Below are 181,206 nucleotides of genomic sequence, written 5' to 3'. Positions count from 1 at the left end.
AGGCGGCCGTTGTCGAGGAGGGGGATCTCGGTGCGGATCAGCCACGTGATCCGGTGGTCCTTCGTCACCACGGCCCGGAGGTTCGGCACGGCCTTGCGGACCGCCGGGATGCCGGTCTCCGCGAAGGCCCGGGCCGCCTGCATCGCGCGCACGGCGCGGGCGACGCGGTCGTCCTCCACCTCGGCGCCGTATTCGGGCAGTTCGAGATCGGCGAGCAGCCGGTCGAGGTCGACGGCCTCCGGGGACAGGCCGAGCCGCCCGAGGGATTCGATCAGGCTCTCGATGGTCGGGCGGAGACGCTTGCGCGCCATGCGGTCACCTTCGGCAGAAGCGTCTCACGCAAACCCTGACGCGGTCGGGGGCGTTCCGGATCCGATCCATGCGCGGAACCGCGCCCGGACGCCACTCCGAAACCGTCCTTGCGAGCGCAGCGAAGCATTCCAGCGGCGCCACGAGCCCCAACGTTGCGCGACACTGGGTTGCTTCGCTGCGCTCGCAAAGACGGGATCTCACGGTTGCCGGGCCGCCTCGGCGAGCCAGCCGCAGAAGGCCCGCACCGCCGGATCCTCCGCCCGGGGCTCCGGGACGTAGGTGTAGTAGCTCCGTGCCGGCAGAGACGGGCCCGCGAAGGGCAGGGTCAGGCGGCCGGCCGCGACGTCGTCGGCGATCAGCCGCTCGGGCCCCATGGCGATCCCGAGCCCGTCGAGGGCGGCCTGGAGGGTCAGGTAGAAATGCTCCAGCGTCACCGAGGCCTGCGGCTCCAGATCGGGCACACCGGCCGCCCGCAGCCAGTCCGGCCAGACCCGCGGGAGCGTCGCCGCGTGCAGCAGGGTGTGCTGCCGGAGCTGCTCGGGCTCTGCGAGGGGGAGGCGCTGCAGCAGGGCCGGGCTGCAGACGGGGATGCGGCGTTCGGACAGGAACGGCTCCGCGCGATGGCCCGGGCGCGTCTCCGGACCACCGCGGATCGCGACATCGAACGGCTCCGCGAGCTGCGCCAGGGGCACGTTGGAGGTCGTCAGCCGGACCTCGATCGCCGGGTTGGCCACCTGGAAGCCGGACAGGCGCGGGATCAGCCAGCGCAGGGTGAAGGTGGCGAGCGCATTCACGTGCAGCAGGCGGGGCCGCCCGCGCTCGACCTGGCGGGCCGTGGCCAGGGCGATCCGGTCGAGGGCGGCGCCGATCTCGGTGGCGTAGGCGACCCCCGCCTCGGTGAGGACCACGCGCCGGTTGTGGCGCGTGAACAGCGGCAGGCCGAGCCAGCCCTCCAGCATCTGCACGTGCCGACTCACCGCGCCGTGGGTGACCCGCAGCTCGTCCGCGGCCCGGGTGAAGCTCCCGTGCCGCGCGGCCGCCTCGAAGGCCTTCAGGGCGTTCAGGGGCGGCAGGCGACGATGCACGGGTCAGGTTTACTCACGCGAGCGTCAGCATAAGGTGTTTGTCAGCCCCCCGCCAGACCGCCATCCTGGATCGGAACCACGAAGGATGGCTGGATGTCCGTCGCGTCCGTTCCGACCGCGTCTTCCGAAACCGCGTCCCCGCCGGAGGCCCGGCGCACCCTCCTGGCGACCGGGGTCAACCACGCCCTGCACGACGGCTACACGGACCTGATCTACGTGCTGCTGCCGGTCTGGCAGGCGGAGTTCGGCCTCGATTACGTCGCCCTGGCCTTCCTACGGTCGCTCTACAACGGCGCGCTGGCGGCGCTGCAGATGCCGGCGAGCCGCCTTGCCCAGGCCTGGGGCGCCCGCATCGTGCTGGTGCTCGGCACCGGGCTCAGCGCGGCGGGCTACGCGATCGCCGGCGCCTCGGGCGGCCTCGTCGGGCTCGGGGTCGGCCTCCTGCTCGGCGGCGCCGGCAGCAGCACCCAGCATCCCCTGGCCTCGGCGGTGATCGCCCGGGCCTACGGCGCGGCGGCGCGGGGGCCCCTCGGCACCTACAATTTCACCGGCGACCTCGGGAAGGCGGCGGTCCCGCCCCTGGTCGGGCTGCTGCTGACCCTGTCGGGCTGGCGCCACGCCCTCTGGGTGATCGCCGGCGGAGGCGTCCTCGTGGCGGTGCTGGTCGGGCGCCTGCTTCCGCGTGAGCCGCAGTCACGCAGCGCCCAGGCGGCCGCCAAGCGGGCGACCCGCCGGGTCGCGGGCGGATCGCCGCCCGGCGCGGGGTTCGGGCTCCTCGTCGCCATCGGCATGCTCGACAACGCCGCGCGGCCGGCCTTCCTGCTCTACCTGCCGTTCCTGCTGCAGGAGAAGGGTGCGGCGCTGACCACGGTGGGCCTCGCGCTCTCGCTGGTCTTCATCGGCGGCGCCCTCGGCAAGGCGGTGTGCGGGCGCCTCGGGGAACGCCTCGGCGTGACCCGGACCGTGATCCTCACCGAGACCGGGACGGCGCTCGCGATCCTGGCGGTGATCGTCCTGCCCCTGGCCCCCGGGCTGATCCTGCTGCCGCTCCTCGGCGTGATGCTGAACGGCACCTCGTCGGTCCTCTACGGGACGGTGCCGGAACTGGCCCCGGGCGGCCGGGTCGAGCGGGCCTTCGCGGTATTCTACACCTGGACGCTCGGCGGCAGCGCGCTGGCGGCGCCGCTGCTCTACGGACGGCTCGGCGACGCGGCCGGCCCGCACTGGGCGGCGGTGGCGGCGGCCGGGACGGCGCTCGCCGTGGTGCCGCTGATGCTGGCCCTGGCGCCGCGCCTCGGGGCGGCGGACCGGCAACGGGCCTGAGGCGTGGCGGCGGGGCCGGGGGCATGGGAACAGGAGCACGGGGACAGGATCTGCCCGCGGGGACGGCCCGCGCGTCCCGCCCGGACGCCGCCTCAGAGGCGGCCCAGGGTGTTGACCCGGACGGCCTCGGACCGGCCGTCCACCGCGACGTCCCGGATCTGCGCCGGCGCCACGCGGGCCGCCTGATAGACCGCCTCCGACACCACGGCCACGCAGCCGAGGGTCTTGGTCAGGCCCTGGAGGCGGGCGGCGACGTTGACGGTGTCGCCCAGCGCCGTGAAGCGGGCATCGGTGGCGTCGCCCATCTCGCCGACGATGGCGAGGCCCGCATGCACGCCGATCCCGTACCGGAGCGTATGCTCCAGATCGGCCGCCAGCAGCCGGTTCAGGGTGTCGACGGCGTCGGCGATGAGGTCGATCGCCCGCAAGGCGTCCTGGGCGGCCTGCCCGGGCTCCGTCTCCAGGCCGAACAGGGCGAGCAGACCGTCGCCGAGGAACTGGTTGGTCGAGCCGCCGGCCTCCCGCACGGCGTCGCCGACCGCGCCGAGGAAGCGGTTGATGATGAACACCGTGTCGTAGGGCAGGCGCTCCTCGGCGAGCCGGGTCGAGCCGCGCAGGTCGACGAACATCGCCACGATGAAGCGCTCCTCGCCGGATTGCGCCCGGTCGAGCAGGTCGGCCTGGCGCATCCGCGGCTGCGGCGGCAGCAGCGGCACCACGGCCATGTCGGTCTCGGGCCGGAACTGGCAGGCGAGCCGCACCCCCGGACCGGCGGCGATGCGCTCCAGGACCGACCGCTCGGTGCGGCCGGGACTGGGCGCGCCGTCGCTGCCGTCCGTCACCCGGATGCGGCAGGTGGAGCATCGGCCGCGGCCGCCGCAGACGCTGGCATGGGGGATCCGGTTGCGCCGGCTCGCCTCCAGCACGCTGGTGCCCCGGGGGACCCGCACCACCCGCCCGTCCGGATAGCTGAGCCGGATCGTGCCCCGCTTGACCTCGGCGAGGGTCCGCACGCCGCGCGCTGCGACCACCGCCGCCACCAGGCCCGCATAGGTCCCGAGCAGCCCGTCCCGGATGGCCGCGAGCCGCGCGACCTGATCGGGCAGCCCGACATGGACCGGCTGGAGGGCCACCGCCCGCCACGCCGGATCCTGCGCCAGGGTGAGGATCATGCGGCCGCCCTGCGCGAAGCCCAGCAGCGACAGGACCGGGACCAGGACCGCGAGCGCCAGCAGCCAGGGCGCCATGCGCCCGAAGGCGGGCTTCAGCCGCAGCCAGAAATACAGGCCCATGCAGCCGTGGATCCAGGCCAGGACCAGGACCGTGACCTGCAGCAGGCCGAGCGTCGGCGAGGCGATCCAGAAGGCGTAGAGTTCCTGCGCGTAGCCCTTGTCGAGCCCCTCGGTGACGAAGGAGATCCGGGTCGCCGTGATGTGGCTGATGAGGAGCGTCGGGATCAGCAGGCCCGAGACCAGTTGCAGGGCCTCGGAGGGCCGCCAATGGAAGAAGCGGGCCGCGTAGAGCGCCTGGAGCCCGAGCAGCAGATGGAGCACCAGGGCGCCGTAGAGCAGCGTCAGGCCGACGGGATTGAGCCAGACGGCCGTGACGACGTCGAGGCCGTCCTCCATGGCGTCGAGGGAGATGTTGCCCAGGGCGTGGTTGAGCAGGTGGGTCAGCACGTAGCCGAACAGGACCAGGCCGCTGGCCAGCCGGAGGCGCCGCAGGTTCAGGCGGATCCGCGCGGCTTGCGTGGCGGATCGGGGTTGCGCGCCCGCATCGGCGGATCGAAGCGTCGCGATCGAGGCTGTGCGCACCATGCTGGGAGGTCCGAGGAGATCGGTTCTGGGCCCGCCATTCACGGTCCCTCGTACCAGCAAGACTTCCGCCGCGTCCGATTTATTTCCAATCGCCGGCGATCCGTGGAGTCCCGGACGTGAGGATCGCGCGTATCGACCGCGCCGGAGACCCGATGCTGGACACCTTCTTCGCCCGCAGCGCCGCCGCGGTGGCCTTCGACCTGATCGGCGCCCGCCTGTTCGTCGGCGCGGCCGGCGGGATCATCGTCGAGACCGAGGCCTACGACAGCACCGATCCGGCCTCCCACAGCTTCCGCGGCCCGACCCGGCGCAACGCCAGCATGTTCGGGCCGCCGGCCCATGCCTACGTGTATCGCTCCTACGGGATGCACTGGTGCCTGAACCTCGTCTGCGAGCCCGGCAGCGCCGTGCTGCTCCGGGCCCTCGCGCCGACCGAGGGGGTTCCCGCCATGCGGGCGCGCCGCGGCGTGGAGGATCCGCGCCTGCTCTGCGCCGGGCCGGGCCGCCTCTGCCAGGCCCTCGGCGTCACCGACGCGCTGGACGGCGCGCCCCTCGCGGGGGCGCCGTTCCGGTTCGAGCCCCGCGCCGCGGGCGATCCCGGGGCCGTCGAGGTGGTCAGCGACCGGCGCATCGGGATCACCCGCGGCGCCGAGACGCCCTGGCGGTTCCTGCTCGCCGGCTCCCGCTTCGTCAGCCGGCCGGTGCGGCGGGCCGAACCGGGGGCCGGGACCGCCTGAGGATCGCAGCGGCCGGAGCGGGATGTCCGGTCGCGGATCCGGGACGAGCCCGCGCGACCGGGCCGACGCTTCCGCAGGGGGGCGTCCGTCGGGTAGGACGGGGCCGAGGCGCGGGCGATCCGCCGGGCCTGGGCGCGCGCGGGGAGGGGCCATGGCGGCCAAGGATGAAGCGACGTGGCGGGTCGGCGTCCTGTTCTCCCGCAGCGGGGTGAGCGGCATCACCGAGACCGAGCACTTCCTCGGCACCGCGCTCGCGATCGAGGAGATCAACCAGGCCGGCGGCGTGCTGGGCCGCCCGATCGAGCCGGTCTGCTACGACCCCGCCGGCGAGACCGACGCCTACCGCACCCTGGCCCGGCGAATGCTTGCCGAGGACGGGGTCGAGGTGGTGTTCGGCTGCTCGCTCTCGGCGAGCCGGAAATCGGTGCTGTCCACCATGGAGCGGCACAACGGCCTGCTCTGGTACCCGTCGATCTACGAGGGCTTCGAGTACTCGGAGAACATCATCTACACCGGTGCGACCCTCAACCAGAACGTCTTCGCCCTGGCCGACTACCTCCTGCAGGAGCAGGGGCGGCGGATCTTCCTGATCGGGTCCGACTACATCTACCCGCGGGAATCGAACCGGGTCATGCGCGACCTGATCGAGGCGAAGGGCGGGACCATCGTGGGCGAGCTGTACGCGGCCCTCGACGCGGACGACGCGGCCCATGCCGCCATGATCGCGGCGATCCGCGACGCCGCGCCGGACGCGGTCTTCTCCACCGTGGTGGGGCGCGGGGCCGAGCGGCTCTACCGCGCCTACGCGGAATCCGGCATCGACCGCGCCCGCTGCCCGATCGCCAGCCTGACCCTGGCGGAGGGCCAGATCCACGCGATCGGTCCCGAGCACTGCACCGGCCACGTCCTGGCGGCCCCGTATTTCGGGTCCCTTGCGAGCGAGGAGAACCGGCGCTTCGTCGCCGCCTTCCAGGCCCGGTTCGGGCCCGAGCGCCCCACCAGCATGTGGTCGGAGACCGCCTACGCGCAGGTCCATCTCTTCGCCCGGGCGCTCACGGAGGCCGGCACCCTCGACGCCGAGCGCCTCGGCGCGGCGGCCCTGCGCCAGCGCCTCGCGGCGCCGGAGGGCGACCTCGCCTTCGACGGCGAGACGCGGCACATCTGGCTCACGCCGGGCATCGGCGTCGCCCGGGCCGACGGGCAGTTCGACGTGGTCTGGCGGGCGCGCCGGCCCGTGCGGCCCGATCCCTACCTCGCGTGGTCCCGGTTCGAGACGAACTGGCTGGAGGAGGGTCTCGCCGCGTGACCGCCCCCGCCCGCAAGATCCTGGACGACCTGCGGCGCGCCCGCGCCCTCGTCATCCACCCCAAGGACGAGGAGGGCGCCGCGCTGCTGGAGCAGCTCCGTCGCCTCGGCTGCGCGGTCTCCCTGGCGTGGCCGCCGCCCGCCGCCCTGCCCGCCGACATCGACACGCTGTTCATCCAGCTCGACGACGCCCAGGTGATGCACCTGCTGCCGTCGATCGAGGCGCTGGAGCCGGCGGTCATCGCCATCGTGGCCTACGAGAGCCCGACCTCCCTGAAGGCGATCGCCGACGTCAATGCCCACGGCGTGCTCAACAAGCCGCTCCACCCGCGGGGCGTGCTCACCCAGTTCGCCCTGGCCCGCTACCGGCGCGGCTACGAGGGCCGGCTCACCAGCAAGATCAACCGGCTGGAGGAGACCATGAAGGGCCGCCGCACCGTCGAGAAGGCGGTCCGGCTGCTCGTGGACCTGAACCGGATCGACGAGGACGCCGCCTACAAGATGCTCCGGGACCGGGCCACCGCCGCCCGCGTGCCGATGGCCAGCGTGGCCGAGAGCGTGGTCTCGGCCCACGAGGCGATGAGCGGTCTCGGCCTGCGCATCGCGTTGGCGGAAAAGACCTGATCGCAGCAGCCTGCCGCATTTATGGTCTTGCGGTCCGGTTCGGGGCGCGTATCGTAGTCTAACCGGGCAAGGTTGCCCCGCAGCAAGATTGCTGCATGACATCTCGGCTTTGAAGCCTCTGGTTCGCGGATGATCTTGTCCGCGCCCAGGGGCTTTTTGCGTTTTGGAGCTTTCATGATCCAAGCGAACGGTCCTGCGCGCCCGCCGATACGGGTGTCGTGCATCCAGTTCGCGCCGGACTTCGGCGCGGTCGACGCGAATCTGGCGCGGGCCTCCGATCTCGTCCGCGCGGCCGCCGCCGCGGGCAGCCGGCTGATCGTGCTGCCGGAACTCGCCAGCACCGGCTACGTGTTCGAATCCGCCGCGGAGGCCGCCGCCCTGGCCGAGCCGGTGCCGGAGGGCCCGACCACCCGGGCCTGGGCGGCGCTGGCCGCGGAACTCGGCGTGCACATCGTGGCGGGGATCGCCGAATCCGCCGGTGACGTCCTCTACAACGCCGCCGTGATCGTCGGGCCGGAGGGCTATATCGGCACCTACCGCAAGGCGCATCTCTGGGACCGGGAGAACGAGTTCTTCGCCAGGGGCGACCTCGGCTTCCCGGTCTTCGACACGGCGCTGGGCAAGGTCGGCGTCGCCATCTGCTACGACGGCTGGTTCCCCGAGACCTTCCGGCAGCTGGCGCTCGGGGGCGCCGAGATCGTCTGCATCCCGACCAACTGGGTGCCGATGCCCGACCAGCCCGCGGGCGAGGCCGCCATGGCCAACACCCTGCACCGGGCCGCCGCCCATGTGAACGGCCTCTTCATCGCCTGCGCCGACCGGGTCGGCACCGAGCGCGGCCAGCCCTTCGAGGGGCAGAGCCTGATCGTCGGCCCCAAGGGCTGGCCACTCGCCGGCCCGGCGAGCCGCGACCGGACCGAGACCCTCTCGGCGCTGGTCGATCTCGACGCGGCCGGCCGCAAGGACCTGAACCGGTTCAATTCGCTCCTGCGCGACCGCCGCACCGACATCTACGGCTGAGCCGAGATCCGTAACCCTTCCCGTCCGTCCCAAGGAGTTCGTTCATGGTGAAATGGTCCCTCGCCGGCGCCGCGGCGCTCGCCCTCGCCGCCACGGCCGCGCAGGCCGCCGACGGCAAGCCGATCGTCATCGGCATCCCGATCGGCCTGTCGGGCGCCAACAGCGTCGTCGCCCCCTCGGTGGTGCAGTCGGCCGAACTCGCCGTGGAGGAGATCAACGCCAAGGGCGGCGTGCTCGGCCGCAAGCTCGTCCTCGAGGTCGCCGACGACGCCTCCGGGGCGGCGGGCGCCCAGAAGGCCTTCGACAGCCTGATCTACCAGAAGAAGGTCGACGTCCTGATCTCCATGGAGACGAGCGCGGCGCGCAATGCCGGCCTGCCCGCCGTCACCAAGGGGAAGGTGCCGTACATCTACACCTCGTTCTACGAGGGCCATTCCTGCAACAAGAACATGTTCGTGGACGCCTGGGTGCCGGAGCAGCAGGTTCCGCCGGTGGTGGACGCCTTCAAGGCGCAGGGTGCCAAGACCTACTTCCTGATCGGCAGCGACTACGCCTTCGGCCGCGGCATGCTGGGCTTCGCCAAGAGCTACGTCGAGAAGACCGGCGGCAAGGTTCTCGGCGAGGAATACCTGCCGATGGACGGCAGCGACTGGACCGCGATCATCTCCAAGCTGAAGGAGGCCAAGCCCGACGCGCTGATCACCTCGACGGCGGGCGGCGCGCCGAACGTGACGCTGACGAAGCAGCTGCGCGGCGCCGGCGTGACGCTGCCCTTCGCCAACCTCGCGCTGGACGAGGGCACCGCCAAGAGCATGGGCGCGGACGCCGAGGGCGTCTACCTCTCGGCCTCCTACGTCACCGGGATCGACAGCGCGGAGAACAAGGCGTTCCTGGCGGCGATGCAGAAGAAGTTCGGCGCCGAGCTGCGCACCCCGAACGACCTCTCGGTGCCGGAATACGAGGCGATCTACCTCTACAAGGCCGCGGTCGAGAAGGCGGGCGGGACCGAGACCGCCAAGGTGCTGGAGGCGCTGCCGACGGTAAGCTTCACCGGGCCGCGGGGCACGATCACCATGAGCAAGCAGCACCACGCGCCGCTGACCATGTATCTCGGCCAGATCCAGAAGGACGGCACCGTGAAGGTCGCCGGCACCTTCAAGGACGTCGATCCCGGCGAGCAGTGCCCGAAGCTGCAATGAGGGGCGGGGCGCGACGCCTCCCTCTCCCCGCCCGGCGACGATGGCCGCCCGTCTGAGGCGGACACCGACGCCGCTGAACGAGCGCGACGCGCCCCCTCTCCCGTGCGGGAGAGGGTTGGGGTGAGGGATCGGAGGTTTCGGGATCGCGCGCCCCATCGCCGCGCGGTCAAGGTCGAGACTCTCTTGGAGAGGCCGCATCCCTCACCCTGTCCCTCTCCCGCGCGGGAGAGGGGACCCGCGCCCGATCCTGAATCCGCGTTGCCAAAGCAGATGCGTGGATCGGCAGGCCCGCACAGGGGCGCTCATTGCGCTGGGCCTCTGCCGCTTTCGCCTCGTGATGACGGTCCTTCAACCGGAACTCCCCGATGCTGCTCACCCTCGACATCCTGACCACCGCGGCGATCCTGTTCATCGTCTCGATCGGCCTCCTGGCGATCTTCGGCGTGCTCAAGATCATCAACTTCGCCCACGGGGCGTGGCTGACGGTCGGCGCCTATTGCGCGGTGGTGACCGCCAAGCTCGGGCTCAATCCCTGGCTGGCGCTGCCGCTGGCCTTCGCGGTCGGCGCGGCGCTCGGCGGTCTCGCCGAGCACTTCATCATCCGCCCGCTCTACCGGCGGCCGCTCGACGCGATCCTGGCCACCTGGGGGCTCGGCATCGTGGTCGGGCAGCTCATCACCCTGGCCTTCGGCCGGGACGTCCAGCTCACCCCGAACCTGCTGGCGGGCACCGTCGAGATCCTCGGCGTCGACTATTCCGCCTACCGCCTCGTGGCTCTGGGCATCGCGCTGGCGATCGGCACCCTGTTCGCGCTGACCATCGAGCGGACCCGGCTCGGGCTCTCGGCCCGGGCGGTGATCATGAACGAGACCCTGGCGCGCAGCCTCGGCATCGACACGGGGCGCGTGCGCCTCGTCGTGTTCATGATCGGCGCGGGGTTCGCGGCGCTCGCCGGCGTCCTGCTGACACCGCTCACCAGCGTCGACCCGAACATGGGCGTCGCCTGGCTGATCGGCGCCTTCATGCTGGTGATGGTCGCCGACGCCTCGTACCTGGCGCTCGCGGCGGCCTGCCTCGTCTTCGGGGCCGCGCAGGTCCTGATCAGCACCTTCGTGAGCCCGATCCTCGGCAGCATCGCCATCGCGGTGCTCGCCGCCCTCGTGCTGCGGATCAGCCCGAAAGGTTTCTCCCGTGCTTGAGACCCTGCCCGTCACCGAGCGCGCCGCCGCGGCCCCCCGCCGGCGGCGCCTGTCCCGCGCGGCGCCCGTCGTGGTCGCAATCCTGGCGGCGCTCGCCCTCTGGATCGCGCCGCTCGTCCTCGACACCTTCGCGGTCAACGTCCTGACCCGGTCGATGATCTACGCGGTGCTGGCCGTCACGGTGGACCTGCTCTGGGGCTTCGCGGGGATCCTGACCTTCGGGCAGGCGGCCTTCTTCGGCGTCGGCGCCTACGCCACCGCGATGATCCTCACCGCCTACGGGGCGACGCCCCTGGGGATCGCCGCGGCGGTCGCGGCGGCGCTCGTCGCGCCGGCCCTGCTCGGCCTCGCGGTCGGCTGGCTGTCCTTCTACCACCGCTCGACCCCGCTCTACGCCTCGGTGATCTCGCTGGTCGTCCCGATCGTCGTGGTGCAGCTGATCTACGCGGGCGGCGAATGGACCGGCTCCAGCAGCGGCCTCGTCGGATTCGACGTGCTGCCCTTCGAGAGCGAGGGCTATTTCCGCCTCGCGGCCCTGTTCCTGATCGTCGTCACCCTGGCGGCCTGGATCCTGGTCCGGGCCGATGCGGGCCGCGCCCTCGTGGCGCTGCGGGACAACGAAGCGCGCTGCGCCTATCTCGGCCTCAACCCGCGGCGCCTGCAGATCCGGCTGACCGCGGCTCTGGCCGCCGTCGCGGGGATCGCGGGCTTCCTGTTCGCCAACGCCTCGGGCGTGGTCGCGCCCGAGAATGCCGGCTTCCTGTTCGGCACCGAGCTGGTGATCTGGGTGGCGCTCGGCGGCCGCGGCACGCTGCTCGGCCCGGTGCTCGGCACCATCGCCATCGACTACCTCGCGGCGAACCTGTCCGGCGACCTGCCGTTCCTCTGGCAGCTCCTCCTGGGCACGGCCTTCGTGGCCATCATCATCCTGCTGCCGGGCGGCCTCGCCGACCTCGTCGGCCGCCTCTGGCGGGCGCTGCCGGCGGGCCGGCGGGAACCCGCGCCGCCGCGCCTCGTCGCGCGGGCGGCCGATCCGGATGCGGCCGCCTCCGCGACCCCCATCCTCACGGTCGAGAACCTCGCCAAGGCCTACGGTGCCCTGACGGTGCTGGAGGGCATCGACCTGGAGATCCGGGCGGGCGAACTCGTCAGCCTCGTCGGGCCCAACGGCGCCGGCAAGACCACGCTGATGCGCTGCCTCAGCGACGGCACCGAGCCCTTCACGGGGGCGATCGCCATCGGCGGCACCCCGATCACCGGGCTGACGCCGAACCGCATCGTCGGCCTCGGGGTCGGGCGCAAGTTCCAGGTGGCGAGCGTGTTCGAGAGCCTGTCGGTGGCCGATTGCCTCCGGCTCGCCCGGGCATCCCATGACGGCCTGAGCCCGGTCGGGCAGGCGGAGACGCTGGGCCTGCCGCAGGCGGCCCTCGACGTCCTGCGCATGACCGGCCTCGACCGCCTGCTGACCCGGCCGACCCGCCTCCTGTCCCACGGCCAGAAGCAGGCGCTCGAACTCGCCATGGTGGTGGCGCTGGAGCCGCGGCTGATCCTGCTGGACGAGCCCACCGCCGGCCTGACCAAGGCCGAGCGCACCACCATCGGGACCGTGCTCAAGGCGCTCACCGCCGGGGGAAGGATCGCCGCCGTGCTGGTCGAGCACGACCTCGACTTCGTGCGCGAGATCTCGTCGCGGATCGTGGTGCTGCACCAGGGCCGCCTCGTCCTCGACGGCACGGTGGAGGACGTCGTCGGCTCCGAGCTGGTCCGGACCATCTATTCGGGAGGTGCCCATGGCTGAGGCAGCGGGTGAGGCAGCGGCTGAGGCAGTGCGGCGGAGCGAGCCGGCGGGCGCCGCCCTCGCCCTGGAGGGGGTGTCGAGCGGCTACGGAGCGGTCTCGATCGTGAAGGGCGTGTCCCTGTCGGTGGCGCCGGGGGAGATCGTGGCGCTGCTGGGCAAGAACGGCATGGGCAAGACCACGCTGCTCAAGACCATCCTGGGCATGGTCGCCCTGCGGGGCGGCGCGATCACCGTCGGGGGACAGGCGCTCGCCGGCCTGTCGCCCGCCCGGCTCGTGGCGCTCGGCGTCGGCTACGCGCCGCAGGAGCAGCCCCTGTTCCAGGACCTGTCGATCCGCGACAACCTGCGCCTCGCGGTCCCCTCCGACCGGATGCTGCCGGAGGCGCTGGAGCGGCTGTTCGGCCATTTCCCGTTCCTGAAGGGCCGGCTGGCCCAGCGGGCCGGCACCCTGTCGGGGGGCGAGCAGAAGATGCTGATCCTCGGCCGCGCCCTGATGCTGCGCCCGCGCCTGCTCCTCATCGACGAGATCTCCGAGGGCGTGCAGCCCTCCATGGTCGAGCGCCTGCGCGGCGTGCTCGACGCCGAGCGGGCGGCGGGCGTGTCGATGCTGGTGGTGGAGCAGCACGTCGCCTTCGCGCTGGCCCTGGCCGACCGCTACGCCGTCCTCAAGCTCGGCGAGATCGTCGACAGCGGGCCGGCCGGGGCGTTGGACGCGCAGGCGCGCGTCATCGGCCATCTGGCGGTGTGAGCCATGAGCGAACTCAACACCTTCTCGATCGCCGCCCGCTGCCCGCGGACCGGGCAGCTCGGCGTCGCGGTGGCGAGCGCCGTCCCGGCGGTGGGCGGGCTCTGCCCCTACATCCGCGCCGGGATCGGGGCCGTCACCACCCAGTCCTGGGTGAACCCCTACCTCGCCGCCCGCATCCTCGACGGCCTGGCCGGCGGGCAGGGCCCCGACGCCGCCCTGGCGGCGGCGCTCGCCACCGACGACCGGCCGGACCTGCGCCAGCTCGGCCTCGTCGATGCGCGCGGGACCGGCGCGGCCTGGACCGGCGCCGGCTGCACGCAGGCCGCCGGACACCGCACCGGGGCCGGCTACGCCGTGCAGGGCAACATGCTCGCCGGGACCGGCGTGATCGACGCCATGGCGGAGGCCTTCGCGGGGAGCGCCGCCTGCGACCTCGACGAGCGGCTCATGCGGGCGCTGGAGGCCGGCGATGCGGCCGGCGGCGACAAGCGCGGCAAGCAATCGGCGGCCCTCAGGATCGTCGCCGGCGAGGATTACCCGCTCCTCGACCTGCGGGTCGACGAGCACGCCGAGCCCGTCGCCGAGCTGCGCCGCGTCCTGGCCATCGCCCGGCGGCAGCTCGTGCCGTTCGTGGCCGGCATGCCCCGGAAGCACGGCCCGGCCGGCGCCCTGCCGGACGACGTCGTGGCGATGCTCCTGAAAGCGCCCGCCGAGCGGCCGGGCGCTGCGGCCGATGGCGGGGCCGCCGATGCGCCCGATCTCCTGCGCGACGTCATCGGCCTGCGCCAGGAGCCCGGGCGGGTCGCGCACCTGCTGAGGCAGTTCGCGCCGGTGCTCGCCGAGATCGCCCGGCTCCGCGACCTCGACCTCGCGGACATCCATCCGCCGGTCGTCTTCGATCCGACCTTGCCGTACCGCCGGGGGCCCCATGACGACCGCCGTGACTGACGCCCTCTGGCCGTTGCCGATCACCGAGCTCGCGCGGCGGATCGCGGCGCGGGAGCTGTCGAGCGCCGACCTCGTCGGCGCCAGCCTCGACCGGATCGCGCGCCTCGACGGCGCCCTGAACAGCTTCGTCCATCTCTCGTCCGCGGCCCTCGACGCCGCGCGCGCGGCCGATGCCGAGATCACCCGGTCCGGCCCGCGGGGCCCGCTGCACGGCATCCCGATCGCCATCAAGGACAACTACACCACGGCCGACATGCCGACCCGGGCGGGTACCGCCGTGGAGGCCCTGACCTTCCCGGCGGCCGACAGCCACGCGGTGGCGCGGCTGCGGGCGGCCGGCGCGGTGATCCTCGGCAAGCTGCGCATGCACGAATTCGCCTGGGGCATGGTCACGCCGCCGACCCGCAATCCCTGGGACCTCGACCGGGTGCCCGGCGGCTCCAGCGGCGGCTCCGGCGCCGCGGTTGCGGCCCGCCTCTGCCCGGCCGCCCTCGGCTCGGACACGGGCGGCTCGATCCGGATCCCGGCCGCCCTGTGCGGGGTCGTCGGCCTCAAGCCGACCTACGGCCGGGTCGGCCGGTCGGGGATCGTCCCGCATTCCTGGTCCCTCGACCATGCCGGGCCGCTGACCCTGACGGTGGCCGATTCCGCCCTGATGCTGCAGGCGCTCGCCGGCCCGGATGCCGGCGATCCCGCCGCCAGCGCGGCGCCGGTCCCCGACTACACGGCCGGGCTGGACCGGCCGATCCGGGGCCTGCGCGTCGCGGTGATCCGCAACCACTTCTTCGACGCGGTCGACGAGGACGTCGCTGTCGCAATCGAGGGGGCGCTCCGCTTCCTCGCCGACCGGGGCTGCACGGTCCGCGACGTCGCGGTGCCGTCCCTGCGCCACGGCCTCGGGGCCATCTACGCCATCGAGCTCGCCTCCTCGACCGCCTATCACGACCGCAGCCTCGCCCAGGGCCACGTGGCGGGCTTTGCCGCCGACGTCCGCGACCTCGTGGAGATGGGCCGGCTCGTGACCGGGCCGGACTACCTGCGCGCCGAGCAGGTGCGGGCCCTGATCATGGACGAGATGGCCGCCGTCCTGGCGGAGGCCGACGTGATCGTCGGCCCGGCCTCGCCCTTGACCGCGTGGCGGACGGACGAGTCCGCGGTGTCGCTCGGCGGGCGCGCGGAGAGCGTGCTGGCGGCCTCCTGGCGGCTGACCTACCCGTTCAACCTCACGGGCCTGCCCGCGATCGCGCTGCCCTGCGGCTTCGACCGGCGCGGCCTGCCGATCAGCCTCCAGATCGCCGGCCGGCCCTTCGCCGAAGCCGAGATCCTGCGCGTGGCGCACCAGTACGAGCGGGCGCACGATTGGTGGCGCCGGGTGCCGCCCCTGGCCGGCTGACGCGGCGCGCCGATCCTGCGCAGCTGAACCGGCCCGTTGCGATCGATTGCACGCAACCAATACCGCGTCTCATCGCAAATATCCGCGCGCTGTACAGAGCGATGCGTGTGGAACCCTTTTTCCGCGGTTGCCGTTGCTGGGTTCGATTGAAACCAGGAGGCTACCAATGCGCAACATCATTCTCTCGGGTGCCCTGTTCGCGGCCCTGTGCGGCGCGGCGAGCGCCGAGGAGACCACGGTCATCCGCCGCGACGGGCCCGCCGTCGTCGACCACCGCGACACCGTCGTCGAGAAGCGTGAGGTCACCACCGGCACCGTCGATTGCGGTTCCAAGACCGTCCACAAGGAGGACGGCATGGGCAACTCCAAGACCGTCCACAAGGAAGGCTGCAACTGAGCCTCCGCGGCCCGTAACGCCCTGACGAGCCTGGAGATCTCAGCATGACCAACAAGCTTCTTCTGTCGCTGGCGACCGCCGGCCTCCTCGCCCTCCCGGTGGCCGCCCAGGCGCAGGGCACCCTGCGGGGCGCGGCCGAGGGTGCGGCGGTCGGCGCCGATGCGGCCGGCCCGGTCGGCGGCATCGTCGGCGGCGCCGTGGGCGCGGCCACCGGCACGGTGGGCGGCATCCTCGGTGTCGACGACCGTCCCCGGTTCCGCAGCTACGTCCGCGAGCGCGGCGTGCGCTCGTACAGCTGGGGCGGCCCGGTCCGGGTCGGCACCGTGCTGCCGGAGGACAGCGTGACCTACTACGACGTGCCCGACGAGTACCGGGTGCGTCCGGGCTACCGCTACACCATCGTGAACGACCAGCCCGTCCTGGTCGATCGCGGCCACCGCATCGTCGAGGTCATCGACTGATCGGAGGGGCGCTGGGATCCCGGCGCTCCATCAGGCAGGACGGCCCGTCCGGCATCGCCGCGGCGGGCCGTTTCGCGTCTGCAGGGCGCGGCCCGAGACGAGAGGACGAAGGACGCGCGGGCATGGGTGCGGGCACGGGCGCTGGAGACGAGGCGCGACGGACCCCCCTCTCCCGAGCGCAAGAGGGCTGGGGTGAGGGACGAGAAGGATCAGGATCGAGCGCCCCGTCGCCGGTCAGTCGAGGTCGAGACTTTCTCGGTAAGGCCGCACCCCTCACCCTGTCCCTCTCCCGCACGGGCGAGGGGACCCGCGCCCGGTCCTGAAGCCGCGTTGCCGACACGGATGGATGGATCCGACGGGCCGCCGCGAGCGTGCGGCCGGTAGCGGAGGGATCGGCTCGCGCCTCACCCCCGCGTCAGCGCCAGTTCCGGCAGGTGCAGGGTGATCCGGTAGGCGGACGCGTCGTGGCTGCGCGTCACGGTCGCTTCGAGCTGGCGCAGGGACATCTCCACCAGCAGGGTCCCGAAGCCCCGGCCCGGCCGCGGTTCGGCCACGCGGGCCATGCGCTCGCACCATTCGAGGACGAGCCCCTCTTCCTGGCGGTCCCAGGTGACGGACAGCGCGCCGTCGTCGGACCCGAGCGCGCCGTATTTCACCGAGTTCGTCGCCCATTCGTGCAGGATCATCGCCAGCGACGAGACGTGCCGCCAGTTGATCGCCACGAGGGGCCCCTCGATCACCGTGGGGACGTGATCGCGGTACGGGCGCAGGGTCGCGCCGATCAGGCCCGCGAGGTCGCTCATGCCCTGGCCGTCGGAGGGATCGGCCAGGGAATGTGCCCGCCCGAGGGCCGAGATGCGGTCGCGCATGTCGGTGGCGAAGACGCCGATCTCCCGGTGCGTGCGGGCCCCCGCCGAGATCATGCCGCCGATGATCGCGAACAGGTTCTTCACCCGGTGGTTCATCTCCCGCAGCATCAGGTCGCGGGTCTCGGCGAGCGCGTATTCGGGCGAGACGTCGATGCAGACGCCGACGATCCGCTTCCGGTCGCCGCTCCGGGTCAGGCGCCCGTAGCTGCGGATGTGCCGCAGCGCGTGATCGGCGACGCGCACGCGGATGCGCGCCTCGAACTCGTCCAGGCCGTGCGCCGCTTCGGCGAGGGCCGCCTCGAAGCCGGGACGGTCCTCGGGCAGCACGCTGGCCGCCAGGGCGGCGGTGGGGTGCGGCGTGTCGGGAGTCAGGCCGAAGATCGTGCCGGCGGTGCTGTCGACCACGATGGTCCCGGCATCGGGGCTGTATTCCCAGACGCCGATGCCTCCGGCCTTCACGGCCAGTTCCAGCCGCTCCCGCTCTGCGGCGAGCTGGCGCTCCAGGGACAAGGCCTCGGTGATGTCGGTGAGCACCAGGGTGGCGCCGTCGACGCTGCCGTTCTGCAGGCGGTAGGGCAGCACCCGCAGGGAGAGCGTCCGGTCCCCATCCCGGGTGGCGACGCGCCGCTGGATCACCGAGCCGCCGGCGCAGACCTCCTGGGCGTCATGCAGGTATTCTAGGCCGGCGAGCCGGCTCGACACGTCGGCGAGGGGACGTCCCCGGTCGGCCGGCTGCAGCGGGAAGATCGCCGTGGCGGCCGTGGTGAAGCTGCGCACCTTCAGGGCGCGGTCCAGCACGACCACGGCGAGATCGGTGGATTCGAAGAAGTTGCGCAGATCGGCATTGGCGATGGTGAGCTGCTCGACCTTGGTCTTCAGCTCGTCGTTGACCGTGGACAGCTCCTCGTTCGTCGACTGGAGCTCCTCGTTCATCGACATCATTTCTTCGTTGGAGCTCTTCAGCTCCTCGTTCGTCGTCTCCAGCTCCTCGACGGTGGAGCGGAGCTTGTAGCGCGTGCGCAGCAGCTCCTCCTCCAGCGCCTCGACGTGGTCGCCGCCGGCATCCATCTCGATCAGGTCGAGATCGTCCGCAGCCCGGAAGGCGCCGGTGTCGCGCAGGACGAGCAGCATCGAGCCGTCGGGCAGGGGATCGCAGATCAGCTCCACCGGCTGGACGCCGTATTCCGAGCGGATCTCCACGTCGCGGACGACCACGCGCTTGCGCACGTCCCGGGTCTGGCGGAGCAGCGGCCCGATCACGTCACGCAGGCCCGGACGGGCCAGGGTGATCGCGCTGCTGCCGCCGGTCCGCGTGACCGGGAAGTCGAAGTAGCGGCTCAGGCGCCCGTAGGCGGCGATGATGCCGCCATCCTCGTTGAGCACCATGCTGGGCGGGGCGTAGCGCTCCATGACGCGGCGCACCGCGACGGTCTCGTCGGCGATCGAGGGCTCGCCGCGGCGCTCCTCGCGCGCTCCGCGCCGGGTCTCGCCGCGCCGGGCGCTCCCGGGCAGGTCGATCGGGTATTGCGGCGCGCCCGGCGGCCGCTCGAACAGGCGGGCGTGCTGGTCGATGACCGGGAAGAGGTGCTCGAACCGGCTGACGCTCTCCGAAGGCCCGAGGAACAGGTAGCCCCCGGGCCGGACCGCGTAGTGGAACAGCGGCACCACCGATTGCTGGAGGCGCTCGTCGAAATAGATCAGCAGGTTGCGGCAGGACAGGAGGTCGACCCGCGAGAAGGGCGGGTCCTTGACCAGGCTGTGGCTGGAGAAGCGGATCAGGTCGCGGATCTCGGCCGCGATGGTGAAGCGCTCGGCATGGGGGACGACGTAGCGCTCCCGCAGATGCGCCGGGATGTCGGCGAGCGCGGCGGCCGGGTAGGTCGCCTCCCGGGCGATCTGGAGCATGCGCTCGTCGATGTCGGTGGCGAAGATCTGGACCGCCGGCGGCAGGCCGAGGCGGCGGGCGGCGTCGGCGAACAGCATGGCGATGCTGTAGGCCTCCTCGCCGCTGGAGCAGCCCGGGATCCAGACCCGGATGTCCTCCTCGGGGTCGCGGGTGCGCAGCAGGGGCTCCACCGCGCGCTCCCGGAGGAGCTCGAACAGCTCGGCGTCGCGGAAGAAGCGGGTGACGTTGATGAGGAGGTCGCGGAACAGCGCCTCGCACTCGGTCTTGTCCGCCCGGACGCGGCCGAGATAGGCCCGGCCGGACTCGAGCCCGAGGACGTGCATGCGCCGCTCGACCCGCCGGACCAGGGTGGTCCGCTTGTAGCCGGAGAAGTCGTGGCCCACCGTCGCGCGGATGACCCGGCAGAGGTCGTCGATGTGGTCGGCGACGAGGCGGGCCTCGTCGTCGACGGCGTCGGTGCCCCGGCGGCGGAAGAAGCTCGTGAGGCAGTCCACGATCTCCCCCGGCGGCCGCACGAAGTCGACGAGGCTGGTGCCGACCGCCGAGAGCGGCATGCCGTCGTAGCGGGCGGTGTCGGGCTGCTGCACCACGCAGACGCCGCCATGCTCCTTGATGGCCCGCAGGCCGGTCGTGCCGTCGGCCCCCGTGCCCGACAGGATCACGCAGGCGGCGTTGGCCTGCTGGTCGACCGCGAGCGACAGGAAGAAGTCGTCGATCGGCCGGCGCAGGCCCCGCGGCTGGACGAAGTGGGTGAGTTCGAGGACGCCGTTCTGGATGACGAGGCCCCGCCCGGGCGGGATGATGTAGACCTTGTCGCCCGCGATCCGCTCCCCGCCCTCGCACTGGAGCACCTCCAGCTCGGTCTGCCGGTCGAGGAGCTGTGCCAGCATGCTCTCGTGGTTGGGGTCGAGGTGCTGGACGATGACGAAGGCCATGCCGGTCGGCGGCCGGGCGCGCGCCAGCATCTCCCGCAGGGCCTCGAGTCCGCCCGCCGAGGCGCCGATTCCCACGACGGGTCCGGCGAAGGGCGGGGCCGTCACCGTCCCGGCGCCGTCCAGGATCTCCGAGGCCTCGCCTCCGGGGGCGTTATGGAAATCCTGGTGCATCGAGATCCGCGAGCGTGAGCTTGGCCTGCGCGACCGTGGCGACCGTGTTGGCGATCGTCATCAGCGAGCCCTCGATGACGAGCCCACTCTCCGCAAGCGTCGGGGTCAGCCGGCTCAAGGTCCGGCCGAGTTCGGTATCGTAGGCGGAAAGCAACTCGGGTTGCGAGCGGCTGACATCGAATTGGGATGCGAAAAGAAAGCGCACCTCGCCCGAGATCGCCTTCAGTTTGGACATGTACAGCAGATTGACGAAAGGCTTTCCGTCCTTGCGGAAATTCAGGATCGGCGTGCGCACGGAGTCCTGCCGGTCGTTCTCCAGGAAGGCGTGGATCTTGGCCCGCGCCTCCCGGTTGTCGGCGTCGCGCTGGAGGAGGCGGCAATTGCGCCCGACGACCTCCGCGCCCGTATAGCCGGTGAGCTGGTGGAACCGCGCGTTCACCAGGAGCAGGACGTTGTCGTCGGTCGCCGCGGCCAGCGCCAGGGCGATGTGGGATTTCTCGAAGAAGGTGCTGAGTTCGGCCGGGATGGTCTGCGTGTCCACGGTAGCTTCCCTGTCGCCTCCGTTCGGCGCGGCCCGGCCGGTCGCCCCGCGTTCGCGCTGCCGGCCTCGGCGCGGGTCGACATTCCTGACGCGCAACCGCGGCTGCCGCTCTCCAATTCGGGCACCGCGCTGAGGCCGTCCTCATGGGCGCGTCGGATCGGTATGGCAATGACGCCCGACCCCGCCCGCCCGTTCCGCGCGGGCCTGCCGCACCCCGTGTCCGGCGGGGGCACCGACGTTCCGCCGGGCGCCGCCCGGTCCGGCCCGACCGCACCGCCCCGGATGCGGCCGCCTGGCGCCCGACCGCGGCCTCCGGATCTCAGCCCTCGCCCCCGATGATGCCGCGGATGCGGGTGGCCAGCGCCTCCAGGGCGAAGGGCTTCGTCATCACCTGCATGCCGGGGCCGAGATGGCCGTGGTTGAGGGCGGCGTTCTCCGCGTAGCCGGTGATGAACAGGACCTTCAGGTCGGCACGGTGCTGGCGGCCGGCATCGGCCATCTGGCGGCCGTTCATGCCCCCGGGCAGGCCGACATCGGTGATGAGCATGTCGATGCGCACGTCCGACTGGAGCACCTTCAGGCCCGAGGCCCCGTCCGCCGCCTCGATCGCCGCGTAGCCGAGGTCTTCGAGCACCTCGGTCACCAGCATCCGCACGGTGGGCTCGTCGTCCACCACCAAGACCGTCTCGCCCTGCTCGGCGCGGGGGGCGTGGGCGAGGTCGGGCAGGCTCGCCTCGGCCTCCGCCTCGCCGAGATGGCGGGGCAGGTACAGGCAGACCATCGTGCCCTGGTCGATCTCGGAGTAGATCCGGACCTGCCCGCCGGACTGCTTGGCGAAGCCGTAGATCATCGACAGGCCGAGGCCGGTGCCCTCGCCGATCGGCTTGGTGGTGAAGAACGGGTCGAAGGCCTTGGCGACCACGTCGGGGGTCATGCCGGTGCCGTTGTCCGAGACGCAGAGCGTGACGTACTGGCCCGGCTCCAGCTCGCGCTCCTGGGCGGCCCGGTGGTCGAGCCAGCGGTTGGCCGTCTCGATGACGATGCGGCCGCCCTCCGGCATCGCGTCCCGGGCGTTGATGCACAGGTTGAGCAGCGCGTTCTCGAGCTGGCTCGGGTCGACCAGCGTCGGCCACAGGCCGCCGGCCCCCACCGACTCGATCGCCACGGCGGGGCCGACCGTGCGGCGGACGAGGTCCATCATGCCCTCGACCAGACGGTTCACGTCCGTCGGCTTCGGGTCGAGGGTCTGGCGGCGCGAGAAGGCCAGCAGGCGGTGGGTCAGGGCGGCGGCGCGCTTGGCCGCCCCCTGCGCCGCGCCGATGTAGCGGTCGAGGTCGCCGACCCGGCCCTGCAGCATCCGGGTCTGCATCAGCTCCAGCGAGCCGACGATCCCGGCCAGCATGTTGTTGAAGTCGTGGGCGAGCCCGCCGGTGAGCTGGCCGACCGCCTCCATCTTCTGCGACTGGCGCAGGGCCTCCTCGGCGCGCATTAATTCGGCGGAGCGCGCGGCGACCCGCTGCTCCAGGGTCTCGTTGAGGCTGCGCAGCGCCGCGGTGACCCGGTCCCGCTCCGCCTCGACGGCCTTACGCTCGTCCACGTCGATCAGGACCCCGGGGAAGCTCAGGGGCGTGCCGTCCGGCGCATGGTCGACGCGGCCGTTCGCCTCCAGCCAGTAGTAGTTCCCGTCGGCACGGCGGACCCGGTACTGGTGCGCGTAGGCGCCCCCCCGGGCGATCGCGGCCGTGATGGCCTGGGCCAGGCCGTCGCGGTCGTCGGGATGTACGGTCTCCACCACCTGAGCGAGGCTCAGGCCCTCGCGGCCGAGGGCCGGATCGAGGCCGAAGCTGCGGGCGAAGGCCTCGTCGACGGTGAAGCGGTCGCTCGGCAGGTCCCAGAACCACGTGCCGATGATCGCGCCGGCCGCGAGGGCGAGCTGCACGCGCTGGATGTTGGTGCGGGCGAGCGCCTCGCTGGCGCGCAGCGCGTCCTCCGCCTGCCGGCGCGCCGTGACGTCCCGGAACAGCACCGAGACCTGACGCCGTCCCGGCGGCTCGACCCGGGCCGCCGAGACGTCGATGAAGCGGTCGGCCTGCGCGAAGAAGCGTTCGAACCGGATCGGGCGGCCGGTGCGGAGCACCCCGCCGTACAGGTCGAGCCACGCATCCGCGTCCTCGGCCGCGACGAGGCCGCGCAGGGTCCGTCCGACGATGTTGGGAATGCCGGTGTGGCGCTCGTAGCCCGGATTGGCCTCGATGTGGACGTAGTCGCTCAGGGGGCCGTGCGGGCCGTCGAAGAACTCGATGATGCAGAAGCCGTCGTCGATGGCGTCGAACAGCGTCCGGTAGCGCTCCTCGCCGGCGCGCAGGGCGTCCCGGGCCTGCCGCTGCTCGGTGATGTCGCGCGCCACCCCGGAGAACCGCACCGGGCGCCCGTGGACGTCGCGCTCGATCTCGCCCTGCCGCGCGATCCAGCGGATCTCCCCGGTATCCGGCCGCCGGATCCGGTAGGTGACGTCGCGCGGGGCGTCGCCCCGGCGCCGGCTCGCTGCCGTCGAGACGAGGGTCTGGTCCTCCGGCAGGATCAGGGCCTCGACGATCTCGGCCGGGTAGGTGCTGCGCTCCGGCAGGCCGTAGAGCCGGCAGAATTGCGGGGTCGGGTGCAGGAGCCCGTCGTCGACCCCCACGGTGAACAGGCCGATCCCGCCCGCTTCCTGCGCCCGCAGCAGACGGGCCTCGGCCTCCCGGAGCGCCCGGTCGGCGGTGTCGAGGTCCAGGCTGTCCTGGAGCACCGCCACGTAGCCGACATGGGCACCGGCCTTGTCGCGCAGCGGCGTCACCGAGCCGGACATCCGCCGGCGGCCGCCGACGGCGCGCAGGTGCCAGTCCGCGTCCGCGACGCCGCCCTCGTCCAGGGCCCTGCGCAGAGCGGCCCCGGGATGGTCCGCCGCCCGGTCCTCGGGCGTGAACAGCGCCGCGAAGGGCTGGCCGCCCATCGCCTCCGCCGTCCAACCGAGGATGTCCTCGGCGCCGGCGTTCCAGGCGGTGATGCACCCGTCGCGGTCGAGGGCGATGGCGGCGAACCGGGCGGCGCCGTCGGGGATCGGCGGCGCGCCGCCGGTGCCGGTGGTCGCCGCCCGCGCCCGCAATCCGGCGGCCTCCTCCTCCAGCGCGCGGGCGCGCCGCAGGAGCATGTCGGTCCCTGTCGCGTCCACGCTCAGGGTCCGGGCGTCGCGACGGGCTCCGCCGCCGGCCGCGCGGACGCGACGGGGCCGATCTGCGCGGGGCGGTCGGGGCTGGTCGCCGGGGCGGGGAGGGCCGGTGAATCGGGCACGGGACTGGCGCTGTGACAGAGGTGGCGGGTCGTGGGGGCCTTCTGCCGGAAACGGACCTGGGACGCCACGGGAACCCACCATAACGCGCGGAAACCGCCAAGGCTGCGTCGGCCGGCCCGCGATGACCGGGTCAGTGCGGCTCGGCGAGGCGGCAGGTGGCGCCGCTCGCGCGGGGCCAGCCGTAGTAGATCGTCTCGGCCTGCACGTCGGCGAGGCCCACGACCTCCGGCACCGAGGCCTGCTGCGTGTCGAGCACCGCCCCACCGGCCCCCGTGAAGGTACACAGGACGGTCACGTTCGTCGCCAGGTCCGGACCGGTGTTGCGCAGGTTGACCATCGCCCGCTGCGGCTCGTGGGAATCCGGTGGCGTGTGGAGCCGGGTCTCGCGAAGGACGAGGGCGGCGTCGGCCCGCGTCGGCGTCGCGCACGTGACGATCAGGCCGGCCGCCAAGAAGGCGGCGGCCGGCCGCGACGTCCGAATCCTGCGCATGATCCGTCCCTCCCATCCTCGCGCCGGGGCCCGGCCCCCGCTTCGGTCAAACTTGGGAACCGGCATCCCGGTTCTCCGCGCGGTGCGTCCGGCGCTTCATACCCGGCTCAGTTGCGCAGCGGCTTGGCGTCGATCTGCATCCGGTAGATCGTCGTCGGGAACTTGACCGCCGAGGCCTCGCCGCCGTTCATCGCCGGCGTGCGGTTCATCTGCGCCGCCGGGATCCACAGGCCGCCCTGCTCGTCGATCCACATCGCGTCGACCCAGACGAGCCGCGGGTCCTGCACCAGGGTGCTCATCGTCCCGTCCGGCGCGATCTTGAGGATCCGCAGGCCGTCCGTGTCGCTCGCGTAGATCGTGCCCGCCGCGTCGATGGCGGTGCCGCCCGTCGCCACGGTGGCGGCGTGGAGCTTGACGTGCTTGGCGCGCTCGTCGTCGCTCACGGTCGCGTCGTCGAGATACCGGGTCTCGATGCTGTAGAGCGGCCCGGTGCAGGCCTGATAGTAGAAGGTCTTGCCGTCCGGCGAGACCTCCAGCTGGTCGGCGTGGATGAAGAGCAGCTTGCCCTGGTCGTCCCGGAGCACCCGGCCCTGGCCGGTGAGCGGGCGCTGCGCGATGGTGGACCAATGGCCGTCGAGCACCCGCCGCAGGCCGCCGGTCTCGCGGTCGAGGACGATCAGCCCGGGCTGGCCGGCATCCGTCAGGTAGATGTGGCTGCCGTTGAAGCGGAAATCGTCGATGAAGCTCTTCTCGCCGGTCGCCGCCTGCAGCGGATAGACCTTGCGCACGGCGTTCGTGGCGAGGTCGATCTGCACGAGCTTCGGGCCGCCCGGCAGCGGCGCCGCGCCCATGCCCGGCGCGCCCTTGTCGACCACCCAGAGGTCCCCGTCCGGCCCGATCCGGATGGCGTTGACCGCCACGAAGGCCTTGGCCGGATCGTCGCCCGGCTTCCAGGCGTTCCAGGCCGCGTCGGGGAACGGAACCGCCTTGCCGTCCCGCCACTCGCCGAGTTCGAGGCCCGTGTCCTTGCTCTGCCGCTGGAACGGGGAGAACAGCCGGCCGTCCGGGGATCGGGTGATGCCGTTGAACACGAGGCTGTCCGATTTCACCATCGGCTTGAGGGCGTCGGACTCGGCCGGCGCCTCGGCGGCGCGGCCGGGCGTGCCCAGGGCGGCGGCCAGCAGGAGGGCGAGGAGCGTGGCGCGCATGGCGGTATCCCGGTCCGATGGTGAAGCGTCCGGGCCGGTAAGCCCGCAGGGCGCGCGGTGTTCCCTGCCGATCCCGTCGGCCGCAACCGAACCTCCGACGCCCCGGCCCCGCCGGGGGCGCCTGCGACGCCCCGCCGGGGCTGGATCCTACGAAAATGAGAACATATAATGAACAGACGACGCGGGCCGCACGGGGCGGCCGAGGAGGAGCGAGGGATGGCCAAGTACCGGTTCCACTGCACCAACGGCCTCGAATGCGTGTTCGATGCCCGCGGCACCGAGGTCCGCGCCGCGGCACGCCTGGTCGACCGGGCCCGGAAGGTCGCCTCCGACGTGCGGCAGTCGCTGGCGAACCGGACCGACTGGGCCGAGTGGCGGGTGAGCGTGCACGATCTCTCGGGCCGGCGCGTCCTGGTCCAGCCCTTCGAGGGGGCGTCGGGCCGCGCCAGGGCGGCCTGAACGATGGCGCCGCTCCGGACGGGCGCGGATCCGGTCGCCGGCGAGCCGGATCAGACGATCCGCCCGCTGAGCCTGTCCGAGTTCATCGGGCAGCGTGCGGCGCGGGCGAACATGCAGGTGTTCATCGAGGCGGCGCGGAAGACCGGCCAGGCGCTGGACCACGTGCTGTTCGTCGGCCCGCCGGGCCTGGGCAAGACGACGCTCGCCCAGATCGTGGCGCGCGAACTCGGCGTGAACTTCCGCTCGACCTCCGGCCCGGTGATCGCCAAGGCCGGGGACCTGGCCGCGCAGCTCACCAACCTGGAGGAGCGCGACGTCCTGTTCATCGACGAGATCCACCGGCTCAACCCGGCGGTGGAGGAGATCCTCTACCCGGCCATGGAGGATTACCAGCTCGACCTGATCATCGGCGAGGGCCCGGCGGCGCGCTCGGTCAAGATCGAGCTGCCGAAGTTCACGCTGGTGGGCGCCACGACCCGGGCGGGGCTTCTGACCACGCCGCTGCGCGACCGGTTCGGGATCCCGATCCGGCTGGAATTCTACGAGATCGACGAGCTGGAGCAGATCGTGGCGCGCGGGCGCGGGTCCTGGGCCTGGGGATGTCGGCGGAGGGCGCCAACGAGATCGCCCGGCGGGCGCGGGGCACGCCGCGGATCGCCGGGCGTCTCCTGCGGCGGGTGCGGGACTTCGCCGTTGTGGCGGAGGCCGAGACGGTGACGCGGGCGATCGCCGACCGGGCGCTGCAACTGCTCGACGTGGACGCGGCCGGGCTCGACGTGATGGACCGCAAGTACCTGAGCCTGATCGCGCGCTCCTTCGGGGGCGGGCCCGTGGGGATCGAGACGATCGGGGCGGCCCTGTCGGAGCCGCGCGACGCGATCGAGGACATCATCGAGCCGTATCTCATCCAGCGCGGCTTCGTGCAGCGCACCCCCCGCGGCCGCGTCCTCACCCGGCACGCCTATCGCCACATGCAGCTGCCGGAACCCGGGGCGGCCCCGGTGGCCGCCTGAGGCTGCGGCCCGACGGACGGCGCCGTGCCGGCGGATGGCGACGCGCCGCCCGCCCGTCCCTCAGGCCCTGCGACGCACCGCGCCGGCGTCGTGGTCCATCCGCTGGAGCAGGTCGGCGAGGGGCATCGGCCGGCCGATGTGATAGCCCTGGACGTAGCGGCTGCCGTGCCGCCGCGCCACGTCCAGCTGGGCCTGCGTCTCGATCCCCTCGACGATCCCGTCGAGACCGAGGTTGCGGCACAGGTCCAGGATCGTGGAGATCAGGCTGCAGCCCCGGTCCGTGTTGATGTCGACCATGAAGCTGCGGTCGATCTTGATCTTGTCCAGCGGCAGGCGGTGGACGTAGCCCAGGCTGGAATAGCCCGTCCCGAAATCGTCGAGCGCGATCTTGATGCCGAGGCTGCGCAGGGCGGTGATGGCCGCCTTGGCGTGATCGAAGTCGCGCATCAGGGCGGTCTCGGTGAGTTCGAGCGTCAGCCGGCGCGGGTCGAAGCCGCTGCCCTGCACCGCGGCCAGGATCGCCAGGACGGTCTCCGGCGAGGCGAGATCGTGGGCGGAGAGGTTGAAGGACAGGCCGGTCTCGGGCGGCAGCCGCGCGCCGTCGGCGAGCGCCTTGCGCAGAAGCAGGAGCGTGACCGTGTGGATCATGCCGCAGCGCTCGGCTGCCGCGATGAACCGGTCCGGCCCGACCTGGCCCAGCGACGGGCTCGTCCACCGCGCCAGACCCTCCACGAAGGCGATCCGTCCCGTCTCCGTGTCGAGGATCGGCTGGTAGTGCAGGACCATCTCGGCGGCGAGGTCGGCCGTCCGCAGGGCCGTCTCCACCGCCTGCTCGGCATGGATGGCGTCCTTGTGCTCCTGCGAGAACAGGGTCGTTGCGCCGCGCCGCTGCTCCTTCGAGTGGTAGAGCGCGTAGTCGGCGCGGTCGAACAGGGCGTCCGCGTCGCGCGTGGCCTTGCAGGAGAGGGCGAGGCCGCCCGAGCAGCCGGTGACGACCCGGATGTCGCCGATCCGCGTCGGCTGCTGCAGCGCCGTGCAGATGCCGTCGCAGAAGGCGAGCGCCGCCGCGGCCCCTTCGGACGCTCGGAGAATCACGCCGAATTCGTCGCCGCCCAGCCGCGTCACCACCACGTCGGCGCTGGCGAATTCCGCGAGGCGCCGGCCGGCTTCCGCCAGGACGCGGTCGCCGACATTATGCCCGTAGGTGTCGTTGATCGGCTTGAAACGGTCGAGGTCGAAGATGGCCAGGGCGAAGGGCGCGCCCGCCTCCGAGGGCGAGCGGATCGCCTCGTCGAGCTTCTGGAAGAAGTAGCGGCGGTTCGGCAGGCCGGTCAGGCTGTCGGTCTGGGCAAGGCGCGCATTCTCCTCGGAAAGCCGGCTCGCCACGGCCTGGGACGCCACGAGGTCGACGAAGGCCCGGTAGTTGGTGTTGAGGGTCCGGACCATCACCACCGTCACGAAGGCCGTGTTCGCCGCGATGGCGAGGAAGACCTTGTTCCCGCTCGTCACGCAGCAGAACAGGAACACGCTCATGACGATGCCGGTCACCAGGAAGGCCGCGACCGGCAGATGGGTCAGGCAGAAGATGCAGGCGATCACCGTGACGGCCACGAAGATCGCCGCGTGGCCCTGCTCGTAGGGGCCGCCGAACCCGGTCAGGACCATCGCCCAGACCACGAAGACGATCGAGAAGAAGATCGTGAGCACCGTGGTCCGCCGCAGATGATGGACCGCCTGCGCCTCGCTCAACGTCTCGGGCCGCAGGCGCAGCCAGTGGACCCCGCGGATCAGGCACAGCGAGATCACGACCGCCGGAATGCCGAGCGTCAGGATGGCGGGCGCCAGGGCATAATGCGTCGCGGCGAGCGCGCAGGCATTGACCGAGAGCAGTCCGTAGAGGGACGGGACCTGTTTCTGCAGTTCCGCGAGCTGACGGATGGCGGTCAGGCCGCGCGGGGATTTGGTCAGCGCCGCGATCAGTGTCGACAGAGCGTGTTTCGGGCGGTTCATTGGATCTGCAGCTGCGCGATTTTCGCATTACTATTTTCCTTTCATTAAGGAGCCATTTAAGCGGCGCGCGCGGGCGGTGGTCAGCCACGACCCGGATTCGCGTCCTGGACAGCCCCGTCGCAACAGCCCCGGACGCTTGGCTCGCCGACCGGACCGATCTTCGATCGCGGCCGGCACACCGTGATGGACGAGACTGGACCGTGATCCGTCTTGTCGCGTTGGACAAATCGTGAATTATTTACTGTATTGGTCTTTGGTTACTGTGCGGCAATGAAATATTCTAGATCAATACAATTGTTCGGTTCCGCGCATTTCAAGTGATCCGGGAAGGCCTCCGATTGCCCGCAGGGCGCATCCCGGCGATGATCGTCGGGACGGCCGCCACGCGGCCGCCGGAACGTGTCTGGAGAGTGGTCGATGAGAATCCCTGCCCGTGCCGTCCGGCCCGCGATCCTCGTGGGCGGCCTGCTCGTGGCCGCCGGGCCGCACGGGGCTGCGGCCGGACCGGGGCGGCCCGAGACGATCCACGTGACCTTCGCCTGTCCGACGGGGCGGACGCTGGCCGTCACGTTCGTGAACGGCGCGGGGCCGGAGCAGGCAATCGTCCGGCCGGGCGACGGCGGCGCCGTCACCCTGCCGGTGCAGCTGAGCGGGTCGGGGTTCCGCTATGCCGACGCCACCCACGAGCTGCGGGGCAAGGGGCGGTCGGTCACGTGGACCGACGGGTCCGGCAAGCCCATCACCTGCACCGATCAGACGCCGGCCGGCTCCGGGCCGCGATAGGCGGTGCCGCATCCGGGCCGCCGGGTCCGGACGCGGATGCCTCCCGTCCGGTCACGCTTCGTGTCCCGGCGCGCCGGGCCGTCGGGACGATCCGCGTCGCGGCGGCCGAGCGGATCCGGGCGGTGAGACGCCTGCCATCGGGGCGATCGCCCAGGAGGCCGGATTCGCCAGCCGCGTGCGGATGCGCCGCGCGATCCGCCGGGCCGCTCGCAATCGTCCGAACCCGCGGGGCCGGTCACGGGCCGGACATGGCCCGGACATGGCCGCGTCATCGCGGGTCGCGCCCGTTGCGAGCGGCGCTCCCTGGCCCGGCCGCGCGCGACCCGCTAGGAACTGCCCGTCCCGGAGACCGAAGCGTCGGCGTCCGGCGGCGGTCCCCTCGACGCGGAGAACACCCTTGCCTGCGGCCCCGTCGCGCTTCGACGCCGTTCTCCTCGATCTCGACGGCACCCTCGTCGACAGCCTGGCCGATCTCCGGACGGCCCTCAACGCGACCCTGGCGCAGGAAGGCCTGCCGCCGGTCGCGGCCGCCGCGGTGCGGGCGATGGTGGGCGACGGCGCCCTGGCGCTGCTGCGGCGCGCCCTGTGGGCCTCCGGTGGCGACGCCGACCGGGCGGCGGAGCTGCTGCCGGCCTTCCTGGCCGTGTACGAGCCGATCGCGGCGGCCGGCACGGCCCTGTTCCCCGGCGCGGCGGAAGCCGTCCGCGCGCTCCGGGAGGCGGGCCTCGCGCTGGCGATCGTCACCAACAAGCCGGCCCGCGCCACCGGCCTGATCCTGGATGCGGTGGGGCTGACGCCGCTGATCGACACGGTGGTGGGCGGCGACACGCTGCCCCAACGCAAGCCCGATCCCGCGCCGCTCCGGGAGGCCCTGCGCCGGCTGGGGGTCGAGCCCGGCCGGGCCGTCATGGTCGGCGACATGCACCACGACATCGCGGCGGCCCGCGCGGCGGGCGTCGCCGCGATCCTGGCCCGCTACGGCTACGGGCGCCCCGAAGACGAAGACGCCGCCGACGCCGTCCTCGACGACATCGGCGGCCTGCGGGTCCTGATCGGGGCGCTGCCCGGGGCGCTGGCGTCGGGCCGCGCCCCGGCCTCCTAGCGCCTCGCCGCGAGGGCGCGGCGGCCGGGGACGCCCGGCGCCCGGGCGGTCCGTTCGCGGAGGGCGGCCGGCAGCGGCGCGAAGCGGGCCGCGCCGGACGCGGTCAGGACGCCGCGATGGCCTTCTCGACGAAGGCGATGACGCCGGCGATGTAGCGCTGGATCGGGATGCCGCGCTTCCGGTGCTTGGCCCGCTTCACGTACCAGTCTTGCAGGAGCGGCTTGATCAGCGCGGCGGTGAGATCGACGTCGGCGACCGCGAAGACGCCCGCCGCAACGCCGCGGGCGAGGACCTCGGCGAAGATGCGCTCCGTGGCGGCCTCGCTCTCCGTCGCCATCGTCCGGGCGGGGGCCGGAAATCCCTTCGCCTCCATGAAGGCGAAGACGAACCAGGGCTGCATCGCCTCGGTCAGGCGGATATGGGTCTCGATCAGCCAGCGCAGATGCGCGGCCGGATCCCCCTCGATCCCCGCGGGAGCCTGCCGCAGGACGGCCTCGGCCGTCTCGGCCACCTCGGTGAGGATCATCACCAGAAGCGTGTTCTTGTTGTCGAAGTACGAGTAGAGCCCGCCCATGCTGAGGCCCGAGGCCTGCGCGAGGTCGCGCAGGCTGGTCTCGTGGAAGCCCTGCCGGCTCGACAGCTTCAGCACCGCCTCGATGATCCGGGCGAGGTTGGCGGTGGCGACGTGATCCTTCCGGACGCTGATCCGGTCCCGGTGCCGCGCCAGGATCCGCGCGCAGATCGCCTCGGTCGCGTAGGCGTCCTTCGCCGGCAATTCGGCCGGACGGGCGGACGGGGGAGCGTCAGCGGGTCTCATCGATCCATCGTCGCGCGGGCCGGTCGGGGCGACGGCCGAAGACGGTCCCCGTCCCTTGGCCCGTTGCCAGTCGCCCTTAGCGCGTTGCCAGATCCGAATCTAGGCGATAAAAAGCGAGCGCTCGCTCGATTTTTATCGCCTGGGCCGGCACAGCAGGTGGGCTCATGGATTTCACCATCTCCCCGCGCGTCGAGGATTACCGCGCCCGGATCGCGGCCTTCGTGGACACGCACATCCTGCCGCTGGAGGCCGATCCGACGGCCTATGACGGCCACGGCAACATCAGCCTCACCGAGCTGGCCCGGCTGCGGGGTCTCGCCCGCGACCAGGGCCTGTGGTGCCTGCAGCTGCGGCCCGAGACCGGCGGCGCCGGTCTCGACAGGGTCGGCATGGCGGTCTGCTACGAGGCCATGAACCGGTCGATCTTCGGGCCGGTCGTGTTCAACGCGGCCGCGCCGGACGACGGCAACATGATGGTGCTGGAGAAGGTGGCGACGCCGGCCCAGAAGGCGCGCTGGCTCGCGCCGATCGTCGACGGACGGGTCCGCTCGGCCTTCGCCATGACCGAGCCGCATCCCGGCGGCGGCTCCGATCCGGGGATGATCCAGACCCGGGCCGAGCGGCGGGGCGACCGCTACGTGGTCACCGGCCGCAAGTGGTACATCACCGGCGCCGAGGAGGCCGCGCACTTCATCCTGATGGCGCGCACCTCCGACGACGCGCGCAAGGGGCTGACCGCCTTCCTGTTCCACAGGGACCAGCCCGGCTGGCGGATCCTGCGCCGCATCCCGATCATGGGGCCGGAGGAGCATGGCGGCCATTGCGAATTGCTGTTCGAGGGCCTGGAAATCCCGGCCGAGAACGTGCTGATGAGCGAGGGCGACGGCCTCAAGCTCACCCAGATCCGCCTCGGGCCGGCGCGGCTGACCCATTGCATGCGCTGGCTCGGCCTGTCGAAGCGCTGCGTCGCGATCGCCCGGGCCTATGCGGCCGAGCGGCACGGATTCGGCGTGCGCCTCGCCGACCGGGAGAGCATCCAGCTGATGCTCGGCGACCTCGCCATGCGGATCGAGATCGGGCGGCTCCTGGTGATGAAGGCCGCCTGGGCGCTGGACCAGGGCAGCTTCGCCCGCAAGGAGGTGTCGATGGCCAAGGTGCACGTGGCCAACCTCCTCCACGCGGCCGCCGACACGGCGATCCAGATCAACGGCGCCCGGGGCTATTCCACCGACACGCCGCTGGAATGGATCTACCGCTACGCCCGGCAGGCCCGCCTCGTGGACGGGGCCGACGAGGTCCACAAGATGGTGCTCAACCGCAATCTGGAGGCCGAGGGCGACGCCTTCTGGTCGTGGGGTGTCGGGGCGTGAGCACGGCCTCGTCCAGGCTGTCCGCTGTCCCATCCGCCGATCGGCCGAGTAAGCCATGGAGCCCAAGACGATGACCGATGTCGTGATCACAGGCGCGGTGCGCACCGCGATCGGCACCTTCGGCGGCGCGCTCGCCGGAACGCCCCCCTCCGTCCTCGCCGCCCGCTGCGTCGCGGAGGCCTTGCGCCGGGCCGGGACCGCGCCCGAGGCGGTCGGCCACGTGGTCCTCGGCAACGTCATCCCCACCGAGCCCCGGGACGCCTACATCGCCCGCGTCGCCGCCCTGGAGGGCGGCCTCCCCAAGGAGGTGCCGGCCATGACGGTCAACCGCCTCTGCGGCAGCGGCCTGCAGGCGATCGTCTCGGCCGCGCAGTCCATCCTGCTCGGCGACGCGGAGATTGCGGTGGCCGGCGGGGCCGAGAGCATGAGCCGCGCGCCCCACCTCCTGACCACCGGGCGGACCGGGTCGCGCATGGGCGACGCCGTCCTCGTCGACTACATGCTCGGCGCGCTGAGCGACCCGTTCGGCAACGGCCATATGGGCGTCACCGCCGAGAACGTGGCCGAGCGCTACGCCATCCCCCGCGCCATGCAGGATGCCTTCGCGGCCGAGAGCCAGGCGCGCGCCGCCCGGGCGATCCGCGAGGGCCGGTTCCGCGATCAGATCCTGCCGATCGACGTGCAGCGGAAGCGCGAGACGGTGGCCTTCGACACCGACGAGCACCCGAAGGCCACGAGCGCCGACGACCTCGCCAAGCTCCGCCCGGCCTTCTCCAAGACCGGCAGCGTCACGGCCGGCAACGCCTCGGGGCTGAACGACGGCGCCGCCGCCCTGGTCCTGTCCAGCGCCGCGCAGGCCGAGCGCGACGGCGCGACGCCGCTCGCCCGGATCGTCGGCTACGCCCATGCGGGCGTGGACCCGTCCGAGATGGGCATGGGCCCGGTGCCGGCGGTGCGGCGCCTGCTGGAGCGGACCGGGCTGCGGGCGGGGGATTTCGACGTCATCGAGTCGAACGAGGCCTTCGCGGCCCAAGCCTGCGCGGTCTCCCGCGCCCTCGACCTCGATCCCGACACGGTCAACCCCAACGGCGGCGCCATCGCCCTCGGCCATCCGATCGGCGCCACGGGGGCGATCATCACCGTGAAGGCCCTCTACGAGCTGGCCCGGACCGGCGGCCGCTACGGTCTCGTGACCATGTGCATCGGCGGCGGCCAGGGGATCGCCCTGGCCCTTGAGCGCGTCCAGTGACGCGGCCCTGAACCCCCATGCTGGACGCAGGTCAAAGGACGGCGCTCTGCGCCTGGATCGGCCGGACCCTGGGGGCCGGGACGGTCACCCTCGACGACATCCGGCCGCTGACCGGCGGCTCGATCCAGGAGAACTGGATGCTGGCCTGCCGGGTCGACGGCGGCGAGCGGGGCTTCGTCCTGCGCAAGGACGCGCCGGCCACCATCGCGTCGAGCCGCCCGCGGGCCGAGGAGTTCCGGATCCTGCGCGCCGCCTTCGCGGCCGGCGTGCGGGTGCCGGAGCCGGTCGGATTCTGCGCCGATCCGGTCGTGGTCGGGGCGCCCTTCGCCCTGATGGGGCTCGTCTCCGGGGTCGGGCTGGGGCCGCGGGTGGTGAAGGACACGCGCCTCGGCGGCGACCGGGCGGCCCTGGCCGAGCAGCTCGGGCGGGAGCTGGCCCGGATCCACGGAATCCTGCGGGCCGATGGCCCCGGCCGCGCCGCCCTGGCGGACGACCTCGCCTTCCTCGGTGCGCCCGACGCGCATCCGGCGCTCACCGAGATCCGCACCCTGCGGGCGAATCTCGACGGGATCGGCGCCGTGCGCCCGGCCCTCGAATGGGGCCTGCGCTGGGCCGAATGCCACGCGCCGCCCTGTCCCGAGCCGGTCCTGGTGCATCGCGACTTCCGCACCGGCAACTACATGGTCGATGCCGAGGGCCTGACCGCGATCCTCGATTGGGAATTCGCCGGCTGGGGGGATCCGGTCCAGGATATCGGCTGGTTCTGCGCCGCCTGCTGGCGGTTCGGCCGGCCCGACCTGGAGGCCGGCGGCATCGCCCCGCGGGCCGCCTTCTACCGCGGCTACGAGGCCGAGAGCGGACGCAGGATCGACCCGGAGGCCGTGCGCTACTGGGAGATCATGGCGCATCTGCGCTGGGCGGTGATCGCCCTGGAGCAGGGCCACCGCCACGTCTCGGGTCAGGAGACGTCGCTGGAGCTCGCGCTCACCGGCCGGATGGCGCCCGAACTCGAAGCCACGATCCTGCGCGAGACCGCGCCCGAACGATGGGGAGCCCGATGAGCGCCGCCTTCCCGGACGCGCCCGCGGGCGCCGCCCTCCTGGCGGTGGCCCGGCAGAGCCTCCTCGACGAGGTCGCCCCCGCCCTGTCGGGGCGCCAGCGTTACGTCCTGCTGATGGCCGCCAACGCGATGGGCATCGTCCTGCGGGAGATCGAGCAGGAGGGCGCCGCCGCCGAGGCCTGGGCGCGGGTGCTTGGCGTGCTCTCCGCCGAAGGGGACGCCGCCGAAGGGGACGCCGCCGCGCCGGCGGCTCTGGTCGCAGCCATCCGCGCCGGCCGCTGCGACGGCGACGCGGCGCTCCACGCGGCACTGGTCGAGACGACGCGGATCGCCGCCGGCATCTGGAAGGCGCCGGGATAGCGGCCCGCGGGTCGCGCAGGGCGTGCGGGTGCCGCCGCGGAGGCGGGCCGCGTCGCCCCGGCGGGTCTCCCGGCGTCCGCGACCGGGGCGGGCGCGGAAACGACGGCCGCCGCGACGGCGCGTTCCCTCAGTAGGTCCGGCCGGTGCGCTGGCGCCGGTCGAAGCGGCGGCCGACATAGGCGATGAGCTTCGGCACGATGAAGGCCGTCAGGATCTTGCGCAGCATGGGGGCCTCCTTCAGCGGGTGCGGCGGACGAGCCAGCCGGCCGCGAAGGCGAGCGCGGCCAGACCCAGCAGGGTGTTCGTGCGGTTGGCCTCGACCGTGCGGATCGCCTGCCGGCCGTAGACCGCGCCACGGCGGCGCACGTCCCGGGCGCGTTCGCGGCCCTCGCCGATGAGATGGTCGGCCCGCGTCCGGGCGGCCTCGGCCAGATGGCGGCCATCGTCGGCCAAATCCTCGGCCCGGTCGCGGGCGCGACCGTAGGCATACTGAGCGCCGCCGGCCACTTGGTTGACGGCGCCGCGCACTTGGCGGGCCGGGTCACCGGTCAGGCCGCCCAGGGCGGTCTGGGCGCGACCCTTGAGGTGACGGGACGCGCCACGGATCTGGTCGCGGTTCATGCTGCTCTCCTGTCTCGGGGTGATGGGACCTCGCCGGGGGGCTGCGGCGCCGGTGGCCCGGCGCCGCGGGATGAGGATCAGTGCTTGCCGGTGATCTTGTCGGCGAGAGTCTTGGCGCCGTCCTTGACGTCGCCGACGGTCTTCTGGGCCTCGCCCTTCAGCTCCTGCGCCTTGCCCTCGGCCACCAGCTTGTCGTTGCCCGTAGCCTTGCCGGCCGCCTGCTTGACGTTGCCGACCGCCTCGTTGGCCAGGCCCTTGATCTTGTCGGTGGTGCTGCTCATCGCGTGTGCTCCGTACGGTTGGAGGGGGGGCAGGGATCCCGGCCGGGCGCGTTCCGCCCGCCGGGGATGGGCGGCGCCCGCATGGAGGCGCGGGCGCCGAGGGCGGTCAGACGCGCCGGGTCTCGTAGGCGCCGAGCAGGGTCGCGGGCTTCGGCGCGCCCAGGCGGCCGCCGAGGAAGGCCGCCAGGGCCCCCAGGATCAGCGCCAGCGCCGCGTAGAAGGCGCCCTGCGTGGCCGCCGACTTGGCCGTCACGGCCGCGGCCTCGGCCTTCTGCTTGGCGGTGGCCACCGCCTGGTCGTACTGCGTCTCGTAATCCTGGATCTGCTGGCGGGCCTGATCGACCGGGATGTTCTGCGCCTTGGCCAGGGCGTCGGCCGCGCGGGCCTCGGCCTGCTGCTTCTGCGACGCGTCACCCGTGAACAGCGCCTTGATCGCCGCCACCGCCGCGTCGCGGGCCGCCTGCGGGTCCTGGCCGGCGGTCTGCTGGCGGACCTTCTGCTCGATGCCGTCCAGCGGGTTCGAGATCTTCGCCAGCGACGGCGCCGCCGCCTGGGCCGCCGTCTGCACGGTGCCGCCCACGAGGGTGCCGGCGCCGCCGAGCGCCCCGAGACCGTGCTCAGCGTGCCGCCGACCAGGCCGCTGGCGGCCGAGGTCAGCAGGTAGAGCACGACCAGCGTCGTCACCGCCCAGGACACGAGACCGTGCAGGGCGGCCGCGCCCGGCAGGGGCTTGCCCGAGAGCCGGCCGGCGATCAGGCCGCCGGCCAGCGAGGCGACGATGCCCGAGGCCACGAACCAGATGCCGGCGCCCATCGAGGCGGTGGAGGCGGAGGGATTGTCGGCGGCGCTGGTGCCCACCGAGGCCAGGCCCACCCCGACGCCGACGAGGTTCACGATCACCTGGGTGACCAGGGCGGTGACGGCGCCGGCGAAGATCGCCCCCCAGGACACTTGGTTGAGCAGGACGGCACGCGTGTCGGCGTGCGCGTCCGGCGCGAGGGGCGTTGCTACGGTCTGGATGGTGGTCACGCTGTCACTCCGGTGGTGGTGGTCGTCGTGGGTCGTCGTGGGTCGTCGCAAGGGGGTGTCGCCGGTGGGGGCGTCGCCAGGGGGCGTCGCGGTGGGGCGGCGCCGGCGAGGGGGCTCAGTCGCGGGCGCCTCGTCCCGCGCGGAAGAACTCTGGCCGCGCGGAAGATGAGGGCGGACATCGCCCGATCAATGGTCCGAACATACCGGTACGGCGGTATTCATCCGTCAGGCCTGCTCAGCGGAAAGCCGTTCTCGCGCCCCCACACCACCGCCTCGCTGCGCTTGTGGATGCCGATCTTGCGGTACAAGGCGGCGCCGTGATTGCGCACCGTGTTGCGCGACAGGCCGAGCTTGCGCGCGATCGCGTCGTCGCCGAGCCCCGAGCAGATCAGGTTGAGGATCTGGCGCTCGCGCACCGTCAGGTTCGGCGCCGCCCCCTCGGCGGCCTCCCGGCCGGGGCGGCGCAGGGTCGCGAGCTTCTCGATCAGCCCGCGGCTGAACCACGACGTGTCGGCCATCACGGTCTCGATCGCGTCGAACAGCTCCCGCTCGGTGTGCTTGCGCTCGGTGATGTCCTGCAGGACCAGCAGGGCGAACTCGGCATCGTTGATGGTCACGCGCTCGGCCGAGACCAGGCAGTCGAGATTCGTCCCGCTCTCGTGGCGCAGGCACACCTCGACCCCGAGGACGTAGCCGTGCCGGTCGAGGGCGGCCTCGACCTGCAGGCGCTGCTTGTCGGCGACCCACAGCCCGGCCTCGTCGAGGCTGCGCCCGACGATCCGGTCCTCGCCGTGGCCGAAGACCCGGCTGAACGCCTCGTTGATGCCGGTGACCTGGAACGTGTCCGCCCGCACCAGCACGGTCGGCACCGGCGTCATCCGGAACGCCTTGGCGAAGCGCTCCTCGCTCTGGCGCAGGGCCGTCTCGGCCTTCCGGCGCAGTTCGAGGTCGGCGAAGGTGAACAGCATGCACGGCTCGTCGCCCATCGCGATCGGCTGGCCGGCGACGATCACGAAGCGGCTGCCGCCGTCGGGCAGGTCGAGGCAGGCCTCCATCTGGGGGATCGTGCCGCCGGACTCGAGGCGCGCGACGGCGAGGTCGCGGTTGCGGGCGCCGGCCAGGACGTCGACCTCGTAGACGCTGCGGCCGATCACGGCGTCGCGGGTGAAGCCGGTCATCTCCAGGAAGCCGGTGTTGACCTTGACGTGGCGCAGGTCGGACAGCCGGGTGATCACCGCCGGGGCCGGGTTGGCGTTGAAGGTCCGCTCGAACCGCTCCTCGGCCTCAAACTGGTCGGAGACGTCCTTGAGGATCAGCGCGAGGCAGCTCGGCTTGCCGTCGCGGTCCGTGGCCACGAGGCTGCGCAGCGAGTGGACGAAATCCATCTCGGGCTTGTCGGCCCGGCGCACCTCGACCACGACATCGTGGAAGCGCTCGCCGGCGACGACGCGCTCGATCGGATACTGGTTGGGCGCGACGTTGTTGCGGTAGCGCAGGCAGAACCGGTCCCGGTACGCGTCCACGGTCGGCCCGAGCTCGTCGAGGCTCTCGGCGCCGTGCATCGCCAGGGCCGCGGCGTTGGCGTACGCGATGGTCTGGTCGGGCTCGACCAGGATCACGCCCTCGCTCAGGCCGGCGATGATCTGCCGGAGTTCGTGCCTGTCGACGCCCGCCGTCACCGCTCTCGCACCCCATGCCGCGCTCGCCGCTCCTCCGGCAGCCGGGCACAAACGGGTTGCGCACAAGCAGGTTCCCTCACCTAAGTTATTTTCTTGGTATACACGCATCATCGACGCGGGCGTTTTGAGCCAAGGATTGATGCCCAGCCCGTCGAGGCGTTGTCTCGCGCAGATCGCCGGCGAACCGCCCAGCAGACCTGGGCGTGCCGAACGTGCGGATATCGACCGAACACCGGGCCAGAAGCGCCGGGGCCGGTGCGACCCCGGGGCGGATCTTCGCGACCACTGTTTAGAAGTTGCAGAAGTCGATGCCGCATCGCGTCCGGGGCACCGGCCGGCCCGCCTGCCGGCCGTGTCGGGCACCGTGGGCCGCGCCGCCTGGGCGGCGGGCCTTCGCGGAACTTCTCCTGACGGGAGCGGTCGGGCGTCCGGATCGGCGGCGTGAAAAAAGCGCGCCGTACTGGTACAAATCTCTCATTTGAAAGAACGTGTTAGGGGCCATATCGGGGTTGCGGGACGTGCCGTGGGGCCCCAGGCTTCCACGGCATCCCACCCCTTTGTCGAGGTTGTGCCGGGCGGATGGCCCTCTTGTCCGGCACGGCCGCGAGGCCGGACGCCCGCGCCACTCCGGGCGCGCGTCCGGCCCGTTGCCCTTTCAGGCCCGCACCCGATCGGCCCTGTCGATGATCCGGCCGCGGATGAACCGCGCCCGCGCTTCGAAATCACCACAGAGGAGACGATGACCCGACTTCGTGCTGCACTGCTCGCGCCCGCCCTGTTCCTCGCCGTCGGCGCTCCGACGGGAGCCTACGCGGCCAACCGGTTCGATGGAGCCTGGTCGGTCATAGCCACCGCGGAGAGCGGGAGCTGCACGGGGCCGTATAGCTACCCGATCGTCATCCGGGACGGGACCGTGGACGATGCCGGCGGCAACGGCGTCGACGCGTCCGGCCGGGCGGGCGCGGACGGCCGGATCACCGGCACGATCCGCAAGGGGCTCGCCAGCGTCCTGGTCTCGGGCCGTCTGCGCGGATCCGCCGGGACCGGCCGCTGGACCCTGTCGGGGCTCGGCGCCTGTGCGGGCCGCTGGACCGCGCGCCGCACGGGGTAGGGCACGGGGTAGGGCAGGGCCGCGGCCGATCCGTCGCGGGCCGACCCGCGACGGTCAGACAACCAGGATGGCCCAGCCGTGGGGCGGAAGGGTCACCCGGGCGCTCGGGCCGCCGGCTTCCGCGAGATCGCCTTGGCCGGCCTCGATCGCCCGGGCATCCGGGACCGGCAGCGGAACGGCCGCGTCGGCGAGGTTCAGGGCCAGCAGGACGCGCGCGGCGCCGTCGCCCAGCACGACCACGAGCTGCTCGTTGGCGAGGTGCAGGGTCCGTGTCCGCGCGCGGTGCAGCCCGGCATGACGCCGCCGCAGCGCAATGAGGTCCCGGTGCAGCCGGTAGATCGGCCAGCCGTACGGAGCGAGGTCCGCGGGCGTCGGCGGGAAGGCCGGCCGGATCGCGTCGTCGCCGCCGACCCGCTCCTCCTTCACGCCGCGGAAGGCCTGCTCGTCGCCGGCATAGATCGAGGGCGTTCCGCCGCAGGTCAGCAGGATCGCCAGGGCGTGCGGCAGGTGCCGGTCGTCCGTGAGCCGGCTGGCGATCCGCGTCACGTCGTGGTTGCCCACGAAGGTCAGGGGCGCGAACGTGTCGAGGCAGCCGTTGTGCCGGTCCAGGGCGTGGGCCAACTCGAACAGGTTGCGATCGTTGAGGGCGCTCCAGATCGCCTTCCACAGCTCGTACTGGGTCACCGCATCCATGCCGGTGTCCCGCACGAAGCGGGCGTAATCGCCGTGGATCACCTCGCCGACGATGTAGGCCTCCGGGTGGGCGATGCGGACCTGCCGCAGCACGCGCGCCCAGAAGTGCGGGGGGACCGCGTAGGCCGCGTCAAGCCGCCAGCCATCGGCGCCGCGGGCGATCCAATGGTCCATGACGGCGGCGACATGATCGGCGACCTGCGGCGCGTCGTGATTGAGCGTCACGAGTTGCCGATGGCCCTCGAAGCAGGCGTAGTCCGGCTCGATGCCCGGGCCGGAGCCCCGCGGCCAGGACAGCCTGAACCAGTTGGCCTGCCGGGCTTCGGGCCCGTTGCGCAGGACGTCCTGGAAGGCGGGATGGGCCCGCCCGACATGGTTGAACACCCCGTCGAGCAGGACGCGGAGGCCGCGGGCACGGGCCGCGGCGATCAGCGCGTCGAAATCGGCCTCATCGCCCAGGCGCGGATCGATCCGGAAAGGGTCGATCGTGTCGTAGCCGTGCGTGGCGGCCGCGAAGATCGGCCCGAGCGCCAGCCCGGACACGCCGAGCTCCACCGCGTAGTCAAGCCAAGCCTGCAGGTGGGAGAGGCGATGCACGACCGGTGCGGCCGGGTCGGCCTGGTCGGGGGCGCCGACGAAGCCGAGGGGGAAGACCTGCCACCAGACTGTCTGTTCGATCCAGGGCGCCACCCGGCCTCCGCCTGTCGTCAATCGGGAGCGAACCCCGGTCCGCCGCAATGGTTGCAGGGCCGCCGGTCCGGACGCGGCCGCGCGGCGTGAGACGGCCCGCGGTCGCCCATCCCTCCGCGCCCGCGGATCAGGCGCGGTCCGGGCGCCAGCAGGCTTGAGATCGGTGATCGGACAGGGGCGCAGGGCGCGAAAATCGCGGCTGGTTACCGCTAAGTCCTGGCTGCGACGGCGATATCGCCGCGTCGCCAGGATGCTGAATTGTCACCAGGAAGGCCTGGTGGAGCTGAGGGGATTCGAACCCCTGACCTCCGCAGTGCGATTGCGGCGCTCTCCCATCTGAGCTACAGCCCCGTCGAGGCGCCGGCCTTGTAGGCGCGGGCGGCTCAGCCTGTCAATTCCCTGTTTCAACGTCGCCCGCCGCGCGCCGCTCCGGCGCTGGGGTGCGGGCGCCCCGAGGATAGCGCGCGGACCTGCATGAACGCCCTGATCTGGCTCTTCGACACGGTCGTCCAGCTTTTCATCTATGTCCTCATCGCAAGCGCGGTTCTCAGCTGGCTGGTGGCGTTCAACGTGGTGAACGTGCGCAACCCGATCGTCGCGCAGATCGGCGAGGTGCTCTACCGGCTGACCGAGCCGGTGCTGCGGCCGATCCGCAACCTGCTGCCCAATCTCGGCGGCGTCGACATCTCGCCGATCATCCTGATCCTGCTGCTGCTGTTCATCAGCCGCCTGCTGCACGAGTACGCCGTGCCCGCAACCTACGTTTACGCGCAGTAGGACCGAACGCCCGTGAAGACGAATCCCGGCCGCTTCTTCGAGGATTTCCGCCTCGGCGAGACCATCCGCCACGCCACCCCGCGCACCGTGACGGTGGGCGACGTGGCGCTCTACACCGGCCTCTACGGGCCGCGCTTCGCCGTGCAGTCGTCGGACGCCTTCGCCCGGGCCATCGGCTACCCGAAGAGCCCGCTCGACGACCTGCTCACCTTCCACATGGTGTTCGGCAAGACCGTCCCGGACGTCTCGCTGAACGCGCTGGCCAATCTCGGCTATGCCGAGGGCGGGTTCCGGCGGCCGGTCTATCCGGGCGAGACGCTCTCCACCGTGTCGGAGGTGATCGGCCTCAAGGAGAGCTCGAACCGCCAGACCGGCGTGGTCTATGTCCGCTCGGTGGGCTCCGACGAGCGCGGCGAGACCGTGCTGAGCTATTGCCGCTGGGTCCTCGTGCGCAAGCGCGACCCCGAGGCGGCCATCGCCGAGGAGCACGTGCCGAGCCTCGCCAAGGTGGTCGACCCGCAGGATCTCGCGGGCGCCCTGCCGAAGCTCTCGGCCGCCGCCTACGACACCGACCTCGCCGGCAGCCCGCACCGCTTCGCGGATTACGCGGTCGGTGAGAAGATCGACCACGTCGACGGCATGACCGTCGAGGAGGCCGAGCACCAGATCGCCACGCGCCTGTTCCAGAACACCGCCAAGGTGCATTTCGACGGGCTGGCCGCCAAGGACACCCGGTTCGGCCGGCGCCTGATCTACGGCGGCCACGTCATCTCGCTCGCCCGGGCGCTGAGCTTCAACGGGCTCGGCAACGCCTTCGCCCTCGCGGGCATCAATGCCGGCCGCCACGTGGCACCGCTGTTTGCCGGCGACACGGTCTATGCCTGGAGCGAGGTGCTGGCCACAGCCGATGTCGGCCGCGACGATGTCGGGCTCCTGCGCCTGCGGACGGTCGCCACCAAGAATCAGTCTTGCGGCGCCTTCCCGGACCGCGCGGGCGACGGCTACGACCCGGCGGTGATTCTCGACCTCGACTACTGGGCCTTCGTCCCGAAGTAGGGGGCCGATCAGGGGGCCGCCTCCCGGCACCGCCGCGCGGCGGTGCCGGCAGAGACCGCCTCAGCGGATCCCGCCGCCGACCACGCCCGCCTCGACCGCCAGCGAGAGGCGGTCCGTGACCGCCCACTCGACGCCGACGCCCGCGACCGGCCGCACCGCGATGTCCTGGCGCGTGAACGGCAGCGACCCCGGGTCGGCCCGACGCGCAGCGTCTGGTGCAGGGCCAGGGCGCCGGTCTTGGCGTAGACCAGCACGTCCGGCGCGACGAGGGTGCCGACCTTCACCTCCAGGGACCCGGCGAAGTCGTTGGAATAGGCGAGCCGCCCGAAGCCCGGCGTGAGGGTGCCGTCGAGCCCGGCCAGATAATCGAACCCGCCGCTGATGCCGTAGAGGATCGGGCCCTCCTGCCACATCCGGCCGCCCTCGAACCCGATCGTCGGGCCCGAATAACTGCCGAAATGCCGGGACGTGCTGACCGCGTAGCCGGTCGAGAGGCGCGCGTAGGAGCCGGTCCAGCGGCCATACGCGTCCTCGGGCATCTGCGGCCAGGCGAAGGAGGGCAGCGGCGCGAAGCCGACGGACGGCCAGAACAACGCCTGGGCGGCGGCGGGACCCGCCGGGAGACACGCGGCCCCGAGCCCGAGACCGGCCCCGAGCGCGAGACCGGCCGCGAGGCGGCTGAACGGACGGGAATCGGCGCGTCTGATCATCCCGCCATCCTAGCCGAAGCTCCCCGCCCGCGACAGGCGGAACCCGCGCACCCGCGGGATCGTGCGCGGCGCGCCGGGGCCGGCGTGCTCAGCAGGCGGCGACGTTGACCGCGAGGCCGCCCAGGGAGGTTTCCTTGTACTTGGCCTGCATGTCGTGCCCGGTCTGGCGCATGGTCTCGATGACCTGGTCGAGGCTCACGAAATGCACCCCGTCACCGTGCAGCGCCAGGGAGGCGGCGGCCACCGCCTTGTTGGCGCCGAAGGCGTTGCGCTCGATGCAGGGGATCTGCACCAGGCCGCCGATCGGGTCGCAGGTCATGCCGAGATGGTGCTCCATGGCGATCTCGGCGGCGTTGGCCACCTGGGGCGGCTCGCCCCCGAGGATCGCGGCGAGGCCCGCCGCCGCCATGGCCGAGGCCGAGCCGACCTCGCCCTGGCATCCGACCTCGGCGCCCGAGATCGAGGCCCGGCGCTTGATCAGCCCGCCGATGGCCGCGGCGGCGAGGAGGTAGTCGCGGCCGCGCGACTCGCTCCAGCCGGGGCAGAAATCCACGATGTAGCGCAGCACCGCGGGGACGATCCCGGCCGCACCGTTGGTCGGCGCCGTGACGATGCGGCCGCCGGAGGCGTTCTCCTCGTTCACCGCCAGGGCGAACAGGCTGATCCAGTCCATGATCTCGTGGGCCGGACGGCTGTTGGACAGCCGGTTCGCTTCGAGCGTCGCGTGGAGCCGCTTGGCGCGCCGCCGCACCTTGAGGCCGCCCGGCAGCTCGCCGTCCATGCGCAGACCCCGGGCGATGCAGGCGAGCATGGCGTCGCGGATGGCATCGAGCCCGGCCTCGATCTCCGCGTCGGAGCGCAGGGCGCGCTCGTTGGCCATCTGGACCTGCGGAATCGTCAGGCCGGTCTCGGCGCAGGTCCGCAGGAGGTCGGCGCCGCTCTCGAACGGATACGGCAGCGCCACCGCGTCCAGGCCGGCGGTGCCGGGCTCGTCCTCTTCTTCCACGAAGCCGCCGCCCACGGAGTAGCAGACCACCTCGTCCAGAAGCCCGCCGGCAGGATCGTAGGCGCGAAAGCGCATGCCGTTGGTGTGGCGCGGCAGCACCTCGGTGAAGTTGAAGAGAAGGTCCCGCGTGCCATCAAAGGCAATGCCGGGCAGGCCGAGGGCGCCGGTCTCGGCGAGGGCCTGCGTGTAACCGGCCACGGCGTCGGGATCGACGGTGGCGGGCTCGTGCCCCAGGAGGCCGAGGTAGATCGCCACGTCGGTGCCGTGGCCGCGCCCGGTCCAGGCGAGGGAGCCGAAGATCTCCGCGCTCACCCGCGCGACGCCGGACCGGCCGGCGACGCGGTCGCGGAAGCGGCGCGCGGCGACCATCGGGCCGATCGTGTGCGAACTCGACGGGCCGATCCCGATCTTGAACAGATCGAAGGCGCTGATCATGGCGTGGCGTCTCTCCCTATCGGCCCGGGCCCCGGACGCGGCCCTGCAGGAAGCCGGCCATGCGGGTCCCGCAGGAACGCCCGCCGGGTCCGCGCCGCGGCCGCCGGCCGGGAGCCGACGGCGGGAGGCGTGATCGCGGCGCGGAGGGGCGCTCAGATCTTCCCGTCGAGGCCCATCTGGTAGTACTTGTGCACGATCTTGTCCTGGTTCTCGAGGAGCCAGTCGATCGAGGGCTCGTTGGTCATGGCCTTGCGGATGGCCTCGGTCATGCCGCGGCGCTGGATGTCGAACAGCGCCTTGTGGTCGACATGCTGGGCCTCGATGACGCCGGGGCTGAGCCAGACCGAGCAGATGATGCCGAGATCGTTGGCCTTGTGCTTGGGGATGTAGCCCGCCCGCACGGCGTCGAGGACGCCGTTGGCGATGGCGAACTGCACGGTGCCCATCAGGATCGAGGTGTACTTGCTCTCGGTGACGCTGACCTTGGACACGCAGAGCGTGACCGGGCGCACCATGATGTCGGTGTTCAGCAGGGCGAAGACGCGGCTGTGGCCGACGACCTGATCGCCGGTCAGCGTGGCGAGGGCGGTGCCGACCGGCCCGTCGAGTTCACCGATGATGACCTCGGGCTCCGAGGCGGTGTTGGGCGGCCCGCCCGCCACCAGGGCCTCGCCGGCCCGCAGGATGATGCGTTCGTTCATGCTGTCCCTCGTGGAGATCGGGCGATCCGGCTCTGCCCGACGGCGCGGCTCCTATCACCGGCCCGCCGCGCCTGTCGACGCGGACCCGGCCGCAGCCGCAGCCGCGCCGATCCGGCCGCCCGCGCACGGCCTTGCGCGTCGCGGTCGGTCCGCGCGCCGCCCGGGGCCGCTCCGAGGCGCAGGGGAGAAGGCGACGCAGGGGGGAGGGCGGCGGCCGGGCGCCGCCACCCGCCGCGATCAGTCGCGCACGACGACCTTGGTGCCGACCCGGACCCGGTCGTAGAGGTCGACCACGTCCTTGTTGGTCATGCGGATGCAGCCCGACGAGACCGCCGCCCCCATCGTCTCCGGCTCGTTCGAGCCGTGGATGCGGTAGAGCGAGGAGCCGAGATAGAGGGCGCGGGCGCCCAGCGGGTTGTCCTGGCCGCCGGCCATGTAGCGCGGCAGGTCCGGGCGGCGGGCCAGCATCTGCTGCGGCGGGCGCCAATCCGGCCATTCCTTCTTCATGGTGACGGTCTTGGTGCCCGACCACGAGAAGCCCTGCCGGCCGACGCCGACGCCGTAGCGGACCGCCGCGCCGCCGCCCAGCACGTAGTAGAGCCGGCGCTGGCGCGTCGAGACCACGATCGTCCCGGGCTTCTCCTTGCCGGTCCACGCCACGGTCTCGCGGGGGATCGCCTGGCTGCGGAAGACGTTGAGGAAGTCCGCGATGGGGCCCCTGTCCAGCGGGTTGGCCAGCGCGGGGGCGCTTCCAAGCAGCAACCCCGCGAGCCCGAGCAGCGCGATCCGTCTCGGCATGGTCTCCATCCTCCGTCCGTCGTGGCGCAGACCTTCGCGGTGCCCTGCGCGCATCGGGCGAGCCGGCCCGGACTTCACGGCAAGGTTGAGGCCGGGCCGTCGGGATGTGCACTTCCGGGCGTAGCTGTGTGCTGCATGCAACACTCCGCGGTCGCCGCGACGCCGTGGGTGATTGCGCCCGGCGACAGCCGTGCTTATCTCAGATCCGTGATCCGATCCGCCGCCCTTCTGGCCCGCCGTGTCGCGGCCTTGCCGGACCGCCTCGCCCGGGGCCTCGCCGTGCTGGCGCTGCTCGTCCTCGCGGCGGCCGCGATGGCCGCCGTGCCGGCACGGGCCCAATCCGCGCGGCCGGAGGGCCCGGCCTGCGCGATCACGAGCCCGCGCCTCTCGGTTCTGTCGGGCACGCCGGACGCGCAACCCGAGGCCAAGCGGTCTGTCTTCGGCCGCACCGATCTCTGCGCCGCCGACAGCGAGATCCTCACCGAACTGGGGCTGCCGCGCCCGCCGGTCGAGGCGCCGCGGCCCCGTCACACTCTTTCCGCATCGTTCGAATACAGGTCCGACATCCTGCCGGCTTCCGCGCCGGACGGTTCGCCGCACCGGCCTCCCCGCTTGGCCTGACGCGCGCCCCGGCCCTGGCGGCCGGCGAGGATGCGCGCCTGTCCTGATCTCCGTCCGACCGGCCTCGTGACCGGTCCCGAGATCTGCCACGACGATGCGCGGGTCCATGCTCCGCGCCAGCCTCAGCAGACGCATGTTTTCAGGAGCGTCGGAAATCGTGACCCGCACTCTGTCCGTCAGAACCTCATCCTCTCGCCGCCGTCCGGGCCGGGCCAGGACCGTCCTGCCCGCGGCCCTGCTTCTGCTCGGCCTCGCGGCCTGCAACCCGAAGCAGGTGGCCGCGCCGGCGCCGCCGGTGCCCGAGGTCGGCTTCGTCAAGGTCGAGCCCCAGGCGATCCCCTATCTCCGCGACCTGCCGGGCCGCGTCGCGCCCATGCGCATCGCCGAGGTCCGCTCCCGGGTCTCCGGGCTCGTGGTGAAGCGGCTCTTCGAGCAGGGCAGTCAGGTCAAGGAAGGCGACATCCTCTACAAGATCGACCCGGCGCCCTATCAGGTCGAGCTCGCCAGCGCCGAGGCGGCGCTCGCCCGTCAGGAGGCCGCCCTCGTGCTGGCCCGGCAGCAGGCCGACCGGCTCGAGCAGCTGCTGACGCGGGCCACCGCCAGCCAGGCCCAGTACGATGCCGCCTTCGCGGCCAAGAAGCAGGCCGAGGCGGAGGTCGCCGGCGCCAAGGCGGCCCGCGACCGGGCGCAGCTCAACCTCGGCTGGACCGACGTGCGCGCGCCGATCACCGGCCGGATCGGCCGGGCGCTGCTCACCGAGGGCACCCTGATCGAGCCGGGCTCCACGGGGGCGCTCGCCACGATCCAGCAGCTCGACCCGATCTACGTCGACATCACCCAGTCGGTGGGCGAATTGAACCGCCTGCGCCGGGACCTCGCCAGCGGGGAGCTGGCGCGGCTGGAGGAGAACACCGCCAACGTCCACCTGATCATGGATGACGGCTCCCTCTACCCGCTGGCCGGCCGGCTCCTGTTCTCGGACGTCACCGCCGATCCGAGCACCGGCCAAGTGACCCTGCGGGTGCAGTTCCCCAACCCGCACGACGAGCTGTTCCCCGGCATGTACGTGCGGGCGCGGATCAAGCAGGGCATCGATTCCGACGCCATCGCGGTGCCGCAGCAGGCGATCCAGCGCACCGACGACGGCCGCGCGGAGGTCTGGGTGGTGCGCGCCGACGAGACGGTCATGCGCCAGCCCGTCGAGGTCGGGCCGGTGGTCGGGCAGAACTGGCTGATCCGCTCGGGGCTGAAGGCCGGCGAGCGGGTCGTGATCGACGGCTTCCAGAAGATCACCGTCGGCGCCAAGGTGAAGCCCCGCGACCAGACGCCGGTCCACGGCGAGACCGGTCCGAAGCACGATACCGACGAGGCCCCCGACGCCTCGGGTGACAAGGCGGAGGTCGCGCCGCGGGCCGCCGCCGTCCAGCCGCGCCACTGAGCCGGGAGAGCCCGATCATGGCACGCTTCTTCATCGACCGGCCGGTCTTCGCCTGGGTCGTGGCCCTGTTCATCTGCCTGGGCGGGGCCCTCGCCATCCCGAACCTGCCGGTGGCGCAGTACCCGGTGATCGCCCCGCCCTCCATCGCCCTGTCCACGGCCTATCCGGGGGCCTCGGTGGAGAGCCTCTACATCGGCACCACCCGGCTCATCGAGGATGAGCTGAACGGCGCGGCCAACATCATGAGCTTCGAGTCGACCACCGACTCGTTCGGCTCGGTGAACATCACCGCCACGTTCCAGCCCGGCACCGACCCGTCGCTCGCCTCCGTGGAGGTCCAGAACCGGCTGAAGCGCGTCGAGGCGCGCCTTCCGGCGGAGGTGCGCCAGCAGGGCATCCTGGTGGAGGAGGCCTCGGCCGCGACCCTCAACATCATCACCCTCGTCTCCAAGGACGGGTCGATGGACGAGGTGGGCTTGGGCGACTTCCTGATCCGCAACGTCATCAACGAGATCCGGCGCATCCCCGGCGTCGGCCGCGCGACGCTCTACTCCACGGAGCGGTCGCTGCGCGTCTGGGTCGATCCCGACAAGCTGCGCGGCCTCTCCCTCAGCGCCTCGGACGTCACCGAGGCGATCCGCAACCAGAACGTCCAGGTCGCGTCCGGGGCGGTCGGCGCGCAGCCGAGCCCGACCCGGCAATCGCTGACCATGCCGATCATCGTGAAGGGCCAGCTCGGCACCATCGAGGAGTTCGGCGCGGTCGTGCTGCGGGCCAATCCCGACGGCTCGAACGTGCGCCTGCGCGACGTCGCCCGGATCGAACTCGGCGGCGACGCCTACCAGTTCTCCACCCGCCTGAACGGCGGCCCCGCCGCCGGCATCTCGGTGACGCTCGCCCCCGACGGCAACGCCCTCGAGACGGCCCGGGCGATCCGCGCCAAGATGGTGGAGCTGTCCCAGTTCTTCCCGCCGGACCTGAAGTGGGACATCCCGTACGACATCACCCCGGCGGTGGAAGCCTCCATCGAGAAGGTGCTGCACACGCTGGTCGAGGCGGTGGTGCTGGTCTTCCTGGTGATGTTCCTGTTCCTGCAGAACATCCGCTACACCCTGATCCCCACCATCGTGGTGCCGATCGCCCTGATGGGCACCGTCACGGTGATGTGGATCTCGGGCTTCTCGGTGAACGTGCTCACCATGTTCGGCATGGTGCTGGCCATCGGCATCCTGGTCGACGACGCCATCGTGGTGGTGGAGAACGTCGAGCGGATCATGAACGAGGAGGGGCTGCCCCCCAAGGAGGCCACCAAGAAGGCCATGGGGCAGATCACCGGGGCGATCATCGGCATCACCCTGGTGCTGATGGCCGTGTTCATCCCGATGGCGTTCTTCCCCGGCTCGGTGGGCATCATCTACCGGCAGTTCTCGATCGCGATGGTGACCTCCATCGCCTTCTCGGCGCTGCTCGCCCTGTCGCTGACGCCGGCCCTCTGCGCGACCTTCCTGAAGCCGATCGAGAAGGGCCACGGCCACGCCAAGGGCGGCGTGTTCGGGATGTTCAACCGGTTCGTCGACCGGGAGACCGCCCGCTACGGCCGCGGCACCCAGTGGTTCATCCGGAAATCCGGCCGGGTGATGCTGGTCTATCTCGCGCTGGTCGCCGGCACCGCCTACGCCTTCGTGAACCTGCCGGAGGGCTTCCTGCCGGTGGAGGATCAGGGCTTCTTCACGGTCGACATCCAGACGCCGCCGGGCGCCTCCTACAACCGCACCCAGGAGGCGGTCCGCAAGGTCGAGGAGCACCTGCTGGCCCAGCCCGGCGTCGCCACCGTGACCATGCTCAACGGCTTCTCCTTCTCGGGCCAGGCCCCGAGCACCAGCCAGGCCTTCGTCACCCTCAAGCCCTGGTCCGAGCGCGACGCCAAGAACTCGGCCGCCGCCCTCGTCGCCGGCACCAACGCGGCGCTCGCCAATTACCGCGACGCCACGGTGGACGCCCAGGAACCGCCGCCCGTGGACAATCTCGGCAACGCGGCGGGCTTCTCGTTCCGCCTGCAGGACCGGGCCAACCGCGGCTACGCGGCCCTGCTCTCGGCCCAGGAGCAATTGCTCAAGCTCGCGCAGCAGAGCCCGATCCTCCAGAAGGTGAAGATCGAGGGCCTGCCGCCGACCCCGCAGGCGGAGCTGGTGATCGACCGCGAGAAGGCGGCGGCCCTGGGCGTGAAGTTCGAGGACATCAACGCCACGATCCAGCTCAACCTCGGCTCGGTCTATCCGAACGACTTCCCCAACCGGGGCAAGATGCAGCGCGTCTACGTGCAGGCCGAGCAGCTCCAGCGCATGAACGCGTCGGACATCCTCAACTACGCGGTCAAGAACGCCGGCGGCACGATGGTGCCGATGTCGTCCTTCGCGGAGCTGAAATGGGGCATGGGGCCGAGCCAGATCGTCGGCTTCAACGGCTACCAGTCGGTGCGCTTCACCGGCGAGCCGAACCCCGGCTACACGTCGGGCGACGCCATCGCCGAGATGGAGCGGCTGATGCTCCAGCTGCCGAAGGGCTTCGGCTACGCCTGGACCGGCCAGTCCTACCAGGAGAAGCAGGCCGGCAGCCAGGCGAGCCTGCTGCTCGCCCTCTCGGTGCTGATCGTGTTCCTGTGCCTCGCCGCGCTCTACGAGAGCTGGGCGATCCCGGTCTCGGTCATGCTGGTGATCCCGCTCGGCGTGATCGGATCCGTGGCGGCCGTCTACCTGCGCGGCATGCCCAACGACGTGTACTTCAAGATCGGGTTGATCACGATCATCGGGCTCTCGGCCAAGAACGCCATCCTGATCGTGGAATTCGCCAAGGACCTCTGGAAGCCCGGAACCTCGGTGATCCGGGCGGCGGTGGACGCCGCCACGCTCCGGTTCCGGCCGATCGTGATGACCTCGCTGGCCTTCATCTTCGGCGTGGTGCCGCTGGCCATCGCCACCGGCGCCGCCTCGAAGAGCCAGCAGGCGATCGGCACCGGCGTGATGGGCGGCATGATCACCGCCACCGTGCTGGCGGTGTTCTTCGTGCCGGTCTTCTTCGTCGTCGTCATGCGCCTGTTCCGGCGCAAGGCGGTGGCGGAGGGCGAGCGGGCGGACGCGGAGACGCGGCACGAGCCGGCGCGGGTGGCGGCCGAGTAGGCCGGCGCGCTCGCGCCCCGGCCCATGCAAGGCGCGACGCGCCCCCTCTCCCGCACGGGGGAGGAGGCGCGCGCTTCCATGCGCGAGGGCCGTTCCGGTCCCGCCTGCCGCGCGATGGCGGCGCCTCGGCCGTCGATCGAGGACGATAGGAGGCGGGAAAAACGCGTTCGGGCGGCCGAATAATGTCACTCACCCGCGACAGCCTCGGCCGCCGCCTTGTATACAGATGGTCCGAAGCTTGCTGACGCCGCGGTGGACACCGCCGGGGCTGCCGGCCGGTGGCGCATTCACGGTTCCGGAGATCCGCTTGTCCCGTTCGACCCTGAAGACCCTCGTCCGCGGCGTGGCCACGGGTGCCGTCGCGACGTTCGCTTTCGCGGCGTTGCCCGCGCAGGCCGCGAACGTCTTCCGTTTCGCCTTCCAGGGTGACCTGAAATCCCTCGACCCGTACTCCCTCAAGGAGAGCTTCACCGAGGGCATGCAGCAGGCGGCCTACGAATCCCTCGTCACCCTCGACAAGAACCTGAAATTCGCCCCCGGCCTCGCCGAATCCTGGGAGACGCCCGAGCCGACCCGCTGGCGCTTCCACCTGCGCAAGAACGTGAAGTTCCACGACGGCACGCCCTTCACCGCCGACGACGTGATCTTCTCCGCCCAGCGGGTCCGCGCCCCGGGCTCGAACTTCACCACCAACGTCCCGTCCGACGCCGAATTCGTGAAGGTCGACGACTTCACCGTCGACATGGTGCTGAAGAAGCCGAACCCCATCGCCATCGCCCAGTTCCCGACCTGGCTGATCATGTCGAAGGCATGGTCCGAGAAGAACGGCGTCGTGCAGCCGACGCCGCCCAACGCCTCCAGCCCGAGCTACGCCACCCTCCACGAGAACGGCACCGGCCCCTTCGTGATCGCCGAGCACCAGCCGGGCGTGAAGACGGTGTTCAAGAAGTTCGACGGCTACTGGGGCAAGGTCGAGTCGAACCTCGACGAGGCGGTGCTGACCACCATCGCCAACCCGGCGACCCGCGTCGCCGCGCTCCTCTCCGGCGAGGTCGACTGGATCGACCCCGTGCCGCTGCAGGACCAGCAGCGGGTGAACGCCAGCGGCACCGCCACCGTGATGGCCGGGCCCGAACTGCGCACGATCTTCCTCGGCATGGACCAGGACCGGGACGAGCTGAAGGATTCGAGCGTCAAGGGCAAGAACCCGTTCAAGGACATCAAGGTCCGCGAGGCCTTCTACCTCGCCATCGACGAGGACACGATCGCCAAGCGGGTCATGCGCGGGCAGGCGGTGCCCTCGGCGCTGATGATCGCCCCGAGCCTCTACGACCGCGGCGCCGAGTTCAAGCGCCCCGCCACCGACCTGAAGAAGGCCAAGGAGCTGATGGCCCAGGCCGGCTACCCGGACGGGTTCTCGCTCACCATGGATTGCCCCAACGACCGCTACGTCAATGACGAGGCGATCTGCCAGGCGGTGGTCTCGATGCTCGCCCGCATCAACGTCAAGGTGAACCTCAACGCGCAGCCGAAGGCCAAGTACTTCGCCAAGGTGCTGGCCCCGAACTACGACACGTCGTTCTACCTGCTCGGCTGGACCCCGTCCTCGCTCGACAGCCACAACATCCTCTACGAGATCGTCGGCTGCCGGAAGCCCGGCGACAAGTCGGGCCGGGGCAGCTGGAACCTCGCGGGCTATTGCGATCCGAAGATCGACGCCATCGCCGACAAGGTCGAGGGCGAGACCGACAAGGCCAAGCGCGACGCCCTGATCAAGGAGGGCTTCGATGTCCTCAACACCGACTGGGGCTACATCCCGCTGCACCAGCAGGCGCTGGCCTGGGGCGTCTCCAAGAAGGTCCACCTGACCCAGCGCGCCGACAACCTGCTCCTGCTCTACTGGGTGTCGAAGGATCCGCAGTAGGATCCGGGCGTGCTCGCCTTCCTGCTGCGCCGGGTGATCCAGGCGGCCGCGGTCCTCGCGGTCGTCGGGCTCATCGCCTTCTCGATGTTCCGGTTCGCGGGCGATCCCGTGAACCAGATCGTCGGCCCCGACACCACCGTGGCCGAGCGGGCGGAGATCCGCAAAAATCTCGGCCTGGACGATCCCGTCCTGGTCCAGTTCGCCCGCTACGCCGGCAGCGTGGCGCGGGGTCAGTTCGGCATCTCCTACCAGTTCCGGCAGCCGGTGGCGCAGCTCCTCGCCGAGCGCATGCCGGCGACGCTGGAGCTCGCCTTATGCGCGACGGTCTTCGCCCTCGTGGTCGGCGTCCTCATGGGCGTCTACTGCGCCCTGCGCCGCGACTCCTGGCTCGCCGGGCTGTTCCAGGCCGTCTCGCTCATCGGGATCAGCCTGCCGACCTTCCTGATCGGCATCCTGCTGATCTACCTCTTCTCGGTGACGCTCGGCTGGCTGCCCTCCTACGGGCGGGGCGACACGGTCCGGCTCGGCTGGTGGACGACGGGCTTCCTCACCGCGTCGGGGCTCAAGGCCCTGATCCTGCCCTCGGTGACGCTCGGCCTGTTCCAGATGACGCTGATCATGCGGCTGGTGCGCGCCGAGATGCTGGAGGTCCTGCGCACCGACTACATCCGCTTCGCCCGGGCGCGGGGGCTCACCACCCGCGCCGTCCACCTGCGGCACGCCCTGAAGAACACCCTCGTGCCGGTGATCACCATCGCGGGGCTGCAGCTCGGCTCGGTCATCGCCTTCTCGATCATCACCGAGACGGTGTTCCAGTGGCCCGGCATGGGCCTGCTGTTCGTGCAGGCCGTGCAGAACGTCGATATCCCGATCATGTCCGCGTACCTGCTGCTCGTGGCGCTGATCTTCGTGACCATCAACCTCGTGGTCGACATCCTCTACACGGTGGTGGATCCGCGCCTGCGGCTCTCGACCGGGCGGGCGGCGTGAGACCGGACATGACGCACCGTTCCGCTTGCCTGCCGCGCGTCATTGAACGGGACGCGACGGTCACGCCCGCTTCGCAGGAGGCCCGGGTCCCCGCTCCCGTGCGGGAGAGGGACAGTGTGAGGGATGAGAATTGTCCGGATGGGGCGCGGCCTGTCGGCGCTTCGAGGGTGCGCTTCACTCTGAGCGGTCTCGACCCTCACCCCGACCCTCTCCCGCACGGGAGAGGGGGCAGGTCGCGCCTGCCAGGCCCGTCGGCGCAAGACGGTCGCGTTCTGGGTTGCCGTTATCGCTTCGCTCCGCTCGCAAAGACGACGGCAGCCGCCCCGAAGCTTTCCACCGGACACGGCGTGAAGGGCGACCGATGAGCGGATACGACCTCGACGCGGGCGATGCCCCGCCGGTCCCCCTGCCGGAGGCGGCGCCCTCCCGCCTCGCGCGCTGGCGGGATTCCGACCTGCTGGCGAGCTTCCTGCGCTCGAAGACCGCCATGGCGGCGCTGGTCGCCACGGTGCTGATGGTCGGGCTCGCCTTCGCGGCGCCCCTGATCGCCCCGCAGAACCCCTACGACCCGGCCCAGCTCGACCTGATCAACTCCAACCTGCCGCCGATCTGGCAGGCGGACGGTCAGGCGCCCTACTATCTCGGCACCGACGACCAGGGCCGGGACGTGCTCTCGGCGGTGCTCTACGGCCTGCGCCTGTCGCTGATCGTCGGCGGGCTCGGGGTGCTGACCTCCGGCGTCATCGGCATCGCGCTGGGTCTGATCGCCGGCTACGCGGGCGGCGTCCTCGACACGCTGATCATGCGGATCGCCGACGTGCAGCTCACCTTCCCGGCGATCCTGATCGCCCTGGTAGTGGACGGCGTCGCCAAGGCAACCTTCGGCAGCGCCCTCGACGTCGGGCCACTGATCGGGCTGATCGTGGTGTCGATCGGCCTGTCCTTCTGGGTGCAGTACGCCCGGACCGTGCGGTCCTCCGTGATGGTCGAGAAGGGCAAGGACTACGTCCAGGCGGCGCGGCTGATCGGCCTGTCCTCCCCGGTGATCCTGGTCCGCCACGTGCTGCCGAACGTCACCGGCCCGGTCTTCGTCATCGCGACGATCAACTTGGCGCTCGCGATCATCACCGAGGCGACCCTGTCGTTCCTCGGCACCGGCCTGCCCGAGACCATGCCGTCGCTCGGCACGCTGATCCGCACCGGCAACCGCTTCCTGTTCTCCGGCGAGTGGTGGATCGTCGCCTTCCCGGGGCTGGCGCTGGCCGGGCTGGTCATCGCCATCAACCTCCTGGGGGATTGGCTGCGCGACGCGCTCAATCCGAAGCTGCAATGATGGGACATCGTCAGCGCGAGCGCAGCGAAGCGACCCAGGGCAGCGCGACCTTGGTGAACGCGGCGCCGCTGGATTGCTTCGCTCCGCTCGCAAGGACGGGGGCGCCCATCCGACGCCCGGTTGCCACCGGAGCCGCCACGCCATGACCGACACGATCCTCTCCGTGCGCGATCTCACGGTCGCCTTCGACACCCGCCGCGGGCCGCTCACCGCCATCGACCGGGTCTCCTTCGAGATCGGCCGCGGCGAGATCCTGGGCGTCGTCGGCGAATCCGGGGCCGGCAAGTCGGTGACCGGCTCGGCGGTGATCGGGCTGATCGACCGCCCCGGACGCATCGCCGGCGGCGAGATCCGCCTGCGCGGCGAGCGCATCGACAATCTCTCGCCCGAGGCCATGCGGCGGGTGCGGGGCAAGCGCATCGGCATGATCTTCCAGGATCCGCTGACCTCGCTGGACCCGCTGTTCCGGGTGGGCGACCAGATCGTCGAGACCCTGCGCACCCACACCGACCTGTCGGGGAAAGCCGCCCGCACCCGCGCCATCGACCTGCTCGCCGAGGTCGGCATCCCGGCCCCCGAGCGGCGGATCGACGGCTACCCGCACGAGTTCTCCGGGGGCATGCGCCAGCGGGTGGTGATCGCCCTCGCGCTCGCCGCCGAGCCGGAGCTGATCATCGCCGACGAGCCGACCACGGCGCTCGACGTCTCGGTCCAGGCCCAGATCATCACCCTGCTCAAGCGCCTCTGCCGGGAGCACGGCACCGCGGTGATGCTGGTGACCCACGACATGGGCGTGATCGCCGAGGCCGCCGACCGGGTGGCGGTGATGTATGCCGGGCGCGTCGCCGAGATCGGCCCGGTCGCCTCGGTGATCGCGAAGCCCCACCATCCCTACGCGGTGGGGCTGATGGGGGCGATCCCGACCCTGTCGCAGGAGGCCACGCGGCTGAGCCAGATCCCCGGCTCGATGCCGCGCCTCACCGCCATCCCCAAGGGCTGCGCCTTCAACCCGCGCTGCCCGAAGGTCTTTTCGCGCTGCCGGGTCGAGCGGCCGGAGCCGCAGGCCGTGGAGGCGAGCCGGGTGGCCTGTCACCTGTACGATGCAGCGGAGCGCGCAGCGTGAGCGCCTACGTCGAAGTCACCGATCTGCGCCGCCGGTTCGACGTCTCGAAGCCCTGGCTCAACCGGGTGCTCGAGGGCGAGCCCCGGAAATTCCTCACGGCGGTGGACCGGGTCGGGTTCACGATCGAGAAGGGCGAGACCTTCGCGATCGTGGGCGAATCCGGCTCCGGCAAGTCGACGGTGGCGCGGATGGTGGTCGGCCTGCTGCCGCCCTCGGCCGGGGAGGTGACGATCACCGGCGTCTCGATGACCGACCCGCGCCAGGCCGCAGCCCGGCGGCGCCTGCGGGCGCGCATCCAGATGATCTTCCAGGACCCCTACGCGTCCATGAACCCGCGCTGGCGGGTGGGCCGGATCATCGCGGAGCCGATCCGGGCCTTCGGCCTGATCCAGGGGGAGGGGGCGATCCGCGCCCGGGTCAGCGAGCTGCTCGGCCTGGTCGGGCTCCACCCGGACGATGCGAAAAAATACCCGCACGAATTCTCCGGCGGCCAGCGCCAGCGGGTGGCGATCGCCCGGGCGCTGGCGAGCCAGGCGGAGTTCCTCGTGGGCGACGAGCCGACCTCGGCGCTCGACGTCTCGGTGCAGGCGCAGATCCTCAACCTGATGCGCGACCTGCAGGACCGTCTCGGGCTGACCTACCTGTTCATCTCCCACAACCTGGCCGTGGTCCGCCACATGGCGACCCGGGTGGGGGTGATGTATCTCGGCCGCCTCGTGGAGGTCGCCGCCGCCAAGGACCTGTTCGCCAGGCCCCGCCATCCCTACACGCGGATGCTCCTCGACGCGGTGCCCGACCTCGCCCATGTCGGCCGCGCCCGGGTGCCGGTCTCCGGCGAGATCCCGAACCCGATCGACCCGCCGCCCGGCTGCACCTTCAACCCGCGCTGTCCGCTGGCGAACGACCGCTGCCGGACCGAGGTGCCGGCGCTGCTGGACGGCGTCGCCTGCCACGCCGTCCAGGAGGGGCGGGCCTGAGGAGGCCCGCCCGGTCGGCCCGAGGGGCCGTCAGGCCGCCCGGACCGTGGCGAGGAAGCCCGACACTTCGGCCCCGAGCTGCTCGGATTGCCGTGACAGCTCCGACGCTGCGGTGAGCACCTGCGCGGAGGCGGCGCCGGTCTCGCTCGCGGCCTGCGTGACGCTGCCGATGCTGACGGTGACCGACTGGGTGCCCTGAGCCGCCTGCGTGACGTTGCGGACGATCTCCTGGGTCGCCGCGCCCTGCTCCTCCATGGCGGCGGCCACGCCGACGGCGATCTCGCGGAGTTCAGTGATCGTCGCGCCGATCGACTGGATGGCCGCGACGGCCTCGCGGGTCTCGCCCTGGATGGCGTTGATCTGCGCGGCGATGGTGTCCGTCGCCCGCGCCGTCTGCGAGGCCAGCTCCTTGACCTCGCCTGCGACGACGGCGAAGCCGCGCCCCGCCTCGCCCGCACGGGCGGCCTCGATCGTGGCGTTGAGCGCCAGCAGGTTCGTCTGAGCGGCGATCCCGGAGATCAGACCGACCACCGCCCCGATCTTCTCGGCGCCCTCGGCCAGCCCGCGCACGATCGTGGTGGACTGCGCGGCATCCGCGGCGGCCCGCTCGGCCATGATCGTGGAGCGGGCGACCTGCTGGGCGATCTCGCCGATGGAGGCCGCCATTTCCTCGCTCGCCGCCGCCACGGTCTGGACGTTGGAGGAGGTCTGCTCGGCGGCCGAGGCGACGCTCATGGATTGACCCGCCGTCTGATCGGCCGTGCGGCTCATCGACTGGGCAGTCGCCTCCATCTCGGTTGCGGCCGAGGCCAGGCCGTGCGTGAGCTGCGTGACCTGGCTCTGGAACGCCCGCGTCGCATCGTCCAGCACCTGGGCCCGCCGCATCTTGGCGGCGTTCTCGATCGCTGCAGCCGCGTCGGCGTCCCGCTTGGCGATCATCGCCTCCTTGAACACCTGGACGGCCTGGGCCATCCCGCCGATCTCGTCCGCCCGTTCCGCGCCCGTGACCGGCGCCTCGAGCTCGCCGGCGGCCAGGCGGGTCATCGTCGCCGTCATGCCGCCGAGCGGACGGATCACCTGCACGACGATCGTGTAGATGCCGTAGGCGATGCTGAGCGCCGCGAGGACGAGGGCGGCCAGCAGGGCGAGGCGCGACCAGCCCGCGGTGGTCTCGGAGCGCTCGAACTCCGCCTCCGCTTCACGGACCTGCAAGGCCGTGAGCTTGCCGAGGGTCGCGTTGGCGGTCCGCAGGCTCGTCAGCAGGTCCGCATGCGTGGACTCGAAATCCGAAGCGCGACCGGCGGCGATGCGCTTGAGGATCTCGGCCGCGATGGCATCGTTCCGGTCGAGCGACCCCTGCAGCTCGGTGGCCAGAGCCTTCTCCTCCGGGGTCAGGTAGGTCGCCAGATAGGCCGACCACTGCGTGTGCAGGTTGGAGAGATCGCGCTCGATCTGGTCCTTCGCCTGGGCCGGGTCGATCTGCCGGCCGCGCAGCCTGCGCGAGATGTCGATCAGGTCGTCATAGGCATCGCGGATGATGCTGAATTGCCGGAGGCAGACGACGCGGTCGTCGAAGACGGTCTTGAAGCTCTGGTGATTCCAGTGAAGGGCGAGATTGCCCATGGCGGCACATGCGAGCAGGAGCAGGCCCATGACGGCCAGGAGTGCGAGCAGTCTGAGTTTGATGGTCATCGTGGGCGGGTGGCCTTCCAGACGGTGGCATCCGAGACCGGCGGCGGCGCAGACACGCGCGCGGTGATTTCGGAGTTTGCACCTTGGTGAGGCACGATGATTAAAGTTTAGTCGATAAATGCAGTCGAGTTTCGAGCCAAGACAAGATTTCAAACGAACGTGATCGAGACTGCAAAGCGCGTGACTGATTTCTATCTGTAACTGATATTTTCAAGAAACTTCTATCGGAAGGTGTAAGGCCCGGCCTGCGACGGGGTTGGCCCGGCGACGGAGCCGGCAGGATCGGCCGCTTCCTCAGGCGTCGCGCCATGCCGAGAAGGTCGCGGCCTGTCCCACATTCATGCCGTCGCGGTCGAGCTGCCAGACCACCGCCTGGTCGATCCAGAACCGCCGCCCGTCCTTGGCGATCCGCAGGCCGCGATAGCCGCGGCTGTAGCCGTCCCGGGTGACCGCGTCGAGGAGGCTCTGCCGCGCGGCCCGTTCGGGCGCCTCGGCCGAGAGCCGCGAGGGCAGGCCGATCAGTTCGTCCCAGGCGTAGCCGAAGCAGGCCTGGGCGGCCCGGTTGCCGTAGACGAAGCGGGGATCCGCGGCGCCATCGTGGGCGAGGACCGCGAAGGGGGCCGCCGCGTAGAGCCAGGCCGCATCGGCACCGGCCGGCACCAGGGACTCGCCGAGCCGCCGCGCATAGCTGCCGGTGAGCAGGGCGAAGAAGTCCGGGTCGTGCGAGAGGTCCGTCATGATCCGCTACAGGACAGGGTCCGCGTCGATGCGCATGCGCAGGATCGCGTAGGGCGGCTGCTGCAGGTCCCGGCCGCGGTTGAATTCCGGCCGCCGGTTGACCTGGGCTGCCGAGATATAGAGCCATCGGTCCGGGGTGATCCAGAAGGTGTCGGCCCAGATCAGCCGGTCGTCGGCGGCCAGCACCTCCACGGTGCCGTCCGGCAGGCGCCGGCCGACCGCGTTGTGCTCCTGCAGGCTGAGATAGACCCGGTCCTCGGAATCGGTGGTCAGCCCGCCGGTCATGCCCTTCTCGCCGAGATCCTTGACAGCGGCGGCCACGGCCGCGTCCGAGACGTTCGGGTCGCGCAGGGCCGCGGTCTCGACCGCGTAGAGCCGCCGGCTCATCAGCGGCGCGTAGTACAGGCGGCGTCCGTCCGGGCTGATCGCGATGCCGTTGGCGCCGCCCTTCGGGCTCTTCTCCGGCGCGTCGCCCTTCCGCTCCATCACGGGCCGCCGCTCCACGAACTTGACCAAGCCCTCCTCGGAGCGCGTGCTGGGATGGTCCGCGAGGCGCCGCACCACCCGCCCGCTGTCGAGATCGACCGCGAGGATCGCCCCCGCGCCGGCCTGCCCCTGATCGGTGACGTAGGCCAGCGCCCGCCCGTCGCGCACGTCGACCCGCAGGTCGTTCAGCGAGGAATCCGGCACCACGCCCGCGTCGAGGGGGATCGTCCGGCGGATGCTGTTCCGGCCGATATCGATCGCCAGGATCTTCGCGCCGCCCGGCACCGGCCGTCCCTTGCCGGTCGGCAGGCCGGCATCGAGCACCCAGAGGGTGTCGTCACGGTCGAAGACGCCGTTCGGCACATGGAACAGGGTGGCCTGCGGCGCCTGCGGATCCGGGCGGTTGGCCGCCGCGTCGGGGTAGGGCTTCACCGATCCGTCGGGCAGCACCTCGCCGAGGGTGATCGGCTCCGCACCGGTGAAGCGCGGCATCATCACGAAGATCCGTCCGCCCCGGGCGATGGCGAGTCCCGTGGGGGTCGAGGGCGCATCCGCCGCGATGGCGAGGTCCAGAATCCCCGCAGGCCGGCTCGTCGGGGGCGGCGGCGTCCCGGCGCGGGCCGCGGGGGCGGCGAGGGCCAGGAGCCCCGTTCCGATCAGGCGGCGGCGGTCGAGGCGCATGCGGATCCCGGCGTGGCGGTCATCGGAGTCCCGGCGGGGGCGCGGCGCGCGACCGACGGGATGCCGGCCCAACGCACGGGCCGTCCGGGCGATCCCGCGCGCCGGAATCCGCGCCCCGCCGATCGGGAGCCGGCGACGGGCGGTCCACAGGCGCCGCCGCGCGACGCTGGCCCCAGCCAGCGGCGTCACGGTAAGCACGATCGTGCCGGACCTCGATTCGGCGCCGCACGGGCCGAGGCCCGGGCCTGAGATTGGAGAGGTGGGACACGCATGGATCCCGAAGGATCCGAACCGGCGCCGGACACCGCGCCCCGGCCCGGCGCCGGCTCGCTGCGGGTCCTCGCCCTGGCGGTGCAGAAGGGCGGGACGGGCAAGACAACCCTCGCGGCCTCCCTGGCCGTCGCCGCCGCGGAGGCCGGCGAGCAGGTGACCGCCCTCGATCTCGACCCGCAGGGATCCCTGGCCGGCTGGGGGGCCCTGCGCAAGGGCGACCGCGGGAGCGACCGCGAGAGCGACGCCGTCGCGGTCGACCGGATCCAGCCCTGGGAGATGGGCCAGCTGTCGGAGATTCTCGGCATCCTCGCCGAGCAGGGCACGACGCTCGCCGTCCTCGACACCGCCGGCAGCGCGTCCGGCCTCGCGCCGGCCCTGAAGGATGCCGACTTCGTCCTGATGCCGGTCCGCCCCTCGCGGCTCGACATCGTGGCCGCCCGGCCGACCCTCCAGGCGCTCGTCGGGCTCGGGCTGCGGGAGCGGCTGGCCCTGGTGCTGAACCAGTGCCCGCCGCCGCCCTCGCCGCGCACCAGCGCCTACGCGGCGCAGCTGCGCGCCCTGGGCGTCCTGGCCGAGCCCGGCATCATCCACCGGGTCGACCACCAGGACGCCCTGGCGACCGGGCTCGGCGTCACGGAATACGCCCCCGTCAGCCCGGCCGCCGACGAGGTCCGGGCCCTCTGGACCTGGATCGACGGGAAGATGCGGTCGGCCTCCGCCCGCTGACGGCTCAGCCCTGGCCGAGGGCCGCGAGGATCCGCGCCCAGGAGCGCGTGCCCTTGTGGAAGCTCGTCAGGTCGTACTTCTCGTTCGGCGAGTGGATCCGGTCGTCGTCGAGGCCGAAGCCGATCAGCAGGGTGTCGCGCCCGAGGATCCGCTTGAAGTCGCCGACGATCGGGATCGAGCCGCCGGCCCCGACGGTCACCGCCGGCACGCCCCACTCGTCCTGCAGCGCGGCCTTGGCGGCTCCGAGCTGCGGCATGTCGAAGGGCAGGCTGATCGCCCGCGAGCCCTTGTAGGTGATGACCTCGACCCGGCAATCTGCCGGCACGCGTTCCCGCACGAACGCCTCGAAGCTCTCGGCGAGCCGCTTCGGATCCTGGTCGTCCACGAGGCGGAACGAGACCTTGGCGGAGGCGGTCGAGGCGATCACCGTCTTGGTGCCCTCGCCGGTATAGCCGCCGATGATGCCGTTGGCGTCGCAGGAGGGGCGCGACTGCACCAGCTCGATCGGCATGCGCCCGCGCTCGCCCGCGGGCTCCTTGAGGCCGATCGGCCCGAGCAGGGTCTCCGGCGTCAGGCCGAGGCCGCGCCACTGCTCCAGCACCTCGGGCGGGCGCTCGTGCACGCCCTCGTAGAAGCCCGGGATCGTCACGCGACCGTCGGCATCGTGCAGGTCGGCGATGATCTTCGACAGGACGTGGATCGGGTTGCGGGCGGCGCCGCCGAAGAAGCCCGAATGCAGGTCCCGGTCGGCGCAGGTCACCTTCACCTCGAAATAGGCGAGGCCGCGCAGGGACGAGGTGATGGCCGGGGTCTTCCGGTCCCACATGCCGGTGTCGCAGACGAGGACCACGTCGCAGCCGAGCCGGTCGCGGTTGGCGGCGACCCATTCGGGGAGCCCCTGCGAGCCGCTCTCCTCGGCGCCCTCGATCAGGATCGTGACGCCGCAGGGCAACTCGCCGTGCATGGCGATATAGGCCCGGCACGCCTCCACGAAGGTCATCACCTGCCCCTTGTCGTCGGAGGCGCCGCGCCCGACGATTTTCTTGCCGCCCTGCCCGTCGTCGGCGAGGTGCGGCTCGAAGGGCGGCGTCGTCCACAGGTCGAGGGGGTCGACGGGCTGCACGTCGTAATGGCCGTAGAACAGGACGTGCGGCGCGCCCGGCTTCGGCTTGTGGGCCAGCACGACCGGATGGAGCGAGGTCTCCTCGACGGAGGTCTCGAAGCCCAGCGCGGTCAGGTCCTTGGCGAGCCAGGCGGCGGCCTCGCGGCACTGGCCGGCATAGGCGGGATCGGTGGAGATCGACGGGATCCGCAGGAAGGCGAACAGCCGCTCCAGGGCGTTCTCCAGATCCGTGTCGATGTCGTTGAGGATCGCGTCGAGCGCGGCCATCGGGGGCTCCGGGGTGCGGCGGGGACTCTGCGGGACGAGGGTTAGCCGAGGCGGGGCGGGGGCGGCAACGTCGGAGGACGGGTTGATTGGCCCCGGAGCCGCTTCGCGGACCCGCCAGCGATCATGGGGTGAGACAGCGCGCACCGGAACAGGCGCAGATTGGAATGGTTATCGATCGAGCCCTCAGGCCGGTGCCCGCGCGTCTCTGCCGGTTGCCGCTTCGGCCGATCCGTTCCCGCCCGGCCCCGGCCGGCCCAGACCGTGGACGACATCATGCGACTCGAGACCCAGCCGCCGGTGTCGGCGGATACGCCCATCGGCATCACGCTGACGATCAACGGGCAGCGACGCGAACTCCGCGTCGCGCCCTGGACCACGCTACTCGACCTGCTGCGCGAGCGGCTCGACCTCACCGGCACCAAGAAGGGCTGCGACCACGGCCAGTGCGGCGCCTGCACGGTGCTGGTGAACGGCACCCGGGTGAATTCCTGCCTGACCCTCGCGGTGATGAAGGACGGGGCCGAGATCACCACGGTCGAAGGGCTCGCCGCCCTCGGCGACCGGGCGGGCAGCAACGCCCTCCACCCGATCCAGGAGGCGTTCATCGAGCACGACGCCTTCCAGTGCGGCTACTGCACGCCCGGCCAGCTCTGCTCATCGGTGGGCCTGATGAACGAGGGCCACGCCCACACCCGGGACGAGATCCGCGAGGCGATGAGCGGCAACCTCTGCCGCTGCGGCGCCTACACCAACATCGTCGACGCCATCGAGGACGTCATGCAGGGAGACGCCCGATGAACCGCTTCGATTACGTCCGCGCCGGCACGGTGGCGGAGGCGGTGCAGGCCTTCGGGGCCGGGGCCCGCTTCATCGCCGGCGGCACCAACCTGATCGACCTGATGAAGTACGAGGTCGAGAAGCCGGGCCGGCTGATCGACATCACCCACCTGCCCCTCGACCGGATCGAGGCGCACGGGGACGGGCTCCGGATCGGGGCGCTCGTGACCAACGCCAAGGTGGCGTACGACGACAGAGTGACGGAGCGCTATCCGCTCCTGCGCAACGCCATCCTGGCCGGCGCCTCGGCGCAGCTGCGCAACGCCGCCTCCACGGGCGGCAACCTGCTGCAGCGGACCCGCTGCTACTATTTCTACGACGTGGCCACGCCCTGCAACAAGCGCGCGCCCGGCTCCGGCTGCCCGGCGATCGGCGGGATGAACCGCATCCACGCGATCTTCGGCACGAGCGACAAGTGCATCGCCACGCACCCCTCCGACATGTGCATCGCGCTGGCCGCCCTGGAGGCCACCGTGCAGGTGAACGGGCCGCAGGGCGAGCGGTCGATCCCGTTCTCCGAATTCCACCGCCTGCCGGGGGAGTCCCCCGAGACGGACACGAACCTCGCCCCCGGCGAGATCGTTGTGTCGGTGGACCTGCCGGAGAGCCGCTTCCCGCAGCACTTCACCTACCTGAAGCTGCGCGACCGGTTGTCCTACGCCTTCGCGCTGGTCTCGGTGGCGGCGGGGCTCGAACTCGACGGCGACCGGATCAAGACCGCGCGCCTCGCGCTCGGCGGCGTCGCCCACAAGCCCTGGCGCAACCGCGAGGCCGAGGCCCTGCTCGAGGGCAAGCCCGCCACCCGCGCCAGCTTCCAGGACGCGGCCGACCTGATCGTCGCGGAAGCCAAGCCGCAATCGGAGAACGGCTTCAAGATCGATCTCGCCCGGCGGGCCATCGTGCGCGGCCTCGAACAGGCCGCCGCCGGCACGCCCCAGTCGCTCAGCGACAAGCGCATCCAGTAGGCCCCGCCATGACCCAGACCTCGAACCCCCAGACCTTCAGCTCCACCGGCCGCGACACCTTCGTCGGCAGCCCGCGCAGCCGCATCGACGGGCCCGCCAAGGTCACCGGCCTCGCCAAGTACGCGGGCGAGTTCGCCGCGCCCGGCCTCGCCTACGGCTATGTGGTGTCCAGCTCCATCGCCAAAGGCCGGATCACCGCCATCGAGTCCGCCGAGGCCGAGGCGGTCCCGGGCGTCCTCAAGGTCATTACCCACGCGAACCGGCCGCGCACCGCGTGGCGGGACAAGAACTTCCAGGACGCGGTGGCGCCCCCCGGCTCGCCCTTCCGCGCCCTCTACGACGACCTGATCGTGTTCAGCGGCCAGCCGGTCGCCCTGGTGGTGGCGGAAGATTTCGAGACCGCGCGCTACGCCGCGTCCCTCGTCCGCGTCAGCTACGCGATGCAGGAGCCCGTCACCGACCTCAAGGCCGTGCGCGGCGACGCCTACGATCCGCCCACCAAGCGCGAGGGCATCAAGCCGCCGCCGGCTCCGTGGGGCGACGCCGACCAGGCGTTCGGCAGCGCGCCGATCCGCGTGCAGGGCGGCTACAGCATGGCCAACGAGCACCACAACCCGATGGAGCCGCACGCCACCACGGTGGTGGTGGAGCAGGACGGGACCTACACGGTCTACGACAAGATCCAGGGCGTCTCGAACAGCCACCAGTACCTCGTCAACGTGTTCGGCCTGAAGCCCGATCAGGTCCGGGTGCTCAACCCCTATCTCGGCGGCGGCTTCGGCTCCGGGCTGCGCCCCCAATACCAGGCGTTCCTGGCGATGCTGGCCGCCCAGGAGCTGAAGCGCTCGGTCCGGGTCACCCTGACCCGCGACCAGATGTGGTCCTTCACCTACCGGGGCGAGGCGCTCCAGACCGTCGCGCTCGGCGCCGAGCCGGACGGCACGCTGACGACGCTGCGGCACGACGCCGTCCAGGGCACCTCCACCTTCGAGGATTACCAAGAGGTGATCGTCAACTGGTCGGGGGTTCTCTACCGCTGCGAGAACGTGGCCCTAACCTACCGCATCGCCAAGCTCGACACCGCCACCCCGGGCGACATGCGCGCCCCCGGTGCCGTGACCGGGGTCTTCGCCCTCGAGACCGCCATGGACGAGCTCGCCTATGCGACCGGCCAGGACCCGATCGCCCTGCGGCTGAAGAACTACGCCGAATCCGACGCCACCGCCCAGGGCAAGCCCTTCGGCTCGAAGGAGCTGAAGAGCTGCTTCCGGCAGGGCGCCGAGCGCTTCGGCTGGGCGAAGCGCAATCCCGAGCCCCGCTCCATGCGCGAGGGGCGGGAGCTCGTCGGCTGGGGCGTGGCCACCGGCATCTGGGAATCGATGATGATGCAGTCGAGCGCCATCGCGACCCTGACGCCGGACGGCCGCCTGACGGTGGGCAATTCCACCGGCGATATCGGCACCGGCACCTACACGATTCTGACGCAGATCGCCGCCGACACCCTCGGCCTGCCGATGGACGCGGTGACGACCAAGCTCGGCGACACCCGCCTGCCGGAGGCGCCGGTCGCCGGCGGCTCCTGGACGGCGGCCTCCTCGGGCACCGCCGTGATGAAGGCCTGCCGCAATGTCGGCGAACAGGTGTTCAAGCTCGCCCGCGGGCTCGAGAACTCGCCGCTCGCCAATGTCGACTTCGACCGGGCCGTCTTCGCGGACGGCCGGATCTCGGTTGCCGGCGATCCGGGCCGCAGCGTCTCCCTGGTCGAGGTGATGCAGGCGGCCGGCATCGACAAGGTCGAGGCGGTGGAACAGGCCGGGCCCGACAAGGACTTCAATCAGAAATACGAGGCCTACACCCACTCGGCGATCTTCGTGGAGGTGAAGGTCGACGAGGAGCTGGGTCAGGTCCGGGTGACCCGCGTCGTCTCGGCGATCGCGGCCGGCAAGGTGTTGAACCCGAAGACCGCGCGCAGCCAGATCCTCGGCGGCGTCGTCATGGGGATCGGCTCGGCCCTGGAGGAGGAGTCGATGCTCGACCACCGGATCGGCCGGTTCATGAACCACAATCTCGGCGAGTATCATGTGCCGGTGAACGCCGACATCTACGACATCGACGTGATCTTCGTGGAGGAGGAGGACAAGGCGAACCCGCTCGGCGTGAAGGGGCTCGGCGAGATCGGGATCGTCGGCACCGCGGCGGCGATCACCAACGCGGTGTTCCACGCCACCGGCAAGCGGGTGCGCGACCTGCCGATCACGATCGACAAGCTGCTCTGAAGCCGAGATCCGAGCGCCGCCGCGCCCCGGGCGCGGCGGTCACGTCCACGTCAACGTCCATGGGCGCATCCGCATCGCGAGCGCCGTGATGCGATCTGGGGGGGCGCGCTCGGTCGGCGTGGCACTCCGCCTGTCGCTCCGCGCGCGAAGACGCCGAGCGCCCGGAACCGAAACGGCGTGAGAGCTCCGTGAGCCACCTGCTGCACTCCTGGCGCTTCTGGGCGCTCGCCGCCGCCGGCTTCGCGGCACTCACCGCGATCCTCGCCAAGGTCGGGGTCTCGGGCGTCCAGTCGGATGTCGCGACCTTCGTGCGGACCGCCGTGATCCTGGTCTTTGCCGGGGCGATCGTCGTCGGCTCCGGGCAGGCCGGCGGCCTCGCGCAGATCTCCGGCCGCAGCCTCGTCTTCCTCACCCTGTCGGGGCTCGCCACCGGGGCGTCCTGGCTCTGCTACTTCCGGGCCCTGTCGCTGGGGGACGCCGCCCGGGTCGCGCCGATCGACAAGCTCAGCGTCGTGCTGGTGGCGATCCTCGGCGCCACCCTGCTCGGCGAAACCCTCAGCCTCGCCGCCTGGATGGGCGTCGGCCTGATCGCCGCCGGGGCCGCCCTCGTCGCATCCGGCTGGTAAGCGCTGGTCAGCGGATGCGTGCCGGCGCACAGATCCGTTAACCGGTGGAGCGCATCCTGACGGTCCCTCGCGAACGGGGACCGTCATGGATTGGGTCTATCGTGGCTTCGAGACCTCGCTGATCGGTCTCGCCCTGTGTCTCGGCCTCGCCGCCTGTTTGACGCTTGGTACCGAGCGGACACCGCCCGGCACGCTCTCCGTCACCCTGCCGATGCTCACGGTGACCGCTCCCGCGCCCTGAGGCGAAGGGAGCGGTCGGATCCGGCGGAGCGTCAGGCGGCGCTGTTCACGGCGCGGAACATGAAGCTCCGGGCCTCGTCGTCCATCTCGGCCTTGAAGGCGTGGCGGCCCTTCAGCGCCTCGGCGGCCTGCGCGGCCGGCCGCGCGTTGAGCGCATCGAGGTGGCGCTTGACGTTGGGCAGGTCCCCGAAGGCGCCTTCGCCGAGGATGAACGGCACCATCCGGGCCCAGCCCCAGACCGCCATGTCGACGATCGTGTAGGTGTCGCCCAGCACGTAGGTGCGGTCGGCGAGGCGCTGGTCGAGGATGCCCCAGTGCCGGCGCGCCTCGAAGGTGTAGCGTTCGGTGGCGTAGGCGCCCCCGTCCTGCGCGAAGTGGCGGAAATGCACGCACTGGCCGGAGAACGGCCCGATGCCGGTGGCCACGAACATCAGCCACGACAGCATCTCGCCGCGGACCGGCTCGCCCTCCGGCAGGAACCGGCCGGTCTTGCCCGCCAGATACATCAGGATCGCGTTCGAATCGAACACGGTCACGTCGCCGTCGACGATCGCCGGCACCTTCCCGTTCGGGTTGACCGCCGTGTAGGCGGGATCGAACTGCTCGCCCTTGCGGGTATCGACCGGCACCGGCTCGTAGGGCAGCCCCATCTCCTCGAGGCAGAGGGCGACCTTCATGGGGTTGGGGCTGAGATTGTAGAAGAATCGAATCACGGCGCTCTCCCTGAACGACCCCGGCAGGATGTCCGGGCCGGGCGAACGCACAAGCCGCCGCCGCGCAGGGCGGCTATTCCACGATGATCTTGTAGCCGCGACCCGGCACCAGCGCGGCGCCGCGCTCCAGGCCGTTGAGGACGAGGAACCGGTCGAGCGCCCGGTCGGGCACCGCCATGCGGCGGGCGAGATCCTCGGCATTGGCCGACATCGCCTGGACCACCTGCAGCCGCAGGGGACGCAGGACCGCCTCGTCCGGCGACACGGCGACGAGGGTCGAGGTCCAGCGGCGGAAGGCCGGGTCGGGATCGGCGGTGCCCTTGGCGGCCATGATCATCCGGTAGGTCGAATCGCCGATCCGGATCGCCGCGAGGCGGAAGGTCCACTCCTTCCCCCGCGACAGCGCGAAGGCCGCCGGGTGGCCGCCGACCTCCCGGGTCTCGAAGCCGGCCGGGTCGAAGGCGTCGTTCCAGCTCGCCTTGAGCACCGCATCGAGGGGCTGGCCCTCCTTGGCCTCGATCTGGTCGAACAGCAGGCGCCGGCTGCCGTCCTGGGTCGTCCCGAGCACCGCCGAGCGGGTGTTCTCCAGGGTGAAGCCCTCCGGCACCTCGAAGGCGATACCGAGGCCGGGATGGATGAAGCGGTGCCCGCGCACCGCGCCGTCGCGCGGATTGTCGCCGTAGGCGAGGCCGTCCACCGCCGCGAGGTAGGTGGCGCGGTCGTCGGTGCCGATGCCCGGCGCGCCGATGCGGCGGGCCGCCCGGGTGACCTGGGTGATGCGCTCGGCCGTGCCCGGATGGGTCGCCAGCATGTCGGGCGCGTTGGCGCTGCCGGCCTTCAGCCCGGTCGAGCGGCTGAGGGCGGTGAGGAAGCGCCCGGCCGCGAACGGATCGTAGCCGGCCTTGGCGAGGGTGCGCACGCCGGTGGCGTCCGCCTCCAGCTCCTGCTCGCGGGAGAACCGGGCCAGGGCGAAGCGGGACTGGTGCTGGAGCTGCGCGCCGGTATCGGGATCGTTCAGCACGTCGGCCACGACCCGGCTGACGAGCGCCGAGCGCAGCTCCAGCTCGCTGCGGGCCGTGGCGTGGTTGAGGGTCACGTGGGCCATCTCGTGCGCCAGGACGGCGGCCACCTCGGAGGTGTCGCTCGCCAGGGCCACGAGGCCGCGGGTCACGTAGAGCCGCCCGTTCGGCAGCGCGAAGGCGTTGACCACCGGCGAATCGAGGAGCGTCACCGTGTAGCTCTGATCGGGCCGGTCGCTGGCCCGCACGAGGCGGTCCGTCACCTCCGTGAGCAGCCGCATCACGTTGGGCGCCCGCGCCTCGCCCCCGAAGGAGGCCACGAGCTTGAGGTGGTCGGCGTCCGCGGCGCGCTCGCGGCCCGTCGTGCGCGGCGCCTCCGCGGGCACCCGGACCACGGCCGGCCGCACGGTCGCCTCGGTCTGGTCGGCGACGCAGGCGCCGAGCAGCAGGGCGAGCCCGCCGAGCGCCGCCGCACCGCGCGGGCGGCGTCCCGCCCCGTGGACGCACGCCCCGATGATGTGACCCGTGATCCCGCCCATCGCGATCAGCGCCGCAATTCCCGTTCCCCGTCCGGACCGGCCTCCGGCCGGTCCGCCTCGTCCAGAACCTCGATCCCGTCGACGGCGGCCTCCAAGGTCGGGCCGCGCCGGACCTCGAGGAGGCCGCGCACCCGCACGCGCCGGTCTTCGAGCGAGGCCGCACTCAAACCACGGGCGCGCATCATTCGCCAAGTGCGTTTCGATACCGTCACCGTGAGCCCGTCCGTGCCCCGGGCCGCGAAATCGAGATAGGTGCGCGCGCCCCGCTCGCCGATATGGCGGATGCGCCCCTCCACGACGACGAAATGCCCCGCCTTCGCCCGGAGCGCCGGGCCGTCCTGCGCCCCTGGAAGCGGCGCGCGCCAGAGGCCGAGCCTGCGTGCGCGAGCCGCCGCCTCCACGAGGCGCAGGGCGGGGCGGCAGAGCGAATCGGCCTCGTTCGCGTCCGCGACGGCGAGGCCCGCCCCGATGAGGCCGCCCGCCAGATCCTCCTCACCCTCCGCGATCAGGAGATCGGCCCGCACCCGATCCCAGCGGTCGGGCTGCCCGCGCGGAATCATCGTGACCCTGGCGCCCAGACGGGCCTCCAGCCAGGCCTGGGCCGCGGATGCGGCCTCCGGCGCGTCCGGCCACCGCAGCGAGTCCGGCACCGCCCGGACGCCCGACGCGAGGCGGATCTCCCCCCGGGGACCGATCCCCGCGATGACCTCGACGCGCGCCGGCCCCGCGATGCATTCGGACAGGCTGGTCCGCGGGGCGGCCCGGACCGGAAGGACGCCCGGCGTCGCGGCGAGGGAGGCCGTGAGCACGACCGCGCGCACCGCTGCGCGCACCACCCGCGCCGCTGCCGCGCTCCGCTGTCTCTCCCAGCCCGTGATCCCGCCCATGGAACACCCCCGAGGCCGCGAGCCCCGGCCGTCCGCCTTTCCACCGGGCGCGGTTGGCCTCGGACGGGGAGAATGCTATGGAGCACGCGGTTGTCTCCGTAGCTCAGCTGGACAGAGCACAGGTTTCCTAAGCAGGTTCAATTGGGCGTCGCGTCGGGAAACCACGCGGCGGATCCGCTCAAAGTCGGGGAAAGCTTCCGGCATCGGCGCTCAGGCGTCCGATGCTCTGCCGATCCCGAGCCAAGCCCGACGGTGCCCCGGCGGGAAGGTGTAGAGACTAGACGGGCGGCACCTAACGGCTGGAGGCGATCCAGTCCACGGTGAAGGGATAGTCCAGGCCACGAACGCGAGCCTTCGGGACGCGGCGGCGAAAGCCGAAGTGGTATGAAACCTGGGGTCGCAGGTTCGAGCCCTGCCGGGGACGCCAAGTTTTCGCGTCTTGCAATTCTCTCCGGCCGCGGAGCCGCGCGCAAATCGTCCGCCACGGTGACCGCCTGCCGGTGACAAGTACCGAGGGCCGCGCTAAGCTTTGCTGCCAGGATTCATGGCGGGGGTGGACGAGCACTTCATGGCGGGCCAGAAGACCGATCAGCGCGACGTCTATGTCGGGCAACGCATCGCCGAGCAGCGCCGGAAGGCGTCGCTCACACAGCGCCGCGTCGCGCAGAGCTTCGGTATGTCTGCTGCCCAGCTCCAGAAGTATGAGAAGGGCACCAACCGGATCAGCGCCGTCCATCTCGATATCTTCTCGCGGATGACCGGCGTGCCGATGGATTACTTCTTTAAAGGCATGCCCCGGAACGATGACTTCGTCGCGCCGGGCTTCGGCGAGCGCGAGCAATCGGCCCTGTCGGATGGCGGCCTGAAGGGGCTGGCCGAAATCGTGGGCCGTCACATCACCGAAAACTTCTCCGAGGAAGCGCGCCGCGACGTGGCCGACGCCATCCGCGCCCTGGAGAGCAAGATCGGCGGTTGAGGCCGCGGCGGGATCCCCGGGGCGGCCGTTCTTTCGGTCGTTTCGTCCGTTATAGCGGATCCGTTCGTTCCTCCATCTTGACCGTCCACTGCTCGGGTGCGAGAACGCCCGCCCCATGAAGGGTCTAACGCCGCGATCGCGACGGCGTACCTCTGAACCGAGGCCGTCTGATGCCGCGCTCAAACTATCTGTTCACCAGCGAGTCCGTGTCCGAGGGGCACCCCGACAAGGTCTGCGACAGAATCTCCGACACCGTCGTCGACGCCTATCTCGCGGCGATGCCGGAGGCACGGCTCGGCGTCGAGACCCTCGCCACCACCAACCGCATCGTCATCGCCGGCGAGGTGCGCGGGCCCGATTCGGTCACCTTCAAGGACCTCGAGGCCCTGACCCGCGAGGCCGTGAAGGATATCGGCTACGAGCAGTCGGGCTTCCACTGGAAGAACAACGACGTCGCCATCTACCTCCACGCCCAGTCGGCCGACATCGCCCAGGGCGTGGACGCCGCCGGCAACAAGGACGAGGGCGCGGGCGACCAGGGCATCATGTTCGGCTACGCCGCCGACGAGACCCCCGAGCTGATGCCGGCGCCGATCTTCTACGCCCACAAGATCCTCAAGGACCTCGCCGACGCCCGCAAGGCGAAGCAGGGCGACGCCGCCAAGCTCGGGCCCGACGCCAAGAGCCAGGTCACGGTCCGCTATGAGAACGGCCGCCCGGTCGAGGTCACGCAGATCGTGCTGTCGACGCAGCACCTCGACGAGTCCCTCGATTCCGCGGACGTGCGCGCCATCGTCGAGCCCTACATCCTCAAGGCCCTGCCGCAGGGCTGGGTCAACGAGGGCACGGCCTGGCACGTGAACCCGACCGGCAAGTTCGTGATCGGCGGTCCGGACGGCGATGCCGGCCTCACCGGCCGCAAGATCATCGTCGACACCTACGGCGGCGCGGCCCCGCATGGCGGCGGCGCGTTCTCCGGCAAGGATCCGACGAAGGTCGACCGCTCGGCGGCCTACGCGGCGCGCTACCTCGCCAAGAACGTGGTGGCCGCGGGCCTCGCCAGCCGCGCCACGATCCAGCTCGCCTACGCGATCGGCGTCTCGAAGCCGCTCTCGATCTACGTGGACCTGCACGGCACCGGGAACGTGGACGAGGCCAAGCTCGAAGCCGTGCTGATGGACGCCATGGACCTGTCGCCCCGCGGCATCCGCACGGCGCTCGGCCTCAACAAGCCGATCTACGCGCGCACCTCGGCCTACGGCCATTTCGGCCGCGCCCCGGAGGCCGATGGCGGCTTCTCCTGGGAGCGCACCGACCTCGCCGGCAAGCTGAAGTCCGCCCTCGCCTGAGGACGGAATCGCCCCGGACCCGCGGAGCGGGTTCGGGGCAGCGCCGGTTCCGGTGTCGTCCGGGGCCTGCGCCGGACGCACACCCACCGCGATCGGCGCCCCCATGCCTGGGTCCGACCGGTGGCCGGCTCGGGCCGGCAACCGCTCCGTCATCCGGGGCCGCCCCGCGGAGCCCGCATCCAGACGCGCCGGCGGATCCGGATCCGCGTCGGGACGGCGATCCCGGATCCGGGCTTGCCCGCGGCCCCCGGACCGACGGCGCGAGACACCGGCACGGGACGAAGGTCCCACGCCGCCGAGCAACCCCGCTGAGATGCGCAAGCCCTTCGACGGCGCACCGTGACCATGTCTGACACGTCTGGACGCGCCGCACCGCCGGCCGAGGAGCTGGAGCGCGCCTTCTTCGGCCGGCGCAAGGGCAAGCGCCTGCGCGGCCAGCAGGAGCGCCGGCTCGCCGAGCTTCTGCCGGCCCTGCGCATCGACCTGCCGCCGGACGACCGGCCCCTCGATCCGCGGACGCTGTTTCCCGCGATGGCGGCGCCGCCCGAGGCGCTCTGGCTGGAGATCGGCTTCGGCGGCGGCGAGCACCTCGCCGCTCAGGCGGCCGCGCAGCCGACCGTCGGCATCATCGGCGCCGAGCCCTTCGTGAACGGTGTGGTCAAGCTGCTGGCGGCGATCGAGGCGCAGGGTCTGCGCAACGTCCGCATCCGCGACGCGGACGTGACCGCCCTCCTGGCGCGCCTGCCGGATGCCTGCCTCGATCGGGTCTACCTGCTCTATCCCGATCCCTGGCCCAAGCGCCGGCAGCGCAAGCGCCGCTTCGTCTCCGATGCCTCGCTCGCCGAGATCGGCCGGGTGCTGAAGGATGGCGGCCTGTTCCGCTTCGCCAGCGACATCGACGACTACGCCGGCTGGACGCTGGTCCGGGCCGCGCGCTGCCCGGACCTCACCTGGACGGCACGGGGTGCGCAGGACTGGACGCAGCCCTTCCCGGGTTGGCCCGGCACGCGCTACGAGGCCAAGGCGCTGGACGCTGGGCGGCGGCCCACCTACCTGGAATTCGCCCGGCATCCGCGCTGAGACCGGCCTCGATCGCGCCGCCCGGGCGCCCGGTCGCCGCAGGCGGAGCGGAACGCCTTGCCACAGTCACGCTCGATCGCCATCCTGAAGTCCCGCCGCGGTTGCGGATCGCGGGGCGGGGTTCATCTCCGGCGGGAGCGTGCCACGGCACGTTCGAGGATTCTTCCGAGTGAATGAGAGGGTGGGGCAGGACCCGGCGGCGGCGGACCCGTCCCGCACCGGCTTCGACGACGCCGCGATCGGCCTCGTCGTGCTGTCGGCGGACGAGGCGACGATCGCTGCCGCCAATCGGGCGCTGCACGATCTCCTCGGCTGGCCGCAGGGCACCCTGCCCGGGCGGCCGGCCACCGATCTCCTGACCGAGGGACCGGAGGGGCTCCGGGACGGCCTCCAGTTCTGGCGCCGCTCGGACGGCACCTCCCTCGACGTGCGGGTCCGGCGCGCAGGCCTGACCCTGGTCGTCGAGGCGGTCGACGTGGATGCGGCCGCCCATTCCGAGGCGAACCGGGAGGCGCTGGCGGCCGCCGGGCTCGGGGAATGGCGCTGGGACCGGGCGACGGGCCTTCTCACCCTGTCGCGCCGCGCCGCCCGGATCCTCGGCCGGCCGCCGGGTCGCTCCGTCTCGTGGGAGGCGCTCAAGACCGGCCTGTCGCAGGCGGAACTCACCCGCCTGAGCGCGCTCATCGACGACGCGGCCGGAACCGACGAGCCCTATCAGTTCGACACGGCCACGACGGTGGCGGGGCGCTCCGTGATCCTGCGGGTGCGGGGGCAGGCCGTGCCGGGCCCGGACGGCAGACCGGCCAGTATGGTCGGCGTCATCCAGGACATCACCACACGGGTCGAGGCCCGGGACGAGATCCTGTCCCGCGACCAGCGCCTGCGGGTCGCGACCACGGTCGCCAAGCTCGGGATCTTCGAGTGGCACATGCTCGAGGACCAGGCGATCTGGGAGAACGAGCACATGTACGAGATCTTCGGGCACACGCCCGAGGATGGGACGATCGGCAAGACCGAGTTCCTCAACGACATCCTCCATCCCGAAGACCGTCCCGCGGTCCGCCGGGCGATCTCCAAGGCGCTGCGGGAGGACGGCGATCTCCACATCAGCGGCCGGATCCGGCGCAAGTCCGACGGCGTGTGGCGCACGATCGACATGGCCGGGCGGTTCGAGCGCGACGCCCCCGGCCGCCTGCCGCGCCGCCTGATCGGCGTCGTCGCGGACGTCACCGACCGCCGGGTCGCGGAGGAGCGCCAGAGCCTGCTGATCCGGGAACTGCATCACCGGGTGAAGAACACGCTGGCCACCGTCCAGGCCATCGTCGGCTCCACGGCGCGGACGGCGTCGAGCATCGAGAGCTTCTACGAGGCGTTCGTCGGGCGCATCAAATCCCTGGCGCATACGCACTCGGTCCTCACCGAGGACACGTGGCAGATGGCGTCCCTGGCCAACCTCCTGCGCAACGAGCTGAAGCCCTACGCGGAGGTGGCGCCGGACGGCGGCGCCGAGGGCCGCATCAGCCTCGACGGGCCGGCGATCGACCTGCCCTCCGAGATCGCGGTCCCGATCGGCATGGCGATCCACGAACTGACCACCAACGCCGCGAAGTACGGGGCGCTCTCGAACCGCACCGGGCGGGTGGCGGTGGAATGGTCGCTGGAGCCCGGCGGACCGGCCGGGATCCTGCGGTTCTCCTGGCGTGAGACGGGCGGTCCCCCCGTCTCGCCGCCGAGCCGTCAGGGTTTCGGGTCGCGCCTGCTGCAACGCGTCCTGATCACCCAGGTCCAGGCCGAGGTAACGACCGACTACGCCCCCGGCGGTTTCGCCCTGACGATGCGGGCGCCGATCCCGCCGCGCAACGACAACCTCAACCCGCTGGTGTGAGGCCGCGTCCCCGCCGCCGGCTCGGACAGGTCACCGTCCTTGCGGGGGACGGGGCCATCGAGCAGCGCACCGCGCCCGCAGACGGCGCGCGGCCCTGGGTCGCTGCGCTGCGCGCGCGCGGACGCGGGGGTCAGGCCGCGCCGCGGGTCCCGGCCTCGCCGCCGCCATCCACGAAGGCCTTCAGCTCGTCGAGCGACCCGAAGGTGAAGCGGCCCTGCGGCGTCTCCGCCTCGATCGAGCCGTCCTCGAACATCACGTAGGTGTTGCCGCCCGAGGCGTAGCGCCCCACCACGGTGCGCGTGGCGGGCTTCGGAGCCGGCTCGGGCTCGGGGGGAGTGTCGAGGCTCGGGCGCAGGGCGGGTGTCTCCTCCTGCGGTCCTTCCTGCGGTTCCTTATGGGGCTCCTCCGACCGGGATTCCGGAGGCGGCTCGGGGGCGGCGAACAGGTCGTCGTCGGGCGCGATCGCGGCTTCGGCCTTCGGGGCTTCCGGCGCGGGTGCGCGGATCGGCTCCGCCACGTGGACGGGAGGCGCCACATGCAGCGGCGGCGGCTCGGCCGGAACGGGTCTCTCCAACTCGGCCAAAGAGGGGCCCGCGACGGGCGCGCGGGCCTCGTCGGCCCGAAGTTCCAGGTTCGGCTCGATCCGGGGGCGCTCGGGGTCGAAGGCCGGCTCCACCACCGAGGGCACGATGAAGGCGGGCGCCGCCGGCAGGACCGGCGGCAGCCGGATCCGGCCCTCGTCGGGGGACATCGTCGGTGCGGCGCCCGCGGTGGCCTCCCGCGGGCCGGCCATCGGATTCCGCCCGATCGCCCGTTCGACCCGTCGGAAACCGAGGGCCACCACGCCGAGGCCGAGGAGGACCGCACCCGACGAGGCCGCCACTGACCCCGCGATCACCATCGCGAGCCCGCTCTCCAGACGCACGTACGGGAAGCCCTGGATCACGGCGGCGCAGCCCCCGATGATCATGGCGGCGGCGAGCGCGAACAGCGCAGCGATCATGATACTCTCTAGACACGGGCCGGCTGACGGCCGGCACTCAAGGCGGTCGCACAGTAAGGCCTACCGATCATATTGCAAAACTCGGGGCTGAGATTGTCCGGGAAAGCGGAATAGTCCGGATCTCACCCGGCAATCCGCCGCGCGGACCGATCCGCCGCCGCGGCTTCGGGATCGACGGAACGTCCCGCGCTGCGGCCGAACGGCGTTGCCGTCCCGCGGTCGCCGACTTACCTAGCGGGCTCTCGACTCGGGACCCCCCGCCGGGGACGAGGCCGCCCCCTGCTAAGCGGAGAAAGACGCGATGACCTTCACCCTGCCGGAACTGCCCTACGCCTACGACGCGCTGGGGCCGTACATGTCGAAGGAAACCCTCGAGTTCCACCACGACAAGCACCACAAGGCCTATGTCGACACGGGCAACAAGCTGCTTGAGGGCACGGATCTCCAGGGCAAGAGCGTCGAGGAGATCGTCAAGGCCGCCTACAACACGAATCAGCCGCTCTTCAACAACGCCGGCCAGCACTACAACCACATCCATTTCTGGCAGTGGATGAAGCCGAATGGCGGCGGCGCGATCCCCGGCGCGATCGCCAAGAAGATCGACGAGGATCTCGGCGGCGCCGAGAAGTTCAAGGCGGACTTCATCCAGGCGGGCGTCGGCCAGTTCGGCTCGGGCTGGGCGTGGCTCGCCGTCAAGGACGGCAAGCTCGCGATCATGAAGACCCCGAACGGCGAGAACCCGCTGGTCCACGGCGCCAAGCCGATCCTCGGCGTCGATGTGTGGGAGCACTCCTACTACATCGACTACCGCAACCGCCGGCCCGACTACCTGAAGGCGTTCATCGAGAACCTCGTGAACTGGGAGCACGTGGAGAAGATGTACGCCGAGGCGACCCGCTGAGGCGCATCGCCGGTGCCGCGGACCCTGTGTCCGCGGCACCCTTGAGGTGGCGCACGAAACCGGCTCTTGATGCGCCCGAGGCCGGATGACCCGGTGCAGAAGGGGCCGGCCATTTCCTTTCGATCGACACGCGCGACGCTTCGACCGTGCTCCCGCCCGCCCCCGCTGCGGGGGGAGGGGGTGAGCGAGCGCCCTGCCCGATGATCCGCTCCATCCTGTCCGTCGGCGGCTGGACGCTGGTCTCCCGCGTCACCGGCTTCGCCCGCGACGTGGTGATGGCCGCCGTAATGGGCGCCGGGCCCATGGCCGACGCCTTCGTGGTCGCCTTCCGGCTCCCGAACCACTTCCGCGCGATCTTCGGCGAGGGCGCGTTCAACACCGCCTTCGTGCCGGCCTATGCCGGGCTCGCGGAGGCCGGCGAGCCCGGGGCGGCGCACCGCTTCGCCGACCGCGTCTTCACCCTGATGCTGATCGTGCAGCTCGTGCTGCTCAATCTCGCCCTGCCGGCCATGCCCTGGGTGGTCCACGCCCTGGCGCCGGGCTTTGCCGAGGACGGCGAGCGCTTCCAGCTCGCCGTGGCGCTGACCCGCATCACCTTCCCGTACCTGCTGTTCATGACGCTGGTGACGCTGCTATCGGGCATCCTGAACGCCCACCGGCACTTCGCGGTGGCGGCGGGCGCCCCGGTCCTGCTCAACCTCGCCATGCTGGCGGCCTTGAGTGTGAGCTTCCTGTTCCCGAACGCCGCCTACGCCGCCGCCTGGGGCGTCGCCGTCTCCGGCGTGCTCCAGTTCGGCCTGCTCTGGTGGGGCTGCCGCCGCGTCCGGGTGATGCCGGACCTCGCGGTGCCGCGCCTCGATCCGGCGCTGAAGCGCTTCTTCACGGTGCTCGGCCCGGCGGTGGTCGGCTCGGCCGGCTTCCAGATCGCGGCCTTCGCCGACACGATCATCGCGAGCTGGCTGCCCACCGGGGCGGTCTCGGCGCTCTACTACGCCGACCGGCTCTACCAGCTGCCCTTCGGCGTCATCGCCATCGCGGCCGGCACCGTCCTGCTGCCGGAGATGAGCCGCCGGATCGCGGCCGGCGACGTGGCCGGGGCCCACGCGGCGCAGAACCGGGCCGCGGGTTTCTCCCTGGCCCTGTCGGCGCCGTTCACCGTGGCCTTCCTGACCATCCCGGGCCTGATCATGGCGGCCCTGTTCCAGCGCGGCGCCTTCAGCGCCGAGGATGCGGCCCGGGCGGCCTCGGTGCTGGCGGCCTACGGGCTGGCGCTGCCGGCGGTGGTGCTGGTGCGCAGCGCCGTGGCGAGCTTCTACGCCCGCCAGGACACCAAGACGCCGCTCTGGGCCTCCCTCACGGCGATCGGCGTCAACGTGGTCCTGAAGCTTTGGCTGACCGGCCCCTACGGCGTCACCGGGCTGGCGCTCGCCACCGCGGTCAGCCAATGGGTGAACCTGCTGCTGCTGCTCGTCCTGGCCAAGCGCCGGAACTGGACGGCGCCGGGGCGCACGCTCGGCCTCACCGTCGCCGGGGTGGCCCTGGCCTGCCTCGGGCTGGCGGCGGTCGCCGTCTACGGCCAGGGACTCGTCCAGGCGCTGGTGCCGGCCCTCCCGCACGGGCGCGACCTCGTCGTCCTGGCGGTGCTGGGGCTCGTGGGAGCGCTGGTCTATGGCGGCCTGCTGGCCGGCCTGCTGCACCTGTTCGGCCTGCGCCTGCGCCGGGCCTGAGTGACCCGGCCGGGCTCGCCGCAGCGCGGGTCCGGCCCCAGATCGGGCGAGAGCACCGAGTGAGGAACACCATGACCGACGCATCAGGACCCCTCGCGGGCGTGAAGGCCGCGGTGTTCGACGCCTACGGCACACTGTTCGACGTGAACGCCGCGGTCCAGCGCTACGCCGAGGCGGTGGGGCCGGACGCCGCCCACCTCTCCGAGGTCTGGCGCAACAAGCAGCTCGAATACAGCTGGACCCTGTCGCTGATGGGCCAGTACGCGGCCTTCTGGGACCTCACCGTGCGGGCCCTCGACTACGCCCTGGCGGTCCACCCGCAGGTCGATCCCGGCCTGCGCGAGCGGCTCCTCGACGCCTACCGCGACCTCGATGCCTATCCGGAGGTGCCGGGCGTGCTGGCGGCCCTGCGCAAGCGCGGGATCCGCACGGCGGTGCTCACCAACGGCAACGCCGCCATGGTCGACCGGGCGGTGGCCTCGGCGGGGCTGGCCGATCACCTCGACGCGGTTCTCTCGGTGGACGACGCGCAGGTGTTCAAGACCCATCCCGACGCCTACCGGATCGCCCTGACCCGGCTGGCGGTGGGGCAGGGCGACGTGCTGTTCTGCTCGTCGAACCGCTGGGACGTGGCGGGGGCCGGGGTCTTCGGGTTCCGGACCGCCTGGGTCAACCGCAAGGGCCTGCCCGACGAGTACATGGATTCGGCGCCGACGGTCGTGATCGGGGCCCTCGACGGTCTGCTTTGACATCCGAGCCCGCGGGGGACGCGGTGCACCGGATGGCCCGCAGCGCGGCCGGGGCGGAATTTTTCGGCCGCGTCTTGGACTAAAGTCGACCTTGCAACGTGGGCGTGTCGCTCTTGGTTTGGGCCTGACTCGGACGCCGGGAAATCGAGCGTCGAGCGGGAGGAAGCGACTGATGAAGCGTATGTTGTTGGCGGCCGCCGCGATCTGCCTCGGGGCGGCGGGGCCGGCCTGGGCCCTGGACGTCACCAAGTCGGTGGATGTGGCCGCGTCGCCCGAAGCCGTGTGGAAGACGATCGGCGGGTTCTGCGGGATCGGCGACTGGCATCCGGTGATCGAGAAATGCGCCCTGTCGAAGAAGGGCGGCAAGGCGGTCCGGACGCTCAGCCTGAAGGGTGGCGGGACGATCGTCGAGGAGGAGGAATCCCGCAACGACACCAAGATGGACTACACCTACACCATCCTGGAAGGTCCGCTGCCCGTCACGGACTATCATTCCACGATCATGGTCGCGAAGGCCGGCAGCGGTTCCAAGGTGACCTGGAAAGGGACGTTCAAGGCCAAGGGCGCTCCCGACGCGAAAGCGGAAGAGGCCATCGCGGGCGTCTATGAGGCCGGCCTGAAGGGCATCGCCGACAAGGCGAAGTAGCCGGCCGGCGGAGGCGGGCCCTGCGCGCCTCCGCCCAGGAACTTCGGACGGGCCGATGCCATATCCGGCACACAATTCAATTGGCCCACTTCGGGGATTCTTAATCCTCCCGGTGTTGGATCGTCCTCAACACGAACGGGAGATCTTTCGCGTGTCCTTGAACGGTTCCTTCACGATGATTCGCGCTGGGGCCGCAGCCCTCGCGGCGACCCTGGTGCTCGGGGCGGTCGCCCCGGCCACCGCCCGCGACCAGACCGGTGCCATCGTCGGCGGCCTCGCGGCCGGCGTCGTCGGCGGCATGGTCGGCAGCGCCCTCGTCAACGGCGCGAACCCGCCGCCCCCGCCGCCCCCGCCGGAGTACCGCCCGCGCCGCGTCGTGGTCGAGGAGCCCGAGACCATCGTGGTGCGCGAGCGCCGCGGCCCGATCTGCCACTACGAGCGCCGCAAGGAATGGCTCGGCGACGGCGAGTTCACCTACCGCCGCGTCGAGGTCTGCGAGTAAGGCATCCGCGCGGTCGCGCGACCGGCGCCGCGTCCCCCGGGGGCGCGGCGCTTTTCATTTCACCACCAGCCAATCCTCGACCACGAGGGCGTCGAGGCCGGTGGTGTAGAACATCAGGATCGCGTCCTCCGCGCCGTGGAGGATCGGCTTGCCCATCACGTTGAAGCTCGTGTTGAGCAGGATCGGCACGCCGGTGATCGCCGCGAAGGCGCCGATCAGGGCCGCGTAGGCCGGGTTCCGCGCCGCCGTGACGCTCTGGAGCCGGCCGGTCCCGTCCGCGTGGACCACGGCCGGAACCCGGGCCCGGACCGCCTCCCGCCAGACCAGGGTGCGCTCCATGTAGGGGCTGTCGGCGTAATCCTCGAACCAGTCCGGCCCGGCCTCGGCCAGGATCGACGGCGCGAACGGCCGGAACGCCTCCCGGTACTTCACCTTGGCATTGAGGGCGTCCTTGGCGCCCTCCGGCCGCGGATCGGCCAGGATCGACCGGTTGCCGAGCGCCCGGGGCCCGAACTCCGCCCGGCCCTGCACCCAGCCGACGAGGCCGCCCTCGGCGAGGATCCGCGCCGCCGCGCGCGTCGCCTCCGCGTGGCCGACGCGCTTGGCGCGGGGCTCCTGCTCGGCGAGCCGCTCCATCGGGCCGGTGGAGACCCGCGAGCCGAGATAGGGGGTCAGCGGGCGCTGCGCGTGCGGCGGCCCTGCCCAGTCCGGATGGTCCTCCGCGTAGGCGAGCCACGCGGCGCCCACGGCGTTGCCGTCATCCGCCGGGGCGGAGGGCACGTGCAGCCGGGTGAAGCCGGAGCGGCCGAGCACCCGGCCGTTGTAGGAGGAGTTCAGCCCGCAGCCGCCGGCGATCACGAGGTTCTCGGCGGGCGCCAGGGCGTAGGCTTCGGCCACCAGCGCGTCCATGAGGGTGCCGAAAAGATCCTGGCCGCAGCGGGCGAGATCGGCCCAGCCGGTCTCCAGGGCGTCCGCGGGGCGGCGGGCGCGGATCTCCGCGGCCACGGAGCGGATCGTCTCCGCGTCGGCATAGCGCAGGCGGTGGCCCTCGACCGTGCAGAGCCGGCCGAGCAGCGCGGCGAGATCCGGATCGGACCGCCCGTAGGGGGCGAGCCCCATGATCTTCCACTCCTCGCCCTTCACCTGGTCGAAGCCGGCGAGATCCGTGATCAGCCCGTACAGGAACCCCAGCGAGCCGCGCCCGCGATGGCGGCGCAGCTCCGTGATCCGGCCGCCCTCCAGGCGGTGGATCGCCGCCGCGCCGGTCTCGCCCATGCCGTCGACCACCAGGGCCGTGGCCGTGTCGAAGGGGCTGCCCCAGAGGCCGTAGGCGGCGTGGCAGAGGTGGTGCGGGTAGCGCCGCTGCCCGGCGATGGTCGCCCGGGGCGCCGCGCCGGTGATCCGGGCTTCCTGGTTCAGGGCCAGCAGGGTGCCGTGGCCGGCCCGCTCCTGCGCGCCGTGGAGGTCGGCGATGAACACCCGCTCGGCCTGCTCGGGCACGAAGGAGCGATTGAGCGCCGTGGTGTGGGCGGACAGCGCCATGAGGTCGAAGGCGCCGGTGCCCGCCTGACCACGCAGGAAGTCGGTGAATTGCGGGCCCCAGCTGGAGGCGACGACGAGTTCGGAGCCCGGCGGGACGTGGTCCCTCAGCAGCGACGCCATCACGGCCGGGGCGTCCGGCTCGCAGTTCGGCGCGCGCTTGTACTGCAGGACCCGCTCCGCCGCCTCGGCGAAGAGCAGGGTGCCGTCGGGCCCGACCAGGGCGAGGGCCGGGTCGTGGAAGGTGGTGGCGAGGCCGAGATAGAAGCGCATGCCGACGCGGGGTAGCGCATTTTTCCGCGCAGCGGATCCCGCCTCGTGCGCGGGACGCCGCTATCGCGTGGCGGTCCGCGGCTTGGCCAGCAGCAGAATCGCCGCGCCGGCGAGCCCCGACAGGACCGAGCCCGCGAGCACGCCGAGCTTCACGGCGGTCTCATGCTCCGGATCCGGGAAGGCGAGGCCGCCGATGAACAGGCTCATGGTGAAGCCGATGCCGCACAGCACCGCGACCCCGTAGACCTGCCCCCAGCCGGCCCCGGCCGGGCGCTTGGCCCATCCCAGCGCCACCGCCAGCCGGAGGCTCGCGAACACGCCGGCCTGCTTGCCGAGGAACAGCCCGGCCGCGATGCCGAGCGTCACCGGCTGGAGCAGGGCCTCGGGGGTGAGGCCGGAGAGGTCCACGCCCGCATTGGCGAAGCCGAAGACCGGCACCACCAAGTAGGTGATCCAGGGGGCGAGGGCGTGCTCCAGCCGGTGCAGGGGCGAGAGCGCATCCTCCGGCCGGCCCGGGCTGACCCGGATCGGGATGGTGAGCGCGAGCAGCACGCCCGCGATCGTCGCGTGGATCCCGGAGCGCAGCACGAGGACCCAGAGCACGAGGCCGAGCAGCCCGTAGGCCGGAAGCCATCCGATCCCCGCCCGGTTGAGGCCGTAGAGGGCGGCCACTACCAGGGCGGCGAGCCCCAGCATGGTGAGGTCGAGGCCGGAGCTGTAGAACAGCGCGATCACCACGACGGCGCCGAGATCGTCGACGATGGCGACCGCGCTGAGGAAGATCTTCAGGGAGACCGGCACCCGCGATCCGAGGAGCGCCAGGACCCCCAGCGCGAAGGCGATGTCGGTGGCCGCCGGGATCGCCCAGCCCCGCAGGGTGCCGGCGCCGAGATTGGCCAGGGCGTAGAAGGCGGCCGGCACCGCCATGCCGCCCAAAGCCGCGCAGCCGGGCAGGATCCGGTCGGGCCAGGTGCGCAGCCGCCCGTCGAGGGCCTCGCGCTTGATCTCCAGCCCGACCAGCAGGAAGAACCCGGCCATCAGGCCGTCGTTGATCCAGTGCTGGACGCTCATCGGCCCGAGGGCCGCGTGGAGCCCGTGCGCGTAGGTTTCGGCGAACGGCCCGTTGGCGACGACGAGCGCCAGGGCGGCGGCCGCCATCAGGATCAGCCCGCCCACCGCCTCGCCGGCGAGCAGCGTGCGGATGATCGAGAGGGGGCGCGGGCCCCGCCTCCGCGGCGCGGTGTGGGGAGATGTCATCGCAGCAGGCCTTGCCGCGCATCCCAGGTGGGCGCAAGGGCGCGACCGTAACCCCTATGGCGCCAACCTCTATGATGCCAACCTCTATGACGTCCGTCCCAGCGCCGCACGGATCAGGGCCAACCCGTCCGGGCTCGACCACGCGGCCGGTCCCTTCATCACCCCGAGGGTGCAGCCCTGCGCGTCGATCAGCATCGTGGTCGGCAGGCCGGGCGATTGCGTGTCGCGCTGGATGATCGGAAGCACGCGGCCCCCGGGATCGGCATAGAAGGCGAGGTCGCGGATGCCGGCCTGCTTCAGCCAGGCCGGCGGCGTCTCGAGGTTGCGGGTGTCGACGTTGATGGCGACGACCTGGAAGTCGGGCCCGCCGATCTGCGCCTGGAGCCGGTCGAGGGCCGGCATCTCGGCCTTGCAGGGGGCACACCACGTCGCCCAGAGATTCACGAGGAGCAGCCGGCCCTTGAGGTCGGCGAGGCCGGTCTCGGCGCCGTCCGGCCCCTTGAAGCGGATGTCCGGCGCGGGCCGGGCCTGCGTCAGGGCCTGCATGGCGGCGACCTCGCCCTTCGCGGCGGCGTCGACCCGGGCGAGGGCGGGCTTGGCGGCGGCGCAGGGCTGAAGGGCGCCGCCCATGTTGCCGGGCAGGAGACCGCTCCCGTATAGGGCGAGGCCGAGGACGGCGAGCGCGGCGACGCCCGCGCCGGCCAGGATGGGCGTGCGGCCGGGCATCAGGCTCGGGCCTCGGGACGGTCAGGGCGCGGAAGGATCGACATGAGCAACCGGATGTGGGGCGGCCGCTTCGCGAGCGGCCCGGCGGAGATCATGGAGGAGATCAACGCCTCCATCGGGTTCGACAAGCGCCTCGCGCCCCAGGATATCCGCGGCTCGCTGGCGCATGTGGCGATGCTGGGCCAAGCCGGCATCCTGCCGGCGGAGGATGTGGCCGCGATCGAGGCCGGGCTCAAGTCCGTGCGCGACGAGATCGAGGCCGGCACCTTCACGTTCAAGCGCGAGCTCGAGGACATCCACATGTCCGTGGAGAGCCGCCTGACCGAGATCGTCGGGCCGGCCGCCGGCCGCCTGCACACGGCGCGCTCGCGCAACGACCAGGTCGCCACCGACATGAAGCTCTGGGTGCGCGACACCCTGGATTCGCTCGACCAGCAGGCTGCCGACCTGCAGCGCGCCCTCAGCCAGACGGCGCTGCAGCACGCCGGCACGGTGATGCCGGGCTTCACCCATCTCCAGTCGGCGCAGCCGGTGACCTTCGGCCACCATTGCCTCGCCTATGTCGAGATGCTGGCCCGGGACCGGGGCCGGTTCCGTGACGCTCGGGCGCGGCTCAACGAGTGCCCGCTCGGCGCCGCTGCGCTCGCCGGCACCTCCTTCCCGATCGACCGGCACGCCACCGCGGCGGCGCTCGGCTTCGACCGGCCGACCGCGAATTCCCTGGATTCCGTCGCCGACCGCGACTTCGCCCTGGAGGCCCTGGCGGCGGCCTCGATCTGCGCGGTGCACCTGTCGCGCTTCGCCGAGGAACTGGTGGTCTGGACTTCGGCCCAGTTCAACTTCGTGCGCCTGTCGGACGGCTACACCACCGGCTCGTCGATCATGCCGCAGAAGCGCAACCCCGACGCCGCCGAGCTGGTACGGGCCAAGAGCGGCCGGATCATCGGCGCGCTGACCGGCCTGCTCGTCGTCATGAAGGGCCTGCCGCTCGCCTATTCGAAGGACATGCAGGAGGACAAGGAAGGGACGTTCGACGCCCTCCAGGCCCTGTCGCTGTGCCTCGCCGCCATGACCGGCATGGTGAAGGATCTTGAGCCCAACGCCGAGGTGCTCAGCCAAGCCGCCGGCTCCGGCTACGCCACCGCCACCGACCTCGCCGACTGGCTGGTGCGCGAGCTCGGCCTGCCGTTCCGGCAAGCCCACCACGTCACCGGCCGTCTCGTCGGCGTCGCCTCCGCCAAGGGCGTCGGGCTGGAGGCGCTGTCGCTGCCCGAGATGCAGGAGGCGGAGCCGCGGATCACCGATGCGGTCTACGCGGTGCTCGGCGTCGCGAACTCGGTGGCGAGCCGCACCAGCTACGGCGGCACCGCGCCCGACAACGTCCGGCAACAGGCGCAGGCCTGGATCGAGCGGCTGGGCTGAGCCAGCGCGCCCCCGCGGGCCTCCGCCGCTCCTCGGTGCTCCTTGGCAGTGGCGCCCGGCGGATGTCAGAGTGGGTTCATGACCTTGTCGATTCACGGCGGAGGGGCCGCGTTGCGCGGGCGAATTCGGAACCCGGCCTGATCCGTCAGGCCGGGCCGACCCGCCCGTGAGCGCCCCGCGGCCGTCGCGCCGCATCCAAGGTCCCCGCCATGCCCACCCACGTCCCGACTCTGCACCTCGTGTGCGGCAAGATCGCTGCCGGCAAATCGACGCTGACCGACCGCCTGGGGCAGCAGCCCGGCACGGTCGTGGTCGCGGAGGATCACTGGCTCGCCCGGCTCTATCCCGGTGAGCAAACCTCCCTGGCCGACTACGCGCGCAACGCGGCGCGCCTGCGCGACGCGATGGCGCCGCACCTCGTGGCGCTGCTGCGACTCGGCCTCTCGGTCGTGCTGGACTTCCCGGCTAACACCGTCGCCAGCCGGGCCTGGATGCGGACCCTGTTCGAGGCGGCCGGCGTCGCCCACCAACTCCACGTCCTCGACGTACCCGATGCGGTCTGCAAGGCCCGCCTCCGCCTCCGCAACGCCGAGGGTGCCCATACCTTCACGGTGACGGATGCCGAGTTCGACCTGTTCAGCCGCTACTTCGTGCCGCCGGACCCGGAGGAAGGCTTTACCCTCGTCGTTCACCGGGCGTAGCGCGGGCCGGGGGGCGTTTCGCTCCGCCGACAGGGCGGCGCCCCGATCGCCTCGGGCCCGATGACGGGCGCCCGGTCATCCACAGCGCCCATCAAAATTGTGCATTGCAACCCTCTGCCCACCCGCGCGTTCAGTGTCTGGATAAGTCCGCTCAGCTACAAGCTTCGCCGTTCGGATCGGAGTTCGCAGGATGCCTGTCGAGAGTTGGCTTAACCCGGAGGACGTGCCGGATTTCGCGGCGCATGCCACGGCGATGATCGACGCCGCGTTGACCGGGTCGGGCCTGACGCGCGAATCCTACTGGGCCGCGGTCCGCAAGGGCTACAACACGCCCTACAACGATCCGCCCCGCAAGCGTGCCGCGCCGGCCCAGCCGGACGCGATCGCGGTCTCGGCCGGCCAGGCGGTCGAGCCGCTGCCGGTTCCGGCCGGACTGATCGCGGCCCGGGCGACGGAAGCCCGCGCGGTCTGATGTTCGAGAGATCCGGCCTCGCCATCTTGCCGACGTTTTACGCAAGCTTCACTAATCCCGATCCCCGGTCCGGCTCCTGACGGAGCCGCCCGTCGTCAGGAAGTGAAGATGGTCCGCGTTTCCCGCTCGCTCCCGGTCGGAGCTCTCGCCCTGCTCGCATCCGGGCTGGCCACCGGTTTGCTCGGCGGGGTCGGCCTGTCGGCGACGACGGCCAATGCCCAGGAGGTGGCGCAGGCCCCGGATGCCGGGGGCGGCGACGCGGCCCCGAGCCGCCGGGTGCGGCGGCATGGGCGCGAGCGGACCAAGCGCGCGGAGAAGGCGGCGACGCCGCCCGGCATGCAGCAGGCCACGCCGGTGGCGATCTTCGGCGACTGGAACGTGTTCGTGAACGGCGACGGCCGCAACAAGCTCTGCTACGCCATCGCGCAGCCGCAGACGCGCTCGCCCAAGACCCTGAAGCGCGACACCGCCTATCTGTTCGTGAGCGTGCGCAAGGGCGAGAACGTCCAGAACGAGGTGGCGGTGATGCTGGGCTTCCCGTCGAAGCCCGCGGCCTCCCAGATCAAGCCCGGCTCCGCGGCCGCGCCCACCGATCCGAGCCTCAACCTCGGCGCCAGCCGCTACGGCCTCGTGGTGAAGGACGGCAATGCCTGGCTGCAGAACCCCGCCGAGGAGGCGCGGGTCGTCTCGGAGATGAGCGCCCGCAACCCCAAGCTCGTGATCAAGACCACCTCGCTGCGCGGGAACCCGACGAGCGACGAATACGCCCTCGGCGGGTTCGCGGAAGCCCTGAAGCGCACCCGCGACGAGTGCGGCCGGTAGCGCGCGGGGTGGCGCGCGGGTCAGGCCCGGCGCAGCGCGGGGCGATGCGCCCGCGCGGCCGGCCGGCTCGGGGTACGCATGCGCGCGCGGGCTGCCCGGGCCGCCTGCTCGGCCGTGCGGAACACGGCGCCGTCGAGACCGTCGAACGCGCACGCCGATGAGAAGAACCGGACGCCGCGCCCCTCGGGCACGGCGATCCCGGCGGTGACCTCACCGATCTCGATCACCCGGGCCGGTTCGGCAGGCCCGATGGCCGGGTCTGCGAAATCGGGACGGTTTTCGGGCTGGAACTCTGCGAGACTGTGCATCGGACTGGGAACTCCCTGGGCCGGCATATCGCCGTGCCGGATCGCGTGGGCTGCTGCGGACGGTCGGCGGGGCTAGCGTCGACAGCGCCGACGGGCGGCGGGGCAGCAGGGCGCGTTCAGGAGCGGGTGTCGAAGGGACGGTGTTCGCAGGACCATCGGATGTCCTCCAGACTGAAGGACCGCGCGGCACGGGGCCGTCGCAGTGCTTTAGCGTTTGATCACGCGGCGCAAGCTACGCTTCTCAAATCACCGCGGCCGGACCGGCGGAGCGCCCGGGCGTTCAGCCCGGCCGGCACCCTGAAAATGGGCGTGGCGCCGCACACCGTCAACGGAACGGACTTCCGATTTTCGGTGCCCGCCTGGCAGGAATCCGGTGCCGGCCGCGCTCGGGGGAGGCGGGATCGTTCAGGCGGCGGCGATCACCGCGGCGAGGTCGGAGAAGTCCGAGAAGATCCGGGTCGCGCCGGCCTCCGCGAGGCCGGTGCCCGCCGGGTCGTGCCCCCAATGGCCGCCCCCGGTGAAGCCCGCCACCCGCATGCCGGCGCTCCGGGCCGCCGTGACGCCGGGCACGCTGTCCTCGATCACCAGGCAGGCGGCCGGAGCGGCGCCCATGCGCGCGGCGGCAAACAGGAACAGGTCGGGGAACGGCTTGCCCCGTGCCACCTGGGCCGAGGAGAAGACGTGGTCGCCGAACAGCGGCAGCAGCCCGGTCAGGGTCAGGGAATGGCGCAGCCGCACCGGGTCGCTGCTCGACGCGACGCAGACCGGCAGGCCCACGGCGGCGACCGCCTCGGCGACGCCGCGCATCGCCCGCAGCTCCGCGTCGAACAGCGCCAGGGTCTCGGCCTTCACCGCCTCGACGAAGCCGGCGGGTGCGGCGACCCCGTAGTCGCTGGCGATATGGGCCATGATCGAGGGCATCGCGGTGCCGGTGAAGCGGGCCCGCACGGTGGCGAAGTCGATATCGACGCCGATCCGGTTCAGTCCGGCCGTCAGGCAGGCGAGGCTCAGGGGCTCGCTGTCCACCAGAACGCCATCGCAATCGAAGATCACGAGGCCGAGATTCGTCGCGCGCGCGTTCAAGGTCGACCGCTCTCCCGCGGCCCGCCGCCGCGGGGCGAGCCTGTGGCACGGGCCCGGCGACCCGGCAACCGCGCGGATCGACGCTCGCCCCGGACGCGCCGCAGACGCGCCGCTGGCGCTTGCACCTTGCGGTCCGGACCCATACTCCCGGGGCGGGCGCCCTCGGGCGCGCCGGCGAAAGCCCAAACGGTCCGTAAGGCAAGGCTCAGAAGGCCCCGCGATGTTCCGCTTCCTGGCCCGCGTCCTGGGCTTCCTGCTGATGGCCGGCGGCTTCGTCGCGCTGATCTATGACGGCGCCCGTTCCATCGCCAACAACGGCCTGCGGGTGACGCCCCTCTCCGACGTGATCGCCACCCTGTTCAAGGACAAGGCCAGCGCCCTGCAGGGCAGCGTGGAGGGGGCGGCGCCCTGGCTCTGGCACATCCTGGGCCTGCCGCTCACCCTGGCGCCGGCCTCCCTGATCGGCCTGGGGCTCGGCGCGGTGCTGCTCTGGCTCGGCCAGCCGGGCCGCGAGCCGATCGGCTTCCTGACGAAGCCCTGACGAAGTAATGACGAAGCCCTGGCGCTCGGGCCCGGCCTAACGGCCCGCGAGCCGGGCCTCGGCCTCCGCCAGCGCCCCCTTCAGCCGTTCGACCTCGGCGGTCAGCGCGTAGCGCTCGCTGACGTCGAACTGCGAGGCGAAGAAGTAGACGACCCGGTCCGCCTCATCCCGCACCGGCCCGACATAGAGGGCGTTCTGGAAGGTCGAGCCGTCCTTGCGATAGTTGAGGAGGTCGACCCGGATGTCCTCCTCCCGCCGGATGGCCTCGCGCAGGCGATCGACGGCCTCCGCCTCGGTTTCGGGACCCTGCAGGAAGCGGCAGTTGCGGCCGATCACCTCCATCCGGGTATAGCCGGTCAGCGTCAGGAAGGCGTCGTTCACGAAGACGATCGGGTTGTCGTGCTGGGCCGGATCCGTGATGATCATCGGCATCCGCGTCGCGCGCACGGCTGCGGCGAACGGATCGCCCCGCTGCGACCCCACCTTCACATTGTCCGGCACGTGGCTCGTGGCAGTCCCGCCCGTCTCCATGCGGATCAGCCCTTCCCAACGCCGCTCGGAGCGGCCATTCGATCAGTGTCTCTCGGGGGTACAAGCCGGAATTCGCGTCCGAGGTCCAGTCTCGCGTCAAGGTTTCGCGTCGCCGGGCCGCCGAACGCTTTTCTGGCCGCCTCCGCCTCCCCATATCGGCGGGAGTTCGACACCGGAAGGCAAGCCGATGTTTTCGTTCCGCAAGCGTCCCGAAATGCCGGCCCCGGCCGACGCCCTGCCGGGCCGCCCGACGCCGGTCCCGACAGCCGAGACGCATTTCGTCAACGGCAACCCGCTCAAGGGGCCGTATCCGCCGGGCATCGAGACGATCGTGCTGGGGCTCGGATGCTTCTGGGGCGCCGAGCGGCGGTTCTGGCAACTGCCCGAGGGCGTGTTCGTGACGGCGGTCGGCTATGCCGGCGGCTACACGCCGAACCCCACCTACGAGGAAGTCTGCACCGGCCAGACCGGCCACAATGAGGTCGTGCTGGTGGCCTTCGATCCGGCGGTGCTGTCCCGGGAGGCGGTGCTGCGGACCTTCTTCGAGAGCCACGACCCGACGCAGGGCATGCGCCAGGGCAACGATGTCGGCACGCAGTACCGCTCCGGCATCTACACCGTCGGCCCCGACCAGGAGGCCACGGCCCGGGCCGTGCGCGACGCCTACGCCGAGGCGCTCCGGACGCGCGGCTTCCCCGACGTCACCACCGAGATCAAGCCGCTGGAGCGGTTCTATTTCGCGGAGGCCTACCACCAGCAGTACCTCGCCAAGAACCCGGCGGGCTATTGCGGCCTGGGCGGCACCGGCGTCAGCTGCCCGGTGGGAACCGGCGTCGCCGCCTGAGCCTCACGGGCTCCGTCCGTCGGGCCGCGTCTGCGGGCCCGGCAACGGGGCGGCGCTGCCGTGCGGCGGCGGCGTGCTGTTCGGGCTGCGGAGCACGATCAGCACGCTGCCCAGCACCGAGAGGGCGACGGCGGTCGCGAAGAGGATGAAGAGCCAGCGGGGCATCCGCAGGCGTTAGCACATCGCGTCCGGCGCGCCGAGCGACCAGTCTCGCCGGGCGGATCGTTTCCGCGCCGCTCATCCCCTCGGCGGTGCCACCGTCAGCGCGGGTGGCGCGCGGACGGGTCGCCTCGCCCGCGCTGACGGCCGCCCCGCCTCCGCGCCTCCGCCCTACGGCGCCTTCAGAACCGCCCGGCAGGCGTTGGGGAGCGCGGCCATGGTCATGGCGGGCTTGGGTTTCGGCGGCACCTTCGGGGGCTTCGGATGCAGCACCGCATCCGAGAACCAGTAGCTGAGGTCGTCGCAGCCGTCGCCCGGCGGCGGCGCGCCCTGCGGCTGGCAATCCTCCTGGCCGGCCGGACAGGCGAGCCGGATATGGTAGTGGTAATTGTGCCCGTACATCGGGCGCACCTTGGACATCCAGCGGCTGCCCGCGGCGTCGCGGCACAGCGCCTTCTTGATCGCCGCGTTGACGAAGATGCGCTCCACCTCCGGCTGCTCGGCGGTGACCTTGATCAGTTGCAGGTGCGTCGGCGTCCAGACCTCCGGATCGATGTCGAGGCGGTCGCGGCGGACCATGTCGGTGGCCGAGGTCTCCTCGCGCTCCGCCCGGCTCATGCGGTGGTCGGGCATCGGCGTCAGCCAGACATCGGCGTCGATGCCGATCTGGTGCGAGGCGTGGCCGGTGATCATCGGGCCGCCCCGGGGCTGGGCCATGTCGCCCACGAGGAGGCCGGGCCAGCCGACCCGGGCCGCCTTCTGCGACAGGCGCTCGATGAAATCGACGAGGTAGGGCGTGCCCCACATCCGGTTGCGGGACGGGCGCATGACCTGCCAGTTCGGACCGTCCAGCGGCAGCGCCTCACCCCCGGAGAAGCAGCCCTTGGCATAGAAGCCGTAGATGTGCGCCGGCCCGGAGGCCGCCTTGGTGACGCGCCCGAACAGCGCCTTGGCGGGCGTCGAGGGCGCGTCCGGATGCTCCAGGGGCGGCAGGGGCTTCGGATTGACGCTGCCGCGATCCTGGGCCTGCGCGGCGGCGGGCAGGAGCAGGGCGGCGAGCGCGAGGCTCGGGGCGAAACGCGGCATCGGCATGCGGGGGCTGTTCGTCCGGCTGGAGGGGGCGGGCGCGGGCGGCCCCCCCGAACCTCGCCCAGGGGCGGGGCGTTTTTCGGGCAGACAGCCCGCCGCGTCACGCGAAACGGTCGGGCGGATCCACCGCGACGACCCGGCGGCGCCCTAGCGGATGGGGCGGGTCACCGGTCCGCACCAGCCGGGCAGGTAGTCGGCGTCCTTGGATTTCGCCAGCGCCATCGCCCGCTCCAGGGCGGAGGAGAAGTCGCCCTCGATCCGCTTCTCCTTGATGTTCCGCCGCAGGAAGTCGGCCCACAGGAACTCGCTGAACGGGGTGGTATCCTTCGCGAAGCCGCCGGCCCGGCGCAGCTCGCCGGCGAGGCTGCGGTAGGGATCGTCCGCCAGGGCATCGACCGATTTCGGGATGTCCTTAAAGTGCTGGCGCACGCCCTCGGCATCGTAGGGATGCGCCCAGGATTTGTGGTCGCACACCGTCCAGAAGGCGTCCTTGTCGAGGTAGTGCAGGTCGGCCACCACGGTGACGAGCACGCTCTCGACCCCCTCCTCGTGCAGGGCGCGGGAGAGGTGGTGATGATCGATGATGTAGTGGCGCTTCTTTGGCCCGAGCAGCGTCGGAATCATATGGGCGCCGAGGAACTCCTCTTTCTTCTCGCCGTCGTATTCCCGCCAGCGCCGCCGCTTCTCCGCCACTTCACGGTAGCCCACCGTCATCTGCGTCGGGCGCAGCTCGGCGATCGGGATTGTTCTGAGCAGCGGCTCTCGGGTGGCCATGGGATCTCCTGACTGCGGGATTTTGTCACGCGCACGTCACAAGCTATTCGGGACCGGCAGATCGGACAGGGCGCGACGCGCTCACGTTTCCGGCATCGCGCGCACGGCTTCGAGGACGAAGACCCGGATCGCCGAAGACAGGTTCTGCCCGTCGCGCCCGGCATCGATCGCGCCGATGAGGGCCTGGACGGACTGGCCCCGCGCCTCCGCGATCTCCCGCAGCGCCGCCCAGAACGGATCCTCCAGGGACACGCTGGTGCGGTGGCCAGCGATCATCACGGAATGCTTGGTGAGGCCGGCGCTCACGGGAGGCGGATCATGCGTTCGGGTCGGAATCCGGCTCGTGCCGCGCGAGGCGATGGCCCTCGTGGCGCTCGGTCTCGAGGGCCTTGCGCCGCTGCTGGAGGGTCTTGGCCTTCTTCGGCTGGCCGAAGGCGATCCGGTTGGCCTCGGCCTTCGTGTCGGCCTCGGCACGGGCCTTCGCCTTGCGGATCTGGCGCAGATTGATGATCTCGGCCACGGATCGCCTCCCGTAACCGGCGCGGGAGGCTCCGCGCCGGGACGTCACACAACAATCAGTCGGCGCTGGGCGCCAGCATCGTCTCCGGCCGGACCACGCGCTCGAACTCCGCCTCGGTGACGTAGCCGAGGCGCAGGGCCTCCTGCTTGAGGGTGGTGCCGTTCTTGTGCGCGGTCTTGGCGATCTCGGCGGCCTTGTCGTAGCCGATCGAGGGGGCGAGCGCGGTCACCAGCATGAGCGAGCGGCTCATCAGGTCGGCGATCTTGTCCTCGTTGGCCTTGATGCCGACGACGCAATTGTCGGTGAAGCTCACCGCCGCGTCGGCGAGCAGCCGCACCGATTGCAGCACCGCGTTGGCGATCACCGGCTTGAAGACGTTGAGTTCGAAATTGCCCTGGCTGCCGGCGAAGCTCACCGTCGTGCCGTTGCCGATCACCTGGGCGCAGACCATGGTCAGCGCCTCGCACTGGGTCGGGTTGACCTTGCCGGGCATGATCGAGGAGCCGGGCTCGTTCTCAGGGAGCGACAATTCGCCGAGGCCGGAGCGCGGGCCCGAGCCGAGGAAGCGGATGTCCTGGGCGATCTTGAACAGGCCGGCGGCGAGGGCCGCGAGCGCGCCCTGCGTGAACACCAGCGCGTCGTGGGTGGCCAGCGCCTCGAACTTGTTCTCGGCGGAGGTGAAGGGCAGCCCGGTCAGCTCCGCGACCTTGGCGGCGAAGCGGTCGGCGAATTCCGGATGGGCGTTGAGCCCGGTGCCGACCGCGGTGCCGCCCTGGGCGAGCGCCAGGACCCCCGGCAGGGTCGCGGCGACCCGCGAGCCGCCGAGCGCCACCTGGGCGGCGTAGCCGGAGAATTCCTGGCCCAGCGAGACCGGTGTCGCGTCCTGCAGGTGGGTGCGGCCGATCTTGACGATCGACGCGAACGCCTTGGCCTTGGCGTCCAGCGCGCCGTGCAGGTGGGAGAGCGCCGGCAGCAGGCGCCCCTGGATCTCCCGCGCCACCGCGATGTGCATGGCGGTGGGGAAGGTGTCGTTCGAGGACTGTCCGCGGTTGCAATGGTCGTTCGGGTGGACCGGCGACTTGCCGCCGCGCTGGCCGCCCAGCCGCTCGTTGGCGAGGCTCGCGATCACCTCGTTGGCGTTCATGTTCGACTGGGTGCCCGAGCCGGTCTGGTAGATGACCAGGGGGAACTCGTCGTCGTGGCGGCCCTCCACTACCTCGGCGGCCGAGGCCGCGATGGCGTCGGCGAGCGTCGCGTCGAGGGCGCCGAGATCCTTGTTCACCAGGGCGGCAGCCTGCTTCACCACCCCGAGGGCGTGGACGAGGGGCGCCGGCATCCGGTCGGTGCCGATCTTGAAGTTCTGGATCGAGCGCTGCGTCTGCGCGCCCCAGTAGCGATGCGCCGGAACCTCGATCGGCCCGAAGGTGTCGGACTCGGTGCGGGTGGCGGTCTCGGTGGGCGACATCGTGGCCTCTACGTCTGGTGCCGTGCGGTGCCTACTTAAATGAGGCGCGGGTGAATCGCGATGCCGGTTTTCCCGGCACCCCGACAAGAGCGAAGCTCTGTTCCCGCCGGACAAGGAGCCGATGAGCGCGACGATCGATCTGTCCGAACCCGCCGCCCGGTTCCGCCCCGTCGTGCCGCCGCCGCTGAAGGCGCCGCTCGGCCTGTTCGACTTCCTGCGGGCGGCCCGGAAGAATCCGATCACCACCTGGATGGACGCGCATTTCAAGCTGCCGGTGGTGGCGGCCGAGGGCGCGATGGGCCGGATCACCCTGGTGAGCGACCCGGCGCTGATCCGCTACCTGCTCATCGAGAACGCCGACGGCTACCGCAAGGACGACCTGCAGCGGCGTGTCCTCGCCCCGGGGCTCGGCAACGGTCTGCTCAGCGCCGAGGGCGACGAGTGGCGCCTCCAGCGCCGGACGCTGGCGCCGATCTTCAACGCCCGCACGGTCCAGGGCTTTTCGGAGGCGATGAACGCCGCCGGCGCCCGTCTCGGCCGCCGCCTCGTCCGCCGCGACGGCAAGCAGGTCGATGTGGCCCTTGAGATGACCCGCGTCACGCTCGACGTGCTGGAGCGGACGATCTTCACGCAAGGCCTGCCGAGCGATCCCGATGCCCTCGGCCGTGCGATCACGCGCTTCCTGGAAGCGGTCGGGCCGATCGACCCCCTCGACGTGTTCGGCGTGCCCGATTTCGTGCCGCGGATCGGCCGCCTGCGGGCCCGTCCGGCGGGCCGCTTCTTCGCCGAGGTGGTCGATGAGCTCATCGCCCGCCGCAAGGCGCTGATGGCGCGGGGGGAGGCGCCCCGGGACCTGCTGACCCTGCTGCTCGAAGCGCAGGATCCCGAGACCGGCAACGGGCTCTCGGATCTCGCCGTGAAGGCCAACATCGTCACCTTCATCGCCGCCGGGCACGAGACCACGGCCAATTCCCTGACCTGGACGCTCTACTGCCTGTCGCAGGATCCGGCCGCCCAGGCGCGGATCGAGGCCGAGGTCGATGCCGCCGGGCCGGGGGATTTTTCCGCGGAGCGTCTGCCGTTCACCCGGGCGGCGATCGAGGAGGCGATGCGCCTGTTCCCGCCGGTGCCGTTCCTCAGCCGTCAGGCGATCCGGGACGACCGGCTCGGCCGGATCAAGGTGCCGCGGGGCTCGCTGGTCATGGTGGCGCCCTGGGTGCTCCACCGCCATCATCTGCTGTGGGAGGATCCGGAGGCCTTCGTGCCGGAGCGGTTCCTGCCCGAGAACCGCGACACGATTCCGCGCTTCGCCTATCTGCCGTTCGGGGCGGGGCCGCGGATCTGCATCGGCCAGAGCTTCTCGATTCAGGAGGCCGTGATCGTGCTGGCGCATGTGGTGCGGGCGGTGCGCTTCCGGCTGCCGGCGGATCATCCGCCGGTGACGCCGCTCCACCGGGTGACGCTGCGGCCGGAGCACGGCTTGCGCATGGACGCGGTGGCGCGGGGCTAGGCCGGGCCCGGTCACCGTGCCGCGGTGCAGGCCGGCGCCCTTCAGCAGGACGGCCGGAGGGGACGGGCGACCGAATCTGATCGACGGTCTCGAGGGTCGCGGATCGCTTGGCGATCGGGCGCGGGCTCCCCGCAGCCGCCGACAGCATCGACGGCGCGACCGTGTCGTCCCCCGTACGACGCCCGGCCGTCGATCCGGCCCGGGAGACGCTCAGCTCTTCTTGCGGAAGGCGTCCAGGCTCACGACCTCGGCGCTGCCCTCCTCGCCCTCCTTCTTGGCGGCGGGGCGGGGGGCCTTGTCGTCGGACTTGCCGGCGGCTTTCTCGCCCTGAGCGGCGGGAGCGGGCAGCCCCTTCGGCGCGCCGGAGCCGATCGTGGCGAGACCGGCGCTCTTGGGCCGCACCTCGCCGGGTTCCGAGCCGGCCCCGCGCGGGCCGGGCTTGGCCGCCGGGGCGGCGTTCGCCTCCTCGGGGGTCTCGCCGGCTTCGCTGAGATCGAACTTCAGGCCGAACTGCACGGAGGGATCGAAGAAGCCCGACAGGGCGTCGAACGGCACCAGCAGCCGCTCCGGCACCCCCGAGAAGGACAGGCCGACTTCGAAGGCGTGCTCGGTGACGTTGAGGTCCCAGAACTGGTGCTGCAGGACGATCGTCATGTCCTGCGGGTACTTCTCCCGCAGGGCCTGCGAGATCCGCACGCCGGGCGCTTCCGTCCGGAACGAGACGTAGAAGTGATGCTCGCCCATCAGGCCCTCGCGGGCCGCGTCGGTCAGCACCTTGCGGACCACGCCGCGCAGGGCGTCCTGTACCAGTAGATCGTAGCGGATGAGGTCGTCTGCCATCTGCGGTTGCGCTCTCGCCCGGTCTGCCCGGCGCCCCGCCGCGGATGGCTGGACCGAGGATTGGAAGTGGAGGCTTCTGTTGCCAGGTGCCTCCGAACCCCGCCTATGCGGTGCTACCCGCTAGGACTTTAGGTCGGTATTGGGGACCGCTTACGCGGCCACCGCCACCGGAGCAAAGTTGTCGTTGGCAACTATTGCAAAGGCCCGATAACGGCGGAACCATGCCGAGCGAAAGTCCAACCTTTACGCCCTCGTCGATCCTATTTCGCCCCCGCCAAAGCCCAGGCTAAGATCACGCGCCTTGCGGCAGCATGTCCTGGGCTCGGGTGGAGGCGCCGGGTACCGCCCCCGGGTCCGATAGGTTTATTGCGAAGAACGTTTATCGCCATAGCCGGCCTCGCGACCGGCTCCCAAGATATAGAGGGGATCGGTCCGGTTTTGAAGCCCGATCGTGTCGCGCCGCCGTCTCATTTGGAGCCTCCGGGTGAGGCTGTTGCCGGAAGCGCGCAGTCGTCTTCCGGCGCGGTGGCCGACGCCCCTCGTCCCGGCATCTGGTCGGCGGCCTGGCATCTCGGCGGGCTGGTCGCGCTCGTCGTCTTCTATCTCGGCGCCGCGAGCCTGCTCGCGCTGGCGGTCGTGCGCGTCGGGTTCGATCTGTGGAGCGGGATCGATCCGTTCCTGCCGCCGGAGCGGCGCCCGTTCCTCGGTGCGGTGGAGCTGACCCACCGTGCCTTCGCCACGGACGTCCTGCGTCAGGTGTTCCTCGCCGTTCTGGTGGTGGGTGCGGCCTGGTGGCGCGACCGGACCGGCTGGCGCCGCCGCCTCGCCCTCGACCGCGAGCGCCCGAACGGGATGCGGCCCGTCGCCCTGCTGGGGCTCCTCCTCGTCTGGCCGGTTCTGCACATCGCCTGGGTCACCGGCACCGCGGAACTGTTCGGTGCCAGCTTCGGCCAGCACGTGCGGCTGTCCCCGTTCATGAGCCAGGCCGCGGTGGCGGCGTGGCTCGCCTATCTGGCGATCCTGGCGCCCGTGGCCGAGGAGCTGCTGCTGCGCGGCGAGGCCTTCGCCCGTGCCCGGGCGGTGCTGGGGCCGGCGGGGGCGATCCTGGTCACGGCGGTCATCTTCGCCGCCGCCCACATCTCCTCCTGGGGGCTCGCCCGGCCGGTCTCCCTGCTGCCGCTCGCCCTGGCGCTCGGCTGGCTGCGCTGGCGGACCGGCCGGCTCTGGCCCGGGATCGCCCTGCACGGCTGGTCGAACCTCGCCCTCGTAACCTACCTGCTCTGGCCGGCCTGACCGCCAGCTGGTGACGGCGGTGGACAGATGTCGGCGGCGCGCTTGCCCGCCGTCGCGTCGGCGCGCAGGAATGACCGATGGACGCTTATCAGGACCTGCTCCGGCGCATCCTCGACGAGGGCGTGGCCAAGGACGACCGCACCGGCACCGGCACGCTCTCGGTGTTCGGCCACCAGATGCGCTTCGACCTGTCGGCCGGCTTCCCGCTGGTCACCACGAAGCGGCTGCACCTCCGCTCGATCATCCACGAGCTGCTCTGGTTCCTGACGGGCGATACCAACGTGGCCGCGCTCCAAGCCAACGGCGTGACGATCTGGGACGAGTGGGCCGACGCGCACGGCGATCTCGGGCCGGTCTACGGCAAGCAGTGGCGCTCCTGGGAGAAGCCCGGCGGCGGCACCGTCGACCAGATCGCCTGGGTGCTCGACGAGATCCGGCGCAACCCCGATTCCCGCCGCCTGATCGTCTCGGCCTGGAACCCGGCCGACCTCGACCGGATGGCGCTCGCCCCCTGCCACTGCCTGTTCCAGTTCTACGTGAGCGAGGGGCGGCTCTCCTGCCAGCTCTACCAGCGCTCGGCGGACGCCTTCCTCGGCGTGCCCTTCAACATCGCGAGCTACGCCCTGCTGACCCACATGATCGCCCAGGTGACCGGCCTCGGGGTCGGCGACTTCGTCCACACCTTCGGCGACGCGCATCTCTACCGGAATCACCTGGAGCAGACCCGGACCCTGCTGGGCCGGACCCCGCGCCCGCTGCCGCAGCTGCGGCTCAACCCGGAGGTCCGCGACCTCTTCGCCTTCCGGTACGAGGACATCGCCATTGCGGGCTACGAGCCGCACCCGGCCATCGCGGCCCCGGTGGCGGTATGAGCCCGATCGTCTCCCTGGTCGCCGCGGTCGCCCGCAACGGCGTGATCGGCCGCGACAACGGCCTCGCCTGGCATCTCTCCAGCGACCTGAAGCGCTTCAAGGCCCTGACCATGGGCAAGCCGATGCTGATGGGCCGGCGGACCTGGGATTCGATCGGCAGGCCCCTGCCGGGGCGTCGCACCCTGGTGCTCACCCGGGATGCCGGCTTCCGCGCCGAGGGGGTCGAGACCGTCCATGACTGGCCCTCCGCGCTGGCGGCCGCCGCCGGGGCGGAGCTGATGGTGGTGGGCGGGGCCGAGATCTATGCGCTCGCGCTCCCGCAGGCCGACCGGCTCCATCTCACCGAGGTCGAGGCCGAGCCCGAGGGCGACGTGCGCTTCCCGGCCTTCGACCGCGGTCGCTTCCGGGAGACGTTCCGCGAGGCGCATCCGGCGGGACCCCGGGACGAGCACGCCTTCGCGTTCGTCGATTGGGAGCGCGTCCGCTGAGGCGCGCCGCCGCAATTGCGTTCCATGCCGCGCATGCCCACCTGCCAGCCTTGACAGCACGGGGCGCGCGCCCGCAGGTGCCTGTCGGGTGCGCGTGCTCACGCCGGGCCTGCGCATCCTGCGGGAAGATGCGTGCGTGCAGGCTCTTAAGGCTTGAGGCCGGATGCGGTCGCCTCGCGATCGATCCGGATGGCCGGGACTAGGCGGGCGAGCGTGGCCGTTCAGGCAGGGGGCGCCGGCCGGGGTATGGGCCGGGCGCGGACAGGCAGGAGACGACGTCTAGGATGCCTTGGAGCAATCAGAGCGGCGGCGGGGGCCCGTGGGGCCGGCCCGGCGGCAACGGCGGCGGTCCCTGGGGTGGTGGCGGCGGCGGCGGCAAGACGCCGCCGAATCTTGAGGACCTGCTCCGGCGCGGGCAGGACCGCCTGCGCGGTCTGATCCCGGGCGGCGGTGGCGGCTCGGGCGGCTACGGGGGCGGCGGCGCGCAGGGCGTCGGCGGCGGCCGCAGCGCGGCGGTGATCGCCGTGCTCGCCGTCGCGATCTGGCTCGCCACCGGCTTCTACACCGTCTACCCCCGTCAGGTCGGCATCGAGACGATCTTCGGCCGCTATGTCGGCACCAAGGGCGAGGGCCTGCGCTACAACTTCCCCTATCCGATCGGCGGGGTGGTGAAGCCGGATGTCGGCTCCCAGAACTCGATCCAGATCGGTTTCCGCGCCGGTCCGAACGGCCAGGGCCGCACCCGCGACGTGCCGGACGAGAGCCTGATGCTCACCGGCGACGAGAACATCGTCGATCTCGATTTCGAGGTGCAGTGGCGGGTCAACCCGCTGAAGGCCTCCGACTTCGTGTTCAACCTCCAGAACCCGGAGGGCACCATCAAGGCGATCTCCGAGAGCGCGATGCGCGAGGTGATCGGCCGCCGCAACATCCAGGCGATCCTCACCAACGAGCAGTCGAGCATCGCCCAGGAGGTGAAGGAGATGGTCCAGAAGGCGCTCGACGAGTACGGCGCCGGCGTGCGCATCGAGGTGGTGCAGCTCGTCTCGGTCAATCCGCCGCCGGAGGTGCGCCCCGCCTTCATCGACGTGAACGCGGCCCAGCAGGACGCCGACACGGCGCAGAACGAGGCCAAGACCTACGCGAGCCGCGAAGTGCCGCAGGCCCGCGGCAAGGCGTCCCAGATCGTCCAGCAGGCCGAGGCCTACCGGACCAAGGCGACCGCCGACGCCACCGGCCAGGCGGCCCGCTTCAGCGAGGTCTACGCCTCCTACAAGGCCGCCCCGGCGATCAGCCGCGAGCGGATCTTCCTGGAGACGATGGAAAAGGTACTGGGGTCCGTGAACAAGGTGATCATCGACCAGAACGGGACGCAGCCCGGGGCGGCGACCGCCGCCGGCGTGCTGCCGGTGCTGCCGCTCTCCGAGTTCGGCGCCCGCGCCCAGACCCAGACGGGAGCCGCCCGATGAAGCAGGCTCTCCGCACCGGCCTGATCGCGATCGCGGCGATCGTCGCGATCGGCCTCTACGCGTCGATCTTCACCGTCGGCCAGATGCAGCAGGCCCTGGTCCTGCAGTTCGGCCGCGTCCGCGCCGTCCTCAACGCCACCGGCGAGGAGAAGCCCGGCCTGTACTTCAAGATCCCGTTCATGGAGAACGTGGTCCTGTTCGACAAGCGCGTGCTCGACCTCGACCTGCCGGTGCAGACGGTGCTCACCGCCGACCGGCAGAACCTGGAGGTGGACGCCTTCGCCCGCTACCGGATCCTCGACCCGCTCCGCTTCTACCAGGCGGTGGGCAATATCGGGCTCGCCAACCAGCGGCTCGCGAGCTTCACCAATTCCGGCCTGCGCAACGTGCTCGCCCGCTCGACCCGCGACGCCATCGTGAAGACCGACCGCGGCCAGCTGATGCACCAGATCCAGGAGGACGTGAACCGGCAGGCCAAGGCACTGGGCATCGAGATCGTCGACCTGCGCATGACCCGCGTCGATCTGCCCGCGCAGAATTCGGCCGCCGTCTACCGCCGGATGAAGACCGAGCGCGAGCGCGAGGCCGCCGACATCCGCGCCAACGGCGACCAGATCGCCGCCACGATCCGCGCCAAGGCCGACCGCGAGGTCACGGTGATCCTCGCCGACGCGACGCAGACCTCCGAGCAGCTGCGCGGACAGGGTGACGCGGACAAGAACCGCATCCTCGCCGAGGCGTTCGGCAAGGATGCGGACTTCTTCAGCTTCTACCGCTCGATGCAGGCCTACGAGAGCGGGCTGAAGGGATCCGACACCCGTCTGGTGATCAGCCCGACTTCGGACTTCTTCCGGTACTTCAGCGACCCGCAGGGCCGGCCCCCGGCCCCGGCGGCCCGCGGGCCGCGCGGACCGGCCGATCCGAGCGCCGCCACCGGGTCCACCACCGGGTCCGCGGCCGGGACGGCACGCTGATCGGGATGCGAGTTGGCGCCCCGGCGTCCGGAGACTACCTTGCAGGAAAACCCGCGGGCCCCCGATCGTCGGTCGAGGCCCGCGGCGCCGGAAACGCGTTCTTGAAGAGGTCGACCATGCACCCCGTCGCGAGCGCCCCCGTGGCGCCCTTCGGCCGCGCCACCGCGCAGCCCCGTTCCCGCGCCCGCGCGCTGATGGCCTCGATCCTGATCGGCGCCTCCGTAGCCGCGGCCGCCCTGCCGGTTCCCGCCCTCGCCAAGGGGCCGGCCTCGCTCGCGGATCTCGCCGAGCAGGTCACCGACGCGGTGGTCAACATCTCCGCCTCCACCACCGTGGAGGCCCGCGGCGGCCGCGCCATGCCGCAGGTCCCCCCGGGCACCCCGTTCGAGGACCTGTTCGAGGAGTTCTTCAACCGGCGCGGCGGCCGAGGCGGCGGCGGCGGTGGTGACGGCGAGGCGCCGCGCGCGCAGCGCAAGTCCAATTCCCTGGGCTCCGGCTTCATCATCGACGCCGCCGGCCTCGTGGTGACGAACAACCACGTCATTGGCGACGCCAACGACATCCAGGTCATCCTGCACGACGGCACCAAGCTCAAGGCCGAGATCGTCGGCAAGGATTCGAAGATCGATCTCGCGGTCCTGCGGGTGAAGCCCCCGGCCGATCACCCGCTGAAGGCGGTGCCGTTCGGCGATTCGGACAAGATGCGCCCGGGCGACTGGGTCATCGCCATCGGCAATCCGTTCGGGCTCGGCGGCTCGGTCTCGGCCGGCATCGTCTCGGCCCGGGGCCGTAACATCGAGTCCGGACCCTACGACAACTACATTCAGACCGACGCGGCCATCAACAAGGGCAATTCCGGCGGTCCGCTGTTCAACATGGACGGCGAGGTGATCGGCATCAACACGGCGATCCTGTCGCCGACCGGCGGCTCGGTGGGCATCGGCTTCGCGGTCCCGTCGGGTACGGCCAAGCCCGTGATCGATCAGCTCCGCGATTTCGGCGAGGTCCGCCGCGGCTGGCTCGGCGTCCGCATCCAGAACGTCGACGACACCACCGCCGAGGCGCTCAACCTCAAGGGCGGGGCGCGGGGCGCCCTGGTGGCCGGCGTCGACGAGAAGGGTCCGGCCAAGACCGCCGGGATCGAGGTCGGCGACGTGATCCTGAAGTTCAACGGTGCGCCGGTGAAGGCCTCCGGCGACCTGCCGCGGATCGTGGCCTCGACCCCCGTGGGTCAGAAGGTCGACGTGGTCGTGGTCCGCAAGGGCGAGGAGGTGACGAAGCCCGTCACCCTCGGCCGCCTGGAGGACAGCGACAAGCCGCAGCTCGCCAACCTGCGCCAGCCGGAGCCCGAGAGCGCCACCCGGCAGGCGCTGGGCCTCAACCTCTCCGGCATGACCGACGAGCTGCGCAAGAAGTTCTCCATCAAGGACACCGTGAAGGGCGTGGTCGTCACCCGGGTCGACCCGAACTCGACGGCGGCCGACAAGCGGATCCAGCCCGGCGAGGTGATCGTCGAGGTCGGCCAGGAGGCGGTGAGCACCCCGGCGGAGGTGACCAAGCGGATCGACGCCCTGAAGAAGGATGGGCGCAAGTCGGTGCTGCTGCTGGTGGCGAGCGCCACAGGCGACGTCCGTTTCGTGGCCGTCGGGCTGGACTGAGCGCTGTCCCACGCGAGATCGAAGGCCGTCGCTTCGCGAGGAGCGGCGGCCTTCCTGCGTTCAGGACACCCGTGGTGCCGCGGCGCGGCACGCCGGTGCCGCGAGGCGCAGCGGTTCGCGAACCAACCGGAGATCGAGAAGCTCCGCGTATCGACACGCTCTGACATCGCGGCCGCGATGGGCGCCGTCGCCTGCGCGAAGGTCGAGCCGGTGCGCCGGCGGGTCGGTGCGATCGGCGTTCAGGCCCCGGCCGTTCCGGGCGCGGTCCGCGCCCCGACCCGCACCCTTCAGTGAGGGCTCACCCCACGAACTCCGCCGCCGCATAGCCCTGCAGGTACAGGAGCGCGGTGAGGTCGCCGTGCTCGACCCGGACCCGCGCCGCGGCGGCGACCGCGGGCTTCGCGCGGAACGCCACGCCGAGGCCGGCCTCGGTCAGCATGTCGAGATCGTTGGCCCCGTCGCCCACCGCCAGCGTCTCCGCAGGGCCGAGGGACAGCGCCTCACGGAGTTCGATCAGCGCCGCGCGCTTCTCGGCCTTCCCGACGATCGGATCCTCCACGAAGCCGGTGAGCCGTCCGTCCGCCACGCCCAACAGGTTGGACCGGTGCTCATCGAAGCCGATCATCGCCGCGATCGGGCCGGTGAACAGGGTGAAGCCGCCCGAGACGAGACAGGTGTGGGCGCCGTGCGCCCGCATCGTCCGCACCAGGGTGCGGCCGCCCGGGGTCAGGGTCAGGTGCTCGGCGATCAGCCCGTCGACCGCACCGACCGGGATGTCCTTCAGGAGCGCCACGCGCTCGCGCAGCGCCGGCTCGAAGGCGATCTCCCCGCGCATCGCCCGCTCGGTGATCGTCGCGACATGATCCTTGAGGCCGAGCGTTCCGGCGAGCTCGTCGATGCATTCCTGCTCGATCATGGTGGAATCCATGTCGGCCAGGAACAGGCGCTTGCGCCGGTGCGCGTCGGCGGGGAGCACGGCGAGGTCGATGGGTTCACCGGCGAGGGCCGTCCGCAGCGCGTCGGTGAGGGACGCCGCGGCGGCGGGCTCGCCCGAAACGAGCAGCTCGGCCGCCACCGCGCCGTGCAGGATCCGGGGCTGGTGCTCCGTCCGCAGCACCGCGCGGGCCTCGGCCAGCACCGCATCGGTGATGGACGGCCGATCCGGGTTTGCTATCAGGACCGCGACCAGCATCGTGGAGTTTCACCTTGCCGCCAGACCGGGAGGAAGCCGGGGGGCGCCCGGCGGCGATCCTCATCGCAGGGCCCACCGCGTCGGGCAAGTCGGCGCTGGCCGCCCGGCTGGCGGAGCGTCACGGCGGCGTGGTGATCAACACCGATTCCATGCAGGTCTACGGCGACCTGCGGCGCCTCACCGCCCGGCCCGACCCGGACGAGGAGGCACGGGTGCCCCACCGGCTCTACGGGCATGTCGACGGCGCCGTGAACTATTCCGTGGGGCATTTTTCACGGGATGTGGCGGCGCTGCTGACGACGCTCGACGGGCAAAGGCCGGTCTTCGTCGGCGGCACGGGCCTGTACTTCCGGGCGCTGGAGCAGGGGTTTTCGGAGCTGCCGCCGGTGCCCGAGGCCGTGCGCGCGCAGGTGCGGGCGGAGGCCGAGGGCCGTCCCACCGAGGCGCTGCACGCCGACCTCGCCCGCCACGATCCCGAGGGCGCCGCCCGCCTGCGCCCGAGCGACCGGATGCGGGTGATGCGGGCCCTGGAGATTTTTCTCGCCACCGGCCGGCCGATCGCGAGCTTCTACGGCGATCCGATACCCGGGCCGCTCGCCGGGTGGGCCCTCGAAAAAATCTTCCTGGCCCCCGACCGCGCCGTGTTGCGCGCCCGCATCGACGCCCGCTTCCGGACCATGATCGCCGAAGGGGCGCTGGACGAGGTCGCCCGCCTGCACAGGCGAAACCTCGACCCGCTGCTGCCGGTGATGCGCGCCCACGGCGTGCCGGGCCTGATCGCGTATCTCGAGGGGGCGATCGGACTCGAGGAGGCGATCGTCCGGGGACAGGCGGATACCCGGGCCTACGCCAAGCGCCAGTTCACGTGGTTCCGCCACCAGATGGGGGAGGACTGGCGCTGGATGGATCCGGAGGAGGCCGCGGCGGCGCTGTGAGGCTTCCCGCGGGCTCCCTCCCCGTGCGGGTGAGGGAGCCCGGCTTCCGGAGAAGGCAGGGCCTGCACGCGGAGCAGAATCCTGTTCTGTGCGGATGCTGTCCTCGCCCGACACCCCCTCTCCCGCGACGGGGCGAGGGAGGGGGTACACGGGGCCGTTTCCGACCCCTCCGGACCGCGAGGGGAGCTGCCGCCCTCAGCGCTCCAGCCGGGCCACGAGGCTCGACGTGTCCCAGCGGTTGCCGCCCATGGCCTGAACCTCGGCGTAGAACTGGTCCACCAGCGCCGAGACCGGCAGCTTGGCGCCGTTGCGGCGGGCCTCGTCCAGCAGGATGCCGAGATCCTTGCGCATCCAGTCGACCGCGAAGCCGAAGTCGAACTTGCCCGCGTTCATGGTCTTGCCGCGGTTCTCCATCTGCCAGGAGCCGGCGGCGCCCTTGGAGATCACGTCGAGCACCGCTTCCACGTCGAGGCCGGCGCGCTTGGCGAAGTGGACGCCCTCGGAGAGGCCCTGGACGAGGCCGGCGATGCAGATCTGGTTGACCATCTTGGTGAGCTGGCCGGCGCCCGCCGGGCCCATCAGCCGGCAGGCCCGGGCGAAGGACCCGATCGCGCCCTCGACCTTGGCGTAGGTCGCCGCGTCGCCGCCGCACATCACGGTCAGCACGCCGTTCTCGGCGCCGGCCTGGCCGCCGGAGACCGGCGCGTCGATGAAGCCGAGCCCCTTGGCCTCCGCGGCCGCGGCCAGTTCCCGGGCCACCTCGGCGGAGGCGGTGGTGTGGTCCACGAAGACCGCGCCCGGCGTCATGCCGGCGAGCGCCCCGTCGTCGCCCAGCACGACGCTGCGCAGGTCGTCGTCGTTGCCCACGCAGGCGAAGACGATCTCGGCGCCCTCGGCGGCCTGTCGGGGCGTGGGGGCGAAGGCACCGCCATAGGTCTTCACCCAGGCTTCCGCCTTCGGCGTGGTGCGGTTGTAGACGGTGACGTCGTGGCCACCCTTCTTGGCGAGGTGGCCGGCCATCGGCCCGCCCATCACGCCGAGACCCAGGAATGCGACCTTCGCCATGGTTGTCCGCTCCTCGCAGGCCCGGACCGCGCCGGCGCCCTTCCTTCTCCGACGGCGGGCGGCGACGGAGCTCGGCAGCCTGGCCGTGAAGGGGGTCGGGGCCGTGCCGGAGACCCGATGTGACACATTGGGCGTCGTGCCGCCGCCGACGCTGCATCACAGCTCGGATCGCTTGCGTCAACGGCGGACGAATAGGATAACCCGCCCGTGTAGCCCGGGACCACGAAGTCCCAGCCGGAGCCCCCGCGCGTGGCCCCGTGCGCGAGGCGGTCGGTCAGGGAGTGGGACATGGGTACGGCGCTCGGCAGGCATGGGCCATGGGCCCTCGTGGGCGCCCTCGGCGCCACGGCGCTGGCGATCGTGGCGAGCCAGCGGGGCGAGACCATCAACGCCCTCTGGGTCGTGGTCGCGGCGGTCTGCGTCTACCTGATCGCCTACCGCTACTATTCCCAGTTCATCGCCGACAAGGTGATGCGCCTCGACCCGAAGCGCATGACGCCGGCCGTGCGGCACAATGACGGTCTCGATTACGTCCCCACCAACCGCGGCGTCCTGTTCGGCCACCACTTCGCGGCGATCGCGGGCGCGGGCCCGCTGGTCGGCCCGGTGCTCGCCGCCCAGATGGGCTACCTGCCCGGCATGCTCTGGATCCTGGCCGGCGTGGTCCTCGCCGGCGCCGTGCAGGACTTCATGGTCCTGTTCGTGTCGATGCGCCGGGACGGCCGGTCGCTCGGCGAGCTGATCCGGGCCGAGCTCGGGACGATTCCCGGCATCATCGCGCTGTTCGGCACCTTCCTGATCATGGTGATCCTGCTGGCCGTGCTGGCCCTCATCGTGGTCAAGGCGCTCGCCGAGAGCCCCTGGGGCACCTTCACGGTGATGTCGACGATCCCGATCGCCATGCTGATGGGCGTCTATTCCCGCTATATCCGGCCCGGCAAGATCGGCGAGGTCTCGATCCTGGGCTTCGTCCTGCTGATGCTGGCGATCGTGGCCGGCGGCTCGGTGGCGGCGAGCCCGGTCTGGGGACCGGCCTTCACCTTCACGGGCCCGCAGCTCTGCTGGATGCTGATCGGCTACGGCTTCGTCGCCTCAATCCTGCCGGTCTGGCTGCTCCTCGCCCCGCGCGACTACCTGTCGACCTTCCTCAAGATCGGCACCATCGTGGGCCTCGCCCTCGGCATCGCCGTCGTGGCGCCGCACATGCAGATGCCGGCGGTCACCAAGTTCGTCGACGGCACCGGTCCGGTCTGGGCGGGCAGCCTGTTCCCGTTCCTGTTCATCACCATCGCGTGCGGCGCGGTCTCGGGCTTCCACGCCCTGATCTCGTCGGGCACCACCCCGAAGCTGATCGCCAGCGAGGCCGATGCCCGCTTCATCGGCTACGGCGGCATGCTGATGGAGTCCTTCGTGGCGATCATGGCGCTGGTCTCGGCCTGCGTGATCGACCCCGGCGTCTACTTCACCATGAACTCGCCCGCCGCCCTGCTCGGCACCACGCCCGAGACCGCCGCCGCCGCGGTGACCAAGCTCGGCTTCGCCACCACCCCGGAGGTGATCACCCAGACCGCCGCCGATGTCGGCGAGCACACGATCATCTCCCGCGCCGGCGGCGCCCCGACGCTCGCGGTGGGCATGGCCCACATCATCTCGTCGGCCATCGGCGGCAAGGCGATGATGGCCTTCTGGTACCATTTCGCGATCCTGTTCGAGGCGCTGTTCATCCTCACGGCCGTGGACGCGGGCACCCGCGCCTGCCGGTTCATGGTGCAGGATCTGGTCGCGCTGGCGGTGCCGTCGTTCAAGAACACCACGTCGTGGGGGCCGAGCATCGCGGCCACCGCCATCTCGGTGGGGGCCTGGGGCTACTTCCTCTACCAGGGGGTGACCGACCCGCTCGGCGGCATCAACACCCTGTGGCCGCTCTTCGGCATCTCGAACCAGATGCTGGCCGCGGTGGCGCTGACGCTCTGCACGGTGGTGATCTTCAAGATGAAGCGCGAGCGCTACGCGTTCGTGACCATCATCCCGACCGCGTGGCTGTGCATCTGCACCCTCACGGCCGGCTGGCAGAAGATCTTCTCCGCCGATCCGAAGATCGGCTTCCTGGCGCACGCCCAGCGCTACGCGGCCGCCGCCGCGGAGGGCAAGATCCTGGCCCCGGCCAAGAACGCCGACCAGATGAGCCAGATCATCCTCAACGACCGGATCGACGCGGTGCTGGCGGCCCTGTTCATCGGCCTCGTCGTCGCCATCGCGGGCTTCGGCATCGCCGCCTGCCTGAAGGCGTGGCGCGCGGATCGCTGGACTGCCCTGGAGACCGAGCCCCACATGGTCCCGGCGGAGTAGGGGGGAGGGCCATGCGGCAGCCGTCGAACCTGCGGGATCGCCTCCGGACGCTGTCCAAATGCGTCTGCGACGGCGCCCGTCTGATGGTGGGGCAGGGGGACTACGCGGCCTATGCCGAGCATGTCCGCCGCACCCATCCGGACCAGGCGCCGATGACCGAGGTGGAGTTCTTCCGCAACCGGGAGAACGCCCGCTTCGGCGTCGGCAACACCGCGGGCTTCCGCTGCTGCTGAGCGCGGACCCGATGCGGCCCGGCCGGCGTTCTCCAGGCCGGAGGGCCGCCCCGCCCTCGCGAGACGCGGAGCACCGATGACCGACGAGAGCGTGCAGGCCCCGATCGAGCCCCGGGCCGTCAACATCGCCCATGCCTGGGAGCGGGCCTACTGGGCGCGCCGGTTCATGGTTCCGGTGGAGCAGGTCGAGGCCGCCGTGGCGGCGGTCGGCGACGATCCGGCCCGCGTGGCGGCCCATCTCGGGCGGGACTGGCCGGGCCACGAGCCCGCCACCTGAGCGCTCGTCCTCCACGATCCCGGGCTTAAGCTCGGCCGCATCTTGACTCGGCGGCCACAATATCCGCCATCTCAGGCCCGACGGGAGGTCGGCATGAGCATTTTCCAGGACGCCATCCTTCGGTTTGGCCGCACGATCATGTCGTATGCGGGCGACGCGGTCTTCCTGCAGGCTGCGGTTTCGTCCGCCGCCAACGTCATCGTGGCGGATGGGGACGTGGGCGAGGAGGAGATCGAGTCGGCCATCACCGGCATTCGCGCCAACCCGATCCTCGAGAAGTCGTACGACACGCTGCGCGTCGAGCAGGAGCTCTATGAGGCGATCGCCCGAGCCAAGACCCGGGCCGGGCGCATTGAGAACCTGCGCCACGTCGGCGCCATCGCGGAACGGCCGATCGAGCAGCGCCAGGACGTGTTCCTGATCGGCGCCGACGTGGCCGATATCGACGGGATCAGCGCGGTCGAGCACAAGGCGCTCGACGAGATCGCCGCCGCGCTGCAGGTCGACAAGTCCGCGCTGCTGCGGTGATCCAGAGGGCGCAGCGCCCGGCAGGCGCGGGGACGCTGCGCCGAGATGTCTCGCCAACCCGCCCCCTCATCCTGAAGGGCCGGAGCGCCGCGGAGGCCTCGAAGCAGACCGCCAGTCGGCGCCGCGATCCCTGGCGCCCGCCTTCGAGTCCCGCGACGCGGGCACCGCAGGATGACGGCGCAGCGGGATGCGGGGCATGAGAGGGGGGGGCGACCGCAACCCTGCGGCGATGCGGTCCGGCCCTTGCTTGACCGGACGTGATCGCGAAACAATCCGGGTCTAGCCGGTGAGCCGGTACACAGCGCGGAATTGCCGGCCCGCGGCCGGCCGGCGGAGACCGCATGGGCCTCGTCCTCTACGCCCTCAAGTTCCGGATCACGACCTACGTGCTCGCCGTGCTGATGATGCTCGGCGGCGTCGGCGCGATCCTTGTCACGCCCAAGGACGTGCTGCCGGTCGTCGACATCCCGGTCGTCGTGGTGGTCTGGACCTATACCGGCTTGTCGGCGCCGGAGATGGAACAGCGCATCACGACCTACGCCGAATACGGGATCTCCAATAACGTCAACAGCATCCGACGGATGGAGTCGACGACGCTCCAGGGCACGGCGGTTCAGCGGATCTACTTCGACCCGTCCGTCAGCCTGGATCTCGCCATCGCTCAGGTGGTCTCCTCCACCAACTCGATCCGCGCCGTGATGCCCACCGGCACGCAGCCGCCGGTGATCGTGCGCTACTCCGCCTCCTCGGTGCCGGTGATCCAGCTCGCCCTGACCTCGGCCAAGCAGAGCCTCAACGAGGTCTACGACTACGCCCAGTACCGGATCCGCCAGACCCTCGCGCAGGTCCCGGGCTCGACCCTGCCGTCGCCGTTCGGCGGTGCGCCCCGGCAGATCATGGTCGATCTCGACCTCAATGCCCTCCAGGCGCTCGGCCTGACGCCGCTCGACGTCACCAACGCCATGACGGCCCAGAACCTGACGGTGCCGTCCGGCCTCGCCAAGATTGGCGAGCAGCAATACCCGGTCCAGCTCAACGGCACCCCGCCCTCGATCGAGACCCTGAACCTCGCGCCGATCAAGGTTGTGGCCGGCCAGCCCGTGCTGATGCGCGACGTCGCCTATGTCCGCGACGGCGGCCCGCCGCAGGTCAACGTGGTCAGCGCCGACGGCCAGCAGGCCGTGCTGATGCAGATCATCAAGAACGGCAACGCCTCGACGCTGAACGTCGTCAACAACGTCAAGGCGGCGATGCCGACGATCCGCGCCGCCGCCCCCGACGGCCTGTCGATCAAGCCGCTGTTCGACCAGTCGGTCTTCGTGTCGAACGCCATCGAGGGCGTGCTGCACGAGGCGCTGACCGCCGCGGCCCTGACGGGGCTGGCGATCCTGCTGTTCCTCGGCTCCTGGCGCTCGACCATCATCGTGCTGATCTCGATCCCGCTCTGCGTGATGACCTCGCTCGCGGTGCTGGCGGCGCTCGGCGAGACCATCAACGTGATGACGCTGGGCGGCCTCGCCCTGGCGGTGGGCATCCTGGTGGACGACGCCACGGTGGCGATCGAGAACACCTACCGGCTGTTCGAAGAGGGCGAGGAGTTCCGCGAGAGCGTGGTCCACGGCGCCGCCGGCATCGCCAAGCCGGCGCTGATCTCGACGCTCGCGATCTGCGCGGCCTTCACGGCGGTGTTCGCGCTGACCGACACGCCGAAATACCTGTTCACCCCGCAGGCGCTCGCGGTCGTGTTCGCGATGCTGACCTCCTACCTGCTCTCGCGCACCCTGGTGCCGCTGCTGATCGACGTGATCGTGGCGCCGGAATACCGGCAGAAGCACGCCAAGGACCGGGCGGAGCACGAGGCCCCCCGCCGGGGCCGGATCGCCCGGGCCGCCGGTCTCGTCGGCGCCCCCGTGATGCGGCTCGCCGGCTGGATCCATGGCCACTTCGAGCGCGGCTTCGCGCGGTTCCACCGGGGCTATGTCGGCCTGCTCCACGCGGTGCTGCGCCACCGGATCGTCACCGTCGGCGTCGTCGGCGGCGTGCTCGGGCTGACCGGCGTGCTGTTCGCCTTCGTGGGCCAGGATTACTTCCCGCAGATCGAGGCGAGCCAGATGACCCTGCATCTGCGCACCCGCACCGGCATGCGCATCGAGACCGCCCGGCAGGTCTTCGCCGAGGTCGAGGGTACCGTCCGCGAGGTGATCCCGGCGGATGAGATCGATCAGATCCTGCAGAATCTCGGCCTGCCGTCGAACAACTACAACTTCGCGTTCTCGGACGGCTCGTTCGTCTCCTACAATGACGGGCAGATGCTCATCAGCCTGAAGGAGGGGCACGGCCCGGTGGCCGGCTACATGAAGCGCCTGCGCGACGTGCTGATGAATCGCTTCCCCGACGTGACCGTCTATTTCCAGCCCGCCGACATGATCACCCAGATCCTGAATTTCGGCGTCCTCACGCCGATCGACGTGCAGGTCTCAGGCCGGCACAAGGAGAAGGATCTGGAGGTCGCCCAGCGCATCGTCCAGCGGCTGAAGCACACGAAGGGCCTCGTCGACGTCCACCTGCAACAGATCGTCAACGCGCCGCAATTCTACGTCGACGTCGACCGGCGCCTCGCCTCCGAACTCGGCCTCACCGAGCAGCAGGTGGCGCAGAACATGAACATCTCGCTGTCGGGCAGCTACCAGGTCACGCCGAACTTCTGGCCCGACCCGAAGACCGGCATCCCCTACCAGCTCTGGGTGCAGACGCCCGAATACCGCAACAGCTCACTCACCGACCTGCGCAACACGCCGATATTCGTGCGGGCGGCCGCCACCTCCGGCTCGGGCCCCGGCGTGCTCACCCTGCTCTCGAGCCTCGCCGACATCCGTCGGACGCCGACGCAGACCATGATCAGCCACGTCAACATCCAGCCGACCTTCGACATCTTCGCCTCGGTGCAGGACCGGGACCTCGGCACGGTGGCCCGCGCGATCGACGCCATCGTCCAGGACGAGCAGAAAAACCTGGAGGCGCCGGACAAGATCGTGGTGCGCGGCCAGATCGAGAACATGCGCTCGGCCTTCTTCCGCCTGGAGATCGGCCTCGGCATCGCGCTGATCGCCGTCTACCTCTTGATGGCGGTGAACTATCAGAGCTGGGGCGACCCGTTCGTGGTGATCGCGGCCCTGCCGATGGCGTTCTGCGGCATCACCTTCGCGCTGTTCGTCACCGGCACGACCTTCTCGATCCCGTCGATCTTCGGGGCGATCATGTCGGTGGGCATCGCCTCGGCGAACTCGATCCTGCTCGTCACCTTCGCCAAGGAGCACCGGGAGGCGACGGGCTGCAGCGCCCTGGAGGCGGCGATCACCGCGGGCGAGACCCGGCTCCGGCCGGTGCTGATGACCGCCTCGGCGATGTTTTTGGGCCTGATCCCGATGGCGCTGGGCACCGGCGAGGGCGGCGAGCAGAACGCGGCGCTGGCCCGCGCCGTCATGGGCGGCATCGCCTTCGCGACGCCCGCGACCCTGCTGCTGGTGCCGTTCCTCTACGTGCTGATGCGCGGCGGTCCGGCCCGGCCGGTGCAGGATTACCTGGAGCCGGAGGGGCGACCGGCGGCGGCCTGAGCGCCGGACGCGCGGCTCTCGCCTCCCTCGCGTGGGGAGGCCTTGGAGGTGGGGGTGCAGGCGGCGCCGGGACGCTCGATCCTGCACCTTCCCGAGCCCCACCCCATAAGGAGGAGGGGAAACGGCTCACCCCTCCTTGAACCCGCATTCCGGCGTGTCGTCGGCGTTGCCGTGATACGTCTACGGCAGGAACAGCCTCGGGCCGGCGTGGTGGCGTCGTGCGGTGCCTATCCGATCAGTAGCGCCGCTCCATCCGTCGCTCGTGCCGGTCCATCCTCCGGTCCTGCCGGTTGACCTGCCGGTCCATGCGTCGCTCGTGTCGATCCATCCTGCGATCGTGCCGACGCTCCATGCCGAGGGTCTGCGCCTTGAGGATCAACCCGTCTGCGACGCCGGCCGCCTCGACCGCAGGCCGAGATGTGCCGAAGGGCGCTGCCATCGCACCGCTTCCCAGGCCGAGCGCGAGGGCTGCGGCGACGGAAAACCCCGCCAACTTCAGATGCGACATCGCCCTCTCCCTCGCTTGGTCGTTGCCGTCAGGACCGACCCTCGCAGTCTTGCGGATTTTTCGTGCGCTGCTTGATCGACGGAGACAATCCGAACGGAATGCGGCGCACGCCAGGGCGCGACAGCGCAGTCGGGATCGTCGCGGATCGGAGGCGTCCGGCGGATTGACGGGATCGATCAGGTTCAGGCCCTGACGGACGCCGCGCGCGCCCTGCGGCCTCCGGGGCGACGAGATCCACGCCATCGCTTGCCGGAGCCGCGCTCCGCCCCCTTGCGGGGTGGAGTTGGAGGTGGGGGCGCAGGATCAGGCGGTGCGGTGCCTTCTGCACCGCCCCACCCGTGACCCCTCCCGGCAGGGGGAGGGGATGCGCGCTGCCCTGTCGGAACGGGGTGTCAGACCGAGCGGTGTGGATCCGGTGGTCCGCAGGGGGAGAGGAGCGGCGGGCGTCGGTTCGGAACCGCCACGCCCGGACACCGCTGCGCCGTGCGGACCGCACGAATGTCCTCAGCCCTCCTTGAAGCCGTATTCCGGCGTGTCGTCGTCGTTGCCGTAATACTTGTACGGCAGGAACTTGCCCGACATGGTGAGCTTCACCCGGTCGCCCTTGTTGTTGGCCTCGCGGGCCATGTCCATGTTGAAGTCGATCGCCGACATGATGCCGTCGCCGAACTCCTCCTGGATCAGCTCCTTGAAGGTCGTGCCGTAGACCATCACCAGCTCGTAGAACCGGTAGATCAGCGGGTCGGTGGGCGGCAGCGACGGGATCGAGCCGCGGTAGGGCGGCTCGTTGAGCATCCGCTCCTCCGCCTCGGTGAGGCCGAAGAGTTCGGCCGCCCGCTTGGCCTGGGCCTTCGGCAGCTTCATCTGGCCGAGGCACGCGGCGGTGATCAGGAACGGCGACAGGCCGCCGATCGCCTCGTGGATGTGCTTCCAGGTCCAGCCCTTCTCGCGCTTGATGTCGAGAAGCTTCTCGGTGAGGTCCTCGCGCTTCATGGTCGGCTCCTGGGTTTCAATCTGCGATGGGTTCGGTGAGGCCGCGTCGTCCGCGGCCCCACCCACCCCGATGCGGGGTGCGCGTCCGGATCGCGACCGGTGAGGGGATACGGTCGCGACCGGACGCGGACATCCGCCGATCATCGGCCTGGCCGCTATCGGGAGCGGCGCCGGCCGACGGGCGGACCCCCTCCACGGCGCAAGCGGTATGCCAGCCGCGGAAATTCCGGAATCGCCAGCGCCGGCAGGAGGTTGGCCGGCCAGTGCGAGAATCACGACATCTCGTTGGAAACGAGATATCGTCAGACCATGACGACATATCGTGACACCGGCGAGATGGGCGCGTTCGGAGCAGTCTTCGAGGCGAGCCCGGATCCCCTGCTGGTGCTCCTGCCCGAGGAGGACCGGATCGCCGACGCCAACGCGGCGGCGGCGCGTCTGCTCGGTCACGGGCGTCCGGCGCTGCGGCGGGCCCGGGCCAGCGCGCTGTTTCCGGGCCAGCTCGCGGCCCTCACGGCGTTCACCCAGGCCGTCCTGGCGAAAGGGCATTGGTGGACGCGGACCCTGGCGCCCCGCGACGCGGCGGGCCGCGACCTGCGGGTCGAGACCGTGGCCTTCCCGCTTCCGGGCGAACAGATGCGCCTCGTCGTGGCGCTCGCGGATCCGGACGCCCTCCACCGCCGTCAGGTCGACGGCGAGGCCGAGGCCCATATGCGCGCGGGCCTCTCCGAGTGGCAGCGGATGGAGCGGATCTTCCGCGACATCGAGCGGGGCAACCAGCTGATCCTGCGCGCGGCCGGGGAGGGGATCTACGGTGTCAACGCGGAGGGCGTGACCACCTTCGTCAATCCGGCCGCCGCGCGCATGCTCGGCTGCGAGGCCGCCGACCTCGTCGGCCGGGACATGCATGCCGCCGTGCACCACACCCGCGCCGACGGCAGCCACTACCCCCATCGCGACTGCCCGATCTACGCGGCGTTCCGCGACGGGATCGTGCATCAGGTCGATCACGAGGTCTTCTGGCGCGCCGACGGGACGTCCTTCCCGGTCGAGTACACCTCGACGCCGATCCGCGACCGGGGGCGCCTGCTCGGCGCCGTCATCGTGTTCCGCGACATCAGCCAGCGCCGGGAGGCCGAGGCCCGGCTGACGAGCGCGCTCGCCGAGGTCGACTCCCTTCGGGAGCGCCTCGAGTTGGAGAACGCCTATCTCAAGGAGGAAATCCGGGCCGAGCGCCAGCACCAGGGCATCATCGGCCGCTCCCCCGCCATCGCGGCCACGCTGCGCCAAGTCGACCTCGTGGCCGGAACCGACGCCACGGTGCTGATCACCGGCGAATCCGGCACCGGCAAGGAACTCATCGCCCGGGCGATCCACGAGGCGAGCCGCCGCAGCGCGCGCCCGATGATCCGGGTGAACTGCGCGGCGATCCCCCGCGAGCTGTTCGAGAGCGAGTTCTTCGGCCATGTCAGGGGTAGCTTCACCGGGGCGCTGCGCGACCGGATCGGGCGGTTCGAACTCGCCGATGGCGGCACGCTGTTCCTCGACGAGGTCGGCGAGATCCCCCTCGACCTCCAGGGCAAGCTGCTCCGCGTCCTGCAGGAGCGCTCCTTCGAGCGGGTCGGCGAGGCCCGCACCCGCGCGGTGGACGTGCGCGTGGTCGCGGCCACCAATCGGGACCTGCGCGCCGAGGTCCGGGCGGGCCGCTTCCGGGAGGATCTCTACTTCCGCCTCAACGTCTTCCCGATCCAGGCGCGGCCCCTGCGCGAGCGGCCCGAGGACATCCCGCCGATCGCCCTGCACCTGCTCCGGGTCGCCGCGCGCCGCCTCACCGTCCCGGAGCCGCGGCTCTCGGAGGGCGATGTCCGCCGCCTCTGCCGCTATCCCTGGCCCGGCAACGTCCGCGAGCTGGAGAACGTGATCGAGCGGGCGGTGATCCTCTCCGCCGGGGGCCGGCTCCGCCTCGATCTGCCCGACGGCGAGGCGACCGGGCCCACGGACCCGGCCGCACCGGCCGCGGCGCACGGCGGCCGGCCGGCCACGGAGGCCGAGCGCCGCGCCCGGGATCGCGCCGAGATCGTCGCCGCCCTGTCCCTGGCGGGCGGCCGGGTCTCCGGGCCGGGCGGCGCGGCCGAGCTGCTCGGCCTGCGCCCGACGACGCTCGCCTCGCGGATCAAGGCCCACGGGATCCCGCGCGGCTGATCCGGCAGGTCCTTGATCCGATCTTAAGATCGCTGTGCCAGGGCTCGCTCCGGCCTTCCCCGTCGACGTCGCAGCGCCCCGGCCGATGCAGGATCTCTCCGAGCCCGTCACCCTCCCGGCCGGCGCCGTCCTGTTCGAGGAGGGGGCGATCGGGCACTCTGCCTACCTGATCCTGAGCGGGCGCATCGCGATCTTCCAGCGGCGCGACGGCGGCGAGTCGGTGCTCGGCCGGCGGGGGGCCGGCGAGCTCTTCGGCGAGATGGCCATCCTCGACGCCCTCCCGCGCTCCGCCGGCGTCCGCGCCGAGGAGGACTGCGTGCTCGTGCCCGTGGGGGCGGCGCAGATCCGCCAGCGGCTCGCCGGCGCCGATCCGATCCTGCGCCTCTGCCTCGAGGGGCTCATCGCCCGGTTCCGGGAGACCCTGCCGCGCCTCGGACCGGCGGTGGCGGGGAGCCGGCCGGCGGCGCTGTCGCCGGCCGCCCGAGCCGATTTCGACGCGACTGTCGCCGCCCTCGCGCAGGAGCGCGCCTTGCGGCGGGCCCTGGCCCAGGACGAGTTCGCGCTGTTCCTGCAGCCGATCGTGCGGCTCGCCACCGGGCGGCTCGCCGGCTTCGAGGCCCTGATCCGCTGGCACGATCCCGAGCGCGGGCTCGTGCCGCCCGCGGCCTTCATCCCGGCCGCCGAAGCGAGCGGCCTGATCGTCGCCATCACCGCCTGGGTGATCGGCGAGATCGGCCGGATCGTGCCCCCGATCCTGCAGGCCGGCCTGCAGGCCCCCGCCTCCGTCGAAACCTCCCTGTTCGTCAGCTTCAACGTCACCGCCCAGGACCTCGCCCGGTCGGACATTCCGGGCCTGATCGACGCGATGCTGCGCCGGACCGGTATCGCCCCCGGGGCCCTCAAGCTCGAGATCACCGAGAGCACGCTGATGCAGGATCCGGCCGGCGCCGCCGCCGCCCTCGCGCGCTGCCGCGCGGCCGGCCTCGGCATCGCGGTGGACGATTTCGGCACGGGCTATTCCTCGCTCAGTCATCTCAGCGCCCTGCCGATCACCACGCTGAAGGTCGACCGGGCCTTCGTCCGGGCGATGCTGGCGGAGCCGCGCGATCGCCGGATCGTCCAGACCATCCTGCGGCTCGCCGAGGAGATCGGGGTCGCGGCGGTCGCGGAGGGCATCGAGGGCCGCGCCGAGGCGGAGGCCCTGGCGGCGATGGGCTGCGCCCTGGGCCAGGGCTACCATTTCGGTCGTCCGATGCCGCAGGCCGATGCCTTTGCGGCGGCGGCTGCCTGGGATGCCCTGCGCTGGCGGTGCGGGCCGGCCGAATTGGCCGATTCCGGGCGGCAGGGGGGCCACGGCGCCCAGATCTGAGGGAGTCCGGGCCTCGGCGGCGACGTTTGCCGCCTCCGCGAGCGTGGTTTCGATGCACCGGGCCGGCGGGAAGCGCGCGGCTCCGGGCGGAAACGCTTGCATCCGGTGCGTGTTTTCGGACCATGCGTCTTCGGGTCTCGGAGGCGGGCTTTGGGCGGAGACGAGCGGGACGGGCAGATGGCCGATGGGGCGGCAGGCGCATCCGCGCGGCCGGTGCCCTGGGAATTCGTGCTGCCGGACGAGACGGCCACGGAGGATCTCGGCCTGTTCCTCTCCGAGTTTCTGCTCCCCGGCGACGTCGTCGCCCTGTCGGGTGGCCTCGGCGGCGGCAAGACCACGCTCGCCCGCGCGGTGATCCGCGAACTCGCCGGCGACGCGCAGCTGGAGGTTCCGAGCCCGACCTTCACGCTGATCCAGCCCTATGCGGCCCGGGATGGTCGGCCGATCATCCATGCCGACCTCTACCGGCTGCGCGACCCCGACGAATTGGTGGAACTCGGCTTCGACGAGATGGCCGAGGGCGCGATCACCCTGGTCGAGTGGCCGGACCGGATGCCGCCCCGCGACGGTCCGGTGCTGACCGTCGACCTGTCCCTGCGGGCGGAGTTCGGCCCCGAGGCGCGGCTCGCCCGGATCGACGGCACCGGCGGCATGCGCGCCCGCCTCGATCGGGCCCGGGCGGTGCGCCGCCTCCTCGACCGCAGCGGGTGGGACATCGCCGAGCGGACGCTGATGCAGGGGGACGCCTCCTCCCGCGCCTACGAGCGTCTGACCAAGCCCGACGGCACCCGCGCCGTGCTGATGATCGCGCCGCCTCGGCCGGACGGGCCCCCGGTGCGGGACGGCAAGCCCTACAGCGCGATCGTGCACCTCGCCGAGAGCGTCCACGCCTTCGTGGCCCTGGACCGCGGCCTGCGGGCGCTCGGCCTCTCGGCGCCCAAAATCTACGGCGAGGACCTCGCCGAGGGCCTGCTGATCCTCGAGGATCTCGGCAGCGAGCCGGTGATCGAGGGGGGCGCCCCGCGGCCCGAGCGCTACGCCGAGGCCGTGCGCGTGCTCGCCAAGCTCCACGCCAACCCGCTCCCCTCGGCCCTGCCGGTGGAGGACGGGATCGAGCACGTGCTGCCGCCCTATGACATGGAGGCGCTGCTGTTCGAGGCGGAACTGATGCCCGAATGGTACGCGCCGGCGATCCGGAACGTCCGCCTGACGGCGGAGGCGCGGGCGGCGTTCGTCGACCTGTGGCGGGAGGCGCTTCAGGGCGCGATCCCGGACCGGCCGACCTGGACCCTGCGCGACTATCACTCCCCGAACCTGATCTGGCTGCCCGAGCGCGACGGGCTGGAGCGGGTCGGGCTGATCGACTTCCAGGACGCCGTGATGGGCCACCCGGCCTACGACGTCGCGTCGCTGCTGCAGGATGCCCGGGTCGATTCCAGCGCCGAGTTCGAGCTGCGGCTGCTCGGCCTCTACGCCCGCGAGCGCCGCGGCCGGGACCCGGCCTTCGATGTCGGGGCCTTCGCCACCGCCTACGCGCTGCTTGCGGCCCAGCGGGCCACAAAGATCCTCGGCATCTTCGCGCGCCTGGACCGGCGCGACGGCAAGCCCGGTTATCTCGCCCATCTGCCGCGGATCGAGGGTTATCTCGCCCGCAACCTCGCCCATCCGGCGCTCGCCGGACTGCGGGCGTGGCACGCGGATCATCTGCCGGGCCTCGTCGCTCCGGCTCCCGAACCCTGACCATCGGATTCCCGACCGCATGAGCGAGCCCGCCCCCGCCGTCAGCCGCGCCTTCGTCCTGGCCGCGGGCCTGGGCAAGCGCATGCGGCCGGTGACCGCCACGGTGCCGAAGCCCCTGGTGGAGGTCGCCGGCAAGGCTCTGCTCGATCACGCCCTGGACCGGGTCGCCGAGGCCGGAATCGGGACCGCGGTCGTCAACGTCCACTATCTCGCCGACCTGATCGAGGGGCATCTTGCGGGCCGGACCGAGGGGCCGGCCACGCTCGTGTCCGACGAGCGTGGAGCGTTGCTGGAGACGGGCGGTGGCATCCGCAAGGCCTTGCCGCTCCTGGGCGCGGGGCCGTTCGTGGTGCTGAACTCGGATTCGTTCTGGCTCGAGGGGCCGGCCTCCAACCTGCGCCGGTTGATCGAGAGCTGGGATGGGGACCGCATGGATGGCCTGTTGCTGGTGGCCCCCACCGCCACCAGCCTCGGCTACGAAGGGGCCGGTGACTTCGTGATGGACCCGGACGGGCGCCTGGAGCGGCGCGGCGAGCGTGAGGTGGCGCCCTTCATCTACGCGGGCGTGGCGATCCTCACGCCGAGCCTGTTCGCGGACACGCCGACGGGCGCCTTCTCCCTCAACCTGCTGTTCGACCGGGCGATCGCGGCGGGGCGGCTTTTCGGGATGCGGCTCGACGGCCAGTGGCTGCATGTCGGAACGCCCGAGGCGATCCGGGCCGCCGAGGAGCGCGTGCGGGCGAGCGCGCGGACTCCGTAGGTCCGGGGGAGCGAGGTGGGACGCATGGGCCGCGCAAGTCGTTGTCCAAAGTGTCTTGCCAAGCCGGATCCGAGCCTCTAGAAGCCCCTTCACACCGGCGGGCCAAGACCCCGCCGCCGTGTCAGGCGCCCGTAGCTCAGCTGGATAGAGCACCAGACTACGAATCTGGGGGTCAGAGGTTCGAATCCTTTCGGGCGCGCCATCACCTAGCTAAGTCTCAATACATTCCCGAACGCACCGGGTTAACGCTGTGGGTAACAGTGGAACCACTCGGTAACGGCGGACGCCTGCACCGGATGCGCGAGCGGCGTTCGTGAGGTCGGGACATGATCCGGCAAAGCTCGCTTGCTACTGCCGAGCTTGTCGGTGGCCTAAGCCCCCACTGACCTTCCACGCTCGCCTCGCCACACCTCCGACCGTAGCGGGCGGGCGTGGATGCCAGGGAGATCGCGAAATGCGACTCCTCCTTTGGCCGCTGGCTTGCCCTCGTTCTGAAGCGAGAGTCCGTCGATCAGGGGACGGACGATGAAGAAGAGCCGGTTCAGCGAAGCGCAGAGCATCGGATCCTGAAGGAGCAGCAGGCCGGATTGCCGGTTGTTGAGGTCTGCCGCCGTCGCGGCATCGGCGACGCGACGTTCTACACGTGGTGCTCGCGCTGGGGCGGCACGGAGGTCTCGGATGCGCGCCGGCTGAAGGCGCTCGACGAGGAGAGCCGTAAGCGCAAGACGCTCCTGGTCGAGGCGAGGCTCGACGTGGCCACGCTGCGCGAGGCTCTGGAGAAAACCTTCTGACGTCCAGTGCACGCAGCAGAGCGGCTTCGTCGAGGCCCTCAACGGCCGCTTGCGCGACGCGTGGTTGAGCGAGCAGCTGTTCCGGAGCCTGCCGGCGGCTCGGACCATGGCCGAGGTGTGGCGGGCAGACTGCAACACCTGCCGCCCTCACACGAGCTTCGGCGGGCTCAACCCCGAACGCATCTGCAACCCGGTCCGAGCACGACCAGAACCGGAACGGGCTCTGGTTATGAACGAGGGCAAACAGGGGGCAAGGTCCCCCATCAGGAAGCGATCAAACTCCGCAGCCCTCGAACGTCGGTGAGGTTTTCAAGGTCGTTGAGACGCGTGATCAGCGCGTCGGCGCGCGGCACACCGAGCACCGGCGTGATGAGGTCGCGCACCTTCGCGTTCACCCGCTCCGTATTCAGGGGGTTCTCCTTGGTCCCGGGCGGAAACTTCGTGAAATGTTCCAGCCTCCTCCCGTCGGTGAGGGTCACCTCGACCCGCGCGCTGCGCGGGGCCTCCCGCGTCATCAGGCCGGGATCGCCCACCACCTCCACCTTCTCGCGTGCGGACCGAATCGAAGGATTCTGCATCAGGCTCGCATCATGGCTGTCCGTGAAGGAGACGGCTCCTCTCACAAGCGCCAGGGCGACGAGATGCTGGCAGTTCACATCCGGCATGGCGCTGTGCCCGACGATGCCAACCGCGTCGGTCGGCAGGTGCACGACGATCCGCTGCACATCTGCGGCGCGCAGGCCGTGGCGCTCGCGCAAGGTCAGGATTGCATCGAGGGGCGACTGGATCGGATACCCGACCGAGAAGGTCTTGATCGCGGTTTCCGAGATGAAATACCGGCTTCCGAGCCCATCCAGCATCGCTTCGGGCTTGGGGTCGGTCGAGAGCGCGATGAACAGATTGTGCGTGCCGTCGAGGACGTCGGCGACGCCAGTCAGGCCGGCCTGGACCATCGTGACCGCGGTGACGCCGTTGCGGGCGCCCATCCCGGCGAAGTCGAAGGCCTTCTCGATATGGTCCTCGTCCTTGACCCAGCTCCAGAGCCCGGAGACCTGCTGGGCCGCATAGGAGAGCGCGAAGCGCGTGCGCCGCTCGTCGAGGCGGGCGAGCGCGGCCGCTGCGCCCAGGGCCCCGAAGGTGGAACTCGTTCCCTCGGCGCTCCGGTGGGAGCCCCGGACGAGATCCGGCCCGAGCGCCAGGAGGAGACGGCAGCACAGATCGTAGCCGAGAACGACGGCGCGGATCATGTCCTGACCCGAGCGGCCCTCCTTCTCAGCCATCGCGAGAGCCGCCGGCACGGTGGCCGAGCCGGGATGCGCTTTGGTGACAGGCTCGAAATCGTCCGTCTCGTCGGCATGGGCGCACATGGCGTTGGCGAGGGCCGCGTTGATCGCGGTGGTGCGCAGATCCGAGGCCACGACGGTGGCCTGATCGATGCCGCCGAGGCTGCGGACATAGGCCGTCGCCATCTCGCCTGGCCGCATGCGAGCGCCGGAGATCATGGCGCCGAACGTGTCGAGGATGCGGTGCTTGCAGGCCAGCACGACATCCGGCGGAAGCGGCCTGTCGCGTGCCTCGACCATGTAGCGGGCGAGCCGTCCGGTGATCTCCGCCCCGGCCGGGGCCGCCCGGGCCGGCACGGCGGCGGTGGCGAGGAGGCCGCCCGCCGCCTGCAGAATCCTTCTCCGGCTCGTTCCGCGTGCCGCGGTGTCCTGGGCCATGCCGTGCTGCTCCCTGAGCCCTGCCGTGGGCAGCGTGGCCCTCATGCGTCGGTTCGAGCGAGATGGGGCGTCACGGCGTGACCGTCTGCCCGGCCGGGCGCAACGGGGCGCGGGTCCCGGGCGCCCGGGTCACCGTGCAGATCCGCGCCGGCGGTCTCCGGGAGAAGAAGGGTCGCGCAGAAGGCGACGCCGTAGGCGCAGAGGGCGCAGGCGCCCATCGCGGTGCCGAGCGGCAGGCTGGCCGCCAGGATGCCGACCGTGGCGGGCACCACCGAGCCGAACCCGCGTCCGCCACCGAGGCAAAAGCCCTGGCCGCTCGCCCGGATCGACGTGGGGAACAGCTCCGCGAAGGTCGGCAGCATGCCGGCGGCCAGGGCGCCCTGGAACGCGCCCAGGAAGAAGCTCAGCACGATCGTGGTGCCGAGGCCGATCGGCGCGAGCAGGAGGATCGCGACGTTGCCCGATTGCAGGACGAGGAACGTCATGAAGGCGGGACGGCGGCCGATCCGGTCCGACAGCCAGCCGTAGAGCAGCGGGCCGACGAGGGAGCCCAGGATGTTCATCGCGAGATAGCCGGTGCTCGACTTGATCGAGAGGCCGAGGGCCGTCCGCAGATAGGTCGGCAGCCACGTGATCATCACGTAGGCGCCCCCGAAGATGCCGGTGGACATCACCGCTGCCGCGAAGGTGCGGCGCAGATGCCGGCCCGTGAAGATCGTCCAGACCGGCGGCGACACCGCGCCGTCGGATTGCGCGGCCTTTGCCTGCATGTAGATGCCGGATTCCGGCACGAGCCGGCGGATGAAGAAGACGAGGCCGGCCGGCACGATGCCGAGGGCGAAGAACACCCTCCAGCCCATCTCCTCCGAGAAGAGCGCGGCGATGACCGGCAGAAGGCTGACCGAGATCGCGTAGCCGACCGCGTAGCTGCTCTGGACAGAGGCCGCGACCCGGCCCCGAAGGCCTGGCCTGATGACCTCACTGATCAGCACCCCGCCAACGGCCGCCTCGCCGCCATAGCCGACGCCCTGCAGGAACCGGACGGCGGCGAGCGACCAGAAATCGCTCATGAACGCGGCGAGGCAGGTGAAGCCGGCTACCATCAGGATGGTGAGCTGGAGAATCCGGACCCGGCCGATTCGGTCGGCCAGGATGCCGGCGGCCCAGCCGCCGACCGCGGCGCCCGCGAGGGAGGCAGTGGCGAGGTAGCCGGCCTCGGCCTGCGTGAGGCCGAGCGTTGCGATGAGGGCCGGAATGACGAGCGCGTAGATCGTCGTGTCCATGGCATCGAGGCCGAAGCCCGCGAAGCAGGCCCAGTAGGTTCGCCGCTCCGTATCGTCGAGGTCGTGGTACCAGCCGAGCTTCATCATGGTGCGTTTCCTCCTGGCACGACGGATCGTGCCCTGCGCCGCCTCTTTCGGGCGGTCTGCCGGGCGCCCGGGTACGGGGGCGTCAGTCCTGCGGATCGTCGACGTATTCCAGGCCGGCGGCCGCGAGGGTCTCGCGCATCCGGTAGAGGTCGAGGCCGAGTTCGCCCGCGGCGAGGCGGGCGCGCTTCGCCTCCTCGTTGGCGGTCCGGGCGTCGGCCTTCTCCGCCACCGCGGCCGCGTCGGCGCAAGGCACGACCACGACGCCGTCGTCGTCCGCCACGATCGCATCGCCCGGCCGGACCAGGGCGCCGGCGCAGACCACCGGGACGTTCACGCTGCCGAGGGTCGCCTTCACGGTGCCCCTGGCCGAGATCGCGCGCGACCAGACCGGGAAGCCCATCTGCTTGAGGGTCCGCACGTCGCGGCAGCCCGCGTCGATGACGAGGCCGATCCCGCCGCGGGCCTTCAGCGAGGTGGCGAGGAGATCGCCGAACATGCCGTCGGTGTTGTCGGTGGTGCAGGCGACGACGAGGACATCCCCCGGCCGGCACTGCTCGATGGCGACGTGCAGCATCCAGTTGTCGCCGGGCTGGGCGAGCACCGTGACGGCCCTGCCGGCGATGGCAGCACCTTCCCAGATCGGACGCATGTACGGCTTCAGCAGGCCCGTGCGTCCCTGGGCCTCGTGCACGGTGGAGACGCCATGCCCGGCGAGCCGCTGCGCCACCTCGGGCGCGAGGCGCGGAATGTTGCGGACGACGACGTTCCTCATGACAGCACCTCCGCCGCCATCGGGAAGAGCCGCTGGTAGGCCTCGCCGTACGTCATCGCCGTGCCGGAGTTCCGGCCGCCCTGGACGCCGCGGTTGAGGGCGACGCGCTCGTAATAGTCCCAAAGGTGGCGCTGGGCGGCGAGCACCCGGAAGGCCCGCTGCTTCGTCGCCCAGACGGAATCGATGTTGAGGATCACCTGGGGCTTGAAGTTGCACTGCTCGGGCTGGTGCGGCTCGAACAGGAAGACCGGCGGCGCGCTGTAGCGGCGCTCGTGGTCCGGCTTATGGCCGGCGGCCTGTGCGATGACCCGCGCTTCCTGGGCGAGATGGGCGGCGACTGGATGGTCGAAGTTGTAGGGATCCTCCAGCGCGTGCGTCAGCACGAAGGCCGGATTCAACTCGCGGTAGACATCAACCAAGCGGTCGAGCTCGGCCTCGCCCACGCGCAGGGGATAATCGCCGACGTCGAAGAACTCGATTTCGGCGCCGAGGATCGCGGCGGCCTCCTCCGCCTCGGCACGCCGCTGCGCCTTCACATCGTCGAGGCGCACGCCGGCCGACTTCCAGGCCCACTGGCTCTCGCCGCGCTCACCGTAAGAGAGGCAAACGATCTTGAGGCGGTAGCCCTTCGCTGCGTGGAGCGCGATGGCCCCGCCTGCTCGCCAGACGAAATCGCCGGGGTGGGCGGTCACCACGAGACCTGACTTGGGAACTGACGTCATGGCCGTCGGTGTCCTCCCTCATTCCAGCGGCGAGGCAGGACCTGCGCGCTGTCTTCAGGATCGATGACTAGTAAACGCCCATGTATGAGACAAATGAAATGATTGCAGTTTTTATTGCATAAAATCGATAAATGGGTGCGATCCCACGGCCCGCCGTCCCCGCTCAGACCGTCTGAAAATACTCGCGGAAGATCCGCGCCAGACGTTCGGCCGGCGACGACAGCGTGTGGCCGCGGCGAGTGACGATGCCGATCGTGCGCGAGATGCTGGGCCCTCGCAGCGGCACGGCGACGAGGTCGCTGCCGGGTGACGTCTGGAAGGCAAGGCGCGGGACCACGGTGATGCCGAGGCCGCCGAGCACGAGGCCGATCGCCGTGGCGACGCGGTGAACCTCGTATGTCCAGCCCATCTCGGCATAGCGCCCGCCGAGCCCGGCCGCGATGAGCAGGTTGTTGCCGGTCTGCTCGCCGATCTTGACCAAGCGCTCGTCGCGCAGATCGCTCCATGTAACCGCTTTTTCCCCCGCGAACCGATGACCGGCACGACAGACGAGCACGAAGGGCTCCTGATGGATCGGAGCGATGTCGAGGTCGTAGTGCTGGGCGGACATGATGGTAACGCCGAACTCCGCCTCGCCCGCCCGCACGCGCTCCACGATGGCAGTCGCCGAATGGTCCAGAATGCGTACGAGCACCCCTGGGTCGCGCTGGCCGAAGCGCTGCAGGATGAGGGGCAGGTGAGAACTCGCGATGGTTGGCAGGCACCCGATGCGGACGAGGTCCTGGCTCTCGCGCCCCTGCGCGCGCAGCTTTCCGAAGATCTGGGACAGCTCCTCGACGATGCGCTGAGCGCTCGGCAGCAGGTCGACACCGGCGGGGGTCAAGGTGACCTGGCGCGTCGTGCGGGCGACGAGCTTCACCCCGAGTTCGTCCTCCAGCTTCTTGAGGCGATGGCTCAAGGCGGCCTGGGACAGGTTGAGACTGGCCGCCGCTCGGTTGAAGCTTCCCCAGTTGGCGATGCTGAGAAAGGCTTGGAGCCCCAGGAAGTCCACGCGCTCCATCGTGCCCTACGTCCCACGCGCGACCGCGCTGTCCATCGTGCGGAGTGACATGCTTGCGGCTCGGCGAGAAGCTGCCCCTGTCCGCACGCTCGGGACCGGATCATGCGGCCAAGCCCATCGCACGGGCACGATGCCGCGTTTGCGCATCGGCGGAGACACTGGCCCATTCGCTGCACCGGCGATCGGTGGGTAAGGCCCTGCGGATGACAGCTGTGCCGGCGTTCAAGCCGGTCTGATTTCCGCGTCAGACCTTTGCTTCGCATCAGAGCTTTGCGAAGCAGGCATTGGCGCTGGAGCGCTTCCGCTCCGGTCGGCCGTGCGCCGCCTCGTCGGGGCTGACGCCGCTGCAGGACTGCAGCGGCGGCCGGGCGACCGCGGCCTGCGCCGCCTGTCCGACCTGGCCGTGCCCGCGGGCATCGTACTCGCCCATTACGTGCCGCCGGACAGAGCGGGCGATCGACCGATCTTCCACTGGAACGGGGGCTCGGTGCCGTTCACGGCGAAATCCCCGACGATGCGGTCCTTGTAGATCCGCGGATTGTGGGACGCGATCGTCCGGGCGTTGCGCCAGTGTCGGTCCAGCGCGAGACCGGACCGGGTGGCCGACGCGCCCAGGGCGTCGAACAGGATCGTTCCTGCGTCCAGGACGAGTCCGGTGAGAACGCTCTGGGCCTGCGCCAACTCGATCTCCGCCCTCACGTTGATCGCATGGGCTTCCTCCTCCCGCACAGCACCGATGCGGGCGTCGTAGGCGCGCTGGACGGCCTCCGCAGCCCGCAGGGTGATGGCGCCGGCGGCATAGGCGAGGCCGTGGACCCGCCCGACCACCTGGAGCACCTGCGGATCGGAACGCGGCCGGGCCCCCGCCGCATGGGAATAGGTCCGGTTGCGGTCCCGGACGGCGCTCGTCACCTCCGTGGCCGCGGCCCGGGCGATGCCGGTGAGGGTGGCGAGATGGACGGCCTGGAAGAAGGCCGGCCCGTAGGAGAACCGCGAGGCGGTCGGAAGCGGATCCCCTAGAACGTCGGCATCGTCGAAGACGGTCGAACCGCTGGCCGTGAGCCGCTGGCCGAAGCCGTCCCAATCGTCGACGATCTCGAGGCCCGGTCCTTTCGCCGCGACGATGGCGGAGGTCTCTTCGCCATCAGGACCGGTGCCGACCACGTCGATCCAGTCCGCGAAGAGAGAGCCGGTCGTGTAGAATTTCCGACCCGTCACGCCCCACCCCGCACCGCTGCGATGGATGCGGGTTTCGAACACGCCGACTTTGGCCGGGCCGGTCTCGGACCACGCTCCCCCGAACAGGTCGCCCGCCGTCAGACGCTGGATCCACCGCGCGCGGCGCTCGTCTTTCGGGCTGCCGACGGTGTCCTCCGCGAAGCCGAAATGATTTCGCAACGCCTGAGGCAGGTTGGAATCGGCCTCGGCCAACTCGGCGAGGAGCGCGAACAGGTCCGGCAGGCTCGCCCCGAACCCCCCCTCGGCCTCGGGGACCCGAAGGGCACCGAATTTCGCGTCCCGCAACGCGGCGAAGGCCGGATAGGGAAGGTCTCGGTTCCGTTCCCGTTCGATGGCGCCCTCGCGGATTTGGGCAAAGAGCGGCCGAAATCGCCCCGCGAGGGCCTCGTAGCGCGGGCTCGGCGCGACCCCCCAATGGGCAGATCCCTGTCGTTCCGAAGCAGTCATGGCGGTCTCGTGTCCTCCGGATGCGATGGGAGCCGGGCGTGGGTCAGTGGCGTGTCGGCGTGGCGCCCGGCTCACCGAGGTAGAGAGCGTCGAGCCGGCCGCTGGCCGAGAGGTCGCGGCCATTCCCGGTCGCGACGACGCGCCCGTTCTCGAGCACGACCGCGCGGTGGGCGTGCTCCAGGACGAGGTGAGCGCTCTGCTCGGCGATGAGGAGGCTCAGCCCCTCTTCGCGGTTCAGGCGAGCGAGGCTCTCGAAGATCTCGGCGACGACGCGGGGGGCGAGGCCCATGGAGGGCTCGTCCAGCAGGAGCAGCTTCGGACGCGTCATCAGGGCGCGGCCGATGGCCACCATCTGCTGCTCGCCTCCCGAGGTCAGTCCCGCCCGCGTATGCCGGCGCTCCCTGAGGCGTGGGAACCACGCGTAGATCCGCTCCAGATCGCGGGCGAGTTGCGCTCGGCTCGGTCGGCGGAGATAGCCGCCGATCTCCAGGTTCGTCTCGACCGTGAGCTGGCCGAAGACGTGCCGGCCTTCGAGCACCTGCACCAAGCCCCTTCGGACGAGGCTGGCCGGATCGAGCCGCGCGGTCGCTTCCCCCTGCCAGCGGACGTGGCCGCGGCGAAGTGAGCCGCGCTGCGCACCGAGCAGGTTCGAGATCGCCCTGAGCGTCGTGGTCTTCCCGGCGCCGTTCGCGCCGAGCAACGCCACGATCTCTCCTGCACCGAGGGAAAGGGAGACGTCCCTCAGCGCCAGGATGGCGTTCCCATAGACGGCCTCGATGCCGTCCACCTCGAGAAAGGCAGCCGGCGCCGTCATCGCGCGATCGCCTCGGCGGTCTCCTCGCTGCGGGGCGTGATGCCCTTCTCCCGGGCATAGGCCGCGGCGCGCTCGTAGATGCGCGGAAGGAGCAGGTCCCGGTCGGACTTCACCCAGCCGTGGCTGACCACCGCCCATTGCGTGCCGTCCCACTGCAGCACCTTGCCGGCGCCGCCTCCCTCATGGTCCTTCACCGAGAGACGGAGGGGCTGCACCAGCCCTTCCGCGCCCAGCGCCTTCAGGCGGGGCTCGTCGAGGACGAGGTGCTCCAGGCCCCATTGCCCTTGTGCGCCGTCGATCGGCTTGCGGCCAAAGCGCCCCTGCGCCGTCCGGATGGCCTCGACGGCGATGATCGCTTCGATCACGCCGGAATTGTAGTAGACCGATCCGAAGCTCTTCGGGTCCTTCAGGTCGCTCAGGCCCTTGTCGACGATGGCGGCCTTGATCTTCTTGAGGATCTCGAAGTCCTGCCCCGCCGGGAACGGTGTGATGGCGCGATATCCCTTCCCGACGCTGCCGGCCGGGCGCACGTCTTCCTCGGAGCCCGACCAGATCCCGCCGATGATGTGATCGACGGGGAAACCCGTCTTGGCGGCGGTCTTGATCGCCACCGGCGTCATCACGCCCCATCCCCGCAGGAACACCCAATCCGGCTTGATCTGCCGGATCCGCGCCCATTGCGCGGACTGGTCGTTGCCGGGATGCGGCACCGCGATCTGGATATTCTCGAAGCCGTAGGTCTTGGCCAGAAGGTCGAGGGGGATCTGCGTCTCCTTCCCATACGGGCTGTCGTGGTAGACGGTGGCGATCTTCAGGCCCTTGAGCCTGTCCTTCCCGCCCACTTGCTCGGCGATATAGTTGATTGCCGAGGAGGCCTCGCTCCAGAAGCTGAACAGAACCGTGAAGCTGTAGGGAAACACGCGGCCGTCGATGGCCTCCGTTCGGCCGTAGCCGGTGGTCACGAGGGGGATCTTGTCGGCCACCGACTTCTCGGTAAGCGCCTTCGAGACCGGATCGCCGTGGGGCAGGAAGAGGGGCACGGGCGAGCCGTCACGGCCGCCTTTCACCCGCTCGTAGCACTCCACGCCCTTCTCGACCGCCCATTCGGTCTCGCACTCGTCCCAGAACAGCTTGACGCCGTTGATGCCGCCTTCGACCTCGTTGATGTAGCGAAGGTAATCGATGGTCCCGGCCCAGACGGGAATGCCGGACGAGGCGTAGGCGCCCACGCGGAATGTTGGGAGCGGGAAGTATTGCCGGGCCGCGTCTCCGGCCGGGGCCGTGGTGACCGTGCCGGTTCCGAGAAGGGCGGCCAGCGCAACGATGCGCATGGTCCGTGCGAGGCGGGTCATCTGTCTTCTCCGAGAGGGTCAGGTCGGTGGGCCAGACGGCGCAGGCGGTCTACGAGGCTCCCGAGGAGCGCGGCGAGGCCGTTCGGCTCCTTGATCAGGAAGCCGATGATGAGGGCGCCGAAGACGACGCGCTGGAGATTGGCGATCTGCCCGCCGTCGAGGCCCGTTCCCAGGATCGTGCCGGACAGGTGCGAGAGCAGGATCGGCGTGAGCACGATGAACGCTGCGCCGAGGAAGCTTCCCGACAGGCTGCCCAGACCGCCGACGATGATGATGAACATCGCCTGGAACGAGCGATCGAGATCGAAGCTTCGGGCATCGACCGTGCCGAGATAGGCGAAGGCCCAGAGTGCGCCGGCCACGCCGCTCACGGCAGCCCCGACGAAGAAGGCCGACAGCTTCGCTCGGGATACCGGGACGCCGATGATCGCGGCAGCCGTCTCGCCGTCGCGTACGGCGCGCCAGTCGCGGCCGGTCCGACTCCGCACCAGCCGCCACGCCACGGCCGTGACGACGACGACGCTCGCGAGCGTCAAGGCGTAACGCCCGGCCGGGCTCGACAGATCGCGGCCGAGCAAGGCCAGATGGGGGGCCGAGATCGCGCTCGACGTGGCGTAGTTCGAGAACCAGCCGACCTGATTGAAGGTCCACGCGATCAGGAACTGCGCCGCCAAAGTCGGCGCCACGAGGTAGAACCCCCTGATCCGCAGGCTCGGCAGGCCGACGACGAGGCCGACGAGGCCGGCGATCAGCCCTCCACCGAGCAGGCTGAAGGGCAGCGGGAGCACCGGCACCCTGAGCAGGAGGTTGTAGGTTGCGTACGCGCCGACCGCCATGAAGGCGCCCGTGCCGAGGGACGCTTGGCCCGCGAAGCCCATGGTCAGGTTCAGGCCGAGGCCCGCCAGCGCCATGATCAGGAACGGAATCAGGATCGCGTTGTACCAGTAGTCGTCCGCGACGACCGGCACCGCCACGGCGGCGATGGCAAGGGCGGCGAGAATGCCCGCTGCCCGGATCGGTGAACCGGCCGGCGTGGACGTCGCGGCGAGGGCGCGGCCGTCGAGGGCCGCGGCAGCGGGAGGCATCGCGTCAGACCCTTTCGATCGGCCGCTCGCCGAACAATCCGGCCGGCCGTACCAGCAGGAAGGCGACCGCAAGCCCGTAGGCGAACCACGTGGAGACGGATCCGCCGAGGAGCGGCCCGAGATAGATCTCGGCCAGGGCGTCGCCCGCCCCGACGATGAGGCCGCCGGCGATGGCGCCGGTGATCGAGGTGAATCCGCCGATGATGAGCACCGGCAGCGCCTTCAGCACCACGAAGGTCAGTGAGAACTGGACGCCCTGCCGTGCGCCCCAGAGCAGTCCCGCCACCAGCGCGACGAACCCGGCCACGGCCCAGACGGCCGCCCAGAGTGCCGGAAGCCGGATTCCCACGGAGAGCGCGGCCTGTGGGTCGTCCGCGACGGCGCGCAGGGATTTGCCGATCCGGGTGCGTTCGAAGAACAGGGCGAGACCCAGGACCAGCGCGCCGGCACTGGCGGCGGCCACCAGATCGAACGAGCTGACCTGGATCGGTCCGAGCGCGACCGGAAGGTCGGCGATCCCGAGGTCGAGTTCGTGGACGCGCGCGTCCATGAGAAACTGCGAGCCGCCCTCGATGATGTAGGACAGGCCGAGCGTCGCCATGAACAGGGTGACCTGCGAGCGGTTGACCAGCGGGCGCAGCACCACCCGCTCGACCGCCACCGCGAGCGTCACCATGATCGCCAAGGTGACGAGACCGGCGAGCCAGAACGGAAGTCCCTTCTCCGTCAGGGTCACGAAGGTCAGCGCAGCGCAGAGCACCATCGAGCCCTGCGCGAAGTTGAACACGCCGGACGCCTTGTAGATCAGCACGAAGCCGATCGCGACGAGGGCATACATCACGCCCGCGAGCACTCCGCCCACGAGCGTCTCCAGGAAGAAGCTCATCGCGCGGTCCTCACTGCGGCTTGCCGAGATAGGCGGCGATGACGGCCGGATCGCTGCGGACCTGGGACGGTGGGCCGTCCCCGACCTTGCGCCCGTAATCGAGGACGACGACGTGGTCGGAGAGACCGAGGACCACGCCGATATCGTGCTCGATCAGGACGATCGTCGTCCCGAGCGTGTCGCGCGCGGACCTGATGAAACGCGCCATGGCCCGCTTCTCCTCGCCGTTCATCCCGGCCATGGGCTCGTCGAGAAGCAGGAGCTTGGGTTTCGCGATCAGCGCCCGCCCGAGATCGACGCGCTTCTGAAGGCCGTAGGGAAGGGTCGAGACGAGGCGGTCGCGGTGGGGAGCGAGATCGAGGAAGCCGAGGATCTCGTCGGCTGCAGCGAGACATCCGCGCGTCTCCGCGCGCGCGCGCGGCAGGCCCAGGGCATCGTCGAGGAGCGTCGTCCGGCTCTTGCGCGACAGGCCGGCGAGAACGTTGTCGCGCACGCTCAGGCCGCCGAACAGGGCCGCGTGCTGGAAGGTCCGCCCGATGCCCCGCCGCGCGGCCGTGACCGGACGGATCTGTCCCAGGCGGCCGCCGTCGAACACGATCGCCCCGCCATCGGCGCGATAGACGCCGTTGAGGATGTTGAGGACCGAACTCTTTCCCGCGCCGTTCGGACCGATCAGGGCGCAGATCTCGCCGCGCGTCACCGAGAAGCTCAACGCGTCGAGCGCCTTCAGGCCTCTGAAGGAGAGTGAGACGTCCAAGACGTCGAGAAGAGGTTCGGGCATCGCCGCCCTCACTCGGCCGCCGCAAGGCCCGCGGCCTCGCGCGCCTTCACGGCTTCGATGTCCCGGTAGCCGTGAGCCGGATGGGACTCGGGCAAGTAGGCGCCGCGTCCGAACAGTTTCTCGCGCAGGGTCCCGGGCCTGTACGCCTTCGGATAGACACCGCGACGCTGCAGTTCCGGCACCAGCAGGTTGACCGTATCCTCGAAGGTCTCGGGCGTGACCGCATAGGCGAGGTTGAAGCCGTCGACCCCGGTCTCCTCGACCCATTCCTGCAGGATGTCGGCGACGGTCGTCGGCGAGCCGACGAAGACCGGCCCGATTCCGCCGATGCCGCCCCACCGGGCCAACTCGGCGATCGACCAGGGTTTCTCGTCCGCCGTGAAGGTCTCGACCATCGAGACGATGGCGTTGGTCTCGACCTTCTTCACGAGATCGGTCGGTGCGTATTGCCCGAAGTCGATCCCGCTCCAGCCCGACATGAAGACGAGCGCGCCGTCGTAGGATGCGTAGTTTTGATAGTCCTCGAACGTCCTCTGCGCGGCTTCGTCGGTCTCGGCGACGATCACGGTCGTGAGGTTGTAGATCAGGATGTCCTCAGCCGACCGCCCCGCGGCGACGGCCTTGGCGCGGACATCGGAGACATAGGCCCTGAGCATCGCCTTGAGGGGCGCGGCCACGAAGACGCATTCGGCATGCGTTGCCGCGAAGGCCTTGCCGGGGCCCGACGCGCCGGCTTGGTAGAGCACGGGTGTGCGCTGCGGTGAGGGCTCGCTGAGATGATAGCCGGGGACCGTGAAGTGCCGCCCGCGGTGGCCGATCTCATGGACCTTCGACGGGTCCGTGAAGATCCGCCTATCCCGGTCCCGCAGGACCGCCCCATCCTCCCAACTCCCCTCGAAGAGCTTGTAGAGAACTTCGACGTATTCCGACGCGACCTCGTAGCGGTTGTCATGGCGCTGCAGGCCGCTCTGGCCGACATTCCTGGCTCCGCTCTCCAGGTAGGACGTGACGATGTTCCATCCGATCCTGCCCTTGGTGTGGTGATCCGCCGTCGAGAGGCGCCTTGCAAAGGTGTAGGGATGCTCGAAGGACGTGGATGCAGTGATGCCGATCCCGAGATGGTCCGTGGCGAGGGCGATCGGCGCGGCCAGCTGCAGCGGATCGTTCACGGGGATCTGGGCCGCCTGCTCGAGGGCGTGCCAGTTGGAGCCCTTGTAGACATCGTAGTATCCGACGACATCCGCGATGAAGACACCGTCGAAGATGCCCCGCTCCAAAGTCCGAGCGAGATCCTGCCAGTATTCCAAGTCCTTGTATCGCCACGAACGGTCTCGCGGGTGGGCCCAAAGGCCGGGCGATTGATGGCCGACGCAATTCATGGCGAAGGCGTTGAAGCGAATGGTCTGGCCGGGCATGGCAGCGCGTCGCAGTCGGTGTGGTGAGGGCGGGAAGGTCGGGCGGTTCAGCCCGGAGCGAGGCCGAAGATCGCCGCCAGCGGGACGATCCGCGTGGCGTCAACGTCAACGCCGTCTTTCGAGCGATTGGCCGCGTACGGATTCCAGTACGGATCACCGTTCACGACGTACTGGACCACCGGCTCGAAGAAGATACCGTTCCCTACGGCAAGATGAGCGTAGACCTCGAACACGAGCTTGTCGCGAGAACAGGCGCCGCCGGTGCCTCCTGAGATCAGGTCGGCCTGACAACCCCGCCGCAGCCAGCGAGGCCGCGTCGGGCGCCCGCGGCCCATGCCATTTGACGCCGCCATGAGGGGCGCCGCCGATCGCGCCGGCATCCGTCTGCGGGCCCGCCTCGCCCGTGACGGTCTCGACGGCGCTCGGCGACAGGGCCTCGGCGGAGAGAGGGGCAAGGAGTGCGAGACAGCCTCGCCGAACCCCGAGCCGGGATGAGACTCTGCGAGAGATGGCGGAAGGTGCAAACTGCATCGGCGAGTCGTCTCGGTATAGCAAGGACATCCGAAGTGATGCCCCAGTAAAGAATCATATTGTTTATATTTTTTCGGGGAAAGATCGCTTGTGTCCCCTCAGGCAAAGAAATTATGCGCAAACGATATCGTCGTTCAAGAAAACAGAATGCCATTTTACTTGAGGCGACGAGGCTAAGATTCCGCTTCGTCGAGGGCGGGTGGAAGGACTCTTCGATTAGCCTGCAGCGCCTCGGATCTGCGCACCGGACGCACTGGGGGCGAGGGTCGGCCGGTTGGAATGTTGTTCGTGTGACTTGCTTCGTCGGCGAGCGGCGTTGCGTCGGGGGCGCAGATCCTCGCTTGAGCCGCCATTTTTCGATCGCGGCGCGTTCAGCGCGCTACCGGTCCGGCCGGTGAAGCGCACGACCCTCGACCTGGAACGATGTCCATGTTTCCTGGTTTCGAGATCCCTAAATATTCGCCCGTCTCAAGTGCAGTTCTGTTCGGCTGGTTCAGAAGCACCTTGAGGCTGCTGCCGAAGAGCCGGCACTTGGATTTTGGCCCTGGCAGCAAGCGTGACCAGTCTCGACCTTGGCCCCGACGGACCGGACCGTGCACGCCATCGTCGTGTGACCGCGCGGCTCAAAGCCATTCTGCTCGATCTTCGACGCTGCCGTCCTGTCCTGGGGCGACAAGCGTCACCATGGGACAGGTTCGCGTTGCGCAGAGGGGCCCGCCCGCAACGATCCGTGGGGCATATTGGCTGGTCTCGGTTGGCTGCCGTTGTCATGCGCGCAAGCCGGCGCACGCCGTCATGTCGCGTGCCGCTTTCGGGCACTGCCTTGGGGGACTTGGACGACCCAAATGGGCGCGCATCCGTCGACCGACACGATCCGGGCGAACGGGCGAACTTACGGATTCGGCCGCCGAAAGCCGATGGGCAGGAAAGCACCCAACCCAGTCATTCTGAAGCGCCCACGATCCGGCGGTCATGGCCGGAAGCAGAATTCCCGCTTTGTGAACCTTATACTTGGGACGCGGACCTTTCATCGTTCCGCGATGGATTGCTTCTATGCCTGACCGGCGCGTGCCCATGGCGGAACCGTCAAGGGGGGGGGGCTCGCAACGGTCGAGATCGCGAGGCCCCGCAGGAGTAGCGCTAGGTCGCGGGCGACATCGCCGCCGCGGGCGCGGACTTGCGGTCCATCGCCGAGACCACGAACGCCGTGAGGAATGCCAATGGCATCGTCACGATCGTGGGCGGATCGATCGGGAAGATCGGTGCGGCGTTTCCGAGCACCTTCACCCAGACCGGCGGGCCGAGAACCGTCAGGACGGTCGCGCCGACGAGCCCGGTCACCCCTCCCGCGATGGCGCCCCGGGTCGTCAGGCCGCTCCAGTACAGCGCCAGGATCAGCAGCGGCAGGGTCGAACTGCAGCTGACCGCGTAGGCGAGGCTGATCATGTAGGCGACGTTCTGGGTCTGGAAGGCGATGCCGAGCAGTACCGAGATGATGCCGAGGCCGACCGTGGCGAGCCGCGAGGCGCGGATCTCGCTGCGCTCCGTTGCCCGGCCCCGGCCGATGATGCGGGCGTAGAGATCGTGCGAAACCGCCGAGGCTCCCGTCAGCGTCAGTCCTGCGACCACCGCCAGGATCGTGGCGAACGCCACGGCGGAGACGAGGCCCATGAGCGTGTCGCCACCCAAGGCGTGCGACAGATGGACGGTGGCCATGTTGCCGCCGCCGCGGATGGCGCCCTTGGCGTCGAGATAGGCCGGGTCCCCGCCTATGATGGCCAGCGCTCCGAAGCCGATGACGAAGATGAGGGCGAAGAAGCCGCTCTGGCACATCACCGCCCAGAACACCGACACGCGGGCGGCACGGGTATCCGGGACGGTGAAGAAGCGCATCAGGACATGCGGCAGGCCTGCCGCCCCGAGCATCAGGGTCATGCCAAGGGAGATCGACTGCCACACGCTGCCCGAATAGACCTGGGGCATCATCATGGCGGCGTGCTTCGGATGCACCGCAATGGCCTGGGCGATGAGGCTGTCGTAGTCGAATCCGAAGCGCGCCAGGATGAGCAGCGCGATCGCGACGCCGGCGGCGAGCAGCAGCGTCGCCTTGACGATCTGCACCCAAGTCGTCGCCACCATGCCGCCGAACATCACGTAGCAGATCATCAGCGCGCCCACGAGGATCTGCGCGTAGAGATAGTCCAGCCCGAAAAGCAGTCGGATCAACTGTCCCGCCCCGACCATCTGGGCGATGAGGTAAAACATCACGATGACGAGGGTGGCGATGGCAGTAAAGATGCGGATCGGCGTTTCCGACAGGCGCGTCGCGAGGACGTCGGCCACCGTGTAGCGGCCGAGCTTCCTCAATCTCTCGGCCACCAGGAAGACGACGAAGGGCAGGCCGGTCGCGTAGCCGACGGCGAAGATCAGGCCGTCGAAGCCGGAGGAGCAGATCAATCCGGCGAGGCCGAGGAGCGCGCCGGCCGATATCATGTCACCGGCCAGCGCGATGCCATTCTGGAAGCCGGAGATCTGGCCCCCGGCGGCATAGAACTGATCGGCGGATTGAGCGCGCCGGGCCGCCCAGTAGGTGATGCCCAGCGTCACGATGACGATGCCGACGAACATTCCGATCGCCGCGGCGTTCAGGCCGCCGCCGGGATCGCCCGCGAGCGCCGGGGCGGTCGCGCCCAGGAGCAGCAGGGTGGCCAATAGGGATCTTCGCATGGGGTCGCCTCCTCAGCGCGCGGTGAGACGGTTGGCGAGCAGGACGTAGAGTCCCGTCAGGATCATGGTGGACAGGATGGCGAGGAGGCCGCCGACGGTGGCGACCGTCACGGCCATCCCGGGCGCGATCGGCCGCGTCATGGTGGCGGGCGAAACGATGAAGGTGCCGACGAAGCTGCCGTAGATCACCGTCTGAATGCACGCCATGATCCATCCGAGTCGGGCCTGCGGCAGATCGTTCTTCGGGACTTCGAGATGTGTTTCCTCTGCTGACACCGTTCGACCTCCGGCTTCGACGCGTTGATGTTATATCGGGCGGTTATTCGGCAGCCTTCGATGCGGCATCGGCGACCACGTGGCCGAATCCGTTGTTGACGCGGCTGCGTTGATACTTGTTGAGCCAAGTTTTGAACTGGACAGGCAGCATGTCGTAGGGGCGCGCCTCGCCCAGAACCATCGCCGCGTAGACCGGCCAGTGGGGGTTCGCGAGCATCGGCCTGCCGAGCATGACGATGTCGACTTGGCCCTCCCTGACGATCGATTCCGCGAAGACGGGATCAGCCAGGTTCCAGTTCGCGGCGGTCAGGACCCCCGCCTCCTTGCGGATTCGCTGCGCCGCCGGGACCATGAAGCCCTCTTCGTCCCACGGCGTTTGGGCGCGGCCCGAGTTGCCGCCGAAGGAGACGTCCACGAGGTCGAGTCCCCGGGGGGCGAGAAGGCGGGCCAGTTCGACCGACTCGTCGATGGTCTGGCCGCCGGGTGCGAATTCCGTCACGCCGAACCGCATGGAGAGCGGCAGCCGCTCGGGCCATTCCGAGCGGACGGCCTCGAAGACCTCGACAAGCAGCCGGCTGCGCCCGGCGAAATCGCCGCCGTATTCATCGGTGCGCCGGTTGGCGAGGGGCGAAAAGAAGCTCGACAGGAGGAAACCGTGCGCGCAGTGGATCTCCAGCCACTGAAAGCCGGCGTCCCGCGCCCGGCGTGCGGCCTCGGCGTACTGGCGCGTGACGGTCGCGATATCGTCGTGCGTCATGGCCCGCGGGATGCGCGGCATGACCCCGCCGAACGCATCCGCGGAGGGGCCGATCATCTCCCACGCGTCGGGGTGATCTTCCGGCAGATGGCCGCCGCCTTTCCACGGAGGCTCGACGCAGCCCCGGCGGCCCGTGTGGCCGAGCTGGATGCCGGGCACGGCCCCGACGGTCGAGACGAAGCGGGCGATCCGGGCCAGGGCTTCACCCTGCTCGTCGTTCCAGATGCCCGCGCATTGCGTGGACATGCGGCCTTCCGGCGACACGGCCGCCTGCTCGACCACCACGAGCGCGGCGCCGCCCGCCGCCTTCGAGCCCAGATGGACCAAGTGCCAATCGTTCACGAGGCCGTCCGGCGACGAGAACTGGGTCATCGGCGAGACCGCGATGCGGTTGCGCAACGTGACATCGCGGACCCGGAGTTCGCTGAACAATGAGGACATCGTGCCCGCTCTCCACGCACGCTCCGTCCAGCCGAACATCCTGCCGGAGAAGCGAGCTATCTGCTCGAAATTGAGCCAATACAGTTGCGGAACGAGCAGTCGAATGCCGAGCTGTCCGCCAGTGATGACTTGTTCAAGCCCTAGACTGCCCTTAGCTTTGGACGGCACTCTTCCAAATTCGGGCCGGGCTCGAACAGATTCCGGACAGCGTGCAGCGCGGAGGCTGGCGGGACGTGCCGACAGGGTCGGGGACATGACGAGCGCGACGATGCAGACGCGTGACATCGGCTCCTGGCCGAAGAATATCGCGCTGGCCCGCAGCACGGGGCGGGGCTGGCGGGACATTCACGCGCAGCACGTCGCCGTCGAGCCGTGGACGGGGACACTCGATCCGGTCGGCAATCCCTGCCTCGGCTACTGCGTCGCGCGTCCGGCCCAGATCCGTCGACGCATCGGGCGCGGCGGCGCGACCGAGGCGAGCACGTTGCGCCCCCGGCAGTTCCACCTGATCCCCGCCCACGACAAGAGCGAGTGGCAAAGACGCGGACGCTCCGAGATGCTTGCGATGCATCTCCGCCAGGGCTTGATCGACGAGACCGCGCGCCAGATGTGGAGTGCGACGGCGCCACGGGTCGAGCTCGACATTCCGCTCGGAACGTCTGATCCGCTCCTCGAGCAGCTGGCCCTGGCCATCCTGGAGATCCTGCGGGAGGAGCCCGATGCCTCATCGGCGCTCTATGTCGACGAGCTGGTCCACGCGATGGTCGTGCGCCTTGTCCGGGCCTATACGGCGAACGGTCGCTCATCACGGACGGCGTTGGAGAACGATGCGCTGGATCGCGGCGAGATGCGGCGCATCCGCGACCTGATCGAAGAGCGGCTCGCCGAGGACCTCTCCCTCGAGGCGCTTGCCGCCGAGATCGGCGTATCCCCTCGCACCCTATCCCGCGTGTGCCTCAAGCAATGGGGAACGACGGTTCACCAGTATGTCCTCTCACGCCGTGTCGAGCGGGCCAAGACCATGCTCCTCTCGACCGACCTTGCCGTCACGGCGATTGCCTTCGATACGGGCTTCTCCAGTCAAAGCCATCTGGCAACGGCTTTTCGGCGGTTGACCGGGCTCACACCGAAACATTACAGGCTCATTGGCAGATCGTAAATCTCAAGTTGTTCTGGTCGTAATTATACTGGAAGCATTTACACCACATTGAGAGCCGCCGGTCGGACCTGATTTCATTATGATTTGAGCCCGTATTCCGGCCTGTCGTCGTTGTTGCCGTAAGATTTGTGCGGCGGGAACTTGCCCGACATGGTGAGCCGCACCCGGTCGCCCTTGTTGCTGGCCTCGCGGGCCATGTCCATGTTGAAGTCGATGGCCGACATGATGCCGTCGCCGAACCCCTCCTGGATCAGCTCCTCGAAGGTCGTGCCGTAGACCATCACCCGCTCGTAGAACCGGTAGATCAGCGGCTCGTTGAGCATCCGCTCCTCCGCCTCGGTGAGGCCGAGGAGTTCGGCAAGTCACGCCTCGCGTTCGCGCACCGGGGGAGGGCGACGGGCGAAGCGGTTTAGCGTCGGGACTGCCGATGCCTTCCGCGCGATCCGGCGGCGGCTATCCCGCCGCGTGGGCGATGGCCGCGGATCAGGCCCGGCGGGCTGGAGGCTCGGCGGCGCCGGCTGCCGCGTCCGCCTCGCTCAGGGAAGGCCGCACGACCGGCGGATGGCGCGGGTCGTACCCGTCCGGCATCGCGTCCCGCAGTGTCGTGGAGCGGGTCACCAGGAAGTCGATCAGGTGGTTGCGCAGGGCGTAATACCCGGGTGCATGGTGGAGCTGCGTGCGATCACGGTCCTTCGGCAGCGGGTTCTCGACGATCTCCGCGACCCTCGCTCGGGGTCCGTTGGTCATCAGCACGATCCGGTCGGCGAGATAGATCGCCTCGTCGACGTCGTGTGTGATCATGAACACCGTCTGGCCGGTCTCGACGCAGATGCGGCGGACCTCGTCCTGCAGGGTTCCCCGGGTCAGCGCGTCCAGCGCCGAGAAGGGCTCATCCATCAGCAAGATCTTCGGCTCGATCGAGAGCGCCCGGGCGATGCCGACGCGCTGCTTCATGCCGCCCGACAGTTCGGACGGGCGCTTGTGCTCGGAGCCCGCCAGTCCCACCGTGGCGATGGCCTTCCTCGCGCGCGCCTCGACCTTGGCCCTGGGCGCCGTCCGGCAGCGCGCGGAGACCGCGTAGGCGACGTTGCCGAGCACGCTGCGCCAGGGCAGCAGGGCGTGGCCCTGGAAGATCACCGCCCGATCGAGGCTGGTTCCTTCGATCGCCTGCCCATCCACGATGACGACGCCCTCGGACGGGGCCTCGAGCCCCGCCAGGATGTTGAGCACCGTGGTCTTGCCGCAGCCCGAGTGCCCGATCATGCACACGAACTCTCCCCGGCGCATGGGCAGCCACAGGTCCTCGAAGATCGTGGCCGTCTTGCCCCCTGGCCCCGGATAGCGCCGCGCGATCCCCTCGATGGAGATGAACTTCTCTGCGTTCGACATGCGGCTGGTCCCGGCCTGAACGGGAGCGGGGGCGGCACGGCTGGAGCGCCGCACGAAGGGAAGCAGCTTGCTCATCGGGTGCCTCATTCGGGGAAGGTGACGAGGCGCTGCGCGCGCGCCAGCAGCTGGTCGAGGGCCATGCCGACGACGCCGATCACCAAGATCGAGGTGATCACGTTGGTGATCGAGAGGTTGTTCCACTCGTTCCAGACGAAGTAGCCGATGCCGGTGCCGCCCACGAGCATCTCGGCCGCGACGATCACGAGCCAGGCGATGCCGATGGAGATGCGCATTCCGGTGAGGATGGTCGGCGCGGCGGCCGGCAGGATCACCGTGAACGCCCGGCGCACCGGCCCGACCTCCAGGGTCCGGGCGACGTTGAGCCACTCCTTCCGCGTGCTCGACACGCCGAACACGGTGTTCATCAGCATCGGCCAGAGCGAGCAGATGAAGATCACGAAGATCGCCGACAGGGCCGAGTCCTTGATGGTGTAGAGGGCGAGCGGCATCCAGGCGAGCGGCGAGACCGGCTTCAGGATCTGGATGAACGGATCGAGCGCCCGGCTCATCAGCGGCGACATGCCGATGAGGAAGCCGACCGGGATCGCCACCAGCACCGCCAAGCCGTAGCCGAGCGCCACGCGCCCGATCGAATAGGCGAGCTGGATACCGATGCCCTTGTCGTTCGGGCCGCGGTCGTAGAACGGGTCACTCAGGTGCCCCCAGATGGTCGCCCCGACATCCAGGGGGCCGGGCATGGCCGACTTGCCGGTGGTGGCCGCCTGACCCATCAGGGCCGCGTATTCCGGATCCATCGCCTCGGTCTTGGCCGTGCCGCTCACCGCGACCTGCCAGCCGAGTAGGATCACCGCGAGGAGCGCCAGGGAGAGGATACCGGCGCGCAGGGTCAGGGTGCGTTGCATGACTCAGCTCGCGCGCTTGATCTTGAAGGAATCCAGGTATTCCTGGGGCTTGGCCGGATCGAAGGGCTTGCCCATCACCACGAACGTCTTCGTGGTGGCTTCCGGCGGGGCGAGGCCGTCCTGCTTCATCAGCTTGGCGGCATCGGTGGCGCGGTAGACCTGCCTCGCTACGGCGGCGTAGTCGACATCGCCCTTGATCTGGCCCCAGCGCTTCATCTGGGTCAGCGTCCAGATCGCGAAGCTCTCGTATGGGAACGGGTCGAAGGCGACCCGCCGCGGATCCTTCCTGACGCTGCCGAGGCCGTCCGCGTAGGTACCGGTCAGGACTTGCTCCACGACGGTGAGCGGCTGGTTCAGGTAGTTCGCGGGCGCGATTGCGGCGGCGATCTCCTTGCGGTTCTCCAGCCGCGAGGCGTAGGCGGTCGCCTGGAGGATGGCGCGCAGGAGCGCGGCCGTGGCATTCGGCATCTCGCGGATCGTGTCCTGCGCGACCGAGAACGAGCAGCAGGGATGCCCGTCCCAGATCTCCTTCGACAGCACGTGGATGAAGCCGACGCCGTCGTAGACCGCGCGCTGGACGATGTTGTCCGGCGCCAGGAAGCCGTCGATGTTGTCGGCGCGCAGATTCGCGACCATCTCCGGCGGCGGCACCGAGCGGAGCTGCACGTCGGTGTCGGGATCGATGCCGTGCTCGGCCAAGTAATAGCGCAGCAAGTAGTTGTGGTTCGAGTAGTCGAACGGGATGGCGAGTTTGAAGCCCTTCCAGTTCTTCGGGTCGCGATTGTCCTTGTGCTTGTTGGCGAGGCAGATCGCTTGGCCGTTGACGTTCTCGATCGCCGGCACCGCGAAGGGAACGGGATTCGAGCCGAGGCCGAGCGTGATCGCGATCGGCATCGGCGCGAGCATATGGGCGGCGTCGTATTCCTTGTTCAGGGTCTTGTCGCGCACCACCGCCCACCCGGCGGTCTTGACGACGTCGACGTTCAGGCCCTGCTTCTCGTAGAAGCCCATGGGCTTGGCCATGATGATCGGCGTGGCGCAGGTGATCGGGATGAAGCCGACCTTGAGATCCGCCCTTTCCGGCCTGCCGGCCTCGGCGAACGCCTCGGCCACGAACTGCGTGGGCAGGAACTGGGCGACCGCCGCTGCGGCGGTCGCGGCGCCGACACTCTTCAGGAAGGCGCGGCGTCCGGCATCGTGCGGGAACACCGCCCGCAGCATCGCTGCCTCGACGACGCGCACGACCGCGGCGTCGCCCGACGGGAGAGAGGCTTCGTGCGCGGCTTGGTCCGCATGCGCACCGCAGGAGCAGCCGCCGAGCCTGCGCCGGGCATTAAAAGGATTGTCGGAACGGGCCATCGAGAACTCCGGCGTTGAAGTCTTGAAATTCGCAGCAACTGTCGCGCCAAGCGCGCCGCATCATGAAATCTTCGCCTGGATCAGCATCCCCCCGCCTGGCTGGCGAAGGTCGAGACGGTGGGCCGGTGACGGTCTCTCGGCCGCGTCGAACCGTGCCGGATCACCGGAGCAGCATCGCGAGGCCGGCACCTCCAATGAGCCTTCCCGGCACCGTGTCGAGCGGGCTCTTGCGGGTTGCACGGGCGGAGGGCCGGGGAAGCCCAGAGCGGCCGCTGCCGGCGCCTTCCGCGACGGCCGGGACCAGGGCCCAGTCGACGCGGTAGACGCCCGCGATCGCGAACGCTCCCGTCCCGACCGTCACGGAAGCCGTCACCCTCGTCGAACAACCGGTCGAACGCGGCGCCTGTGCGGGCGACCTCAGTCCCCGCGTTGAACAGCGTGCCGCACGCGTCCTGCACCTGGAGGATGCCGCGCCCGATCCCGAGCCGGCCGCCAAGACCCTCCCGGAGGTGCGGCGCGGCCGACAGGGGGGCGGCGTGGCCGGGGGTCTCCAGGATCCACGCGACGGTCCGGCCCTGTTCGCCGACCTGGGCGATCACGCTGTCGATCACCGCCGCGGCGCGGTTCCGGGGATCGTGCATGGCAAAGGTTGCGGTATGGGTCGGTTCGTCGTTGAGGCCGTGCACGGCGGGGCGCGGGGTCGTGGCCGAGAGGCTGGCCTCGACCTGTCCGTGCGTCTGCGCCAAGGCGGGATCGGTTGCGTGAAAATCGTTCGTCATCGTCAGCGCCTCAGGCGGCCAGCCAGGCGGTGACCTCGCCGTCGCGCCGCTGTTCCATCGCGAGCCGGCTCTCGGTGTGCTCGACGATGTGCCAGGGCTCCCCGGGGAGCGGCGCGCCGTGCAGCGCGATCGGTGTCGAACGCGTCTTCAGACGGATGACGGGCGCGGCGTGCGCGTAGCCCGGATGCTCCCGGCCCAGGATCGCGTGGGCGATGGCCTCGGCCTGGCGGGCGATCGGCTCGATGAAGCGGCAGGGTCGCCCCGCGATGCTGATGCAGTCGCCGAGCGCGAAGATGTCGGGTCCGCTCGTGCGCAGGGTCGCCGGATCGACGACGATCCCGCGGTCGAAGGCGAGCCCGGCACCGCGCACGAGCCGCGAGGGCGTGGCGAGCCCGGTCGCGGCGATCACCGTCGTGGCGACCAGAATCGTCCCGTCCGCGAACGTGAGCGCGACCTCGCCGCCCGGCCGGCGGCCGAGGCCGCGCACGACGGCGTTGGCCTGGTAGCGCACGCCCAGCCCTTCGAGTCCGGCCAGGAGCCGGCGGCCCGCCACGTCCGGCAGGAGCTCGGGCAGCGGCAGCGCCCCGATCCCGACGAGCGTCACGGCGTGTCCGGCCCGGGCGAGGTCCTCCGCGAGTTCGCAGCCGACCATGCCGGCGCCGATCACCGCGACGGCACGGGGGCCCTGTGCGAGTTCGGCGTGCAGGGAGGCCCAGGCCGCGAGGTCGTTCACGCGCCAGCATAGGGTCGGGTCGAGGCAGGCCGGCAGCGCCGGACGTGCGCCGTGGGCCAGGACGAGGGCGGTGTACCCCAGGGTGCCGCGCGTGGTGCGCAGGCTGTGCGGCTCCGGGGAAAGGCCCACGGCCACGGTGTCGGCCATCAGGCGCAGGCCCAGGCGGGCAGCCGCCGCGGCGCCCGTCTCCCGACGCAGCCTGTCCGGCGACAGGTTGCGTCCCAACGCAACCGAGAGTTCTGGTTTGTGGTAGACGTCGCCGCCGCAGGCCGTCACCAGTGTGATCGGAACCTGGGTGTCCTCGGCCCGGATCGCCTCCGCGGCCGCCCATCCCCCGGCACCGGCGCCGACGATCACCACGCCCGGCCGGCGCCGCGCGGCCGCGGCCGCCGGCACCGGCGCGACCGGGGCCCGCCGCCGGTACGGTTCGAAGTCGGACTTGGTCACCCCGCAGATCGGGCAGGCCCAATCGTCCGGGATGTCGGCGAACCGGGTTCCGGGCGGCAAGCCGCTGTCGGGATCGCCCTCGCCCTCGTCGTAGATCAGCCCGCAGGCCCGGCAGAGGAACTGCTTCCAGGGGCCGAGGCCGTCGGTGGGTTCCAGGACGGTCATGCCCGACCTCCCACGCCGGTGCCGCTCGGCAGCACCTCTCGGGACAGGCGTGCCATCTCCCAGCGCAGGTGCTTGATCGCCGGCGTGACGATGGCGACGAAGTGCGCCTCGCGGACGCGGCGCTGCGGGGCCGCCGACATCAGGTAGCCGCGCGCGCCCTGATGCAGGAGCGCCGACTGCGACGCGCGCAGGGCCAGCTCGGCGGTCTGGGCCCGGGCGTCGAGGACGTCGATCAGGTAGTCGGTCGAGCCATCGTAGGGCGTCTCGGCGAGCCGCATCACCCGGGCGCGGAGCTCCGCGAGCTCGGCCGCGACCGTGTCGGGGCGGTCATCGAGGAACTGGTTGACGTGCCCAAGGGTCTCCTCAACCGCCAGCATGGCGTCGAGGCTTCCCTCGGCCACGCCGAGCCCCATGCCGCATTGGAGCAGGATGAAGGCGCCCCGGATCCCTCCGATAAAGGGCCGGGCCGGATCGGCGATCAGATCGTCCTGCCCGACGAAGTACTCGTCGAGCCGCACGCCCCAAGTGCTGGTGCCCTCCATGCCGGAGAAGTGCGGGCAGGGCCGCAGCTCCGCGCGGTCGCAGCGCAGCAGGAACATGATCTCGTGGCTGATGGCGTCGCCGGCGCCGAGGACGCCCGCGATGGCCCCGCAGTACTGGCCGGCGCCGATGTGGCTGACCCAGGGCAGCATGCCGCTGACCCGGTAGCCTCCGGGCACGCGACGGGCGCGCAGGAGGATCGGCTCGATCCCGGCGAACGCCTTCATCGGGTTGGAGAGCGCCGTGCCGCCGAAGGTGCGGCCCGCGACGTGGTCGTCGAGGAATGCGCCGGAGAGCGCCGGGTTGCCCGAGCGCTCCAGGTAGAGGCCGCAGACATCGTGGCACCACATCAGGAAGCCGGTGGCGCCGCAGGCCCGGCTCGCCGCCTGCATGGCGGCGATGGCCAGGCCGACGCGCGCGCCGTGCCGGTCGAGATGGACGCCGAGCGCGCCTGCGTCTCCGAGCCTGCCCATGATGTCGAGCGGGTACGCGCCGTGGTCGATCTTGCTCGCCGCCGCGCCCAGGGGGCCGTCGGCAATGGCCGTCGTCTCGGCGAGGACGGTCTCGTCCGTCCACGTGCGGCCGGCCGGGCTCGCGAACGGCGCCTCCGTCACGGAGGGCCCGGCCGGTGGAAGGGCGAGGGCGCTCGACATCGTGCAATCTCCTCAGGAAGGGGAAAGGGGGCGGGCCTGCCGGGTCCCGCCGACGCGCTCAATCGGCCAGGCCGATCTTGAAGGGGACCGGGTTGCGCAGGGTGTTGGCCACCGGCGAGAAGTGGTTCGCGTGGCGCACGATCTCGTCGAGCGCCTCGCGGGTCGCGTCGCCCTCGATGGTCACGGCGACCCGGATCTCCTGAAAGCCCATATCCTCCGGCTTCTTCTCCGCCCCGCCGGCGCCCCAGGCGGCCGGGTTGCCGATGTCGCCCTCGATGTGGAGCTCCAGGCGGGAGAGGCGCACCTGCTTCCAGGTCGCCACCGCGGTGATTCCGACCGCGAGGCAGCCGCCGAGGGCGGAGAGCACGATCTCGCCGGGCGCCGGCGCGGTGTTCTCGCCGAACAGATGCAGCGGCTCGTCGACCACGACGGGCGCATGGTCGCCGACGTAGCTGAGGGTGCGGTACTGGCCGTCGACGACCGTGTGCACCTTGTTGGTGCCGCGCGAGCCGGGATTGCAGCGGCCCTTCTCGGCGAACTGCATCAGGCCGTCGCGGTCGATCGGACGCAGGTAGGTGGTGACGGTCTTCGGGGCGGCGCTCGCGCTCATCTGGTGTTCCTCTTCCGGCTCAGCCCCGCAATTGTCGGGGGCTGCTCGGAAGGACTTGCGCAAGGCAGATGCCAGGATGGCCGAGCCGGTGATTATCTTTGAAAATCTAGGTTTTCCAAATTCTTAGGTAAGGGCCGCGGTGATTTGATCGCCCGGTTGCGACAGTGAATGTCGACATTGTGTCGACATTGTCGGACTTAGGCGAGGCTGGTTAGGCCCTCGGCTGGAGCTTCCGCCAGCGGTAGGAGAACTGGCGCTCGGTGAGGCCAAGCCTCTGCGCGGCGCGGGTCTTGTTGCCACCCGCTTGCGTGAGGGCCAGGCGCAACTGCGCGCCATCGTGCGAGTCGGCGGGCAGATAGGGCCGAAGGCCGCCCATCGCATGGACCGGGTCTCCCCCTGTCGGCACGATGTGCCGTGCCGGCCCCGGCGCAACCGCCCCCGAGACAGTCACGCCCCCAAGCATCGGCTGCAGGTCGTCGACGTCGAGAACGCCCTCGCTGGCCAGCAAGACGAGCCGCTCGATGAAGTTGGCGAGTTGGCGGATGTTGCCCGGCCAGGGCTGGCGGGCGAGATGTGCGACGGCCGACCGGGTCAGGTTGACGTTGCGCTGGTTGGCCTGGTTCGCCTGCGTCAGGAAATGCAGCACGAGGTCCGGAATGTCGTCTCGCCGTTCGGCCAGGGGCGGCAGGGTGATCGGGATGACGTTGAGTCTGTAGAAGAGGTCCTCCCTGAAGCGGCCGTGGGCGACCTCGGCCGCGAGATCCCGGTTGGTCGCGGCGACCAGGCGCATGTCGACGCGGATCTCCCGTTTGCCACCGAGGCGAACGACCGTCCCCTCCTGCAGGGTCCGCAGCAGCTTGGTTTGGAGGATCGCCGGCATCTCGCCGATCTCGTCGAGGAAGATGGTGCCGCCGCTCGCCTGCTCGAACCAGCCGGCGCGTGCCGCGACCGCCCCGGTGAACGCGCCGCGCTCGTGGCCGAACAGTTCCGATTCGAAGAGGCTCTCTGGAATGGCCGCACAGTTCACCTTGACGAACGGCCGGTCCCGCCGGGGGCTTGCGAGGTGGAGCGCGCGGGCGAACAGTTCCTTGCCGGTGCCGGACTCGCCGAGCAGCAGGACGCTCGCGGTCGCGTCCGCGACCTTCTCGACCTGTACGAGCGCGCGCAGCAGCGCGGGCGAGGTGCCGATGATGCCGTAGCGGGCCCGCTTGATGCGCAACTCGCGAGCCAGCATATCGTTGTGCTCCTCGAGCGCGCGTGTCTTCCGCTCGACCCGCTCGTTCAGGGTCAGCAACTGGCTGACCATCGTGGCGATGATGCGAAGGAGGGTGAGGTCGTCGGAGAGCGGTCGCTCCCGGTGGCGGATCCTGTGGCAGGCGATGGCGCCGACAGTTCTCTGCTCGACCCGGATCGGGAGCGCCAGGAACGACACCGCGCCACGGGGCAGTCGCGCGCGCTCGACCGCACGCCCTAGGAAGACCGGGTCATTGTCGATGTCCTGGACGATGACGAGGTGGCCATCCTGGATGACACGGCCGGTGATGCCCTCGCCCGGCGCATACCGGCCGCGGGCGACCTCCTCGCGGGTCAGGCCGTAGGAATGGGCGATGCGATAGCCGGCGCCGTCAGGGTCCTTCAGGACGATGCGTCCACGGTTGAGCCCGACGATCTCCGAGAGCAGGTGCAGCATCTCGCGGGCGACCTGGTCGAGGTGCAGGCCCTTACCGACGAGGTTCATGACCTCTTGGATGAGGAACATCTCCTGCGTGCGCCAGTAAGTGCTCGACGTTGCGTTGCTTGCCCGCTCCTCCATGGCTGATCGCACCTCAGTTGCCCGACTGCCGTCGGCAACCTGCAAGCCCTGTGCAAGGAGAGGTGTGAGACACGCCAGCACCGCGTCCCCGAAGACGCGCCGGATGACCGGCAACCGATGCAAAGGCCGAAAGCGGCCCGCTCCCGTCCTCCCCGGAGGCGGCGGAAGCCGACATTCCCGCGGACCCCGCCATGTCGGCGATGCTGCGGGCAGACCCCTGAGATCGGGTGTTGGATCCCGCGGGATGCGCGCTGGGCCGAAGGCGCCACGGCAGCGCCCGCACGACGGAGGCGCTCCGTCGCGCAAGACAGCGCCGTCAAGACGGTGTGAGGGCCGCCGCCGGACGCTGCGGCGTCAGCCCGACGACGCCAGACGTGGCGAGCTCGGCAGACGGCGGCCGATGCGGCGAAGGGCCGAAAAGGCGATCAGCGCAAGACGACGCGCTTTGCCGATGATGTCATCGGTTATGTCCACATCGATCTCGCAGAGGTCTGGACGGGAGATGGCACCCTCTACCTGTTCGTTGCCATCGATCGAACGTCAGAGCTGGCTTTCGCCAAGGTGGACGCTGACGCGAACCGCATCCTCACCATGTCACGCCGGACGATCTCGATCGTCCAAGCCCAGAGCAGGTGCCCGAACACCTCCGAGAACACCTCATGGGCGGAAATGTCCCAGACCTGGGGCGCCCAGCCGCCCAGCGGCAGCAGGATGGCGTGGAACAGGAGGGTTATGATCAGTCCGAAGGCCAGTCCTTGCCCCAGCGTCACGAGCGGGCATGCCGTTGCGAGCAGGCAATAGAGCAGGCCGAAGACGATCGAGAAGCCCTGGTGCACCAGGGCGACGCCGTAATTGATGACGTGACCGGTGAAAACGTAGGTCATGTCCTCGGCGTTCAGGCCAAGCGCCTTGAGGATGGCGAAGGGTGGCGAGATGCGGCCGGCCTCCCGGGGCGGGAAAGGGATCTCGGATCCCCACTTGACGAAGCTCGAAAGATTTCCGCCTAGGAATCCCGCCCAAGCCGCGTATCCGTAATCGACAATACCGTCGTTTTTCGAATTTGTCCCCAATTTGTCCTCCATATGTAATTCTATGTCGTCCGTACAATCTCCCTAGGAATTCCAATCTTCTTAGTTTTGCGGACATAGATCCAAAAAACGGATCGATCAACTGCCTGTATCACAGCTTTAAACCAAAAATTTGCAAAATCGTAATATGATTTAACCTAGAGATTTTGGTCTATTGCGGAGGTTGTTGTGAAAATATCGACTTTGATCGTCGCTGTGTCGGGATGTGTCGGTGCGCTGTGCGTGACTGTTACTGCGAAGATGGAAATCGACGAGTACAAATCATACAGCGATAGCGTCAATGCGCTGACGGGTGCTTCCGCGTCGTTGAAGATCCTGGGCGCTTCGACCCGCATCGCGCAGGAACGGGGGCCCACCAACAGCAGTCTCGGCAGTGAGAGACCGGTGCAACGCGCTGTCGAGCAGGCGCTCAGCGACGCTCGCACCGACACCGATGCGGCCCTACGAGAGGCCAGCCTCGCCGTGTCCACATTGCCAGAGCGATGGGGAGCCAAGGCTGCCGAGGCCGTCTCCGAGACCGTTCGGCACCTCGCCACCGTGCGGCAGCAGGCCGATGCCGTGACGGCTCACGTTCAGGCACAGCGATCCCAGGACGCGGTGGCGGGGATCGTGAAGGCCTTGATCGCCGTCCCGCCAGTGCTCGACCAGGCGTTGAATGCTGTGGACGATGCCACGATGTCGGCCGATCCGAGCCTGGGCTCCTGGCTGACGATGGCCCGGACCGCGACGGAGCTGCGTGACTTCGCGGGTCAGATCGGATCCGTGTTCACCCCTGCTCTCGTGACCAGGCGGCGTATGACGGACGAGGAGATCGGGCAATACAATCGATTGAGCGGCTATGTCGACGCACAGATGCGGCAGATCCTGCTCGCCCGTGGGAAAATCGGCAACGATGCGGGTGTCGATGAGCTCATCAGGACCATGCGGGCGCAATACATCGAAGGCGGCCAGAAATTGGCCGCCGATCTCGTGGCCCAGAGCTTATCCGGTCAGGCCGCGACCCTGACGGTGCAGGACTTTGCCGCCCGTTATGTCCCGGCCATGAGCGCGATCGTCGAACTTCGCGATCGATTGTTCGTCCGGGCTTTCGACCTGATCAAGGCGCGCATCGCCGCGGCCCGGACGCGCTTCGTCCTCTTCCTGCTGGGCGGTGGCGCGGTGCTCGTGATGTGCGGCGGCGTGATCGTGGTCTGCGTCCGGAGGATCTCGATGCCGATCCGCCGCATGGCACAGGTCATGAGCCGGATTTCTGACGGTGACACCAGCCTCGTCGTTCCCGACACGGCCACGAAGAACGAGATCGGCGCGATGGCGGCGGCCGTGCAGGTCTTCAAGGATAATCTGATCCGGAGCCGGCACCTGGAGCTGGAGGCTGCTCAAGCGCGGGCCGCCGCCGAGGCGCAGCGCAAGCGCACCATGCTGGAGCTGGCCGACGAGTTCGAGCGGGCGGTCGGCAGCATCGTCGGCCAAGTCTCGTCCTCGGCCACGGACCTGCAGGCCACCGCCCAGGCCATGACCGCCACCGCCACCCAGACGGCCGGCCAGTCCACGACCGTGGCGTCCGCCGCCGAACAGGCCGCGAGCAACGTCAACACCGTGGCGGTCGCCGCCGAGGAGCTGGGCACGTCCGTGCAGGAGATCAGCCGGCAGGTGGACGGCTCTTCCAAGCTCGCGCAAGCGGCGGTGGACGAGTCGGATCAGACGGCGGCTTTGGTGCAGGAGCTGAGCGGGACGGTCGCGCGGATCGGCGACGTGGTCGGGCTGATCTCCTCGATCGCCGGGCAGACCAACCTGCTGGCGCTGAACGCCACGATCGAGGCAGCCCGCGCCGGCGATGCCGGGCGCGGCTTCGCGGTGGTCGCTGCCGAGGTCAAGGAACTCGCCGGGCAGACCGCCCGGGCCACCGAGGAGATCTCAGGCCAGATCACGCGTGTTCAGGGCGTGACGGCCGAGGCGGTCGGTGCCATCGGGGCGATCACGGCGCGGATCCGGGAGATTAATGGCGTGGCGGCCTCGATCGCCGCGGCGGTCGAGGAGCAGGGCGCCGCCACGCAGGAGATCGTGCGCAACGTCGCCCAGGCGGCCACCGGCACGGCCGAGGTGACGAGCAACATCACCGGCGTGGCCGAGGCCTCCGAGGAGACGGGCGCGGCCGCGGCCCAGGTGCTCAGCGCGGCGGACGAGCTGTCGCGCCAGTCCGAGCATCTCGGGGCGGAGGTGGCGCATTTCCTCGCCACCGTCCGAGCCGCCTGAGACTGGCGCGGGCTCCGAGCCCCCTCCCGCTCGCCCGACTGCGTGCAGGCGGCTGGATCGGGTGCGATACGGGGCTCGGCCATCCGAGCGTCATCGCCGACGCCGGTCAGCCTGAGGAATGTGTCACGGCCTAAGCTGCTTCACCTTGAGGCAGAACAAAGCCGCCATGACCGGAACGAACATCCCGCTGGGCTCCAAGGAGGATGAGACCGCCCTCCGATCACGGACGGACGCGCTCGCCGCCGATCTGGTCGTGGCGCGGATCGAGACGCTCCTGCAGCTGTTGCGTCGGAGACGGACCGAGCTGAAGGCCCAGATTGCCAATCTGCAGAGCGTGCAGCCGAGTGCCGAGACCCGGCTGACCGAGCTCACCGCGGCGTTGGTCGGCCAGATGAGCGACAGCGTGGCGCATCTGAACCTGCTCGTCGATCAGGCCGAGCTGTTCGTCCAAGGGCTGACACGCGACGCCCCCTCGGCTTGAGCCCGTGTGAGATCAGCCGATCGTGATCGCCCGAGCCGCGTCGAAGGCGGGATTGGCGAAGCGGGGACCGGCCGGGTTGCACAGGATCCGGGCTCCGCCGGGCCGAACCAGGTCGAGGCTGTGGTGGACATGGCCGTGCATCCACAGAGCCGTGCGGCCGGTATCGGTCAGGGCGGACAGGTCCAAGGTTAAGCTCCCTGCGTTCCAGGTGCCGCGCCAAGCGGGAGCGATGCAGTCCGGATGCGGGGCGTGGTGGGTGACCCCGATGAGCGGCAGCGCCCCATCACCCTCGTCCATGAGCGCAGCCAGCTCGGCGCGGGCGTGACGGTGCAGGGCCGCGGCGTCCCCGACCGTGAGCAGGTGATGGCCGCCGTCATGGGCGACATCGATCGGCTTGCCGGTCGGCGTGTTGGGATCGAGCTGTCCGGCCAACCGACAATCGCCCCGCAGGGTGGTGCCGACGAACCGGCATCCGGCCAGGATCTGAGCGCGGGCGAGATCCGCGGGCACGATGTCGTGCCAGTGCTCGTGGTTGCCCATCACGAACACGACGGGCTCGTCATTGGCGAGGCGGCGCAGGACCCTGAACGTCTGCCGGGGGTCGGCCTCCCACATATCGCCGGCCGCGACCAGCAGGTCGAAGGCGGGCGGCTCGGACCGGAACTGATCCGGATACAGCACCGTCTCGAGGTGCCGGTCGGACAGGATCCAGAGCTTGGCCAAGGGATCTCCCGCGCTCTCAGGGGCGCACGATGCGCACGGCGTCGAAGCCTTCATCGGGACTGGGCGGCTCGAAGCGTTCGGCCACGGCACGCAAAGCGGCCTCGGGAACGATCCTGTCGGCGGAGCGTGCCGCGTTCCGGCCCAGCGCGGTGGCGAGCGGCGTGTCGATCCAGACGGCCGACACCCGGGCACCGTGGCGCCGGGCCGCGTCGATGATCGGCTTGCGGTGCCGGCGACCGGGCAGCGCGGCATCGAAGACGATGGCGTTCGGGTGATCGCGGGCCGCTGCGTGCGCCCAGGTGCTCTTGCCCGCCCCCTGCACGCCGCACACGACGATCACCTGCACGGGCGGCGTCGCCGCGGCGAGGGCGGCATCGAGGGTATCGAAGGCGGCCGCCCAGGCCTGGCGGTTGAGCTCCGGCGTCCAGAGGCGGCCAGCGGGCGTCTCGAGGAACCGATCCGGATCGATGATCACGCGCCCCACGCTCCGAGCCGAACGGGGCACGATCCGCGCACCGACAACCGCCAGGCGCGGCCGTTCGACAGCGAGCGGCTGCAGGCCTGCCGCAGCTTGGCGACAACGTCCTCGGGCTTGTGCCGCGTCGTTCCCACCTGTTCGTCCTCGTCCTGGTCCGAAAGCCATATCTCAGGGCGGGCCCCTTGAGTGGGGCGGATCAACCGGCGTGTCGTCCAACGGCTGCCCCGGCTCAGGCGAGCGGGAGCACCACGCTGAGGTCGTGGACCTGCCCGACCCGTGTCCAAGGCGGCTTATGGTAGACCTTGTAGCCCCCGTTCCCGTCCGGCAGGAACGTTTCCCCCGAGCGGGGGAGCCAGTCGAGGCTCAGGGCCGCATAGGTCTGCAGGATGGCGCGGAACGGCTTCCGGTGGCGCATGCGGACGTAGCGGCCCGGCCGGAACGCGACGGGTTGGAGCAGCTCGTCCGCGACAGTCAGGCCGCGGTCGACGATCGCGCAATCATGACGGAACACAGCGTCCGGGGTGATCAACGGTGTGTCGTAGGTGATGCCGACCGCCTCCACGTCCGCTGGATCGATCCCGATCGACGCGAGATAGCCGTGAAAGGCCGTCCAGTGCGCCTCGAAGGCCGGATACGGCCCATGGAACCGCACCGCGCGCAGGGTACAGGCCGGCCGCTCCTCGACCCGGGCCACCTCGCCGCCCGCGATCGGGGCCGCCGGTTTCAACGGCAGGGCCTGCTGGGCGACCATCCGGTACTGTGACGGCACGGCGCCGAACTGGCGGTGGAAGGCGCGCACGAAGGCTTCGTGACTGGCGTAGCCGGCATTCAACGCGACGTCCGTGATGGGCTGGCGGCTCATCTGCAGGTTCATGGCGGCGCGGTCGAGGCGCGTCCGGCGCATGTAGGCGGAAGGCGTCTCACCCATCACGGCCTGGAACAGGCGCTGGAAGTGAAACAGGCTGAGCCCGACATGGCGCGCGATGTCGGAGAGGCCGATCTTCTCAGCCGGGCTACGCTCGATGAGCCGTATTGCGCGGGCGATCCTGGGGTCGTCCAGCATCGTCGGCGGCGGCCGTTTGGGTGAGCTGCTCGGGCGGTGGGCGATCCGCGGATCCCGGGTGAGAAGATTTCGCTCCCAGGAGATCTGGTCGTTCAGGTCCTCGGCCACAATCCCTCCATGCGAAGCCGGATCGCAAGTTTGATCAAGTCAAGTCGTTGCGTCGCAGCTAGGCTGCAGGAAGAGTCGTGCGAGAGCTGTAAAAGCTTGTGGGGTCTGCGGCAATGCTTGTGCAGGCCGTCGATCACTGCGCACGGCGCCTTCGAGACTTTGGGGGGCGAGGATGATTCATCGACGGGCCGTATGCCGCTCTGCGGTTGCTGCAAGCATTCTGATCGCCGCCTGCGCCCCGATCGGTCGAGCGGCTGCGGATCCGGGCAACGGGCCCGTCCCGCAGGCGGGTCCGGGCGTGCCGGTCCCACCAGCCGGTGACAGCGGGGCGCGCCCGCCGGGGCCGAGCGGGTCGCCCGAGAGTCCCTGCGCCGCGGTCGAGCGCGTCGCCCGCCGGTACCTGCCCGATCCCGAAGACCGCGCCCCTCACCGTGTCGCCCTACGCCGAGAGGTGCAGCGGGCGCTCGACGCGTGCCGTGGGGGCGGGGCCGGCGCGTCCGGCAGATCGTGAGCGCCGGAACCGTCGGGGCGGCTGCCCTGCGCGAGGCCTGCGCGGGTCAGGAGCCCGCGGAGTGGCCGAGGGTCGCTCCCGGCACCGGCGCAGACTCAGACGGCTGCAGATATTTGCACTATAGATTGCGGAAACACATTATAATAATACAGTAAAATTCAATAAAAGTAAATATTGATATAATGATCATTGATTGTTTTCAAAGACAAAATACGAAGCGTCGCAGCTTCGTCATCATATAAAATTATTGCTGCGCCTTAGGCGGGGGAATTTTATCTTGGGACAGCGCAAGGTCCGCATCGGTGTTGCCGCTCTGGCGGCGCTGTCCGCCGAGTCCTGGATCCTGCCGGCAGGCGCGGCCGACTACTCGATCTCGGGCGGGAACACGTACACCGACACCGAGACATTGGCGGGCACGGATCGACTCTCGATCGAACCCGGCGGCAAGCTCTCCGTCAACAAGAAGGCGGCGATCAACTGGAACGATGCGTCCAGCGATCTGCAAATCTCCAATGCCGGCACGATCGAATCGACCAAGGCCGGCGGCCGGGCGATCGACGCGACGGGCAGTGACAATACCCGCACTCTGACGCTGGAGAACAAGACGAGCGCGCGTATCAAATCCGACAGCGACGCGTTCCGGATCAACGTCAACCCGACCGGCGGCACCGTGACGGTGAACAACGCTGGAACGATACAGTCATCGACGAAGCGGGCGCTGGATTTCGAGGCCGCCGCCAGCGGCGCCGCCACGGTTACGATCGACAACGCCGCCACCGGGATGATCACGTCCGGCGGCGACGACGCGATCCGGCCGGGCCAGGGTGCGACGGTCAACAATTCCGGCACGATCCGGACGAATGGTCAGGCCGCCGACAAGGCCGACGGCATCGATTTCAAGGCCGCTACCGCCGGGACGGTGAACAACAACGACAGCGGCACGATCTCCGGCGCCCGCCACGGCGTCACCCTGAGCGGCAGCAACGGCGCCGGCTCCGTGACGGTGAACAACGCGGCGAACGCCACCATCACCGGCCGCAACGGCTCGGGTGTCGGCTCCGACGCCGGCGGGACGGTCACGAATTACGGCACGATCGAAGGGGCCTATTCCGGCAACGGCACGCAGGACGGCGACGGCGACGGCGTCGACATCGATTTTGCCGGCACGATCGGGAATCACGGGACCATCAAGGGGACCGGGGCGGGCGGCTACGACAAGAACGGCCGGGCCAACAACAGCGAGGGCATCTCGCTGGGCGGCGGCACCATCACCAATTCCGGCACGATCTCGGGCGCCGCCTACGGCATCGTGGTCAACAACGATTCGAACCCCGACAACAGCCGCTCCGGCGCCGCCGCGACCACGATCACCAACGACGTCGGCGGTACGATCGAGGGCAAGGGCGGCTACGCGATCCGCCTGGAGAACAAGACCGGCACCGCGGCCGACGCCGACACGATCGTCAACAAGGGCACGATCATCGGCAACGGCACGATCCCGGATCCGAGCGGGGTGGTCCTCCTGAAGGACGGCCGCGTGGACGGCGGCTCGGTCGGGACCCTCGACGGCGTCCGCTACACCGGCACCGGCGCGGCCCGCTTCATCCGCGGCGACGGCGCGGCGATCCAGATGGGCGAGGGCGACGACGTCCTGACCAATTACGGCACGATCACCGGCAACAGCGGCCGGGCGATCAGCCTGGAGGGCGGCAACGACATCCTCAACCTCTTCACCGGCTCGACCATCACCGGCTCGACCATTACCGGCCGGATCGACGGCGGGACCGGCACCGACACGCTCAACCTGGACAAGGCCGCCACGGGGCCCGGCACCGGCACGCTGGCGAACGTCGTGAATTTCGAGGTGCTGAACGTCAAGGGCGGCGCCTGGGCACTCACGGACGACCACACCTACGCGCGCGGCGCGACGGTCGCGGCGGGGGCCACGCTCACGATCGGCAATGGCGCCACCGCCGGATCGCTCACGGCCGACATCGCCAATACCGGGGCCCTGGTCTTCGACCGATCGGACGCCGCGTCCTACGCGGGCACGATCTTCGGAAGCGGCAGCCTGACCAAGGTGAACACCGGCACGCTGACCCTGTCGGGCATCCACACCTACACGGGGGCGACCACGATCTCGGGCGGCACCCTCGCCCTGTCGGGAGCCGGCGCGGTCACCGTCTCCAGCGGGGTGGCGCTCGCCACCGGCGCCGCCCTCGACATCTCTGGCCTAACCGGCGCCGGCACCGCGATCACGGCCCTCACCGACACCGCCCCCGGCCAGGCCGGCACTGTCGCCCTCGGGGCCAAGACCCTGGCGATCACCAACGCCAACGGCAGCTTCGGCGGCACCATCTCGGGCAGCGGCGGCCTCACGCTGGCGGGCGGCACCCAGACGTTGACCGGCGCCAACACCTACACGGGCGCCACGACGATCCTGGGTGGGACCCTGCGGGCGGGGGCGGCCGGCTCCTTCGCGCCGGCCTCGGCGGTCACGGTCGCGGGCGGGGCCAATTTGGACCTTGCCAATTTCAGCCAGACCATCGGCTCCCTCGCCGGAGCCGGAACCGTCGCCCTTGGCTCGGGAACGCTGCACGCCGGCGGCGACAATGCCTCGACCGCCTTCTCCGGGGCAATCGTTGGGACCGGGGACCTGTTCAAGGAGGGCACCGGCCTGCTGACGCTGGCGGGCGTCAACACGTACACCGGCCTCACCTTCGTGTACGGCGGTACGCTGGCGCTGGTCGGATCCGGTTCGATCGCCGCGTCGAGCCAGATGGCGATCGCCGCCGGGGCGACCCTCGACATCTCGGGCATCGCCGGCACCGGAACCTCCATAGCCACCCTGACCCAGCAAAGCACCCTGGGTGATGGCAGGGTGGAGCTGGGCGACAAGACCCTGACGCTGAGCCGGGCCCGCGGCGCCTTCGACGGCGTGATCCAGGGGACCGGCGGCCTGATTCTGGGCGGCGGAACGCAGACCTTCCTGACCGCGAACACCTACACGGGCGCCACGACGATCGCGGGCGGCACGCTGGCCCTGGCGGCCACGGGGTCGATCGCGGCGTCGCGCGGCGTGGCGCTGGCCACGGGCGGGACCTTCGACATCTCCGGCGTCTCGGGTGCCGGCACCGCGATCGCCGGCCTGTCCGACACGGCTCCCGGCCAGGCCGGCGCCGTCACCCTGGGCGCCAGGATCCTGACGCTGTCCAACGCCAGCGGCCGCTTCGGCGGCACGATCGCCGGCGCCGGCGGCCTGACCCTGGGGGGCGGCACCCAGAGGCTCATCGGCGCCAACACCTACACGGGGACCACCACGGTCTCGGCCGGCACCCTCGTCATCGAGAACGGCGCGGCTCTGGGCGCTGCGGACGGCACGGCGGCGACCGGCACCACCGTCGCCTCGGGGGCGACCCTGGCGCTGCAGGGCGGGATCGCGGTGGGCGACGAGCCGCTGTCCCTCGCGGGCTCCGGGATCGGCCGTGGGGGCGCCCTGCGCAGCGTTTCGGGTGACAACATCTATGCCGGGGCGATCACGCTGAACCGGACCAGCACGATCACCGTCGCGGCGGACACGCTGACGTTGTCCGGCACCATCGCGGGCGCCGCCGGCGCCAATCCCTCTCTGTGCCTCAGCGGGCCGGGCAGCGGCTTCCTCACGGGCAACATCACGGGGGGCCTCGCCGCCCTGATCGTGTCCGGCGGCGGCACGTGGACGCTGACCGGACGGAATACCCCCGGCGGCGGGCTGAGCGTCGAGGGCGCCACGCGCCTCCGGCTCGAAGGCGGCGGCACGCTGACGACGGCCGGCGGCGGGATCGATTTCGGCGCCGCCGCCACGGTGAGCGGTGCGGGCTCCCGCCTCACGCCCCAAAACACCTTCACGGTCGGCCAGTTCGGCGCAGGCGCGCTGACCGTGGCGCAAGGCGGAGGCGTCTCATTCGGCGCAAGGGGAACCGGCACGGTGACGCTCGCCAGGAGCAACGGCTCGAGCGGCACGCTCACCATCGGCGCAAGAGCGGGTCAGGCGGCGGTCGCCGCCGGCACCGTGCAGGCCAGTGAGGTGCATTTCGGTGCCGGCACCGGCGCCCTGGTGTTCAACCATACCGGCAACCCGGACGGCACGGCCGTCACCTTCGCGACGACGATCACCGGCCGGGGCCGCGTCGATCACCTCGCCGGCATTACGATCCTGATCGGCGCCAACACCTACACGGGCACCACGACCCTCTCCGGCGGAACGCTCAGCGTCGCAAACGCCCATGCGCTCGGCTCCTCGGCGACCACCGTTTCGGCTGGCGCCACCCTCGACGTCAACGGCGTGACCCTCGGCAATGCCCTGACGCTCGCCGGCTCCGGAGCCGGCTGGGTCGGCGCGCTCACCGGTACCAGCACGGCCGGTGTTTCCGGCGCGATCACGCTGGCAGGCAACATCGCGCTCGGCGGCACCGGCAACCTGACCGTCTCGGGCAGCATCGGAGATGGCGGCAACCGCTCCAGCCTGACCAAGATCGGCACCGGCACCGCGATCTTCACTGCCGCCAACACCTATGGCGGCGGCACCACGGTTGCGGCCGGTACCCTCGCCCTCGGCGGTGCCGGCACTCTCGGCAGCGCCCTGGCCACCACCACGATCACGGGCGCCACCAGCGTGCTCGACCTCGGCGGCACCCGCCAGACCCAGGCCGCCGTCAGCCTCGGCCAGGGCGCGACCCTGCAGAACGGCGCGCTCACCGCCCCGGTCACCGCTGCGGGCGGAACAGTCGCGCGCATCTCCGGCCCCGCCACGCTCACCACAACCGACGGCACCACCGTCTCGACGGCCAACACCTACACGGGTGCCACCACGATCGGCGACGGATCGGTCCTGAAGGCGGGCGGCGTGGGCGGCTTTGCGGCGGCCTCCCCCCATACCCTGGCAGGCACCGGCACCCTCGACCTCGCGGGCGCCGCCAACACCGTCGGCGCCCTGGTCAGCGCCTCGCCGGCGACGGTTGTGACCAGCAGCGCGGGCGGCCCGGCCGTCCTGACGGTGGCCGGCCTGAGCGCCGGCAGCTTCGCCGGCACGATCCGGGACGGCGTCGGTCCGCTCGGCCTGACCCTGGCGGGCGACACCCTCACGCTCACCGGCGCCAACACCTACACGGGCGTCACCACGATCGGCCGCGGAGCCACCCTGCGGCTCGGCGACGGCGGCACCGCCGGCGCGATCGTGGCGACCGCCGGGGTCGTCAACGACGGCGCCCTGGTGTTCGACCGGACCGACGCCGTGAGCTTTGCCCCCGCGATCTCCGGATCGGGCAGCCTCACGCAGGCGGGAGGCGGCACCACCGTGCTCACCGGCCGCAACACCAATACGGGCGCCACGACGATCCGTGGCGGCACCCTGCAGATCGACGGCGTGCTCGCCGCCTCGGAGGTGACGGTGAAGAGCGGCGGCACGCTGGCCGGCTCGGGCAAGATCGGCGACCCGCTGATCGAGGCCGGCGGTCGGCTGGCGCCGGGCAGCGCCACGGCGATCGGCACCCTGTCGATCACCGGCCCGCTGACCTTCGCGCCGGGCTCGTTCTACACGGTCAAGGTGACGCCCACCGCCAACGACCGCACCGCGGTGACCGGCCCGGTCACGATCCAGGGCGGCACCGTGCAGGTGCTGGCGGGCGCCGGCACCTACACGCCGGCCCTGCGCTACACGCTGCTCACCGCCTCCGGCGGCGTCACCGGCCAGTTCAGCAGCCTGCAGACAACGAGCAATCTCGCCTTCCTGACGCCGTCGCTGGCCTACGACGGCCACAGCGTGTCGCTGGGCTTCGCTCAGACGGCGCCGCTCACCAGCGTGGCCACCACGCTCAACCAGGGCAACCTCGCCCAGGCCCTGAACGGCGCCGGGCCGACCGTGACCACAACGGCCACCACCGGCAGCGCGCCCGCCACCGCGGCGACGAGCGTGCCGGCCTCTGGCACGGTCACGACCACGGTGAGCACCGCGGGTAGCACCACCACGGTGGTGGCAAGCCCGGCCGCACAGGTGGTGACCGCCGTGCTCAACCAGACGGCGCCCGGCGCGGTGCGGGCGCTCAACAGCCTGTCGGGCGAGATCCATGCCTCGGCAGTGACCGCGCGGGCGCAGGCCGCCCTCGCCGTGCAGGGGGCGCTGCTCGAGCACCTGCGCTTCGGCGCCGGCCCGGCCAGCGGCCTCGGCCTGACCGGCACCATCGGCCAGCGCCTCGCGCCCGGCACGACCCTGCCGGCCGGCTCCGCCGCCTTCGCCACGGACGAGCCCGCCGCCGGTGTGGTGACGGTCCAGCCGCTGACGCCGGGCTACGGCCTCTGGGGTCAAGCCTTCGGGGCGTTCGGCGCCACCGAGGGCACGCGCAACGTGGCGCGGCTCAGCCGGGAGACCGGCGGCTTCGTACTCAGCGGCGAGACCGGCCCGGGCGTGCTCGGGGACGGGATGGGCGACTGGCGCGCGGGCGTCGCGGCCGGCTACGGCTTCACGCAGTTCGACGTGCGTGCCCGCCAGTCCTCCGGGCAGATCGAGAGTGGCTTCGGCGCCGCCTACGCCAGCGGCGCGCTCGGCGCCGTACGGGTGCGGCTCGGGGTTATGTACGGCAGCGACGCACTCGACACCCACCGGACGGTGTTGTTTCCGGGCTTTTCGCAGGCGATCACGGGCCGGGCCGGGGGCACGACGCTGCAGAGCTTCAGCGAAGTCGGCTACCGGATGGGCGGAGCGGCGCGCTCCGTCGAGCCGTTCGTGGGCGTCGCGATGCTGCGGCTGCACCAGGACGGCTTGACCGAAACGGGCGGTTCGGCGGCGCTGGCGGTGTTCGGCCGGAGCTACGGGGTGGAGACAGTCACGGCGGGAGCGCAGGCGCAGGCGATTGTGGCGGACCTGTTCGGAGGCGCAGGTCCGCTCGTGGCGCGGGGCCTGATCGGCTACCGGCGGGCATTCGGGACTGTGGCGCCGGCAGCGCTGCTGGCGTTCCGGGGTGGGGGCACAGCGTTCCGCACGGGGGGTGGGCCGCTGGCCGAGGACGCGGCGGTGGTGTCGGCTGGGCTGGACTGGGAAATAGCGCCGGGCGCGCGGCTGGGCTTGGCCTATGACGGCCAGATCGGGCGGCGGGCGCAGGACCATGCCGTCAAGGGCAGCCTCTCCTACCGCTGGTGAGCCGGCTGGGCCCGGGCTGCGCCTGTGGGCGACCTGTCGAGGGCCGACGGGACGTAAGAGCACGCGGCACCGCGCGCGCTGTCACAACTCCGTACCGACACACCAAAACGCGTTCCCGCACAGCCGTCACCCCAAGCCGACATTGTCCTATCCGACTGCATCTTCGAAAGACGACCGTTTTCCCGACCTTTGGGCGAGCCCTCGTCGAGCCGCTGGAGACGCATCCGTGTGCGTCGGAGTAACGCGTCGGGTTTTCCATGTTCAGAGAATCGCGCCTACCGGACCTTCCCGACCTGCGCGCCGGGGATGCTCCCACCGCCACCCAGGACCGGATCGTCAACGGATGAGGGCCCTTACCGGGCCACCTCAAGAGCAGCCTGCCGGAACTCGCTCGGCGTCATGCCGTGATGCGCTTTGAAGCGGCGGGAGAAGTGGGCCTGGCTGGAGAAGCCGCAGCTATACGCGACTGTGCCGATCGGCAGATGGCCATGCTCGATATTGCTCAGCTGGTGCCCGGCCCTCAGAAGACGGCGCTCCCAGATGTAGTCGGACACGTGCCTGCCACGTTCATGAAACATCTCCTGTAGCCGGCGCAGCGAGACGCCGACAGCCGCGGCGAGTTCAGGAGGTCCGAAGTCGGGGTCACCCAGATTAGCCTCGACATAGGTCTTGGCGCGCTGGACCGTGACTGTTTCATGCAAGGGGCGAGACACCTCCTGTGCCAAGCGCTCGGCGATGCTGGCCGCGATCAGGTCGATGCCGATGGCCGACATGCGGTCTGCCACGGCCGGGGTGAGGCTATCACTGACACGCATCAGCTCAGTGAGGAAGCCTGTCGCCAAGGCGGTGCTGCCGAGGTCTGCACCGATGGTCAGCCCGCTGTAGAGCCGAGCTGGACCGAGGACAGACTCGAGCCGCTCGCGGGGGATGTGGAGGGTGAGCATCTGGCTGCCCGAGCTGTATTCCTGCGCCGCCGGACGACAGTCGAGCACCATGAGATCGCCGGGCCGTTGCACCGAGGTCCTGTCGGATTGACCGGTCTTTGCAATTCCTGCCTGCCGGAAGAATATTCCGACAGCATTCTCCTGGCCATGATTCCTGACCAGGTCGGGCGTCGCCTCAGCGCGTAAAGCGCCATGGGAGGTGCGTATCGCTTCGATCGAGCCGACGGTAGCAACTTCTATCTTGGCATCGAATGGATCGTCGGTCAGGCGCTTCTGCTCGGCCGGCACGCGCATGTCAGACATGGCATCGCGCCAGCTTCTAAATCTGTCGCGAGGATGAAATTTCTCCGTTGAAAATAGTGTCCGCATGTATTTTTGTCTATATTTAAATATACCATCACTAGTAATGCATGAATTCTCGACGAACTCTGATGCAATGTGGCTTATGGTATGGAAATGGCGTAATGTCAAAATCTAACAAATCTCAGCCAAAAACAAATCTAAGAGTGAGTTATCGGCAAATATACCTTTTCTATGATCGCTGAGGTTGTGAGGCGGTCGGTCAATAGTTTTATAAACTAAAGACTTTTATTAAGCGCTAAAAGTGATCTCCATTAAACGTGAACTGTTAGAAGATACGATCTAATTGTGCGATAGACGCTGAGTTGACCAGTATTATTGACCAGGCTGATTGAGAGGCTGCTGCAGGGCCGGGGCCATGGGAAGCCGGAAGGCCAGATCCGGGACGGTGACAGGCGCAGGTGGTCGGTAGCCCGAGGACGAATGCGGCCGGACGCGGTTGTCGGTATCCCGCCACCGCCTGCCGGCGTCGTTCGCAATCCGCACTCTTCATAGAATATACTGTTGGCCGCAATAATTTATTCACGGTCGCAAAATCAAATTCCAATTACCCCAATGCGCAACAAGTTTTGGAAATTTTTTACTTGGTCAATGCGGGTTGTCGGAAGGATTGCCGTGAAACCCGCGCCTGACCCAATTTATGACGGGCGCCAGAAATTCATCGGTTTGCGTTATGGGTATCAAAAACAAAGGGGACAGCAGAACAGCGGTTACCCAGGCCGGGGCGGACTGGTTCACGACATACACCAGCAGTACTGAAGCGGCAGCAGCGGACACGACGAGCCAAATTCTTATAAAACCTTTGATCATACGCATTGAACAGACTCCTTGGCGCGCGCAGGATTTTCGATTGTCCTGCTGAAGATAGAGGGTCACAAAAATATCTGGTCGAACGGGCGTAGGGCGGAGGGCTCGTATGGATTCCAAAAACTTACATCCCACCGCATGCCCGCCATCCACTAGCGGTTATGGCATCAACTCATAAATTGATTTTGACCGACTTAAAGTGACAGATCACACGCTCGGGCTATGATTAATTTTTATCTTCTTCATTCGATAAACAATAGCTCTTTTAGAGATTCGACGGCGAGATGGGGTGTCTCGTAATTTCAGTCTTAGATGCGCATCTATGCAATAGACCTGCTCTTCATTGGCGCGCCGAGCATGATATTTATAGATATATCTGATCACATCCTACATCGCGAGGATGATAAAATAGTTTGAGATCCCCGATAAGCCTTAAATCGTTCGTCCCGTCGCAAGGCCGCATCGAACAATCGCGGTCATTCCGGGATTGACCTGCCTTGAAGGAGCGCTGGCGCTGCGGGGCGCCTGCGCGGGCCGTTTCGCGCTTGAAGGACCCGGACATTCTGTAGACCGACCCACCGCGTCGTCTCATATCGGCGCCGGACCGTGTCCATAAAACGAGGGCTCCTCCGACGCGTGCCAGACAGGCAGGCTGGATCACCCCAATCCGGCCCCCATGCTGTCGGGGGATCGTGTCGGCTCGTCAGACCTCGGAAAAGCGGTCTCGCTTACGATCGATCGGGCAGGGGCATGTCCAATCCAGCGCGATGCGCTCCTGGTGCCGAGCGCACGACTGTCGACCCCTGCTGCCACAGCTCGAATGTCTGCGTCCTCGACCGTCCGCGCGGTAGCAGACCGCCACGAGACCACTCCTTTTAGACAGTCGCACGGCCAGGCGGATCGCGCTCACACGCACGGGCGCCGACGGCAGCCCTGGTGCCGGCCGCCCCTGCGCGCAGAGCGAAGCACGCCCACAGCACCACGCCCGAGGCCGCCTGCGACGCCGGCCTGCTTCGTTCCGCGCGCAAGAACCGGAATGCTGCAACGGATCCCGTTCCGCCGGCTTGGTGAGGGGAGGGGCACGCCCGGCCCGACCCGAGAGACGCGCCGCATGGACGACACCGCCTTCAAGCCCTCCCGGCGCCACGCCGAGCTCGGGCCCGCCTTCTTCGATCCGGTCACCCCGGCCCGTTTCCCGCAGACGATCCTGCGCTACCGCAATCAGGCCTGGGCGGAGCGGGTGGGCCTCGGCGGCCTTTCGGAGGCGGCGTGGATCGCCCATTTCGGCCGGTTCGAGCCGCTGCCCGGCAGCTTCGAGACGCCCCTGGCCCTGCGCTACCACGGCCATCAGTTCCGCTCCTACAATCCGGAGCTCGGCGACGGCCGCGGCTTCCTGTTCGCGCAGCTGCACGACCTCGAGGACGGGCGGCTGCTCGACCTCGGCACCAAGGGCAGCGGCACCACGCCCTGGTCCCGCGGCGCCGATGGACGGCTCACCCTCAAGGGCGGCGTGCGCGAGGTGCTGGCCACCGCGCTCCTGGAGGCACAGGGCGTCTACACCTCGAAGAGCTTCAGCCTGATCGAGACCGGCGAGGACCTCATGCGCGGCGACGAGCCCTCGCCGGCCCGCTCCTCCGTGCTGGTGCGCCTCTCGCACGGGCATATCCGGATCGGCAGCTTCCAGCGCGTCCTGGCGCTCGGCGAACCGGACAACGTCGCCCGGCTCCTCGACCACACGATCGAGACCCACAGGCCGGATCTCTGGCGGGCCGGCCTGGAGGATCGCGGCGTCGCCTTCCTGGAGGATGTGGTGGTCAAAGTCGCCCGGATGGGCGCGCAATGGGCGGCGGCCGGCTTCGTCCATGGCGTGCTCAACAGCGACAACATCAACGTCACCGGCGAAAGTTTCGATTACGGGCCCTGGCGCTTCCTGCCGCATTTCGACCGGGACTTCACCGCGGCCTATTTCGACGAGACCGGGCTCTACAGCTTCGGCCGTCAGCCCGAGGCCCTGTTCTGGAATCTCGCCCGGCTCGCCGACTGCCTGCTGACGCTGGCCCCCCAGGCGCGCCTCGAAGCCGCCCTCTCCGGCTTCGGCCCGGCCCTGCAGGCGGCCTTCGCCGAAGCCCTGTTCCGCCGCCTCGGCCTCGCCGCGGCGCCGCAGCCGGAGACCGACCGGCTGGTCTCGGCGGTCTGGCGGTTCCTCGCCGAGACGCGGGCGCCCTTCGAGCGGTTCTTCTTCGACTGGTACGGGGGGCTCGCGAGCGCCGGGCGGGCGGAGGCGGGACCGGCCGCCGCGCAGTACCGGTCCGAGGCCTTCACGGCCGTGCGGGCCGCGCTGGAACCGCTGGCGCCCGCACCGGGCGCGCGGCTCGACCATCCTTACTTCGCGGAGGCGCCCTGCACGCTCCTGATCGACGAGGTGGAGGCGTTGTGGGCGCCGATCGCCGCGGCGGATGACTGGTCCCTGTTCGCGGCGAAGCTCGCCGGGGTGGCCCGGATGGCCGAGGCCTGCGGAACGGCGCCCGCCTCGGCCTGAGCGGCCTCTTCCTCGGCGAGCCGCCGGCGCTCCTCGGCGTAGCCCCCCGCGATGGCGAGATCGACCAGGCGCCGGGTCAGCCGGAAGGCCAGCCAGAACAGAGCGAGGCAGAGCAGGGTCGCTGCGGCGGCTTTGAGCGGATCCAAGGGCCTCCTCCGGTTATGCCTCCTGACGCGTGAGGACTGATAGAGCCGTAGGCGGCCCGGGCGCAATTGGACTTGGCGCCGAGACAGGCGTCCGGTCCTTCCTCGAAGCTGCAGGTTCGCCGGCTCTCTCCGAACGCGCACCATCCCGGAGTGGGACCGGCGTGTGGGGATCTTCCCGTACCTGTACTGGAAATCCGCCAGCGCGGCGCTCCGTCCGGCGGCCTTCGCGGATCTGGACCGTGTGACCCTTCTCGATCTCTCAGGCCGACCAGCGGGTCAGGCCGAGACAGGGACAAAATCGCTTCCTTATGTCCAACACGAGGGGCGATCTGAGATACGGATGGAATTAATCGAACGGCAATTTATAATAATATATGCAATACATCTCGCTTTAATAATATTATCGCGATGCTTTTGTTTTATTGTCGCAATGCGTTCGCTTTATTTAAGCGGTATCTATCGTCATTGACCGCGCGCAAATTATGGCTAATGGAAATTGACCGTGTAGGAACTGTATTGGCCGTTCGGCCTTCGCCCTGAAACACGAATGCAACCGTTCTTCTCGACCGATGAAGTTCATCCCAAGGCCGCGTTCCGGCGTTGGCGGGAGATGGTTTGTGAACGCTTGGTACCCGTCGCGTTGCAGACCGATGACGCCGGCCACTTCCGTGGCAAGCTCGAGGTCACCGATATCGGCGGGGTGCCGATCTCGCACTTCGCCCACACGAGCCTGCGGACGGAAGCGACAGCCGACATGGTCCGGCGGAACGGTCGGCACAGTCGCGTCTATGCCATTCTGAGGCTTTCCGGGAACGCCAGCTACCAACAAGGCGACCAGGAGGCGAAGACCCGGCCCGGCGATCTCGTCGTCCTCAATGCGCGTCCGGCCGTCTGCATGACGGAGCCGAGCAGTTCGCTGGTGCTCGATCTGCCGCGCGAGCGCCTGGAAACCGTTCTGGGGCCGTCCCGGCTGTTCAGTGCCCTCACAGTCGGCGCGGATCTCGCCTCCGCGACCCTGGCGAGCACCTATTTCCGAGATCTTGTCCGGCTGGGTGACCGGCTCGCCCCCGACGCGGCCGCGCGCATGGCGTCGATCGGGATCGACCTGATCGTGGCGAGCCTCGCGGAGCGTCTCGCGCAGAATGTGCCGCGCTCCACCCACGGCACCGTCACGGTCCAGCGCGCCATGGCCTATATCGAGGCGAACCTGAGCGATCAGACCCTCGACCCGCCACAGCTCGCCGCCGCGGTCGGCGTGTCGCTGCGCCGCCTTCAGGAATTGTTCCACGAGCGTGGCCGGCACATCTCAGACTACATCTGGGAGCGCCGCCTGGAGCTCGCGGCCAAGCGCCTGACCGATCCCGCCTGCGCCCACCTGCCGATCGGCATGCTGGCTTACGGAAGCGGCTTCGCCAGCCAGGCCCACTTCGCCCGACGCTTCAAGGAGCGGCATGGCCTGACGCCGACGGAGTTCCGGCTGGCATCCCGGCAGAACACGCCCGATGCGCGGCCCAGGGGGCGGCCGGCGCGCATTCCGGGGCTGGATTGACCGCGAGGGCGCCGGCGCGTCCCTGGGTCGCGTTCCGAAACGTCGGCAGACCGTGTTGACCGAGGGCGGTCGGCGACCCCGGCGCCGGAAGCCGGATCGTGCTATGGCCGCCCGCGACCGGACTACGCGATCCGGCAACCGGATGCCCCTCGATCAGGCGGATGCCCTTGCGCGAGACCTTCCACATCGAAGTCCTCGGACCGGAACCGGACGAGATCCAGACGCGGATCTCCGTGCGGGTCGGCAGCCTGGAGAGCGCGCAGGAGCGGGCTCTGCGCCTGTTCGCCCGCGCCCGGGTGCCGCAGCGGTCGGGGGAGCCGGCCGAGGCCGTCCGGGTGATCGACGGTGCCGGCCGCGAGGTGTTCTATCGCACGCGCTTCGACGCGGGGGATTGAGGCGCGAGGAGTCCGTCGATGCGCACAGCCCTGATCCTGCCGCTCCTGCTCCTCGCCGCCTGCGCGCTGTTCCTGCGCAGCTACACCCTGCCGCCGGCCCCCGACCGCCGGGGCGGCACCACGCTCCTGCTGACCTGGCCGAACCGCCCGGCCTTCGGCAGCCCCCGGGCCGATTGCCTCGCCGGGCCCGCGGACGGGCCGGTCCTGCCCTGCCTGATCGCCTCCGTCGCCCGGGCGCGCGACGATGGGTACACGCTGCTGCAGCTGCCGTTCTGCGCGGCCTGCTACGACCTGTCCGGGCGGATCGCCGTCATGGGCGGCGACGCGGCGGCGACGCGGGCACGGCTGGTGCAGATCGCCCGCTTCGGATGGTGACACGCGCCCGGGCGACGCGCTCCCGGGCGCGCTCCAGGGTCCGGGCGACCGGGAACAGGGGATCGCGCCCCCCCTCGACCAGGAGATGGGCGATCGGCCGGCGCTCCGTCCAGAAGGTGGTGCCGAGGGCGAAGCCCGGCGGCGCGCAGGAATCGATCCGGTCGATCGGCCAGTCGCCCGCGGCCAGGGCCTCGGTCAGCCGGTGGACGAGCTGGACGCCCGGCGCGGTCTCCGGTCGGGTCTCGTCGTTGGCGATTTTCAGCACCCAGGCCTCCCGGCCGGTGACCGGCAGGATCAGGGAGGCCAGAAGTTGCTCCCCCCGGCGCAGGCGGGCGATGCGCACGCCATCCGCCGCGCCGAGATCGGCCAGGGCGGCGCGCAGGAAGGCGATCTCCGCCGGCCGCTGCGCCAGGCTCGTCCCGGCCTGCCCCTTCCAGCCGGCGGTCTCGAGGGCGACGTGGGCGTCCAGGGCCGGGCCGAGGGCATCGGGCGCGGCGAGGATCTCGAAGGTCACGGGCCCCGCCGCCTCCAGGCGCGCGCGGGCGCGGCGCAGCTTGCGGCGGCGCTGACCGGAGAGGTGCCCGAGATAGCCGCTCCGCGCCTCCGGCCCGAACCCGGTCAGATCGAGCAGGCCGCGGTCATGCGGCCAGTAGGCGGCCCGGCGTCCGCCCTGCGCGGTGAGGAGGTCCGGCAGGGGGCCGTCGGCGGGGGCGTTCGGCAGGAGGAGCCGCGGCGGCAGGCCGAGCACGCCCGGCGCGGCGAGCAGCCCCGCGAGGGCGGCCTGTGGATCGGCGCCGTCGAGGAGCGGCGCGCCGAACGGGGCGTAGCCGTGGGTCCAGCCCATGAGCAGCGGCAGCGGCAGGCCCCAGCGCCGCCGCGACAGCCGGAACGGCCAGACGGCGACGAGCCGGGCCCCCGGCGCCTCCGGCGGCCGGTCGGCGACGAGGAGGAGCCGGACGCCCGCCCCGAAGGCGTCGCGGGCAGCCAGGGCGTAGCCGGCCTCGTAGAACGGGTTTCGGATGAGCGACGCCGCGCCCAGCGCCCGCCAGGCCGGGATCCAGGGGGCTCGGGGATCGAGGGGCCGGACCGCCGCCACGAACCCCCCCGGTAGCGCGGCGATGTCTGCCATGGCGGGACCGTCAGGCCGCGAGCCGGTGGCGGATCGCGCCGGCGAAGCCGAGCACGTCGTAGCGCCATGCCGTCATGCCGGCGGCGACGGCGAGCAGGACCAGGCGCAGGGCCTGCCCCGGCGGCATCAGCCCGCCCGGGACCAGGGCGATGCCGGCATTCACCGCGCCGCAGGCGAGCGCGATCCCGGCGATCCCCGCCATGTCGGCGAGGGGCAGCGGCATCGTCGTGCCGGCCCGGCGGGCGCCGAGCACCAGCACGAGGCAGGCCGCGCTCTGGCCGCCCGCGAAGGCGAGGGCCGCCCCGGCGGCACCGAACCGCGGGATCAGCAGGAGCGACAGGGCGGCGACCGCGGCGAGGGTCGCGAAGGCGGCGGCGGCCTCCAGGCCGCTGGAGCGGGTGAAGTAGATCACCTGCCCGAAATAATAGGCGCGGAACATCATCAGGATGGAGGCCAGGATCAGGACCGGCGCGAGCTCCCGCGCCTCCGCCCGGTAGGCGGGCCCGAGCAGCACCGCCACGACCAGATCGTCGAAGCACAGGAAGAACACCGCCCCGAAGGCGGCGACCAGCGTCATGGCCCGGGCGGCGTCGCGCAGCACCCCGGAGGCCGCCGCCATCCCGCCCGCCCGCGCCTCGCGCTTGGCGATGGAGATCAGCGACAGGGCGATCGCCTCGCCGAACACGATGAAACTCTGCTTCAGGAAGTCGGCCAGCGCCCCGTAGGCGCCGAGCCCCGCTGGCCCCACCGTCTTGGCGATGATCAGCCGGTCGAGGCTCTGGGCGAGCGCCGCCGTCCCGAAGGACAGGACCAGCGGCCAGCCATAGGCGAAGAGCCGCAGGGCCTCGGCCCGGCTGCCGCGGCCGGGCATCATCGGCGCGATCGTGGCGGCGGCGGGGAGCGAGGCCAGGACGTTGGCGGCCGCCACCGCGAAGGCGAGATGCAGCGGATCCTGCGAGAGATGCAGCGCGAGGCTGCCGAGGGCGAGGATCAGGACGGCCCGGCTCATCACCGAGGCTGCCACCGCCCCGGCCCGGAGGCGCGTCCGGGCGATCTCGGTGGAGCCCTCGAACAGGGTGCTCCCGAAGGCGAGCGCCAGGATCGCGGCCGCCATCCGCGCCGACATCAGCCCGAGGCCGGCGGCCAGCGCGCTCCCGAGCCCCGCGAGCAGCAGCGTGCCGCCCAGGATCCGCACCACGGTGCCGACCTGCGCGGGCTCGCGCGCCTCGTCGTAGAGGGCGAAGAACGCGAATTTCGGCCACTGGCAGGTCGCCCCGTAGAGCACCAGCGACCAGGACAGGACGTAGAGGTAGGTGCCGTAGCTCTCCACCGGCGCGAGCCGCGTGAACACCGCCACGGAGGCCATGTTCAGGGCTGCCGCGAAGCCCCGGGAGCCGACATAGATCAGGCTGTGTCGGGCGATCATGTCCTAGAACCGGTCACACGCACCACGACCTCGCACCACGCTGGGACAGACCGGCTTCGTGGCGGGACGTAACGCAGGGACGGCGGACATGACAGCCCGGGCCGTGCAGGCGGCGTGCCGCCGGCCCCGGCCCTCAGCCCGCGCCCCGCTTCCGGATCAGCGACGCGCCGGTCATCTCGGCCGGCTGGTCGAGCCCCATCAGGTCGAGGAGGGTGGGCGCCACATCCGCCAGGCGGCCGTCGGCCAGGGACACGCCGTCGACGCCGATGAGCAGGGCCGGCACCGGGTTGAGGGTGTGGGCGGTGTGGGGCTCCCCGGTCTCGGGATCGCGCATCATCTCGCAATTGCCATGGTCGGCGGTCACCAGCAGCGCCCCGCCCTGCGCCGTCACCGCCTCGACCACGCGGCCGAGGCAGGTGTCGACGGTCTCTACCGCCTTCACGGCGGCCGCGAGACTGCCGGTATGGCCGACCATGTCGGGATTGGCGAAGTTCAGGATGATGAGGTCGTAGCGCCCGGAGCCGATCGCCTCCACGGCGCGATCGGTGAGTTCCGGCGCCGACATCTCCGGCTGCAGGTCGTAGGTTGCGACCTTGGGCGAGGGCACGAGGACCGCGTCCTGCCCCGCGAACGGGTCCTCGCGGCCGCCGTTCATGAAGTAGGTGACGTGCGGGTACTTCTCGGTCTCGGCCATGCGCAACTGCGTGCGGCCGGCCCGGGCCACGGTCTCGCCGAGGCCGTTGGGCAGGTCGAGAGGGCCGAACAGGGTCTCGGCGAAGGCGTCGATCTCGACGCTGTACTGGACGATCCCCAGCGCGGCGGCGAACCGGACCGTCCGCGTGCGTTCGAATCCCGCGAAGGCCGGGTCGAGGAGCGCCTCCAGGATCTGCCGGGTCCGGTCGGCGCGGAAGTTGAAGCACAGCAGGCCGTCGCCGTCCCGCATGCCGGCATAGTCGCCGATGATCGCGGGCCGCATGAACTCGTCCGACACGTCCTGCGCGTAGGACGCGGCGACCGCCTGCCCGGCCCGCTCGAACCGGGTCCCGCGCGCCTCCGTGAGGGCGTCGTAGGCCGTCTGGACCCGCTCCCAGCGCCGGTCGCGGTCCATCCCGAAATAGCGGCCGCACAGGGTGGCGATGCGCGCGCCCTTGGGCAGGGTGGCCGCCACATCGGCGATGCAGGTGGCCGCGGAGCGGGGCGGCATGTCGCGCCCGTCGGTGAAGCCATGGAGACGGACCGGGATCCCCGCCGCGACCAGCAACCGCGCCAGCGCCACGGCGTGGTCCTGATGGGCGTGGACGCCGCCGGGCGAGAGCAGGCCGACGAGGTGGCAGGTGCCCCCCGATGCGCAAAGGGTCTCGATGAACCGGATCAGCGCCGGATTTTGGGCGAGCGAACCGTCGGCGACGGCGGAGTCGATCCGCGGCAGGTCCTGCAGGACCACGCGGCCCGCCCCGATATTGAGATGCCCAACCTCGGAATTGCCCATCTGCCCCGCGGGGAGGCCGACATCGGCGCCGAAGGTTTTCAGCTGCGCCCGGGGATGCGCCTGCATCAGCGCGTCGAAGACCGGGGTCTTGGCTTGGTGGACGGCGTTGTCGGCCACCGCGTCCCGCAGACCCCAGCCGTCGAGGATCACGAGCATCACGGGACGCGGCGTACTGTCGGGCACGGTCACAACTCTCCTGCGCTGCCGCACGCGGGGCGCGGCCGGTCTCCGGGCCCTGCGCGGCCGGATCGTTGCGCGTGTCGATAATCGCCTTGGCCCCGTGAGGCCACCGCCCCAATGGGCGAATGGGCGACGGATGCGAGAGAGCGTCGGGCTTCTGACATGGCAGGGCCGCGCCCAGCCCATCGCCAGGCGCGGCACCGGCCCGGCGTCAACCGGTCAGTTGACGCGCGCCGCGTCGGATCCCGGCGGGACGCCGAGCCCGGGCCGCTTGCGGCGCAGGGCGGCCCGGAGGACGGTCCGCCAGTAGCCCGGATGGGACAGGAACCCCGCCGCCCAGCACAGATGCATGGCCACCGCCGCCGGTCCGCTCAGGAGCAGGACGGGGTCCCGCGCCTTGAGGGCCAGGGCGAGGCCGCACAGGCCGCAGGCTCCGGCGTAGAGCAGCAGCGGGATCAGCAGGGCGGGCATCAGGGCCGCCAGGGGCAGGGCCGCGACGGCGTAGAGCAGAACCAGGGCCGGCAGCATCTGGCGGGCGCGCGGCAGGCTGGCGTGCTTCTCGAGGGTCCGCGCGCAGCCGCGACCGTACTGACGGTATTGCCGCGCGAGGCTGCCGAAGCGCGCGCGGGGAAAATACGTGATCGCGAGGTCGGCGGCGAGGTAGATCCGCCCGCCCGCCGCGCAGAGCCGCCGGTCGAGCTCGGCATCCTCGTTGTGGGTG

At 70.7% G+C, this 181,206-nt stretch carries 155 protein-coding genes, 2 tRNA genes, 1 other RNA gene and 7 pseudogenes (2 of these 165 running past the window's edge); 81 read left to right on the top strand and 84 right to left on the bottom strand.

Annotated elements, in window-relative coordinates:
* Both A3862_RS09450 and gcvA read right to left on the bottom strand, forming a co-directional pair.
* Positions 1-311 carry the start of a helicase-related protein gene (locus tag A3862_RS09450; RefSeq protein WP_043357983.1) on the bottom strand. Its footprint begins 1,834 nt before the window's first position, so 311 of the gene's 2,145 nt are visible here — the first part of the coding sequence; the start codon lies at positions 309-311; its stop codon lies beyond the left edge, outside the window.
* Positions 312-509: 198 nt separating this feature from the next.
* Positions 510-1,397, bottom strand: coding sequence for a transcriptional regulator GcvA (gene gcvA / locus A3862_RS09445; RefSeq protein WP_043357984.1), 888 nt, complete (start codon positions 1,395-1,397; stop codon positions 510-512).
* 93 nt (positions 1,398-1,490) lie between these two features.
* Between gcvA and A3862_RS09440 the strand changes: the two genes are divergently transcribed.
* A complete protein-coding gene (locus A3862_RS09440) occupies positions 1,491-2,720 on the top strand; it encodes an MFS transporter (protein ID WP_043387294.1) in 1,230 nt (409 codons plus the stop codon).
* A gap of 92 nt (positions 2,721-2,812) precedes the next feature.
* On the opposite strand, the gene A3862_RS09435 is transcribed toward A3862_RS09440, so the two are convergent.
* Positions 2,813-4,537, bottom strand: a complete 1,725-nt coding sequence (locus A3862_RS09435; protein ID WP_043759672.1) for an adenylate/guanylate cyclase domain-containing protein — start codon at positions 4,535-4,537, stop codon at positions 2,813-2,815.
* Between the two features lie 152 nt (positions 4,538-4,689).
* Between A3862_RS09435 and A3862_RS09430 the strand changes: the two genes are divergently transcribed.
* The 12 genes from A3862_RS09430 (at position 4,690) to A3862_RS09375 (ending at position 16,366) form a co-directional block, all read left to right on the top strand.
* Complete coding sequence (locus tag A3862_RS09430) at positions 4,690-5,274, top strand: DNA-3-methyladenine glycosylase (protein ID WP_043759675.1); 585 nt, start codon at positions 4,690-4,692, stop codon at positions 5,272-5,274.
* A 151-nt stretch (positions 5,275-5,425) separates the two neighbouring features.
* Positions 5,426-6,580, top strand: a complete 1,155-nt coding sequence (locus A3862_RS09425) for a transporter substrate-binding domain-containing protein (protein ID WP_043387289.1) — start codon at positions 5,426-5,428, stop codon at positions 6,578-6,580.
* The gene (locus tag A3862_RS09420; protein ID WP_043357993.1) at positions 6,577-7,203 is read left to right on the top strand and encodes an ANTAR domain-containing response regulator; all 627 of its coding nucleotides are present in this window, start codon (positions 6,577-6,579) and stop codon (positions 7,201-7,203) included. Before A3862_RS09425 ends, A3862_RS09420 begins: the two co-directional genes overlap by 4 nt.
* A 174-nt stretch (positions 7,204-7,377) precedes the next feature.
* Positions 7,378-8,223, top strand: a complete 846-nt coding sequence (locus tag A3862_RS09415; RefSeq protein WP_043759677.1) for a nitrilase family protein — start codon at positions 7,378-7,380, stop codon at positions 8,221-8,223.
* Positions 8,224-8,267: 44 nt separating this feature from the next.
* Complete coding sequence (locus A3862_RS09410; protein ID WP_043387287.1) at positions 8,268-9,422, top strand: substrate-binding protein; 1,155 nt, start codon at positions 8,268-8,270, stop codon at positions 9,420-9,422.
* A gap of 365 nt (positions 9,423-9,787) precedes the next feature.
* On the top strand, positions 9,788-10,621 hold the full coding sequence (locus A3862_RS09405) for a branched-chain amino acid ABC transporter permease (protein ID WP_043387286.1): 834 nt from the start codon (positions 9,788-9,790) through the stop codon (positions 10,619-10,621).
* Positions 10,614-12,419 carry a branched-chain amino acid ABC transporter ATP-binding protein/permease gene (locus A3862_RS09400; protein WP_043387284.1) on the top strand — a complete coding sequence of 602 codons (1,806 nt, stop codon included), beginning with the start codon at positions 10,614-10,616 and terminating at the stop codon, positions 12,417-12,419. The genes A3862_RS09405 and A3862_RS09400 overlap by 8 nt, the downstream gene beginning before the upstream one ends.
* Positions 12,412-13,167, top strand: a complete 756-nt coding sequence (locus A3862_RS09395) for an ABC transporter ATP-binding protein (RefSeq protein ID WP_236961913.1) — start codon at positions 12,412-12,414, stop codon at positions 13,165-13,167. Before A3862_RS09400 ends, A3862_RS09395 begins: the two co-directional genes overlap by 8 nt.
* Before the next feature lie 3 nt (positions 13,168-13,170).
* Positions 13,171-14,115, top strand: a complete 945-nt coding sequence (locus A3862_RS09390; RefSeq protein WP_111473539.1) for a DUF1028 domain-containing protein — start codon at positions 13,171-13,173, stop codon at positions 14,113-14,115.
* Positions 14,108-15,508, top strand: a complete 1,401-nt coding sequence (locus A3862_RS09385; RefSeq protein ID WP_236961911.1) for an amidase — start codon at positions 14,108-14,110, stop codon at positions 15,506-15,508. Before A3862_RS09390 ends, A3862_RS09385 begins: the two co-directional genes overlap by 8 nt.
* 166 nt (positions 15,509-15,674) lie before the next feature.
* Entirely contained in the window at positions 15,675-15,905 is a 231-nt protein-coding gene (locus A3862_RS09380) for a hypothetical protein (protein WP_043358016.1), read from the top strand.
* Positions 15,906-15,949: 44 nt separating this feature from the next.
* The gene (locus A3862_RS09375) at positions 15,950-16,366 is read left to right on the top strand and encodes a DUF1236 domain-containing protein (protein WP_043358018.1); all 417 of its coding nucleotides are present in this window, start codon (positions 15,950-15,952) and stop codon (positions 16,364-16,366) included.
* Positions 16,367-16,770: 404 nt separating this feature from the next.
* Here A3862_RS09375 and A3862_RS09370 read toward each other — a convergent pair whose 3' ends face one another.
* From A3862_RS09370 to A3862_RS09350, 5 genes are all read right to left on the bottom strand, one after another.
* Positions 16,771-20,247 carry a CheR family methyltransferase gene (locus A3862_RS09370; RefSeq protein WP_111473537.1) on the bottom strand — a complete coding sequence of 1,159 codons (3,477 nt, stop codon included), beginning with the start codon at positions 20,245-20,247 and terminating at the stop codon, positions 16,771-16,773.
* The gene (locus A3862_RS09365) at positions 20,228-20,788 is read right to left on the bottom strand and encodes a PAS domain-containing protein (protein ID WP_043387271.1); all 561 of its coding nucleotides are present in this window, start codon (positions 20,786-20,788) and stop codon (positions 20,228-20,230) included. The genes A3862_RS09370 and A3862_RS09365 overlap by 20 nt, the downstream gene beginning before the upstream one ends.
* 319 nt (positions 20,789-21,107) lie before the next feature.
* Entirely contained in the window at positions 21,108-23,999 is a 2,892-nt protein-coding gene (locus A3862_RS09360; RefSeq protein ID WP_205782335.1) for a PAS domain S-box protein, read from the bottom strand.
* A gap of 250 nt (positions 24,000-24,249) precedes the next feature.
* Positions 24,250-24,609, bottom strand: coding sequence for a hypothetical protein (locus A3862_RS09355; RefSeq protein WP_043351061.1), 360 nt, complete (start codon positions 24,607-24,609; stop codon positions 24,250-24,252).
* Positions 24,610-24,716: 107 nt separating this feature from the next.
* The gene (locus tag A3862_RS09350) at positions 24,717-25,817 is read right to left on the bottom strand and encodes an SMP-30/gluconolactonase/LRE family protein (protein ID WP_043759690.1); all 1,101 of its coding nucleotides are present in this window, start codon (positions 25,815-25,817) and stop codon (positions 24,717-24,719) included.
* 216 nt (positions 25,818-26,033) lie between these two features.
* Here A3862_RS09350 and A3862_RS09345 point away from each other — a divergent pair, with 216 nt between their 5' ends.
* Positions 26,034-26,276: a DUF6894 family protein gene (locus A3862_RS09345; protein WP_043387267.1), complete on the top strand. Its 243-nt coding sequence runs from the start codon at positions 26,034-26,036 to the stop codon at positions 26,274-26,276.
* A 3-nt stretch (positions 26,277-26,279) separates the two neighbouring features.
* Positions 26,280-27,289, top strand: a pseudogene (gene ruvB, locus A3862_RS09340) (Holliday junction branch migration DNA helicase RuvB).
* A gap of 60 nt (positions 27,290-27,349) precedes the next feature.
* On the opposite strand, the gene A3862_RS09335 reads toward ruvB, so the two are convergent.
* Positions 27,350-29,299 carry a putative bifunctional diguanylate cyclase/phosphodiesterase gene (locus A3862_RS09335; RefSeq protein WP_111473535.1) on the bottom strand — a complete coding sequence of 650 codons (1,950 nt, stop codon included), beginning with the start codon at positions 29,297-29,299 and terminating at the stop codon, positions 27,350-27,352.
* 417 nt (positions 29,300-29,716) lie between these two features.
* Here A3862_RS09335 and A3862_RS09330 point away from each other — a divergent pair, with 417 nt between their 5' ends.
* Both A3862_RS09330 and gph read left to right on the top strand, forming a co-directional pair.
* A complete protein-coding gene (locus A3862_RS09330; protein ID WP_043351262.1) occupies positions 29,717-30,082 on the top strand; it encodes an MliC family protein in 366 nt (121 codons plus the stop codon).
* Positions 30,083-30,479: 397 nt separating this feature from the next.
* Positions 30,480-31,184 (top strand): phosphoglycolate phosphatase, encoded by a 705-nt coding sequence (gene gph, locus A3862_RS09325; protein ID WP_236961896.1) that lies wholly within the window; start codon positions 30,480-30,482, stop codon positions 31,182-31,184.
* Between the two features lie 103 nt (positions 31,185-31,287).
* On the opposite strand, the gene A3862_RS09320 is transcribed toward gph, so the two are convergent.
* Positions 31,288-32,001: a TetR/AcrR family transcriptional regulator gene (locus tag A3862_RS09320; RefSeq protein ID WP_111473533.1), complete on the bottom strand. Its 714-nt coding sequence runs from the start codon at positions 31,999-32,001 to the stop codon at positions 31,288-31,290.
* A 164-nt stretch (positions 32,002-32,165) separates the two neighbouring features.
* On the opposite strand from A3862_RS09320, the gene A3862_RS09315 reads away from it, so the two are divergent.
* The 4 genes from A3862_RS09315 (at position 32,166) to A3862_RS09300 (ending at position 36,040) form a co-directional block, all read left to right on the top strand.
* Positions 32,166-33,371, top strand: coding sequence for an acyl-CoA dehydrogenase family protein (locus A3862_RS09315; RefSeq protein WP_043379413.1), 1,206 nt, complete (start codon positions 32,166-32,168; stop codon positions 33,369-33,371).
* 70 nt (positions 33,372-33,441) lie between these two features.
* A complete protein-coding gene (bktB, locus tag A3862_RS09310) occupies positions 33,442-34,620 on the top strand; it encodes a beta-ketothiolase BktB (RefSeq protein ID WP_043379482.1) in 1,179 nt (392 codons plus the stop codon).
* 17 nt (positions 34,621-34,637) lie between these two features.
* Positions 34,638-35,681 carry a phosphotransferase family protein gene (locus A3862_RS09305; protein ID WP_111473532.1) on the top strand — a complete coding sequence of 348 codons (1,044 nt, stop codon included), beginning with the start codon at positions 34,638-34,640 and terminating at the stop codon, positions 35,679-35,681.
* A complete protein-coding gene (locus A3862_RS09300; protein WP_111474324.1) occupies positions 35,678-36,040 on the top strand; it encodes a DUF6285 domain-containing protein in 363 nt (120 codons plus the stop codon). The genes A3862_RS09305 and A3862_RS09300 overlap by 4 nt, the downstream gene beginning before the upstream one ends.
* Before the next feature lie 237 nt (positions 36,041-36,277).
* On the opposite strand, the gene A3862_RS09295 is transcribed toward A3862_RS09300, so the two are convergent.
* The 4 genes and pseudogenes from A3862_RS09295 to A3862_RS09280 all read right to left on the bottom strand — a co-directional run bounded on the left by A3862_RS09295 (position 36,278) and on the right by A3862_RS09280 (position 39,650).
* Positions 36,278-36,661, bottom strand: a complete 384-nt coding sequence (locus A3862_RS09295; RefSeq protein ID WP_043350215.1) for a CsbD family protein — start codon at positions 36,659-36,661, stop codon at positions 36,278-36,280.
* Positions 36,662-36,738: 77 nt separating this feature from the next.
* A complete protein-coding gene (locus A3862_RS09290) occupies positions 36,739-36,942 on the bottom strand; it encodes a CsbD family protein (protein WP_043350217.1) in 204 nt (67 codons plus the stop codon).
* A 106-nt stretch (positions 36,943-37,048) separates the two neighbouring features.
* A pseudogene (locus A3862_RS09285) lies at positions 37,049-37,971 on the bottom strand (PhnA-like protein).
* A gap of 218 nt (positions 37,972-38,189) precedes the next feature.
* Positions 38,190-39,650, bottom strand: a complete 1,461-nt coding sequence (locus A3862_RS09280; RefSeq protein WP_043759706.1) for a helix-turn-helix transcriptional regulator — start codon at positions 39,648-39,650, stop codon at positions 38,190-38,192.
* A 739-nt stretch (positions 39,651-40,389) separates the two neighbouring features.
* On the opposite strand from A3862_RS09280, the gene A3862_RS09275 reads away from it, so the two are divergent.
* On the top strand, positions 40,390-40,761 hold the full coding sequence (locus A3862_RS09275) for a hypothetical protein (RefSeq protein WP_043759707.1): 372 nt from the start codon (positions 40,390-40,392) through the stop codon (positions 40,759-40,761).
* Positions 40,762-40,815: 54 nt separating this feature from the next.
* Here A3862_RS09275 and A3862_RS09270 read toward each other — a convergent pair whose 3' ends face one another.
* Both A3862_RS09270 and A3862_RS09265 read right to left on the bottom strand, forming a co-directional pair.
* Positions 40,816-42,144: an alpha-amylase family protein gene (locus A3862_RS09270; RefSeq protein WP_043352595.1), complete on the bottom strand. Its 1,329-nt coding sequence runs from the start codon at positions 42,142-42,144 to the stop codon at positions 40,816-40,818.
* 275 nt (positions 42,145-42,419) lie between these two features.
* Positions 42,420-42,495, bottom strand: a tRNA-Ala gene (locus A3862_RS09265).
* A 123-nt stretch (positions 42,496-42,618) separates the two neighbouring features.
* On the opposite strand from A3862_RS09265, the gene A3862_RS09260 reads away from it, so the two are divergent.
* Positions 42,619-42,921 carry a YggT family protein gene (locus tag A3862_RS09260; protein ID WP_010684838.1) on the top strand — a complete coding sequence of 101 codons (303 nt, stop codon included), beginning with the start codon at positions 42,619-42,621 and terminating at the stop codon, positions 42,919-42,921.
* 12 nt (positions 42,922-42,933) lie between these two features.
* On the top strand, positions 42,934-43,977 hold the full coding sequence (locus A3862_RS09255; RefSeq protein ID WP_043379397.1) for a MaoC family dehydratase: 1,044 nt from the start codon (positions 42,934-42,936) through the stop codon (positions 43,975-43,977).
* Positions 43,978-43,985: 8 nt separating this feature from the next.
* Here A3862_RS09255 and A3862_RS09250 read toward each other — a convergent pair whose 3' ends face one another.
* The 4 genes from A3862_RS09250 to A3862_RS09235 form a co-directional block, all read right to left on the bottom strand.
* Positions 43,986-44,687: a hypothetical protein gene (locus tag A3862_RS09250; RefSeq protein ID WP_236961887.1), complete on the bottom strand. Its 702-nt coding sequence runs from the start codon at positions 44,685-44,687 to the stop codon at positions 43,986-43,988.
* A gap of 88 nt (positions 44,688-44,775) precedes the next feature.
* Entirely contained in the window at positions 44,776-46,128 is a 1,353-nt protein-coding gene (locus A3862_RS09245; protein WP_043379391.1) for an L-serine ammonia-lyase, read from the bottom strand.
* A 152-nt stretch (positions 46,129-46,280) separates the two neighbouring features.
* Positions 46,281-46,829: a formaldehyde-activating enzyme gene (locus A3862_RS09240; RefSeq protein WP_043353007.1), complete on the bottom strand. Its 549-nt coding sequence runs from the start codon at positions 46,827-46,829 to the stop codon at positions 46,281-46,283.
* 237 nt (positions 46,830-47,066) lie between these two features.
* The gene (locus tag A3862_RS09235) at positions 47,067-47,627 is read right to left on the bottom strand and encodes a L,D-transpeptidase (protein WP_043379390.1); all 561 of its coding nucleotides are present in this window, start codon (positions 47,625-47,627) and stop codon (positions 47,067-47,069) included.
* A 207-nt stretch (positions 47,628-47,834) separates the two neighbouring features.
* On the opposite strand from A3862_RS09235, the gene A3862_RS09230 reads away from it, so the two are divergent.
* From A3862_RS09230 to A3862_RS09195, 8 genes are all read left to right on the top strand, one after another.
* A complete protein-coding gene (locus A3862_RS09230; RefSeq protein ID WP_043379479.1) occupies positions 47,835-48,248 on the top strand; it encodes a hypothetical protein in 414 nt (137 codons plus the stop codon).
* Between the two features lie 157 nt (positions 48,249-48,405).
* Positions 48,406-49,686: an efflux RND transporter periplasmic adaptor subunit gene (locus A3862_RS09225; RefSeq protein WP_236952749.1), complete on the top strand. Its 1,281-nt coding sequence runs from the start codon at positions 48,406-48,408 to the stop codon at positions 49,684-49,686.
* 17 nt (positions 49,687-49,703) lie between these two features.
* Positions 49,704-52,862 carry a multidrug efflux RND transporter permease subunit gene (locus A3862_RS09220; RefSeq protein WP_043379387.1) on the top strand — a complete coding sequence of 1,053 codons (3,159 nt, stop codon included), beginning with the start codon at positions 49,704-49,706 and terminating at the stop codon, positions 52,860-52,862.
* A gap of 307 nt (positions 52,863-53,169) precedes the next feature.
* On the top strand, positions 53,170-54,786 hold the full coding sequence (locus A3862_RS09215) for an ABC transporter substrate-binding protein (protein WP_043759712.1): 1,617 nt from the start codon (positions 53,170-53,172) through the stop codon (positions 54,784-54,786).
* Positions 54,787-54,795: 9 nt separating this feature from the next.
* On the top strand, positions 54,796-55,776 hold the full coding sequence (locus A3862_RS09210; protein ID WP_043759714.1) for an ABC transporter permease: 981 nt from the start codon (positions 54,796-54,798) through the stop codon (positions 55,774-55,776).
* Between the two features lie 361 nt (positions 55,777-56,137).
* The gene (locus tag A3862_RS09205) at positions 56,138-57,109 is read left to right on the top strand and encodes an ABC transporter permease (RefSeq protein WP_043354011.1); all 972 of its coding nucleotides are present in this window, start codon (positions 56,138-56,140) and stop codon (positions 57,107-57,109) included.
* 142 nt (positions 57,110-57,251) lie between these two features.
* Positions 57,252-58,232 (top strand): ABC transporter ATP-binding protein, encoded by a 981-nt coding sequence (locus tag A3862_RS09200; protein ID WP_043354012.1) that lies wholly within the window; start codon positions 57,252-57,254, stop codon positions 58,230-58,232.
* The gene (locus tag A3862_RS09195; RefSeq protein WP_043759716.1) at positions 58,229-59,209 is read left to right on the top strand and encodes an ABC transporter ATP-binding protein; all 981 of its coding nucleotides are present in this window, start codon (positions 58,229-58,231) and stop codon (positions 59,207-59,209) included. The genes A3862_RS09200 and A3862_RS09195 overlap by 4 nt, the downstream gene beginning before the upstream one ends.
* A gap of 30 nt (positions 59,210-59,239) precedes the next feature.
* On the opposite strand, the gene A3862_RS09190 is transcribed toward A3862_RS09195, so the two are convergent.
* From A3862_RS09190 to A3862_RS09180, 3 genes are all read right to left on the bottom strand, one after another.
* Positions 59,240-60,901, bottom strand: a complete 1,662-nt coding sequence (locus A3862_RS09190; protein ID WP_111473531.1) for a methyl-accepting chemotaxis protein — start codon at positions 60,899-60,901, stop codon at positions 59,240-59,242.
* A gap of 294 nt (positions 60,902-61,195) precedes the next feature.
* On the bottom strand, positions 61,196-61,639 hold the full coding sequence (locus A3862_RS09185; protein WP_043759719.1) for an MEKHLA domain-containing protein: 444 nt from the start codon (positions 61,637-61,639) through the stop codon (positions 61,196-61,198).
* Between the two features lie 6 nt (positions 61,640-61,645).
* Complete coding sequence (locus A3862_RS09180; protein WP_100794118.1) at positions 61,646-62,806, bottom strand: SMP-30/gluconolactonase/LRE family protein; 1,161 nt, start codon at positions 62,804-62,806, stop codon at positions 61,646-61,648.
* Between the two features lie 270 nt (positions 62,807-63,076).
* Here A3862_RS09180 and A3862_RS09175 point away from each other — a divergent pair, with 270 nt between their 5' ends.
* A complete protein-coding gene (locus tag A3862_RS09175) occupies positions 63,077-63,805 on the top strand; it encodes a ParA family protein (RefSeq protein ID WP_043759721.1) in 729 nt (242 codons plus the stop codon).
* 4 nt (positions 63,806-63,809) lie between these two features.
* Here the strand turns inward: A3862_RS09175 and A3862_RS09170 are convergent, their stop codons facing one another.
* Positions 63,810-65,195 (bottom strand): M20/M25/M40 family metallo-hydrolase, encoded by a 1,386-nt coding sequence (locus A3862_RS09170; RefSeq protein ID WP_043379370.1) that lies wholly within the window; start codon positions 65,193-65,195, stop codon positions 63,810-63,812.
* A 273-nt stretch (positions 65,196-65,468) separates the two neighbouring features.
* On the opposite strand from A3862_RS09170, the gene A3862_RS09165 reads away from it, so the two are divergent.
* The 5 genes from A3862_RS09165 (at position 65,469) to A3862_RS31480 (ending at position 70,140) form a co-directional block, all read left to right on the top strand.
* On the top strand, positions 65,469-65,993 hold the full coding sequence (locus A3862_RS09165) for a (2Fe-2S)-binding protein (RefSeq protein ID WP_043379471.1): 525 nt from the start codon (positions 65,469-65,471) through the stop codon (positions 65,991-65,993).
* Positions 65,990-66,997: an FAD binding domain-containing protein gene (locus A3862_RS09160; RefSeq protein ID WP_043759723.1), complete on the top strand. Its 1,008-nt coding sequence runs from the start codon at positions 65,990-65,992 to the stop codon at positions 66,995-66,997. Before A3862_RS09165 ends, A3862_RS09160 begins: the two co-directional genes overlap by 4 nt.
* A gap of 8 nt (positions 66,998-67,005) precedes the next feature.
* Entirely contained in the window at positions 67,006-69,273 is a 2,268-nt protein-coding gene (locus A3862_RS09155; RefSeq protein WP_111473530.1) for a xanthine dehydrogenase family protein molybdopterin-binding subunit, read from the top strand.
* Between the two features lie 188 nt (positions 69,274-69,461).
* Positions 69,462-69,899, top strand: a complete 438-nt coding sequence (locus A3862_RS09150) for an EamA family transporter (RefSeq protein ID WP_043346438.1) — start codon at positions 69,462-69,464, stop codon at positions 69,897-69,899.
* 85 nt (positions 69,900-69,984) lie between these two features.
* Positions 69,985-70,140 (top strand): hypothetical protein, encoded by a 156-nt coding sequence (locus A3862_RS31480; protein ID WP_164706359.1) that lies wholly within the window; start codon positions 69,985-69,987, stop codon positions 70,138-70,140.
* Between the two features lie 31 nt (positions 70,141-70,171).
* Here A3862_RS31480 and A3862_RS09145 read toward each other — a convergent pair whose 3' ends face one another.
* The 3 genes from A3862_RS09145 to A3862_RS09135 all read right to left on the bottom strand — a co-directional run bounded on the left by A3862_RS09145 (position 70,172) and on the right by A3862_RS09135 (position 73,297).
* Positions 70,172-70,852: a glutathione S-transferase family protein gene (locus A3862_RS09145; protein ID WP_043346447.1), complete on the bottom strand. Its 681-nt coding sequence runs from the start codon at positions 70,850-70,852 to the stop codon at positions 70,172-70,174.
* A 73-nt stretch (positions 70,853-70,925) separates the two neighbouring features.
* Positions 70,926-72,410 (bottom strand): M48 family metalloprotease, encoded by a 1,485-nt coding sequence (locus tag A3862_RS09140; protein ID WP_043759728.1) that lies wholly within the window; start codon positions 72,408-72,410, stop codon positions 70,926-70,928.
* 5 nt (positions 72,411-72,415) lie between these two features.
* The gene (locus A3862_RS09135) at positions 72,416-73,297 is read right to left on the bottom strand and encodes a thermonuclease family protein (RefSeq protein WP_052083700.1); all 882 of its coding nucleotides are present in this window, start codon (positions 73,295-73,297) and stop codon (positions 72,416-72,418) included.
* Between the two features lie 568 nt (positions 73,298-73,865).
* Here A3862_RS09135 and A3862_RS09130 point away from each other — a divergent pair.
* From A3862_RS09130 to A3862_RS09115, 4 genes are all read left to right on the top strand, one after another.
* Positions 73,866-74,273, top strand: coding sequence for a helix-turn-helix domain-containing protein (locus tag A3862_RS09130; RefSeq protein WP_043346443.1), 408 nt, complete (start codon positions 73,866-73,868; stop codon positions 74,271-74,273).
* A 170-nt stretch (positions 74,274-74,443) separates the two neighbouring features.
* Positions 74,444-75,622, top strand: a complete 1,179-nt coding sequence (gene metK, locus A3862_RS09125) for a methionine adenosyltransferase (protein ID WP_043379362.1) — start codon at positions 74,444-74,446, stop codon at positions 75,620-75,622.
* Positions 75,623-75,967: 345 nt separating this feature from the next.
* Positions 75,968-76,702 carry a tRNA (guanine(46)-N(7))-methyltransferase TrmB gene (gene trmB, locus A3862_RS09120; RefSeq protein WP_043759730.1) on the top strand — a complete coding sequence of 245 codons (735 nt, stop codon included), beginning with the start codon at positions 75,968-75,970 and terminating at the stop codon, positions 76,700-76,702.
* A gap of 169 nt (positions 76,703-76,871) precedes the next feature.
* Positions 76,872-78,587 (top strand): sensor histidine kinase, encoded by a 1,716-nt coding sequence (locus A3862_RS09115; RefSeq protein WP_043759732.1) that lies wholly within the window; start codon positions 76,872-76,874, stop codon positions 78,585-78,587.
* Positions 78,588-78,717: 130 nt separating this feature from the next.
* Here the strand turns inward: A3862_RS09115 and A3862_RS09110 are convergent, their stop codons facing one another.
* A complete protein-coding gene (locus A3862_RS09110) occupies positions 78,718-79,590 on the bottom strand; it encodes a hypothetical protein (protein ID WP_043759734.1) in 873 nt (290 codons plus the stop codon).
* A gap of 301 nt (positions 79,591-79,891) precedes the next feature.
* Here A3862_RS09110 and A3862_RS09105 point away from each other — a divergent pair, with 301 nt between their 5' ends.
* The 5 genes from A3862_RS09105 to A3862_RS09085 all read left to right on the top strand — a co-directional run bounded on the left by A3862_RS09105 (position 79,892) and on the right by A3862_RS09085 (position 84,115).
* Complete coding sequence (locus A3862_RS09105) at positions 79,892-80,491, top strand: superoxide dismutase (RefSeq protein WP_043351079.1); 600 nt, start codon at positions 79,892-79,894, stop codon at positions 80,489-80,491.
* Between the two features lie 200 nt (positions 80,492-80,691).
* On the top strand, positions 80,692-82,218 hold the full coding sequence (gene murJ, locus A3862_RS09100; RefSeq protein ID WP_043759736.1) for a murein biosynthesis integral membrane protein MurJ: 1,527 nt from the start codon (positions 80,692-80,694) through the stop codon (positions 82,216-82,218).
* A 71-nt stretch (positions 82,219-82,289) separates the two neighbouring features.
* Positions 82,290-82,967, top strand: coding sequence for a haloacid dehalogenase type II (locus tag A3862_RS09095; RefSeq protein WP_075381084.1), 678 nt, complete (start codon positions 82,290-82,292; stop codon positions 82,965-82,967).
* Between the two features lie 172 nt (positions 82,968-83,139).
* The gene (locus A3862_RS09090; protein WP_043379349.1) at positions 83,140-83,613 is read left to right on the top strand and encodes an SRPBCC family protein; all 474 of its coding nucleotides are present in this window, start codon (positions 83,140-83,142) and stop codon (positions 83,611-83,613) included.
* Between the two features lie 151 nt (positions 83,614-83,764).
* Positions 83,765-84,115, top strand: coding sequence for a hypothetical protein (locus tag A3862_RS09085; RefSeq protein ID WP_170867474.1), 351 nt, complete (start codon positions 83,765-83,767; stop codon positions 84,113-84,115).
* A gap of 54 nt (positions 84,116-84,169) precedes the next feature.
* On the opposite strand, the gene A3862_RS09080 is transcribed toward A3862_RS09085, so the two are convergent.
* From A3862_RS09080 to tlpA, 3 genes are all read right to left on the bottom strand, one after another.
* On the bottom strand, positions 84,170-85,927 hold the full coding sequence (locus A3862_RS09080) for a carbamoyltransferase family protein (protein WP_043759739.1): 1,758 nt from the start codon (positions 85,925-85,927) through the stop codon (positions 84,170-84,172).
* 60 nt (positions 85,928-85,987) lie between these two features.
* Positions 85,988-87,184: a Na+/H+ antiporter NhaA gene (nhaA, locus tag A3862_RS09075; protein ID WP_043379344.1), complete on the bottom strand. Its 1,197-nt coding sequence runs from the start codon at positions 87,182-87,184 to the stop codon at positions 85,988-85,990.
* Positions 87,185-87,268: 84 nt separating this feature from the next.
* Positions 87,269-87,910, bottom strand: a complete 642-nt coding sequence (gene tlpA, locus A3862_RS09070; protein WP_043759741.1) for a thiol:disulfide interchange protein TlpA — start codon at positions 87,908-87,910, stop codon at positions 87,269-87,271.
* A 42-nt stretch (positions 87,911-87,952) separates the two neighbouring features.
* Between tlpA and argH the strand changes: the two genes are divergently transcribed.
* The 4 genes from argH to A3862_RS09050 all read left to right on the top strand — a co-directional run bounded on the left by argH (position 87,953) and on the right by A3862_RS09050 (position 91,327).
* On the top strand, positions 87,953-89,332 hold the full coding sequence (gene argH, locus A3862_RS09065; RefSeq protein ID WP_043759742.1) for an argininosuccinate lyase: 1,380 nt from the start codon (positions 87,953-87,955) through the stop codon (positions 89,330-89,332).
* Positions 89,333-89,541: 209 nt separating this feature from the next.
* The gene (locus tag A3862_RS09060; RefSeq protein WP_043759744.1) at positions 89,542-90,033 is read left to right on the top strand and encodes an AAA family ATPase; all 492 of its coding nucleotides are present in this window, start codon (positions 89,542-89,544) and stop codon (positions 90,031-90,033) included.
* Between the two features lie 190 nt (positions 90,034-90,223).
* Positions 90,224-90,505 (top strand): hypothetical protein, encoded by a 282-nt coding sequence (locus tag A3862_RS09055; RefSeq protein ID WP_043759746.1) that lies wholly within the window; start codon positions 90,224-90,226, stop codon positions 90,503-90,505.
* Between the two features lie 108 nt (positions 90,506-90,613).
* A complete protein-coding gene (locus A3862_RS09050; RefSeq protein WP_043759748.1) occupies positions 90,614-91,327 on the top strand; it encodes a hypothetical protein in 714 nt (237 codons plus the stop codon).
* Positions 91,328-91,347: 20 nt separating this feature from the next.
* Here A3862_RS09050 and A3862_RS09045 read toward each other — a convergent pair whose 3' ends face one another.
* Both A3862_RS09045 and A3862_RS09040 read right to left on the bottom strand, forming a co-directional pair.
* Positions 91,348-91,635, bottom strand: coding sequence for a hypothetical protein (locus A3862_RS09045; RefSeq protein WP_111473529.1), 288 nt, complete (start codon positions 91,633-91,635; stop codon positions 91,348-91,350).
* 405 nt (positions 91,636-92,040) lie between these two features.
* Complete coding sequence (locus A3862_RS09040) at positions 92,041-92,718, bottom strand: HAD family hydrolase (RefSeq protein ID WP_111473528.1); 678 nt, start codon at positions 92,716-92,718, stop codon at positions 92,041-92,043.
* A gap of 220 nt (positions 92,719-92,938) precedes the next feature.
* Here A3862_RS09040 and A3862_RS09035 point away from each other — a divergent pair, with 220 nt between their 5' ends.
* Entirely contained in the window at positions 92,939-93,259 is a 321-nt protein-coding gene (locus A3862_RS09035) for a hypothetical protein (RefSeq protein WP_043351099.1), read from the top strand.
* Positions 93,260-93,295: 36 nt separating this feature from the next.
* Here A3862_RS09035 and A3862_RS09030 read toward each other — a convergent pair whose 3' ends face one another.
* Positions 93,296-93,760 (bottom strand): PAS domain-containing protein, encoded by a 465-nt coding sequence (locus A3862_RS09030; RefSeq protein WP_269467570.1) that lies wholly within the window; start codon positions 93,758-93,760, stop codon positions 93,296-93,298.
* A 217-nt stretch (positions 93,761-93,977) separates the two neighbouring features.
* Here A3862_RS09030 and msrA point away from each other — a divergent pair, with 217 nt between their 5' ends.
* A complete protein-coding gene (gene msrA, locus A3862_RS09025; protein WP_043379331.1) occupies positions 93,978-94,634 on the top strand; it encodes a peptide-methionine (S)-S-oxide reductase MsrA in 657 nt (218 codons plus the stop codon).
* 3 nt (positions 94,635-94,637) lie between these two features.
* Here msrA and A3862_RS31475 read toward each other — a convergent pair whose 3' ends face one another.
* From A3862_RS31475 to fumC, 6 genes are all read right to left on the bottom strand, one after another.
* Entirely contained in the window at positions 94,638-94,799 is a 162-nt protein-coding gene (locus tag A3862_RS31475; RefSeq protein WP_164706358.1) for a hypothetical protein, read from the bottom strand.
* A 165-nt stretch (positions 94,800-94,964) separates the two neighbouring features.
* Entirely contained in the window at positions 94,965-95,885 is a 921-nt protein-coding gene (mepA, locus tag A3862_RS09020) for a penicillin-insensitive murein endopeptidase (protein ID WP_043351108.1), read from the bottom strand.
* Between the two features lie 144 nt (positions 95,886-96,029).
* Positions 96,030-96,656, bottom strand: a complete 627-nt coding sequence (locus tag A3862_RS09015) for a ParB-like protein (protein WP_043351110.1) — start codon at positions 96,654-96,656, stop codon at positions 96,030-96,032.
* Positions 96,657-96,737: 81 nt separating this feature from the next.
* Positions 96,738-96,962: a ribbon-helix-helix domain-containing protein gene (locus tag A3862_RS09010; protein ID WP_043351112.1), complete on the bottom strand. Its 225-nt coding sequence runs from the start codon at positions 96,960-96,962 to the stop codon at positions 96,738-96,740.
* A gap of 10 nt (positions 96,963-96,972) precedes the next feature.
* Positions 96,973-97,176 carry a DUF4169 family protein gene (locus tag A3862_RS09005; protein WP_043351113.1) on the bottom strand — a complete coding sequence of 68 codons (204 nt, stop codon included), beginning with the start codon at positions 97,174-97,176 and terminating at the stop codon, positions 96,973-96,975.
* 55 nt (positions 97,177-97,231) lie between these two features.
* Complete coding sequence (gene fumC, locus A3862_RS09000) at positions 97,232-98,641, bottom strand: class II fumarate hydratase (protein ID WP_043351115.1); 1,410 nt, start codon at positions 98,639-98,641, stop codon at positions 97,232-97,234.
* Between the two features lie 121 nt (positions 98,642-98,762).
* On the opposite strand from fumC, the gene A3862_RS08995 reads away from it, so the two are divergent.
* Positions 98,763-100,151, top strand: a complete 1,389-nt coding sequence (locus A3862_RS08995; RefSeq protein ID WP_043759754.1) for a cytochrome P450 — start codon at positions 98,763-98,765, stop codon at positions 100,149-100,151.
* 210 nt (positions 100,152-100,361) lie between these two features.
* Here A3862_RS08995 and A3862_RS08990 read toward each other — a convergent pair whose 3' ends face one another.
* Together A3862_RS08990 and ssrA are read right to left on the bottom strand one after the other, a co-directional pair.
* The gene (locus A3862_RS08990) at positions 100,362-100,991 is read right to left on the bottom strand and encodes an SspB family protein (protein WP_043759756.1); all 630 of its coding nucleotides are present in this window, start codon (positions 100,989-100,991) and stop codon (positions 100,362-100,364) included.
* Between the two features lie 65 nt (positions 100,992-101,056).
* Positions 101,057-101,438, bottom strand: a transfer-messenger RNA (tmRNA) gene (gene ssrA, locus A3862_RS08985).
* Positions 101,439-101,516: 78 nt separating this feature from the next.
* Between ssrA and A3862_RS08980 the strand changes: the two genes are divergently transcribed.
* From A3862_RS08980 to A3862_RS08955, 6 genes are all read left to right on the top strand, one after another.
* Complete coding sequence (locus A3862_RS08980; protein WP_236952750.1) at positions 101,517-102,284, top strand: CPBP family intramembrane glutamic endopeptidase; 768 nt, start codon at positions 101,517-101,519, stop codon at positions 102,282-102,284.
* A 77-nt stretch (positions 102,285-102,361) separates the two neighbouring features.
* Positions 102,362-103,156 carry a thymidylate synthase gene (locus A3862_RS08975; protein WP_043348249.1) on the top strand — a complete coding sequence of 265 codons (795 nt, stop codon included), beginning with the start codon at positions 102,362-102,364 and terminating at the stop codon, positions 103,154-103,156.
* Positions 103,153-103,644 carry a dihydrofolate reductase gene (locus A3862_RS08970; RefSeq protein ID WP_043348252.1) on the top strand — a complete coding sequence of 164 codons (492 nt, stop codon included), beginning with the start codon at positions 103,153-103,155 and terminating at the stop codon, positions 103,642-103,644. Before A3862_RS08975 ends, A3862_RS08970 begins: the two co-directional genes overlap by 4 nt.
* Before the next feature lie 284 nt (positions 103,645-103,928).
* The gene (hflK, locus tag A3862_RS08965) at positions 103,929-105,113 is read left to right on the top strand and encodes an FtsH protease activity modulator HflK (RefSeq protein ID WP_043348254.1); all 1,185 of its coding nucleotides are present in this window, start codon (positions 103,929-103,931) and stop codon (positions 105,111-105,113) included.
* Positions 105,110-106,087 (top strand): protease modulator HflC, encoded by a 978-nt coding sequence (gene hflC / locus A3862_RS08960; protein WP_043379318.1) that lies wholly within the window; start codon positions 105,110-105,112, stop codon positions 106,085-106,087. Before hflK ends, hflC begins: the two co-directional genes overlap by 4 nt.
* A gap of 116 nt (positions 106,088-106,203) precedes the next feature.
* Positions 106,204-107,745, top strand: a complete 1,542-nt coding sequence (locus A3862_RS08955) for a DegQ family serine endoprotease (protein ID WP_043354872.1) — start codon at positions 106,204-106,206, stop codon at positions 107,743-107,745.
* A 298-nt stretch (positions 107,746-108,043) separates the two neighbouring features.
* On the opposite strand, the gene serB is transcribed toward A3862_RS08955, so the two are convergent.
* Entirely contained in the window at positions 108,044-108,937 is an 894-nt protein-coding gene (serB, locus tag A3862_RS08950) for a phosphoserine phosphatase SerB (protein WP_043759760.1), read from the bottom strand.
* 14 nt (positions 108,938-108,951) lie between these two features.
* Between serB and miaA the strand changes: the two genes are divergently transcribed.
* Positions 108,952-109,872: a tRNA (adenosine(37)-N6)-dimethylallyltransferase MiaA gene (gene miaA, locus A3862_RS08945; protein ID WP_043354877.1), complete on the top strand. Its 921-nt coding sequence runs from the start codon at positions 108,952-108,954 to the stop codon at positions 109,870-109,872.
* Between the two features lie 195 nt (positions 109,873-110,067).
* On the opposite strand, the gene A3862_RS08940 is transcribed toward miaA, so the two are convergent.
* Entirely contained in the window at positions 110,068-110,937 is an 870-nt protein-coding gene (locus tag A3862_RS08940) for an NAD(P)-dependent oxidoreductase (RefSeq protein ID WP_043354879.1), read from the bottom strand.
* 288 nt (positions 110,938-111,225) lie between these two features.
* Here A3862_RS08940 and A3862_RS08935 point away from each other — a divergent pair, with 288 nt between their 5' ends.
* The 5 genes from A3862_RS08935 (at position 111,226) to A3862_RS08915 (ending at position 117,938) form a co-directional block, all read left to right on the top strand.
* Positions 111,226-113,286 (top strand): carbon starvation CstA family protein, encoded by a 2,061-nt coding sequence (locus A3862_RS08935; protein WP_111473527.1) that lies wholly within the window; start codon positions 111,226-111,228, stop codon positions 113,284-113,286.
* 11 nt (positions 113,287-113,297) lie between these two features.
* Entirely contained in the window at positions 113,298-113,519 is a 222-nt protein-coding gene (locus A3862_RS08930) for a YbdD/YjiX family protein (RefSeq protein WP_043354884.1), read from the top strand.
* 76 nt (positions 113,520-113,595) lie between these two features.
* Positions 113,596-113,796 carry a DUF3606 domain-containing protein gene (locus A3862_RS08925; protein WP_043354886.1) on the top strand — a complete coding sequence of 67 codons (201 nt, stop codon included), beginning with the start codon at positions 113,596-113,598 and terminating at the stop codon, positions 113,794-113,796.
* A 93-nt stretch (positions 113,797-113,889) separates the two neighbouring features.
* Positions 113,890-114,324 (top strand): tellurite resistance TerB family protein, encoded by a 435-nt coding sequence (locus A3862_RS08920; RefSeq protein WP_043354888.1) that lies wholly within the window; start codon positions 113,890-113,892, stop codon positions 114,322-114,324.
* A gap of 341 nt (positions 114,325-114,665) precedes the next feature.
* Positions 114,666-117,938 carry an efflux RND transporter permease subunit gene (locus A3862_RS08915; RefSeq protein WP_111473526.1) on the top strand — a complete coding sequence of 1,091 codons (3,273 nt, stop codon included), beginning with the start codon at positions 114,666-114,668 and terminating at the stop codon, positions 117,936-117,938.
* A gap of 235 nt (positions 117,939-118,173) precedes the next feature.
* Here A3862_RS08915 and A3862_RS08910 read toward each other — a convergent pair whose 3' ends face one another.
* The gene (locus tag A3862_RS08910) at positions 118,174-118,446 is read right to left on the bottom strand and encodes a hypothetical protein (RefSeq protein ID WP_043354893.1); all 273 of its coding nucleotides are present in this window, start codon (positions 118,444-118,446) and stop codon (positions 118,174-118,176) included.
* A gap of 504 nt (positions 118,447-118,950) precedes the next feature.
* Entirely contained in the window at positions 118,951-119,439 is a 489-nt protein-coding gene (gene cynS / locus A3862_RS08905) for a cyanase (RefSeq protein ID WP_051044981.1), read from the bottom strand.
* 336 nt (positions 119,440-119,775) lie between these two features.
* On the opposite strand from cynS, the gene A3862_RS08900 reads away from it, so the two are divergent.
* From A3862_RS08900 to A3862_RS08875, 6 genes and pseudogenes are all read left to right on the top strand, one after another.
* Positions 119,776-121,641 carry a sigma-54 interaction domain-containing protein gene (locus tag A3862_RS08900; RefSeq protein WP_111474323.1) on the top strand — a complete coding sequence of 622 codons (1,866 nt, stop codon included), beginning with the start codon at positions 119,776-119,778 and terminating at the stop codon, positions 121,639-121,641.
* Positions 121,642-121,675: 34 nt separating this feature from the next.
* Positions 121,676-123,010 (top strand): EAL domain-containing protein, encoded by a 1,335-nt coding sequence (locus A3862_RS08895; protein WP_236961885.1) that lies wholly within the window; start codon positions 121,676-121,678, stop codon positions 123,008-123,010.
* A gap of 177 nt (positions 123,011-123,187) precedes the next feature.
* A complete protein-coding gene (tsaE, locus tag A3862_RS08890; protein ID WP_236961877.1) occupies positions 123,188-124,750 on the top strand; it encodes a tRNA (adenosine(37)-N6)-threonylcarbamoyltransferase complex ATPase subunit type 1 TsaE in 1,563 nt (520 codons plus the stop codon).
* A 19-nt stretch (positions 124,751-124,769) separates the two neighbouring features.
* Complete coding sequence (locus tag A3862_RS08885) at positions 124,770-125,510, top strand: nucleotidyltransferase family protein (RefSeq protein WP_043379300.1); 741 nt, start codon at positions 124,770-124,772, stop codon at positions 125,508-125,510.
* A 125-nt stretch (positions 125,511-125,635) separates the two neighbouring features.
* A tRNA-Arg gene (locus A3862_RS08880) sits at positions 125,636-125,712 on the top strand.
* A 323-nt stretch (positions 125,713-126,035) separates the two neighbouring features.
* A pseudogene (locus tag A3862_RS08875) lies at positions 126,036-126,534 on the top strand (transposase).
* 30 nt (positions 126,535-126,564) lie between these two features.
* On the opposite strand, the gene A3862_RS08870 reads toward A3862_RS08875, so the two are convergent.
* From A3862_RS08870 to A3862_RS08795, 18 genes and pseudogenes are all read right to left on the bottom strand, one after another.
* Complete coding sequence (locus A3862_RS08870) at positions 126,565-128,022, bottom strand: MmgE/PrpD family protein (RefSeq protein ID WP_111473524.1); 1,458 nt, start codon at positions 128,020-128,022, stop codon at positions 126,565-126,567.
* 41 nt (positions 128,023-128,063) lie between these two features.
* Positions 128,064-129,392 carry an MFS transporter gene (locus tag A3862_RS08865; RefSeq protein WP_236961874.1) on the bottom strand — a complete coding sequence of 443 codons (1,329 nt, stop codon included), beginning with the start codon at positions 129,390-129,392 and terminating at the stop codon, positions 128,064-128,066.
* An 82-nt stretch (positions 129,393-129,474) separates the two neighbouring features.
* Entirely contained in the window at positions 129,475-130,164 is a 690-nt protein-coding gene (locus A3862_RS08860; RefSeq protein WP_043379263.1) for a 4-carboxy-4-hydroxy-2-oxoadipate aldolase/oxaloacetate decarboxylase, read from the bottom strand.
* Positions 130,161-130,886: a PIG-L deacetylase family protein gene (locus tag A3862_RS08855; protein ID WP_043759770.1), complete on the bottom strand. Its 726-nt coding sequence runs from the start codon at positions 130,884-130,886 to the stop codon at positions 130,161-130,163. The genes A3862_RS08860 and A3862_RS08855 overlap by 4 nt, the downstream gene beginning before the upstream one ends.
* A gap of 163 nt (positions 130,887-131,049) precedes the next feature.
* Positions 131,050-131,805, bottom strand: a complete 756-nt coding sequence (locus tag A3862_RS08850; protein WP_236962064.1) for a LysR substrate-binding domain-containing protein — start codon at positions 131,803-131,805, stop codon at positions 131,050-131,052.
* A 9-nt stretch (positions 131,806-131,814) separates the two neighbouring features.
* Positions 131,815-131,946: pseudogene (locus tag A3862_RS32595) on the bottom strand (helix-turn-helix domain-containing protein); the annotation flags it as partial.
* Positions 131,947-132,208: 262 nt separating this feature from the next.
* Positions 132,209-132,376, bottom strand: a complete 168-nt coding sequence (locus A3862_RS31470; protein WP_158498470.1) for a hypothetical protein — start codon at positions 132,374-132,376, stop codon at positions 132,209-132,211.
* Entirely contained in the window at positions 132,376-133,632 is a 1,257-nt protein-coding gene (locus tag A3862_RS08845) for an acyl-CoA dehydrogenase family protein (protein ID WP_043759773.1), read from the bottom strand. The genes A3862_RS31470 and A3862_RS08845 overlap by 1 nt, the downstream gene beginning before the upstream one ends.
* 43 nt (positions 133,633-133,675) lie before the next feature.
* A complete protein-coding gene (locus A3862_RS08840) occupies positions 133,676-134,446 on the bottom strand; it encodes an ABC transporter ATP-binding protein (protein ID WP_043379252.1) in 771 nt (256 codons plus the stop codon).
* On the bottom strand, positions 134,443-135,798 hold the full coding sequence (locus tag A3862_RS08835) for an ABC transporter substrate-binding protein (protein ID WP_043759775.1): 1,356 nt from the start codon (positions 135,796-135,798) through the stop codon (positions 134,443-134,445). Before A3862_RS08835 ends, A3862_RS08840 begins: the two co-directional genes overlap by 4 nt.
* A complete protein-coding gene (locus A3862_RS08830; protein ID WP_043379245.1) occupies positions 135,795-136,883 on the bottom strand; it encodes a branched-chain amino acid ABC transporter permease in 1,089 nt (362 codons plus the stop codon). The genes A3862_RS08835 and A3862_RS08830 overlap by 4 nt, the downstream gene beginning before the upstream one ends.
* Before the next feature lie 4 nt (positions 136,884-136,887).
* Complete coding sequence (locus tag A3862_RS08825; protein ID WP_043759777.1) at positions 136,888-137,769, bottom strand: branched-chain amino acid ABC transporter permease; 882 nt, start codon at positions 137,767-137,769, stop codon at positions 136,888-136,890.
* A gap of 10 nt (positions 137,770-137,779) precedes the next feature.
* Positions 137,780-138,550, bottom strand: coding sequence for an ABC transporter ATP-binding protein (locus A3862_RS08820; protein ID WP_043759779.1), 771 nt, complete (start codon positions 138,548-138,550; stop codon positions 137,780-137,782).
* Between the two features lie 8 nt (positions 138,551-138,558).
* On the bottom strand, positions 138,559-139,965 hold the full coding sequence (locus A3862_RS08815; protein WP_075381105.1) for an LLM class flavin-dependent oxidoreductase: 1,407 nt from the start codon (positions 139,963-139,965) through the stop codon (positions 138,559-138,561).
* A 47-nt stretch (positions 139,966-140,012) separates the two neighbouring features.
* Positions 140,013-140,198: a hypothetical protein gene (locus tag A3862_RS31045; protein WP_124262961.1), complete on the bottom strand. Its 186-nt coding sequence runs from the start codon at positions 140,196-140,198 to the stop codon at positions 140,013-140,015.
* Between the two features lie 1,438 nt (positions 140,199-141,636).
* Positions 141,637-143,223, bottom strand: a complete 1,587-nt coding sequence (locus tag A3862_RS08805) for a sodium:solute symporter family transporter (protein WP_111473522.1) — start codon at positions 143,221-143,223, stop codon at positions 141,637-141,639.
* A gap of 12 nt (positions 143,224-143,235) precedes the next feature.
* Positions 143,236-143,430 carry a DUF485 domain-containing protein gene (locus A3862_RS08800; RefSeq protein WP_236952752.1) on the bottom strand — a complete coding sequence of 65 codons (195 nt, stop codon included), beginning with the start codon at positions 143,428-143,430 and terminating at the stop codon, positions 143,236-143,238.
* Between the two features lie 112 nt (positions 143,431-143,542).
* A complete protein-coding gene (locus A3862_RS08795; protein WP_236961872.1) occupies positions 143,543-144,982 on the bottom strand; it encodes an NADH:flavin oxidoreductase/NADH oxidase in 1,440 nt (479 codons plus the stop codon).
* Here A3862_RS08795 and A3862_RS08790 point away from each other — a divergent pair.
* Positions 144,966-145,856, top strand: coding sequence for a helix-turn-helix domain-containing protein (locus A3862_RS08790; RefSeq protein ID WP_236961870.1), 891 nt, complete (start codon positions 144,966-144,968; stop codon positions 145,854-145,856). The two genes, A3862_RS08795 and A3862_RS08790, sit on opposite strands and share 17 nt — an antisense overlap.
* Positions 145,857-145,933: 77 nt before the next feature.
* On the opposite strand, the pseudogene A3862_RS08785 reads toward A3862_RS08790, so the two are convergent.
* From A3862_RS08785 to A3862_RS08745, 9 genes and pseudogenes are all read right to left on the bottom strand, one after another.
* Positions 145,934-146,215, bottom strand: a pseudogene (locus A3862_RS08785) (cyanase); the annotation flags it as partial.
* 124 nt (positions 146,216-146,339) lie between these two features.
* Entirely contained in the window at positions 146,340-147,320 is a 981-nt protein-coding gene (locus tag A3862_RS08780) for an ABC transporter ATP-binding protein (protein WP_043759788.1), read from the bottom strand.
* An 8-nt stretch (positions 147,321-147,328) separates the two neighbouring features.
* Positions 147,329-148,168 (bottom strand): nitrate ABC transporter permease, encoded by an 840-nt coding sequence (gene ntrB, locus A3862_RS08775; protein ID WP_043759789.1) that lies wholly within the window; start codon positions 148,166-148,168, stop codon positions 147,329-147,331.
* A 3-nt stretch (positions 148,169-148,171) separates the two neighbouring features.
* Positions 148,172-149,527, bottom strand: coding sequence for a CmpA/NrtA family ABC transporter substrate-binding protein (locus A3862_RS08770; RefSeq protein WP_043759791.1), 1,356 nt, complete (start codon positions 149,525-149,527; stop codon positions 148,172-148,174).
* Between the two features lie 80 nt (positions 149,528-149,607).
* A complete protein-coding gene (locus A3862_RS08765; RefSeq protein WP_124262960.1) occupies positions 149,608-150,306 on the bottom strand; it encodes a hypothetical protein in 699 nt (232 codons plus the stop codon).
* Positions 150,307-150,316: 10 nt separating this feature from the next.
* Positions 150,317-151,651: an FAD-dependent oxidoreductase gene (locus A3862_RS08760; RefSeq protein WP_043759793.1), complete on the bottom strand. Its 1,335-nt coding sequence runs from the start codon at positions 151,649-151,651 to the stop codon at positions 150,317-150,319.
* Positions 151,648-152,844, bottom strand: a complete 1,197-nt coding sequence (locus A3862_RS08755; RefSeq protein ID WP_043759795.1) for an acyl-CoA dehydrogenase family protein — start codon at positions 152,842-152,844, stop codon at positions 151,648-151,650. The genes A3862_RS08760 and A3862_RS08755 overlap by 4 nt, the downstream gene beginning before the upstream one ends.
* 58 nt (positions 152,845-152,902) lie before the next feature.
* Positions 152,903-153,454 (bottom strand): OsmC family protein, encoded by a 552-nt coding sequence (locus A3862_RS08750; protein WP_043759796.1) that lies wholly within the window; start codon positions 153,452-153,454, stop codon positions 152,903-152,905.
* A gap of 211 nt (positions 153,455-153,665) precedes the next feature.
* Positions 153,666-155,267 carry a sigma-54-dependent Fis family transcriptional regulator gene (locus A3862_RS08745; protein ID WP_043759798.1) on the bottom strand — a complete coding sequence of 534 codons (1,602 nt, stop codon included), beginning with the start codon at positions 155,265-155,267 and terminating at the stop codon, positions 153,666-153,668.
* A 444-nt stretch (positions 155,268-155,711) separates the two neighbouring features.
* Between A3862_RS08745 and A3862_RS32590 the strand changes: the two are divergent.
* A pseudogene (locus tag A3862_RS32590) lies at positions 155,712-155,831 on the top strand (IS481 family transposase); the annotation flags it as partial.
* Here the strand turns inward: A3862_RS32590 and A3862_RS08735 are convergent.
* A complete protein-coding gene (locus A3862_RS08735) occupies positions 155,780-156,349 on the bottom strand; it encodes a YagU family protein (RefSeq protein WP_051044795.1) in 570 nt (189 codons plus the stop codon). The pseudogene A3862_RS32590 and the gene A3862_RS08735 sit on opposite strands and share 52 nt — an antisense overlap.
* Before the next feature lie 390 nt (positions 156,350-156,739).
* Here A3862_RS08735 and A3862_RS08730 point away from each other — a divergent pair, with 390 nt between their 5' ends.
* Together A3862_RS08730 and A3862_RS08725 are read left to right on the top strand one after the other, a co-directional pair.
* The gene (locus tag A3862_RS08730) at positions 156,740-158,608 is read left to right on the top strand and encodes a methyl-accepting chemotaxis protein (RefSeq protein ID WP_236961868.1); all 1,869 of its coding nucleotides are present in this window, start codon (positions 156,740-156,742) and stop codon (positions 158,606-158,608) included.
* Positions 158,609-158,774: 166 nt separating this feature from the next.
* Entirely contained in the window at positions 158,775-159,089 is a 315-nt protein-coding gene (locus tag A3862_RS08725; protein ID WP_043759799.1) for a hypothetical protein, read from the top strand.
* 12 nt (positions 159,090-159,101) lie between these two features.
* Here A3862_RS08725 and A3862_RS08720 read toward each other — a convergent pair whose 3' ends face one another.
* From A3862_RS08720 to A3862_RS08710, 3 genes are all read right to left on the bottom strand, one after another.
* Positions 159,102-159,812, bottom strand: coding sequence for a metallophosphoesterase (locus tag A3862_RS08720; RefSeq protein WP_043759801.1), 711 nt, complete (start codon positions 159,810-159,812; stop codon positions 159,102-159,104).
* 16 nt (positions 159,813-159,828) lie between these two features.
* Complete coding sequence (locus A3862_RS08715; RefSeq protein WP_043759802.1) at positions 159,829-160,287, bottom strand: AAA family ATPase; 459 nt, start codon at positions 160,285-160,287, stop codon at positions 159,829-159,831.
* A gap of 232 nt (positions 160,288-160,519) precedes the next feature.
* The gene (locus A3862_RS08710; RefSeq protein ID WP_236961866.1) at positions 160,520-161,461 is read right to left on the bottom strand and encodes an AraC family transcriptional regulator; all 942 of its coding nucleotides are present in this window, start codon (positions 161,459-161,461) and stop codon (positions 160,520-160,522) included.
* Between the two features lie 788 nt (positions 161,462-162,249).
* Here A3862_RS08710 and A3862_RS08705 point away from each other — a divergent pair.
* Complete coding sequence (locus tag A3862_RS08705; RefSeq protein WP_111473520.1) at positions 162,250-169,146, top strand: autotransporter-associated beta strand repeat-containing protein; 6,897 nt, start codon at positions 162,250-162,252, stop codon at positions 169,144-169,146.
* A gap of 353 nt (positions 169,147-169,499) precedes the next feature.
* Here the strand turns inward: A3862_RS08705 and A3862_RS08700 are convergent, their stop codons facing one another.
* From A3862_RS08700 to A3862_RS31040, 3 genes and pseudogenes are all read right to left on the bottom strand, one after another.
* Positions 169,500-170,459 carry a helix-turn-helix domain-containing protein gene (locus tag A3862_RS08700; RefSeq protein WP_043759806.1) on the bottom strand — a complete coding sequence of 320 codons (960 nt, stop codon included), beginning with the start codon at positions 170,457-170,459 and terminating at the stop codon, positions 169,500-169,502.
* 306 nt (positions 170,460-170,765) lie between these two features.
* Positions 170,766-170,906: pseudogene (locus A3862_RS32010) on the bottom strand (IS3 family transposase); the annotation flags it as partial.
* A gap of 132 nt (positions 170,907-171,038) precedes the next feature.
* A complete protein-coding gene (locus tag A3862_RS31040; RefSeq protein WP_124262959.1) occupies positions 171,039-171,266 on the bottom strand; it encodes a hypothetical protein in 228 nt (75 codons plus the stop codon).
* 1,102 nt (positions 171,267-172,368) lie between these two features.
* On the opposite strand from A3862_RS31040, the gene A3862_RS08695 reads away from it, so the two are divergent.
* The 4 genes from A3862_RS08695 to A3862_RS08680 all read left to right on the top strand — a co-directional run bounded on the left by A3862_RS08695 (position 172,369) and on the right by A3862_RS08680 (position 176,261).
* On the top strand, positions 172,369-173,796 hold the full coding sequence (locus A3862_RS08695) for a protein adenylyltransferase SelO (RefSeq protein WP_043759807.1): 1,428 nt from the start codon (positions 172,369-172,371) through the stop codon (positions 173,794-173,796).
* A 693-nt stretch (positions 173,797-174,489) separates the two neighbouring features.
* Complete coding sequence (locus tag A3862_RS08690) at positions 174,490-175,491, top strand: helix-turn-helix domain-containing protein (protein ID WP_052083704.1); 1,002 nt, start codon at positions 174,490-174,492, stop codon at positions 175,489-175,491.
* A gap of 167 nt (positions 175,492-175,658) precedes the next feature.
* On the top strand, positions 175,659-175,886 hold the full coding sequence (locus tag A3862_RS08685) for a hypothetical protein (RefSeq protein ID WP_020091174.1): 228 nt from the start codon (positions 175,659-175,661) through the stop codon (positions 175,884-175,886).
* A gap of 18 nt (positions 175,887-175,904) precedes the next feature.
* On the top strand, positions 175,905-176,261 hold the full coding sequence (locus A3862_RS08680; RefSeq protein ID WP_043379198.1) for a hypothetical protein: 357 nt from the start codon (positions 175,905-175,907) through the stop codon (positions 176,259-176,261).
* On the opposite strand, the gene A3862_RS08675 is transcribed toward A3862_RS08680, so the two are convergent.
* From A3862_RS08675 to A3862_RS08660, 4 genes are all read right to left on the bottom strand, one after another.
* Positions 176,197-177,390, bottom strand: a complete 1,194-nt coding sequence (locus tag A3862_RS08675; protein ID WP_111473519.1) for a GNAT family N-acetyltransferase — start codon at positions 177,388-177,390, stop codon at positions 176,197-176,199. The two genes, A3862_RS08680 and A3862_RS08675, sit on opposite strands and share 65 nt — an antisense overlap.
* 10 nt (positions 177,391-177,400) lie before the next feature.
* Positions 177,401-178,816, bottom strand: coding sequence for a lipopolysaccharide biosynthesis protein (locus A3862_RS08670; protein WP_053609334.1), 1,416 nt, complete (start codon positions 178,814-178,816; stop codon positions 177,401-177,403).
* Positions 178,817-178,949: 133 nt separating this feature from the next.
* A complete protein-coding gene (gene gpmI, locus A3862_RS08665; protein WP_111474322.1) occupies positions 178,950-180,461 on the bottom strand; it encodes a 2,3-bisphosphoglycerate-independent phosphoglycerate mutase in 1,512 nt (503 codons plus the stop codon).
* Positions 180,462-180,704: 243 nt separating this feature from the next.
* Positions 180,705-181,206: the 3' end of a glycosyltransferase family 2 protein gene (locus A3862_RS08660; protein ID WP_111473518.1), read on the bottom strand. The gene runs 578 nt beyond the window's last position; only the last 502 of its 1,080 coding nucleotides appear in the window; the start codon falls outside the window, past its right edge; it ends in the stop codon at positions 180,705-180,707.

Origin of the sequence: Methylobacterium sp. XJLW, from assembly GCF_003254375.1 — a bacterium.
In the GTDB taxonomy this organism is placed as follows: Bacteria; Pseudomonadota; Alphaproteobacteria; order Rhizobiales; family Beijerinckiaceae; genus Methylobacterium; species Methylobacterium fujisawaense.
The sequence above is the reverse complement of the archived record's forward strand: the minus strand, read 5'-3'. Positions and strand labels throughout refer to the sequence as shown.

Coding starts and splice junctions, on each gene's coding strand:
- A3862_RS08970 (WP_043348252.1), top strand. CDS start 103,153: ATGAGCCCGATCGTCTCCCTGGTCGCCGCGGTCGCCCGCAACGGCGTG.
- A3862_RS08805 (WP_111473522.1), bottom strand. CDS start 143,223: ATGCGAAGATCCCTATTGGCCACCCTGCTGCTCCTGGGCGCGACCGCC.
- A3862_RS08690 (WP_052083704.1), top strand. CDS start 174,490: ATGCAACCGTTCTTCTCGACCGATGAAGTTCATCCCAAGGCCGCGTTC.
- A3862_RS08695 (WP_043759807.1), top strand. CDS start 172,369: ATGGACGACACCGCCTTCAAGCCCTCCCGGCGCCACGCCGAGCTCGGG.
- A3862_RS31470 (WP_158498470.1), bottom strand. CDS start 132,376: ATGGGCGAGTACGATGCCCGCGGGCACGGCCAGGTCGGACAGGCGGCG.
- nhaA (WP_043379344.1), bottom strand. CDS start 87,184: ATGACATCTCCCCACACCGCGCCGCGGAGGCGGGGCCCGCGCCCCCTC.
- A3862_RS08885 (WP_043379300.1), top strand. CDS start 124,770: ATGAGCGAGCCCGCCCCCGCCGTCAGCCGCGCCTTCGTCCTGGCCGCG.
- A3862_RS09175 (WP_043759721.1), top strand. CDS start 63,077: ATGGATCCCGAAGGATCCGAACCGGCGCCGGACACCGCGCCCCGGCCC.
- A3862_RS09350 (WP_043759690.1), bottom strand. CDS start 25,817: ATGCGCGCCACGCTCCTCGCCCTCCTGCTGGCCGCCGCCCTGGGCACG.
- A3862_RS09300 (WP_111474324.1), top strand. CDS start 35,678: ATGAGCGCCGCCTTCCCGGACGCGCCCGCGGGCGCCGCCCTCCTGGCG.
- A3862_RS09185 (WP_043759719.1), bottom strand. CDS start 61,639: ATGACGGACCTCTCGCACGACCCGGACTTCTTCGCCCTGCTCACCGGC.
- A3862_RS09320 (WP_111473533.1), bottom strand. CDS start 32,001: ATGAGACCCGCTGACGCTCCCCCGTCCGCCCGTCCGGCCGAATTGCCG.
- A3862_RS08830 (WP_043379245.1), bottom strand. CDS start 136,883: ATGCCTCCCGCTGCCGCGGCCCTCGACGGCCGCGCCCTCGCCGCGACG.
- A3862_RS09405 (WP_043387286.1), top strand. CDS start 9,788: ATGCTGCTCACCCTCGACATCCTGACCACCGCGGCGATCCTGTTCATC.
- A3862_RS09275 (WP_043759707.1), top strand. CDS start 40,390: ATGACCCGACTTCGTGCTGCACTGCTCGCGCCCGCCCTGTTCCTCGCC.
- A3862_RS09335 (WP_111473535.1), bottom strand. CDS start 29,299: ATGAACCGCCCGAAACACGCTCTGTCGACACTGATCGCGGCGCTGACC.
- msrA (WP_043379331.1), top strand. CDS start 93,978: ATGTTTTCGTTCCGCAAGCGTCCCGAAATGCCGGCCCCGGCCGACGCC.
- tsaE (WP_236961877.1), top strand. CDS start 123,188: ATGGCCGATGGGGCGGCAGGCGCATCCGCGCGGCCGGTGCCCTGGGAA.
- A3862_RS09235 (WP_043379390.1), bottom strand. CDS start 47,627: ATGCCGAGACGGATCGCGCTGCTCGGGCTCGCGGGGTTGCTGCTTGGA.
- A3862_RS09315 (WP_043379413.1), top strand. CDS start 32,166: ATGGATTTCACCATCTCCCCGCGCGTCGAGGATTACCGCGCCCGGATC.
- A3862_RS09410 (WP_043387287.1), top strand. CDS start 8,268: ATGGTGAAATGGTCCCTCGCCGGCGCCGCGGCGCTCGCCCTCGCCGCC.
- A3862_RS09395 (WP_236961913.1), top strand. CDS start 12,412: ATGGCTGAGGCAGCGGGTGAGGCAGCGGCTGAGGCAGTGCGGCGGAGC.
- A3862_RS08790 (WP_236961870.1), top strand. CDS start 144,966: ATGCAGACGCGTGACATCGGCTCCTGGCCGAAGAATATCGCGCTGGCC.
- A3862_RS08675 (WP_111473519.1), bottom strand. CDS start 177,390: ATGGCAGACATCGCCGCGCTACCGGGGGGGTTCGTGGCGGCGGTCCGG.
- tlpA (WP_043759741.1), bottom strand. CDS start 87,910: ATGCCCGGCCGCACGCCCATCCTGGCCGGCGCGGGCGTCGCCGCGCTC.
- fumC (WP_043351115.1), bottom strand. CDS start 98,641: ATGTCGCCCACCGAGACCGCCACCCGCACCGAGTCCGACACCTTCGGG.
- A3862_RS08835 (WP_043759775.1), bottom strand. CDS start 135,798: ATGACCCGCCTCGCACGGACCATGCGCATCGTTGCGCTGGCCGCCCTT.
- A3862_RS09135 (WP_052083700.1), bottom strand. CDS start 73,297: ATGGGCGGGATCACGGGCTGGGAGAGACAGCGGAGCGCGGCAGCGGCG.
- A3862_RS09440 (WP_043387294.1), top strand. CDS start 1,491: ATGTCCGTCGCGTCCGTTCCGACCGCGTCTTCCGAAACCGCGTCCCCG.
- A3862_RS09155 (WP_111473530.1), top strand. CDS start 67,006: ATGACCCAGACCTCGAACCCCCAGACCTTCAGCTCCACCGGCCGCGAC.
- A3862_RS08935 (WP_111473527.1), top strand. CDS start 111,226: ATGGGTACGGCGCTCGGCAGGCATGGGCCATGGGCCCTCGTGGGCGCC.
- murJ (WP_043759736.1), top strand. CDS start 80,692: ATGATCCGCTCCATCCTGTCCGTCGGCGGCTGGACGCTGGTCTCCCGC.
- A3862_RS09095 (WP_075381084.1), top strand. CDS start 82,290: ATGACCGACGCATCAGGACCCCTCGCGGGCGTGAAGGCCGCGGTGTTC.
- A3862_RS09090 (WP_043379349.1), top strand. CDS start 83,140: ATGAAGCGTATGTTGTTGGCGGCCGCCGCGATCTGCCTCGGGGCGGCG.
- A3862_RS08700 (WP_043759806.1), bottom strand. CDS start 170,459: ATGCGGACACTATTTTCAACGGAGAAATTTCATCCTCGCGACAGATTT.
- A3862_RS09140 (WP_043759728.1), bottom strand. CDS start 72,410: ATGGGCGGGATCACGGGTCACATCATCGGGGCGTGCGTCCACGGGGCG.
- A3862_RS09080 (WP_043759739.1), bottom strand. CDS start 85,927: ATGCGCTTCTATCTCGGCCTCGCCACCACCTTCCACGACCCGGCCCTC.
- A3862_RS31480 (WP_164706359.1), top strand. CDS start 69,985: ATGGATTGGGTCTATCGTGGCTTCGAGACCTCGCTGATCGGTCTCGCC.
- A3862_RS08845 (WP_043759773.1), bottom strand. CDS start 133,632: ATGACTGCTTCGGAACGACAGGGATCTGCCCATTGGGGGGTCGCGCCG.
- argH (WP_043759742.1), top strand. CDS start 87,953: ATGAGCAACCGGATGTGGGGCGGCCGCTTCGCGAGCGGCCCGGCGGAG.
- A3862_RS09245 (WP_043379391.1), bottom strand. CDS start 46,128: ATGATCAGCGCCTTCGATCTGTTCAAGATCGGGATCGGCCCGTCGAGT.
- A3862_RS09130 (WP_043346443.1), top strand. CDS start 73,866: ATGGCGGGCCAGAAGACCGATCAGCGCGACGTCTATGTCGGGCAACGC.
- A3862_RS09430 (WP_043759675.1), top strand. CDS start 4,690: ATGCTGGACACCTTCTTCGCCCGCAGCGCCGCCGCGGTGGCCTTCGAC.
- A3862_RS08975 (WP_043348249.1), top strand. CDS start 102,362: ATGGACGCTTATCAGGACCTGCTCCGGCGCATCCTCGACGAGGGCGTG.
- A3862_RS31475 (WP_164706358.1), bottom strand. CDS start 94,799: ATGCCCCGCTGGCTCTTCATCCTCTTCGCGACCGCCGTCGCCCTCTCG.
- A3862_RS09260 (WP_010684838.1), top strand. CDS start 42,619: ATGAACGCCCTGATCTGGCTCTTCGACACGGTCGTCCAGCTTTTCATC.
- A3862_RS08915 (WP_111473526.1), top strand. CDS start 114,666: ATGGGCCTCGTCCTCTACGCCCTCAAGTTCCGGATCACGACCTACGTG.
- A3862_RS08865 (WP_236961874.1), bottom strand. CDS start 129,392: ATGATGAAGCTCGGCTGGTACCACGACCTCGACGATACGGAGCGGCGA.
- A3862_RS09345 (WP_043387267.1), top strand. CDS start 26,034: ATGGCCAAGTACCGGTTCCACTGCACCAACGGCCTCGAATGCGTGTTC.
- A3862_RS09045 (WP_111473529.1), bottom strand. CDS start 91,635: ATGCACAGTCTCGCAGAGTTCCAGCCCGAAAACCGTCCCGATTTCGCA.
- A3862_RS09165 (WP_043379471.1), top strand. CDS start 65,469: ATGCGACTCGAGACCCAGCCGCCGGTGTCGGCGGATACGCCCATCGGC.
- A3862_RS09355 (WP_043351061.1), bottom strand. CDS start 24,609: ATGCGCAGGATTCGGACGTCGCGGCCGGCCGCCGCCTTCTTGGCGGCC.
- A3862_RS09240 (WP_043353007.1), bottom strand. CDS start 46,829: ATGAACGAACGCATCATCCTGCGGGCCGGCGAGGCCCTGGTGGCGGGC.
- gpmI (WP_111474322.1), bottom strand. CDS start 180,461: ATGCTCGTGATCCTCGACGGCTGGGGTCTGCGGGACGCGGTGGCCGAC.
- A3862_RS08745 (WP_043759798.1), bottom strand. CDS start 155,267: ATGGAGGAGCGGGCAAGCAACGCAACGTCGAGCACTTACTGGCGCACG.
- A3862_RS08795 (WP_236961872.1), bottom strand. CDS start 144,982: ATGTCACGCGTCTGCATCGTCGCGCTCGTCATGTCCCCGACCCTGTCG.
- A3862_RS08910 (WP_043354893.1), bottom strand. CDS start 118,446: ATGTCGCATCTGAAGTTGGCGGGGTTTTCCGTCGCCGCAGCCCTCGCG.
- A3862_RS08855 (WP_043759770.1), bottom strand. CDS start 130,886: ATGACGTCAGTTCCCAAGTCAGGTCTCGTGGTGACCGCCCACCCCGGC.
- A3862_RS08755 (WP_043759795.1), bottom strand. CDS start 152,844: ATGTCGAGCGCCCTCGCCCTTCCACCGGCCGGGCCCTCCGTGACGGAG.
- A3862_RS09105 (WP_043351079.1), top strand. CDS start 79,892: ATGACCTTCACCCTGCCGGAACTGCCCTACGCCTACGACGCGCTGGGG.
- serB (WP_043759760.1), bottom strand. CDS start 108,937: ATGCTGGTCGCGGTCCTGATAGCAAACCCGGATCGGCCGTCCATCACC.
- A3862_RS09060 (WP_043759744.1), top strand. CDS start 89,542: ATGCCCACCCACGTCCCGACTCTGCACCTCGTGTGCGGCAAGATCGCT.
- A3862_RS09205 (WP_043354011.1), top strand. CDS start 56,138: ATGAGCGGATACGACCTCGACGCGGGCGATGCCCCGCCGGTCCCCCTG.
- A3862_RS08900 (WP_111474323.1), top strand. CDS start 119,776: ATGGGCGCGTTCGGAGCAGTCTTCGAGGCGAGCCCGGATCCCCTGCTG.
- A3862_RS08825 (WP_043759777.1), bottom strand. CDS start 137,769: ATGAGCTTCTTCCTGGAGACGCTCGTGGGCGGAGTGCTCGCGGGCGTG.
- A3862_RS09200 (WP_043354012.1), top strand. CDS start 57,252: ATGACCGACACGATCCTCTCCGTGCGCGATCTCACGGTCGCCTTCGAC.
- A3862_RS09375 (WP_043358018.1), top strand. CDS start 15,950: ATGACCAACAAGCTTCTTCTGTCGCTGGCGACCGCCGGCCTCCTCGCC.
- A3862_RS09295 (WP_043350215.1), bottom strand. CDS start 36,661: ATGAACCGCGACCAGATCCGTGGCGCGTCCCGTCACCTCAAGGGTCGC.
- A3862_RS09110 (WP_043759734.1), bottom strand. CDS start 79,590: ATGATCGCTGCGCTGTTCGCGCTCGCCGCCGCCATGATCATCGGGGGC.
- A3862_RS09180 (WP_100794118.1), bottom strand. CDS start 62,806: ATGCGCCTCGACCGCCGCCGCCTGATCGGAACGGGGCTCCTGGCCCTC.
- A3862_RS09160 (WP_043759723.1), top strand. CDS start 65,990: ATGAACCGCTTCGATTACGTCCGCGCCGGCACGGTGGCGGAGGCGGTG.
- mepA (WP_043351108.1), bottom strand. CDS start 95,885: ATGCCGATGCCGCGTTTCGCCCCGAGCCTCGCGCTCGCCGCCCTGCTC.
- A3862_RS09370 (WP_111473537.1), bottom strand. CDS start 20,247: ATGCACCAGGATTTCCATAACGCCCCCGGAGGCGAGGCCTCGGAGATC.
- A3862_RS09435 (WP_043759672.1), bottom strand. CDS start 4,537: ATGGTGCGCACAGCCTCGATCGCGACGCTTCGATCCGCCGATGCGGGC.
- A3862_RS08765 (WP_124262960.1), bottom strand. CDS start 150,306: ATGACGAACGATTTTCACGCAACCGATCCCGCCTTGGCGCAGACGCAC.
- A3862_RS08780 (WP_043759788.1), bottom strand. CDS start 147,320: ATGAGCAAGCTGCTTCCCTTCGTGCGGCGCTCCAGCCGTGCCGCCCCC.
- A3862_RS08920 (WP_043354888.1), top strand. CDS start 113,890: ATGAGCATTTTCCAGGACGCCATCCTTCGGTTTGGCCGCACGATCATG.
- bktB (WP_043379482.1), top strand. CDS start 33,442: ATGACCGATGTCGTGATCACAGGCGCGGTGCGCACCGCGATCGGCACC.
- A3862_RS08760 (WP_043759793.1), bottom strand. CDS start 151,651: ATGACCGTCCTGGAACCCACCGACGGCCTCGGCCCCTGGAAGCAGTTC.
- hflC (WP_043379318.1), top strand. CDS start 105,110: ATGAAGCAGGCTCTCCGCACCGGCCTGATCGCGATCGCGGCGATCGTC.
- trmB (WP_043759730.1), top strand. CDS start 75,968: ATGTCTGACACGTCTGGACGCGCCGCACCGCCGGCCGAGGAGCTGGAG.
- A3862_RS09170 (WP_043379370.1), bottom strand. CDS start 65,195: ATGGCCGCGCTCGACGCGATCCTCAACGACATCGACACGGATCTGGAG.
- ntrB (WP_043759789.1), bottom strand. CDS start 148,168: ATGCAACGCACCCTGACCCTGCGCGCCGGTATCCTCTCCCTGGCGCTC.
- A3862_RS09425 (WP_043387289.1), top strand. CDS start 5,426: ATGGCGGCCAAGGATGAAGCGACGTGGCGGGTCGGCGTCCTGTTCTCC.
- A3862_RS08940 (WP_043354879.1), bottom strand. CDS start 110,937: ATGGCGAAGGTCGCATTCCTGGGTCTCGGCGTGATGGGCGGGCCGATG.
- A3862_RS09330 (WP_043351262.1), top strand. CDS start 29,717: ATGAGAATCCCTGCCCGTGCCGTCCGGCCCGCGATCCTCGTGGGCGGC.
- A3862_RS09390 (WP_111473539.1), top strand. CDS start 13,171: ATGAGCGAACTCAACACCTTCTCGATCGCCGCCCGCTGCCCGCGGACC.
- A3862_RS09220 (WP_043379387.1), top strand. CDS start 49,704: ATGGCACGCTTCTTCATCGACCGGCCGGTCTTCGCCTGGGTCGTGGCC.
- A3862_RS08680 (WP_043379198.1), top strand. CDS start 175,905: ATGCGCACAGCCCTGATCCTGCCGCTCCTGCTCCTCGCCGCCTGCGCG.
- A3862_RS09380 (WP_043358016.1), top strand. CDS start 15,675: ATGCGCAACATCATTCTCTCGGGTGCCCTGTTCGCGGCCCTGTGCGGC.
- A3862_RS09250 (WP_236961887.1), bottom strand. CDS start 44,687: ATGATCAGACGCGCCGATTCCCGTCCGTTCAGCCGCCTCGCGGCCGGT.
- hflK (WP_043348254.1), top strand. CDS start 103,929: ATGCCTTGGAGCAATCAGAGCGGCGGCGGGGGCCCGTGGGGCCGGCCC.
- A3862_RS09050 (WP_043759748.1), top strand. CDS start 90,614: ATGGTCCGCGTTTCCCGCTCGCTCCCGGTCGGAGCTCTCGCCCTGCTC.
- A3862_RS09415 (WP_043759677.1), top strand. CDS start 7,378: ATGATCCAAGCGAACGGTCCTGCGCGCCCGCCGATACGGGTGTCGTGC.
- A3862_RS08770 (WP_043759791.1), bottom strand. CDS start 149,527: ATGGCCCGTTCCGACAATCCTTTTAATGCCCGGCGCAGGCTCGGCGGC.
- A3862_RS09305 (WP_111473532.1), top strand. CDS start 34,638: ATGCTGGACGCAGGTCAAAGGACGGCGCTCTGCGCCTGGATCGGCCGG.
- A3862_RS08820 (WP_043759779.1), bottom strand. CDS start 138,550: ATGCCCGAACCTCTTCTCGACGTCTTGGACGTCTCACTCTCCTTCAGA.
- A3862_RS08800 (WP_236952752.1), bottom strand. CDS start 143,430: ATGGCGTGCATTCAGACGGTGATCTACGGCAGCTTCGTCGGCACCTTC.
- cynS (WP_051044981.1), bottom strand. CDS start 119,439: ATGAAGCGCGAGGACCTCACCGAGAAGCTTCTCGACATCAAGCGCGAG.
- A3862_RS08750 (WP_043759796.1), bottom strand. CDS start 153,454: ATGAGCGCGAGCGCCGCCCCGAAGACCGTCACCACCTACCTGCGTCCG.
- A3862_RS09035 (WP_043351099.1), top strand. CDS start 92,939: ATGTTCCGCTTCCTGGCCCGCGTCCTGGGCTTCCTGCTGATGGCCGGC.
- A3862_RS09055 (WP_043759746.1), top strand. CDS start 90,224: ATGCCTGTCGAGAGTTGGCTTAACCCGGAGGACGTGCCGGATTTCGCG.
- A3862_RS08930 (WP_043354884.1), top strand. CDS start 113,298: ATGCGGCAGCCGTCGAACCTGCGGGATCGCCTCCGGACGCTGTCCAAA.
- A3862_RS08955 (WP_043354872.1), top strand. CDS start 106,204: ATGCACCCCGTCGCGAGCGCCCCCGTGGCGCCCTTCGGCCGCGCCACC.
- A3862_RS08840 (WP_043379252.1), bottom strand. CDS start 134,446: ATGACGGCGCCGGCTGCCTTTCTCGAGGTGGACGGCATCGAGGCCGTC.
- A3862_RS31040 (WP_124262959.1), bottom strand. CDS start 171,266: ATGCGTATGATCAAAGGTTTTATAAGAATTTGGCTCGTCGTGTCCGCT.
- A3862_RS09190 (WP_111473531.1), bottom strand. CDS start 60,901: ATGACCATCAAACTCAGACTGCTCGCACTCCTGGCCGTCATGGGCCTG.
- A3862_RS09290 (WP_043350217.1), bottom strand. CDS start 36,942: ATGAGCAGCACCACCGACAAGATCAAGGGCCTGGCCAACGAGGCGGTC.
- A3862_RS08995 (WP_043759754.1), top strand. CDS start 98,763: ATGAGCGCGACGATCGATCTGTCCGAACCCGCCGCCCGGTTCCGCCCC.
- A3862_RS08925 (WP_043354886.1), top strand. CDS start 113,596: ATGACCGACGAGAGCGTGCAGGCCCCGATCGAGCCCCGGGCCGTCAAC.
- A3862_RS08860 (WP_043379263.1), bottom strand. CDS start 130,164: ATGAGGAACGTCGTCGTCCGCAACATTCCGCGCCTCGCGCCCGAGGTG.
- metK (WP_043379362.1), top strand. CDS start 74,444: ATGCCGCGCTCAAACTATCTGTTCACCAGCGAGTCCGTGTCCGAGGGG.
- A3862_RS08725 (WP_043759799.1), top strand. CDS start 158,775: ATGACCGGAACGAACATCCCGCTGGGCTCCAAGGAGGATGAGACCGCC.
- A3862_RS09015 (WP_043351110.1), bottom strand. CDS start 96,656: ATGGCCACCCGAGAGCCGCTGCTCAGAACAATCCCGATCGCCGAGCTG.
- A3862_RS08815 (WP_075381105.1), bottom strand. CDS start 139,965: ATGCCCGGCCAGACCATTCGCTTCAACGCCTTCGCCATGAATTGCGTC.
- A3862_RS08870 (WP_111473524.1), bottom strand. CDS start 128,022: ATGGCCCAGGACACCGCGGCACGCGGAACGAGCCGGAGAAGGATTCTG.
- A3862_RS08670 (WP_053609334.1), bottom strand. CDS start 178,816: ATGATCGCCCGACACAGCCTGATCTATGTCGGCTCCCGGGGCTTCGCG.
- A3862_RS08735 (WP_051044795.1), bottom strand. CDS start 156,349: ATGGAGGACAAATTGGGGACAAATTCGAAAAACGACGGTATTGTCGAT.
- A3862_RS08990 (WP_043759756.1), bottom strand. CDS start 100,991: ATGGCAGACGACCTCATCCGCTACGATCTACTGGTACAGGACGCCCTG.